This window comes from Intrasporangium mesophilum (assembly GCF_054783095.1).
This window is the reverse complement of record NZ_BAAGRF010000010.1, coordinates 1-229,548: the sequence shown is the minus strand read 5'-3', so window position 1 is coordinate 229,548 and position 229,548 is coordinate 1. Positions and strand designations below refer to the sequence as shown.

Genomic DNA, 229,548 nt, shown 5'->3' with positions numbered 1-229,548 from the left:
TGGACGATCTGGGACGACCGGGGCAACGAGTACATCGACGGGCTCGCGGGCCTGTTCGTCGTGCAGGTCGGGCATGGGCGCGAGGAGCTCGCCGAGGCCGCGGCCAGGCAGGCGCGCGAGCTCGCCTTCTTCCCGCTCTGGTCGTATGCCCACCCCAAGGCCATCGAGCTGGCCGAGCGCCTCGCGAGCCACGCTCCCGGCGACCTGAACCGGGTCTTCTTCACCACCGGCGGCGGCGAGGCCGTGGAGACGGCCTGGAAGCTGGCCAAGCAGTACTTCAAGCTGACCGGCAAGCCGACCAAGCACAAGGTCATCTCGCGGGCGGTCGCCTATCACGGGACCCCGCAGGGCGCCCTGTCGATCACCGGCATCCCGGCGGCCAAGGAGATGTTCGAGCCGCTCGTTCCGGGCACGTTCCGGGTGCCGAACACCAACCACTACCGCGCGCCCGAGCACCTGCGGGACGACGAGAAGGCCTTCGGCCAGTGGGCCGCGGACCGGATCGCCGAGGCGATCGAGTTCGAGGGCCCGGACACCGTGGCGGCCGTCTTCCTCGAGCCCGTGCAGAACTCCGGGGGTTGCTTCCCGCCGCCTGCCGGCTACTTCGAGCGGGTTCGCGAGATCTGCGACGAGTACGACGTCCTGCTCGTGTCGGACGAGGTGATCTGCGCGTTCGGCCGCATCGGCTCGATGTTCGCGTGCGACGACTTCGGCTACCTGCCTGACATGATCACCTGCGCCAAGGGCATGACGAGCGGCTACTCCCCGATCGGCGCGATGATCGCCAGCGACCGGCTGTTCGAGCCGTTCAAGAGCGGCACGAGCTACTTCCCGCACGGCTACACCTTCGGCGGGCACCCGGTCTCGGCCGCCGTCGCGCTGGCCAACCTCGACATCTTCGAGCGCGAAGGCCTCAACGACCACGTGAAGAAGAACGCTCCGGCCTTCCGCGCGACGCTCGAGCGGCTGCTCGACCTGCCGCTCGTCGGTGACGTCCGGGGGGCCGGATACTTCTACGGCATCGAGCTGGTCAAGGACAAGCAGACGCGCGAGACGTTCAACGACGCGGAGTCCGAGCGGCTGCTGCGCGGCTTCCTGTCCAAGGCCCTCTTCGACGCCGGCCTCTACTGCCGGGCCGACGACCGCGGCGACCCCGTCGTCCAGCTCGCTCCCCCACTGACCATGGGCCAGGAGCAGTTCGACGACATCGAGTCCCGACTGCGCTCGGTGCTCACTGAGGCCGAGAACCACCTCTGACGACCCGCCACGCCCGAGCCGCCGCCGCTGTTCGTCTCAGGCCTCGGACACCCGAAAAGGTGCGTTCAATGGTATTCGGTGCGTATATGCGCTAAGCCCTGTTCGCCTCATTGATCCCTTGGTTGACTCCCGTCGTCGGGGAACCAGCCCCGATCTGACCAGAACAGGGGCATCCATGCGGGCGTTGACAAGGCGGCTGTCCACTCGAGTCAAGCGCGTCGCAGCAGCGACCGTGGTCCTGGGCGTGACGGCGACCGGCACGGCTCACGCTCTGACAATCTCTGGGATCGACGTCATCTACGACGGCGTCGCCCAAGGGTCGGGTTACGGATACACGATGTGGGACGGGCGCCCGTTGGTGTCGGCGACCTGGGCCGACAAACAGCCGACAAACGCGCATTGGATCTATGCCAACGCGTCCTTCTACCAGTACCGCTACACCTGCGCTCTCGGCTCGCCGTGCCGATACGCCTGGATGTTCGTGAACCAGGCCAACGGCCCGGACACCAGCTCCAAGATTTCGGGATATGGGCTCCGGGGCCAGCTCAGCGGGTACTCCGGCACGTACGCCGCGTACCTGAACATCTGCGCGGACGTGGCCTGGCGAGTCGACCCTTGTGCCACTCGTGGTAGGACCGGGTTCTAATGCGCGACGAGCCCACCGGCTTCGTAATGGCTCGGGGGGTCGGCTTCACCTATCGTGGCGGCCGGGCCGCGCTGCGTGATGTCTCCTTCACCTGGCCACGAGGATTCACCGCACTGCTCGGTCCGAACGGCGCGGGCAAGTCGACCCTGCTCTCCCTGGTCATCGGTGACCGTCGGCCCCAGAGGGGTGACCTGAAAATCGCCGCGCGAAGCGTCGGGTTCGTCCCGCAGCAGGCGGACTGGCCCGGTCAGTTCACGGTGCGGGAGTTCCTCATCTACTCGTCGTGGCTGAAGGGTCTCCCGCGCAAGACCTGGGGCGACCGCGTCGGCACTGCGCTCGCTTCCGTCGCACTGACCAGGCACGCGGACGAGCGCCTAGGCCGCCTGTCCGGCGGGCAGCACCGGCGAGCCATGATCGCGCAGGCTCTGGTGTCCGACCCTTCTGTGCTCGTCCTCGACGAACCCACGACAGGGCTCGACCCCCGTCAGAGGATCCAGCTGCGAACGCTGCTCGAGGGGATCGCGACCACAAAGTCGGTCGTCGTCGCCACCCATCTCGTCGAGGACGTCGAGTCAGTCGCCGACTGGCTCACCATCCTCGACGGCGGGCGCGTGGTCCACGACTCGTCGATGCGCGAGGTCGAGCAGCAGTTCACTACGCGAGGCAGCGCGGTGGAGGCCGCATACCTCGAGCTCGTGGACGGCTGATGCCCCTCCTCATCGCACTGCGGCGCAGCTGGGGGTTGCCTGCGCTGCCACTGTTCCTGTGCCTCGAGATCGTCACGCTGATGAGCCGGGACCGCCTCTGGGCCATCGAGTGGCAGTGGGCCACGTCGTACACGAACGGCATCCTCGTGCTACTCGGCCCGCTCGCGGCCGGAGTGGCCACGGCCGAGGCCGCCCACGCCCGTAAGCACGGCGGGCGCCTCGTCGTCGCGATGGGGTCACGCGGACTGGTCAGGGCCCAAGCGGCTCGCTCGCTCGCGGTCGGGCTCTGGGCATGCGTCGCGCAAGCGATCGGGCAGGCGGCGACCTGGGTCATCGTCGCGGCACGACACCGGGAGATCGGCGCCCTCGAATGGCGCCTGGTGTTTGCCGCATTCCTGCTGCTGCTCGCCTTCGCGTTCCTCGGCGGCGCCGTCGGCTGGCTCATCCCGAGCCTGTTGACGGCACCCATCGTCGCCGCCCTCGGCTACTTCGTCCCTGCCATGTCCCTGGCCAGCCCGCATCTGTTCCTCGTCGGTGGATCGACCGGACCAGGCGCCGGCTCCGAGTACCGGGCAGACATCCTCGTCGCCCAGGCGCTTGCCTGGATCGCGGTCGGCATCACGACGACTGTCGCCGTTCTGCATCGCACCTGGATCGGACGCGCGCTCGTCGTGACCGGAGTCGCATTGGTGGTCCTGGCCGCCGGCTCCCTGGGCCGACTCGGACCGGATGCGACGCGCCCCCGGCCGGTCACCGAGTTTGCCTGCGCCGGATCGGCGCCCGAGGTCTGCGCGCCCGCCGACTACCGGGAGCTGGTGCCCCGCATACAGTCCGTCGCACGACCCGTGGTCATCTCGCTGTCGAAGGCCTTGGGGCGCTTGCCGGTCGAGCGGCTGACGGCCTTCGCCCCCGGGTCCGCCGCACCCGGCTCCGCGGAGATCCCGGTCTATCTTGAGCCGCCCTTCACCGACGAGCTGAACGTGGCACTGTCCGTCGTCAGGGCCGCATTGAGCTGTCCAGCGGGTGCGATGCTCGACCATGATGTGTCCCTGATCGTGGCCGGCGCCGTGCCCCGGCTGCGGGGCTGGGCCGCCGGGGCGGCGGGCATCGACCCGGCCAGTGTCCCGGACCCGGCCGGCGCGCGCTCCCGGTTCGAAGCTCTCGCCGACCGATGCGCATCGTGACCGGGACCTCGCCGCTGAGTGGGCCCTGGCTGTTCATGAGGTCACGATCAGGGCGGTGGCTCGGACCTCTCAGCCTGCTCGGGATGCTGGCGGCGGCGGTGACCCCCGTCGGCGTCGTTCCAGTGCCCTTCCGCGAGGAGTTGCGGGCCGTAACGGCGGCCGTGTTCATGGCACTGCCGGGTGCCATGGTCCACCTCGCGATCCGGCGCCCGTCGGCCAGCATCGAACGCAACAACGCCCGCCTTCGACTGTCCCGACTGAGCTGGTGGGCTGTCGTCACGCTGACCCTGGCATCGTCCACTGCTCTCGTGGTGAGCACGCGAGACCCGAACCTCTGCATCGTGGTGGTGCGCAACCTCCTCATCATGGTCGGGCTGACGACGCTCGCGGCACGGTGGCTGCAGGCGGGCCTGGCGTGGCTTCCGGCCCTGGCCTACGCGGGCCTTGCCCTCACCTACGGGACAGTCGGTGCTGACGGGGGGGCGGAGTGGTGGGCTCTGCCCATGCACCCGGCGAGCTCGGCGGCCGCGTGGGTCCTGTGCGCTCTGGCCACCGGAGCCGGCTGGGCCGCCTACGCAGTGGCCGACACCGCTGCACCGCGCGCCTGATGAGCGGAACCCTGATGGGTACGGGCCTCGTTGTACGACACACAACGTCGCCGAACCTTCAGGAGTTGTCATGGGATTCCTCGATCGCCTGCTCGGGCGCGAGACACAGCCCCACCCCCAGCAATGGGGCGCCCCGGCCCCGACCGGCCAGCCGTATGCCGTCCCGCCACCTCGCGGGGGCGCCTCGAGCGAGGACGAGCGCGCCATCGCCCGCTACCGCTACCTGCTGCGCACCGCGCCGCCGGAAGACCTCGAGAAGGTGCACGCCGAAGCCTTTGCGCAGCTGTCGCCCGAGCAGCGCCAGATGGTGCTGCAGCGCCTGACCGAGGACCTGCCCGAGTCAGAGCGGCCGCGAAGCGACCAGCCGGCCGACCTCGCCCGCAGCGCGACCCGGGCCGAGATGCGCCAGCCCGGCTACCTGCAGGGGGCGTTCGCCGGTCGTGGCGCCGGGCCCGGCATGGGTGGTGGCATGGGCGGCGGCATGGGGATGGGCGGGATGATCGCCGGCTCGATGCTCGGCACCATCGCAGGTGTCGTGGTCGGCTCGGCTCTGGCGGACGCGATGCTCGGCGGGTACGAGAGCTCTCCCGAGGCCGCCGAAGCGGGCGACACCTCGGCCGACACTGCCGATGCCGGTGACGCATCCACCGACTCGACCGACTCAGCCGACTCGGCCGACTCGGCCGACTCGGGCGACACCGGTGACGCGGGCGGCGACTGGGGCGGTGGCGGAGACTTCGGGGGTGACTTCGGAGGCGGCTTCGGCGGAGACTTCTGACGCCCTCTGTCGATGACCTCCAGATCCGGCAACACACCGAGCAGTCGTCAACTTCGGCGGAAATAGCCACCGAGGTTGCCGACTGCTCGGTGTGTTGCGGTGGGAGGGGGCGGGAAGTCAGACGCCGGCGACAAGGTGGAAGAGCGCGGCGATGCCGAGGATGACCGGGACGGACGCGAAGGTGCTGACAAAGATCGCGTCGCGAGCGAGGTTGACCTCGCGACGGTAGCGGACGGCATACGTGAAGATGTTCTGCGCGGTGGGCAGTGCCGCGACGACGACCGCCGCGAACAGCGACTGCCCGCGCAGCCCCAGTGCGAGGCCCACGCCGAGCGCGACGGCCGGCATGAGCAGGACCTTGAGGGCGACGATCGACCACACGTGCTCGGCGGTGTGGCCGCTGGCCGGCCGCGGACCGCGTCGCAGGGAGATGCCGAAGGCGACGAGCATCGACGGCACGGCCATGTCGCCGAGGAGCTCGATCGGCGCGGCGACGACCGTCGGCAGGTGAAGGTCGAACACGGCGATGAGCAGTCCGCAGATCGCGCCGAGCGTGATCGGGTTGCTGAACATCCTTCGCACGCTGCGCCACAGACTGGGCCGCTCGGCCCGCGCATCGCTGTCGAACAGGGCCATGGCGACGGGCGTGATGATGAGCAGCTGCATGAGCAGGATCGGCGCGACCCACGCGACGTCGCCGAGGACGTAGAGGGCGATGGGGATGCCGAGGTTGCCCGCGTTGACGTATGCCGCTGACAGGCTCCCGACGATCCGTGACCCGAGCGTCCCCGCCGCCCAGCGCAGCCGCGCGATCGCAAGATAGATGCACACGACGAGCGTGAAGCTGATGAGACCCGTGGCGAGGTTGGCCGAGAGCACGGCATCGAGCGGCGTGCGCTGCATGACGGTGAGCAGCAGCGCCGGCGACGCGACGAAGAACGCGAGCCGCGACAGGGTCACCTGAGCGGAGTCGTCGAGGATGCGCCGGTCGGCCAGGACCCAGCCGACCGCGACAACGACCGCGATCGTCGCGAACCCCTCGAGCACCCCCACCATGCCCCAGATCCTTTCAACGCCGCTCGACGCGGCGTCGGCCGGGTTCGCCTGACGAGCGTGCGGCACCGGGCAGGATGGCGCCATGGAGATCGAGAGTCTCGCGGCGCTGGACGACTATCTCGACGACCACCACGAGGCGCTCAACGGCCTGCGGCTTCAGGGCCTCGACCTCAGCGGGTACGCGGACCGGTTCGCGAGGCGACACGACCTCACCGGGCTCGTCGTGCTCGGAGGCGTGGTGCCACGGGAGGTGGCGGACGTCCTGCTCGCACGAGGGGCCATCGTCTTCCCCGGCGTCGCGGACGCCCCGGTCGACCCGTGGCGCGGCCTGTACCTGCCCGAGGAGCTCTACGCCGGCCTCGACGAGGGCTACGACAACACGCCGGATGCCCTCGCCTACCGGTGGTTCGTGGACGCCCACCTGCGCACCGACGCCTACTGCACCCTGGTTCGCGCGATCCATGACGACACGGTCACCGACGAGCTGGACGAGTTCGTCGCAGACCGCATGGTGGTCGGTGTCATGGGCGGCCACGCGGTCGAGCGAGGAAGTGAGACGTATGCCGCCGCGGCCCGTCTCGGACACACGCTGGCCGAGGCTGGGTACCTCGTCACCACCGGCGGCGGGCCTGGCGCCATGGAGGCGGCGAACCTCGGTGCTCTGTGTCCTGACGTGGCCTCGCTCGAGCGTGCCCTCGCGCGGCTGGCCACGGTCCGCAGCTTCTCGGACGTGACAGCGTGGGCGGGCCTGGCACTCGAGGTCCGCCGGGAGCTGGTCGGCGATCGTGACGATGTGCCCACCGAGACCCTCGGGCCTTCGGCGCGCTCCCTCGGCATCCCGACCTGGTTCTACGGCCACGAGCCGCCGAACGTCTTCTGCGACGCGGTGGCGAAGTACTTCTCGAACGCCCTGCGCGAGGACGGCCTCATCGCCCGGTGCAACGCGGGCATCGTCGTCCTTGATGGCGCTGCCGGCACGGTGCAGGAGATCTTCCAGGCAATGACCCCCCTCTACTACTCCCGCGCGGGCGAACCGGCACCACCCCTCGTGCTCGTCGGAGTGAGGCACTGGACCATCGAGGTGCCGGTCTGGCCGGTCGTGAGTGCGCTGGCGGCGAAGGCCGAGATCACGGACTCGGTCCACCTCGTCGACCGGGTCGGGGACGTGGCGGCCCTGATCCGGACGCCCTGACCCGCCCTTCCCGCCTCCCGGTTCGGAGCATCGGCCCACTAGTCCTACGATGCGTAGTAGACATTTCGCGTCGATGAAAGGACTCGCATGGCCGACAACCCGGGCCACCGTCACGTCGTGGTCGTCGGAGGCGGGATGAGCGGCCTCGTCGCGGCCCGGCGCCTGCGTCAGAGCGGCTCCGAGGTCACCCTCGTGGAGGCCGACAACCGGCTGGGCGGGCAGGTGCACACGGCCCAGGTCGGTGGGCGCCTTGTGGACGTCGGAGCCGAGGCCCTTCATCTGGGATCCCCGACGGTCCAGGCGCTCGTGGACGAGCTCGGCCTCACGTCCACCGTGGTCGGCAGCCGGCCCGGCCAGAGCTGGCTGTGGACCCGGGACCGGCTCAGACCCCTGCCACCCGGGATGACCCCCACGGGTCCGACCCGGCTGCGCCCCGTGGTGACCAGCGGCGTCATGTCCGTGCGTGGAATCGGGCGCGCCGGGCTCGAACCCGTCGCAGCCCGTCTCCGCCCAGCCCTCGGCGCCGACGAGGACGTCTCGGTCGGCGAGTTCGTCACCGGACGGTTCGGCAGTGAGGTCACCGAGCGCTTCGTCGACCCGCTCCTCGGGAGCCTGCACGCGGGCGACGTCCACCGGCTCAGCCTGCGTGCCTGTGCTCCGGGGCTTGTGGAGGCGGCGACCCAGCGTCGCTCCGTCGTCGCTCGGCGCCGTGCACCGCGGGCGCGATCCGGCGGAAACCCCTTGCAGAAGGCGCCGACGCTACCGATGTTCGGCTCGTGGCCCGGCGGTCTGGAGACACTCACCCGCGCCCTGCTCGACGGGCAGTCCGTCGAGGTCCGGCTCGACACGCGTGTCGTGAGTATCGCGCGGCGCGCCCGCGGCTACACGGTGACCACCGAGTCGGCCGGCCGGACCTCGACGCTCGACGTCGACGGTGTGGTCCTCGCGATCCCGGCCCACGCCGCCGCACCGCTGCTGCTCCCCCATGCCGCCGCGGCCGCACGACTGCTCGCCGAGGCCGTGGTGGCCCGGGTGGCCACAGTCGTCGTCGGTTTCGACCGAGCGCAGACGCAGGGACTGCGCGCCCTGGGCGGCACCGGTCTGCTCCTGCCCTCGACCGCGGGCGGTTCCCTCAAGGCCGTCACCCACCTGTCGCGCAAGTGGCCGCAGTTCGCGGACGACGACCTCACACTCCTGCGGCTCTCCGCGGGCCGCGCCACCTACGACCCACCCAACGGCCTTGACGGCCCGGATGGTCCTCTCGACGGACTCGACGACGAGGCGCTCGTGGCCGGCCTGCTTCGAGACCTGGCCCAGGTGTCCGGACTGGAAGCGGCACCACGCCTGGTCCACGTCGAGCGCTGGTCGGCCGGACTCCCCCAGCTGCGGGTAGGACACCACGCCCGACTGCGCGCGATTCGACACGAGGTCGCCGAGCGGCTGCCTGGCGTTGCGCTCGCCGGTTCCGCATATGACGGCCTCGGGCTCGTCTCCTGCATCTCTTCCGGCGAGGCAGCCGCCCGCGCGCTCGCCGCATGACCGCCGCTGCCCGCGGCCCGGCGGGAGGCGACGCCACCGACCCACACACAACCGCTCACGACAGAGCTGCCGTCCGCCGGCTCCGGCACGCGGCCGGCGACCGGCCGATGATCGTGATCTGGGAGGTGACGCGCGCCTGCGCGCTCGTGTGCCTGCACTGCCGGGCCGACGCGCAGCACCGACGCCACCCGGGCGAGCTGACGACCCACGAAGGGCGTGCGCTGCTGGACGACATCGCAGCGTTCGGCGCGCCCCGCCCGATCGTCGTGCTGACCGGGGGCGACCCCTTCGAGCGGCCCGACCTGCCCGAGCTCGTCCGGCACGGCACCCGGGCCGGACTGCACATGGCCCTCTCGCCGTCCGTGACACCGCGGCTGACCCGGGACGTGCTGGACGAGCTGCGGGAGGCCGGTGCCGGCACCGTCTCGCTGTCGCTGGACGGGGCGACCGGCGCCACCCACGACGCCTTCCGCGGAGTCACCGGGGTCTTCGAGAACACCCTGCGAGCCGCCGAGGAGGTGCGGGCGGCGGGCTTCCGCCTCCAGGTCAACTCGACCGTCACGCGATCCAACGTCGGCGAGCTGCCCGACCTGCTCCGGCTGGTCATCGAGCAGAAGGCGGCGCTCTGGAGCGTCTTCTTCCTCGTACCGACAGGGCGCGGCGAGCAGCTGAAGACCCTGCACCCACAGCAGGTAGAGGACGTCCTCCACTGGCTTCATGACGTGTCCGACCTCGTTGCGGTCAAGACGACGGAGGCACCGCACTTCCGGCGCGTGGCGATCCAGCGAGCCCGCAGGAGCGCCGGACCCGCACCGTCCCTCGGGGACCTGTACCGGTCACTGACCTTGGCCGTCAGCGACCTTCGCGCAGAGCGGGTCCAGGAGACGCGGCGGGCGCGCCCGCCCATCGACGTGAACTCCGGACGTGGCTTCGCCTTCATCGACCACCTCGGCGAGGTCTACCCCAGCGGGTTCCTGCCCCACCAGTGTGGCAACGTCAAGGACCTCGGCTTCCGCGAGGTCTACCGGACGAGCCCGATCCTCACGGCACTGCGCGACCCCGCCGGCTTCCACGGCGCCTGCGGGCGCTGTGAGTTCCGGGACGTGTGCGGCGGAAGCCGCTCCCACGCCTATGCCGTCACGGGTGACCTGCTCGCGGCCGACCCGACCTGCGTCTACGAGCCGAGCGCTGCGACCGGATAGCCCGCCCTCGCCGTCAGCCGACTGTCTCGGGGCCTCGCAGCACCGGAGCGAGGGCGTCCAGCACCGACGCGTCCTCGATGGTCGCCGGCACGGAAGGCGTTGCGCCGTCGGCCATCTCGCGCATCGTCTTGCGAAGGATCTTGCCCGATCGGGTCTTCGGCAGCCCCGCGACGATGTCGACCTGCTGAAGCGCGGCGACGGCCCCGACCTCGGACCGCACCAGGGCAACGAGCTCGCGCTTGATCCGGTCACCGTCGGCTGCGGCGTCGACGCCGGACTTCAGGACGACGAGCGCCCTGGGCACCTGTCCCTTCAGCTCGTCCCGCACCCCGATGACCGCGCACTCGGCGACGGACTCGTGGCCGGCGAGCGCCGCCTCGAGAGACCCGGTCGACAGCCGGTGCCCGGCCACGTTGAGGACGTCGTCGGTGCGGCCCATGACGTAGAGGTAGCCGTCCTCGTCGAGGTAGCCGCCGTCGCCCGTGAGGTAGTAGCCGGGGTATGCCGCGAGGTACGACGAGACGTACCGGTCGTCGTCGCCCCAGAGGGTCGGCAGCGTGCCGGGCGGCATCGGGAGCCGGATGCAGATGGCTCCCTCGACGCCAGGTGCGACGGGCTCCCCGCCGCCGTCGAGGACCTTGACGTCGTAGCCGGCGACGGCCACCGTCGGCGATCCGGGTTTGATCGGCAGGAGCCCGATTCCCTTGGGGTTGGCGGCGATCGGCCATCCGGTCTCGGTCTGCCACCAGTTGTCGACCACGGGAACGCCGAGCGCCGCCGAGGCCCACTCATAGGTGTCGGGGTCGAGGCGCTCCCCCGCGAGGTAGAGGGCTCGGAAGCGCGACAGGTCGTGCTCGGCGACCTTCGCGGCCTTCGAGTCCTCCTTCTTGATGGCGCGGAAGGCGGTTGGCGCGGTGAACAGGGTCACGGCGGCATACTCCGCGATGACCCTCCAGAACGCGCCGGCGTCGGGCGTGCCGACCGGCTTGCCCTCGTAGAGGACGGTGGTCGCGCCGGTGAGCAGGGGGCCGTAGACGATGTACGAGTGGCCGACGACCCAGCCGACATCGCTGGCGGTGAACATCGTCTCCCCCGGGGCCACGTCGTAGATGTTGGCCATCGACCAGCGCAGCGCCACGGCATACCCGCCGCTGTCGCGGTAGATGCCCTTCGGCTTCCCGGTCGTGCCGGAGGTGTAGAGGATGTAGAGCGGGTCGGTGGCTGCGACGGTGACGCAGTCGGCACCGGCTCGCGCGGCGTCACCGGCCTCCCACTCGACCCAGTCGAGGTCGCGCTCACCGAGCTCGGCCGGCTGCTGCTCCCGCTGGAGGATGACGCAACGCTCAGGCTGGTGGGACGACCGGCGGATCGCCTCGTCGAGGAAGGGCTTGTACGGCACGATGCGGGATGGCTCGACGCCGCACGACGCCGACAGCACGACCTTGGGGGCGGCGTCGTCGATCCGGGCAGCGAGCTCCTGCGGCGCGAAACCGCCGAAGACCACGGAGTGGATGGCGCCGATCCGCGCGCATGCGAGCATCGCGATGACGGCCTCGGGAACCATCGGCATGTAGATGACGACGCGGTCGCCCTTTCCGACCCCGAGTCCGGCGAGCCCGCCCGCCACGGCACGCACGCGGGCCAGCAGGTCGGCATACGTCAGCGTGGCCTTGCGGCCCGTGACCGGCGAGTCGTAGCGGATGGCCGGCTGGTCGCCGCGGCCGTCCTCGACGTGGCGGTCCACGGCGTTGAAGCAGACGTTGAGCTCTGCGTCTGGATACCACCGGAAGAAGGGCGGGTTCGAGTCGTCGAGGATGCGCCTCGGCGGCGTCACCCAGTCGATCGCCTCGGCTGCCTTGGCCCAGAAGGCATCCGGGTCGCGCAGGCTCTCGTCGTAGGACTTCCGGTATGCCGTGAGGGGGCCATCGTTCATGACCTCACTCTGCCGTCGCGGGCTCCGGCGCACCAGTCTTCTCCGGATCGCGTGACGCATCCGACATGCGGCGGGCCGTGATGGACACGCAGAGGACCGCCGCGACGAGGCAGAGCGCCCCGGCGACATACCAGGCGAGGTCGTACGTCCCGAGCTGGTCGCGCACGAGGCCGGCACCGGCGGCGGCGATCGCGGCGCCGAGCTGGTGCGAGGCGAAGACCCAGCCGAACACGATCGGCGCCCGGTCGCCGAACGCCGAGCGGCACAGCGCGATCGTCGGCGGCACTGTGGCCACCCAGTCGAGCCCGTAGAACAGCACGAAGGCGAGCATGTTCGGGTGCATGTGGTCGCTGAACAGCGAGGGCAGCAGGAACAGCGACGCGCCGCGGAACGTGTAGTACAGCGCAAGGAGCAGGCGGGCGTCGACCCGGTCGGTGAGCCAACCGGAGAAGATCGTGCCGACGATGTCGAAGACGCCGACGAGAGCGAGCAGGCCGGCGGCCGTCGTGGTCGGCATGCCGTGGTCGTGCGCGGCCGGGATGAAGTGCGTGCCGACGAGGCCGTTCGTCGACATGCCACACACGGCGAAGCTGCCGACGAGAAGCCAGAAGACTCCGGTCCGCGACGCGTCCCGCAGGGTCGACAGCGCCAGCCGGGTGGGGTCGGTGGTCGGCCGCGGGGGCCGGGCCACGGGCGTGCCGGCCGGCGCGCCGTAGGCGGTCGTGCCCAGGTCGCTCGGGTGGTCGTGCAGCTTCCACAGCACGAGCGGGACGACCGCGAGCGCCGCTCCGGCGGTCGCGACGGCCGCTGAGCGCCAGCCGTGGTGCTCGGCCAGCCACGCGAGCAAGGGCAGGAAGACGAGCTGTCCGGTGGCGCCGGCCGCGGTGAGCACCCCGGTGACCAGCCCCCGACGCGCGACGAACCAGCGGCCGGTCACCACGGCGACAAGGCTCATCGCCATCGCTCCGGTGCCGAGCCCGACGACGATGCCCCAGCAGAGCACGAGCTGCCAGGCTGCGCTCATCCAGATCGGCAGGATCGAGCCGATGCTGACGAGGACGAGGGCCACCGCGACGACCCGCTGGACGCCGAGGCGTTCCATGAGCGCGGCCGAGAACGGGGCTGCGAGACCGAAAAGGACGAGGTTGACCGACACGGCGGCGCCGATGACGCCCATCGGCCAGCCGAACTCCTCGTGCAGCGGGGTCATGAGCACGCCGGGTGTCGACCGGAAGCCCGCGGCCCCGATGATCGTCAGGAAGGTGACGCCCGCCACCCACCACGCCGGGTGGAGGCGACGGCGGGTCTGGGAGGGTGCGGGCGCGTGGCGATCGGTGAGGGTCACCAGCCAACCTTGCGGCATGGCGATGGCGGGAACGAGTGGCCGGAAGGACATGATGTGCAAGAATCTGGCCATGACTGCGCCAGTCAGCCCACACCGAGTGGCCGTCCTCGCCCTCGACGGCGTCGTCGCCTTCGAGCTCGGCCTGCCGCACCGCTTCTTCAGCGCCGGCGCGCTCGATCCCGGCTGGCCCGGCCCGCTCACGGGTGCGCCCGCGCCCTACGACGTGGCCATGTGCACCCTCGACGACGGCCCGGTGACGACCTCCGCCGGGTATGCCGCCCTGCCGACCCACCCGAAGAGCGTGCTCGCCGAGGCGGACACCATCGTCGTGCCCGGCATCACGAACAGCCCCATCGTCTCCGAGGGCGAGCTGCCGCCCGGGCTCGTCGAGCTCGCGGGCACGGCCCGGCCGGGCGCACGGTGGCTCTCGATCTGCACCGGGGCGTTCGTCCTCGCGGGCCTCGGGATGCTCGACGGTCGAGAGGCAACGACCCACTGGGTGTACGAGGAGCAGTTCCGGCGCTGGCACCCGCAGGTCCGGCTCACGCCCGACGTTCTCTACGTCGACCACGGCGACGTGCTGACGTCAGCCGGCAACGCCGCGGGGATCGACCTGCTGCTGCACGTGCTGCGCTGCGACCTGGGCACCGAGGCCGCGAACCGCGTCGCACGGGGTGCCGTGGTGGCGCCCTGGCGGGCGGGTGGCCAGGCCCAGTTCATCGAACGTCCGGTGCCCGGCGAGTCCGACGCCGGAACCGGTCCGACTCGCGCCTGGGCGCTCGAGCACCTCGCCGAGCCCGTCGGGCTTGCCGACCTGGCCCGGCACGCGGGCATGAGCGTGCGAACCTTCACCCGCCGGTTCCGTGAGGAGACCGGCGAGACGGCAGGCACGTGGCTGGTGCGCGCGCGCGTCGACCGGGCCCGGCACCTGCTCGAGACGACCGACCTGCCGGTCGACCGGGTCGCGTACGCCGCCGGGTTCGGCACGACGGCGTCGCTGCGCCAGCACCTCGGCGCTGCGGTCGGCCTGTCCCCGCTCGCCTACCGCCGCACGTACCGCGCAGAGCCGGCCTGACGGCATACCCGGGTTCACGGCATACGCGGGTTCACGGCATACGCGGGTTCTCGGCATCGGCGGGTTCACGGCATACGCGGGTTGGCAGCGCCCCGGGCTGCCTCAGGCCGTGGAAGCGGCCAGCTGGCCGCAGGCCCCGTCGATGTCCTGGCCCCGCGTGTCGCGGATCGTCGTCGGGACGCCGTGAGCGCGGAGGCGCTCGACGAAGTTCTGCTCGACGCCGTGCCGGCTGGCCGTCCACTTGGACCCCGGTGTCGGGTTGAGCGGGATCGGGTTGACGTGGACCCAGCCGCGCCCACGCGCGTTGAGCTTCTCGCCGAGCAGGTCGGCACGCCAGCCGTGGTCGTTGATGTCGCGGATGAGGGCGTACTCGATCGACACGCGGCGACCGGTCGCCTGGTAGTAGCGGTACGCCGCGTCGAGCGCCTCGTCGACCTTCCAGCGGGTGTTGATCGGGACCAGCTCGTCCCGCAGCTCGTCGTCCGGGGCGTGCAGCGACAGGGCCAGCGTGACCGGGATGCCTTCTGCCGCCAGCTTGTCGATGCCGGGCACCAGCCCGACCGTCGACATCGTGATGCCGCGCGCCGACATGCCGAGACCGTCAGGGGCTGGGTCGGTGAGACGCCTTATCGAGCCGATGGCGGCCTTGTAGTTCGCCAGCGCCTCGCCCATCCCCATGAACACGACGTTGCTGACCCGCAGCGGGTGCTCGCGGTCCTCGTCTCCACCGCCTGCCAGCTCACCGCGCCGCAGCGCGCGGGCCGCCCAGACGACCTGCTCGACGATCTCGGCTGTGGACATGTTGCGGGTCAGACCCGCCTGCCCGGTCGCGCAGAACGGGCAGTTCATGCCGCACCCGGCCTGGCTCGAGATGCAGATCGTCACCCGGTTCGGGTAGCGCATGAGCACCGACTCGACGATCGCACCGTCGTGCAGTCGCCAGGCGTACTTCATCGTCTGGCCGTCGTCGGCCTGGCGCCGCACGATCGGCGTGAGCAGCGTCGGGAGAAGGTCCGCGACGAGCTCGGCACGCACCGCCTTGGGCAGGTCGGTCATCTGCTCGGGGTCGTCGACGAGCCGTTCGAAGTAGTGCGTCGACAGCTGCTTGGCCCGGAACCCCTGGTGGCCCAGCGACTGCACCGCTTCCTTGCGCTCGGCCGGCGAGAAGTCGGCGAGGTGACGGGGTGGCTTGCCGCGGCGCGGTGCGCGGAACGTCAGCGCCCCCGGCTCGGGGCGCGTCGTCGTCGGCTCGGGCAGCGGCACGGAGGTCTCAGTCATGGCCGGCCCATTGTCTCAGCCCAGTCAAAACGACGCCCATCGCCGCCCCGGCCCCCGTCGAGTGTGCGCCCCGTCCCACCAGGCCCAGGTCCTTCATGTCGTCCTTCATGTCGTCGGTCATGTCGCCGGTCATGTCGTCGGGGTGGTCGTGATCGCAGCACCGTGTGCGACCTGACCCCCCCAGGTGACCGGGGGTCTGCAGGTGACGCATGAGACGGGTGAGGTTGGGCGCTCACTCGTCTGGAGGAGGGCTGGGACCGAGCGCTCGCTGGACCTGGAGGCGGGCTGGGGCAGCTCAGGTCGGTTGGGCGGCGAGGAGGGTCAGCACGGCCCACACGATCGGTACGACGACCACGAGCGAGTCCAGGCGGTCCATGATGCCGCCGTGCCCCGGAAGGATGTTGGACATGTCCTTGATGCCGAGGTCGCGCTTGATGAGCGACTCCATGAGGTCACCGATGGTCGCAGCAATGGCCACGCCGACGCCGAGCAGGATCCCGATCCACCAAGGATGACCGAGGAAGAAGTGCACGGTGGTCGACCCGCCGACGATGCACAGCAGCACCGAGCCCCCGAAGCCCTCCCACGACTTCTTCGGGCTGATCGTCGGTGCCATCGGGTGCTTTCCGAAGAGCACGCCGGCGGCATACCCACCCACGTCGCTGCAGACGGTCGTGATGAGGAAGACGAACATACGCCCGACCCCGTCCTGGGCCGAGAGCAGCAGAGCGGCGAAGCCCACCAGGAAGGTCGGGTAGGTCGAGACGAAGATGCCCGCAAGGACGTCCCGTCCGGCGCCGTCGAGGCGGCCGGTGCCTCGCCACAGCACCACGGCGAGGCAGGTGAGCGCCCATGCGACGGTGAGCGCCTCCGGGCCGTGCACGTAGGCCGCCCACATCATCCCCACGGCGCCCGCGAGCGCCGGCACGAGCGGCGCCAGCACGCCCGCGTGGCGCAGTGCGGCCCGCATCTCCCAGATGCCGACCCCCACCGCGAGGGTGATCACGACGAGGAACGACTCCTTGTTGATGAGCAGCGAGGCGATGATGACGATGCCGAGGCCGACCCCGACGCCGATCGCGGCGGGCAGGTTGCGGCCGGCGCGGCTCGGTTTCTTCTCGAGGACCTTCTCGGGCGGCAGGTCTGCGACGTCGTCGAGCGTCGGGTCGTACGGCACGGGTTGCAGGATGCCCTCGCCCGACGCCTCGGGCTGCTCAACGGTGGGTTCCCCTGCGGCCGCCGCGTCGCGGCGCTCCGACGGGGAGTCAGTCGTCATCATCAGGTGGAGCTGCGAGGTCACACCTCGAGCAGCTCAGCCTCCTTGGCCTTGACGAGGGAGTCGACGAGGTCGGTGTGCTTCTTCGTCAGGCTGTCCAGCTCCTTCTCCGCACGGGTGCCGTCATCCTCGCCGACCTCGCCGTCCTTCACGAGACGGTCGAAGTCGGTCTTGGCCTTGCGGCGGATGTTGCGCACCGAGACGCGCGCCTCCTCGGCCTTGTGGTGGGCGAGCTTGATGTACTCGCGGCGGCGCTCCTCGGTCAGCTCCGGCATGATGCAGCGGATGGTGTTGCCGTCGCTGCTCGGGTTGACCCCGAGATCCGAGTCGCGGATCGCCTTCTCGATGCCGTGCAGAGCGGTCTTGTCGAAGGGGATGACGAGGATCGTGCGCGGGTCGGGGTTCTGGAACGAGGCGAGCGTCTGGAGCGGGGTCGGGGCGCCGTAGTAGTCGACCAGGAGCTTGTTGAACAGGCCCGGGTTGGCGCGGCCGGTGCGGATGCCCGCGAAGTCCTCCTTGAGGACGTCGATGGCCTTGTCCATCTTCTCCTCGGCCTCGAACATCGTCTCATCGATCATGGCTGTCTGGCTTCCTCGTCCCTTGGTGCGGGTGGTGCTGCGAGTGGTGTGGCAGGTGGTGCAGCGCGCGGTCAGGCGTTCGTGACCAGCGTGCCGATCTTCTCACCGAGCAGTGCGCGTGTGATGTTTCCCGCGCCTTCCATGCCGAAGACGATCATCGGGAGCTTGTTCTCCATGCACAGGCTGAACGCGGCGGCGTCGACCACACGGAGCCCCGCCGCCAAGGCGTCGCCGAAGGTCACGGTGTCGAGCTTCGTGGCGTCGGGGTTGGTGCGCGGATCCGAGTCGTAGACGCCGTCGACGCCGTTCTTGGCGATGAGCACGGCGTCGCACTTGATCTCCAGGGCCCGCTGGGCGCTGACCGTGTCGGTCGAGAAGAACGGCATACCGGCGCCGGCGCCGAAGATCACGACGCGTCCCTTCTCGAGATGGCGGATCGCGCGGCGCGGGATGTAGGGCTCGGCGACCTGCTGCATCGCGATCGCCGACTGCACCCGCGTCTCGATGCCTTCCTTCTCGAGGAAGTCCTGCAGGGCAAGGCAGTTCATGACGGTGCCGAGCATGCCCATGTAGTCGGCGCGCGTGCGGTCCATCCCCCGCTGCTGCAGCTCGGCGCCGCGGAAGAAGTTGCCGCCGCCGATGACGACCGACACCTGGACGCCCTGGCGGACGGCCTCGGCGATCTGCTTGGCGATGCCGGCCACGACAGCGGGGTCGAGACCGATCCGGCCACCGCCGAACACCTCACCGGAGAGCTTGAGCAGAACCCGGTGAAATGGGGTGGTCTGGGCGTCGGTCATGGCGCGGGCCTCCTCGTGGGCAGCGGTCCAGCGGTCGGTCGATCTTTCCACATCCGGCCCGCAGGGACCGCATCGAGTGCGGCGCTCGAGGCCCGGCCCGGCAGAGGTCAGTCGCTGAGCGCATCCTGGAGCACGGCGGGGAGCGCATCGGCGAGCCGCGCGTAGTCGTCCTCGTCGTTGTAGGGGGCAGCGGCAAGCCGCAGGTGCCCTCGACCACCGAAGGCCACGGGCGGCACGACGAACCCGGCGGCATAGAGGTGCTGCCACAGGGCGTCGGCCGCATCGGTCGTCGTGGCGATGCCGTCGGGGAGGACCACGAGCTCCATGCACGGCGCGGTGGGTATGCCGCCGCGCGGGCTCTCCGTCCCGAGCGCGGTGCGCAGGTGCTCGGCGCCGCAGCGGAGCAGGTCGGCGCTGCGGGCGACCTGGTCCCAGCCGCCCAGACGGTGCCAGAAGTCGATGCCGTCGGGGACGGCCAGCCACGCCGAGTGGTCGACGGTGCCCTGCAGGTCGAAGGATGCTGGGAAGGGTTCGCCGTGGCTCCACGACGTGACGCGTGGCCGCACCGTGTCACGGTGACGTGGCGCCACCCACAGTGCTGCGGCGGACCGTGGCGAGAAGGCCCACTTGTGCAGGTTGCCGACCCAGAAGTCGACCCCGAGGGACTCGACATCGACACCGGGCAGGGCGCCGGGGACGTGCGCGGCGTCGACGAGCACGGGTGTCCCGGGGAAGGTCGCCGCAGTCGCCGCGGCGACCTCCGCGACGGGAAGCACGAGCGCGGTCGGCGAGGTGATCTGGTCGACGATCACCAGGCGCGTCGCCGGGGTCGTGACGCTTCTGAAGGCGGCGACGACCTGCTCGATGGTCGCGTCGATGCCGAACTCGGCGACGGCGACGCGGGCGCCGCGCGCCCCGACCGCCATCGAGGCAGTCGGGTAGCCATGGTTGCTGACGACGACCTCGTCGCCCGGCCCGATGGAGAGCGCATCGAGCACGACGGCCACGCCCTCACTCACGTTACGAACCAGCGCGGCCGAGTCCGCTTGCAGCGCAAGGAACTTCGCCGCATCCTCGCGAGCCGCCGCCAGCTGCTCCGGAAGCTCGTCGCGGAAGGCTCGCATGGGCGCCCGCTCGACGGCCGCACGGGCCCGCTCCTGGGCCTCACGCACCGTCCGCGGCACCGCGCCGAACGCCCCGTGGTTGAGATGGGTCAGGTCGGGGTCGAGCTCGAACAGGCGGGAGATGTCGTGGCGCACCCGTCGATCCTGCCTCAGTGGGAGATGTCGGTGGCCAGGAGGGTCTGGCAGGCGAGCGTGTCGTGGCCGGCCAGGGGCGCCGGACCGAGGGCTGCGGCGCGGGCCCGTCCGAGGTTCCACGACAGGAGGTCGGGTGGCAGCGGCAGGTCGCTCGCCGACACGATGCACGCCGCGATGGGTCGGGGCAGTCCCCCGACGATCGTCGGCGCAGCGTCCGGGCCGAGGGTCGCCAGGTATGCCGCGTCGAGCTGTCCAGTGGCCGTGTACCTGTCGATGTTGCGCTGCGCCACCCATGCCTCGGGATTGGCGAGGCCTGTGCCGAGGACGAAGACGGCGGCGGACAGCAGCGCCGCACGCGGGAGCCACCAGCCGTCGAGGCGGATGCCGGCGACCATGACGAGCACGACGAGCAGGCCGAGCCACAGCTCGACACCGTCGACGAGCACGCGCAGGACCGTGAAGCCGTACGCCTGCTGGTAGAGGTCCATTCGATGCAGCGCTGAGGCGACGACCACGAGCGTGAGTGCGCACAGGTCCCCGACCGCGACCCGAAGGACGAGGCGCTCGCGGGCCGTGGCTCGCGGGGCCTTGCGCACGGTCACGGCAACGGTCAGCAGGGTCAGGATCGTCGCGACGGTGAGCTGGCCGAAGCCCTGGTGGACGTACTCGGCATACGTGAGGCCCGTCGTGCGCTGGATGTAGTCGTGCCCACCGAAGAGCGCGGCCGCCTGGGCCACGACGAAGGCGGCGAACAGCGCGACGACGAGCCCGACCGGCACCACCCACTCCCAGATGCGCGGCACGGGCCTGGCCTCAGGCAGACGCAGACGCTCGACGCGTGGCGGGTTGAGAGCGAGGTAGCACGCGGCCAGCACGGACCCACCGATGACGAAAGCGACGAAGGTCCGCATGATCAGGCTGTCCCACGCGAAGTCGGGAACGAGCGCGCTGGCCCACGAGCCGAAGATCGCGTCGCCGGACGCGAACAGACCGCCGAAGACGACCAGCGCGACGATGGAGATCGCCGCGGTGCGCACGACGGGCCACAGGACCGACACGCTGCTCGTCGCCGAGACGGTGCGGCCGAGCAGGGGGAGGCCCCGAACGGCCGCGAGCGGCCAGGAGACGAGGCTGCCGAGCATCGACACCAGGGCCTTTGCATCGGTCAGCGCGACGGCTGTCAGCACGATCCCCACGGCGATGGCGAGCATGGTGAGCCACTCCGCCGCCCGAAGGACGACGAGGCTCGCGAGGCCCACACCCACGACGGTCGTGACCGTCGCCCAGCGGGTGCGCCGGTGGATCGAGGTCCGCCATACGAGTGCGCCACCAGCGAGCAGCACGAGCAGCAGGGCCACCCCGTTCTGATGGAAGGGAAGGATCGCGCCGGCAAGGACGCCGACTCCGAGCGCGCCGATCAGCAGGGCTACTTGCGGCGGCAGGCCGGCCTCGGGCCACAGGTCGCCGAAGACCGAGTCGAGGAAGGGCCGCGGGGCGGCAACCGGATGCCCCGCAAGCGCGGTGGCGCCCGACGACGCGCTTGTCTGGGTGCTTGCCGGGGTGCTCGCCGGGGTGCTTTCGGGTGGGTCGGCTTTCGGGCTCGCGGGCGGTCCGACGGGCACGCTGGCGGTCACAGTGGTCTCCTGGGTCGAGGTCGACGTGAGTGGTGAGACGGGCGATGGTTCCTGAGGGAGCACGGCGCGAAGCCGTGCCCCCGACTCGCCTGGGGCGCAAGGGACTACGGCGATCGACCCGCCGTGCAGGTCGCACACCCAGCTCGCGATGGCCAGGCCGATGCCGCTGCCGCCGACGGAGTCGTCCCCCGACCCGAACCGGTCGAAGACACGCTCGGCCCGCTCGGGCGGGATGCCCGGGCCCTGGTCGGCCACCTCGAGCCACCAGCGGTCGGGCCCGTCGAGGCCGGCAGACACGGTCACGGTGCCACGGGGTGGGCTGTGCCGGTCGGCGTTGTCGAGCAGGTTCGCGAGCAGCTGGGCGAGCCGGGCCGCGTCGGCGGAGACGGCGAGGTCGGGTGGCTCGACGCGGGTGACGTGCTCGATGCCACGGCGTGAGACGCCTGCCTCCGCGACGGCCTGGTCGAGCAGGTCTGCGACGCGGAGCTCCGCAAGCGCCAGCGGCGTCCGGCCGCCGTCGACCGCGCTCAGGTCGAGCAGGTCGCCGACGAGTCCGCCCAGACGCTCCGCCTGGGCCAGCGCCGTGCGCAGCACGTCGTCGTCCGGACCGACGACGCCGTCGACGAGGTTCTCCAGCAGCGCCTGCTGCGCCGCCAACGGGGTCCGCAGCTCGTGTGACACGGTCGCCACGAGCTGCCGCCGCTGCTGGTCGGCCGTCGAAAGGTCGGAGGCCATCGTGTTGAAGGCGTGCGCCAGCTGCCCTACCTCGTCGGCGGAGGTCGCCGTGACCCGACGGGAGTAGTCCCCCGTGGCCATCCGCTCTGCGGCGTCGGTCATCTCGCGCAGCGGAGACGTCATGCCGCGCGCGAGCCACTGCGTCACACCGAGGGCCGCGGCGACGGTCACCGGGACGGTGAGCCACGCGGGCACACTGGCGCGATCGCCGATCTCCGCGACGAACGCGGCTGCGACGACACTCGCCCCGACGAGCAGGCCGAGCTTGGCCTTGATCGACTTGATGCCGTCAAGGGGTCGCTGCGGGTTGACCAGGCCGGGACGCATCTGGCGCACCGGACTCACTGGTCTGCGGCCGCGGGGCCGAGGGGCTCGAGCGCGTAGCCGATGCCGTGCACGGTGCGGACCCGGTCGGCGCCGATCTTGGCGCGCAGCGACTTGACGTGGCTGTCGAGCGTTCGCGTGCCGGTCGCGTCGGCCCAGCCCCACACCTCACGCATCAGGTCGTCGCGCTCGCGAACCAGGCCGGGCTCGGCCGCGAGGGCCAGGAGCAGGTCGAACTCGAGCGGCGTCAGGTGCACCTCGGCCCCGTCGACCGAGACCCGTCGCGTGCCGCGGTCGACCCGCAGCTGCCCGAGCGCGAGCACCGGTGGGTGCTCGGCGGCCAGGGCCCGCGCCCGCTCGACGCGGCGCAGCAGGGCCCGGATCCGCGCCACCACCTCGCGCATGCGGAACGGCTTGGTGACATAGTCGTCCGCCCCCACCCCGAGCCCGACGAGCAGGTCGGTCTCGTCCGCTCGCGCGGTCAGCATGAGGACCGGCACCGGTCGCTCGGCCTGGATGCGTCGGCACACCTCCAGCCCGTCGAATCCGGGGAGCATCAGGTCGAGGACCACCAGGTCGGGACGGTGATCCAGGTGGGCCGCCACGGCGCCGGGCCCGTCGTAGGCCTGAACGACCCGGAAACCTTCTGCGACAAGGCGATCGGTCACGGCCTGGTTGATCGTGGCGTCGTCCTCGACGACGAGCAGGGTGGCCTCGACGTTGGTTGCTGGCGGCGTCTCGGGGGTCCCTTCAGGCATGGTCCGAGCGTAGAAGTGCCCGGGTGGGCGTCGCGCGCGCGACGTGTGGAGATTGTGTGAATGCGGCCGCCTCGTGGACGAGCCGGCCCTCCCGACAGGTATGCCGCCCGCCTGGGTCAGGCGGACGGCATACCGGGACGTGCTGCGGGGTCGGTCAGGACCTCACTGGCCGACGCGGAAGCGCGCGAAGGACTGCGCCGTGGCGCCGGCCTCCTCGAGCACCTTGCCGACCGACTTCTTGGCGTCCTTGGCGAACGGCTGCTCGAGCAGCACGTTGTCCTTGAAGTAGCCGTTGACGCGCCCCTCGACGATCTTCGGGAGCGCAGCCTCGGGCTTGCCCTCCTCGCGCGCGGTCGCCTCGGCGATGCGACGCTCGTTCTCGACCGTCTCGGCCGCGACCTCGTCGCGGGTCAGGACGGTCGGGCTGAACGCGGCGACGTGCATCGCGACGTCACGACGGACCTGGTCGTCGCCACCCTCGATCGCCACGAGGACGCCGATCTGCGCGGGCAGGTCGGGGCTCGTCTTGTGGAGGTAGGCGGAGACGTTGGCGCCCTCGACGCGGGCGACGCGCTTGATCTCGATCTTCTCGCCGATCGTCGCGTTCGCGTCGTCGAGCAGCTCCTGGACGGTCTTGCCGTCGGGCGTCGTGCTGGCGAGCAGCTCCTCGGCCGAGGTGGCCTTGGAGGCGATCGCCTGCTCGAGGACCTGGTCGGCCAGGGCGATGAACTTCTCACCCTTGGCGACGAAGTCGGTCTCGCAGAGGACCTCGACGAGCGTGCCGTAGCCGTCCTGTGCCTTGGCAGCCACGAGGCCGTTGGAGGCCGTGCGACCCTCACGCTTCGTGACTCCCTTGAGGCCCTTGACGCGAAGGATCTCGACGGCCTTGCCACGGTCGCCCTCGGCCTCGTCGAGCGCCTTCTTGACGTCCATCATGCCCGCGCCGGTCTGCTCGCGAAGTGCCTTGATGTCAGCGGCGGTGTAGTTCGCCATGCTCTGTTTCGCTCTTTTCGTCAGTGAGTTTCGTGCGGAGTTCGACTGTGGCCGAAGGACGCTCAGGCCTGCTCAGCCGTCTCGGCCTGCTCAGCCGTCTCGGCCTGCTCAGCCGGCTCGGCCGTCTCGGCCGCGGTGGCCGAAGGCTCGAGCGGGGCCTGCTCGGACGCGTCGGCCTCGAGCGCCTCGGCGGCCTCGGACGTGGCCGGCGAGACCTCGGAGACGGCCGCCTCGGCGTAGAGCTCGCGCTCCCACTCCGCCAGGGGCTCCTCGGTGCTCGTCGCCTCGCCGGTGCGGCCGGTCGAGCGCTGCACGAGGCCATCGGCGACAGCGTCGGCGACGACCCGCGTCAGCAGCGTGACGGAGCGGATCGCGTCGTCGTTGCCCGGGATCTTGTAGTCGACCTCGTCGGGGTCGCAGTTGGTGTCGAGGATCGCGATGACCGGCAGGCCGAGCTTGCGGGCCTCGTCGACGGCCAGGTGCTCCTTCTTGGTGTCGACGACCCACACGGCCGAGGGGACCTTGGCCATGGTGCGGATGCCGCCGAGGGTCTTCTCGAGCTTGTCCTTCTCACGCTTGAGGACGAGGAGCTCCTTCTTCGTGCGGCCCGAGCCGGCCACGTCGTCGAAGTTGATCTCCTCGAGCTCCTTGAGGCGCGTGAGGCGCTTGGAGACCGTCTGGAAGTTGGTGAGCATGCCACCGAGCCAGCGGTGGTTGACGTACGGCATGCCGACGCGCGTCGCCTGCTCGGCGATCGGCTCCTGGGCCTGCTTCTTGGTGCCGACGAAGAGGATCGTGCCGCCGTGGGCCACGGTCTCCTTGACGAAGTCGTACGCGTTGTTGATGTACGTCAGCGACTGCTGCAGGTCGATGATGTAGATGCCATTGCGCTCCGTCATGATGAAGCGCTTCATCTTGGGGTTCCAGCGACGGGTCTGGTGCCCGAAGTGGACGCCGCTCTCGAGGAGCTGGCGCATGGTGACGACGGCCATGCCGTGTTCTCCCTTGTTTCGTTGTCGACAGTTGGTTGGCGGCGTGACGCGAACGGTCGTGCCCCGAGGGACCCAGCCGGACGGCATACGCCGCACTCCTGGCGCCTGCCCGCACCCCGCCCGACCCTGCTCACTGGAGCGGGACGGGACTGCCGTGGTGCGGCCCGGGCCGTGAGGCCCGGCAGAAGACGCGCGAATTAGGCCCCGTGCGCCGAAGCACACGTGACCGCCCTTCATGGTACGGCCTGACCCGCGATGTGGAGAAATCGAGGCGACCCGCCAGAATGACTCGCATGGCGCACTGGCTTGGGACGATCCCCGCGTTCGTCGTCCTCTCGCTCGTGCTCTTCGTGCCCGGCTGGCTCGTGGTGCGGGCGCTCGGCTCACGCGGTCTGGAGGCACTGGCCGTCTCCCCCGCCGTCACGGTCGGGATGGTGGCCGCGTCCGCGACGGTCGCCCAGCGCGTCGGCGTCCGCTGGGGACTGGTGCCGTTGGTCGTGGTCACCGCGGTGTGCGTCGGTGTCGCTTGGCTCGTCGTGCGGCTGCTCGGTCACCACGACCCGCACCTGACGCCGTCCCGCCGCTTCCTCGGCCGTCCGCGCCCGGACGTCGCGATCGCCGTGGCGCTCGGCGCGGTCATCGCGCTGGCGTTCATCGTGCCCTCGATGGGCCGCCCCGACGAGCTCGTCGACAGCCCCGACGCGGTCTACCACCTCAACCGCATCGCCCTGTTCCTCGACACCGGCAACTTCTCGATCGCCAACCCGACCTTCTACCCCAACGGTTTTCACGCCTGGGTGGCCACAAGCCTGATACCCGGTGTCGCCGACGTCCTGCCCGGCACCAATGTCGCCACGCTCGTGCTTGCCGTGCTGGTCTGGCCGATCGGCTGCGTGGCGCTCGTGCGCCACGCGCTCGGCAGCAAGCCGCTGGTGACGTATGCCGCCGGGCTGGCCTCTGCGGCGTTCATCTCCTTCCCGACGATCCTGCTCGGGTGGGGCGTCCTTTGGCCCAACCTCATGGCGACCGCCCTGACTCCGGGGGCCCTGGCCCTGATGCTGCAGGCGGCCCGCTCGCGCAGCGTCGGCCAATGGCTCGGCTTCGCCGCCGCGATGCCGGGTCTCGCGCTCATCCAGCCCAACGCCCTCGTGGCACTCGTGCTCTTCGCGCTCGTGTGGTTCGTCGCGGCGCGGTTCCGAGCCGGGCTGCTGGGGCACCTGCCGTGGTGGAAGGTCGCCCGGGACCTCGGCGTGGTCGGCGTGGTCTGCGTCATCGGCCTGGTCATCGCACCCGTGGTGTCAGAACGTCTCGCCTCGACCCAGTCGTACGCCTGGAACAACCGCATCCCGATCTGGGACGCGCTCGTCGAGGTCGTCGGCGGCAGGCTGCAGATCCCGGTCGTGCTCTGGGGCCTGCTGGCCCTGATCGCCCTCGGCATCGGCTGGATCGTGCTTCGCGCCAGGGCCGCCATCCCGGTCGTCGCCATGTGGGGTGCCGTCGTCGTGCTCTACGTCATGGCTGCCTCGTCCACGGCGTCGTGGACCGCGCTCATCACGGGCTACTGGTACAACGACAAGGTCCGGCTGGCCGCGCTCGCCGCCGTACCGGGCGTCGTGCTCGTCGCAGCGTCGGCACCTGCCATCCGCGCTCTGCTGTGTCGCGTGTCGTGGATCTCCAAGCGTCCGGTCGCGTCCTCGGCCGCGGCCCTCGCGGTCATCCCTCTGGTCACCGTTGTCGCGAACGCCTCGACACGCGTCAACTTCCTCACCGAGTTCTACCAGCCGAGCGACCCGAAGAAGGTCATCCTGTCCTTCGAGGCTCAGGACTCGCTGCGGCAGCTCGCCGCCCTCATCCCGCCCGGGCAGGGTGTGGTGGGTCGCCCCGAGAACGGGTCGCCCTTGATGTACGCCCTCTTCGGCACGAACACCCTGTACCGATCCATCCCGATCCCGGCGACCGGTGACGAGATCCTCATCGGGACCGGCTTCGACGAGATGGAGCAGCGGCCCGAGGTCTGCCAGGCCATGGCCCGCCACGACATCCGCTGGGCCATCGACTCCCCGCACGTCTACTGGCTCGACCGGCCCGAGCGCAGCTCCGGTCTGAAGAACCTCGACCAGGTGAGCGGCGTCGAGAAGGTCAAGACCGTCGGCGACTACACCCTCTACCGCGTCACTGGCTGCCCGGCGACCACGCCCTGAGCGGACGCCCCCCCGCGTCGACCGATGGCCGGCGCCCGGCGCCTCGGCACTCTGGACACTCGGGTCCAGCCGGCGCGGCTACGCTCGCCGCATGTCACCCGGCATCCCGACATCCCCGGTCATGGCCTTCGGCACGACGATCTTCGCCGAGATGTCGGCCCTTGCGACGGCTACCGGGAGCATCAACCTCGGCCAGGGGTTTCCCGACACCGACGGTCCTCCCGAGATGCTCGCCGCCGCGAAGGCGGCGATCGACGGAGGCCGCAACCAGTACCCGCCGGGGCCTGGCGTCCCCGAGCTGCTCGAGGCGATCTCGAGGCACCAGTCACGTTTCTACGGCATCACCGTCGACCCCGCATCGCAGGTGCTCGTGACCGTCGGCGCGACGGAGGCGATCGCATCCGTCGTGCTCGCGCTCTGCGAGCCCGGCGACGAGGTGGTCACCTTCGAGCCCTACTACGACTCGTATGCCGCAACGATCGCGCTCGCCCGAGCCACCCGGCGGACGTCGGTCCTGAGGTTCCCCGACTTCGCGGTCGACGAGGAGTCGCTGCGGGCGGCCTTCTCGCCACGGACCCGCCTGGTCCTGCTGAACTCGCCCCACAACCCTACGGGCAAGGTGTTCAGCCGGGCTGAGCTGGAGCTCATCGCCTCCCTGGCGCGCGAGCACGACGCATGGGTCGTGACGGACGAGGTGTACGAGCACCTCGTCTTCGACGGAGTCGAGCACGTCCCGATGGCGACCCTGCCGGGGATGTTCGACCGCACGATCACCATCTCGTCGGCCGGCAAGACGTTCTCGGCCACCGGCTGGAAGGTCGGCTGGCTTTCGGGACCCGCGGAGGCCGTCGCGGCGGCCCGCACGGTCAAGCAGTTCCTCACCTATGTCGGCTCGGGGCCGTTCCAGCCAGCCGTCGCGCTGGCGCTCGGGCTGGGCGACGAGGTGTATGCCGGCGTGCGCAGCTCGCTCCAGGCCAAGCGCGACCTGCTGTGCTCCGCCCTGGAGGAGCTCGGCCTCACCGTGTCCCGACCCGGGGGCACGTACTTCGTCACCGCCGATGCAGCGCCGCTGGGTGCGGTCGACGGGCTGGAGTTCGCGCGGCGCCTGCCCGAGATCGCAGGAGTCGTCGGCGTCCCGGTCTCCGTCTTCCACGACGACAAGGACGCGGCCCGCACGCTGATCCGGTTCGCGTTCTGCAAGAAGGACGAGGTGCTCGTCGAGGCCGCGAGCCGGCTCGCCAGGGCAGGACACCACAGCTCCTGAGCGCGAGCGCGGTGGCTTTCCACATGGGGAGACGCCACGACACAGTTGTCCACATTCGCCGGTGGCTGGGCTTCCTGGTCCCAGATGCCGATTCATCCTTGCTCCATGATGTTCACGGATGCACTTGCCGGCCTGGTCGCCCTCGTGACCTCTGTTGCGGCCTCGACTGCGGCGCCAGCCGCAGGACCGACTGTGGGGCCGAGCGGTGGCTCCGGCGCAGGATCGGTCGCGCGTTCGGTGGCCGGATCGGTCGCGGGATCGGTCGCGGGATCGGTCGCGGGATCGGTCGCGGGACCGGTCGCGGGACCGGTCGCGGGATCGGTCGCGGGATCGGTCGCGGGACCGGTCGCGGGACCGGTCGCGGGGCCGACGGGGCATCGGGCCGCCCAGGGGCGGGGATGGCTGTGGCCGCTCGAGCCGCGACCCGTAGTGGTGCGCCCGTTCGACCCGCCGGAGCAACCGTGGGGCAGCGGACATCGAGGCGTCGACCTTCGAGCCGAGGTCGGCCGCGCCGTCCGGTCCCCTGCTGACGGAACGGTCGCCTTCGCCGGCACGCTCGCGGGCCGAGGCGTTGTCGTGGTGAGCCACGACGGCGGCCTGCGAAGCACGTTCGAGCCGGTCGAGGACGGCCCGCCGGTCGGCACGCAGGTCGTCGCGGGAGCGACGGTCGGACGCGTGTCAGGCCAGTCCGGTCACTGCGTGCCGGAGACCTGCCTGCACTGGGGCGTGCTGCGCGGCAGCACCTATCTCGATCCCCTGTCCCTGCTGCGCCGGACGCCGGTCGTCCTGCTGCCACTGCCCTGATCGCGTGCGGATCGGACCACCCCTGGACGGTTCGCGTGCCCAGCGGCGTGTCGACCCAGGAATGCGCGCCGTGGTCAGGCTCGTGGGTGCGCCTGCTCGTAGCTCCGGCGGAGCCGGTCGACCGAGACGTGCGTGTAGATCTGCGTCGTGGCCAGGCTCGCATGACCGAGGATCTCTTGAACCATCCGCAGGTCGGCCCCGCCCTCGAGCAGGTGGGTTGCGGTGCTGTGCCGCAGTCCGTGTGGCCCGAGGTCGGGCGCGTCCGGCAGGTGCGAGAGCAGCTCGTGGACAGCGGACCGCACCTGCCGCGCATCCACTCGGCGACCTCGCCGACCGAGGAAGAGTGCCGGGCCTGACCTCTCGTTGACGAGCCGGGGGCGCGTGGCGAGCCAGTCGGAGATCGCCGTCGCCGCGGGGACGCCGAACGGCACGATCCGTTCCTTGGCCCCCTTGCCCATGACCCGGACGACGTTCTGCGCCAGATCGACGTCGTCGACGTCGAGCGCGGAAAGCTCACCGACGCGGATCCCGGACGCATAGAGCAGCTCGAGAACCGCCTTGTCGCGCACGTGGATCGGGTCGGCGTCGTCAGCGCGGACCGCGGCCAGATCGAGCAGGTCGCTTGCCTCCCCTTGCTTGAGCACGCCCGGCAGGCCGGCTCGTCGTTTCGGGGCCACCAGGCGGATCGAGGGGTCCACCGGGATCCGGCCGGTGTGCTCGGCCCATTTGAGAAACGTCCGCGCGGCCGCGGCGCGACGGGCGATGGTGGCCCGCGCCGCGCCGGCATCAGCCTGGTCGCCGAGCCAGGCTCGGAGATCACCGATCCGCAGCGCGGCGACCTCCGTGATCCCACGGGACGCCGCAAACGACAAGAGATGCCGAACGTCGCCAAGATAGGCACGGCGCGTGTGCACCGACCGGCCCCGCTCTGCGCCGAGGTGCCTGGAGAAGTCGTGCAGCAGCTCCGCGTGCTGTTCGAGCTCCGCGTGCTGTTCGAGCACCGCGTCAGCGCCCGATGTGCTGGTGATGTCGTCGCTCCCCCCGGCCTCCCAGCCCGTGACTGCCCCGCCGGCTGCCAGGCCAGGGCGGGTGCGAGTCACATCAGTCACTCCCGCACCATGACAAACCGACACGCCCAACGCAAGCACCCCCGGGCGCCTCCGATGCCGGACACCGCCCAAGGGCGCCCCGACAGCGGCGTCAGAGGTTGGAGCCAAGGTCGTGTGGTGGCTAGGTGGCTAGGTCTCCGCCAACGCCTCGAGGTTGAGTCGGCTGCGGCCCAGGAGCCAGCCCACTGTGGCAGTCAGCACCGGCGCAGCGGTCGCCTGGACGACCAAAGGCGTCCACAGCGACAGGTCACGCGCCTGGCCGGCGCCCCAGACGGCGAGGAACGCGACGCCGGACGCCGCGACGGCCGGCACCCCGGCCGCCACCGCGATCGCGACCGGCAGGGTGGCCTCCATCGCGGCCGCGGCTCGGGTGACCCGTGATGGGACGCCCATGGCGCGTTGTGCCACCAGGGTGCGTTCGGCGGCCCACCGGGCCTCGGTCATCGAGAAGACGAACATGAGAAGGCAGAGCAGGTACGCCAGCGCGAGCGCGGCGCGCAGCACGGCGGTCTGCGACTGGTAGCGGGCCAAGGACGCCGGGTCTTTGGTGTTGTGCGCCACCAGGGCGTCGGGTGCGTCGGCGCGGAGGCGCGCCTGCAGGTCGTCCGCCTGGCCCGCGGCGACGGTGACGCTGATGAACGGGTTTGGTTCGTGCATCGCCCATGGCGCGAGGTCGGGCGGGATGAGCAGGTCGCTGGGTCCTAGCCCGCCGGTCCTCGCCTCCGGGGCGGTGATGGTGACCGGCGCTCGGCCGACCTGAGCGATGCGCAACCGGGCGCCCGCCCGGATAGCGCCGGGAGCGTTGGCGGGTCCGAGCCGCAGCGGGCCAGGCGTGCAGACGATGTCGGTCAGTTCGTAGGCGTGGGCATAGTCGCCGCAGCGCATGACCGTGATGGTGGTGAGGGCGTCGGGGCTTGCGTCACTCGCCGCGTTGATGCTGATCTCGGTCGTGGAGGGCAGGTCTTGCCGCAGTGCGTCTCGCTGAGTCTGCGGCGCCCGTGACACATCCACGGTCAGGACGGCCTTGGTTGGGTCGCCGACCGCATCGAGATACGTCCCGTAGAGAAAGGCAGTCGACGACCCGGTCACGAACAGAGTCGCCACGAGCGCGCTGACCAGCCGGCGGCCGAGCAAGTCCTGCGTCTGCGCCAGCCGGGCGCCGAGCCGGAGCCCGGCTGGCAGGTCTGTCGTGGACAGCCACCGGCCGATCCCGGCCGAGAGCCACGGTAGGGCAAGTAGCAGCCCGGCCGTGGTGGTCAGGCAAGCGGCCAGGACCAGCGGCACGTGGGTCATCGTGGGCAGGACCGTGTCGTCCGGCGGTGCCTGCCAGACCTTGGTGACCACGACGACGAGGAACGCCGCGCCCACGAGGGCCAGCGCGCCACCGACCCACGCCCGCCAGGGTCGATGCCGCCTGCTCGTCTCTCCTATGAAGAGCAGGCGACGCATGCCTCGTCGGCCGATGACCCAGGCCACCAGGTATGCCGCTACGACCGTCGCGCAGACCACCACCGGCCCGGTCCGGGTGTCGTCGACGAACCAGCGCACGCCGAGCACCCCGCCCGCGAGCCACGGCTGCGCCAACGAGTTCAGGCCTACTCCCGCCGCCGCGCCGAGGGCCGCGACGATGGCCAGCTCGGCGCCGAAGATCCGGGCGCAACGGTCCTGCGAGACGCCGATAAGGCGCAGCGCAGCGAGCCGAGTCCTTCGGCTCGAGACGGATAGACGCGCGCACACGTTGAGGAACAGGAGCGCGGGCACGGCCATCAGGACCAAGGCCTCGAGCCCGAGCGCCGAGGAGTCGTCGCTGGTCCCGTCGCGCGGCCCGAAGGAGGTGACCGCATCTGGCATGTCTGCGTCGGGCGAGCCTGCATCGAGCGAGACCGGATTGAGCGCTTCTGGATTCGGCGCGCGTGGGTCGGGAGTGACCGCCTCGGCCGGGCCTGGATCCGGCGCCGCGCCGAGCCCGGACTCTGCGGCAGCTTCAGTAGCAACTCTGGTGTAGGAGACCAGCTCGTCCGGGCTGACCAGTCCGGCCTGGCCGATCGGCGTGGGGTCGATGGTGCCGAGGCCCGTCAGCTGACGGTGATCGCGACCGAGCAGGTCCTGCAGCGCCGGGGAGACAACCGTGTGCCCGGGTGCGGGCAGGGTGGCCAGGCCTGGCGGCACCGGGCTGTGCCCGTCACCGCGGTCGAGCCGAACCTGGGTCCACTGCTGGCCGCCCAGCACCGTGGTGGAGGACTCGACCGTGAGGCCGACCGTGCCGGCAGGCGGGTGTGCCCACACCGGCATACGGCCGGCCTCTCGATGCGCGGCGGCGCCCAGGGCGCGGGGCACCGCCACCGCAACGAGCAGGGCTGCCACCGACAGGGCCATCCCGACGGCCATCATGATCAGCCGTGCGACATCTCTTCGGCCAGCGCCACGCACCAGCCGGGCCGCAAGCCGAAGGTCCCCGATCACTGCCCCGGTCCCGTCGACACCACGGCGCCCTCGCGACCTGAGGACATGCCGCCCTGTCCGCCGAGAACCTCTCCCTGAGCCCCTCCCTGGGCAAGCTGCCCGTCCACAACCCGGACCACGCGGCCCACCTTCGCGGCCGCGACCGGATCGTGGGTAACGAGGACCAGCAGGGACCCCAGTGAGGCCGAGGACTCGACGAGCAGGTCGAGCACGAGGTCCCGGTTGCGGGTGTCCAGCGCCCCGGTCGGCTCGTCCGCGAAGACCACGGAGGGACGGGTGGCCACAGCGCGTGCGATGGCGGCGCGCTGGCGCTGCCCACCGGAGACCTGCTTGGGTCGGCGTCCCGAGGAGTCCGAGATGCCGAGCCGCTCGGCCCACTCGTCGGCCACCGCGAGAGACGCGCGACGGCTCGAGCCGTTCAGCTCGACCGGCAGGGCGATGTTCTCACGCAGCGTCAGCTCCGAGACGAGCTCGGCCGACTGGAACACGAACCCGAAGCGACGCAACCGGATCCGGCTCCGGACCCGATCGGAGAGCTCGTACAGGTCCCGGCCCTTGAAGGCCACCGTGCCCGCGGTCGGCGGCTGCAGACCCGCCAGACACCGCAACAACGTCGACTTGCCCGACCCGGACGGGCCGACGACGGCGACCGACTCACCGGCCCGAGCCGCGAAGCTCAGGCCGGCGAGCGCCGGCGTCTGCCCGTAGTCGACCCGCAGATCTACCCCCGACAGCAGCACCTCAGACATCAGCCAGCGACCCCCATCAGTACTGATGCGTTCCGCTCGCCTTGGCACCGCTGACTGACAGGCTGAAGCTGCCGGAGGCTGCCGCCATCGCGGCGCCCGCACCGGGCAGCACTGACAACCCGGCGGCCACACCCGCCACAGCCGTGGCGCGCTTTCCAAAACGCATGAGTACCCCTTGTCTGGATCGATCCGGCCGCCTGACGGCTCGCCGGGGAGCTGTCGCGCTCCCGACAGGAAACTAGGGCAACCGCAGGCAAAAGGGCGCGATTAAAGGTTCAATCGCTCGGCCGAAGGCAGATTCAGGGTTCGTGATCACAGCCCCGTGCCGGATCCTCACGTGAGAGGCGGGCGAGTGGGGAACGTGATCCCGGGCTGACCGCGCTCGCCTGGTTTCGTTGTGGCGGACCGTGCTCACTCGCTGTTGCGGGAAGCCCACCCCAGCCGTGCTCACTCGCTCTTGTGGTTGCGCTTGCGCCATCCGCTGTCGGTCTGCCGGACGAAGCCTTCGGACTCCAGGCGTGCCAGGGCAGCACGGACGATGAGGGGCGCCACGGTCGTGACCCGCACGATCGTGTCGAGGTCTGCCCCGGCCCGGAAGGGGACGGCGTCGAGGACTGTCGCGTCTGTCGGATCGAGGCGGTCCCGGTCCAGCACGACGCCTCGGGGTGGTTCGCAGGCATCGACGCCGAGCTCGCCGACGAGGTCGATGATCTCGTCAGCGGTGGTCACGAGCACCGCCTTGCCGTCGCGGATCTCCTGGTGGCACCCGGACGAGGTCATCGAGGTGACTGGTCCCGGCACGGCCCCGACCGGTCGGCCCAGGGTCGTCGCGTGCGTCACCGTGTTGCGCGACCCCGAACGGAGGTCGGCCTCGACGACGACGGTGCCGCGGGTCAAAGCCGCGATGAGCCGGTTGCGTGACAGGAACCGACTGCGCATCGGTGCTGACCCGGGCGCTACCTCGGACACGACGATGCCAGAGCCGGCGATGCGCTCGAGCAGGTCGCGATGAGCAGCCGGGTAGGGACGCTCCACTCCCCCGGCCACCACCGCGATCGTGGGCCCCTCGACCGCGAGTGCGCCCCGGTGAGCTGCGCCGTCGATGCCGATCGCTGCGCCGGACACGACCGTCCACCCGCGGTGCGCGACTCCGGCTGCCAGGTCGGCAGCGAGCTGCTCGCCATACCGCGTCGAGGTCCGCGAACCGACGATCGCAACCGACCGCTCGACCGCGGTTGCGAGATCGATCGGACCACGCACCCAGAGGCACCACGGCGGCATGCCGAGATCATCGAGACTCGTTGGCCACTCGTCGTCGCCGGGGATCAGGAGCCGTGCCCCCACCTTCGTGGCCACGCCCAGGTCCCGCTCCGGGTCCAGCACCGCGACCCGTGGCGCGTACCGGTCGAGCTTGCCCTCACCAAGCCGGATGAGCTCGAGCGCCTCGACAGCGCCGACGCTATGCACCAAGGAGTCGACGACCTTGTCACACGGCTCCGCCACCCGCGACAAGCCCGCTCGGGCGAGTCGCTCGGGATCCGACGGCAACCGACTCATGAGAATCCGCCGCCTTGAGAATCCCGCGGCGCCGGCGTTGCCTGGACGCAGCGCAGCGAGCTGGGTCCCACGCTCTGCGTGGGAGGAACGAGCGAGCGAAGCGGAGGAAGGCAACGCCCATCAGGCGCCGCGGCACGCGCCGGAGCGAAGCGAGGCGCAAAGTAATCCCGCGGCGCCGGCATTGCCTGGACGCAGCGCAGCGCGCTGGGTCCCACGCTCTGCGTGGGAGGAACGAGCGAGCGAAGCGGAGGAAGGCAACGCCCATCAGGCGCCGCGGCACGCGCCGGAGCGAAGCGAGGCGCAAAGTAATCCCGCGGCGCTGGCATCCATCCCTTCATGCCGCCAACCCCGAGCCGTGCCGCAGGGAGAGCGCGAGGTCGACCTGGTCGCGGGCGGGCCGCTGCAGCCCGAACAGGTCAGCGATCGTCCACGAGCACCGGAGCGTGCGGTCGTAGCCGCGCAGGCTGAGCGCACCGCTCTCCAGTGCACGGTCGAGACGTGAGGTCGCCGCCGAGGGCAGCCGCCACGTCGCGCCGCGCAGGACCGAGCCCGGCACGTCGGCGTTGAGCAGTGAGCGCAGCCCGACCTCCTCAGCGAGGTCCCGCCAGCGCGCGGACTGCGCCTGCCGGGCCGCCGCCACCCGGTCGGCCACCGCCGCGGTCGGCTCACCCGGCGGCTGGCCCGCCATCGACAGGCCAGGCGGCTGGACGTGCACCTGGAGATCCACTCGGTCGAGGAGCGGACCGCTCAGCTTGGCGAAGTAGGTGCGACGCATCAACGGGCTGCACGTGCACTCGAGCCCCTTGCCCCACCCGTTGCCGCACGGGCACGGGTTCGCGGCGAGGACGAGCTGGAAGCGGGCCGGAAAAGTCACCGTCTGCTGGGCTCGAGCGATCGAGACGGTGCCGCGCTCGAGGGGAGTCCGCAAGGCCTGCAGGACCGCCTTGTCGAACTCCGGTGTCTCGTCGAGGAAGAGCACGCCCCGATGGGCCTGGGTGATGGCTCCGGGCCGGATCTGTCCGCTACCGCCACCGATGACGGCGACCTGGGAGGCGCCGTGGTGGGGCGCCACGAACGGCGGGCGGGTGATGAGCTGGACCTCTCCGCCGCTCGACCCGAGCACCCCGAGGATGGAGTGGATCGCCGTGACCTCCATGGACTCGGTCCCTTCGAGGGACGGCAGCAGGCCAGGAAGCCGCTCGGCAAGCATCGTCTTGCCGGCACCCGGCGGACCCGCCATGAGCAGGTGATGTCCACCCGCCGCCGCGATCTCGAGGGCCAGCTTCGCCTCGGACTGCCCGACGACCTCGGACAGGTCGGGCGCGGGAGCCGCGTCATGGGAGGCCGAGACCGGCACCGGAACCTCCTCGACCGGCCGGCCTTTGGCAAGGTCGTCATAGCGCCGGACGAGCTCGGCCACGTCGGCCACCGGGTGCACTCGGACGCCGGCCACGAGCCGGGCCTCGGCCGTGTTGCGCACGGGGACGACCACGTGTCGCACTCCAGCCTGCGCTGCCGAATGGACGAGCGGCAGCACCCCGCGCACCGGTCGCACCGTGCCGTCGAGGCCGACCTCGCCGATGTGCACGACCTCTCGGACCACGCGATCAGGGATGATGTCCATGGCGCTCGCCACGGCCACGAAGATGCCGAGGTCGAAGCCGACTCCGACCTTGCGCTCCCCGGCCGGCGAAAGGTTCACCGTGACGCGCCGCTGGGTGACCGGCATTCGCTCGATGAGAGAGGCGGCCGCCTTGATGCGGTCCGAGGACTGCGCGACCGCGGAGTCACCGAGCCCGCTGATCGCGAAGCCGGGCAGGCCCGCCGTCACGTGCGCCTCGACGTCGACGACGAAACCGTGCACCCCGCGCAGCCCGACCGACCGCGTGCGCCCGAGGCCCATCAGCACGCACCCCGAAGGTGCTCGAGCCGGGCTCGGCCCTGACGTGGCCGCAGGATCGAGATCACGTCGATGCGCAGCTCGGCGCCCGGCGCGAGCCCAGGGTGGTCGTCACGCCACAACCCGGCGAGACGGCGCAGCCGTCGTCGCTTGCTCCACGTGACGGCCTCGAAGGGCGCGCCGAACGCCTCCGAGCTGCGGGTCTTCACCTCGCACACGACGAGGCAGCGCCCGTCCAGCGCGACGATGTCGACCTCGCCCCGGGCGCAGCGCCAGTTGCGGTCGAGGATCGTGCAGCCCTGGGAGAGCAGGTAGCGGCAGGCGAGGCGCTCACCGTAGTCACCGAGCGCGCGAGCTGAGAAGTCCATGCCCCCACCCTCGGCGCCGGCCGGGTCGGGAGCCCACCCGGTACGCCCGGGCTGTGGATGGCCTACCACCCCGGTCAGGGGATGTGGATGACCTGCCGCCCAGCGGGCGTCAGCCGAAGTCGCCGCCCTCGGGGACCTTGATGTCCGGCTTGGGCAGCTCCTCGATGTTGACGTCCTTGAACGTCACGACACGGACGTTCTTGACGAAGCGAGCCGGCCGGTAGATGTCCCACACCCACGCGTCGGCCATCGTCACGTCGAAGAAGACCTCGCCACCGTCGGTGCGGACCTTCACGTCGACCGAGTTGGCGAGGTAGAAGCGTCGCTCGGTCTCGACCACATGGGTGAACAGGCCGACGACGTCGCGGTACTCCTTGTAGAGCTGAAGCTCCATCTCGGTCTCGTACTTCTCGAGATCTTCCGAACTCACGTCTTGCCGTTCCTCACTGCTCAGCTGCCGTCATGACCACCGGCGTGACGGGAGAGTACGCCTCGGTCCCCTCATTCAACACCCCATCAAGGCCCTCTTCGTAGACGCCGGGCAGACGCCACGAGCGCCGGTGCAGCTCGCACGGACCAAGGCGGGCCAGCGCGTCCATGTGCTCCGGCGCGGCATACCCCTTGTTGAGGCTCCAGCCGTATGCCGGGTGGTCCCCGGCGAGGGCGACCATCATCGTGTCGCGCTCGACCTTGGCCAGCACGCTCGCCGCAGCGACCGAGGAGCACTTCATGTCGGCCTTGATCATCGTGGTGACCGGGGGCGTCGAGGGCCCGGAGTCGTCGGCGAAGGCGAGCAGCCCGACCTCGGTCGGGGCGGTGAGCCAGTCGTGGTTGCCGTCGAGGATCACGAGGTCGGGCACGAGGTCGAGCGAGGCCAGCGCGCGCATCCCGGCCAGGCGCAGCGCGGCCATGATGCCGATCTCGTCGATCTCGTCGGGACCGGCGTGCCCGACGGCATAGGCCACGGCCCAGCGCTGGATGCGCGGCACGAGCCCCTGCCTGGCCTTCTCTGTGAGCAGCTTGGAGTCCTTGACCCCCATCGGGGCCGACCGGACGCTCTCGTCGATGACGACCACGCCGACGCTGACCGGTCCGGCCAGGGCACCACGGCCGACCTCGTCCATGCCTGCCAGAAGGCGATGGCCGTCGCGTTGCAGGGCGCGTTCGACGCGCAGCGACGGCTTCTTGGAGGGGGCGGGGCGAGGAGTCATCGGCCCTCCGTCAGCCCGCGGCGACCTTCGTCGCCGAGGCGGTCTGCTTGCCGCTCGGCGAGGGCGTGACCGACCCGGACGGCTTCGGGGTCGGAATGGTGGCCGGGTCGGGCACGCTCGCAAAGGTGCGCTCGGGCACGCCAAGCCAGGTCACGTGGTCGATCGGCCACACGACGAACAGGGCTCGGCCCACGATCTTGTCGATCGGCACGGATCCGTTGGTGCCGTTGTTGCCCGGCTCGTCGTGCCAGCGGCTGTCGGACGAGTCGGAGCGGTGGTCGCCCATGACCCACACCTTGCCCGGAGGCACGATGATGTCGAAAGCCTTGCCCTCGCTCGGCGCGTCGCCCGGCTTGATGTAGGGCTCGGTGATCTCGACCCCGTTGACCTTGATCTTGCCGGTGCCGCCGTCAGCCTGGACGTGGTCGCCCGGCAGGCCGATGACTCTCTTGATGAGGTGGTTCTCGGAGTCCTCCGGCAGCAGGCCGACGAAGACGAGCGCGTTGTGGAAGGGGCCGCCGACGTCGCTGTGCTCGTTGTCGACGCCCGAGAGCCACGGCGTCGGGGTGCCCGGGTCCTCGAAGACCACGACGTCGCCGCGCCGCAGGTCGAACGGACCGGGGGTCAGCTTGCTGACGATGACCCGGTCGTCCTTGACGAGGGTGTTCTCCATCGACCCGGAGGGGATGTAGAACGCCTGGAAGAGCCAGGTCTTGACGATGAACGACAGAGCCATCGCGAGCACGACGACGATGACGATCTCCTTGAGACCGGCCAGGACCGCGGAGCCGAAGCTCCGCGGCTCCGGCTCGAAATCCTCTTCGAAGTCGTCGTCGTCCATGTCGTCAGCCGAGCGCCCGCGGGTCGGGTCTTCAGGGCGTCCGGTGTACTGCGACATCACTCACCATTTCGGGGGACGGAGGCAATCTGTCCTTGGTCGACGGATCCCAGCCGACCGAGCGGCCAGTATCGCACCCAAACCTTGCCGATGATGTCCTCCTCCGGAACCATGCCACCGCCCGGGTCGCCGAGGTGGGCACGGGAGTCCGACGAGAGCACGCGGTTGTCGCCCATGACCCAGAACCGGCCCGCGGGGACGACGACGTCGAAGGTCATCGCGCTCCCCTTGACCCCCGGCGCGAGGTACGGCTCGGTGACCGCCACGCCGTTGATCTCGAGCCGGTCGTCAGCGGTGCAGCACCGCACACGGTCCCCCGGAAGCCCGATGATGCGCTTGACGTAGTCGGTCGGCTGGCCCTTGCCGAAGACGCTCTGGACTGCGTCGACGACCGTCTGGACGACGCCACGCTCGGGTGCCTTCAGGTTGAACGCCTCGGAGGCGTCGAACACGATGATGTCGCCCCGCTGAAGGTCCTCGGGCGAGGTGGTGCGCTCGACGAGGATGCGGTCGCCGACGAGCAGCGTCTGCTCCATCGACGAGCTGGGGATGCCGAAGGGCGTGACGAAGAAGGCCCGGACGACGACGACGGCCAGCAGGAACAGGAGGGGGCCGAGCAGCCACCGGTGCCGCCTGGCCGCGGCGCGCACACGGGACGACGACGGCGCGGTGGCCTCCGTCTCTGGGGTCGGTTCGGCACTCATGCCGAAGCGATCGGGACGGGAGCCACCGCGCCTCGCGTGGTCAACGAACGCCAGTCGGCGTCAGCTGTTGGTGGACCCGGACTTGGCGGGAACCGTCTCGCGCTTCTCGCGGATCTTGGCGGCCTTGCCGCGCAGGCCGCGCAGGTAGTAGAGCTTCGCGCGACGGACGTCACCGCGGGTCACGACCTCGATCTTGTCGATGATCGGGGTGTGCAGCGGGAAGGTGCGCTCGACGCCGACGCCGAACGAGATCTTGCGGACGGTGAACGTCTCGCCGATGCCACCGCCGTGACGACGGATCACGATGCCCTGGAAGACCTGGACGCGGGAGCGGGTGCCCTCGATGACCTTGACGTGGACCTTCAGCGTGTCGCCGGCGCGGAACGCGGGGATGTCGTCGCGCAGCGACGCGGCGTTGAGCTCGTCGAACGTGTGCATGATGCTTCACTTTCTTCAGGTGCCACAGGTCACCTCGACTGTCTGTCATAGGCGCGCCCGTCGGGCCGCGTGGGTCACCGTGGCGCTCGAGGCGCGGTGGTGTCCCGACTCCCCCTGTGGCAGGGGCCGTCGTATGCCGGACGCAAGGATCAAGTCTGCCAGAGCAGGCGGCATACCTGAAATCGGCGGGACGCCGCCTTGTGCCCCCGTCACCGTATGCCGCCCGGCACGGGTGCAGACTGAACATCTGGGTGTCCGCACCTGCGGCCCGTACGGTGTCGCCGTGGACGTCTCTCCCGGCTGGCCCGTCGCCATCGCCCTCGTGCTGCTGCTCATCGTCACAGTGGTCGCCGACCGCCTCGGCCGCATCCCGCTCGACCGTCAGGTCGTCGTGGCCGGACTGCGCGCGATCCTTCAGCTGTCACTGGTCGCCCTCGTCATCACTGCGGTGGTCGGCTCGATCTGGCTGTCGCTCCTCGCCGTCTGCGTGATGTTCGCGATGGCGGTGATGACGACCGCACGACGCGTGGGCGCTGCGGGCGCCTGGCCGTGGGCGGCCGCGTCGATGGCGTGCGGGGTCGTGCCTGTGGTGGCGATCGTCATCGCGACCGGCGCGGTCCCGTTCGTGGGAGTCGCCCTGATCCCGATCGCCGGCATCATCATCGGCAACACCATGACCGTCCACACCCTTGTCGGCCGCCGCACGTTCTCGGCGCTGCGCGAGGAGCATGGCCAGTACGAGGCAGCGCTGTCCGTCGGCATGACCTCTGCCCAGTCGATCGACGAGATCATCGCGCGACGCGTTCCGGAGGGGATCATCCCCAGTCTCGACCAGGTGCGCACCTCGGGCCTCGTGACCCTCCCAGGCGCCTTCATCGGCGTGATGCTCGGCGGCGGAAGCGCCGTCCAGGCCGCCACCGCGCAGGTGCTCGTGCTGTTCGCGATCATGGCCACCCAGGCGATCACCGCCGGCGTTCAGGCAAGCCTGATCCGGCAGCGCCGCATGCTCCCGGACGACCTCCGCGTGGCGCTCGTGTCGTAGAGGTGGCCTATGCTCGCCGGCGCTTGACCAGGGTCACGGCGCCCGGGATGGGTGGCACGGCGTCCCGCACGAGGCGGTACCCGGCCTTCCGGTACATCCGAAGGTTGTCTGTGCTCTTGGCACCGGTGTTGAGCGAGAACGTCCGTATGCCGTCCGGCGCGGTCGACTCGGCATGCTCGAGAAGGCGCCGGCCCAGTCCATGACCTTGCAGGTCCGGAACGACGCAGAGCCGCCCGATGAACCAGTCGTCGCCGTCGCGCGACGTGCGCACCGCGCCGACGAGCCGACCCGCCTTTCGCGCCACCCAGGTCTGCGTCGTACGCAGCGACTCCGTCACGTCGTCGAGCGACTCGGTCAGGGCCGGGATCGCCAGCGTGTCGTTGGCGAGCGCCTCCTGCACCCAGCACGCTCGCATGAGCACCTGCAGCTCCGGAGCGTCGCCCGCCGTCGCGGCGACGATCTCGACCTCCGTGTCACCGTGTGACGCGTGCAGCAGGTCGGGGCGACGCGCCGCCGTCCGCGAGAGGCGCTGACCGTGGCGCCAGGCTGCGATCGCCGCGTGGTTGCCCGAGAGCAGGACCGCGGGCACGTCCCGGCCGTTCCAGGACCTCGGCTTGGTGTAGATCGGGTACTCGAGCAGCCCGTCCTCGTGGGACTCCTCGACGAGCGACTCGGCGTTGCCGATCACTCCGGGGATGAGCCGACCGATGGCCTCGACCATCGCCAGCACGGCGACCTCGCCACCGTTGAGGACGTAGTCGCCGAGGCTGACGACGGACACCTCGAGTCCGAGGTCCTCGCGCGCGTGCTCGTAGACCCGCTCGTCGATGCCTTCGTAGCGACCGCACGCAAACGCCAGCCACGACTCGGCGGCAAGCTCGCGCGCGAGCGACTGCGTGAACGGCACGCCGCCGGGGCCGGGCACCACGAGACGGGGCTTCGACTCCGAACCGCGTTGCGCGACAACGTGTTCGAGTGCCTCCGACCACGGCTGAGGCTTCATGACCATCCCGGCGCCGCCACCATACGGCGTGTCATCCACGGTCCGATGCCGGTCGTGGGTGAAGTCGCGGAGGTCGTGCACATGGACGTCGAGCAGGCCATCCTCGCGGGCCTTGCCGATCAGCGAAAGATCAAGTGGCGCAAGGTAGTCGGGGAAGATCGACACGACATCGATGCGCATCGCCGGGACCGGAACCGTTGGTGTCACTCGTTTCCTTCGCGATAGAGGTCGAACAGCCCTGGTGGGGGGTCGACCACGACGTGGTCGTTCGCGACGGTCGGGACGATCCGCTTGACGAACGGGACGTAGGCCGTGACCCCGTCGGTCAGGGTCAGCACCAGGCGGTCCTGCGCGGTCCCGATCTCCAGGCCGCTGACGGTGCCGATCCGCTCGCCGTGAACGTCTCGAACCTCGAGCCCGACGAGGTCCTCCTCGTAGTACCCCTCGTCCTCGATCGGCGCTGCGTCGGCGAGGACGAGCCGCGTGCCGCGCAGGCTCTCGGCACCGGTGCGGTCGGGGATCTCCTCGAAGGACAGCAGCCAGATCCCCCGGTGGACGCGAGTGGAGGCGATAGTGAGCGACCGGGGCACACCCGATCCCGGCGCAGCCTCGGTGGCCAGCACGGTGCCGACCGCGAAGCGCCCTTCAGGGTCGTCGGTGTGCAGCTGGACGGTGACCTCTCCACGCAGACCGTGGGGTTTGCCGATGCGGGCGAGGACGACGTTCATGCCGGGAATCCTCTCAGGTCGATGTCCTTTTCACGCGGTGTGGCGCGCACACTCACAGCCCGGCCCAGCCGCATATGGCAACCCGGCGCAACGGCCTACCGGGCCCTGGCTCCACCCGTCGGGGGGACGGCGAAGGGGCGTCCCGGAATACCCGGAACGCCCCTTTCGTGGGGTCTTGGCGACCCTCAGCGCACGCGGTCGGTGTCGACGATGTCGACCCGGACGTTCGAGTTGCCCGCCAGGGCGCCGACGACGGTGCGCAGCGCGCTCGCCGTGCGGCCGGAACGCCCGATGACGCGGCCGAGGTCATCCGGGTGGACCCGGACCTCGAGCAGCTCACCGCGGCGCAGCTCCTTGCGACGCACGACGACATCCTCGTCGTGGTCGACGATGCCCTTGACGAGGTGCTCGAGCGCCTCCTCGAGCATGCTCAGGCCTCGGCCCCGGCGTCAGCGGTCGGCGCGGTCTCCGCCGGAGCGGCCTCCGCCTCGGCGGCGGGAGCCTCGTCCTTGGCGGCGGCCTTCTTGGCCGGCCGGCGCTTCGACGCGCCGTCGGAGTCCGCGGACTTGCCGCCAGCGGCAGCGACGGCAGCCTCGTACAGGTCCTTCTTCGACGCCTTCGGCTCCTTGGTCTGGAGCCTGCCCTCGTCGACGACCTTGAGCAGCGCGGCGACGGCCTCGGTCGGCTGCGCACCCTGGCTCAGCCAGTACTTGGCGCGATCCATGTCGATCTCGATGAGCGACGGCTGCTCGGTCGGGTGGTACTTGCCGATCTCCTCGATCGCGCGACCATCGCGCTTGGTGCGCGAGTCCATGACGACGACGCGGTAGAACGGTGCACGGATCTTGCCCATGCGCTTCAGACGAATCTTGACGGCCACGTTTGTGGTGTCTCCTGTTTCTGTGTTGTGAGCACGGCGAGACCGGGTGGGGAACACGCGGGGTGCCGGGGCTCGGTGTAGGCGTCCGGTCCTGCCGAGAGGGTGCGCGGCCGGACGGGTACAGCCGTCCATTGTGCCAGACCTGCGAGGATGCTCCGAACCGGCGACACCGCTGGGCTCGAGCCGGCGCTCAGCGCTGGAATGCCGCACGCACGGCCAGGGCGTGCCGGGTGACGTCCCGCCTGCTGACGTCGGTCTCGGAGTCGAAGACCGGCACCGAGGTCGGGTCGAACCCGGCCCGGGCGAGTCCCATCCTCAGCTCGGGCCCGGTGAGGCGGCACTCGACGACGCCGCCGATCGGCGAGGAGCGCAGCAGCTCGAACAGCATCGCCGGCTCGGGCACCGTGGCCGCCGAGTAGAGCGGAAGGCCGAGCTCGAGCGCGAGGGCCCTGGCGAGGCCGAAGCTGCCGTAGCCGGGGGCTCCCTTGACCACGCAGGCGATGCGCTTCTGGCCGTGGGTCTGGTACGGCGCCGCCGGCCAGTCGGACGAGAGCATCGTGTACCGGTCGTGGTCACGCCAGCCGCGACGGCCGTCGATCCCAGGAAGGAAGAGGAAGTCGCGCGAGAAGCCCTCGTGAGCGAAGCCGAGCGACCGGACCAGACCGGCGGAGCGGGTGTTCGCGGGCTGGATGTTCGCCTCGATCCGGTGCAGGCCCATGCCCTGAGGCGGGTCCGCGAAGACGATGTCGAGGGTGAGCGACAGCCCTTCCACGAAAAGGCCCCGGCCGGCATACGGGTCGTAGGCGTCGTAGCCCACGGTGGCGCTGCGGAACGCGCCCTCGACGACGTTCGCGACGTTGATCCGGCCGACCAGGCCGTGACTCCCCTCGGGGTCCCGCGCGTGCACCAGGAACGTGCGGTAGACGGGCGACTGGTTCTGCAGGACGATCCGGAAGTTGTGCGGGTCCGGGATCGCGAACGCCGACAGCCGGCGCGTCGACATGGTCACGGCCTCGACGTATGCCGCCCCGTCCGCCGACGCGGGTGGCCGCACCTCGACGCTCTCCCCCACCGCCGTCAGGGGCGGGTCGGCCGGCAGCGGTTCGCCGGAGCGCTGCTCAGACGACAACGCGACCTCGCAGGACCACTCCCTTGGGGTCGGCCACGACCGTGATGTCCTCGCGCGGGTCGGCGCCGTAGACCACGAGATCGGCGTCGGCACCCTCGACCAGCCCGGGGCGCCCGAGCCATTCGCGGGCCCCCCACGTCGCCGCCGACAGCACCTCGCCGATGCTGAGGCCGGCCTTGGTGAGCTCGACCATCTCCTGCGCGACGAGCCCGTGCGGGAGGCTTCCACCCGCGTCTGTCCCGACGTAGATCGCGATGCCCGCCTCGTGCGCCGCCCCGATCGTGTCGTAGCGCCGCTCGAAGAGGTCGATCATGTGCCGATGGTAGGCGGGGAACTTCTCCTGCGCCGGGGCGGCGAATGCGGGGAAGCCGGCGATGTTGACCAGGGTCGGGACGATCGCGATGCCCTGTGCTGCAAAGGTGTCGATGGAGTCCTGCTGGAGGCCGGTTGCGTGCTCGATGCAGTCGATGCCCGCCGCGGCGAGGTCTCGGAGCGACTCCTCGCCGAAGCAGTGGGCCGTGACTCGGACGCCCTCCTCGTGGGCGGCTGCGACCGCGTCGGCCACGGCCTGCCGCGACCAGCTGGGCGCGAGGTCCCCGGCATCCCGGTCGATCCAGTCGCCGACCAGCTTCACCCACCCGTCGCCGTGATGCGCCTCGACCCTGACGTGCTGGACGAGCTCGCCCTCCTCGACCTCGTGGGCGTAGTTGCGCAGGTAGCGCCTCGTGCGGGCGATGTGGCGTCCGGCGCGGATGATCTTCGGAAGGTCGTCACGCGCGTCCACCCAGCGAGTGTCGCCAGGCTGTCCCGCGTCACGGATCAGGAGCGTCCCGCGGTCGCGGTCCGTCAGCGCCTGGCGCTCCGCCTCGTCACGCGGCACCTCGCCCTCCGGGCCCAGCCCCACATGGCAGTGTGCGTCCACCAGACCCGGCAGCGCCCAGCCTTCGAGTGTCTCGATGTCAGCACCGCTTCCTGGGCGCGTGAAGGTCACCCTCCCGTCGACGACCCACAGCTCGTCGACGACATCGTCCGGTCCGACGAGCACCTGACCTCGGACATGGAGCACGGGTGCACTCATGTCCTCGACCCTAGCTGCCGGCCCGCCCCAGGATCGTGAGGATCTGCGACCAGTACGGCAGCAGGGTGCCGTGGTGGCCGGCACCTTCGCGGACGACAAGTGTCGACGTGGGCAGCCGCTCGTGCAGCCATCGCCCGTGCGCGATCGGCACCATCCGGTCGTGGTCGCCGTACCACAGCCACACCGGAGCGACGACCGAGGCGAGGTCGAAGTCCCAGCCGACAGCGAACGCGACGGTGTCGCGCGAGACGCCGCGGTAGGACGGCACACCCGGCCGCCCGCCCGGCATCCACGGCTCGAGGATCTCCGGGGAGACGAACGACCCCGGCCGGTGGCCGCTGTGCCGCAGGTGGCTGTCGGCCATCCAGGCGTATGCCGCATGGGTCGGGTGGCTGTGTGGTGGCCGGTCGCGCGTGGCGTGGTCCGGGTCCGGCGGTGTCGGGGTAGCGTCGCCGTCGGGTCGCGCCACGGTCGCCGAGACGTCGCGCAGCTGCTGGGCGGCGGCATCCGGTGCGCCGGCGGTCCCCGACGCCAGCGCCGCGTCGTTGAGCGCGACCGCACCGTCGACGTCGCCCTCGAGGGCCATGCGGATCGCCGGGTCGTCGATGGCCGTCTCATCAAGCTCGAGCACGGGTCCGATCCCGGCGACGACCCCGACGGCGGTCACGACCTCCGGGTGCGTCGCTGCCGCCGCCAAGGCGTACGGGCCTCCCCCAGACGCGCCGAGGCAGGCGAACCGCTCGATCCCCAGCTCGGCAGCGACGTCGACGGCATCCTGCGCGACCGAGCTCAGCGTCGTCGAGACATCGCCGGAGCCGCCGTACCCGGGTCGTGAGAACGCCAGCAGCCGGACCCCAGCGCGATGAGCGGCCCCGTCGCCGAGGGCTGCCTGGAGCCGCCCGGCCGGAGTGCCATGGAAGTAGAGAACAGGAGAACCAGTCGGGTCGCCCCCGTGCCATGTGTCGACCCGACGGCCATCTGGCAGGCGCACCTGCCCGAGGCCTTTCGTCGTGACCACGGATCGAGCGTATTGCCCCGACATGCCCGCAGGTAGGGCGCACGCCGGGACGATCCGCGACTCGATCACCGGCAATGTGCTCGTTGTCCTGATATGTCCGCCCGCACCGGACATCGACGCATCGCCCGGGCGCGTCGACGGTTCAGCCGCGGAGCAGGCGAGGGACCGCGAAGACGTCGACCAGGGCCCGGCCACGCAGGACGGTGATCTCCATGGACCGGTCGATCGCCTCGTCCAGCAGGATCCGCTGGAGCGACTGTGCATCCGAGAGTCCCTTGCCGTCGGCGGCGACCACGACGTCCCCTCGCATCAGCCCGGCCAGCTCGGCCGGGCTGCCGGGGACGACCTCGACGATGCGCAGCGCGGTCCGTCGGCCCAGGCGAGCCGCGATGTCGTCGGAGACCGGGACTGGCGCTGTGACGAGACCGAGGTAGGCGCGCCGCACGTGACCGTCCTCGACGAGCGACTCGACGATCCTGCGGGTGGTGGTGTTGATCGGGACCGCGAGGCCCAGTCCGACGCCCGCGACCGCCGTGTTGATGCCCACCACTCGCGCCCCCGAGTCCGCCAGCGCTCCACCGGAGTTGCCGGGGTTGAGTGCCGCGTCGGTCTGGATCACGTCCTCGACGAAGCGCGTCGTCGCACCGGACCGGGTCGGCAGCGACCGACCCAGGGCACTGACCACGCCGGCGGTCACGCTGCCCTCGAGGCCGAGCGGGTTGCCGATCGCGACCACCACATGCCCGACCTTGAGCCGGTCGGCGTCGCCGTACTCCGGTGGCGACCTGAGGGACTCCTCGGACCGCACCACCGCGAGGTCCGACAGCGGGTCCGAGCCGACGAGGTGCACCCGGACGGACGTGCCGTCCGCGAAATGGGCGGTGCCACGGTCCACGCCCTCGACGACGTGAGCGTTGGTGAGCATCAGCCCGTCAGCGGTCAGGACCACGGCCGAACCGCCACCCTCGGCCATCCCACCACGGACCGGCCGGCTGACTCGAAGGCTCGCCACGACCGGGGTGAGCCGCTCGGCGACGCTGCTCACCGTTCGCGAGTAGGCGTCCAAAGCGTCGTCGCCCGAGCTGTGCGCCGCCGGTGGCATCTCGAAGACGGCCATGCGTGCTCCTGCTGTCTGACCGCGACCGGATCGCGGTGCGTCTCACCAATCCAGCGAACGAGACGCAGCCACCATTCCCACCACCGCCCCCAGTTCGCCCGAGGCGAACACAAGCAGCCAGCCGTCCAGAGCCAGCCCTCCAGAGCCAGCCCTCCAGAGCCAGCCCTCCATGGCCAGCCCTCCATGGCCAGCAATCCAGAGCCAGCCCTCGTGGGTGGCCGGATCCACGTCCTCGTCCCGGCGCCGGCAACGCCGCGCGACGTCGCCTGGGTCTCCATCCGCAGGACCCACCTGTCGGGCGAGGGCCTCGTCGAGCGCGGGCCGCTGCGCTGGTCATCCTCCGCGCGAGCCGTCGTGGATGCGGCCGCGCACGCGTCCACGGACGCTGATGCACGGGCCCTGATCATCCACGCCGTGCAGGACCGGCGGGTGCGCCTCGATGACGTGGCGACGAGCTCGCATGGGATGAGCCCAGGTTCTTGCCGGGAATTCTCGAGCTACAGATGGTTGGCGCTGTGCGACGAGGGTGGTTACCTCGGCCGACATCGCGAGATGTCGGCCGAGGTCCCGGTTCGATGGGCGTATTCTGCCTCCGAAAAGTTCAAACCTCTTCCCTTGCAATGTGCTGCTAGGGGTCTATGCCACTTCGATATTCACCGTAAGGTATGTGTTTCGGAACGGGTCTGGCGAGCAGCATGGTATTCAGCGTCTGGTTGTACACATCGCGAGCGGCAATATACACACTGTCTGGTACGCCGGTTGTGACATTCCATTGACGACTTACGCGAAACGTGTCTTTGACCTCCTGGTACGACAGCTCGTCAGAGCTCGAGACACGCCTGATCAGCTTGTTGTCCGGCTCTTCGAGGTTCGCCATGCTGATGACTTCGCCCACCGGCGCGTAGATGTTCGCAAAGCTTGCTGAAAATCCCACTGGCCATGGTGGATTGAATCGTCTCTGCATCCTCCCGCAAACCCGCATTATTGTGCTGCCCACTTTGAGATGGGTAGCCATCTTGGCAGCATGCAGCCAATCGAGAAAACCATACGAACGATCATCTGTGCGCTCAAGCGGCGTAGCCACCGATGAAAGCGTCCCAGTGCCGCGCACGACCACCGTCGGAATGGTCCGATCTGCGAGCACGCGGGCAAAGTCGTCCGGTGTCGCCCTCATGAACGTGACCGGCACTCTGTCGATGGACCGGTAATGACCTACCAACGACGCGGCGTCCGACTCGTAGAACTCATAGTCGTCACGCGGATCCTGCACCAAGCTCGGAACGAAAGGCATCATGATCGCCACCTTGGCGCCCGGCGCATCCTCGACGCTGAATTGTCCACGCGCCTTCATATATTCTCTGTTGCGAAGCACCTTCTTGTATGCTTGATGGTCCCTCATCGGCGCTGCCTACTTGCGGCGAACGGCAGTATTGCCGAAGCTCCCCCTGCCACAAACGCACCCCCTTATCAACTTCCTTCACGTACGCGTTGGTGAGTATTGCTCTCTGCACTCTGGCTCCTGCGCCGCCTGGCTAGGACGGCAACCATTGGCGCGACCGTAACATGACGCTATGCTGCTTGTGAGGCATTTGTGGAAAGGCGTTTGGCTCTGAGACCCAGTCAGACCGCCCTGGGATCCACCGAGACAACCTCGTGACGGTCGCGCTGATCCGCGGTCGCGCCGCGCTACCGAGGCACCGCGTCCACTGTTCACGCGCCGGCCGCGCGGGGCGGGTCGCAGGACGCGGTCAAGCCCAAATGCCTGGCTGCCGCCTTTTGTCCTTGGACGTCTGAATCAGCGGATTCGACGGGTTTGGACGCCCTTGAGTGGACCTTTCTGGCTTGTCTCGGGACTTGTACCGCAAAAGGTGCCACGTTGCGCATTCCACTGTGACGCTTGCCCTCTCGCCCTACCTTCGAGTCGGAGGTTGCTTCTCACCTGGAGCGCTTCCGTGGTTGGGGTGGGCAATATCCGTTTGGGTGCCGTGACGTGCGCCGAGTGGTGGTCATTTACTCCGGCGCCCGGGACCGGTCAGCGTGCACACGGCTCAAGGGAGAGAATCATGCGGATGCGGGCGGCGATGGCGGCACTGCTGGCCGGCTCAGTGGTCGTGCTCCAACCTCTGGCAACGCCGGCCGAGGCAGCGGCCCCGGCGTTCGTGCAGGCTCGAGCCAATGAGGTGACCAGCGGTCGCACCAACAGCCTCGCCTTCACCAACGCCAACCAGGCGGGCGATCTCATCGTCGTGACAGTCGTCTGGAACAACAGCGGTGCTGTGACGCTCGCCGACACCCGTGGCAACGCGTACGTGAGCGCCGGTGTCCGCAACGGCTGGAACAACTCGTGGAGCCAGCAGACCTTCTATGCCAAGAACGTAGCCGCCGGCGCCAATACCGTCACAGCGACGTTCGCTACGGCGATCAGCCAGTGGGGGACGCTGTACCTCAGCGAGTACAGCGGTGCGGACAGGGTCAATCCGCTCGATGTCCAACGCTCGTCAACCGGAACTACGGCAGCGATGAGCTCCGGCGCGATCAGCACGACGACCACTGGCGATCTCTTGTATGCGGCCGGCGCGTCCAAGGGAGCGGTGACGGCCGCAGGGCCCGGGTGGACGACCCGTTCGACCGGGTTCGGGAACCGCACGCAGGACAGGTTTGCCGGCGCGGCGGGTGCCTACACCGCGACCGGCACGCAGGACAGCAACAGGTGGGTGATGCAGGTCGTCGCGTTCCGTCCTGACACCGGGCCGTCGGACTCGACGCCACCGACCGTGCCGACCGGCCTCAGCGCCAACGCGTTCTCGACCACCCAGGTCAACCTCAGCTGGGTCGGCTCGACCGATGACATCGGTGTCGCCGGGTATCGCGTCTACCGCAACGGCTCGGCTGCCGGGACATCGACTGGGACGTCGTTCCAGGACACCGGCCTCAACCCGGCCACCACGTACACCTATCGCGTCACCGCGTTCGACGCTGCAGGGAACGAGTCCGCCCTGTCGGCGAGCGCTGACGCGACGACACAGTCACCGCCTCCGGACACGACGCCGCCGAGCGTCTCGATCACGGCGCCGGCGACGGGGGCGACCGTGAGCGCCAGCATCGCGGTCACGGCCGCGGCGGCCGACACCGTCGGGGTGTCAGGCGTCCAGTTCCTGCTCGACGGTCAAGCGCTCGGCGTCGAGGACCTGGCGTCGCCATACCAGGTCACCTGGGACACGACCGCGGCGACGAACGGCTTGCACAGCCTGACCGCACGGGCACGCGACGCGGCTGGCAACACGGCCACATCCGCTCCGGTTGCCGTAACCGTGTCGAACACGACGCCCCAACCCGGTGCCGTCCTTGCGGGGTACGCCTTCGACGAGGGAACTGGCACGTTGGCGGCAGACGCCTCGGGCAGAGGTCTCACGGGCACGCTCACCGGCGGGGCCACCTGGGGAGCCGGGAAGTACGGCTCGGCGGTCCGGTTGAACGGCCAGAACCAGTCCGTGGCCCTCGGCAACCCGCCCGCGCTGCGGCTCACCGGCAGCATGACTGTGAGCGCGTGGATCAACTCGTCGGCCTTCCCGGCCGACGATGCGGCGGTCGTATCCCGACGGGGCTCGATCGGCATGCAGCTCGACACGACGATCGACCGGGGACCGCGCACCATCGGTTTCAAGCTCACCAATGCCGCCGGCAACGACATGTTCCGGTACGGCGCCACGGCCATGCAGGCGGGAACCTGGTACCACATCGCCGGGGTCTACAACGCGGCGACGTCGTCCCTCGACGTGTACCTCAACGGCATACTCGACAACGGGGCGCTCGTGGGCACGGTCACGAGCACCCAGCAGAACTCGCCCGACGACGTCTTCATCGGTCGCCGCGCCGGTGGCGGCTTCGAGTTCGTCGGGAGCCTCGACGACGTGCGCATCTACGACCATGTGCTCACAGCGGCCGAGATCCGCGCCGACATGAACACGCCGCTGGCGGGCGGCGCACCGACCGACCCGAACCCGCCAACGGTGTCGATCAGCGCACCGGCCGCGGGCGCCCAGGTCAGCGACATCGTGACGGTGACGGCGAGTGCTGCGGACGACGTGGGCGTCCGTGGTGTGCGGTTCTTCGTCGACGGGCAGTCTGTCGGTGCCGAGGACACCGACGCTCCATACGGATTCGACTGGGACACCAGGAACGCCTCGAACGGCGCCCACACGTTGACGGCGATGGCGACTGACGTCGGAGGCAACTCGACCACGTCGACCGCCGTCCCCGTCAATGTGACGAACGCCAACCGCTTCCAGAACGATGTGCTCGCGACGGGCTTCAACCTGCCGACGACGATGCAGTTCCTGCCCGATGGTCGGCTGCTCGTTGCCGAGCTGGCGGGTCGCATCGAGGTCCTCTCATCCCCGTACCTGCAGCCGGACCCGACCGCCTTCCTGCAGCTGACGAACATCGGATCGGCCGGCGTGCAGCAGGGCATCTATGACATCGCCTTCGATCCCGACTTCGCGACGAACCACTTCTACTACGTCTTCTACACGCTGGGCTCGCCGAACCGCGACCGGCTGTCGAGGTTCACCACCAACTCCTCGGTGACTGGCACCGTTGCCGGAAGCGAGACGGTGCTGTACCAGGACCCGACGAATGCCAATGCCGAGCACCACGGCGGGGCGATCATGTTCGGCAATGACGGCAAGCTGTACTTCACCACCGGCGAGCACTTCGACGCCAGCGCGGCACAGGCGCTGAACAACCCGCGCGGGAAGCTCCACCGGATCAACAAGGACGGGACCGTTCCGACGGATGACCCGTTCTACGACGGAGCCGGACCGAACTGGGACTCGATCTGGGCGTACGGACTGCGCAACCCGTGGCATGGCTATGTCGACCCTCCGACCGGGCGCATGTACATCGGCGACGTCGGAGGCAACGACTACTCCACTGCCAAGGAGGAGATCGACATCGGGAAGGCGGGCGCGAACTACGGGTGGCCCAACTTCGAGGGACCGTGTTCGGGCCAGTGCACCAGCCCCCTGTACTACTGGGCGCACAACGGTCGGGACTCCGCCGTCGTGGGCGGATTCGTCTACCACGGAACCCAGTTCCCCGCCGGCTACCAGGGGAGCTACTTCTTCGCGGACTACACGCAGAACTGGATCAAGCGGCTCACGGTCGACGCCAGCGGCAACCTCACCGGGGTGTTCAACTTCGAGCCCGCCGACGGCTCGACCGACGGTCCGTACGGCGACATCGTCGACCTGGAAGAGGGGCCCGACGGAGCCCTGTACTACCTGGACCTGGGCTACTCCGACATCGGCGCGACGTATGGACTGAGCAAGCTGCGGCGCATCCGCTACCAGAACGCCAACCTCTCACCCATCGCGGTGGCTGCGGCCACCCCGACCAGCGGCCCGGCTCCGCTCGACGTGTCGTTCTCGAGCGCCGGATCCAGTGATCCCGAGAACACTCCGCTGACCTACTCATGGACGTTCGGCGACAACACAACGTCGACCGAGGCCAATCCGACGCACCGATACTCGACATCGGGTCAGTACACGGCACGGCTCACCGTCTCCGACGGTGTCAACGCGACGAGCGCCACTCCGATCACGATCAGCGCCGGCAACGTGCCCACGCCTACGATCCTGACCCCCACCGACGGCTCGACTTTCGTGGCCGGCGACGTGATCTCCTACAGCGCAAGCGCCACCGACACCGAGGACGGGACGCTCCCAGCGAGCGCGTTCACCTGGAACATCGACTTCCTCCACGAGGGGCACGTCCATCCCGGTACGCCGATCGTCGGTGTCAAGAGCGGGACGTTCACCATCCCTACCTCGGGCCACGACTTCAGCGGCAACACGCGGTACCGCATCACCCTTACGGTCGTCGACTCGAGCGGCCTGTCGTCGTCGCGGTCGGTCACGGTGTTCCCGCGGAAGGTGAACCTCTCGTTCGCCAGTCAGCCCTCAGGGCGCACGCTGTACCTCGACGGGATCGCCCATACCGCGCCCTTCGTGTACGACACGCTGATCGGCTTCCATCACAACATCGAGGCTCGGAACGAGTCCGCGAACGGCACCAGCTACACGTTCACGTCGTGGTCCGATGGTGGCGCGCAGCAGCACGACATCGTCGTGCCCGCGACAGATGCCACGTACACCGCCACGTTCGCCGCCAGCACCCCGCCTGCAACTCCGGCATTCGTGCAGGTGAACAGCGCCACGCCACAGTCGAACCAGAGCACCGTCACCGTTCAGTACACGGCCGTCCAGACTGCCGGCTACACGAACGTCGTTGCCATCGGGTGGAACAGTGCGACCGGAACGATCTCATCGGTGGCAGACAGCGCGGGCAACACGTACCAGGTCGCGGCCCCGATCCAGCGCGGGACCAACCTGAGCCAGGCGATCTACTACGCCAGGAACGTCCGCGCCGCGGTGTCGAACACCGTCACCGTCACCTTCTCCAGCGCTGTGCCTTATGCCGACGTGCGCGCCGCCGAGTACAGCGGGCTCGACCAGACGAACCCGTTCGACGCCGCCGCGTCCAGCAGCGGCAGCTCTTCCACGGCCTCCAGCGGGACCCTCACGACCAGTAGCGCCCGCGAGCTGATCGTCGGCGCCGGCACGACGTCGGGAGAGTTCACGGCGTCCTCGACCGGCTTCACGACGCGTCTGATCACGGTGCCTGATGCCGATATCCTTGCCGATCGCGCCGTGACGTCGGCTGGCCCATACAGTGCGGACGGGTCGCTGAGGGGCACCTCGAACTGGGTGATGCAGGCGATCTCGCTCCGCGCTGCGGGGCAATGACGAGCGAGCGGAGCAGATCGGTCCGGACCGACGCACCGGGCCTGGGAGGTGACATCACGTTGCGTGTGTTCGGCCCGCTCCCCCCGCCGCGAGGCGGGCGGCTCCCTGTCCGAGCATGCGGCCGTTCATCCGGATCGCCAAAGGCGCCGGCAGCACCCGGTTGAGCAGCCGCATCCGACGGTCGGGCAGGTGAGTGGCCCGGCCCCGGCGGAGCGCGTCGAGCGTCTCGTTGACCGCCGCCGCAGGGCTGATCGGGTGCATCGGAAGGTCATCGCGGTCCAGGCCGAAGGAGTCGATGATCGCGGTGTCCACACTGCCTGGGCGCATCACGAGGACTCGCACGCCAGAAGAGGCGAGTTCGTGGTGCAAGGCGATGCCCAGCGCGTCCACGTACGCCTCCGAGCCGGCCTCGTGACCCATGTACGGGATGCCGGCCGAGGCTCCGAGCGCACTGACCAGCACGATCCCACCTCGACCGCGTTCCCTCAGTCGCCGGCCGAAGGCGTGCGCCAGCTCGAGGTGGGCTACGGCGTTGAGTCTGAGCCGCCGGTGCAGGTCGTCGAGCTCTTGCTCGACGAAGAGCCCCGGGTGCCCGGCACCTGCGTTGGACACGAGCAAGCCCACATCGACGTCGGCGCTGGCGTCGACAACCTCTCGTGGGCCATCGGGGTGGGCCAGATCGACGGTGACCACCCGGTGCTGGACGCCATGATCACGGGTCAGCTCTGCGCCCAGGGCGGCCAGGCGCTCCTGGCGGCGCGCGGCGAGGACCAGATGGATGCCTTCGGCCGCGAGGGCCCTGGCGAACGCCTCCCCGATCCCGGAGGAGGCTCCTGTGCGCGTCGCGCGCCTCGCTCTACTACTACTTCGCTGGGCGTGACGACCTGCTCGCATTCCTGCTGACATCGCACGCTCGCGAAGGGGCCGACAGGGCGCTCGCCCGAGCCGAAGAGTCTGATCCGCCGGCGGCGCGGCTCCGCGCGATGCTCGGCGCCCTGGTCGAGTACCTCGGTGCGAATCCCGGAGTGTGTGCGGGGATGCTCGCCGCTGCCGGTGGCGGCACCAAGATGGCCGAGGTGCTAGCGGTCAACGACACCTGGATCGCCGCCCCGCTGCGCGCCGTGGTCGCCGAGGGCATGGAGAGCGGCGCGCTCGCAGTCGGCGACTCTGGCGACCCGTCAGCTGTCGCCGATGCCGTCAATGCCATCCTCGGCGGACTGCTGTTCGGCGTGTTGGGCCGCGCCTCGTCCGGCGGCGACCCTACCGAAGGTCGGTTCCAGCAGCGCCTTGTTGACCAGGTCGTGCGCGGACTGACCACGCCCGACTGAGGGCTGCGCGCCGGGTGCCCACGAGTCACGGGACGCGAGCAGCCCGGCCGCGGTCAGGGCGATGCATCCCGAGCGGAACAGTCGGACGGGTGCTTCCTCGAGGGTGGCCCGAGCGTCATCGCTACCCAGACATGCCTCAGTACACCTGCATAGAGATCGATTAGAAGCCGCAGAGAGTCGTGTTAGAATCGATCCAGGTGTCAGCGGCTGGAGGAGCCGCTGGCACCGGAACAGCCAGCACGCAGCAGTGCCCGGGAGGCAGAGCGACATGATCCGTTTCCGGTACCGGTCCGCCGGGCCAGGCACCTACATGGTGCACACCGATATCTGCCCGTCGGGCGGCCAGCCGATCCAGGCCTCGGTCTTGATCGGTCGGGTCCGCAACGGCAGCTCCCGCTTCGTCAACTGCCAGCGGTGCGGCGGCGCGGGAGGGCTCGTCAAGCCCTGAGGTCCCTAAGGTACGAGTATGCCGCTTGTTACCGGCATCTAAGCGCGCCCTAACGGGTGCCCTGTGCTAGCGTCCATCGGGTGGCGCGCCCCTATGGAGACCCGGTAGAGATCGTGACGGCCCCGATCCCCGCGCAGTCGCCGTTCATTCCGGTCGACTCGAAGATCGTCGTCGGGGCTGTGGCCCCGGCCTCCCCTGACCCGATCCCGATCGTCCTGCTCCCTGGTTTTGAGTACCGGCTGCGCGAGTGGAGGCACCCGGACACCTATGAGATCCACTGGCGGCTCGAGCGGAGGAAGGCTGCACAGCGAGGGGAAGACGACGAGTAGGCGCACGCGGTAGCGCCTCCGGTGGTCTGTTCCGACGCCGCGGTTCTTGTTGAGTAGAACTCGACCATCGGGTGCGACCCTGCCCGCGCCCGTGAGTCCCGCCCTGAAGGCAAGGAGCGTGGGGGTCCGGGACTAACATTGCACCACGCTGGCAGAACGAGGTGGCCGGGTGGGCGAGGTCGCGATGGCAGTCTCGGAGGGTCGCTGGCGCCGAGTGCCCATAGTCCACTGGATGAAGCGATACGAGGTTGCCTGGCTGCGCAGGGACGTCGTCGCAGGCGCGGTGGTGGCGGCGCTCGCCATTCCGCAGGCCCTGGGCTACGCGTCGATCGCGGGTGCGCCCGTCGAGGTCGGCCTGTATGCGGTGCCGGTGGCGCTCGTGGCGTATGCCGTGTTCGGCTCGTCCCGACAGCTGGTCGTGGGTCCGGTGTCGACCGTGTCCGTGCTGTCCGGGTCCTTCCTCGCCAGTTTCGGGGTCGCCGGCACAGCACAGGCCGCGTCCTACACGGCCGCACTGGCGCTGGGCTCAGGGCTGGTGCTCGTCGCTGCCGGCTTCGTCCGCGTCGGGTGGATGGCCGAGTTCCTGTCCAAGCCCATCGTCACCGGCTTCGTTCTCGGCCTGACCGTCCTGGTCATCCTCAATGAGGTGCCCCACCTGGTCGGGGTGCCGACGCCTGCAGGCAAGGTCATCGAACGGGTCGGCGCCCTGGGTTCGAGTGTCACCCGCGGCGAGGCAGACCTGACGACGGTGGCCGTGTCTGCGGTCTCGCTCGCTGTCCTCTTCGGCGGCCCTCGGCTCGCGTCGAAGTTCCCCTGGGGTCTTGTGGTTCTGCTCGGCGGCCTGGCCGCCTCGGCGGCGCTGGATCTGCAGGCACGCGCCGTAGAGGTTGTCGGCCCGGTGCCGCGTGGGCTGCCGACGCCTGGTATCCCGGCCGTCGACCCTGCCGACGTGGGTGGGTTGCTCACGGCGGGAGCGGCCCTTGCCCTCGTGGGCCTGGCGGAGGGCCTGAGTGCCGCCCGCCTCTTCGCTGCGCGAGGGGCCTACCGGATCGACGCAGACCAGGAGTTGCTTGCCTCCGGTGCGGCCAATGTCGCGTGTGGGCTGTTTGGCGGGCTTGGTGTGGCCGGGAGCCTGTCCAAGACGGCTGCCTGCAACGACGCTCGCGGGCGGACGCAGATGGCCGGGCTCGCTGCCGCGGCGCTGGCTGTGGTCGTCATCCTCGCCATCGCCCCCGCGCTGTCGGTGCTCCCCCGAGCGGTGTTGAGCGCGATCGTGGTCAACGCGGTATGGAAGCTCATGGACTTCGGCGCCCTGGGCCGCTACAGACGGGTGCGCCGCAACGACATCGTCGCCGCGTTGATCGCTGCGGTGGGCGTGCTGGCCTTCGGTCCGCTGAACGGCCTGCTGCTCGCTGTGGCCGGATCGGTGATCGGCCTCATCTTCCGCTCCACCCGGGTCGACGTCGAGGTGATGGGCAAGGTGCCACATGAAAAGGCGGCCTGGGGGAGCATCCGCAACCACGCCGAGCGCTGGACGTACCCCGGCGTGCTCGTGCTGCGGATCAACGTGCCGCTCTTCTGGGTCACCGCGGCGCCCGCCAACGACAGCATCCTCGCCTACGTCGACTCCACGCCGGACACGCGGGCTCTGGTGCTCGATCTGGAGGCGACCAACCAGATGGACACGACCAGCGCAGACGCCCTGGCAGACCTCCTGGCTGCCCTACGACAACGGGATGTCGACCTCTTCCTCGTCCGCGTCATGTGGCCGGTCCGCAAGGCGCTGCGGCGCTCGGGACTCATCCCCGAGCTCGGCGAGGACCATCTGTGGCACAGCATCTCCCAGGGTGTGCGGGAGGCGCGCCGAGTCCACAGCCTGCGCGATCTTCCCGCGAACGAGGCGCCGGCACCCGCGGACGAAGCCTCTGCCGACGAGCCCGCCGACGCCGGCGACGAGGAGCACATCGTGGCCCGCGAGCCCGGTCCTGCCCCGCCACACGAGCCGGGACAGGACTAGTAGTCGTCGTCAGCACCGTGCGAGCCGACCCTCATCAGTCCGCCGGGTCGGAAAAGGCGGCCGAGGGCGGGCTGACCCGGGCATGATGTGCCAAGGGGGCCAGCGCCGCGATGGCCTGACCGGCGCGGTTCCCGAGGGAGGACAGAGGGAGCGTGGCGAGAGAGACGACGGGTTCGGGCACGGAGCTGGCGGCGTCAGGATCGCCGAACGGGCCCCGAGACACGTCGCTGACGTTCCTCTTCACGGATGTCGAGAGCAGCACCCGCCTGTGGGAGGAGAACCCCCTGGCGATGCGACTGGCCCTCGAGCGGCACGACGCCATCCTCCGGTCGGCGATCGCGAACTCACATGGTGACGTCGTGAAGACGACCGGCGACGGCCTCATGGCAGTGTTCCCCGTACCGGACGACGCCGTTGCGGCGGCGGTCGCCGCGCAGCGTGATCTGGTCTCGCAGGCGTGGCCGGACGGGAGCGTCATCCGGGTCCGGATGGGGATTCACACCGGCGAGGTCGAGGCGCGCGGCGGAGACTTCTTCGGCCCTGCCGTCAACCGCACGGCCCGGATCATGTCGGCCGGGCACGGCGGCCAGGTCCTGCTGTCGGAGGTTACGGCCGAGCTCGTCGAGGGCCGTCTTGGGGACGGAACAACGCTCCGCGACCTCGGCGAACGCCGGCTGAAGGACCTCGGTCGGCCACAGCGTCTCTTCCAGCTCACCACTCCAGGCCTGCCGGCCGAGTTCCCCCCGCTGTCGACCCTCGACCTGCGGCCGAACAACCTCCCGACCGACACCTCGGCGTTCGTCGGCCGCGACACAGAGCTGCGGGCGATCCGAGAGCGCCTGGACGACGCCGACATCCGGCTGGTCACGCTCACCGGTCCGGGCGGTAGCGGCAAGACCCGGCTCGCCATCCGCGCCGCCGCCGAGCAGATCGACCGGTTCAGCGATGGCGTCTACTTCGTCGACCTTGTCACGGCAACGGGTAGCGACGCCGTCCTCGCCTTGGTGGCCACCGCGCTCCATCTCGCCGACGCGGCGGAGCGCTCCCCGCTCGATGAGCTCCGGCGTCAGCTCCGGGGGCAGCGGGTTCTGCTGGTTCTCGACAACTTCGAACAGGTGACCGTCGCCGCGCCGACGCTCGTCGGGCTGCTCTCCGACTGTCCCGCGCTGAAGCTGCTGGTGACGAGCCGGCAAGCACTGCGGGTGCGAGGTGAGCACGTCGTCTCGGTGCCCCCGATGTCGCTCCCCGAGGAGTCCGCGGTGCCCGTGGCCTCGGCCGACGAGCTCAGCCGGTTCGAGGCGATCCAGCTCTTCGTCGATCGGGCCCGCGGGGTTCGGTCGAACTTCCGACTGACCGACGACAACGCCGCCGCGGTCGCCGAGATCTGCCGCCGACTCGACGGCCTGCCGCTCGCGATCGAGCTCGCCACGGCGCGCCTCAACCTGTTCTCTGCGGAAGCGCTTCGGGAAAGGCTGGCGGGAAGCCTGAAGGCCCTGGGGAGCGGCGCCCGGGACCTGCCGGAGCGCCAGCAGACGCTTCGCGCGACGATCGACTGGAGCTACCAGCTCCTGACGCCCGTCGAGCAGCGGCTCTTCGAGCTCCTGTCGGTTTTCGCGAGTGCATCCGTGGACGCGGTCGAGGCGGTGGCTTCGGGGCTGGACGATGGGGCGGGCAGAGAACTCGACGCCGTCGACGGTCTCGGCTCGCTCATCGACAAGAGCCTTGTGCGCCAGCTCGACACAGCCGATGGCAACGACCTGCCGCGCGTCGTCATGTTCGAGACGATCAAGGAGTTCGCAACGGCCCAGCTCGATGCCCAGCCGGAGTTCGCGGAAGCGGTTCGGGAGCGACACGCCTGGTACTTCACCGAACTCGCCACCGAAGCCGACACCGAGGCCGTCGTTGCCGAGCTCGACAACCTCCGGATTGCTTGGAAGCACGCCGTCGCCCGGACGGACCGCTCCAGACTCCACGCCTTGCGCGAAGCGCTCTGGCCCGTCTACGAGGCGCGCGGCTGGTACCACGCGACGATCCAGCTGACTGAGGACCTCCTCGGCCTCGAGCCGTCGGATCCTGGGGATCCCGATGACTGGCAGGAGCGGCTGAGCCTGCTCACGAGCCGGGCCAAGGCGCTGACCTTGCTGCGCGGCTACTCCGCCGAAGGCGAGCAGGCCTACGGCGAAGCATTGGCGCTCGTCAAGGAGCATGGCGAGGTCCCGCAGCTCTTCCCGGTGCTGGCCAGTCTCGCCAGCTTCCACGGCTTCCGTGGCGAGGTCGACAAGGCCATCGAGTACGCGCAAGAGATCCTGCGGCTGGACGATGCCGAGGATGACGTAGGGATGCGGGTCAGCGGTTACACGCTGCTCGGCGCGAACACCGGGTTCGCCGGGGACCTCCGAGCTGGACTCGGCTACCTCGACGAGGCGATCGCCGAGTCCGAGAGAGGCGACTTCCAGTCGCGGCGGCTGCGGCTCGGGCTGGATCCCCGCGTGTCATGCCTGACCACGTCGGGCTTCTTCCTGTGGCTGCTCGGCCATCCGGATCGCGCGGTCGAGCGGGCCGAGCGGGCGATCGCGCTCGCAACCGATATCGACCACCCGTACTCGCTGGCGTACGCCTTCTACCACGCCGGTTTCCTGCACCTGTGGCGACGGGAGCCGGAAATCGTGCGGACCATGGCCCAGAGTGCCTGGGACGTGGCCAAGAAGAGCGAGCTGCCGTTGTGGCGAGCCCTGTCCATGTGTCTGCAAGGTGCCGCAACCAGCGGGCTCGGTCGGCCCGAGGAAGGCCTCCGCCAGATTGCGGCTGGCATCGATCGCTACCAGGGCCTGCGAACGCCGCCCGTGTTCTGGCCGATGCTCCGATTCATGCAGGCGCAGGCCCAGGTCGAGCACGGGATCCCGAGCCCGGGGTTCCCGCTGATCGACGAGGCGCTCCTGGTCGGCGGCGCCGACGGCGTCCTGGGGCCGCTGTTCCACATCGTGCGCGGGGATCTGTCGCTGCTCGGCCCTGATGCGTCAGCGGCCGCCGCGACCGAGTCGTACCAGCGCGCATATGAGCTTTCGGCGACACATGGCGAGCCGATGATGCAGCTCCGAGCGGCCGCCCGGCTCGTCCGGCTGGCGGGCCCAGCGGACCGAGCGCGTTGGGTAGATGAGCTGGCGGCGGTCCACGCGACCTTCTCGGAGGGCTTTGAGGCACCAGATCTCGTGGACGCCTCCGAGCTCCTCGCGTAGAGGTGTCCTCGCTCAGTCAGACGGTGACTGAAGCGGAATCAGCTTCGTGGACTCCCAGGCGTGCCGAGCGGGCCAGATTGGCACACTCGCCACAGAGAAGGTTCTTGCGGGACCGAGATACTCGGCGCATGGCATTCACGACCCGGACGCGGCGACGGCTCCTGCTCTGGGGCTGCGCCTGCGTGGTCCTCTGCGTGGCGTTGTGCCTGACGGCCGTGGTGTCCCCCGCAACCCTCGACCGCTGGGACCAGATCCTCCAGATCGGCCCATCGTGGTGGCATGACGCGGCGCCGTGGCTGGAGCGCCCGCTGGTGTGGATCTCGTACGCCTTCGGCACCGCGGCCAGCCTCGTGGCGACCGCTGTTGTGGCAGCGTTGCTTGCGCGCAGGAACCACCGTCGGGAGGCCGTCTATCTCGTGGTGGTCATCGCCGGTACCTCGCTGATCACCACCGGTCTCAAGCTGGTGGTGGACCTACCGCGACCCGTGGTCGAGGACCCGATCCTGCAGTACACGACGAGCGCGATGCCGAGTGGGCACGCATCGAACATCGCCGCTGCAACCACGGCTGCGGGGGTGCTTTCCGCGCTTCTGCTCGACAAGCGGGCCCACCGCCTCGTGCTCGGGGTCGGGATCGTGGCGGCGCTGGCGGTCGGCCTCGATCGGCTCATGCTCGGAGTGCATACCCTTACCGAGGTAATGGCCGGCTACGCACTCGGCGTTGGCGTTGGCCTTCTGACGGCATACGTCCTCTTCGGTCACGGCTCGTCGCTCGGGATCGCCCAGCACCAACACGGAGCGGAACGGCTCGAGTAAACCTTCCGGCAGCGCGCTGTGTGGCTCTTTCGGACCGGTCGCACCCCGAAGAGCACAAGAATGTGAGCGCTGGGTGCACCGGGTCGATGTCGAGCCGAAGGAGTCGAGGTGGCCGAGAAGACGAAGCGTCAGGGCGAAGCGAGCGGGGATGCAGCGCAGTCGAAAGCTCCAAAACGTCTGAAGCGCAAGGAGTACGAGCAGGAGATGCGGCGCCTGCACGGTGAGCTCGTCGCGATGCAGGAGTGGGTCAAGGCGTCGGGCGCCAAGATCTGCATCGTGTTCGAGGGTCGGGACACCGCCGGGAAGGGGGGCACGATCAAGCGGATCATCGAACGCGTGAGCCCGCGGGTCTTCCGGGTGGTCGCCCTGCCCACCCCGACCGAGCGCGAGAAGTCCCAGATGTACATCCAGAGGTACGTCCCGCACCTTCCGGCCGCCGGCGAGGTCGTGATCTTCGACCGCAGCTGGTACAACCGAGCGGGCGTCGAGCGAGTGATGGGCCTGTGCAGGCCTGAGGACACCGAGCGGTTCCTCGAGCTGGTGCCGCCGTTCGAGAAAGCCATGGTCGACTCGGGGATCCTGCTGATCAAGTACTGGCTTGAGGTCGGCGCCGAGGAACAGACTCGTCGCCTGGAGGGCCGCATCAACGATCCGCGCAAGCTCTGGAAGCTCTCGGGGATGGACCTGCTGTCATACGGACGCTGGTACGACTACTCGCGCGCCCGCGATGACATGTTCGCCGCGACCGACACGGCGTGGGCGCCATGGTTCGTCGCGGTCACCGATGACAAGAAGCGTGGCCGACTCAACATCATCACCCACCTGCTGGACAGCATCCCGTACGAGCCATTGGATCACCCGGACGTCACCCTTCCCAAGCGACAGAAGGCTCACGGCTACCAGGAGCCGCAGCGCGCGCCTCGGCACATCCCGACGCCTTTCTGAGCCTGCGCAGGTGGTTGTCGGGGAAACGCCGTCGACCATGTCCGGCGTTGCGAGACTGGACGCATGGACGCCGCGGTAGCCCGACTCTCCGACACGCCGGGCCTCCAAGAGCCGATCCGGTGCCTGCTCGCGTATGCCGGCTTCGGACCCTCGCGCTGGGAGCGGACATGACGACTCCCGATCCGGACGGCCGGCCGAGCGCCCGGCGCAGGGCATCGGCGGCGGTCGCGCTCGCGGCGCTGGCCGCGGCCCTCGTGTTCATCGCTGTCGTGACGTTCCGCAGGTGGAATGTGCTGCTCGTCGGCGTCGTGTCCCTCGGCGTCGCTGTCGTGGCCGCGTGGTACGCCATCTCGCGGCGGGGAACAACCCGAATCCTCGCGGTGGTTCTCGTGGCGGTCGCGCTGACCGCGTTCGTGGTGGTGATGATCGGGAGCCGGAGCGTCCGCGTGCTCATCGTCGGGCTGGGGCTCGCCGTCCTGTCCGCGGCAGCGGCCGGCTTTGCGCTGCGCATGCACCGCCCCGGCGTCGACCCCGGGCCTGCGTCCAAGGCGAAGCATCCGGTCCTGCTGATGAACCCGCGATCGGGTGGTGGCAAGGTCGAGCGGTTCAGCCTGGTCGACCTGTGCCACCAGCGTGGCGTCGAGCCCCTGGTGCTCGGACCGGGCGAGGACCTGCGCGCGGTCGCGGAGGACGCGGTCGCCCGAGGGGCCGACCTGCTGGGCATGGCCGGTGGAGACGGGTCGCTGGCTATCGTCGCATCGGTCGCGAGCCGGCACGGCATACCGTTCGTTGTCGTACCCGCAGGCACGCGGAACCACTTCGCTCTCGACCTGGGCATCGACCGCGACGACGTGCCCGCTGCGCTGGAGGCATACGTCGACGGGGTCGACGCTCGGGTCGACCTGGCCGAGGTCAACGGGCGGGTCTTCGTCAACAACGCATCGATGGGCGTGTACGCGAAGGTCGTCCAGTCCGAGGGATACCGGGACGCCAAACTGCAGACGGCTGCGGCTCTGCTCCCTGACCTGCTGGGGCCGGGCGCGGAACCGCTCGGCTTGAAGTACCGGCTGCCCTCGGGACAGGACGCGTCTCCGGGCCAGCTGCTCCTGGTCTCCAACAACCGCTACGACTTGGAGCGACTGCGTGGCAGGGGCACACGAGAGCGGCTCAACGGCGGTGTCCTGGGGGTCGTCTCCCTACGTGTCGCATCGGCCGCCGATGCCCAGAAGGTCGCCGCCCTCGACGTGGCCGGCCAAATCCGGCGTTTCGGCGGCTTCCACGAGTGGACCACGCCCGAGTTCGAGGTGGGGTCGGACCGGCCGGTCGAGATCGGCGTCGACGGAGAGGCGTTGGTCCTCGAAGCCCCGCTGCGCTTTGTCATCCTTCCCAAGGCAGTCACCATCCGACTTCCCGCGCCCGCGCTGGCCCGGTTGCACGCCGCCCACTCGCCACGGATCTCGTCGATGACTACGGTCACCTCGCTCTGGCAGGTCGCGACCGGCCGCTCGAAGGTGGACCCATGACGAATCCGGCCCCTGCCCAGCCCGTCGAGGGGCGCCTCGCCGACCGGCTGCGGTCCCGCTACGGCGATGACAGTCGCCTGTCCGGGGTGGTGCGTCTGCTGCGCACGCTGGACACCGCCGACCGCGACCTCTACCAGGCCGTCGCAGAGGTCAGCACGCCCTGGCTCGACGAGCCGATGCGCCGGGTCTCGGACTTCGCCAACTTCTCCAAACCCTGGTTCGTCGTAGCTGCGTCGTTGACCGCGTTCGGCGGCCCTACCGGGCGTCGTGCCGCCGTCACCGGAATCGCCGCGATCGGGGTGACCTCATTCGTGGTCAATCAGCCCATGAAGCTCGCCGGCGAGCGTCCCCGTCCGGAGCGCGCGCGGCTGGGTGTCCCCGAGTCACGATGGGTGGGTATGCCGTCGTCCGCTTCCTTCCCTTCCGGCCACTCTGCGTCGGCGGCTGCATTCTGCGTGTCTGTCGGCGCCGTCGTCCCACGGCTTCGGTGGCCGCTGCGAGCGGCGGCCGCTGCCGTCGCGTTCTCGCGCGTCTACACCGGCGTGCACTATCCCGGCGACGTCATCGTCGGCGCAACGGTCGGTGCCGGACTCGGGCGGGCGACCGCGGCCGTGCTCCGGCGCTGGCGCGGCGGCCCTGGGCGCGGGTGACTTCGCGTCGGCCGAAGGTGACATCGGTGTATCGAGAGGGACCGCCACTCCGGCAGTTCAGGTGCTGGAGATCAGGTCTCGTCGGGCTCGCCGAAGGCTCCCGCGTCGCGGAGGTCTGCGGCGGTCTGCATTGCAACGGACGTCAGCGGTGCCGCGAGGATGGCACCGAACACTCCGAACAGCAGAGTGCCGGCGCTGACAACGATCAGCACGACCAGAGGATGCAGCCGAAGCTGCGACCCGAACGCCTTGGGCTCCAACAGGTTCTGAAGCGTGTTCTGGGCCAGGAGCACGATCGCAAGGGTGACCAGCGCGAGCGGGATCCCGCCGGCGCCGTAGGCGATGACGACCGCGAACGCCCCGGTCACGAACGCCCCGATGTAGGGGATGTAGCTGCCGAAGAAGGTGACCAGGGCGATGGTCCCGGCGAGCGGCACGCGGAACAGGATCATGCCCAGGCCGATGACGGCGGCGTTGGCGACACCGATGACGGTCAGACCGCGTGCGTAGGCGCGGAACGCGTGGATGGCGTTGTCGACCATGCGCGCCCCCAGCGGATCGGGCAGGCCGACGTGGTGGCCGGTCCAGTCGACGATGCGGGACCAGTCGGTCAGCAGAAACAGCAGGATGAACATGCCCATGATGGTGCCGACGACAAGACCGACCGCCGACCCGAGGGCGCCCGTGAGTACTCCGCCGAGGAGGATGCGGAGCGTCGAGCTCACCACGGCACGCAGCTGCTCGCTGTCCGGCACCGCCGGCTCGACGCTGTCCGCCTGCCGGGCTGCGGCCGTCGCCTGAGCCGCGATCTCGTCCGCCTGGTCGACGATGCCCTTGACGACGAGCACGACCACGGCGATGACGATCGCGAGCCCGAGCAGCAGCACGAGCGCCGCGCTCAGCCAACGGCTGACGTGCCACCCCACCAACAGCTCCACAAGGGGCACGATGACGGCGGCGATGATGGCCGCCGCGACGAGCGGGATGAGCAGGCTGCTGACCACGCCGAGCAGCAGGACCGTCACTGCTGCCAGCGCGACCATCCCGAGGACGAGCCAGGATCCACGGCCGAGCGCATCGAGCCAAGCGGGCACACGCAAGGTGACGATCGTCTTGCGGGCCGACTCGACCGCCGCGCTCCGAGTCGGCGTGTGAAACCCGCTCCGGGGCCAGCTCGTCGGCCGGCTCTCAGGCCCGCCCTGGTGCTCACCGCTCGGCACTCCCTCCGCCTCGCTGCGCGGCTCATTGTTGCGCGGGCTAGTGGACTCGGTCACGACAACAGACTGTCAGTTCGACCCGCGTGGGGTCGGGCAAGCCAATATCGTCCAAGCGCGCTGCGGCCGAACGCGACCAGCTGCTGCCCGCGACCGGTGTCCCTCCAGCCGCAGGGGCCCTTGCTCCGCTTCTCCCCGACCTCGCCGCGCGGCTCCCGTCCCCCGCCGACCCAAGCGGCTCAGCGGAAGGCGGACTCGCCCGTGAGCGCCTGGCCAATCACCAGCGTGTGCATCTCGACGGTGCCCTCGTAGGTGAGGACCGACTCGAGGTTGTTCATGTGGCGGATCACGGGGTACTCCAGCGAAATCCCGTTGGCGCCCAGGATGGTTCGCGCCGTGCGGCAGATGTCGAGTGCCTCGCGGACGTTGTTGAGCTTGCCCAGGCTGACTTGCTCCGGTCGCAGGGTGCCGGCGTCCTTGCGGCGACCGAGGTGCAGCGCGAGGAGCTGGCCCTTGACGAGCTCGAGCGCCATGTCGGCGAGCTTCTGCTGGGTCATCTGGAAGGCGGCGATCGGCCGGCCGAACTGCGCTCGCCCGATCGCGTAGCGTCGGGCGGCATCCAGGGAGGACCGCGCGGCACCGAGAGCGCCCCAGACGATGCCGTACCGCGCCTCGTTGAGGCACGACAGCGGGCCCTTGAGCCCACGCACCTCCGGCAACGCCGCACCGGAGGGCAGCCGGACGCCATCCAGGACGAGCTCGCTCGTCACCGAGGCGCGGAGGGACAGCTTGTGCTTGATCAGAGGGGCCGAGAAGCCGGGCGTGTCGGTCGGGACGACGAATCCGCGGATCCCCTCGTCGGTCCGCGCCCACACGACGGCGACGTCGGCGACCGACCCGTTGGTGATCCACATCTTCCGGCCGTCGAGCACCCAGTCGTCACCGTCGCGTCTGGCCCGCGTCCGCATCGAGCCGGGGTCCGACCCGTGGTCCGGCTCGGTCAGCCCGAAGCAGCCGATCGCCTTCCCTGCCGCCATGCGCGGGAGCCACTCCACCTTCTGCTCCTCGGTGCCGAAGCGGTGGATCGCGTACATCGCGAGGGAGCCCTGCACCGACACGAGCGACCGGATGCCCGAGTCCGACGCCTCGAGCTCGAGGCACGCCAGACCGTAGTCGACCGCGCTCATCCCGGCGCAGCCGTAGCCGTCAAGGTGCATCCCGAGCAGGCCGAGGCTGCCGAGATCCTGAGCGAGCCCACGGATGTCCGCGATCTCACCGCGCTCGAACCACTCCGCGACGTAGGGCTCGACGAGCTTGTCGCACAGCTGCCGAACGGACGACCGGACGGCCTTCTCATCGTCGGTCAGCAGGTCGTCGATGCCGGCGAGGTCCATGGGGTCGATCGGGGCGAGCCGGTGCTGGGGTGAGGTCACGCTCTGACTCCTCGGGTATGCCGGGTGGCTGGCTGCGTGAGCCAGCCCCGGACCTTGTCGTTGTGCTCCCCCAGTCCTGGAGGGCTGGTCGGTCGGCGAAGTGTGCTGCGCGAGTACGTGATCGGATGGCGTACCTGTCGCGGATGGTCGGGGCCGACGTCGACGGTCGGCGCTAGCCCGAGGCTGTCGGCGAGGCCGATGGCCGACCCGATGTCGCCGATTTGTCCGGCCGGGACGCCGACGTCGACAAGCGACTTGACCCACACCGCGGCGTCTTCGGTGCGCAGTACCTCTTCGAGGGCTGTGGTGAGAGCAGCGCGGTTCGCAACGCGCGATCCGTTGCTCGAGAAGCGTGCGTCGTCGGCGAGCGTCGGCCTGCCGAGCGCCGTTGCGAGCCGGCGGAACTGGCCATCGTTGCCGCATGCGACAGCGACCACGCCGTCGCGGCAGTGCAACGTCTCGTAGGGCGCGATGGAGGGATGCCGGTTGCCCATCCGCGCCGGGCTGACGCCGGTTGCGAAAAAGGCGCTCGCCTGGTTCGCGAGAGAACCGAGCAGGCTGGACAGAAGGTTGACCTCGACGTGCTGGCCGCGGCCGGACCTAGTCCGGTGGGCGAGCGCTGCGAGGATGCCGATGACGGCGTCCTTGCCGGTCAGGACGTCGACGACGGCGACCCCCGCCTTCATGGGCTCACCGTCGGCGTCCCCCGTGATGCTCATGAGGCCCCCGACTGCCTGGACGAGGAAGTCGTAACCCGGCAGCGCTGCACCTGCCCCACTCCCGAACCCCGTGATCGAGCAGTAGATGATCCCGGGATTGTCGACGCTGACGGCGTCGTAGCCGAGGCCTCGACCCTCGAGGAAGCCGCTGGCGTGGTTCTCGACGAGGATGTCGGCTCGCCGAGCCAGCTCTAGCGCCAGCTCAAGGTCGTCGGGGTCCTTGAGGTCGAGCTCGAGGCTCTCCTTCGAGCGGTTCGCACACTCGAAGTAGGAGGATGACCGGCTCGTCCACGGCGGCCCCCAATGGCGGGTGTCGTCCCCGACGTGGGGCCGCTCGACCTTCACGACGTCGGCGCCGAGGTCGGCGAGCATCGTCGTCGCCAGCGGGCCGGCGAGCACCCGGCTGAAGTCGGCGACGACAAGCCCATCGAGCGGGGTCGTCACGGCGCTGGCTCCATGATTCCGTCGACCCGGCGCGGCAGGTTCCACGGGTTCGCCTCCCGCAGCGCAACGGGCAGGGCCGCGTCGGGCACGCCCTGATAGGCGACCGGTCGGGTGAACCTGTCCAGGGCCGCCGCGCCCACGGAGGTGTGTGCCGCGGACGTCGTTGCGGGCCAAGGCCCCCCGTGGTGCTGGGCCCACGTCCATGCCACCCCGGTCGGCCATTCGTCGACGATGACCCGCCCGACCCGCGGCGCGAGCGCCGCGACGGCGGCAGCCGTGTCGGGGTCATCTGCACCTCCGGTCATGACACTGCCGGCGAGTGCCCCCTGCAGCTGGCCGAGCACGATCTCCAGCTCGGTCGCGTCGGCATACTCTGCCACGAGCGCAACCGGCCCGAAGCACTCCTCGAGGAGACGGCTGCTGCCGCGGAGCTGCCCCGACGACACGGCCAACACGGTGGCCGGAGCAGCCCACCCCGTGCCCGGGCGCTTGGTCTGGGCGACGACCTTGGCACCGGCGGCAACGAGATCCTGCACGCCAGTTCGCGCCTCGCGGGCGATCTGCTCCGTGAGCAGCCAGCCGCCGTCGCGTGCGAGAAGTGCCTGGCCCACCGCCTTCGCCGCGCCCGAACCGGCAGGCGCGAGAAGGAGGCCGGGTTTCGTGCAGAACTGACCCATGCCGAGCGTGAAGGAGCCGACGAAGCCGGCCGCCAACGCGTCCATGGACTCGGCCGCTGCGGGGGTGACGATGACGGGGTTGACGGTCCCCATCTCGGCGTAGACGGGGACCACGACCTCGCGCTCGTTGGCAAGACGCCAGAGCGCGAGGCCGCCGCGCTGCGAACCGGTGAATGCCACCGCGCGGGTATGCCGCGAGGTGACCAGCGCCGTGCCGGCGTCGAGGCCGGAGACCATGCCGAACGTGCCCGCCGGGGCTCCTGCTGTCTCCAGAGCGGCGGCTGCCAGGTCGGCGAGCCGCATGGACAGCGCGGGGTGCGCCGGATGCGCCTTGGCGACCACAGGACATCCCGCCGCGAGCGCCGAGGCCGTGTCGTTGCCCAGCACGCCGAAGGCGAAGGGAAAGTTGCTCGCCCCGAACACGGCCACAGGGCCTACCGGCTGCCGAACGCGGGAGAGGACCGTACCGTCTCCGATGCGGTCGATGCAGACGCCCAACCACGACCCCTCCTCCGCGACGGCAGCATAGAACCTGAGCTGGGCTGCGGCGCGGGCGATCTCAGCTGTGAGCCGAGCGTGACCAAGGGCAGTCTCGCGGTCGGCGAGCGCAACGAGCTCCGCTGCCGCGTCAGGGAGTTCGAGCGCGTCTGCGACGGCCCGAAGCCAGCGGGCCCGGCTGGTCGGTGCAGTCGCGGCAACGACGGCCGACGCCGTCGCACACGCCGACAGACGGGCTTCGACCTCGTCCCCCAGTGTGTCCGCGACCTGGTCGCCCGGCTCGCCGGTGCGCGGGTCGTAGCCCACGGTTGCCGTCGTCACGTGTGGTCACGCACCCCGCGCTCGAGGACCTCGAGTGCGTCGTCGAGAAGCGCTGGCTCGATGCCGAGCGGCGGCAGCATCCGGATGACGTTGCCGTGCGTCCCGCACACGAGCACGAGGACTCCTTCGGCGTGGCAGTGCGCGGCGACGGCCTTGGCCGCTGCCGGGTTCGGGACGGTCGTCCCGGGCTGGACGAACTCGATGGCGAGCATCGCGCCCCGCCCGCGGGCCTCACCGACGGCGGGAGCGACCTCGGCGAGCCGGTGTAGCCGAGGAAGCACGAGCGCCTCGACCTGCGCGGCACGCTCGACCAGCCCTTCCCGCTCGATGACGTCGAGGGCAGCGAGGGCAGCGGCGCACGCGACGGGGTTGCCGGCATACGTGCCGCCGAGCCCGCCGGGCGCCACCGCGTCCATGATCTCGGCCCGGCCGGTCACGGCCGAGAGCGGCATCCCGCCACCCAGGGCCTTTGCCGTGGTGATCAGGTCGGGGACGAGCCCTTCGTGCTCGCACGCGAACATCGCCCCGGTGCGCCCGAAGCCGGTCTGGATCTCGTCGGCGACGAAGAGGATGCCCTGTTGACGCGCGAACTCTGCCACTCCCGGCAGGAAGCCCGGCGCGGGGACGATGAACCCGCCTTCCCCCTGGATCGGCTCCGCCACGATGGCGGCGACGTTCTCGGACCCGATCTGGGTCAGGATCATCTCCGTGAGCCTGGCCAGCGCCTCCTCGGCGCACCGCTCCGGACCTCCGGGCCACCGGTACGGGTAGGCCGACGGGGCGCGGTAGACCTCCGGAGCGTACGGTCCGAAGCCGGCCTTGTAGGGCACATGCTTGGCCGTCATCGACATCGTCATCAGCGTCCGGCCGTGGTACGCGTGGTCGAGGACGACCACCGCCGGGCGACCCGTGGCGGCTCGCGCGATCTTGACGGCATTCTCCACGGCCTCGGCGCCCGTGGTGAACAGCGCGGTTCGCTTCTCGTGGTCGCCCGGCGTGAGGCGGTTGAGCGCGGCGGCGACGTCGACGAAGCCGGAGTACTCGGTGACCATGAAGCAGGTGTGGGTGAAACGGGCTGCCTGTTCGGCCACGGCTGCCGCGACCGCCGGGTGGGCGGCGCCGACACTGGTGACGGCGATGCCCGACGCGAGGTCGATGAGCTGGTTGCCGTCGACGTCCACGAGGATGCCACCCGCCGCCCGCTCGACGAAGACGGGCAACGCGACACCGAAGCCGCGCGGGAGCTCGGCCTCCCGTTCCCTATGTAGCGCAAGGGATCTCGGGCCGGGTACAGCCGTCCGCACGAGCCGGCGCTGGACCACGTCGTCGACGGGCGGTCGGGTGAGCATCTCGGTCATGGTTCCCCCTCAGGCGTCCACGGTCGCCGGGACGGCGTCGGTCGTCGGGACGGCGTCGCCGTGCGGCGCATCCTTCCGCAGGTGCGGCTTGGCCGTGAGCATGTAGACGAAGCCGACACCGACGACGATGGCCGCCGACAGGATGACGATGTAGTTGTCGTACCACGCGGCATCCGGGGTGCGCGGCCAGGCCATGTTGACCGCCGCAAGCACCTGGTAGGCGAAGGCGGCGATGGTCACCGGCAGACCCCAGGCGCCCAGGCGGAACTTGCCGGACGGCACCCAGCCCTTGAGGCGTGCCCGCAGCGCGGCGAGAACGACCATCATGAAGGCGAGATAGATCCCGAGTGCAGCGAAGGACACGATCTTGGTGAGCGCGTCTGCGGACACGGCCGAGCCGATGATGATGACCGCGGGCACGACGGCCGCGAGCAGCAGCGCGAAGGGCGGCACCGCGCGTCGCGGTGAGAACTTCGACAGCAGGGCGCTGCCGGGCATCATGTGGTCGCGTGCGTAGGAGTAGACGAGCCGGCTCGCGGCTGCCTGGAGGCTGAGCGCGCAGGAGAAGAACGAGATGAGCACGACCGCCAGGACGACTCGGAACCCGACGGTGCCGAAGGCGTCCTGCAGGATCGTGGTCACGGGGTCGGCGTCCTTGCCGGAGATGACGTCGCCGAAGTTCGGCACCGCGAGCAGCAGCGCAAGGGTGATGAAGAACGAGGCGAACCCGCCGATGTAGATGGTCATGCGCATCGACTTGGGGATCTGGACGCGCGGGTTCTTGACCTCCTCGGCGACGTCGCCGCAGGCCTCGAAGCCGTAGAACAAGTAGAGGCCGATGAGCGCTGCGGTCAGGAACGCGGGCAGGTAGGAGCTGCCGTCGGGGACGACGCCGTGGGTGTCCACGATGGCGCCAAGGTCGTGGTGGCGCTCGGTGAGCAGGAGCCACCCCCCGACCACCAGCGCGCCGGCCAGCTCCGCGGCGAAGCCGAAGAACGCGATCTTGCCGAGCAGCTTCGTTCCGCCGAAGTTGAGCACGGTGACGACCGCGATCATGGCCAGGGCGCAGAGGATCGTGACGGTCGTCGAGGGCTCGATGCCCAGCACCATCGCGACGAACGGACCGGCACCGTAGGAGACGCTCGCGATGGTGACGACGAGAGCCATCATGTAGACCCAGCCGGCCATCCACGCCCAGCGGCGTCCCCAGAGACGCCGCGCCCACGGGTAGATGCCGCCCGAGACCGGGAACTGCGAGACCACCTCACCGAAGACCAGGGACACGAGCAGCTGCCCTACCGCGGCCAGCACCACCGCCCAGATCATCGGCGGACCGCCCGCCGCGAGGGCGAAGGCGAAGAGCGAGTAGACGCCGACAACGGGCGACAGGTAGGTGAAGCCCAGGGAGAAGTTGCCCCACAGTGTCATGTCGCGCTTGTAGTCGGACGTGTAGCCGAGAGACGCGAGGTGTGCGTCCTCATCATCGTGCTGCACGTCCCTGTGCTGCTCGACGAAGGTCATAGCCAGGTCCTTTCACGGGTTCGCCGCCCGGCAGGGCGGCACAGTGGCGCACACGCTAGGAACCGCGGTCACCGAAGTGATATAGACAGATCGGCGCACAGATGCAGTAGCAGTACGCCATCCAGTCCATTGTGGAGAGGAGACCAGGTATGCCGGTTCCGCTCGCCTGGTTGCTCGCCCAGGACGACCTCGGGCTCCGGCTGGTGTCCGGCCCCGCGGACCGCGTCCTCGTCGACTGGGCCCACGCCATCGAGCTCGAGGACCCCACTCCGTATCTCTCCGGGGGTGAGCTGGTGCTCACGACCGGCCTCCGCCTACCGCGAACCGTCCATGAACAGACGGCATACGTCGACCGCTTGGCGGGAGTGGGCGTCGCCGCGCTCGCCTTCGGGACCGGCGTCCGGTTCACCACAATCCCCCGTGGCGTCGTGACCCGGAGCGCCGACGTCGGTCTGCCCCTGCTCGAGGTCCCGCTTGCCACACCGTTCATCGCGGTGACGCAGCGCGTGGCCCATCGCCTCTCCGAGCAGCAGCAAGAGTCACTGCAGCGAGTTGTCGCCTTCCAGCAGTCGCTCACGCGTCGGATGTTGCGCGACGGCCCTGCCGGACTCGTGTCGGGACTCGCGGCCGAGCTGCACGCACCCGTCGTACTGCTGGACGAGCACGGCCGCACCGTGGCGGCCTCATCGCGCGGCCAGTCACTCACCGTCAAGCTAGGCGCCGAGCTGGTCGAGCGCCGTCCCTCCCGCTCGCATGGAGCCATCCACCGGGTGCGGTCCGACAGCGGCGGCGCTCAGCTGCACGCGGTGCACGGTCGCAACGCCCACCGCGGGTGGTTGGCGGTCGGACTCGAGGAGCTGGACCCCGACCAACGACCGCTCGTGCACCATGCGGTGGCACTCGCGACGCTGCAGCTCGACCGACCGCGCGAGCTGGAGGAGGCGCGTCTCTCCGTGGGCGCCACGGTCCTGGGACTTCTCCTGGGGCAGGCTCCGGCCGACCCAGCTCTGGTGCGACAGCTCCTCCACCTCGGCTTCGCCCCACAGGAGGTGGTGCGACTGCTCGTGCTCCAGACCGCACGCCCGGCGATCGCAGAGCCGGTGGTCCAGTCGCAGCTGACGGCGGCAGGGGTGCCACACGCACTCGTCCGGGTGCCCCCCGGGCTGGTGGCTCTCGTGGCGGATCGCGACACCCCAATCGTGCTGGAGCGCGTCAGGCAGGCCCTGGCCGATGCGGGCGCGGGCGGCGCCTCGGTCGGGGTCAGCGGCGCCTGCGAGCCCGGACTCGTGGCATACGCACTCGTGCAGGCCCGCCGTGCCGCCAGGACTGCTCGGCTCACGCGTGTCCCCGTCGAGTGGTTCGACCACCTGACCCTCGATGCAGTGCTCGACGACACCGTCGTGCGCGAGCGGGTGCGCGCGCTGTCGGAGCCGAGTCTGGCCGCCCTCCGCGAGCGCGACGAGCGAGAGGGCGCGCTGCTGCGAACCCTGGAGGTGTTCCTCGACAACAACGGCTCCTGGGAGACGGCCGCCAGGGCGCTCGGCATCCACCGGCACACCCTGCGCAACCGCATCACCCGCATCGAGCAGCTGACCGGCCTCGGCCTCGACGTCGCCCAGCATCGCGTCGTCCTCGCGTTGGCGCTCGCAACGCGGGATTCCGCCGAGTCGGGGCTCTGAGTGGCAGTGAGAGTGACACGAGCTCCCGCAACAGGTCGCTGTCGACCGCCACGGTTTCTGGGCGTAGGTCGGGATTCCGCCACGATGCCGGGGCGCCCACTTTCGCGGGCACTGGGGCGAGTGCGACCCTTTGCCTGTGAGCACGTCTGTGCGGCTCTTCCTCGTTTCACCAGCACGCGCGGTGCGACGCGCTCTTGCTCGTGCCCTCGATGCCGAGGAGGAGATCGAGGTCGTCGGGGAGGCCGACAGCTCGAGACAGGCGCTGGCGCGAGTGCCCGCCGTCCGGCCAGATGTCGTCCTGGCGGGGTCGCGGCTGCATGATCCCGACTCTGCGGAGCTGTGCCGCCTCCTGCTGGACGCCCTGCCGGAGCTGCACGTGTTGGTCGTCGACGTAGACGCCGACCAGAAGCTCGTGGCGCGAATGATCAGTGCGGGGGCGTCCGGGATGGTGTCGGACACAGCCGACGAGGAGGACCTTGTCGACGCTATCGAGACCGCCGCCGCCGGGCAGATGGTGATGTCGGCCAAGACACTGATGGAGATCCTGCGCCGGCAGCACGAGGCGGAGCCGGACCCGGTCGATAGTCTGACGCCGCTGGAGCGCGAGCTGTTCGACCTCATCGGACGGGGGTTGAGCAACACCGAGATCGGCATCAGGCTGCGGCTCGCGCCCGGCACCGTCCGGAACTATGTGTCTCGGTTGATGCGCAAGCTCTCCGTTGACCGACGGGCCCAGCTGATCGCCCTGGCCGTGCGACGGGAACCCGACTGACGGGGAGGCCTGGGACGGCAATGAGCGCCAGGTCCGGAAGGACCTGGCGCCCATTGCAGAAGGATCCGCGGACCCGCTAGCTCAGATCGGATCTCACGCGCTCGCGCCCGCGAGCTCCTTCTGCAGGACCTGCTCCACCTCTTCGTGGGGGACCACCGGCTCCGGGATCCGCGCGATGGCCGCGTCCTCCTCCAGCACGACGTCCGTCACCTTACGGCCGGTCACCTTGGAGAGGACTACGGCGTAGACCACGCCGATCGCTGCCCAGATCACGCCGGCGATCAGGGCGTCCGCGTGGAGGAAGCTCCAGAGGACGCCCGTCATCAGCATACCGATGAGCGGCAGAACGATGTTCCTGGCAATCTGCTTGCGGCCCTTGTACTCGCGGCGTCGCCACACGAAGTAGGCGATCACCGACAGGTTCACGAAGGTGAAGGCGACGAGCGCACCGAAGTTGATCATCGAGGAGATCAGCTCGAGGCTCGGGCTGATCGCCAGCAGGGACACGACGCCCACCACGATGACCGCGCCCACGGGGGTGTGTCGGCGTGGGTGGATCGTCGCGAAGATGCGCTTCGGGTACAGGATGCCGTTGCGGCCCATGACGTGGAGCATCCGGGACACGCTCGCGTGGGAGGCCAGGGCCGAGGCGACGGTGGCGGCGAACGCGGCGGACATGAAGAGCATCTGGAACACCTGGCCACCGACCTTCAGCGCCATCTCCGGAAGCGTGTCGTCGACCAGCTCGAAGCCGGTGACGTTCGGGAAGACCGCCTGGGCGACGAAACCGGTGACCAGGAAGATGCCGCCACCGATGAGGAGGGTGATGATGATCGCCTTCGAGATGTCGGCCTTCTTGCGGGCCTCCTCGGCATACATCGTGATCGCGTCGAACCCGATGAAGGAGAAGCAAACCACCGTTGCACCGCTGAGCACCGCCGGCAGCATGACGCCCGAGTGGAAGAGCGGCTCGCTCGTGAACAGCGTGCCCTGGCCCATGCCGTGCGATAGCTGCACGACAGCCAGGACGAGGAACGCAATGATCATGGCGACCGCGAAGGCCACGAGCAGGAAGTTCAGCTTGGAGGTGGACTTCATGCTCCATGCGTTCAGCGCGGTGATGCCGGCGACGAAGCCGACGACCCAGATCCAGCCGGGCACCGCCGGGAACAGCGACTCCATGTACAGCCGGATGATCAGCGCGTTCACGAGGGGCAGCAGCAGGTAGTCCAGGAGCGCCGCCCAGCCGACCATGAAGCCGACGCGCGGGTGAATGGCCTCGCGGGCGTAGGTGTAGGCCGAACCCGCGGACGGGAAGACCTTCGCCATCCGGCCGTAGCTGATCGCCGTGAACAGCATCACGACGAGCGCCACCATGTAGGTCAACGGCACCACGCCGTTGGTCTCCTCGGTCACGATTCCGAAGGTGTCGAACAGGACTGTGGGCGTCATGTACCCGAGGCCGAGGCCGACGATGGCCCACAACCCGAGGGACCGCGTCAGTCCGCCTTGCTTGCTCATGCTTTCCTTCCAATTCTTGATGAAGGACTGCAAGAGGACCACCCCGCCTGCAGTCGCCGAACGCCGGTGGGCTAATGTGCCAGCCGTCGTTGTTGGCAATTCAAATGGTGCCGGGAGGCGACCGGGCGCGAAGCCGTCAAGTGTCACCGACCATCGCCGATCTGTCATCAGTTCCGACAACTCTTGTCATCGAATCGTGTGACGGACCGGCTGGAGTTGAGGGTGCGGCATCGGAGGGCGGGCCGTCGCTGGACAGAATGTCGATTCTGGGATGAGGAAATCGACGATATGTCCATGGATGCTGCACGGTTTCCCTGCCATCGTGGGCTCACCATGAACATGAAGGGATCCACCATGAATGCCAGCGACTCTCTGCCGACACGTGTCGCCGAAGCCCTGCAGCAGGGACTCGCCTCCGCCGCAGCGGCGGGCAGCTCGTTCGTCGAGGCCGAGCACCTCGCGCCCGAGCAGCTCGATACCCTCGCCGAAGCGACCTTGGCACACCTGCGGTCGCGGCGCGGAACGGCGTCCGACATCGAGGGATGGACGCTCGTGACCGCGCGTGATGCCGCCGTGATGGCGTGGTGGACGCAGGTCTCGGAGCTGTCGACAAGCGAGCGGCGCCGGCTCGAGACGCTGCGCCAGCACGTGTATGACGTGCTCGTCGACCGCACCCTGGTCGTGCGGGACGCGGATCACACCACGTCCCTGCACGTGTCGCCCGCCGCGCAGCCGCGCACGTGGATCCTGAAGCTGTCGCCCTACCTGTACGACGTCAACCGTGTCTTTGGCGCGCCCGATCGACGGGTTCGCGTGTGGTCCGTCGAGGACCACGAGCGCTCCATGAGCATGGAGCAGGGCGACCTGGTATACCTCTGGGTGGGCGAGGGGGACCCATACCGCGAGGCCGGCGTGTGGGGTGCAGGCCACGTCGCGGGACCCATCGTGCTGGGTGTCGCCGACGACGGCTGGCTCGACTACGAGGCCGCCAGCCGGGCCAGCACCTTTGTCGTCGTGGACATCGCGCTGCTGGACGCCCCCGTGACCCGTGAGACGTTCCTCGACGACTCACGCCTGGTCGATGCCGAGGTGATCCTCGACCCGTTCGCGCCGAACCCCGGGGTGCTCACCGCCACCGAGGCTGCTGCCCTGGCCGAGTACCTCCCGTCGGACGCGGTGCCGGACCAGCCCCAGGTCGCCTGACACACAAGCGACTTCCTGTCGACCTGCAGAGTGGGCGCCGCCGGGGACTGGACCCGGCGGCGCCTCATCTCGTTGCGGGTGCGTACTGGCGAGTGTGTCGTCGTCGACCCGCGGTCAGGCTGGATCGCGGGTCGGGAACCGCGGAACTGCGGTCCGCATCAGCGGGGCCACCGCCTCACTTGACGTACGCGATCGGCATCGGTGAGGCGGGTTCGGGGATCGGCTCCGAGATGTACTCCGCACGGATCCCGTCGATGTAGGACCGGCAGCGCTTCGTCAGTCCGTCAGCGGTCTGCATGCGACCCTTGGTGACGAGGATGCCGAGGTCCGCTCCCTTGAAACGGTAGTCGCCTGTTCCGTACACGCGCAGGTAGAAGGCCTCGTCCTCGTGGGTGACGTCGTGCCAGTCGTTGCTCACGCGAGCGAACTCGAGCCTCCCCTCCTCGTCGAGATGGTAGGTGCCTGTCCGAGGCGCCCGGAGGATGCGCTCCACGACGTCCGAAGGCTCCTTCATGATCAGCTGGGCCCACACGTCGACCGCTGCCAGCTCCCGCCACCGATCGTTGATCTCCTCGACATCGACGGCGTAGTCGACGTCCATGAACTCCAGCAGGTGGAACAGGAAGAGCGGGACGTCGGCGTAAGCACCGGCGGTCACGTTGGTCATCGAGGAGGCACCTGAGATTCGCGGGTTGAGCTCGCCGAGATAGACCTCGTCGTCATTCAGGTCGACCAACACGTCGATCTCGAGAAACCCCAAGTAGCCTTCCTCGGCCAGCCGGTCGCCGAGCCGCCGCACGTGGCCGATCGCGGTTGCGCGCTGTTTCGACGTCAGCGCCTCGGGGAACAGGTCGTTGCCGCACCACCCACCCTTGTAGGGCGTGAGCTCCGGGTAGCCGGTCAGGTCGGTCATGAACGGTCCGACGATCGTCCCATGACGCGTGATGCACGCCTCGACCGCCGCAGCCTTGTTGTCGATGCGCTTCATGATCTTGAGCTGCTCGCCGACGAGGTCTTCGACATTCCTGTCCCAGTCCTTCTCGGACCCGATGAAGAAGGTCGTCTTCCCTGAGTCGCCGTAGGGTGTCTGGACCACCAGGTCGGTCCCGAGACCGTGCTCCTCCGACAACGTGGTGAGCTCTCCCCAGCTGCGCGCAGTGCCAAGGACGTTCGGCACCGACGGAGCGCCCGCCTCATTGCCGAGCTGGGTCGTCACGATCTTCGAGTCCAGGCGTCGCCGGAGCGAGTCCGGCGGCAGAATGAGCTGGTACCCCAGCTCACCGCAGATCTCCTCCGTCTCCTCGTCGAAGAACACCATGACAACCATCGGCGTGCCGCCGCGGCGTCGCAGGTAGGTCTGCACCTCGACGTCGCGCAGCAGGTAGTTGTTGATCTGCTCGCTCGACTCAAACTCGACATAGGGCTTGTTGCGAGGCGTGAACAGCCGTGGATGGGCACCATCCCACGAGTCGTAGTACACGATGTACTCGAAGTTGCGCACCCACCGGTCGATTCCCAGCAGGTTGAAGGCGGTCGGCCCCACAAAGTAGATCGGTTGGGAGTTCGTCCGAAAGAACGACCTGATCTCGGAGATCCCGTTGAGATGCTGGGTCATGGTTGCTCCTTGAGTCCTCCTGGTGCCCTTCAGGTTAGAGCCAAGGTCTCGGCGGTGTCATCGCAAGCCTCAGGCCCGGAACCCGCGCGGGCGCTGCGAGGATGCGCCGCCCCGCCGAACCCCGGACACGACCCCCGGCAGCCGGCGGGCCGCGCCTGTGGACGGCCGGTGCACGAAGGAGCCGCCGACGGCGTCGAGTGCGCGCAACGTGTCCTGCATATATGCCGGGTTCTGGGCGTCGGGCCAGCTCGACAGCTTGACAGCCACGGTGCCGGTCCGCCGGCTCACGTGCAACATCTGCCCGTGGATGCCGAGCGCGAGCAGGACATCACCGTGTTCACCGGGCCGGAACCAGAACTGGTTGCGGTACCACCCTCCCGGGAATGCCGCCTCGGCCGGGGAGGACAGGAAGGCCTGCCGGGCGTCGGCGTCCACTGCCCAGGATCTGCGCAGCCATGGGGCGGGCAGCACCTGGACGGTGCCGCCCTTGCCGTCGGGGACCGCGCCACCATCCAGGATCATCTGACCGAACCGCAGGAGATCGGTCGCGGTAGCGGCCAGTCCTCCGTCGTGAAGCGCCGTACCGACGGTGTCGCAGATGATCTCGGCGTCGCGGGCCGCACCCATGGGCGCCCACACGAGATCCGACATGAGGTCGGCCATCCGCCCGCCCCCTGCCCGCTCGCAGACCCAGCCCAGGGCATCGGTGTCGCCTGACCGGTAGAGAAAGCGGCTCCCGTGGGGCGCCTCGGCGCGTAGGGTGCCCAGGAACGGGTACAGCCCGCGCGGCCCCTGCGCCGCAGAGCCGGCGCCACCGGCGACGATCCACCGGTCGAGCATCCGGACCTCGGCGTCCGGGGCGGTGTAGTCCTCTCGGAACCGCACCCCGCTGCGCATGTCCAACAGCTGCTGGACGGTCGCCCCGGCATACCCCGTGCCATCGAGCTCGGGCACGTAGTCCACCACGTTGCGATCGAGCTCCAGGGCGCCTCGGTCGGCCAGCACCGCGGCGACGCAGCCCACGACCGACTTCGTCACCGACAGGAGCGCGTGAGGCTGCGACGGTCCCCCGGTCGGCGCATACCCCTCCGCGACGACGACGCCGCCCTGCGCCACGGCATACGCGTCGGTGAATGTGCTGGCGAGGACGTCTCCCACGGTCGCGGTGGACCGGTCGTGCCGCACCACCTCGATCGCCAGCAGGTCTGCGTCGGCGGGCGCCCGGGGCAGCTCTCGAACCGGGCCTGCGCCCCGGGACACCCGCTGGGTCGGCAACAGCTCCCTCACATGCCAGAACGACCACCTGTTCTGGGGCGGTTCCTGCCAGTTCGTGGGTGACGTGGATGGGTCTCGCCGCAGCGGATCGCCCGACCCGAGCATGGCGGCAGCATAGTCGAGGGGCTTCGGGTACCGTGACCGCATGCAGCCCGCGCCAGCGGACGTCCCGCCTCGCATGACCGGATTTCCGCCCCCCGATGAGACCGTGGTTTCGCTTGCCAGCTGGCAGGATTCGCGCAATGTGCGCTGGGCGTTCCAGCACATGCGGGAGCTCATGCCCACCCACGCGATCCCCGCCGACCCGGCGCGAGTGCGGCCGCTGACCGTCAGGCCCCGGCCCAGCGCGCTCGACGTCGAGGTCATCCGGCTCGACGCGTCCTCTGCAACCGCTGCGGAGGTCTTCGACGACACTTTCACCGACGCCCTCCTCGTCGTTCGCGATGGTGTCGTCGTCGAGGAGCGCTACGTCGGAGCCATGACGGCGCACACCCCCCACCTGCTGATGTCGGTATCCAAGTCCGTCGTGGGCTGCGTGGCCGGAATCCTGACCCGCGAGGGCCTGCTCGAGACCAGGGCGCTCGTGACCGACTACGTCGGGGAGGTCCGAGGCTCGGGCTACGACGGCGCGACGGTCCGCGACCTTCTCGACATGCGCACCGGCGTGGTCTTCCGGGAGACTTACGAGCAGCCCGAGGCCGAGGTCCGCGTCATGGAGCGGTCGATGGGATGGCGACCGATCCAGGCCGGCGACCCGGTCGGGATGTACGAGTACCTGACGACGATGCGCGGCTCAGGGCCGCACGGCGGCGTGTTCACGTACCGGTCGGCCGACACGGACATGCTCGGCTGGGTGTGCGAGCGCGCAGCCGGCAGGCGCATGGCTGACCTCGTCTCGCGGCTGCTCTGGATCCCGATGGGAGCCGAGCACGACGCCGACATCACCTGCGACCAGCTCGGTTCGGCCGTTCACGACGGCGGGATGAGCGCCGTCGCCCGAGACCTGGCCCGGTTCGGTCAGCTGCTCCTCGACGAGGGCCGAGTCAACGGCCGGGAGGTCGTGCCGAGCAGCTGGATCAGAGACGCATGGCAGCCGCCAGCCGACGTTCGTCACGCTTTCGCGGTGACCGACAACAACGAGGTCCTCCCGAACGGGTGGTACCGCAACCAGTTCTGGTTCGTCCCGCACCACCACGGCACGGCGCTCGTCTGCCTCGGCATTCACGGGCAGATGATCCACGTCGACCCGGCCACCCGAACCGTCGGCGTGAAGCTGTCAAGCTGGCCGACGGCTCAGAACACGTCGTACCTCGTCGACACGCTCCGAGCCTTCGGCGCCATCGGTCGTTCCTGATGGTCGGGAAATCCAGGTGAGTTCTCACCCCTCGAAGCCGTGGTGGACCATCACGTGCTTGATCCGGGTGTAGTCCTCGAACCCGTACATCGACAGGTCCTTTCCGTACCCGGAGTGCTTGAAGCCACCGTGCGGCATCTCCGCGACGAGGGGGATGTGGGTATTGACCCAGACGCAGCCCGCGTCGATCCGCATCGCCATACGGTTGGCCCGCCCCACGTCCTGGGTCCACACCGAGGAGGCGAGACCGTACTGGCTGCCGTTGGCAAAGGCGACGGCCTCGTCCTCGTCGGTGAACCTCTGCACCGTGAGCACCGGCCCGAAGATCTCTGTGGTGATCAGCTCGTCGTCCTGGCGTAGATCGGCGACGACCGTCGGCTCGTAGAAGAAGCCCGCACCTCCGGCCCGGCGGCCGCCAGTGGTCACCTTGGCGTGGTCCGGGGCGCGCTCGACCAGGCCTGAGACGTGCGCAAGCTGGTTGGGGTTGTTGATCGGGCCGTAGAGAATGTCCTCGTCCTCGGCGTCGTAACCCGTCTTGGTGTTCTTGGCGGCCTCCGTCAGCGCGCTGACGAAGTCGTCATAGACCCCCTTCTCGGCAAGCACCCGGGTGGCTGCCGTGCAGTCCTGCCCGGCATTGAACAGACCGGCGACCGAGATCCCGTCGACGGCCTGCTCGAGGTCCGCGTCGTCGAAGACCACGACGGGTGCCTTGCCGCCCAGCTCGAGGTGGGCGCGCTTGAGGTCGGCGGCGGCCGCGGTCGCGACGGCGATCCCCGCCCGGGTGGAGCCCGTGATGGACACGAGCTGCGGGATCGGGTGCGCGGTGAGGGCCGCTCCGGTGTCGCGGTCGCCGCAGATGAGGTTGCAGACGCCGGGCGGGAAGATCTCCTGCATCTTGGAGACCATCCAGTACGACGAGGCAGGCGTCGTGTCGGATGGCTTCAGCACGACCGTGTTGCCGGCGGCAAGTGCAGGTGCGAACTTCCAGACCGACATCATCATCGGGTAGTTCCACGGGGCCACCTGGCCCACCGGACCGACCGGCTCGCGCCGGATCGAGGATGTGAAGCCGCGCATATACTCGCCGGTCGACCTGCCCTCGAGCACGCGGGCCGCCCCGGCGAAGAAGCGGATCTGGTCGACCATCGGGGGAATCTCCTCCGAGCGAGTTAGTGCCACCGGCTTGCCGGTGTTCTCGCTCTCGATCGCGACGAGCTCGTCGGCGTTCTCCTCGATGACGTCGGCAAGCTTGAGCAGGGCTCTCTGTCGCTCCGAGGGCGTCGTCCAGCGCCATGTCTCGAAGGCCTTGCTGGCCGCCCTGAAGGCGAGGTCCACGTCCGCCTCGTCTGAGCGAGGTGCAGATGCGTACACCCCGCCCGTCGAGGGATTGACAATATCCATCATCGCGCCCGAGGCGCTCGTCTGGACCTCCCCATTGATGATGTTGTGAAAGACCATCTTGTCCGACATTTCCGTGCCTCCTCGACCGGCGTTGTGGGCACATTCACGCTAGCCCTGATAGACGGGATTTCGACAGACCGGATTCTGACAGTGGCCGTCGTTCGTGCCTGGTGGTTTGATGGCAGGCAATCACGGGGTGCACGGAGGAGGCGGGGACATGGCGCAGCATCCGCTCGAGCCGCTCGGAGCCGACGAGTTCCGGAAGACAGCGCAGGTCCTGCGACGGGAGCAGCGGGTGACTGATGCCTGGCGGTTCGCGTCCATCGAGCTGGTCGAGCCCACGAAGGCCGAGGTGATGGCCTGGAGACCGGGCGACCACCTTCCACGGCAGACGCAAGCGGTCGTGTGGAACCGCGAGGACAACCAGACCTATGAGGCGGTCGTCGACCTCGATCAGGACTCGGTCGTGTCGTGGACGCACGTTCCAGGTGTGGTGCCGAACTTCACGGTCGACGAGCTGTACGAGTGCGACGAGACGATGCGAAAGCATCCCGAGGTGATCGCCGCGCTGGCGAAGCGCGGGATCACCGACCTGTCCCTCGTCCTGGTCGACGTCTGGACCTACGGTCGGCAGCTGATTCCTGAGCAGTGGCGGGACCGTCGCGTGGGCTGGTGCGACCTGTGGATCCGGGAGACACCGGACGGAAACCCCTTCGCCCACCCCGTCTCCGGACTGAAGCTCATCGTCGACGTGAACACCATGGAGCTGCTCGAGATCGAGGAGGAGACCGACCACGGCAGACCAGAGGTGCAGGGCGAGTACGTTCCGGGACTGTGGACCGGCGTGCAGCGCACCGACCTCAAGCCGTTGTTCGTCACGCAGCCCGAGGGAGTGTCGTTCACCATCGACGGCACGGAGCTGAAGTGGCAGAACTGGTCCATGCGGCTGGGGTTCAACCACCGCGAGGGTCCGGTCATCTTCCTGGTGACGTACGACGACCACGGCGTGACCCGTGACATCGCCTACCGGATGTCGCTCGCCGAGATGGTGGTGCCCTACCGTGATTCGTCGTTCGACCACTACCGGCGCACCGCCTACGACATCGGCGAGTGGGGGCTCGGCTTCCTCGTCACGTCGCTGGAGCTTGGCTGTGACTGCCTCGGCGAGATCGTGTACGTCGACGCTGTCATGCACGACAGCAAGGCCGAGCCCTACGACATCCCGAACGCAATCTGCATCCACGAGGAGGACAACGCCGTCCTGTGGAAGCACGTCGACGGTCACACGGGGGCCGAGGTCCGACGCATGCGCCGGCTCGTCGTGTCCTGTCACGCCACCGTGGCGAACTACGAGTACCTCATCTACTGGCGCTTCTACCAGGACGGGAACATCGAGTGCGAGGTGCGTGCCACCGGCATTATGGTCACCACGCCGTTCGGTGACGGCGAGGATGCCCCTCGGACAGGCACCGTCGTGGACCGGCGAACCTACGCACCGTTCCACCAGCACTTCATCGTCGCCCGGCTCGACCTCGACATCGACGGCGGGGAGAACACCGTCATGGAGGTGGACTCGGAGGCATTGCCCATCTCCGCCGACAACCCCTACGGTCTGGACCTGGTGACCGTGTCCACCGCAGTCAAGTCCGAGGCCGAGGCAGCGCGCGACTACAGCTGGGAACGTCAGCGGTCCTGGAAGGTGGTGAATCCCAACCGCACCAACAAGCACGGGACCAACACGGCATACAAGCTGGTGCCGGGCGGTGCGTTCCCGGCGATGCTGGACCCCACCAGCGCACAGTACCTGCGAGCTCCGGTCATCGGCCACACACTGTGGGTGACCCGGCACCATGACGAGGAGCGCTGGCCTGCGGGTGCCTACCCGACGCAGTCCGAGCACGACACCGGCATGACGAGATGGGTCGCGGACGACGAACCGCTCGAGAACACCGACGTCGTGCTGTGGTACGTCTTCGGCCTCCACCACATCACGCGCGTCGAGGAGTGGCCGATCATGCCCGCGGACATCATTTCGTTCTGGCTCAAGCCGTTCGGATTCTTCGACCAGAACCCGGCCATCGACGTCGCGCAGTCGGAGAAGGCACCTGACGGTGACCACTGCCACACCGCCTACGACTACCAGCACCACCTGCACCACTGACACCACTGACACCACTGACACCACTGCCAGGCACTCCGCCACCATCATGAGCGTCGGCGATGACGGCCGCGTCGGTCTGATGACGTAGCAGTTCGGATCGTCGCACCTCGCCGAATGTCGTTTCCTAAGTCGACGAGCGGCCGAGGTCGGGCTCGTGTCGTTCTCCGAACGACGAGGCACCCATTCCGAAAAGGGAATCGGCGCCATTAACCGGTCAAACCGCAGATCGCTGCGTATTCCAGGCCCGCCACCGGCGGAAGAACCATTGTCCCGGACCGGGTGGCAACGGTATTTTCATTCGTTTACAGAGATGCGTGGCAGAGGAGGAGCCATGACGTCAGATACAGCACCCGAGTATGCTCCTGCGGCCGACGAGTCCGACCTCGCCGCGCTGGGATATGGAGGGGACTTCCACCGCTCGATGAACCTCTGGTCCAATATCGCGTTGGGCTTCACATACCTGTCTCCCCTGGTCGGGGTCTATTCGCTGTTCGCCTACAGTCTGTCCCTGGGCGGTCCGCCGGCGGTGTGGTGGGTGGTGATCGTGGGGTGCGGGCAGATGCTCGTCGCGCTCGTCTTCGGAGAGGTCGTGTCGCAATACCCCCTGGCCGGGGGCATCTACCCCTGGTGCCGGCGACTGTGGGGCCGACGGTACGCCTGGATCATTTCATGGGTGTATGTGTGGGCCGTTATTGTGACCGTCACCGCGGTCGCGGAGTTCGGCGGCGGGTTCGTCGCCTCCCTTTTCGGCGTTGAGGCGACGCCCATGGTGAGCCTCGTCACCGCCGTCGGTTTGCTTCTGCTAGCGCTGGCGTTCAACTTCTCCGGAACCCACATGCTCGCCCGGATCGCCAGGATCGGCTTGGCCGCGGAGCTCATCGGCGTGATCGCGCTCGGCATATATCTGCTCCTGTTCCATCGGGAGCAGCCGTTCTCCGTCTTCTTCGACTCGTTCGGAGCGGGCGGTAGCGACGCCTACCTGGTCACATTCCTGGGCGCGTCGCTGGCCGGGCTCTTCCTGTTCTACGGGTTCGAGGCGTGCGGCAGCGTCGCCGAGGAGGTCAACGACCCCACACGACGGATCCCTCGGGCCATGATCCTCACCATCACGATCGGCGGCGTCTCCGCCCTCTTCTCGTACGTGGGCTACGTTCTGGCCGCCCCGAACCTACAGGACATCGTGAGCGGGAAGGACCCAGACCCCATCCCGTCGATCCTGGAGGACGCCCTGGGCACTGTCGGCTCGAAACTGTTCCTGCTGGTCGCGATCACCGCGTTCATCTCCTGCGTGCTCTCACTTCAGGCAGCGGCCAGCCGGCTGCTCTACGGCTCGGCGCGCGACCGGATGCTGCCGGCCAGCAGCTGGCTCGCGCACATGTCAGAACGCCACGCCGTGCCCACCAACGCACTCCTGGTCGCCTGCGTGGTGCCGATCCTGATCTGCCTGTTCGTCTACTGGCGGCCCGACTCCCTTGCACGGGTCACTGCCTTCGCCGTGACGGGGATCTACATCGCCTTCCAGGGGGTTGTCCTGGCCGCCTTGCGTCAGCGGGTCCGTGGCTGGCGGCCGGCAGGGCGATGGAACCTCGGGGGGCTGGGAATGCTGGTCAACGTCGCGGCGCTGGCGTACGGCGTGTTCGCCATGATCCTTCTCGTCCGGCCGGTCACGGCGGACACCTTCCTCGACCGCTGGATCGTCCTGATCGGCGTCGCCATCGTGATGGGGAGCGGCCTTCTGTACATGACGCTGGCCAAGCCGTACAACGGGTCCGAGGGTATCCCGGAGGGCGATGCCATCGAGGTCGCCGAAAGGTTGCGACAGGTACGCGCATCCGAACCGTCGACCTGACCGCGAATGAGACCGACCCAGTCCGATGCGGCCACAACTTCGCCTAGCGATTTCTTGGCTAGATGCGCTGTGCAGGCCCGACGCAGCGCACCCAGCCTGCACAGCGGCGCTTCAGAGGCGCGTGTGGCCTGAAGAGGCGTCAGTTCTTGCCGAGGAACTTCTCGAAGCCCTTGGGGAGGTTCGAGGGGTCGAAGTCGGCCATCGGGTCCCCCTTGCCGTCCGCACCATCCGGCGCACCGAAGGCGCTCGCCGCCGCATTGGCACGCCCGGTGGCGGCACGCTCGGCGGCAGCTCGCTCCTCCGCGGCCCGCTTGGCGGGGTTGCCGCTCTTGCTCTTGCGGCGCTGCGGCTGCTGCTGACGACCGCGCTTGCCGGTCCCGGGGATGCCCGGCATACCCGGCAGTCCGCCACCACCTCCGCGCGCGAGCGACTTCATCATCTTCTGCGCCTGTCCGAACCGCTCGAGGAGCTGGTTGACGTCGGTCACGGTCACCCCCGAGCCCTTGGCGATACGCAGCCGGCGGGAGCCGTTGATCTGCTTCGGGCGGGTGCGCTCGAACGGCGTCATCGACCGGACCATCGCCTCGATGCGGTCGAACTCGCGGTCGTCGAAGGCGTCGAGCTGCTCACGCATCCCCTGCATGCCCGGCATCATCTTGAGCATCGACTTCAGCGAGCCCATGCGCTTGATGGCGTTCATCTGCTGGAGGAAGTCCTCGAAGGTGAAGTCCTCCTCGGCGAGGAACTTGCGCGCCATCTCGTCGGCCTGGCGCTTGTCGAACGCCTTCTCGGCCTGCTCGATGAGGGTGAGCACGTCGCCCATGTCGAGGATGCGGCTGGCCATGCGGTCCGGGTGGAAGACCTCGACATCGGTGACCTTCTCACCGACCGACGCGAACATGATCGGCTCGCCGGTGATCTCGGCGACCGAGAGCGCCGCACCACCGCGAGCGTCGCCGTCGAGCTTGGAGAGCACCACACCGGTGAAGGCGACGCCCTCGTGGAACGCCTGGGCGGTCTCGACCGCGGCCTGGCCGATCATCGCGTCGATGACGAACAGGACCTCATCGGGCTGGATCGCGGCACGGATGTCCGCCGCCTGCTGCATGAGGTCCGCGTCGACGGCGAGGCGACCCGCGGTGTCGACGATGACGACGTCGTACTGCTTGGCGCGAGCCTGCTCGATACCCATCCGCGAGACCGCGACCGGGTCGCCGAACGACCGCGTCCCCTCCCCTGACTCCAGCACGGCGTCGTGGCCGCCCATGTTGCCCCGCTCGGGAGCGAAGACGGGCACCCTGGCGCGCTCACCGGTCACCTCGAGCTGCGAGACGGCGTTGGGCCGCTGCAGGTCCGCGGCGACGAGCAGCGGGGTGTGGCCCTGGTCCTTGAGCCAACGGCCGAGCTTGCCGGCGAAGGTCGTCTTGCCGGAGCCCTGCAGGCCCGCGAGCATGATGACGGTCGGCGCGGTCTTGGCGAAGCGGATGGTGCGCGTCTGCCCGCCGAGGATGCCGACAAGCTCCTCGTTCACGATCTTGACGACCTGCTGGGCCGGGTTGAGCGCCTGGCTGACCTCGGCGCCGAGCGCGCGCTCGCGCACGGCGGCGGTGAACCGCTTGACGACGGGCAGGGCCACGTCCGCGTCGAGCATCGCGAGCCGGATGTCACGGATCGTCGCGTTGACGTCGTGCTCCGACAGGCGGCCCTTGCCGCGAAGATTCTTGAAAGTGGCGGTCAGCCGATCAGACAGGGATGCGAACACCCGGCAACTTTATCCGCTTGGCGCGCAACCACCGATTCGACGCCCATCACCCGCCGTCGCAGGTGTCGATGATCATGGCCACCGCCTGCGCCGCGCGCGCCGGCGCGAGCAGCCCGCCGCCGAATTCCGTCACATAGAACGTGTCCAGGGTCTGGCCGGCATACGTGGCGATATGGGCCGAGCGCACCGACAGGGAGGCGCGGGCCAGCGTGATGCCGATGTCCTGGAGCAGGCCGGGGCGGTCGGTCGCCCGCACCTCGATCACGGTCGCGCTGTCCGACGCGCTGCTGATCACCATCGCACGCGTCGAGTCGGGCGAGCCCGACCCGGGGCTGCGAAGGCCGGTGGAGGACTTGCGACGCTGCAGCTTGCCAAGTGGTGCCCTGTCCCCAGCGGCGACCCGGACGAGGTCGCGGGCGAGGATCTCGGGCAGGGGCGTCTCGCCGCCGGGCGAGTCGACCCACCATTCGTTGACGGCGAGCCCGTCGAGGGTCCGGACGATGGCGGAGCGCACGACGAACCCGTGCGCTGCCAGCAGACCGGCGGTGTCGGCGAAGAGGCCGGCGCGGTCCCGGTCGATGATGTCGACGCGGTGGGCTCCCCCGAGGGAGGACACCGTCACGTATGGCTCGCCGGACGCGACGCGCTCGAGCGCCTCGTCCGAGATCGGCAGGGACTCGATCGGCTCCACGACGATTGGGCCCTCTCCGTGCGTCTGAGCGGTGAGTGCCATCCGGCAGGCGGTGTAGAGCCGCATGACGAGCCCGGCTCGCCAGTCGCTCCAGGCCTTCGGGCCGGCGGCTGACGCGTCCGCCTCGGTGAGGGCGCGCAGGAGGTCGAGGGTGGTGACCGAGCCCTCGACGGCGGCCGTGAGCGCCGCGATGGTCGAGCGATCCTCGGGGTCGCGGCGGGTGGCGAGGTCCACGAGGGTGAGGTGCTCGCGGACGAGCCGGACGACGACCGCCCGGTCGGCAGCGGGAACACCCATGCGCTCGAGCGCCGTCTCGGCGAGAGCGGCACCGGTGGCGGAGTGGTCCTGCGTGCCGGGCACCTTGCCGATGTCGTGCAGGACGGCAGCGAGCATGAGCAGGTCGGGGCGGGCGACGTCGCGGACCATCCCGCTCGCCGCGACGACGGTCTCGATGAGGTGCCGGTCGACCGTGTGTCGGTGCACGGCGTTGCGCTGTGGGCGGCTGCGGACCGCCTTCCACTCCGGGATCCAGCGCTCGACGACACCGGCGAGGTCGAGCCCTTCCCACACGGTCACCAGCCCGGGCCCCGCGGCGAGCAGGTCCGCGAAGAGGTTGCGGGCAACCTCCGGCCACGGCTCGGGAAGTGGGGGTGCTTGTGCCGCAAGGTTCTTCAGCGTGGCCGGAGACAGAGGTATGCCGCCGCGCGCAGCGACGACGGCCGCGCGCAGTGGGATGATCGGATCCGACGACAGGTCGGCCGATGGGCCGAGCACCGCTTCACCGTCGTGCCGGTAGAGCCCGTAGCCGAGCGGGGAGAGCTGGGGCCGTCGAGGGCCCACCCGCAGGGTCCTGGCACGCTGGGACTGCATCGCTCGCCGCAGAGTCCCGTCGACGGCATACGCGATCGTGCGCGCCGAGGTGGACAGGTCGGTGAGCAGGTCGTCGGCGTCCGTGTAGCCCAGCAGCGCCGCGCTTGCATCCTGGTCGTCCCTCGTGAGGCGGTCGCGACCGCGCCCGGTCACGACGTGGATCGCATCGCGCACGTCGAGGATCCGCTCGTATGCCGCGTCGACCTCGCCGTGCGGGCGGTCCGTGAGCCAGGCCGCGGTGAGCGCGCGGAGCACCGCCATGTCCCGGAGCCCACCGTGGGCCTCCTTGAGGTCCGGCTCGATGAGGTGGGCGAGGTCGCCCTGGCGCGCGTGCCGGCTCACCACCGACTCGTGCATCTCGCCGAGCCTGATCCGGGCGTTGGCGCGCCAGTCGTGCGCCACCGTCGAGCGGGCGGCGTTGACGACGTCCGCGTCGCCGGCCACGTGGGTCAGGTCGAGCAGGCCCACGGCCGCCGAGAGATCCTCGGACGCGACGGCCCGGCAGTCGGCGACGGTGCGGACGCTGTGGTCGAGCCGGACCCCCGCGTCCCAGATCGGGTACCAGAGCTTGTCGGCAAAGGCGCCGACCTCCTTGCCCGACAGCCCTCGTGGGTGGTGCACGAGGACGAGGTCGTAGTCGCTGAGCGGCCCGCCGTCACCCCGCGCGAGCGAGCCGACTGCGGCAAGGGCCACGCCCTCGTGCCGGCGGCCGGCGCACGCGTCGCGCCAGAGCTCCTGGAGCCACCCGAACCCGAACTCCGCGAGCGCCCGGCGGCGGGTCTGCCCCGCCCCGGGCGTCGCGAAGGTCCGGGTGCCGGCGAGGTCCAGACGTCGTGAGGTCACATCCGTCATGGGGTTCCTCGCCGCCCCTTCTAGAGTGCGTCCACGCCGCGCTCGCCGGTGCGGACCCGCACCACCTCGTCGACGGGAACCGACCAGATCTTGCCGTCCCCGATCCGACCGGTCTGCGCAGCCTTGAGGATGACCTCGAGGACATCGCCCGCGTCGACGTCGTCGACGAGGACCTCGAGGCGCACCTTCGGCACGAAGTCGACGGTGTACTCGGCGCCGCGGTAGACCTCGCTGTGGCCGCGCTGGCGGCCGTAGCCGCTGGCCTCGCTGATGGTCATGCCGGCGACTCCGAAGGCCTCGAGAGCCTCCTTCACCTCGTCGAGCTGGTGGGGCTTGATGATCGCGGTGATGAGCTTCATGCGGATGCCTCCTCCTTGGCAGCGCTCTCGGCGGACGGAGCGGATGCAGGTGACGGGGTCGTCGCGGACGTGTGGCCGGCCAGGACGCCGGTGCGCGTGCCGCCGATCGAGCCGAAGTCGTACGCGGTCTCCGCGTGCTCCGCGAGGTCGACGCCGCTGGACTCCTCTTCCGGAGTCACCCGGAAGCCGATGGTCTTGTGGAGCAGGAGCCCCAGCAGGTAGGTGACCACGAACGAGAAGATCATGACGGCAAACGCCCCTTCGAGCTGGGCGAGCAGCTGCGATGCTCCACCACCGTAGAAGACACCCTCGTTGACGTCGATGCCGGCGGCGCCGGTGGGGCTGCCCTTGGTGGCGAGGAAGCCGATGAGGATCGTGCCGATGAGGCCGCCGACGAGGTGGACGCCCACGACGTCGAGGCTGTCGTCGAAGCCGAACCTGAACTTCAGGCCGACGGCGAGGGCACAGCCGACGCCGGCGAGCAGGCCGACGATGAGCGCACCGACCGGCGAGACGGTCGCACAGGCGGGAGTGATTGCGACCAGGCCGGCAACGACACCGGATGCCGCACCGAGGGAGGTCGCGTGGCCGTCCCGAACCTTCTCGACCACCAGCCAGCCGAGCATCGCCGTGGCCGTCGCGGCGAGGGTGTTGACCCAGACGCCGGCTGCCTGGGCCCCGGCACCGAGCGCCGATCCGGCGTTGAACCCGAACCAGCCGAACCACAGGATGCCGGCACCGATCATCACCAGCGTGAGGTTGTGCGGGCGCATGGGATCGCGCTTGAAGCCGAGCCGCTTGCCGAGGACGAGGGCCAGCGCCAGGCCGGCCGCACCGGCGTTGATGTGGATCGCCGTGCCGCCCGCGAAGTCGTAGGCACCGACGCCGCCGAGGAACATGCCCTCAGCCTTGTTGGCGATCCAGCCACCGGTCTCCGCGGCGTAGCCGCTGAAGGCGAAGACCCAATGGGCCGCCGGGAAGTAGACGAACGTGGCCCAGAGGACGGTGAAGATCGTCCACGTGCTGAACTTCGCCCGGTCGGCGATAGCGCCCGAGACGAGGGCGACCGCGATGATGGCGAAGACGACCTGGAACGCGACGAACGCCATGCCGGGGATACCGCCCGAGGCGGCGGTACCGGTCGCGGCGTCCGCCGGGACGTACCCGTAGATCTTCTCGAGCACGCCGCTCAGGCCGAACTCGGCGAACGGGTTGCCGAGGAGACCGCCACCGATGTCGGGGCCGAACGCCTCGCTGTATCCCCAGAGGATCCACACCGTGCCGACCGTTCCCATGGTGATGAACGACATCATCATCATGTTGAGGACGCTCTTGGTGCGGACCATGCCGCCGTAGAAGAGGGCAAGGCCCGGGGTCATGAACAGGACCAAGGCGGCCGCCGCCAGCACCCAGGCAGTGTTGCCGCTGTCGATGAACGGCGTGTCCGCCGTCACGAAGGTAAGAGGGCTCATGGCCACGACGATGGACCGCACGCGTGTCACCCGATGTCACCGTTTGTTACAGCGGTGTCAACAACGGCCGGTCGGTGTTAGCGGGTGGTTTCGGCAGGAGGGGCCGTCCGGGATGTGGACGTGCTGTTGGGCTCGCTCCGCTCGCCGGGTCCGGCGCGCCTTGACGTCGCGCCTTCCCTCCTCGGCTCGCTCGCTGGCGCTCGCTTCGCTCGTCAGTCCAGGCGCGACGCGCGCCGAACCATCACATGACTATGGCGTCGACGAAGGCTGCTGGGTCGAAGGGGGCGAGGTCGTCGGGGCCCTCGCCGAGTCCGACGAGCTTGACCGGGACGCCGAGCTGTCGCTGGACCGCGACGACGATGCCGCCCTTGGCGGTGCCGTCGAGCTTGGTCAGCACGATGCCGGTGACGTCGACTGCCTCGGCGAAGACCTTCGCCTGCTGGAGGCCGTTCTGGCCCGTGGTCGCGTCGAGGACGAGGAGCACCTCGTCGATCTCGCTCTGCTTCTCGATGACGCGCTTGACCTTGCCGAGCTCGTTCATGAGGTCGACCTTGTTGTGCAGGCGGCCAGCGGTGTCGATGATGACGACGTCGACCTCCTGCTCGATGCCGGCCTTGACGGCGTCGAAGGCGACCGCCGCCGGGTCGGCGCCGTCGCGGTCGGAGCGCACCGTCGGCACGCCCACGCGCGCGCCCCAGGTCTCCAGCTGGTCGGCGGCCGCCGCGCGGAAGGTGTCAGCGGCGCCGAGCAGCACGTCACGGTCCTCCGCGACGAGCACCCGGGCGAGCTTGCCGACGGTGGTCGTCTTGCCGGTGCCGTTGACGCCGACGACGAGGATGACGGCCGGACGGTCGCCGACCCTTCGTGACGCGATGCGACGGTCCATCTCCGGCTGCACGAGGGTGAGCAGGTCGTCGCGGAGCCAGCCACGCACGGTCGCCTCGTCCGTCTCGCCGTCGACCTTGACGCGGGTACGCAGCGAGTCGACCAGCTCGGTCGTCGCGTCGACGCCGAGGTCGGCGCCGATGAGGGTGTCCTCGACCTCCTCCCACGCTTCTTCGTCGAGCTTGCCGCGGGAGAGCAGAGCGAGCAGGCCCTTGCCGATCGAGGTGTTGGAGCGCGCGAGGCGGGCCCTCAGGCGCTGCAGGCGACCCCGGGCGGACTCGGGCCGCTCGATGGCGGGCGCGGTCGGCTCCGGGGGTGCCTCGACCTCGGGCGCCTCCGGGGCGGCGGTCGGGGCGCCTGGTGGCGCCGCGACCTCGGTGGACTCCGGCGGTGGGCGCCGGTCAAGATCCTCACCGGGCAGACCCGGCTTCGCCGGCGGCGCCTTCCGCTCGATGGTCGGCGCGCCACCGCGGTCGCGACCGCGCATCAGGTTGACGCCGAACGCGATGATCCCCGCGAGGATGACGACGCCGATGATGACGTAGATCAGGGCTGTGTCCACGCCAGCCATCCAACCACGGGCACCGGACCTCCTCCCGGGTCGTTCAGCGGTATGCCGCTCGCCAGGTGCCCTGTCAGTGGGTGCGTGCGCGAGTGCCGACCTTTGCGAACCGCCGTCGCACCGACAGCGCGACGTCGAGTCCTCTCTGGGTGAGCAGGCCGCGGCCGCCCCGATGCGCAGGCACCGCGACGTAGCCGACGACCGCAACCCCGAGAACGGTGGCAGTCAGCATCGCGAGGACCAGGAGGAGCATGTGACCAGAGTGACACATGTGACTGGTGTGACGACGTGGACTCGCCGGGACCCGCCCAACCGCGGCCCAGCTCAGGCCGAGCGCTGGTCCGCGACGTCGCGCAGGCGCTGCGAGACCACGGTGGTCACGCCGTCGCCGCGCATGCTCACGCCGTAGAGGGCGTCGGCGATCTCCATCGTCTTCTTCTGGTGCGTGATGACGATGAGCTGGGAGCTGTCGCGCAGCTCCTCGAACAGCGTGATGAGGCGGCCGAGGTTGGCGTCGTCGAGTGCGGCCTCGACCTCGTCCATGATGTAGAACGGCGATGGGCGGGCCTTGAAGATGGCAACGAGCAGCGCCACGGCGACCAGGGACCGCTCTCCACCGGACAGCAGCGAGAGGCGCTTGATCTTCTTGCCGGGTGGACGGGCCTCGACCTCGAGACCGGTCGTCAGCATGTTGGACGGGTCGGTGAGCACGAGCCGACCCTCGCCACCGGGAAAGAGCCGCTGGAAGACCCGCTCGAACTGCACCGCGGTGTCCTCGAAGGCCTCGGCGAACACCCGCTCGACGCGCTCGTCGACCTCCTTGACGATGTCGAGCAGGTCGCGCTTCGAGCTCTTGAGGTCCTCGAGCTGCTCCGTGAGGAACTTGTGTCGCTCCTCCAGCGCCGAGAACTCTTCCAGCGCAAGGGGGTTGATCCTCCCGAGGGCGTTCAGCCGGCGCTCGGCAGCCCGGAGCCGCTTCTCCTGGACCTCCCGCACGAACGGCACCGGGTCGGGCAGCGGGGCATCGGGATCGGCGTCCGGGTCGGGCACGAGCGGCACTGGACGGTGCGGGCCGTACTCGTCGACCAGCGCCTCGGGCGAGATGCCGAGCTCCTCAACGGCCCTGGTCTCGAGCTGCTCGATCCGGAGGCGCTGCTGGGCGCGGGCCACCTCGTCGCGATGCACCGAGTCGGTGAGCTCGCGCAGCTCGGCCTGCAGGGTCGCGATGTCACGCCGGACCACGGCCAGCTCGGCGTCGCGCTCGGTGCGGGCCTGCTCACCGGCAGCCCGCGCGCGGCCGGCCTGCTCCGCGGACTCGACGAGCAGAGCGTGCGCCCAGCCCGCGGCGGTGCCGACGGCGGCCGCGACCGCAGCCTCGCGCTGGCGCCGCTCGCGCCGGGCCGCGAGTCGTTCGCGGGCCTGCTCCTCGTGCAGGGCCGAGCGCTCGAGGGCCTCGGCGCGGTCCTTCAACGCCCGGGCCCGTTCCTCGCGGGTGCGCAGCGCCAGCCGCAGCTCGGTCTCCGCCGCCCGTGCCTCGCGGGCGACCTCGTCGAGGCGCTCGCGCTCCTCGGTCGACGGGTCGGTGTCGTCCACGCCCTCGGCACTGGCCGCGTCGAGGCGCTCCAGCAGGGCCGCGTGCTCCAGCTGGTCGCTCTCGAGGGCGGCGGTGGCGTCGGAGATCGCGTGCTCGGTGCGGTCGACCTCGGCCCGCGCTGCGCGCAGCGTCTGCCCGAGCGTGCCGAGCTTCTCGGCCACCGCGGCCATTCGGGCATCGCTCTCGTTGAGCTTCTCGAGCGCCGCCTCGACGTCGTCGTTCAGGTCGCGGAGGGCGGCCTGGGCTCCGGCGACCCGGAACCTCGCCTCCTCACCGTCACGGGTGGCTGCCGCGACGACCGACTGGGCGTCCTCGAGAGCCGCCTGGAGCTCGATGAGGCTGGGCGCGGACTGGCTCCCGCCGCGCACGGTGCCCGGTGCGTAGACGTCGCCGTCGCGGGTCACCGCCGTCACGCCGGGGTGCAGGCGGACCAGGCGCGTCGCGGCGCTGGGGTCGGCCACGAGGGCCACACGCTCGAGCACCTGCTCGACGGCGGGTCGCACCGAGTCGGGGCAGGTGACGACGTCGCGGGCCCAGCGGCCGTCGCCCTCGAGGCGTGGCCATGCCGCCGGGTCGACCCGGGTCGCGGACTCGGCGACGAGCATGCTCGCGCGGCCGGAGTCGGACGCGCGGAGCGCATCGAGCGCGGTCGCTGCGGCGTCGAGGGACCCGACGACGAGCGCCTCCGCTGCCGACCCGAGCGCTGCCGCCACGGCGTTCTCCAGGCCCGGCTGGACGGTGACGAGCGAGGCGACGGAGCCGACGATGGCGTGGGCCTCGTCGGCGGCAGCGAGCAGCGCTGCGGCTCCGTCCTTGCGACTCAGGCTGAGCTCCAGTGCCTCGACCTTGGCCGATGCGGCCGTACGGGCCCGGTCGGCGGCCGTCTCGGCGTCCTTCCAGCGGGCGAGCTCTGCCTCCGCGGCCTCGAGCCGCGCCGCCGCCTCCTCGTATGCCGTGTCGAGCCCCTGCTCGCCCTCCTCGTCCTGGGCGACGGTCGCCTCGAGGCGGGCGAACTCGTGCTCGGCCTCCGCGGCGCGGGCGAGCCCCTGCTCCACGGTGGCGCGCAAGCGTCCGAGCTCGGCCTCCCGTGCCTCGACGCGCGAGGCCCGGGCGCCGACCTGGCCGCCGAGCTTGGCGAGGCCTTCGCGCCGGTCCGCTGCGGCACGGGTGGCCCGCGCGAGGCGCGAGGTCTCCTCGGCGACATCGCGCTCGGCCGCGGTGCGCAGCAGCACCGCCTCCTCCAGTGACTCGCGCGCCTCGGCGATCTCGGCGAGCAGCTCGGCCTCCTGCTCGCGGACCCTCGCGGCCTGCTCGCGCAGCTGCTCGGGGTCGCGTGCCTGCGCGCCCGCCTCGGGCTCGTCGTCCTCGCTGAGCAGGCGGACGCGCTCGGCCGCCAGCGAGCGGGTGGAGGCCATCCGCTCGACCAGCCGTCCGAGCGAGACGTACTCGTCCTGCGCCTGCGCCAGGGCCGGCCGGGACCGCTCGGCCGCGGTCTCGAGCTCGCCCAGCCGGGTGGAGAAGCCCGACATCGCCGCTTCGACCTCGGTGCGACGCTCGATGAGGGCCGACTCGTCGGCAACCTCCTGCTCGAGCGTCGAGGTGAGCTGGACCAAGTCGTCTGCGACGAGCCGGAGCCGGGCGTCGCGGGCGTCCGTCTGGATGACCGCGGCCTTGCGGGCAGTCTCCGCCTGCCGGCCGAGCGGTCCCAGCTGGCGGCGGATCTCGGCTGTGAGGTCCTGCACGCGGGTGAGGTTGGCCTCCATCGTCTCGAGCTTGCGCAGCGCCCGCTCCTTGCGCTTGCGGTGCTTGAGGACGCCCGCGGCCTCCTCGATGAAGCCCCGGCGCTCCTCAGGGGTGGCCCGCAGCACGGTGTCGAGCTGGCCCTGGCCGACGATGACGTGCATCTCGCGGCCGATGCCGCTGTCGGAGAGCAGCTCCTGGATGTCGAGCAGCCGGCACGGCGTGCCGTTGATGGAGTAGTCGGACCCGCCGTTGCGGAACATCGTGCGGGCGATCGTCACCTCGGTGTAGTCGATCGGCAGCGCACCGTCGGAGTTGTCGATCGTCAGCGCGACCTCGGCCCGGCCGAGCGGGGCCCGCCCGGCGGTGCCGGCGAAGATGACGTCCTCCATCTTGCCGCCGCGCAGCGACTTCGCGCCCTGCTCACCCATCACCCACGCGAGCGCGTCGACGACATTGGACTTGCCGGAGCCGTTGGGCCCCACGATGCAGGTGATCCCTTGCTCGAGGCGCAGGTGGGTCGCCGAGGCGAAGGACTTGAAGCCCTTCAGGGTGAGGCTCTTGACGTACACGAACCCGAGTTTCCTTTGTCCAGCCAGCGACGATCCCGGTCAGCGTACTAGCCGCGGCCCGGCACCTCCGGGACGTCCGCGGACGCCGGGCGAGGCGGAAGGGGCGGCCGACCGCACGAGGTGTGCTCACGGCATACCGTGTACGGGTGACCCGAACGACCCCCTCAGCAGACCCCCACGCCGTGACGAGCCTCGAGCGTCTGCTCGAGGTCTACCCCACGGCACCGGCGGTCAACTCGATCGCCAAGGAGTCCCGGACGATCACCCCGGGGCAGGCCAGGATCATCGAGGCGTCACCGTTCGTCGTCGTGGCGACGGTGGGCGCGGGCGGTCTGGACCAGTCGCCGAGGGGCGACCACCCGGGCTTCGTGGTGGTCCGCGACGAGCGCACGCTCGTCATTCCCGACCGGCGGGGCAACAACCGCCTCGACACTCTGCGCAACATCGTGGCAGACCCTCGCGTCGGCCTGATCTTCCTCGTCCCGGGACTGGGCGAGGAGCTGCGCGTCCGCGGCACCGCGATCCTCTCGACCGACCCTGAAGAGCTCGCCCGGCACGAGGTGCAGGGCAAGCGCCCCGCGTCTGTCATCGTCGTCACCGTCGAGCGCTGCTACTTCCAGTGCGCGCGTGCCATCAAGCGGAGTCGGTTGTGGGACAACGAGGCCCACGTCGACCGCGGCTCCCTGCCGACTGCCGGGCAGCTCACCCGCGAGGCGGGCGGCTTCACCTCAGACCAGGACGCAGCGGCATACGACGCCGCCCTGGACGCGAGGCAGGACGCCACGCTCTACTGAGCGCCGCTGGGTCGCGCGTCACTCCTCGCCGTTGGCGAGGCGCTCGTGGTGGTGGATGACCTCGGCGATGATGAAGTTGAGGAACTTCTCCGCGAAGACCGGGTCGAGACCCGCCTCGTCCGCGAGCGCCCGGAGCCGGGCGATCTGCCGCTCCTCGCGGGCGGGGTCCGCGGCCGGCAGGTGCTGCTCGGCCTTGAGCCGGCCGACCTGCTGGGTGCACTTGAACCGCTCGGCGAGCAGGTGCACGAGCGCGGCGTCGATGTTGTCGATGCTGCTGCGCAGCCGCAGCAGCTCGGCCGGGACATCGGGCGGCTCGCTCATCCGGTCAGCCTAGGTGGGTCACCGTTCGTCGAATCCGCGGATTCCGTCCTTCGGGACGCCGGGCTGCACGACGACGCTTTCCACGTGACCGGGCCGTCGGGTGGTCGACGGCTGCTCCCGGAGCAGCTCCTCGAGGCGCGCCACGCAGTCTCGGTCCCCCTGCGCGACGATCTCGACGCGCCCGTCGGGCATGTTGCGGGCGTGCCCGGCGAGACCGAGCTCCAGCGCCGTCGCGCGCGCCCACCACCGGAAGCCGACTCCCTGCACCCAGCCCCGCACGAAGATCGTCACGCGCACCGGGTCCGGGGTCGCGGGCGGGTCGGGGCACATGCCCACACCGTATGCCGCTCGCGAGCCTCCCTGGGATGACGTGGCTGCCCCTCGGGCCCCCGCGTGCCTCCGCAACCCGAGCCCCAACCGTAACTATGCTCACTCCAGGCACCGTGGTGACTCCACCCACCCTGGGCCCAAGGAGGGAGCGACGTGACGACGTCGGCCATTTCTCGGGCGGAAGGTTCCGGACACTCCGCCGACGCAGCCGCGGCAACCAGCCAGCGGCCCGAGGGGCGTGCGCGTCCCGGGCGGATCGAGGGCCTCGACGGGCTGCGAGCGCTGGCCATCGTCGGGGTGCTGGTCTACCACCTCAACGCGTCCTGGCTGCCCGGGGGCTTCCTCGGTGTCGACGTCTTCTTCGTCGTGTCCGGCTTCCTCATCACGACCCTGCTGGTCCGGGAGCATCGCCGCACCGGCCGGGTCGCGCTCTCGAGCTTCTGGGTGCGCCGCGCCCGCCGGCTGGTGCCCGCGCTGGTGCTCTGCGTGCTGGTCAGCGTCCTCATGGCGCGCCTCGTGAGCCAGGACCTCCTCGTCTCGATCGAGCGGCAGGTCCTCGGCGCCCTGACCTTCTCGACGAACTGGGTCGAGATCACCGCGGGGTCCAGCTACTTCGACCAGACTGCGCCGCAGCTGTTCATGAACTTCTGGTCGCTGGCCGTCGAGGAGCAGTTCTACCTCCTGTGGCCGTTCGTCACCATCGTGCTGCTCGCCACGGCCGGACGGGTCCGTGTCGGCGTGGCGGTGGTCGCGGGTGCGGCCTCGGCGTTGCTGATGGCCCTGCAGTTCGTGCCGGGCAGCGACGCCACGCGGGTCTACTACGGCACCGACACCCACCTCGTGGGTCTCATGGTCGGCGTAGCGGTGGCCTTCGCCTGGGCGAGCCCGCGCCTGTCCCAGCGAGTCCTGCCGTCACGGTGGGGACGTTTCGGGCCGTATGCCGTCCCGCTGGCTGCCGCCGCGCTGCTGGCCGAGATGGTCCTGCTCGACGAGGAGTCGACACTGACGTTCCGTGGCGGGATCGCGCTCGCCTCGGTCGCGACCGCAGTCCTTGTCATGGGGGTCCTCGACCGGCGTCCCGGCCGGCTCACTCTCTGGCAGCGCATGGTGAGTCATCCGGCGCCGACGTGGGTGGGGGCCAGGTCATACTCGATCTACCTGTGGCACTGGCCGGTGATCCTGCTCGTCGCGCTGGACAACCCGGCGGCGCCGGGCACGACGAGCTTCTGGCTGACCCGGCTCTGGTGCGTCGTCGTCACGCTGGCGCTCGCCGACCTGACCTTCCGTCTGGTCGAGAGCCCGTTCCGCACCCGCGGCTTCCGCGGGGTGGCCGCGATGGGGCGCACCCGGATCGGTGGGCTGGGCCGGCGAGCGAAGCAAGCCGTCGCGGTGGGCGCCGCGGTGCTCGCCGTGACCACCGCGGTCGTGCTCGCCACAGCCCCCGACATGAGCGAGACCGCCCGCATGCTGGCCGCGAACGAGGCCGATGCGCAGCCGGACTCCCCCGCCGGCTCGACGACGGCCGCCCCTCGCACCGGCACTGCGCCCAGCACTGCACCCAGCGCCGCGCCAAGCACGGCGCCGATCGCCAGGAACGCCTCGTTCACGATGCCGGCGGGGCCGGAGATCGACGCCTACGGCGACTCGATCATGGTCGGCAGCCTGCAGGCGTTGCGCTACTACTTCCCCGGCATCCGCATCGACGCGAAGTCCAACCGGCGGTGGTCCGACGCGGTCACGCAGGTCACCGAGCGTGGGGCCGACAACCGGCGGGCCGTCATCCTGGCGTTCGGCACCAACGCCGGGGTGGACGAGGACGAGGCGGACAAGGTGCTCGACCTCCTGGGACCGAACCGCATGGTCGTTCTCGTCAACATCATGGGTCCCTTCTCCCGCATCGACACCGACAACACGACGCTCGACCTCATCGCGCGCGACCGGCCCAATGTCATCGTCGCCGACTGGGCTTCGGCCGTGCGCGCGCACCCCGAGCAGGTCCAGTCCGACCGCGTTCACCCGACGATCAAGGGCGCACACCTGTTCTCGAAGACCGTTCGCCAGGCCCTGGCCGACCTGTCCGAGCGCCACACCGGCAAGCAGGTGGTCCTCAAGGAGCTCCCGATCCCGTGATCGTGGCGAACTCCGGTGTCCACAGGCCGCGGATGCAGTAGGACGGACCCATGGACCTACGCGCGGGCTCTCGACCGAGCCGTGAAGCCCTCGTCGCCGCTGCCGCGCGGCTTCGCGGCAGCCTGATGCCTCGGTCACCGCACGGGACTCCACGCCGCTTCACGCGGCCCTCGACGACGCTCGCCGAACGGTGGACCACGATCGACGGCGTCCGCGTCTTCTTCCGGGAGACACCGCAGCCCGACCCGGGATCCAGGGTCATGGTTCACCTGCACGGGTTCGGGCTCTCCGGCCGTTACCTGCTGCCCACCGCGGAGCGGCTCTCCGGTGAGTTCCGCACGCTCGTGCCCGACCTCCCCGGCTTCGGCCGCAGCGGCAACGCCGCCGACCCTCTCGACGTCACCGGGCTCGCCCGCGCGGCCGCTGCGTTCCTCGACGCACTCGGCATCGAACGGGCCAGCTTCGTCGGCAACTCCATGGGGTGCGCGGTGATCTGCGAGCTCGCCTACCACTTTCCCGAGCGGATCGAGCGTGCCATCCTCGTGGCCCCGGCCGGCGGGCTGCACAACCAGCCACTCGGGCGCGCGGTCACGCAGCTCGCACGAGACGGCATACGGGAGCCGGCGCGGCTCATCGGTGTCGCCGCGCCCGACTACCTCCGGTTCGGGCTGCCCAGCACGTTGCGACTCTTCCAGGCGCTGACCCGCTTCCCTGCCCTGGACCGCCTGCTGGCCATGGACGTGCCGACGATGGCGGTGATCGGCTCACGCGACCCGCTCATGCCGCTGCCGCCGAGGCTGCGGGAGGTCGCCGGAAGGACCGAGAGCCACGCGCTGCTCGTCGTCATCGAGGGCGCCGCGCACGCCATCAACTTCAGCCACCCGGGCGAGCTCGCGAACGTCATCCGCCAGTTCATGGACGACCAGGCGATCGTCGACGACCCCGACTCCCCCGGCCAGGCCCGCGCGTACGAGCTGCACCGCGGCCACGTACCAGAAGCGCCATCGAGCCCAGCGAGCGAAGCGGAGGAAGGCAAGGCCTAACGGGCGCCGCGGCACGCGCCGCAGCGAAGCGAGGCGCCAAAGGTATGGCACCTCGTCTATGCAGGAGCAGCGGCCGCGTCGATCTCGCCCGCCAGGGCCTTCTCGTCGGCCTTGAGCTCCTTCTTCTCGACCTTCTCGGCCCGCTTCAGCTCCGCCTCGACCCGTCGCTCGAGGTCGGTCGCGGCGACGACGACGAGCCCGCTCTGGCCCCGGTCGAGCAGCTCGCCGAGCTCCTTGAGGTCCGAGCGGCTCATGCCTGCGGCAACGTGCCCGGCGAGCGCGCCGAGGCCGGCCCCGGTGGCGCCGCCCCAGAGCAGCCCGGCACCGAGGGCGACCGCCGGGAAGAGCGCCACGACGGCGCCGCCGACCAGGCCGATGCCGAGGCCTCCCCACGCTCCCTGCCGGGTGGGCTGCTCGTGCTTCTCGACGATCTTGACCTTGCCGTCCGCGCCGCGGGTCAGGACCGCCGCGTCGTAGGTGTCGATGAGCCCGGACTCCTTGTAGAGCTCACGCACCGCCTCGAAGTCGGCGACGGCAGCCTCCTCCGACTCGTAGGACGCCGCCAGCACCATGTACGTGTCGAAAGCCATCTGGATCCCCTTGGATTCGTCGGTTCGCGGCCCGCGGGCATCACAGGGCGCTCACCGATCGTCCGTTGCCAGGACGCCGCGCCGCGTCACACGCAGCGGGTGAGATGCACACCACCTCCGCAACACACCCGGTAACCGTCAAGGCACCACAGTTGCAACTGGGTCGCGTTGACGGTTACCGGGTGTGTTGCGGGTGAGCAGGTCAGGTGGGGACGACGGTGTCGCCGACCCGCAGGTGCGCGCCGGCAGCCAGCGGGAGCACGGGTGTGAGCCGGATGCCGAACCACGTCGCGCCGTCCCACTTGCGGTGGCGCGCCAGGGTGCGGATCGGCTCTTTCGTCGTATGCAGCTCGACGCGGTCGATCGTCGTCATGACACACCGGTCGACGACCATCGTCGCCCGGAACGGCACGTCGCCGATGCGCACGACCGACCACGAGTCCTCCGCGAAGGGCTCGTCCCCGTCAACGACGACGTTGGGCCGGAACCGCTCCTGGCGCAGCGGCTCGGCAGGCTCCTCGCCCCGTTCGAGGGCTGTCTCGAGCACCCAGTCGTTGAGGCGCGTCAGGGACGCCTCCGACGTCAGGTGGACGGGCGCTGCGTCGGCGAACGAGTTGCGGTCGCCCGGCTGCCCCCCGAGGTCGGGCCGGATCGGCCGGACCATGTCCTCGTCCTGCCAGACCAGCCGCAGCGACCGCCCGACCCGTTCCGAGAGCCATTCGGAGACCTCGAGGGATCCCGGCACGGCGCTCGCCTGTCCCCAGAAGCCCACCGGCACGGGGGCACCGTCGCGGGGCGGGACTGCGACAACGGCCTCCGCGCCCGGGGCGCACAGCCGCACGGCACCATCTGCCAGCGGCTCGGCGCGCACCCCCAGCAGCCGGTGCTCCTCGCGCGCCGTGACCTTGGCGCCGTCGGGTGCGACGACGGCCCAGCGACGGTCGCCGACCAGGCCGCGCGCGTCGACCGCTGCCGCCTGTGGTGCGACGCCCGCGAGCGACTTGACCGGGTAGACGTTGAGACCCGTGACGCGCAGCGTGCTCACGCGACCCTGCTCACTCGGCGAGCCACGCGGCATACGCGTCGAAGGTGTACGGCCTCCCGAGGAAGTCCTCGACGAGGTCGGCGGCGTCCCGTCGTCCGCCGGGAGCCAGCACCTTGTCCCGGTACGCCCCGGCGACCTCCGGGTCGAACAGGTCGCTGCGGTCGAACGCCGAGAACATGTCCTTGGCGATGACGAGCGACCACATGTACGTGTAGTAGGCCGAGCTGTAGCCGTCGAGGTGCCCGAAGTGGCAGTGCATGTGGGTGCCGGCGAGGTACGGGAAGACGGAGTACGTCGCCATGAGGTCGCGCAGCCTGGCCGTGAGGTCGTCGGTCGGGTTGACGTGGAAGTCGTAGGACAGCGCGGCGTAGAACATCTGCGTGCGCGCGTCGTAGCCCTTGCCGAAGTCGTCGGCCCGGCGCATGGCCTCGACGAGCTCGGGCGGGATGGTCTCACCGTCAGCGTTGCGCGCGAAGGTCGCGAGCACCGTTGCGTCCCAAGCCCATTCCTCGAGCATCTGGCTCGGCGCCTCGACGAAGTCCCACTCGGTCGCGACCCCGGAGAAGCGCACCCACTGCTGGCGCCCGGCCAGGACGTGGTGCACGAGGTGCCCGAACTCGTGGAACAGGGTCACCACCTCGTCGTGCTCCATGAGCCCGCGGTTGAAGTTGCAGACGAGCACGCCCTCGGCGAGCTGGACGTCGGTGACGCCGCGCACGAGGTCGAACTGGGCGGCGTGCTTGTACTTGCCGTCGCGAGGGTGCAGGTCGAGGTGGATCCGGCCGATCCGCTCCCCGCCGAACGACACGTCGTAGGTCGCGACCTCGTCGTGCCACGTGCCGGCGTCGGCGACGGGTGCCCACTCGACCCCGAAGAGGCGCCCGGTCACGTCCAGCAGTCCCTGGCGCACGGCCTCGAACGGGAAGTAGGTGCGGACGCGCTGTGCGTCGACCGCGAGCTGCTCCTTGCGGACCAGCTCGCCGTAGTAGAAGATGTCGGCCCCGTCGATGTCGGTGGCGTCGGGTCGGTCCTGCCGGAGCCGCTCGAGCAGGACGGCCTTGTCACGCTCGGCGCTCGACGTGGACAGCTCGGTGATGCGCTCGATGAACTCCCCGATCGCCTTCCCGTTGCCGATCATCTTGACCTCGGCGTCGTAGTCGGCCCATGTGTCGTAGCCGAGCAGCGTGGCGTGCTCGCGACGGACGGCGAAGATGTCCTGCAGCACCTGGTCGTTGTCCGGCCAGGCGATGGTGAGGAACTCGGTGACGAGGTCGCGCCGCGCCTGCGCGTCGTGCGCGAAGGTGCGGAAGGGGACGACGTCGGGGTAGTCGGTGGTAACGGTGACGAGGCCGTCCTCGGCGGCCGGGTGAGCCTCGACCCAGTCCTGCGGCATACCGACGAGGCGCTCGGGCTCGATGCGAATGCTGCGGACGTTCTCGCGGATGTTCTTGCTGAAGTCCTGGCTGAGCAGGATCGCGCGCTCGCTCAGCTCGCGCAGGCGCTCCCGCGTGGCCTCGTCGCGGTCGACACCGGAGCGCCGGAAGTCCCGGAGAGTCCGCTCGAGCACTCGCGCCGCGTCGGCATCGAGGCCCCCGGCGTCGAGCCCGGCGAACACGGCATACAGCTCCTGGTCGAGCCCGAGGTCGGTGTCGAGCTTCTGGACCTCCTGGGCAACCGCCTCGGCGCGGTCGCGCACCTCCTTGTCGGGGTGCACCTCGGAGAACAGTGAGGCCACCGACGCGGCGTTCGACAGCGCGACCTGCGCGTCGTTCCACGTGCGGAGCACCTCCAGCGGGTCGCGCGGCGGGTCGGCCTTGAGCGCGTCGACGAGCGCTCGGGCGCGGGCGAGCTGGTCGTCGCCGCGGGCTCCCACCCACTCGAGCCAGTCTCGGTCGGCGGGCATGGTCAGGTGCGTGGCCTCGGTCGTCACAGACGGCACTGTATGCCGCCGGAGCGACGCCGCGTCGACCGATTACTCCCAGAGCCGAAGCGACCGCGTGACGATGCTGGTCAGGTCGTCCGCCCCGACCGGCTTCGGGCTGGTCGCAAGCAGCCGCTGCTGCTTCAGTGCCCCTTCGACGAGCGCCCCCACATCGGACTCCTCATAGCCCACGGCCGCCAAGCCGTTGGGCATCCCGATGTCGCGCATGAGGCCGACGATCACGGCGGGAAGGACTCCGGACGGGTCGCCCGGGTCGACCTTCGGTGGCTCGTCCGGAGCGAGCAGCCGGGCAGCGGCCAGGTGACGCTCGGGTGCTGCGTCGAACGTCCATCGGAACGCCTCGGGTGCCGTCAGGGCCACCGCCATGCCGTGTGGCACGAGGGATTCGCCGGGCGGATAGCCGTCGGGGTGGAAGTCGCGGACCCGGCCGGCGACCGGGTATGCGTTCGCGTGCGGGATGTGGACTCCGGCGTTGCCGAACCCGAGCCCCGCGAACGTTGCCGCGAGCGCCATCTCACCCCGAGCGGCCTCGTCCTCCCCGTCACGAACCGCTCTGCGGAAAGCGTTGCCCAGCAAGGCCATCGAGCGCTCGGCCCAGAGATCGGAGATGGGGTTGCTGCCGCAGTACGGCACCCGCTCCCCGGGCTGTTTGCGCTCGAAAGAGGTGTACGGACGGGCGGTCCAGCTCTCCAGTGCGTGGCAGAGGATGTCCATCCCGGCCGACGCGGTCACCCCCGAGGGCTGGCTCGTCGTGAGCCTCGGGTCGACGACGGCGAGCGTCGGCCTCAGGCGCACGTGACTGATGCCGGTCTTGACCTTGAGGGCCAGCACGTCGAGCACGCAGATCGTCGTGCTCTCGGCGCCGGTGCCGGTCGTGGTCGGCACCGCCACGAGTGGGGCCAGCGGCGACATCGGCGCGCGGCCGGCCCCGACGGGAACGTTGACGTAGTCCATCAGCGACCCGCCGTTGGTCAGGATCAGGTCGACCGCCTTGGCCGTGTCGATGGACGACCCCCCGCCGACCGCGACGAACGCGTCGAACGGCCCGTCCGCACGGGCCCGCTCGACCGCCGCCTCCAGGCTCGCGTCAGTGGGCTCCACGTGGGCCGAGTCGTGCACGACGGCCACGACGCCGTAGGCCGCCATCCGCCCGGCGACGCGCTCCGGCATCCCGGTCTCGCGCAGCCCGGGGTCCGTGACGAGCAGCACCCGTCGGGCGCCGAGCGCGGCGAGGTCGTGGCCGATCTCGTCCGCGGCGCCCGGACCGAACTTGAGCATGGGCGCGCCGTAGGTGAACACGGACTCGGGCCTGGCTGCCGTCCACGTCATGATGCGGACCCTACGCTGGGAGGCATGTCAGCCGAGCGGACCGGGACTCTCGTCGTCGGAGCCGGCCAGTCCGGCATCTCACTCGTCACTGCGCTGCGCGAGCTCGGCGACACCGAGCCCGTCATGCTCGTCGGCGACGAGGCCGAGCCGCCCTACGACCGCCCGCCGCTGTCCAAGACCTACCTGCGCGGCGAGCACGACCGCGAGTCACTGGTCTTCCACGGCCCGCAATGGTTCGCCGAGCACGGGATCGCCCTCGTCACCGGTGACCCGGTCGCGCAGATCGCCCGCGACCGCGCGGGCGGCCGGGCGACGACGCGCGCAGGCCGCGAGGTCGAGTTCGCCCGCCTTGCTCTGACCACGGGCGCGGCCAACCGGGCCCTGCCGGTCGACGGCGCCGACGCGGACGGCGTCCTGTCCGTGCGCACCCTCGCCGACGCCGACCGGCTCGCACCCGCTCTCCGGGATGCCCGCGAGGTCATTGTCGTCGGGGGTGGCTTCATCGGGCTGGAGGTTGCGGCAGGCGCCCGCCTGCTCGGCGCGAACGTCACCGTCGTCGAGGCGACCGACCGGCTCCTCGGGCGCTCGGTCACCCCCCTGCTGTCCGACTTCTACCTCGCCGCGCACGAGCGCCGCGGCACGCGAGTTCTCCTCAACGCCAATGTTGTTCGTGTCACTACCCGGGACGGCCGGGCTTCCGGCGTCCAGCTCGAGGACGGCCGCACGCTCACGGCCGACCTCGTCGTGGTCGGCATCGGGGTCGCCCCGCGCACCGAGCTCGCGGAGCAGCTCGGCCTCGTCGTCGAGCGGCGCGGGGTGGTCGTCGACGAGTATGCCCTCACCTCCGACGGCGTGACCGTGGCCGCCGGCGACTGCGCGGTCGGCCCCAACCCCTTCATCCGGGGCCTGCCCGGGCCGACTCGCCTCGAGAGCGTGCCCCACGCGACGGACCAGGCGCGCGCCGCAGCGGCGACGCTGGTGGGACGCCCCGCGGCATACCGGCAGGTGCCGTGGTTCTGGAGCGACCAGGGCCAGCTGCGCCTCCAGATCGCCGGGCTCCCTCACGGCGCCGACCACGTCGTGGTGCGCGGCGACCTCGGCGCCGAGGCGTTCTCCATCCTCAGCTACCGCGACGGGCTGCTCATCGCGACCGAGTCCGTCGGGTCCTCGGCCGACTACCTCACTGTCAAGCGAGCCCTGGAGAAGGGTATGAGTATCCCGGCCGATGCGGCCGCCGACGTGACCGTCCCCCTCAAGCGACTCCTCACGAGCGTCGACGACGCCACGGTGTGATGACGCGCCAGGCGCGGGCCCCTGCGCTAGCGTGACAAAACGTCGCAAAACGAAGGGACTGATCGCATGCAGTCAGTGGCAGGCCTGTCCACGGCGGGCACTCTCCTTAGCGTCAACGCCGTCGACTACGTCATCATCGCGCTCTACTTCGTCTTCGTTCTCGGCATCGGGTTGCTGGCCAGGCGGTCCGTGTCCGACTCCATCGACTTCTTCCTCTCGGGCCGCTCGCTGCCTGCCTGGGTCACCGGCCTGGCGTTCATCTCCGCCAACCTCGGTGCCGTCGAGATCATGGGCATGTCGGCCAACGGCGCCGAGATCGGGATCTCCACCGTGCACTACTTCTGGGTCGGCGCGATCCCCGCGATGCTGTTCCTCGGCGTCGTGATGATGCCCTTCTACTACGGCTCCAAGGTCCGATCGGTGCCGGAGTTCATGTTCCGCCGTTTCGGCACGGGCGCGCACCTGGTCAACGCGATCAGCTTCGCCATCGCGCAGCTGCTCATCGCGGGTGTCAACCTCTACCTGCTGGGCTCGATCGTCCACGCCCTGCTCGGCTGGCCGCTGTGGGTCGCACTGCTCATCGCTGCCGTGATCGTGCTGTCCTACATCACGCTCGGCGGCCTTTCCGCGGCGATCTACAACGAGGTGCTCCAGTTCTTCGTCATCGTCGCCGCGCTGCTGCCGCTGACCCTGATCGGCCTGCACCGGCTCGGCGGCTGGCAGGGCCTCAAGGACCGGATCACCGAGTTCGCCGACCGGGCTCCGGCCGCCGCCGGCGTCCCGCCCGCCGACCAGCAGCTCCACTCCTGGCCCGGTGAGGCGCTCTCCGGGTTCTCCTCGCCGTTCTGGTCGGTCGTCGGCATCGTCTTCGGGCTCGGCTTCGTGCTGTCCTTCGGCTACTGGACGACCAACTTCGTCGAGGTCCAGAGAGCGATGGCCTCGAACTCGCTGTCCGCGGCGCGACGGACCCCCATCATCGGCGCCTTCCCCAAGATGTTCGTGCCGTTCCTGGTCATCGTCCCAGGCATGATCGCCGCGGTCATGGTGCCCGAGATCGGCCAGCTCAAGAACGGCGGCTCCCCGCCGGGAGGAGCGTCGGGCGAGGGCGTCAAGTACAACGACTCCCTCCTGCTGCTCATGCGCGACATCCTGCCCAACGGCCTGCTCGGCGTGGCGATCGCCGGACTGCTGGCCGCGTTCATGGCCGGCATGGCCGCGAACATCTCGGCGTTCAACACCGTCTTCAGCTACGACCTGTGGCAGCGCTACATCCGCAAGGACCACTCGGACGACTACTACCTGCGGATCGGCCGCCTCGCGACGGTCGCGGCGACGGTCATCGCGATCTTCACCGCCATCGTCGCCAGCTCCTTCTCCAACGTCATGGACTATCTCCAGACGCTCTTCGGCTTCTTCAACGCACCGCTGTTCGCGACCTTCATCGTCGGCATGTTCTGGAAGCGGATGACACCGACGGCCGGCTGGGTGGGCCTCGTGAGCGGCACCCTCGCCGCGGTCCTGGTCGCGTTCCTGAGCAAGGACGCCTTCGGCAGCCTGAGCCGCGGCGTCCTGCCGATCGAGGGACAGGGCGCGGCCTTCCTCGCGGCCTCGGCGGCGTTCATCGTCGACGTCGCGGTGAGCGTGTTCGTGTCCTTCCGGACCCAGCCCAAACCCGCCTCCGAGCTGCGCGGTCTCGTCTACTCCGAGACCCCGCGCGAGGATCTCATCGACCCGCACGAGGCACGGGCGCCGTGGTACCAGCGCACGCTGCCGCTCGCCGGGGTCGCGCTCGCGATGGTCATCGTCCTCAACATCGCCTTCTGAGAGGAGCTGCGACATGACGGAACAGCCCGATGACCTGAGCCTTCCGACGACGCCCGACGACTCGAGGTCGAAGCGGCATACGGCCGGAGCCTTCGACATCCGCAACTTCATCGGCGGGCTCATCGGCATCTACGGCCTGATCCTCACCCTGATGGGCATCTTCGGCGACAAGGCCTACGCCCGCACGGGGGGAGTCAACGCCAACCTCTGGGCCGGCATCATCATGCTCGTCGGCGCGGCGTGCTTCATGCTGTGGGCACGGCTGCGGCCGATCGTCGTGCCCGACCACGTCGATCCGGTCCAGGACGACCCGACGCGGCCGGCTCCGCGAAGGCACTAGCAGAGGCGCCGGGCGCGCCGTCGGGGGGCGATGTCAGCCGCGGCGGCGCGGTCGCGGCTGGCACACGGGACAGGAGAACGAAGAGCGGTTCATGAACTGCTCGCGTCGCATGATCGCGCCACACCGGTCGCACGGGGTGCCCGCCCGGCCGTACGCGTGCAGCGACCGGTCGAAGTACCCGCTCGCGCCATTGACGTTGACGTAGAGGGCATCGAAGCTCGTGCCGCCCTGCCCGAGGGCCTCGGCCATGACATCGTGGGCGTGGTCGAGGACGCGGGCGAGAGCCGGCTTGGTCAGGGCCGAGCAGATCCGCTCGCCGTGGATCTTGGCCCGCCAGAGCGCCTCGTCGGCGTAGATGTTCCCGATCCCGGACACGAGCCCCTGGTCGAGCAGGGCGCGCTTCACCGCGCTGTCCCGCTGTTTCATCCGGGCCACGACGGAGCGCTGGTCGTAGGCGGGCTCGAACGGGTCGGGCGCGATGTGCGCGACGGACTCGGGTATGCCGTCCGCACCCAGGGGTGACAGCGACAGTCCCCCGAAGGTGCGCTGGTCGACGAACCGCAGCTGCGGCCCCTCGTCGGCGAAGTCGAACCGGGCATGGCAGTGCCTCTCGAGCGGCGCGTCCGCGGGCTCGACGAGCATCTGGCCGCTCATGCCGAGATGCACCACCAGTGCGTCCTCGTCGCCGAGGGCGAGCCAGAGGTACTTGCCGCGGCGCGCCGCGGCGGTGACGGTGACGTCGTGCAGGCGAGCCGCGAGGTCGCCCGCGCCCGCGTCGTGGCGGCGCGCGACCCGCACCCCGGTGATCCGGGCTCTGGTGATGTGGCGGCCGACGACGTGGTCCTCGAGGCCGCGCCGCACGACCTCGACCTCGGGCAGCTCGGGCACCGGCCCTCAGCCCTGCGGCAGGCTGGCGTCCGCGTCGGTGCGGCGGCGTTCGAGCGTGTGCCAGGCCTGCTTGGCGGCCTTCTGCTCGGCTTCCTTCTTGCTCCTGCCGCGCCCTTCGCCCAGGACCTCCTCGCCGACGACGACGCGGGCGTGGAACTCCTTCTCGTGGTCCGGTCCCTGCTCGCCGACGTGGTACTCCGGAGACCCGAGCGACGCGCCAGCGGCCATCTCCTGCAGGCTCGTCTTCCAGTCGAGGCCCGCGCCGAGCGTGGCGGCCTCCTCGATGATGCCGTCGAAGTGGTGATGCACGAACGTGGCCGCGTGGTCGATGTCGGTGGACAGGAACACGGTCCCGATGAGGGCCTCGAGCGTGTCGGCCAGGATCGAGGCCTTGTCACGGCCGCCCGTGGCCTCCTCGCCCTTGCCGAGCATGACGTACTCGCCGAGGTCGAAGGTGCGGGCGACGTCGGCCAGGGCGCGCATGTTGACGACCGCCGCGCGCAGCTTGGCCAGCTGGCCCTCAGGCAGGTCGGGGTGCTCGCGGTAGAGCGTCTCGGTCACGACGAGGCCGAGCACCGAGTCGCCGAGGAACTCCAGGCGCTCGTTGTTGGGCAGGCCGCCGTTCTCGTAGGCGTAGGACCGATGGGTCAGGGCGCGCAGAAGCAGCGGCTCGTCGATGTCCTGGCCGACCACCTCATTAAGGTGGCTGACCAGCGCATCGACGGGCCGCTGCGGCACCGTCGGAACATCCCCTGACGCAAGGTCGCTCACGGGGCTGCCCACCGGATGCTCAGGCCTGGTGCTCGGTGCGCTCGGCGGCGGCGTAGTGACGGCCCTTGTAGGTGCCACAGGACGGGCACGCGATGTGCGGCTGGGTCGCCGCACCGCACTGGGGGCACGTGGTCAGCGTGGTCGCCGTCGCCTTCCAGTTCGCACGACGCGAACGGGTGTTGGAGCGCGACATCTTCCGCTTCGGGACAGCCACGTCAGTTCCTCTTCTCTTGCGGGTCGTTGCCCAGCAGCCCGCTGAGCGCCGACCATCGGGGGTCGATCACTTCATGATGGTGGTCCGGGTCGTCCGCGAGGCGCATTCCGCACTCGGAACACAACCCCGGGCAGTCGTCCCGGCACACCGGTTGGAACGGCAGCGTCGGCACGATGGCGTCCCTGAGCACGGGCTCGAGGTCGATGAGGTCACCGACCAGCTCGTGCACGTCGTCCTCGTCGTGGTCGGCTGCCACCTCGTGGTGGTGCGCCGCCCGATCGGCGTAGGCGAACAGCTCCTGGAAGGTCCCCTCGACATCGATCTCGACGGGATCCAGGCACCGCACGCAGGCGCCGGTCGCCGTGCCGCTGACCGAACCCGTCACGAGGACGCCCTCCACGACGGACTCGAGCCGCACCTCGACCTCCACCGGCATGCCGGCCTTGATCGAGATGACGTCCGTGCCGAGGTCGTCGGGAAACGTCACGGTGCGCCTGAGCTCGTGCATCGTCCCCGGTCGCCTGTTCAGCTCTCTGGTGTCGAGCACCAGCGGCGAACGGGGATCGGGGCGGTCCATGACTCCTGCGCACAGTAGATGGTTCGGCCCGCGCCAAGACGGACGTGGACCGACGTCCAAGGCTACCGGAGGCGTCCCCAGTGCCCAAATCAGGCGAGGCGCTCCTTGAGCGCGGCCAGGACCGCGTCCGGGACGAGACCGGTGACGTCGCCGCCGTAGCGCACGACCTCCTTGATGAGCGAGCTCGAGACGTGCTGCAGGGCCGGGTCCGCGGCGATGAAGAGGGTCTCGACGCCGGTGAGGTGCCGGTTCATGTGTGCCATCGGCAGCTCGTAGGCGAAGTCCGTGCCCCCACGCAGCCCCTTGACCATGGCCTGGGCCCCGACCTCGCGGCATACGTCGACGACGAGGGTGTCCGCCCAGGCGGCCACCCTGACGTTGGGCAGGTGGCCCAGCGACTGCTCGAGCAGAGCGCTGCGCTCGGGCACCGTGAAGGTGCCCTGTTTGCCCGGGTTGTGCAGGATCGCGACGACGACCTCGTCGAACAGCCGGCTGGCGCGCGAGACGACGTCGACGTGCCCGTTGGTGACCGGGTCGTAGGAGCCGGGGCACACGCACCGGCGGATCTCGTGGCTCGTCACGGCCCCAACCTACCGGGGAGCGCGCCGGGCCGGCTCGGGCAGCTCTAGCCGGCTCAGACCCGCTCAGACCCGCTCAGACCCGCTCAGGCCAGCTCAGCCAGCTCAGACCCGTTCAGGCCACGACGTCGCTCGGCGGGGGCTCGGCGAACCACATCGTCGTCTCGCCGTAGCGCTTCTCCCCCGACAGCTCGAGCCCCTCGGGCCATCGTGGCTGGGGCGATCGGCTGGACCGCTCGACGACGACGAAGGCGTCGCGTGCGAGCCAGGCCCGCTCGACGAGGCTCGCGAGGACGCCGGCGAGCGCGTCCTCGGACAGGTCGTAGGGCGGGTCGATGAGCACGAGGTCCATCCGTATGCCGCCCGGCGGGCCCCCGTCGAGCGCTCGCTCGACCGTGTCGGCCAGCAGCCGCACCCCGGGGCGGCCCACCTGCTTGATGTTGGCGCGGATCACCTTGGCCGCCGCCTTGCCCGACTCGACGAGCAGCACGAGGACGGCGCCGCGGCTCGCGGCCTCGAGACCGAGGGCGCCGGAGCCGGCATACAGATCGAGCACGTTGGTGCCCTCGAGGAGGCCGCGGTGCTCGAGGCGGCTGAACAGCGCCTCACGGACCCGGTCCGAGGTGGGGCGCGTGGTCGGGCCGGACGGCGTCTGCAGGCGACGGCCTCCGGCGCTGCCGCTGATGATGCGGGTCATGCTCAGCCCCGTTCCAGCCAGACGGCCTCGCGCTCGTCGAGCCGCATCGCGACGGCCGCGGCCAGGGCCGGGTGGGCCCGCAGGTCCGGGTCGTCGTCGACGAGGGCGAAAGCGTCCTCGCGGGCGTCGGCGATGATCTGCTCGTCCTCGGCGCGGCCGAGGCGTAGGTGGCGCACGGAGCTGCCTCGGCCGCTCTGGCGCGCACCGAGCACGTCGCCCTCGCGCCTGAACATCAGGTCGGCGCGGGCGAGCTCGAAGCCGTCGTTGGTCGCCGCGACCTGCTCGAGGCGCTCCATCGCCCGCTCGCCGGGGCCCTGGGTCATGAGCAGGCACAGGCCCGGCACCGAGCCGCGACCGACGCGGCCTCGCAGCTGGTGTAGCTGCGAGATTCCGAACCTGTCGGCATCGACGACGACCATGACCGAGGCGTTGGGGACGTCGACCCCGACCTCGATGACGGTCGTCGCGACGAGCACGTCGACCTCCCCGGCCGTGAACGCGCGCATCGTGGCGTCCTTGGTGTCGGCGTCGAGGCGTCCGTGCAGCACAGCCTTCCGCACGCCGTCGAGCGCGGGGTTGGCACGCAGCGTCGCGAGCATGGCGTAGACCCCGGTGAGCTCGCGCTCCGGGCCCGGTTCGTCGGCCGCGCCGGCGGAGTCGTCGTCCCAGTCGCCGACGTCCCAGTCGGTGGCCTCCTCGTCGGAGGTGTCGGTCGACAGCGCGCCCGCCTCGTCGTCGACGTCGCCGATGCGGGGGCATACGACGTAGACCTGGTGACCCTTGGCGACCTCCTCGGCGACCCGCTGCCAGGTGCGCTCGACCCACCCGGGACGCTCAGCGTCGACGACATGCGTGGCGATCGGCGATCGGCCCTCGGGCAGCTCGCGCAGGGTGGAGGTCTCCATGTCACCGAACACGGTCATGGCGACGGTGCGAGGGATGGGCGTCGCCGTCATGACCAGGACGTGTGGTGGTCGGTGGCCCTTCTCCCGCAAGGCATCGCGCTGCTCCACCCCGAAGCGGTGCTGCTCGTCGACGACGACGAGCCCCAGGTCGGCGAACTGCACGTGCTTCTGGATCAGGGCATGGGTCCCGACGACGATCCCGGCCTCGCCGGACGCGGCGTCGAGAAGGGCCTTGCGGCGTGCACCCGCACTCTGGCTCCCGGTGAGCAGGGTGACGGTGGTGCCGAACTCGGACCCGCCGAGCATGCCGCCCTGCGCGAGGTCGCCGAGCATCGTGGAGATGGACCGGTGGTGCTGAGCCGCCAGCACCTCCGTGGGCGCGAGCAGCGCGGCCTGGCCGCCGGCGTCGATCGCGGCGAGCATCGCTCGCAGCGCCACGATGGTCTTGCCCGAGCCCACCTCGCCTTGGAGCAGGCGGTGCATCGGCCGCTCCGAGGCCAGCTCCTGCGCGAGGGTCTCGCCCACCTCCCGCTGGCCCTGGGTCAGCTCGAAGGGCAGCCGGGCGTCGAAGGCGGCGAGCAGACCTCCAGGTCGGGGCGGACGCGGTGTGGCGAGGTCGGCCTCGGCGGCCTTCCGCCGCTGGGCCAGGATCGTCTGGAGCACGAATGCCTCGTCGTACTTGAGCCGGTGCAGCCCGCGCGAGGCGTTCTCGGTGAGCAGGGGACGGTGCACGAGCTCGAGCGCGGTCCGTCGGTCGGGCAGCCCGCGGGCCTCGCGCACATCCTCGGGCACCGGCTCGCGCACCCGGTCGACGGTGTCGAGTGCCTGGTGCAGGAGCTTGCGCATGCGGAAGGAGTTGAGCTTCCCGGTCGTGGAGTACACCGGCACCCAGTGCGTCCGGTAGTACTCGACCTGCGCCTCTCCCTCGTCGTCGTCGATCAGCTCGTAGTCCGGGTGGGTCAGCTGGAGTCGGCGGCCGTAGGTGCCGACGGTGCCGACGAAGAAGCCCCGGCGGCCCGGGACGAGCTTGCGCTCGTGCCCGAAGGCGTTGAAGAACGTGATGTCGAGGTGGCCGCCCCGCTCGTCGGTGAGCACCACGGTGAGCATCTTGCCGCGGCGGTTGCGCATCGGGCGGGTCGTGGCCGCGGCCACCTCGGCGACGACGAGGACGTCCTCGCCCACGCGCAGCCGCGACAGGTCGGTCAGCTCGCTCGGCTGCACATAGCGCCGCGGGACCAGCTCGAAGAGCTCCCCGACGTTCTCGATGCCCTTGTTGCGTGCCATCGCCTCGGCGTCGGGCTTCTTGAGGGCCAGCTTGGTCAGAGGCGACTCCTCGGTGAGCACCGCCATCCTCACTCCACCCCCAGCAGGACGGTGTACACCGCCTGGCCGCCGTCGATGAGCGACACCTCGATGCCGTGGTGGGCCCGCCTCGCCTCGCTCGTCACCGCGTCGAGCAGGCCGTCCGGCGCGTCGATCCCGGCGACCACCGTGACGAGCTCCCCGCCGCTGGCGAGCAGGCGCTGCACGACCTCGCGGGCGACGTCGAGCTGGTCGGAGCCGACGATGACGACGTCGCCGTCGACCACCCCGAGGGCGTCGCCCGCCTGGCACGGGCCGCCGCTCGTCAGCGCAGCCCGGTTGGCGACCGTCACCGCGCCGTGGCGAGTCGCGGAGGCGGCCGCCTGCATCGCGAGGACGTTGGCGGAAGCCGGTGCGGACGGCTCGAAGACGGCGACGGCGGCGATGCCCTGGACCGCGGTGCGGACGTGGACGACGTGCGACTCGATGCCGTCGTCGGCCGTCGCTCGCGCCGCGGCCTCGGCGGCGAGCAGCGTGTCGCCGTCGTTGGGGAGCACGACGACGCCGGCTGCCCCGCGGACGTGCTGCTCACGGATCGCCGCGATGAGACCGCCGGTCGATGCGCGGCGGCCGGGACCCGAGGCGACGACGACGGCACCGGCGGTCTCGAAGAGGGCCTCGAGCCCGGCACCAGCAGCGCACGCCACCACGCCGGAGGCGACCCGCTCGGCCGGCTGGACCTCCCCAGCCGCTGCGGCCTGGCGGAGGTGCTGGTCCTCGACCAGGTGCGTGATGCGGATCCGGTGCGGACGACCCGCCTCGACCCCCGCCTCGACGGCGGCGCCCGCGTCGTCGACGTGGGCGTGGACGTTCCACTCCTCCTCGCCGCCGACGACGAGCACGGAGTCGCCCAGCTCGACGAGCCGGTCGCGCAGCACCGCGACGGCCTGCTCGTCGGAGTCGCGCAGGAGGTACATGACCTCGAACTCGGGACTGCCGGACTCGCCCGGCCCGTCGCCGCGCCCGCTCCCGCCCGCAGCGTGCGCCGCTCCCTGGGCTGCCGACAGTGCCGCACTCTGCGGGCTCGGACGGAAACGGGAGCGACGGTCCGAGTCGCCGAGGTCGGAACGCGCCCGCTGGCCCGCGCAGACGCGCTCCAGCGACTCGAGGAGCACCACGAGCCCCGCGCCTCCGGCATCGACGACCCCGGCGCGGGCGAGCACCTCCAGCTGCTCGGGCGTGCGCTCGAGCGCCGCCCGTGACGCATCGAGCGCGGCGACCGAGACGGCATACACGCTGGATATGCCGTCGCCCGCCTCGCGCGCTGCCTGGTCGGTCGCCGTGGCCGCCTCGGCCATGGCCCGCGCGACCGTCAGGATCGTGCCCTCCTTGGGGTCGGTCACGGCTTCGCGGGCACGCTGTTCCGCGCGCCGGAGCCCGGCGGCGAGCATGCGCCCGTCGATCTCGTCGGCGCCCGCGCAGCCCTCGGCGAGCCCGCGAGCGAGCTGGCTGAGAATGACGCCGGAGTTGCCGCGTGCGGTCCACAACAGGTGCCGCGCGAAGGTCGCGAGCAGCGTGTCGGCGGTCGCAGCGCCGCCCTCGGCGAGGGTGCGCTCGACGGCGCCGTCGAAGGTGAGGTAGAGGTTCGTGCCGGTGTCGCCGTCGGGCACGGGAAAGACGTTGAGGGCGTCGATCTCGGCGCGGCGGGCCGCGAAGAGCGACCGGGTGAGCACGGCCCAGCGACGCACTGCGACGAGGTCGAGGCGCGTGAGCGCCCCCTCGGGCAACGGCGCTGCGCCGGGCATCGGACCTCCTGCGTCGTGCTGTGCGTACGGGCTGGCCGACGCTCGGCAAGGCTAGCGCCTCCCCCAGACGGTCGCATGCACCGCGCGCCGGGCGTCGTGCCCGGCTACGTTGGAGCTGTGTCGAGCTCCGCCACGGCCGTTCATCGAAAGTCCTGGGCAGGGGCACCTCCCGGCTTCTTCGCGGTCGAGGCGGCCGGGCTGCGCTGGCTCGCTGAGGCGATCTCACACGGCGGTGCGCGCGTGGTGGACGTGAAGGCGGAGGCCGACGACCACCTCGACCTGGCCGTGCTGCACCCCTCGCGTCCGACCCTCGAGGCGGCCGAGTCGCTGGGCCGGGGCCTGGCTGTCACCCATCGCATGGGTGCGCCGGCCTTCGGGGCTCCGCCGCCAGGCTGGACGGGCGCTGCCTGGATCGGTCGGCAGAGCCAGTCCAACGAGCCGACCGCCGCCTGGGGCCTGTTCTACGCGGAGCAGCGCGTGCGGCCCTTCGTGCGGCGGGCCGTCGAGCGAGGCCATCTCGACGTGTCCGGGGCCCGGATCGTCGAGCGGGTCTGCGACCGCCTCGCCGCCGGAGACTTCGACGACGACCGCCCTCCCGCCCGGATCCACGGCGACCTGTGGTCCGGCAACGTCGTCTTCACGACCGAAGGCGCAGTGCTCATCGACCCCGCCGCGCACGGCGGCCACGGCCTCACCGACCTCGCCATGCTCGCGCTTTTCGGCTGCCCGGGGCTCGACCGGATCGGGGCCGCGTACGAGGAGGCCGCCGAGCTCGCGCCGGGATGGCGTGCCCTCATCGAGCTGCACCAGCTGCACCCGCTCGCGACCCATGCCTCGTCCCACGGCCCCGCGTATGCCGCGCAGCTCGTCGAGGCCGCGAGGACCTTTCTCTGACCGGCCCCACCGCGTGGAGCTGGAGCCGGGGCTCCGCGCCGGAGTGCCGTTTTGTCGTCCGGACACCATGTCGGCTACTCTTGACCGGTTCCCCTCGTGCATCACGGGGTGAGGCGTGCTCGCATGTGCGCCCACCTTCGCCCGAGGCGGAGCACCAGCACTTCGTCAACATCGATCATTCAGGAGCTATCCGTGGCTGCCAACTGCGACGTCTGCGGCAAGGGGCCGGGTTTCGGCCACAACATCTCGCACTCGCACCGCCGTACCAAGCGCCGCTGGAACCCCAACATCCAGCGGGTCCGCACGCTGGTCGACGGTGTGACGCCGAAGCGGCTCAACGTCTGCACCTCCTGCCTCAAGGCGGGCAAGGTCGTTCGCTGAGCGTCCCGCACCAACGCTGAAGGCCGGTCCCCCTCGGGGGTGCCGGCCTTTGTCGTGCCCCGGCGTGGTCCCTTGCGGCCCGGACCCCCTACCCGACCGCCCAGCCGATCCCCCAGCCCTTCTCCGCGCAACACACCGAGCAGTCGCAAACTTCGACGGTAATAACCGCAGAAGTTTGCGACTGCTCGGTGTGCTGCCGGGGTTGTCGGCGCGGTCAGTGGCTTGGGAAGGTGCTCCGGAAGGTCAGGGACTGCGGGCTAGGTCGTGCGGAAGTGGTCCCAACCCAGATGGGTGACCTCCCGGCCCCCGACGACGATCCCGGGCAGTTCCCCGGGCGCCACCGCACGCACGCGACCGATCGGTCGCCAGCCACGCGGCATTCCGGCGCGGAGCGCCGGCTCCAGTCCCGGAGGGAAGGTGGCCAGCAGCGAGTGCTCCTCGCCGCCCGCGAGCACGCAGTCGAGCGCGACCTCGGCGCCGAGCACGCCGGCGAGCTCGGCCACGTCCGAGGCGATCTGGGACGGGTCGATGTCGATGACGACACCGCTGGCGCGGGCGATCCGGCGCCCGTCGCGCAGCAGACCGTCGCTGAGGTCGAGCATGGCCGAGGCCCCGGCCGCAGCGGCCTCGGGACCTGCTGACAGGGGCGGTCGGGGACGGCGCTGCCGCTCCACGGCGGCGGGATGCCGTTCGGCCTGGTCCGCCTGGAGCAGGCGCAGGCCCGCGTCGGCGAGCCCGAGAGAGCCGTTGACCGCGAGCATGTCACCGTGCCGCGCCCCCGACCGCAGCACCGGCTGGCCGTCGAGCCGCCCGAGCGCGGTCACCGAGACCATGACGACGCCGGGGGGCGCAGACGACAGGTCCCCGCCGAGCACCGACACGCCCGCGTTGACGCAGGCGTCGGCAATCCCCCGGGACAGGTCCAGCGCCCACTCCAGGGACAGCGCCGGATCCGCGACGAGCGTGACGAGCACCCCCGTGGAGCGGCCTCCCATGGCGGCGACGTCGGCGAGGTTCTGGGCGACGACCTTGTGGCCGATGTCGGCTCCCGAGGACCACGCGTCGAGCCAGTCGCGGCCGAGCACGACAGTGTCGGTCGTCGCTATCGTCCGGTCCGTCGTGCGGAGCACGGCAGCGTCGTCGCCGGGGGCGACGTCGACGCCCTCAGCCTGCGGGAAGAGCGGCAGGATGGCTGCGAGCATCTGCTCCTCGTCGAGCTCGCGCAGCGGCGTGCCCTCGGTCATCATCGGTCCCCGCGACGCCCTGCTTCGGTTCGGCACCGATCAGTTCCTTTCATCGAGCGCGCGACTGGCTTGCTGGCGCCACAAGGCAGCCGAACGGCCACGTGTCCCGGGGACGAGAGGTCCCATGGCAAGGTAGCGTCAGGGCACGGTCGCAGTCACACTGGGTCCAGCCGGTCAACGCCGGCGTCCCTGGGCTGCCGGTCCCGTCAGCGCTCGTCAGATCCGTACAGTCGATCGTCCAACACAGTGAGGTGACACGTGGTTCAGGCCTACATCCTGATTCAGACCGAAGTCGGCAAGGCCGCCAGCGTGGCGGAGCAGATCGCAGGGATCTCGGGCGTGACTCTGGCCGAGGACGTGACCGGGCCCTACGACGTCATTGCGCGGGTCGAGGCCGCGAATGTCGACGACCTCGGTCGCCTCGTCATCGCCAAGCTCCAGGACGTCCCGGGCATCACCCGGACCCTCACCTGCACGGTCGTGCACGTCTGAGGCTGTCCTGACCACACGATCTCGCTCGACGGCGGCGCTCACTGGCGCCGCCGTCGCGCTGTCCGCAGCGCTCACCGCGTGCAGCCATCCGCCGGAGGTCGCGCTCGCGCCGCAGGCCTCCGCACCCTTGTGCATGTCCGTGGCCTGGCCTGCCCACGTCAGCGGCCACGCGCGCGTGGACACCCAGCCCGAGTCACCGTCGGTGGCGGCCTGGGGCGACCCGGCGATCATCGCGCGGTGCGGCCTGGAGCCGCTCGGCCCGACGACCGAGGAGTGCGTCACGGTCGACGGGGTCGACTGGGTGGTCCGCCGGCTGACCGACGGCTCCGCGGCTACGACGTTCGGACGGGATCCCGCCATCGAAGTGCTCGCTCCGGGCGCGTACGGTCCGGTGCCGCTGCTGCTGCCGGCCTTCAGCCAGGTCGCGGGAGCCTTGCCCAAGAACGGCCACCGCTGCTCCTGACCCCGCTCCCCGGCAACACACCCGGAAGCCGGCTGCTCGCCATAGTTGCAACTATGACGAGCTGTCGGTCCGGCGCAGAGCGCCGGCTCCATCCGGGTGTGTTGCGGTCTGGGGCGGGGGGTCAGCGCAGGCCGGTGCGGCGCTCCAGCGCCAGCGAGATCAGCTCGTCGATGAGGTCGGGATACGCCAGGCCTGTGGCCGCCCACATCCTGGGGTACATCGAGTGCGGCGTGAAGCCCGGCATGGTGTTGATCTCGTTGATGACGACGCGGCCGTCGTCGGTGTAGAAGCAGTCGACCCGAGCCAGCCCCTCGCAGCCGAGCGCCTCGAACGCCTCGGCGGCCAGCCGGCGCACCTCCTTGCCGATCTCCTCGGGCACGTCGGCGGGGCAGCTGAGGTCGACGTCGGCCTCGGCAAGGTACTTGGCCTCGAAGTCGTAGAAGGCGTGGTTGGCGTGCACCGCCACCTCGCCGACGTGCGAGGTGCGTGGGCTCGCCGTGCCGTGTCCCTGGAGCACGGCGCACTCGAGCTCACGCCCGGTGATCCCCTCCTCGACGAGGACCTTCGGGTCGTGCTCGCGAGCCGTCTCGACGGCCGCCTCGAGGTCGTCGGGGTGATCCACCTTGGTGATGCCCATCGACGACCCGGCCCGCGCGGGCTTGACGAAGAGCGGGTAGGTCAGGCCTGCACATGCGTCCATGGCGGCGACGCGGTCGGTGCGCCACGCGCGGTCGGTGATGACGGCATACGGCCCGACGGGCAGGCCGTGGCCCGCGAAGACCACCTTCATGTAGTGCTTGTCCATGCCTGCCGCAGAGGCGAACACGCCCGACCCGACGTAGCGCACGTCGGACAGGTCGAGGAAGCCCTGGAGGGTGCCGTCCTCGCCGAAGGGGCCGTGCAGCAGCGGGAAGACGACGTCGACCTCCCCGAGCTCCTCCGGCGGACGGCCGGCCTCGAGCACGGTCAGCGAGGACTCACGCGTCGACAGCGGGAGCACGACCTGCGAGCGCCCGGCCTCGACCTCCGGGGTGCGGCCGGCGGTGAGCTCGAAACGCGACGGGTCGTCGGCCACGAGCACCCACTGGCCGTCACGGGAGATCCCGACGGGGACGATGTCGTACTTTGTCCGGTCGATGGCGCGCAGCACCCCGGCGGCGGTGGCGCAGGAGACGGCGTGCTCGGAGGAGCGTCCTCCGAAGACGATGGCGACGCGCGGGCGGCGGCTCGGCTGGTCGGGCAGGGGCTGGTCCGTGGTCATCAGACGAGACTCTATCCCGAGCCCACAGGCCCGCTCGTACGCTGGCGAGGTGGGTACCGAAGCAGAAGCAGGCCGGCTCCACGTCGACACCTTCCTCGTCGCGGCGGGCCGTCCCGAGCGCGCGCCCGGCGCGTCGGTGAACGTCCCGGTGGAGCTGACGTCGACGTATGCCGCTGACGGCGCGGTGAGCTATGCCCGTTCGGGCAACCCGACGTGGCACGCGTTCGAGGCGGCGCTCGGTGGTCTCGAGGGCGGACGCGCCCTGGTTCATGCCTCCGGCATGGGCGCGATCTCGGCCGCGATGTCGCTCGTCGACGCCCGGGGCACCATCGTGGTCCCCGACCAGACCTACAACGGGACGGGCGACCTGCTCGCCGCCTTCGAGAAGGCCGGCGGCACGGTCGTCCGGCTCCACGCGTCGGACACCGCGGGCTTCCTCCACGCGCTCGAGTCGGCCGACCTGCTGTGGCTCGAGTCGCCCACCAACCCACTCTTGGACGTCATCGACCTGGACGTCGTGCTCACGCGGTCGCGCGAGCTCGGCGTGACGAGCGTCGTCGACAACACCCTGTCGACGCCGCTGCTCTGCCGGCCGCTCGAGCTCGGCGCTGACGTCGTGGTCCACTCCGTCACGAAGTACCTCTCCGGCCACTCCGACGTCGTGCTCGGCGCGACGGTCGTGGCCGATACCGGCCGCGGCCGAGCCTTCGGCGAGCAGCTGTTGCGCCACCGCACGTTGCATGGCGCCATCGCGGGCCCGCTGGAGGTCTACCTCGCGCTGCGCGGTCTGCGCACCCTCGGCGTCCGGTTCGAGCGCGCCTGCGCGAACGCCGCCGAGCTGGCCCGGCGGCTCGCGGCCCACCCCGGCGTCGCACGCGTCCGCTACCCCGGCAGCGGCGCGATCCTGTCCATCGACGTCGCCGGAGACCTCGAGGCGGCCGAGCGCGTGTGCGACGCGACCCGGCTCTGGCTGCACTCGACGAGCCTCGGCGGGGTCGAGTCACAGATCGAGCGCCGGCGGCGCCACCCGAGCGAGTCCGAGCACGTCCCGGACAACCTGCTGCGACTCTCCGTGGGCATCGAGCACGTCGAGGACCTCTGGGCCGACCTCGACCAAGCCCTGGGCGCCGTCTGACGCCCTGACCCACGGGGTAGCCGGGCCGCCCGGAGGCTCAGCGCTTCTCGGCCTTGAGGTCGCGCGACATCAGCCGCGGCCCGACCTCGGTGGCCGGGTGGCCGTCTCGGATCACCGCCACGACCTGCTCGCAGATCGGCATGTCCACGTCGTGCTGGCCGGCCAGCGTGAGGATCGACTCGCACGACTTGACCCCCTCGGTCGTCGTGCGCAGCTCGGCGGTCGCCTCGGCGACCGACATCCCCCGTCCGAGGCGCACCCCGAAGGAGTGGTTGCGCGACAGCGGTGACATGCACGTCGCGATGAGGTCGCCGACCCCGGCCAGGCCCATGAAGGTCTGCGGGTGCGCGCCGAGCGCGAGGCCGAGCCGCGTGGTCTCCGCCAGCCCGCGGGTGATGATCGTGGCCTTGGTGTTGTCGCCGAAGCCCATCCCTTCGGCCATGCCCGAGGCCAGCGCCACGACGTTCTTGGTCGCGCCGCAGACCTCCGCACCGATGACGTCGTTGTCGGTGTAGGGCCGGAAGTAGGGCGTCGCGCAGGCCGCGGCGACCCGTTCGGCGGTCGCCATGTCGCGGCACGCCACGACCGCGGCAGCCGGTTGGCGCCGGGCGATCTCGGGTGCGAGGTTCGGGCCGGACACGACGACGACCCGGTCGTCCTCGACTCCCCCTGCCTCGGCGATGACCTCGCTCATCCGCATCGTCGTGCCGAGCTCGACGCCCTTCATCAGCGACACCACCGGCGCCTCCGACGGGATGGCCGCGCCCCACTGGATCAGGTTGTCGCGCAACGTCTGCGACGGCACCACAAGCACCACGAGGTCTGCCTCGGAGACGGCCTCCCGCGGGTCCGTCGTCGCGCGGATCGAGGGCGGCAGCTCCAGCTCGGGAAGGTAGAACTCGTTGCGGCCGGCGTTGATGCTCGCCACCTGCTCGGGCTGGCGACCCCACATCGTCACAGTGCACCCGGCATCGGCGAGGATCGCGGCGAAGGCCGTGCCCCAGTTGCCGCTGCCCATGACGGCGACGTGCGTCATGATCGCCCCCTCCTGTGGATCCTCGACTTCGTCTCGCGGCCGATGTCCTCGTGCTTCACCGGGACGCCGATCTCGGCCACCCCGTGCGTGCGCGGGTCGAACCGGTCCGGCGGAGCCTTCTCGTCGCGGATCTGCTCGAGCAGGCCGGTGATCCGGTCCATGAGCCGGTCGGTCGCCTCGCGGAGCACCTTCGCGTCGATGGGCCGGCCGTAGAGATCGTGCAGGTCGACAGGCGGGCCGGCGATCATGTGCATCGTCTTGCGCGGGAAGAGCGAGGGCCGGTGGCCGTAGGGCGACAGGATCTCCTGAGGGCCCCACTGGGCGACCGGGATGAGCGGGCACTGCGTCTCGAGGGCGACCCGTGCGGCACCGGTCTTGCCGCGCATCGGCCACAGGTCGGGGTCGCGGGTGATGGTGCCCTCCGGGAAGATCGCGACGGCCTTGCCGGCTCTGACGGCCTCGACCGCCGCACGGTAGGCGCTCGCCGCCGCTGCCGAGTTGCGGTAGACGGGGATCTGCCCGGAGCGGCGCACCACCCAGCCGACCACAGGAATCGTGAAGAGGCTGTCCTTGGCGAGGAAGTAGGGCGCGTGGTCGTTGTCGTAGAGGAAGTGCGCGAACGGGATCGGGTCGGCGTACGAGATGTGGTTGGGCGAGACGACGAAGCCGCCCTCGGCGGGGAAGTTCTCGGCACCGCGCCAGTCGCGCTTGGTCAGGACCATGAACAGCGGGCGCAGCAGGAAGGCGGCGAGCCGGTAGGCACCGGGGAGTCGTCTCCGGCGGGCACCCGTCACGTTGTCACGTCCTCTTCGTCGTGCACACGCCCGTCGACGTGGCTGGGCTTCATCTTGTCCACCTCGCGGCGCGGTGTCGAGCACGCCCGATCCGAGTGGGACGATTGCGCAAGCATGTCGACTCCCCCTTCCGTCCCGTCGAGCGCGGCCGCGCGCTCGAGCGCATCCTCTCCCACCTCGCCCGAGCGATCCTCGCCGGGTGCAGCCGACGGCCCTGGCCAGGGCTGGCACGTCGTCGTCCCGGTCAAGGACACGCGCCACGGCAAGTCGCGGCTGGCACGAGCCGTCGGGAGGGACCGTGCCGATCTGAGCCATGCGATCGCGACGGACACCCTCGAGGCCGTGGTCTCCGCCGTGGGTGCGCCGCAGGTCATCCTCGTGACGGCCGACACGGCACTGGACCGGGAGTGGCGCGAGCGCGGAGTACTCGTCGTGCCTGAGCCGGGCACCGGGCTCAACGGCGCCATCACCGCAGGTATGCGGCAGGCCGGGCAGGGAGCCCGCGTGGCCGCGCTGCTCGGCGACCTTCCGGCGCTCGACGCCTGGTCGCTGCGCACGGCGCTGGTCGTTGCGGGTCGGCACGACGAGGCTTTCGTGCCGGACGCCGACGGCACCGGCACCGTCCTGCGATCCGGGACCGGGTTCACCCCGAGGTTCGGGCATCTCAGCGCAGCCCAGCACGAGCGTGACGGGGCATCCCGCCTCGACCTGGCCCTGCCGCGGCTGCGCACCGACGTCGACGACGCGAGGAGCCTCGCCGCAGCCAACGCGCTCGGCCTGGGTCGGGCGACGCTGTCGGTCCTGCAGGACCGCGCATCTGGTTGGATCAGACCCATGCAGGCGACCGTCCACCGCTTCGACCCCGAGACGCGTTCCGGCAGCGTGCTGCGCGACGACGGCGTCGAGCTGCACTTCTCGGCACCGGCTTTCGAGTCGAGCGGCCTGCGCCACCTCCGCGTCGGCCAGCGCCTCACCGTCGACGTCGTCGACGACCTCGTCGTCGCCATGCGCATCGTCGGGATCGGCACAGGGCAGGCGATCCGCTAGAGCGCCCGGAGTCACGGGCCGGCATCGCTGCCCGGCCCGTGACCCTTCGACCCAGCGGGCGGCGCTCAGCGAGCCGCGGTCTTCTTGGCGGTCGTCTTCCTCGCGGTCGTGGTCTTCTTCGCCGCGGCCGCGGTGCGGGCCGGGGCGGCCTTGGTCGCCGTCGTCTTCTTCGCCGTCGACTTCGCGGCAGTCTTGGCGGGCGCGGCCTTGGTTGCCGTCGTCTTCTTCGCCGCGGCTGCGGTGCGGGCCGGGGCGGCCTTGGTCGCCGTCGTCTTCTTCGCTGCCGCTGCAGTGCGGGCCGGGGCGGCCTTGGTCGCCGTCGTCTTCTTCGCTGCCGCCGCGGTGCGGGCCGGGGCGGCCTTGGTCGCCGTCGTCTTCTTCGCTGCCGCTGCGGTGCGGGCCGGGGCGGCCTTGGTGGTCGTCTTGCGCGCGGCCGTCTTCGTGGCTGCAGCGGTTGCGGTTGCGGTTGCGGTCCCGGCCGAGGCGCGCGACGCCGCGGACTCGGTCTTCGACAGCTTCTTGCTGCCGGCGACGATGTCCTTGAAGTTCGTGCCCGAGCGGAACTTCGGGACACGGGTCTTCTTGATCCTCACCGTGGCACCGGTCTTGGGGTTGCGCCCGGTCCGGGCGGCACGGTCGGCGCGTTCGAAGGTGCCGAAGCCGGTGATCCCGACCTTGCCACCCTTGGCCACCTCGCGGATCACGACGTCGAGGAACGCCTCGAGGGCGTCGGACGCCACCTTCTTGCTACCGAGCTTGGCCTCAAGGGCGTCGATCAGCTCTGCCTTGTTCACGTCTTCCCCTCCAGAGGACTGTCGGTGTCAGGCGACCCGACGATGTGTCCGGAACGAGTCCGGCTAACTCACGACGTTAGGCCGCTGACGTGGGCGCGTCCATCACCTCGGGAGGGGTTTTTCATTGTGTCGCAAGGACTTTGACCCCTTGAGGGCCGCCCCTCAGACGTCGGTCAGACAGTCTCCGACCGGCATCTGGCAGCACAACGAACAACGGATCCCGTTGCGGTGCAACGGGATCCGTTGAGTCAGGCCAAACCAGGCGTTGTCCGGCGGACGGCTCTCAGGCGGGCGTCGTCACCGGCTTGTGGCTCGGGCGACGCGACTCGAAATCTGCGACCTCGTCCTCGTGTCGCAGGGTCAGTCCGATGTCGTCGAGGCCCTCCAGCAGACGCCAGCGGGTGTAGTCGTCGATCTCGAACGGGGCCACGATCTCACCGGCGCGAACCGTCCGGCTGACGAGGTCGACGGCGATCTCCGCACCCGGGTTGTTCTCCAGGTACTTCCAGATCAGCTCGACGTCGTCCTGGGCGACCACGGCGGTGAGCAGGCCCTGCTTGCCGCTGTTTCCACGGAAGATGTCCGCGAAGCGCGAGCTGATGACGACCCGGAAGCCGAAGTCCATCAGCGCCCAGACCGCGTGCTCCCGGCTCGACCCCGTGCCGAAGTCCGGCCCGGCCACGAGAACCGACCCATCGGCATACACCGGGCTGTTGAGGATGAACGACTCGTCCTTGCGCCAGGCGGCGAACAGGCCGTCCTCGAAGCCCGTGCGCGTGACGCGCTTGAGATACTCGGCCGGGATGATCTGGTCGGTGTCGACGTTGCTGCGTCGCAGGGGCACCCCGACGCCGGTGTGCGTCTCGAACCTCTCCATGGCTCAGGCCTCTCCGGTCGTGGCGGACGCCAGCGAAGCGTCGGCGGTGTGCAGGTCGGCGGGGCTGGACAGCGTGCCGCGGAGTGCGGTGGCGGCGGCGACGAGGGGGCTGACGAGATGGGTCCGACCGCCCTTGCCCTGGCGGCCCTCGAAGTTGCGGTTGGACGTCGAGGCGCTGCGCTCGCCCGGCGCGAGGGTGTCGGGGTTCATCCCGAGACACATCGAGCAGCCCGGAAGACGCCACTCCGCTCCGGCAGCCGTGAACACCTTGTCGAGTCCCTCGGCCTCGGCCTGGAGCCGGACCTTGGCGGAGCCGGGGACCACGAGCATGCGCACGCCGTCGGCGACCGTGCGGCCCTTGACGACTGCGGCTGCGGCGCGGAGGTCCTCGATGCGACCGTTGGTGCACGAGCCGACGAAGACGGTGTCGACCTTGATGTCGCGCAGCGGTGTGCCCGGCTCGAGACCCATGTAGGCCAAAGCGTTCTCGGCCGCGAGGCGGTCGGACTCGTCGGCGAACGTCTCGGGGTCCGGCACGGACTCGGACAGCGGGAGGCCCTGGCCCGGGTTGGTCCCCCACGTCACGAACGGCGTCAGCGCCGACGCGTCGATCTCGACCTCGGCGTCGAAGACGGCGTCGTCATCGGTGCGCAGCGCGGTCCACTCGGCGACTGCGGCATCCCAGTCGGCCCCGGACGGCGCGTGCGGACGGCCCTCGAGGTAGTCGAACGTCGTCTGGTCCGGCGCGATCATGCCGGCGCGGGCGCCGGCCTCGATCGACATGTTGCAGACGGTCATCCGGGCCTCCATCGAGAGCGCCTCGATGGCCTCGCCGCGGTACTCGATGACATAGCCCTGGCCGCCGCCCGTGCCGATCTTGGCGATCACGGCGAGGATGATGTCCTTGGCCGTCACACCGTCGGCAAGGTGACCGCGGACGTTGACGGCAAGGGTGCGGAACGGCTTGAGCGGCAGGGTCTGCGTCGCGAGGACGTGCTCGACCTCCGAGGTGCCGATGCCGAACGCGAGGGCACCGAAGGCGCCGTGGGTCGAGGTGTGGCTGTCGCCGCAGACCACCGTCATCCCGGGCTGGGTGAGCCCGAGCTGCGGGCCGACGACGTGGACGATGCCCTGTTCCGCGTCGCCCATCGGGTAGAGGCGGACGCCGAACTCCTCGCAGTTGCGGCGCAGGGTCTCGACCTGGACCTTCGACACCGGGTCGGTGATCGGGCCGGGCGTGGTCGGGACGTTGTGGTCCTCGGTGGCGAGGGTCAGGTCGGGGCGACGCACCGGGCGGCCGGCGAGCCGCAGCCCGTCGAAGGCCTGCGGACTGGTCACCTCGTGGAGCAGGTGCAGATCGATGTAGAGCAGGTCGGGCTCCCCATCGGCGCGACGGACGACGTGCGCGTCCCAGACCTTTTCGGCCAGTGTCCCTGACATCTCTTCCCTCCGCCGTGACTGTCTCTCGGGCGAGCGCGCGCGGCATCGAGGACCTGGTCGCGACATCGCTCATCCGCAAGCGTGGACCCTTTGTGGGCCCAGTGGATTGACGTCTCAGTGCCTGAGACGTCAATATCAGTGCATGGACAACTCTTCTGGGGTCGGCGTACTCGACAAGGCGGCCACGGTGCTGGGCGCCCTCGAGGCAGGCCCAGCCACCCTCGCCCAGCTCGTCGGGGCCACCGGACTGGCGCGTCCCACGGCGCACCGCCTGGCCGTGGCCCTCGAGCACCACCGGCTCGTCTCCCGTGACATGCAGGGCCGCTTCGTCCTCGGCCCACGTCTCGGCGAGCTCGCGTCGGCGGCCGGCGAGGACCGGCTGCTGGCAGCGGCCGGCCCGGTGCTCGGCGCCCTGCGGGACCACACCAACGAGAGCGCGCAGCTGTTCCGGCGCCAGGGCGACCAGCGCATCTGCGTCGCCGCCGCCGAGCGCCCGGTGGGCCTGCGCGACTCGATCCCCGTGGGTGCCACGCTGTCCATGCTGGCCGGCTCGGCCGCCCAGGTGCTGCTCGCGTGGGAGGAGCCCGACCGGCTCCACCGTGGCCTGCAGGGTGCGGCCTTCTCGGCGACGACGCTGTCCGCGGTCCGTCGGCGTGGCTGGGCCCAGAGCGTGGCCGAGCGCGAGGCCGGAGTCGCATCGGTGTCGGCCCCGGTGCGCGGGCCCTCCGGACGGGTCGTCGCAGCCGTGTCCATCTCGGGCCCGATCGAGCGCCTGTCGCGCCAGCCTGGACGCCTGCACGCGGCGACCGTCGTCGCCGGGGCGAACAAGCTCACGGAGGTGCTGCGCCGCCACCACGCGCAGCAGCAACAGCAGCAGCAGCAGCAGAACGCCTGACCCAGCCAGGCAACGGATCGGTCACGATCGTCACCCCGTCCGCCGCGTATGACAACCCTTTGTGCCCCCACCGCGTCACTCTCGATGTCACGATCAGACTTCAGGTGTCGCGTTCAGATGGGGGACGAGGATGCAGACAGCGTTCAGGCGTGCCGTTGTGGTGACCGGCGCGCTCGCAGTGATCGCGGCCTCTGCGGCGTGCACCGCCGACGGCGGCTCTCAGGCGGTCGCGACGCAGGTCCGCCACGGGTCGGTGACCACGAGCCCACCCGGGGAGCCGAGCAGTATGCCGCCCGCCCCGCCCAGCAGCACGCCGCCGGCCCCGCCGAGCACGACCCCACCACCGTCCCCGCCGCCGACCAAGCCGCCCTCGGCCACGCCGACGCCGCCGCCCGTGGTGCTCCTCGCCCGGGGCGACTCCGGCCCCAAGGTGCGCTCGCTCCAGGCTCGGCTGCGCCAGATCGGCTGGTTCGAGGGCGACGTCTCGAACAGGTACGGCACGCGGACGGTCGCCGCCGTCCGGGGTTTCCAGGCCAAGCGTGGCTACGAGGCCACGGGACAGCTTGACGAGAAGACGTACGACAAGCTGGTGTCGATGACCCACCGTCCGACGGCGGACGAGCTGGCGAACGTCAAGCCCAAGCCGAAGCCGAGCGCCGGCCCGACCTCGTGGGACATCGACCCGAGGTGCCTCGTCGGCCGGGTCATGTGCATCAGCAAGAGCACCCGCCGGCTCACGTGGGTCATCGACGGGGTGCCGCAGTACGGCTTCGCCGTGAGGTTCGGCAGTGACGAGCTGCCCACCCGCGAGGGCGTCTTCCACGTCTACAAGAAGAAGGTCGACGTGATCTCGAACCTCTACCACACGCCGATGCCCTACAGCATGTTCTTCTCCGGCGGCCAGGCGGTGCACTACTCCTCCAACTTCGCCCGGCTGGGCTACACGGGAGCGTCGCACGGGTGCGTCAACGTCCGAGACTGGGACGGCATCGTGCGCCTCTACAACGAGAGCCGGATCGGGGACGCGGTCGTCATCCACTGGTGATGCCGGTCGTAGGCTGACGGGGTCCGCTCCCCCACTGCGACAAGGAGCTCCCCGTGCTCAAGGTTGGTTGGAAGGCGTCGGCCGAGCAGTTCGGCGCTCGTGAGCTCGTCACGTACTCAGCGCAGGCCGAGCGGGTCGGGCTCGACTCCGTCTTCATCTCCGACCACTTCCAGCCGTGGCGCCACCACGGTGGCCACGCGCCGTTCGCCCTGTCCTGGCTCGCGGCGGTCGGCGAGCGCACCGAGCGGGTGATGCTCGGCACCTCCGTCATGACGCCGACGTTCCGCTACAACCCTGCCGTCGTCGCACAGGCCTTCGGCACTCTCGGCGCCCTGAACCCAGGCCGTGTAGTGCTCGGCATCGGCACCGGCGAGGCCCTCAACGAGGTCGCGGTCGGCGCGTCCGGGTCGCCGTGGCCGGAGTTCAAGGAGCGTTTCGCCCGGCTGCGCGAGGCCGTCACGCTGATGCGTCGGCTGTGGACCGAGGAGCGGGTCGACTTCGAGGGCGACTACTACCGCACCCACGCGGCCACGGTCTATGACCGGCCGGCCGATCCGGTCCCGGTGTACGTCGCCGCGGGCGGTCCTCTGGTCGCGCGGTATGCCGGCCGGTCGGGAGACGGGTTCATCTGCACGTCCGGCAAGGGCCGGGAGCTCTACGAGGACAAGCTGCTACCCGCGGTCGACGAGGGCCTGGAGAAGTCCGGGCGCACTCGCGAGGACATCGACCGGATGATCGAGATCAAGCTGTCCTACGACCGCGACCCGGACCAGGCCCTGCACAACGTGCGGTTCTGGGCACCGCTCTCGCTCTCGGCCGAGCAGAAGCACGGGGTCGAGGACCCGGTCGAGATGGAGCGACTCGCCGACGAGCTGAGCGACGAGCAGATCGCCAAGCGCTGGATCGTCACGAGCGACCCCGCCGAGGCGGTCGCCCAGGTGCGGCAGTACGTCGACTGGGGTTTCAACCATGTGGTCTTCCACGCGCCCGGGCACGACCAGGCACGGTTCCTCGACCAGTTCGCCGCCGACGTGCTGCCGGGTCTGCGCGAGCTCGGATGAGCTGAGCTTTTGGCGCCTCGCTTCGCTGCGGCGCGTGCCGCAGCCCCCGGTAGGCGTTGCCTTCCTCCGCTCCGCTCGCTCGTTCCTCACTCGCTGCGCTGCGTCCAGGCAACGCCGGCGCCGCGGCTGTGCTGGTGGCGCCTCGCTCGGCTGCGGCGCGAGCTGGGTCAGGCGGCGGCCTTCTGCAGCCGGGCGTGCCGGCGACGGGAGCGGTCGTCGGTGAGCCCGAACGCCTTGCCCAGCCCGGTGGGCGGCATCGCGACGTAGAGGCTCTCGTGTGCACCGGCAGGGACGGCATACGTCTCGTGCCAGATTCCGACGGCGCCGGAGGCCTTGCGGCCGCGCCGGTAGAACGCCGACCACGCCGGGCGGTGGCGCCGCTCGGGGTCGTTGGCATAGGCGTAGATGTCCTCGACGCTGCGCCAGTACTGCACGACGGTGGGCCCGCGCATCCCGACGAGCGTCCGGGCCTCGAGGAAGCCGAGGTCGGGCCCCTCGCCGCGCGCGTGGGCTGCCTTTGCGGCATACAGCTCGGCGATCATGCCGGGCATCGCCGCAACGACCGGCCCCCAGAGGTCGGGTCGCCGCAGGTGGTTGATCCGCATCCCGATGAGGAAGACGGCAAGGTCGCCGTCGTGCGTGTGGCTGGTGTGGGTGAACGCCGACATGGCGGACTCCTTCGATAGTGTGACTATCCAATCTTGGACAGCGATACTATCCAACGTCAAGAAGGAGGGCGGATGAGAATCTCCGAGCTGGCCGACCTGACCGGCGTGAGCATCCCGACGCTCAAGTACTACCTGCGCGAGGGCCTGCTCCCTGCCGGCGAGGCCCAGGGCGCGACGAGAGCCAGCTACGACGAGCGCCACGTCGAGCGGGTCCGCCTGATCCGCACCCTCGTCGACGTGGGCCGGCTGTCGATCGAGCGCGTCCGCGAGGTCGTCGCAGCACTCGACGACCCACCGGGGACGAGGCATGAGCTGCTCGGCACCGCCCACGCCGTGCTGCGGTCGACGACCGCCGCGCCGGAGGCGACCGAGCCGAGCGCCCAGGCCCTGGCCCAGGTGGACCGGCTCGGCCTCCCCCGCTGCGAGAGCTCGTCGGCATCGACTCAGCTGGCCCGCGCACTCACCGACGCGGAGGCCGCCGGCTGGCCTCTGTCCGACGCTTCGATCGACGCGTGGTATGCCGCGATGCTGCAGATCGCGCAGAGCGACGTCGTGCCCGAGCTCGCCGACATGAGCCCTGGCGACGCGCTGCGCTATGTCGTCGTCGGCAACGTGCTGACCGACCCTGTCGTCATCGCGCTGCGCCGAGCGGCTCAGGAGATCATCAGCAGCCAGAGGCTCGATCGCCACTAGGCTGACGCCGACGGCTTCTACGTGGCCAGGGGGTGGCGTGGCGATCGACGCGGCAGCGGAGGGCGACGTCGACCGGACGGCCGGCGCCAGCCGTCTCGCGCGCCTCGCCCGGCTCCTCCGGCGTGTCCCGTTCACGGTCACGGTCGCGACGATCATGTTCGTCCTCGGTGTCGCAACCCAGTCGCTGTGGTCGCCGCTCAACGACCGTCCGCTGCTCGACGACGTGGCCTACGGCCTGCCCAGCCTGCAGGCCGGGCTGTGGTGGACGCCCGTCACCGGCGCGTTCTTCGCGCTGATCCCCGCGCAGTACCTCCCGGTGCTCGGTGGCGCCGCCCTGCTCATCGGCTGGTCCGAGCTGCGGCTCGGCACCCGCCGCGTGGCCGTCGCCGCGGTCGGCTGCCACCTCGTCGGGGTGCTCGGGTCGTCGCTGCTGCTCCTGCTGTGGTCACGAGGCACGTGGGACTGGGCGGACCGCCTGGCCCAGGTCGTGGACGTCGGCTTCAGCGCCGGCGCTCTGGGCGCAGTCGCCGCCGCCTCCGCGACCCTGACGCCGCCCTGGCGTGGCCGGCTGCGCACGCTGCTGCTCCTGTATGCCGTCCTGTCCCTGCTCTACATCGGCGTCCTCTGGGACCTCGAGCACTTCCTCGCGGTCCTGACCGGGCTGCTCCTCGGCCCGGTCCTGATCGGGCGCCGTCCGAACCCGCCCGGACTGCGCCTCACCCGGCACGAGTGGCGCATCACGGCCTTCACCCTGTTCGTCGTCAGCGCCCTCGTGCGCGTCGTGCTCTACTTCACGCCATCCGACGGCCCGCTCGGCGCGACGACCGACGACACCGACGCGACGGCTGTCCTGTTCGGCGCGGCCATCTCGCTGCTCCTGGCGAACGGGCTGCGCAAGGGGTCCCGTCGGGTCTGGCACCTCGCCGGCATGCTCACAACCCTCTCGCTCGTCTCCGGCACCCTGCTGCTGCTCCTCGAGGTCTACGCCCCCGATCGGCTCAACGGCGCCGGCCAGATCGCGTCCTCGGTCCCGCAGCTCGCCGTCGACGTCCTGCTCTGGGCCGTGCAGCTCTGGGTCATCGTGGCGGGCCGCTCGGCCTTCCGGGCCCGACCCAGCCGCCGCGGGCGTGCGCAGTCGCTGGCGGGGATGACTGACCGCGACGCGGCGGTGGAGCTGCTCAAGACCCACGGCGGGACGACGATGTCGTGGATGGGCACGTGGCCGGACAACAACTGGTTCATCCGCCGCGACCAGGCGGGCGTCCCCACGGGCTACCTCGCGTTCCAGACGCACCGGGGCGTCGCCATCGGGCTGGGCGACCCCGTTGCCACCGACGCGGCCGCTCGAGCCGCGGTCCTGGGCGCCTTCGCCGACGACCGCGAGGCCGCCGGCGAGCTGAGCTGCTTCTTCTCCGTCACCGACGAGGTCCTCGACTGGGGCCGCGCGAGCGGCCGTCGCGACGTCCTCGTCGCCGAGGAGGCGATCATCGACCTGCCCACGCTCGAGTTCCGGGGCAAGAAGTGGCAGGACGTGCGGACGGCGCTCAACCGGGCCGCCAAGGAGGGCATCACCTACCGCGAGGGCCACCTCGCCTCGATGCCGCGCGGCATCATCACCCAGGTCAGGGCGATCTCCGAGGTGTGGGTGGGTGACAAGGGTCTGCCCGAGATGGGCTTCACGCTCGGCGGCGTGGACGAGGCGCTCGACCCGGACACCCTCGTCGGGCTCGCCGTCGACGCGGACTCGACGGTGCACGGCATCACGTCCTGGCTCCCGGTCTACTCGCCTGGAGGTCACGTGCGCGGCTGGACGCTGGATGTCATGCGCCGGCTCCCCGACGGCTTCCGCCCGGTCACCGAGTTCCTCATCGCGAGCGCCTGCCTGTCCTTCAAGGACCGAGGCGCCGAGGTCGTCTCGCTCTCGGGTGCACCGCTGGCCCACGCCGGGGCGGGCGGCGCCGACAGCGAGCCGCTCGACCGGCTGCTCGGCACGCTCGGCGAGGCCCTCGAGCCCCTCTACGGCTTCCGCTCCCTCGAGAGCTTCAAGCAGAAGTTCTCACCGCGCAGCGAGCCGGTCCATCTCGTGTTTCCCGACGAGGCGGCGCTGCCACGGATCGGCCTGGCGCTGACCGCGGCATACCTGCCGGGCGCGTCGATGCGCGAGCTCGCCATGGCCGGAATCCGGGCCCGCCGGCATACAGAAGCTCCCCGGACCCTAGGGGGATCCGGGGAGCTCTGACACGTAGCCCCGACGGGATTCGAACCCGCGCTACCGCCTTGAGAGGGCGGCGTGCTAGGCCGCTACACAACGGGGCCGTGAGCGGTGCCGAGCAGACTCGGCACAGGAGAGAACCTTACCGTGGCGGCTTGATTTCTCCGAATCGGCCCACCTGGCGTGGACCGGAGCTGGGGTACCAGGACTCGAACCTAGAATGACGGAACCAGAATCCGTAGTGTTGCCAATTACACCATACCCCAAGGGGTTTCACTCCCCAGCGCGCCCGAGGGCCATTCTGCGGGGTGAACCGAAGAGGAATACTACCGGTCGACGGGCGGTCTCCCAAATCGGTCGGTGAGCGCGGCCGCGACCTCGTCGAGTGAGCGCACGGTCGCCACGTCCGCCACGTCCGCCACCGTGCCGGCGCCGGCGCGGTCCAGCCACAGCCCGCGCAGCCCGGCTGCCTGCGCCCCGAGGACGTCCCACTCGAGGTTGTCGCCGATACAGACGACCTCCTCGGGCGCCAGGTCCAGCAGCCGGCAGGCCTCGAGGTAGACCCGCGGGTCCGGCTTGCCGAAGCCGAGCGTGTCGGTCGTCACGACGATGTCGAACCGCTCGTGCAGGCCGACTGCCTCGAGCTTGACTCGGGTCGGCGCCTCCGCGGAGTTGGTGAGCAGGGCGACCGGCAGCCCGGCGGTCTCGGCCGCCGTGAGCAGGCCCGGAGTGTCAGGAAACAGCCGTTGTGCGAGGCGGAAGGCCGGCGCGTAGGCGTCCTCGTAGGCCAGGTGCGCACCGTCCGGCAGCTCGACCCCGTAGGCCCGGGCGACCTCGCGCAGCCGCCCCTCCCGCATCGCGTCGAACGCGAGGTCGCCGGCGGCATACCGCGCGAACCACCGCTCGGGGTCGTTGTAGTACCGCTGCGCCATGGCGCGATGGTCGGAACGCTCCGGCCAGATCGCCGCGGCCGCGTCGGTGCCTGCGACCACCATGGCCTGCTGGGTGTCGACGATGGTGTCGTCGAGGTCGAGCAGCAGCCCCTTGGACCCGTCGAGGACCCCGTCCAGCGTGTGGGCCGTCATCGCCCAGCCTCCATCCCGAAGAGCGGCAGGGCGGCCCCCACCCCGTCGAGGTCGTCGGGCAGGGGCGCCCGGACGGTCAGCAGGTCTGCCTCGACCATGACGCGTAGGTCCAGACCGGTCCCACGCACGCGTATGCCGTGCAACGGCCAGACGGGGTCGCTCACACCAGTCTCGACATCACAGCGAGTCGCGAAGCGCGCGAAGACGGCTCAGTGTCGAGGTCTTGCCGAGGATCTCCATCGACTCGAACAGCGGCGGCGAGATCCGTGCCCCGGAGACGGCGGTGCGCAGGGGGCCGAAGGCGGATCGCGGCTTGATGCCGAGACCGTCGACGATCGCTGCTCGCAGGGCTCCCTCGATGGTCGGGGCGTTCCAGGCGCTGCCGGTGCCGAGCACGGCGCGGCCGTGGTCGTCGATGTCGCCGAGCACGTGCAGGGCGGCGTCGAGGACCTGCGCCGAGTCGTCCTTGAGCGTCGCCCGGGCGTCGTCCGCGATCTCGAGCTGGTCGTCGGCCACGAAGAAGGGGCTGACGAGAGCGGACGCCTCGGTGAGCAGGGCCATCCGTGGCTGGATCAGCTCGGCGACGGCCTTGAGCCGCCCCAGCTCGCCGAGGGACGGGTTGTCGCCGAGGATGCCGGCGTCCTGGAGGTAAGGCAGGAGGCGGCCGGCGAAGTCCCCGATGTCGAGGGAGCGGATGTAGACGCCGTTGAGCCACTCGAGCTTCTTGAGGTCGAAGATCGGGCCGATGGGGTTGACCTTCGCCCAGTCGAACGTGCGGCTGAACTCGTCGAACGTGAACACCTCGACGTCGTTGCCCTCGACGTCCTGCTGTGGCGGATAGGCAAGCAGTGCAAGGAAGTTCACCAGGGCTTCGGGCAGGTAGCCCTGCTCGCGGAACCAGGTCAGGCGGGCTGCGGGGTTCTTGCGCTTGGAGATCTTGGACTTGTCGGTGTTGCGGAGCAGGGGCATGTGCGCGAACTTCGGCGGCTCGAGCCCGAGCCACCGGTACAGCAGAATGTGCTTCGGCGTCGAGCTGATCCACTCCTCGCCGCGCACGACATGGGTGATGCCCATCTCGTGGTCGTCGACGACGACCGCGAGGTGGTAGGTGGGGAAGCCGTCGGCCTTGAGGATCACCTGGTCGTCGGGCGTCGGGGCGGAGACCTTGCCCCGGATGACGTCGTCGAAGGCGAGCGGCACGTCGTCGGGGATGAGCATCCGCACGACCGGCGTCTCGGTGAAGCCAGGCAGGGCGGCACGCTCCTCGCGGGTCTTGCCGAGACAGAGCCGGTCGTAGCCGGTCGGCTGCTTCGTCTTCTGCTGGACCTCGCGCATCTGGTCGAGGCGCTCCTTGGAGCACCAGCAGTAGTAGGCGTTGCCGGACTCGACGAGCCTGTCGACGTAGGGACGGTACGTCTCCAGCCGCTCCGACTGGCGGTAGGGAGCGAAGGGGCCGCCGATGTCGGGCCCCTCGTCCCAGTGGAGGCCGAGCCAGGCCAGGGTGTCGTACAGCTGGGCCTCGCTGTCCTCGCGGAAGCGGGCGCGGTCGGTGTCCTCGACCCGCAGCACGAACTGCCCGCCCTGCTGGCGGGTGAAGGCGAGGTTGAACAGCGACATGTATGCCGTGCCGACGTGGGGGTCGCCCGTCGGGCTCGGGGCCACCCGGGTGCGGACCGGGCCCCGGCCGTCGGACGTGCTCCGGCGCGGCTCTGGAGCGGGCCGCACCTCGACCTGGCTCGCGTCGGGAAGGGAACTGCTCGGCATACCTGCTGTGTCCTCGCTCATGGTGCGACCAGCCTAGTGGCCGTCGAGAGGGCCACCGTGGGGGTCACAGAGGGGGTCACAGAGGGGGTCACAGAGGGGGTCACAGAGGGGGTCACAGAGGGGGTCACAGAGGGGGTCACAGAGGGGGTCACAGAGAGAGCTACCGACGCACGAAGGTGTTGGTCAGCGACCCGATGCCCTCGATCTCCACGGTGACCTGCTGGCCGGCCTCGACGAGGCCGACTCCGGCCGGTGTGCCGGTGAGGATGACGTCGCCCGGCAGCAGCGTGAAGGCCGCCGATGCGTGCTCGATGATGGCGCCGATGCCATGCACCATGTCCGCGGTCGTGCCGTCCTGGCGCACCTCGCCGGCGAGGGTCGTGGTGATGTGCAGGTCGGCGGGGTCCAGCTCGGTCTCGATCCACGGGCCGAGCGGGCAGCTCGTGTCGAAACCCTTCGCGCGGGCCCATTGCCCGTCGCTGCGCTGCCAGTCGCGGGCGGTCACGTCGTTGGCGATGGTGTAGCCGTAGATGCACTCGGCGGCGTTCTCGGCCTTGACGCCCTTGGTGATCGTCTTGATGACGACGGCGAGCTCACCCTCGTAGGAGACCTCGCTGCTCCCCGCTGGCAGCACGACCGGGTCGAACGGGCCGACGACCGAGGTGTTGGGCTTGAAGAACATCATCGGCTCGGCCGGTGCCTCGCCGCCCATCTCGGCGGCGTGGTCGGCGTAGTTCTTGCCGATCGCCACGACTTTCGACCGCGGGATCACCGGCGCCAGCAGGCGGACGTCCTCGAGCAGGACAGGACCGGCGCCGCTGGGCTGCAGGCCGACGTACAGCGGGTCTCCGGCCAGCGGCGTGATCACCTCACTACCGGGGTCGCCCTGGACGATGCCGTATGCCGGGTCGTCCCCGGTCGTGTACCTCGCGATGCGCACGGGCCCCAGCCTACGACCGAGTCACCGCGGCTCGACGATGGTCACCCGTGTCGGCGCACCCGGTGTCCCTGCGCGACCCGACCGGTACTCCCCGAAGCCGACACAGGTCCACAGCAGGCAGGCGAGGTCGTCACCGAGGCCCTGCGGCCCGTCCTCGCCGAGGAGCGCGGGGACTGCCGAGTCGATGAAGGTCATGCCGCTCGCGGCGGCGCCGAGCGCCCCGGCGACGAGGTGGAGCCGCCCCTCCACCAGGCCGCTGGCGAGCTGCACCTCACGGTACGCATGGTCATCGAGCTTCTTGAGGTCGACCGCCGAGATCGCCACGTACGCAGCGTCTTTCGCGAGTCCCTGCTCGAGGGCGGCGACGTAGAGCTCGTGGCGCATCGTGGTCTCGTCGACACTCCTGACGGCGTTGCGCAAGTCGGGCCACCGGTACACGCCGGAGGCGACGTCGTCGACCGCGTTGACCGCCACCCAGTGTGGGACGTCGATGCCACGCATCGCGACGGCCATGGTGTCTGCCAGCAATGCCTCGGGGATCGACCGACTGGGGTCCAGCCTGCGGATCGAGCCGCGCCCGAGCACGATGTCGTCGATGGTGCGGTCGCGGTCGGCGGCGGGGACCGCGGCGGCGACTCGGACCGGCTCGCCCCGTCCGAGCTCCGGGCCCCACGCCTCGCGGTCGCCGGCACGCTGGGCGCTGGTCACGAGCGGGAACACGTGACCGTCGGCGTCGAGGTCGCCGTCGTCAGCCGGGCCGGCCGGCGTCGATGCGGGGACGCCCTCGCCGAGTGCCACCACAGCCACCGGGAACTCGTCGGTGCCGTCCGCCCCGACGAGGTCGGCGAGCTCGCGGTCCGGGAAGTCCAGGTGCAGCCCGGCAGCGAGGCCCGCCGAGTCGGCCACGGCGAGCAGCTGGGAGAGCATCGTCCCCGCGTCCCAGTAGATGTGCCTGAACCCGCGCTCGCGGTAGCGCCATCCGGTGCGCCACGGGATCCCGGTGACGACGACCGATGGCGTGTCGCCCGACGGTGGGGGGCCCGTCGTCACGAGCGCGTGCTCGGCCGGGTCATACCAGTGCACTCCGGGTGGCAGGGGCTCGGTCGTGTCCTGCGGGACGACGACGTAGAGCTCGAGTGGGAATCGGGCTCCCGCGGAGCCGGCGGCGCGGTACACCATCGGGTTGCCGTGGTACTCCGAGGTGCGCGTCACGCCTGCCGAGAGGAAGAGCAGCCGCGCGAGCGAGTGCAGGTCGGCCGGCTGCCGCGACACGGCGACCGAGCCGGACAGGACGTCCAGCGCAGGCGTGGGCGCGGGTCGGAGGTCCCGCGGAAGGGCCACGCGCGGCAGGTTCTCGTCGTAGTGCTTGTAGTGGCGGGGACGGTGCGCGCGGTCGTTCGGCTCGAATCCCCGCACGACCCGCTCGTCCGGATGGGGCGCCGTCCAGTCATTGTCCGTGTAGGTCGTCAGGCGGTGGACCAGCTGCGTTGGTGTCTCCTCGGCCATGCACCCATCATCCCGACCGTCAGACCCAGCCGCCGTCGACGCGCAGGGTCTGACCGGTCACGTACGACGCGTCCTCGCCCGCGAGGAACAGCACCGGCCCGACCATCTCACCGACCAAGCCCGGGCGCCGGAGCGAGGTGTGGGCGTCGATCCAGGCCCGCTGGTCGCCGTCTTCGAGGAAGCCGTTCATCCGCGTCGGGAACCATCCGGGTGACACGGCATTCACCCGAATGCCGCGCGGGCCCCATTGGTACGCAAGCTCCCTCGTCAGCGCGACGAGTCCGGCCTTGCTGGCCGTGTAGGAAGCGAGGCCGTACCGGTCCATCACTGCGAACGCCGAGACCGACGCGACGTTGACGATGCTGCCGGCCCCGCTGTCGGCCATGTGCTCGGCTGCGAGCTGGCACAGGTGCATCGCGCCGACGAGGTTGGTCTCCACGGTCCGAGCGATGCCGTCGAGCGGTTCGTTCTCGGCGGGGCCGGCCTGGGCGTAGCCGGCGTTGTTCACGAGGACGTCGATGCGGCCATGGCGTGCGACGACTTCCGCCACGAGCCGCTCCCGGTCCTCGGACACACCCACGTCGGCCCGCACCTCGGTGTGGTCGTCCGTCGCATCCTCGACGTGTCGCGCCGAGACGACGAGCTCTGCGTGGGCGTCCCGGAACGCCTCCGCGAGAGCTGCCCCGATCCCCATGGTCCCGCCTGTGAGCAGGACGACCTTGCCCTCGACACCGGTCATGGGTCGATGGTGACCCCTGAGGGCGGCTCGCGTCTTCACTTCGCCTGGATGAAAGACGTTGCGGGACCGGACGATCCGTTGCTCGGCTCGGGGAGTTTGGGTCGGTTGCCGCCGCACGCCTACGCTCGACGGGTGCAGATCCTGACCCAGACCGAGTGGCGCGAGCGCGCGGCAGCCCATGCGGCCCGCGTCGACGAAGCCACGTCTGCGCACCTCGCGCGGCGGCAGGACCACCGCAAGCACCCGGTCGAGGACTTCCTGTTCACGTACTACTCCTTCAAGCCGGCCCAGCTCCGCCGGTGGCACCCCGGCGCAGGTGTGGCCCTCGAGGCCGCTCATCGCGCTCCGCATCGCGACTGGCGGTTCTACCGAACCATCGGGGACGTCGTGGGGGTCGATGTCGAGGCCTTTGTCGCCGACCGCGGTGAGACGCTCCGGTTCGTGCGTGAGCTCGTCTCGAGGACCGCTGCACGGCAGGGACGCTTCGGGTGCTTCGGCATGCACGAGTGGGCGATGGTCTACCGCCTCGACCAGTCGGACGTCCGGCACTCGGACTGGCCGCTGCGCCTGGGCCAGGACGGCACCGACGCCGTCGTCGAGAACCATCAGATCGCCTGCTCGCACTACGACGCCTACCGCTTCTTCACCGAGGCCGCAGCTCCACGAAACTCGTTGTCGCCCACGCGAGCCGACCAGACGGCATACGAACAGCCTGGCTGCCTCCATGCCGGGATGGACCTCTACAAGTGGGCGCACAAGCTCGTGCCGGCCATGCCGAGCGACCTCGTCATGGACTGCTTCGAGCTCGCGCGGGACATCCGCGGGCTCGACATGCGCGCGGCGCCGTACGACCTGCGCGAGATCGGCTACGAGCCCGTGCTCATCGAGACGGCCGAGGGCAAGGCGCAGTATGCCGCCGAGCAGCGCGCCTTCGCCGCGCGCGGCCAGGCGCTGCGCGAGCGCTTGGTCGCCGCCTGTGACGGCATCCTGCTCAGCTCGCCGAGCCGACCCGAGTGAGTCCTGGCACACGCCGCTCTGTACTGTCAGGACAAGGGCAGCAGGGCGTGACAGGCCTCGACGTTGTGGAGCTGGATGTCGTCCCGGCGTCGCTTCCCCCAGCCGTCTCTGGTGAGCCGCCACCGGTTGAGCAAGGCAGGCTCCCCTTGCCTGGTCGCCCAGTCGAACCCGTTGGGGTCGTAACCGAGTCCCCGCGAGATCGCGTTGGAGCCTGGGTTGTCGACGAAGGCGTCGCTGGATGCCTCCTTCGCCCCGAGGCCGTCGAAGGCGAGGTGCAGGACCGCCTCGCGCATCTCGCGTCCGATCCCCCGGCCGCGCTGGTCGACCGACAGCCAGGAGAAGGTGGTGACCGTCCCGAGGGTGGAGAAGCTCACCCCGGTCAGCGTCTGTTCGCCGACGGGCCGGCCGTCGACCATGACCACGAAGTAGAGCCGCCAGGCGTCCGGCTCGACCCTGCCGCGGCCACGCCAGATCGCCCGGAGCCAGTTGGCGACGCGTAGATCGGGGTCGGTCTCATAGAACGACATCGGGTCGTCGTACGGGGCCGGGTCGGCATGGGTCTTGCCCGAGCGCACGAGGTCGGCGAGCTGGTCCAGCAGCTCGTCCGTGGCGCTGCGCAGCTCCAGCGTCGGCGTGCTGACCCGCACGTCGAGGAGCGGATAGCTCATCACGTAGGGATCCAACCTCAGAAGGCAGCGACGATGCACCCGGTTTTGCATGGCCACGGTGTCGCCCGGTCATTCGCGCCGATCGCGCGGTCACGCGGCCCGGATCGAGCACCGGCTCGGTGAATACTGTCCTGACCGGACCCGGTCGGGAGGGTCCCGGACGTGAGGAGACGCACATGGCATCGGTACGCACGCACCTGTGGTTCGGAAACGACAAGGCCGTCGAGGCTGCCAACTTCTACGCCGATCACATCCCGAACTCGGCCGTCACGAGAGTGTTCACGGCCCGCGCCGAGCCCGACAGCTCCATCGCTGAGGTCGTGGAGTTCACCGTCGCCGGACACGAGGTGACCGGGCTCAACGCCGGACCGGAGTTCCAGCTCAACGAAGCGTTCTCCTTCTATCTGCGCGTCGACGGGCAGGACGAGGTGGACCGGTACTGGGAGATCCTCACCGCAGACGGCGGCGAGCCTGGTCCTTGTGGCTGGTGCAAGGACAAGTTCGGAGTCTCGTGGCAGGTCATCCCCCGCGAGCTCGAGGAGCTGTCGGGTGACTACACCACCGCGGCCAACCTGCGGGTCTGCCAGGCGATGCTGAAGATGGGCAAGATCGACGTCGCCGAGCTTCAGGCGGCCTACGACGGCGCCTGATCGCCCGACTCCGATGTCCGGACCGACATCTTCCGGTGCCACTGTGTCGGATTCGCGTGTCGCTGTTCGTGGAGTAGGTATGAACGCGGACCAACCCGGTCTGCCAGAGCAGAAGGAGCCGTTGTGACCGAGTACCTCCTCTACTTCAACCAGCAGTGGGTGGGCGACCACACCGAAGAGTGGTTCCGCGGTCGCGGACCGCTCGCCATGGCGGTCGTGAACGAGATGAAGGCTGCCGGCGTGTATGTCTTCGCCGGAGGACTGGAGGAGGAGGACGGCCCGGTCTACAGCGCGGACCCCACCAACGGCACCCCGTTGATCACTGACGGACCCTACGTCGAGACCAAGGAGTTCCTGGGCGGCTTCGCCGTCGTGGACGTGGCCGACGACGAGACCGCCACGATGTGGGCGGGAAAGATCGCGGAGGCGTGCGGCTGGCCCCACGAGGTTCGCCGGTTCAAGCCGCAGCCACAGACCGACTGACTCGGCGCTGGATTCGCTGCCGTGGGCGAGGCCTTGGACCTGGCATTTCCGTTCCGCGGACGGTGGCTGGTCCAGAACAGCCCCGCCAACCGTGTTCCCAGCCACGGCACCACGGCATTCGCCAGCTCGTACGCCATCGACTTCGTGCCCGTAGGCGACGACGGCAGGTCGGCCCCCGTGAGGCTCTCGACGCTCGTCCGGAGCGAGTCACCAGACCGCTTCCCGGGTTTCGGCCAGCCGGTGCTCGCCCCGGTCGAGGGATCCATCCTCACAGTGGACGACCGGGCGGAGGACCACCACGCCTTTCGGGGACTGCCGTCCGTCGGCTACGCACTCACGCAGCGCCGACGGGCGGCGGCGGGCTGGCCGGCTCTCGCCGGCAACCATGTGCTGATCGCCACGCGCTCCGGGGTCGTCGTGGCCCTGTGCCACCTCCAGCGGGACAGTGTGCGGGTCCAGCCTGGCCAGGCGCTGCACATCGGGCAGGTCATCGGAAGATGCGGCAACTCCGGCAACAGCACCGAACCCCACGTTCACGTGCAAGCCTTCGACGGGACGGACCCCGAGCACGCTCGACCGGTCCCCATCACCTTCGACCGCACGCTCCCGCGCAACGGCCAGGTCGTGCACATCGCGTGAGCTCAGTCGTCGACGTAGAGGCAGAACGGGTGCCCGGCCGGGTCGTAGCAGACCCGGACGTCGTGCTGGGGCTGGAACTCGGCCACCTGGGCGCCGACGCTCACGGCATACGCAGTGGCGTCATCGAGGTCGTCCACCTCGATGTCGAGATGGATCATCATCAGCGGCTCCCCGGGGCGGCTCGGCCACACGGGCCTGACGTAGTTCGGCTCGCGCTGGAAGGACAGGTTGTACCCGGACGTGTCGTCCGGGGCGAGCGTCGCCCACTCGGCGGAGTCCTTGTAGAGCGTCCAGCCGAGGAGCTGCTGGTAGAAGTGTGCGAGCTCCGACGCGTCGGGCGCGTCGAGGACGACGCCGAACCATGGGTGGGACCGGGTGAGAGGCATCCCTCACTCTGGCATCACGGACGTATCAGATCGGAGCCGACGCGCTCTGAAGGGTGTCGGCGAAGGTACAGGCACGCGCGTCGACGACATCCACTCCTTGCAGGGGGGTGGTGCTGGGCGGGGCCTGAGCCGCCCAGCACTTTCGCGCGTCTAGTGGGCCGTCAGGCCACGGACGATCACGCCCAGGCCGACCTCGAACGCCTTCAGCTCGCCTATCGTGTCGACCACGACAGCGTCCGGATCGACCTCGGCGGCCAGCGACCGGTTCTGTTGCGCCGCAACGGATCCCAGAATGTGGTTCAGCACGAGGCCAGCGACCGCGTCGCGCTCCCCAACGGGGACTCCAGCGCGTGCGACGAGCGTCGCCAGGTCACGCAACGGCCGCCCGGGCTCGACGGCATAGGCCAGGGCCACGACGTCGGCGCCGTCGGGGACCTGCACGAGCGCCTCCCGGATGGCGACCGCAAGGCTCGCCAGGGCCTCGCGCGGCGGCTGGTCCGGGCTCGGCTCGGGAATCCGGGCGAGCAGGACGTCGGCGACCTCGACCAGCAACTCCTGCTTGTTCGCCACGTGCCAGTAGATGGCTCCGGGCGCGACGCCGAGCTCGCGCGCGAGCCGGCGCATCGTGAGATCGGCGAGGCCATAGCGGCGCAGCAGGTCCACGGCGGTGCCGACGACCTGGTCCCGGCTCAGTGCCATGTCACCCCACCCCCTGCTCCCGTCGCGTTGACAGCCGAGCCTAGCCACCCGGCATACTGAACACTGTTCAAGTTGAACACCGTTCAACGCCGAGCGCAAGGAGCCCGCATGACCCGCCGTTTCGAGGACCTCGCCGACGCCGTGCTCGCCGGCACGCCCGCGACGCCTGACGACGCGCTCGACGTGCTCCGAGCCACCGACGACGAGCTCCTGGCACTGGTCGGGGCGGCAGCACGCCTGCGCCGCAAGCACTTCGGCAACACGGTCAAGGTCAACTACCTCGTCAACCTCAAGTCTGGTCTGTGCCCGGAGGACTGCCACTACTGCTCTCAGCGGCTCGGCTCGACGGCCGACATCCTCCGGTACACCTGGCTGCGCGCTGACGAGGCCGTCGCCCAGGCCGAGGCGGGCCTGCGTGGAGGCGCGACCCGGGTCTGCATGGTCTCCAGCGGGCGCGGCCCCACCGACCGTGACATCGAGCGGGTCGCCGGCATGGTCGGCGCCCTCAAGACCGAGCACCCACAGGTCGAGGTGTGTGCCTGCCTCGGCCTGCTCAAGGACGGCCAGGCGGAACGCCTCCGCGAGGCAGGCGTCGACGCCTACAACCACAACATCAACACGGCCGAGTCGCACCACGACGAGATCGTCTCGACCCACACGTACGCCGACCGCGTCGACACCGTGACCAAGGCCAAGGGCGCCGGCCTCTCCCCCTGCTCCGGCCTCATCGCCGGGCTCGGCGAGACCGACGAGCAGCTCGTCGAGGCGCTGTTCGCGCTCAAGGCGCTCGACTCCGACTCGATCCCCGTGAACTTCCTCATGCCCTTCGACGGGACGCCGCTCGAAGGCACCTGGGAGCTGACACCGTCGCGCTGCCTCAAGATCCTCACGATGGCGCGGTTCGTGTGCCCCGACAAGGAGATTCGCATCGCCGGCGGCCGCGAGATGCATCTCCGGTCGCTGCAGGCTCTTGCTCTGCACGTGGCCAACTCCATCTTCCTCGGCGACTACCTCACGTCCGAGGGCCAGGCTGCCGAGGCAGACCTCGAGCTGATCCGAGACAACGGCTTCGTCGTGCTGGGATCGAATGAGGACATCGGCCCCGGCGATGGCGTCGATCAGTCCGGCGGGCTCTCGAATACAGCGACCGACCACGACCCGGCCAAGCGACGACGTGGAGCCGGGACGGACCTGCTGCCCAATGCGTGACCCCCGGCCGGGGCCGGCCGCAACCCTCGCCCCTTCGGTCGTGCAGCGCGACCGAGGTCTCGTCTGGCACCCTTACGCCCCTCTCGACGGTCCCGAGCCGTATGCCGTCCGGTCGGCCAAAGGGGTCCGGCTCGGGCTCAGTGCGGCTGACGGAACGCGGTTCGAGGCCGTGGACGCGATGGCCTCCTGGTGGTGCGCGATCCACGGGTACCGCCACCCGGCGCTCGATGCCGCGGCGCACGCGCAGATCGAGCGCTTCAGCCATGTCATGTTCGGCGGTCTGACCCACGAGCCCGCAGTCGCCCTCGCCGAGCGCCTCGTGGCCTTGGCGCCGGGTCCGATGGCCCATGTCTTCTTCGCCGACTCGGGCTCGGTCTCCGTGGAGGTGGCCCTCAAGCTCAGCCTCCAGTACCAGGCCGCGACCGGCAGACCGCGCCGACAGCACTTCCTCACCGTCCGGGGCGGCTACCACGGCGACACCTTCGCCGCGATGAGCGTCTGCGACCCGGTGGACGGGATGCACTCGGCCTTTCCCGGTGCTCTCGCCAGGCAGGTCTTCGCACCGCGGCCACCAGCCGCCCGGTTCACCCACCGGTGGCAGGTGGACGAGCAGGCACAGACCGCCTGGGAGGCCGAGTTCCGCGACCTGGCGCGACGGCACACCGACGACCTGGCGGCGATCGTCGTCGAGCCGGTGCTGCAGGGCGCCGGAGGGATGCACGTCTACCACCCACACGCCCTTCGGGTCATGCGAGACGTCGCGGACGAGCACGGCCTGCTGTTGGTTGTCGACGAGATCGCGACCGGATTCGGCCGCACGGGAAGGCTCTTCGCGACCGAGTGGGCAGGAGTGGCACCTGACGTGATGTGCGTGGGCAAGGCGCTCACCGGCGGATACCTCACTCTCGCAGCGGTGCTCACATCAAGCGCGGTAGGTGCCGCGATCACGCGCTCGGAGTTCCGCGCGCTGCTGCACGGCCCGACGTTCATGGCGAACCCGCTCGCGTGTGCAGTCGCCGACGCCTCCCTCGACCTCGTCGAGTGCGGGTGGACGGACAACGTGTCACGCGTTGGTCGTGCCCTGAATGAGTTCCTTTCTCCTGCAACGGAACTGGACAGCGTGCGCGACGTCCGCACGCTCGGCGCCGTCGGTGTGGTCCAGCTCGACCGGCCCGTCGACGTGACCCGCGTGACCCGCGCTGCGCTCGAGCGCGGCGTGTGGGTACGACCGTTCCGCGACCTCGTCTACACCATGCCGCCTTACGTCTGCGGCGACGACGACGTCCGGACCATCGCCGATGCTCTCGTCGGCGCCATCGAGGAGGTGCACTCGTGACGTCGAGCGTGTGGGACGGCTGGCTGCGCGAGCGCGCGGCCCTGCGGACGCAGAGGGGGGTCGAGCGGCAGGACCCCGTCCTGCGGCTCGGTGGCCGCCTCGCTGGTGCGCACGACATCCTCGACCTCGCCTCGAACGACTACCTGGGGCTCTCCCAGGACGCACGGGTGGTCGCCGGAGCGCACGAGGCGCTCGAGCGGTACGGCGCCTCGGCCACGGCCAGCCGCCTCGTCACCGGCACGCTCCCGGTCCATCGCGAGCTGGAGGCGGCGCTCTGCCGCCTGACCGGCCAGCCGAGCGCCCTCGCCTTCTCCACTGGGTATGCAGCCAACCTCGGCGTGCTCACCGCGCTCAGCGGGCGCGGGGCGGAGATCCTGCTCGACGCACATGCACACGCCTCGCTGCACGATGCGGCGCGCATGTCGCGAGTGCCCTACGCGACCTTTGCTCACAACGACCCGGCGGCTCTCGACAGCCAGCTCCGGCTTCGCGCCGGAGCGCGCGTCGTCGTGGCCGTCGAGTCGATCTACTCGGTCCTCGGTGATGCGGCACCGCTCCTCGAGCTCGTCGAGGTCTGCCGTCGGCACGACGCCCTGCTCGTCGTCGACGAAGCCCACGGGATCGGCGTCGCCGGCCACGGGCGGGGCCTGGTCGACGAGCTCGGACTCGTCGGGAGCCCGAACGTCGTGCTCACCATCACGCTGTCCAAGGCGCTCGGGTCGCAGGGCGGTGCCGTGCTGGCCCCCGTAGCCGTCCGCGACCACCTCGTGAACACGGCGCGCACCTTCATCTTCGACACCGGCCTCGCTCCGGCTGCAGCGGGGGCAGCCCTGACGGCCGCAGACATCATCTCGGACGACCCGACGCTGTCCGCCGCCGTGCGGGCCAACGCGCGGACGATCGCCTCCATCTGTGGCATCGACCGCGCTGTCGGCGCCGTGCAGTCACTGCCGATGCCCAGCCCCGACGCGGCCGTGTCCGCGGCGCTCACCCTGCGACAGCACGGCGTGCTCGTCGGGTGCTTCCGCCCGCCCAGCGTCCCGGACGGCGTCTCCCGCCTGCGCATCACAGCTCGAGCGGACCTGTCGACGTCGGAGGTCGCCGAGGCCGCGGCCCTGGTCGCCACCGTCGCGAGCCCGGTCCCGGGCCGCGTCCTCGCCAACGGCGCGAGCACCCGCACACCCGGCTCGCTCCCCCGGTGACCGGCATGAGGCTGCCCACTGTGGTCGTCGTCACCGGGACCGATACCGAGGTCGGCAAGACCGTCGCAACGGCGGCGCTCGCGGCACTGCTGGTGTCCGTGGGACGCAGCGTGACGGCATACAAGCCCACCCAGACTGGCGTCGAGCCGGGCGAGCCCGGCGACATGGCCGAGGTGGCCCGACTGGCGGGTGTGTCCAGCCACGAGGGGGTGCGGCTCAGGGCACCGATGGCACCGCGCCCCGCCGCGGCACTCGAGGGCGCGGGCCTCCCCACGCTCGCAGAGCACCTCGCGACGGTCGCACAGCTCGCCGCGACACACGACCATGTGCTCGTGGAGGGTGCGGGCGGGCTGCTCGTCGAGCTCACCGAGGCGGCTGAGACGCTGGCGGACCTTGCGAAAGCGCTGCCGGGAGCGGGGATCGTCGTCGTGGCCCGCAGTGGGCTGGGCACACTGAACCACACGATGTTGACACGAGAGGCCCTGGCGCACAGGGGGATTGACTGCTCCGGCATTGTGCTGGGCGCTTGGCCGCAGGAGCCGAGCACGGTTGAGACGACGAATCGCGAGTACCTCGCATCGCTCCCCGAAGGCCTGCTCGGCGCGATCCCCGAGGGTGCGCCGAGCCGTGGTCCCGAGGCGTTCCGCGGCGAGGCGCCTGTCTGGCTGGCCGCCCTGGCTCAGCGGATGGGCACTCCCTGACGGAGCAGGCCGTGCACGATGCCGTCGGTCAGTGCCCGCCACGATGCGGCGAGGATCGAGCCCGCGACGCCGATGGTGTCCCACGACGTCTCGCCGTCCGACGTCTCGATGAGCACACGCGTGATCGCGTCGGTGCCGTGGGACGCGTCGAGGATGCGGACCTTGAAGTCGATGAGCTCGAGCTTCTCGATCTCGGGGTACGCACGGGTCAGGGCGTCGCGCAGTGCGTGGTCGAGCGCGTTGACCGGACCGTTGCCCTCGCCGGTGGCGATGAGGCGAGCCCCGTCGGCGCGGAGCTTCACCGTGGCCTCTGAGGTCGCGTCGCCGACGGCCAACGAGCCAGTGGAGTCGGTGATGACCCTCCAGGACTCGACCTCGAAGTAGTGAGTGCAGCCAGGCTGGAGCGCCTCACGGACCATGAGCTCGACCGTCGCGTCGGCCGCGTCGAACGTCCACCCGCGCAGCTCGAGGTCCTTGACCTCGGCGAGCACCTTGGCGACGACGTCCGGGCGGTCGGACAGGTCGAGCCCGGCCTCGCGGGCCTTGAGCTCGATGCTCGCCCGCCCGGCCATGTCCGAGACGAGCGTGCGCATGCCGTTGCCCACCTGGGCAGGGTCCATGTGCTGGTAGAGGTCGGGGTCGACCTTCAGCGCGCTGGCGTGCAGGCCCGCCTTGTGCGCGAAGGCGCTCGCACCGACGTACGGCTGACGGCTGTACGCGGGGACGTTGGTGACCTCGCTGATCGCGTGGGCGATGTGCATGGCCCGGCGGAACGACTCAGGCGCCATCGCGTCGAGGCCGAGCTTGAACTGGAGGTTCGCTGCGACCGTGATGAGGTCGGCGTTCCCGGTGCGCTCGCCGTAGCCGTTCACCGTGCCCTGGACGTGGGTCGCGCCGGCGCGGACGGCTGCGACCGAGTTCGCGGCCGCGCAGCCCGTGTCGTTGTGACAGTGCGCACCGATCCGGGCCCCGGTCGAGGCGATGACGTCGGTGACGACCTGCTCGACCTGGTGCGGCAGCATGCCGCCGTTGGTGTCGCAGAGCACGACGACCTCGGCGCCGGCATCGTGCGCCGTTCGGACCACCGACAGCGCGTAGTCGCGGTCGAGGTGCCAGCCGTCGAAGAAGTGCTCGGCGTCGAGGAAGACCCGGCGCCCTTGGCCGACGAGGTGGCTCACGGTGTCACGCACCATGGCGAGGTTCTCGTCGAGCGTCGTGCGCAGGGCTTCCTCGACGTGCCGGACGTGCGACTTCGCGACGAGGCAGACCACTGATGCGCCCGAGTCGACGAGCGCGCGGACCAGCGGGTCCTCTGCCGCCGTCCCACCGGCACGGCGGGTCGCCCCGAAGGCTGCGAGGGTCGCGTTGCGCAGGTGCAGCTCGGTCTTGGCGCGCTCGAAGAACTCGGTGTCCTTCGGGTTCGCTCCGGGCCAGCCACCCTCGACGAAGTCGACCCCGAGGTCGTCGAGCAGCTCGGCAATGGCCAGCTTGTCCGACACCGAGAGGTTGAGCCCCTCCTGTTGGGCGCCGTCGCGCAGGGTGGTGTCGTAGACGTGCAGGGCTTCCATGACCTTGATTGTCCTCGATCTCGGAGTGGTCGCCGACCACCTCTGGTGGCGGTCCGGCCTGTGCAGGTTGCTGCTGCGACTCGCGCTCTTCTCGTATGCCGTCCGGCCGGGTGTGGCCTCGCGACGTCTCCCTCATGGGTGGATCGGGAAACAAAAAGACCCCCCAAGGGTTGGGAGGTCTGCGCGACGAGGGTCTCTCGTCGCGCTATTCGATAATGAGCGTGCCGGTGGGCACGAGTCGCTTCATCACACGCTCAAGGTAGGGGTGCCCGCCCGTCGAGCGAAACGCCTGGTCCGGATACTGGACGGGGACCAGCCCGACGTGGCGTCTGGGAGACTCCGATGCGTGACCCACAACCGCTCATGCACCTTCAGACTCGCACTGCGGTCCCATCGGCGCGCGCCAAGGGTCGTCGCATGATCCTGCTGTTTCGCCGCTCCGTCCGATCGATGTGGTCATTCCTCGTCATCGGGCTTGGCCTCATGTTGGCCCTGCTGGGCGTCGTGGCGCTGACAGCGTCGGCCGAGCCGGGCGAGACGAAGGGCGCCTACGGGAGCGGTCTCGTGATCGGTGCCGGCTGTGTCGCACTCGGGATTGCCTTCACGTATGGAGGCGCACGCGTGGGCGTCTTCGCGCGCGGCGACGGAGTCATGGTCCGTCAAGCCTTCGGCCGGGGACGAACGTTCGGGGCGGACGAGATCGCGGGCTTCACTACGGGTGAGGAGGCACATCAGTCGATGCCACTCATGCTGATCTACCCGGTCATCCTCTCAACCGAGGGGTTCGACGTTGGTGTTACGTCGCTGGCGTCCTTGCGCGTGGTCCCGGGAGCTCGACGACAGGTCCAGTCGGCGATCCTGCGGATGAGCGAGTGGACGGGCAAGCCGGTACACCCGGACTGAAACCGTGAGCGTCGCGCGGTCGTTCTCGCCATGCGTAGCGCGTCAGGTGCTCGGCCTTGAACCTCAGGGGGGTGCGGGACCGATCCCGGTGTTGGTAATCGTCTTGGCGGGTCGCGCCGAGGATGCCGTCGACGCCGATACCGATGAGGTCGACGTGGCCGTCGGGCGGGTCTGCGGGGGTGGTGGCCGGTGCCAGGTGACTTCCCATGGGGTCACCTCAGCTGTGAGGCCGAGCTCGTGGACTCGGGTGTGGTGGCGGCCGCACAGCAGGGCCCCGTTGAGCAGGTCGGTCGGCCCGTCGTCGACCCAGTGGATGACATGGTGGGCGTCGCACCACTGCGCGGGAACCNGAGCCCGACCAGGGCCGCGTAGGACATCGTGATGACGACCTTGGCCCGCGGGGTCCGGGTCACGCCCATCGGGGCGGCCACCGCCCGAGCGACCAGCTCGAGCAGCGCGTCAGCACGCCGTGTCGCCGGCAGCCGCGGGTCGGCCACCGGCACGGCGCAGACCTCACACACCGGCCCGACAGAGCGCCCGTCCGGTAGCCCAGCGTGCGTATCCGGCTCTCCGGCTAGCCCTTGTTCGCCGGGCCGGCGATCAGGCCCGGAATCATCGACCCAGGTCCCCGGTTCGGGGATCAGGTGCCCACACACCGGGTGCCGATACGGCGCCGGACGCTCTGCCCAGTCCAGGTCTGGCCGCGGCCGGGCCAGTGGGTCGATCGCGGCATCAAGCACCGCCGCGCCCTCGGGATCCAGGCGCAGCCGATACTCGACCAGACCCGCCGAGCGACCCACTCGAGACAGCGACCGACCCGCCCGCATCCGGGCATCCTCGGCCTCCACCTGCTCGGCCGGCCGCAGCGAGACCCGCGCCCGAGCAACCACCCGACGCAGCTCTTTCGCCCCCAGCACCCCGGACTGCTCCACCATCGAGTCGACCACACCCTCGAGATGCTCGCGCTCGGCGTACGTCACCGCGTCCTGGTGGAACCGCACGATCACCGCGGCCCGGTCCACCGTCGTCGCCCCCGAACGCACCATCTCGGCCAGGGCCCGCCACCGCGGCTCGGCAAGCACCGCACCCACGGCCGTCAGCTCTGCCGCCCCGGCACCCTCCAGGCCCGGCGCATGAGCCGCGATCCAGTTGTTGCGCGAGAGCCCTTCTCGCATCCCCAGACCACGCGAGGTCACCTCGCCCGCCAACACGGCCGTCAGGGTGTGAGCGGCATCGCGCACCCGCTGCGCCTGCTCGATCGCGTCCCCCACCCCCGCCTCCGGCATGCACCACGTCGGGTACGACCGAGCGATCAGCCAGATCTCCTCCGAGATCGACGCCAGGCGGGCGGCGAGTCCAGGCAAACCCTGCAGAGCCTCCAGCTCCGCGCCCGCCCCCGGCTCAGCCGACGCCAGCAACGCCAGCTGGGTCACCGGGTCCATGACCTCACGTGGTTTTGCCGCCCCCTCGGGTCCCGCTGACGCACCTGAGTCCTGCACCGGCGAAGGGGCGCCCTCGTGCGGGCCCTCTCGGCGCTCCTGGTCGCGGACTGTCGTGCTCATGACTCAAACATATGTTCGACCACTGACAGTCGTCCGTCGCTACCCACAGCAAACCGATGCAAACAGCCGAGTTGTCCACAAGCCCGACCTCCAGCGGTACTAGGCCCGCGTCGTAGTGATCGACAGCACTTTGCGCGAGGGCTTGTTACGAAAGCCGTTTGAGCCAGTGATCGATGACCGCGACGTGAACGGGTCGCGGCGAAGCGGACGGCGAGCTAGTCGTACCGGGTGGCGAAGCCGCGGTGGTGTTTGAGGATCTTGATGCCGCACAAGACCGCGTGCGGTCTTTGTACCGCTCGGGGTCGAACCCCGGAGGCCCTCCACCGGTGGAGCCTCGGCGTCGGCGGTGGCCGGCTTGGTCGGCGGGATCGGGCCCGGATCCCGCGGGCGCAGTCAGACGCGGTTCGCGCGGGAGGCGTAGGCCTTGGAAGCCAGCACCTCATCGGGACGGGTGCGGGCACGACCGGGTTCGGAGCGGGGCGACCCGGATGGCGTCAAGGACCGGGATCATCTCGGGTGAGTCACCGACCTGGCCAGGGTGAGCCGGAACGGCAGACCGCCACAGCGGGTGTCGATCACGACGTGCATCTAGGTCGACCAGCCGCGACGAGAGCGGCCCAGCGCGTGGTGAGGCGGTTCTCCCACAACCAGATCCACGCTGTCCCGCCTCGAGCCCGCGGCGTGCGCGTGAGCCCGCGAGGTGCTCGAGTCCATTGACAGCCGCCAGGACAACGTGCCGACCACATCCGCCTGCGCAATCAACGTCGACTCGAGCCGTTCTCACGCCGACCACCTGCCAGCACGCGAACAGCGCGTGCACCCGCCACCACGGCCCGTGCCTCTGGGGCACATCCCGCCACGGGCACCCCGTCCGCGTGCGGTGCCGTACCCTGTCGATCAGACCCGAAGCGGACACTGCCGCGGCCGACCACACCCGGACGGCACCAGCAGCAATGGCTCCAACACGAACCACTGGGCGTCGTTCAGGTCATGGCGGGACGCGGCGGACATCGTGGACACGAGGCCTCCAGCAGTGGCTCGGATGATTCAACACCTGCTGCCTTACTGCGGAGGCCTCATCTCATGCCCGGCGACACGCCGACGTCACACCAGCCACTTTCGTAACAGGCCCTGGAGTGGCTCGCCACTCCGAAAAGTGCCGTGCTCCATATCGGCCAGTGTCTGCGGCAGATCCTCGATGAGCAGCCTTGCCAGGCCCATCAGGCGGCCTCCGCGATGTCGCGACACCGGGCCCGCCAAGGTGATCTGGGGGTCAACACCACGCCCGCGCTCCGACGCAACACTCCTCGGCTGGCCTGCTCCAGGCGCTGCGACAGGTCGAGTCGACCGAGATCCGAGCCTGCGCTGCCGCGTTACAGGGGGAAATGGCTGGCGCCGCCGAAGCCGAGATGGTGACCATTGCTGCGTGCACATCGACATCGAGGTGGCTGGTGGCGGCGTCCGTGGCGCGTCAGAAGCGGATCTCGCCGTCTTTCGCGGCATCCCGTACGCGCAGCTCCCAGTGCGGTTCGGCCGACCGGAGCCCGCCAAGGCCTGGGCCGGCATACGCGATGCGCTGACCTTCGGGCCCCCGCCTCCGCAGCCGGGTGTCTTCCGGATGGACGCCATGGCCGCAGACGACGACGGCGGCGCCGCAGACGGCGACGACGACGAGTGGCTGACGGTCAACGTGTGGTCTGCGGATCTCAACGCCCGGCTGCCCGTCATGGTGTGGATCCAGGGCGGGGCCTACACGTTCGGCATGTCCGGCCTTCCTGAGTACGACGGCAGCAACCTCGCGCGCGAGGGTGTCGTGCTGGTGACCTTCAACTACCGCGTGGGGCTGGAGGGCTTCGGGTACGTCGAAGGGCTGCCGCCCAACCGCGGCCTGCTCGACCAGGTCGCTGCGCTCGAGTGGGTGCAGGCCAACATCGGAGCATTCGGCGGAGACCCGGACCGCGTGACCGTTTTCGGCCAGTCCGCAGGAGGAGGCTCAGTCGCCGCCTTGCTCGCGATGCCGCGGGCGGCGGGCCTTTTCCACCGCGCCATCGCCCAAAGCGTGCCCGGCACCTTCTTCACCCCCAGGCTTGCCGCAGACATCACCCGAGCATGCGCCGCCGAGCTCGGCCTCGAGCCGGCCGACCTTCCCACCGTCGATCCCCGGCTGCTGCCCTCTGCCGGAGACGCCCTCATGGGCCACATGGCCGACCACGCCGGGCGGTGGGGCCGGGCGGCACACGCGCTCGTCCCGTTCGCCCCGGTCGTCGACGGCGACGTGCTGCCCGCGACTCCGTGGGCGGGACTCACAGGCCGGGTCGCGCTGATGGTCGGGCACACGCGTCACGAGCAGCGGCTGCTGACGCTCATCAGCGGACAGCTCGGCACCATCTCCGAAGCGGAGGCGACCGAGACCGCCGAGGTCTTCGCCCCGAACCCGCAGCGGTACCGCGAAGCCTTTCCCGACGCGCAGGAGCTGTACGAGGTCGTCCGCTCGGACTGGCTCTTCCGGATGCCGTCCCTGCACCTCGCCGAGGCACAGCTCGCGGCCGGCGGGCGCGCCCACCTCTACGAGCTGACCTGGCCCGCCCCCGGCATGGGCGGCGTGCTGGGCGCTTGCCACGGCCTGGACGTGCCACTGGTGTTCGGCAACCTCACCCTGGGTCAGCCGGCGATGCTCATCGGCGACCCGACCCCGGAGGCAGTGGCCCTGTCCGAGCAGATGCGGCACGCCTGGACGGAGTTCGCCAAGCACGGCGACCCGGGCTGGCCGGCATACGACACGGGCTCGACACGGCGGTTCGACGCCGAGCCCGCGGTCACGGCATACCCCGAGGAGGTGTCGCGCCAGATCTGGGGGGACCACCCCGCCGTGCTCGACCTCGTGCCGTCGGTCCCCGGTCGCTAGCTACGCGCTGGCCCCGAAGGACGCCATGAGGGCGTCCATGATGGTGGTCCGCTCCCTCAAGGCCACCCGTCGAAGGAACGGGGTCGCCCCCCGGTAGAGACCGTGCGTGTGGATCCTGGATCTGTGATGCACGACCGTCATGCCGGGGCCGTCGGCCACGAGCGCGTATGCCGGCCAGCCCTCGACGTTGAGCCTGCCTCCCCTGGACCTGTCCCACCAGTGGTAGACCAGGGTGTGCGGCGGCTCGTACTCCGCGATCTCGCCCGGTGCGGGCCCGAACGCCGTCCGGTCGAGGTAGGTCGTCCCGACCCCCCGCTGTCCCAGCGAGGTCTGCTCCGAGTGCCGGCAGATGCTGCCCTCCCTCGGCATCCAGTCGTTGTACCCATTGATGTCGGCCAGGCGCGCGAAGACGTGCTCGATCGGTGCGGGCACGGCCCGGGTCAGCTCAAGCTCGATCACGCCCATGTCGTCATGATGGGACCGCGTCACCCCATCCTCAAGAGCCGCGCCGGGGCGTTCAGCGAGCGACGCTCGCACGCTCGGCGGCATACGCGGTCGCGGCGGCGATGAACCCCACGAAGAGCCGCGGGTCGTCGCTCACCTCGGGGTGCCACTGCACGGCGACGCGGAACCTCGAGTGCGGGTCCTCCATGGCCTCGAGCGTGCCGTCGTCGGCCCACCCGGAGGCGACGTAGCCCGGGTGAGTCAGCACCGACTGGTGGTGGTAGCTCGGCACGTCGACCGTGCGCCCGAGGAGGGCGGCCACGGTGCTGCCCTCGACTGTGTGCACGGGGTGGTTGCCGTACGTCGCAGGTGCCGGGGAGTGGTTCGAGTGACCGACCCGGTCGGGCAGGTGCTGCTCGAGGTGCCCGCCGGCCGCCACGGCCATGATCTGCATCCCCCTGCAGATGCCGAGCACGGGCACGTCGAGCTCGTGGGTGGCCTGAGCGAGCGCCAGCTCCGTGATGTCACGGTCAGGACGCGACGCCTGCACCGAGGAGTGCCGCTCGTCCGAATACAGCTCGGGCGCCACATCCACGCCGCCCGCGAGCACGAGACCGTCGAGGCGGGTGAGCAGCTCGGCGGCGATGTGGTCATCGGCGTCGTGCCGTGGCGGGATGACGACCGCGATGCCCCCGGCTCGCTCGATGTGGTGGACGTACCGATGGGGCACGAGCGCACCCGGCACCGACACCCAACGGCCCCACGAGGCGCGTTCGACGTAGGCCGTGATGCCGATGACCGGGCGACTCATGGTGTGCACTTCGGATCTGACGTTTCGTAGCTCATACGTGCCGTCGCAACTCCCTACCTCCACAGTCTCACAACGGGGTGACGTAGGCGCCGGAGATGCCGCCGTCGACGAGGAACGTCGAGGCAGTGACGAAGCTCGACTCGTCGGAGGCGAGGAACAGCACGGCGTTGGCCATCTCCTCGGGCTCCCCGAACCGCCCCATGGGCACATGCACGAGACGCCGCGCGGCCCGTTCCTCGTCCTTGGCGAACAGCTCCTGGAGCAGCGGCGTGTTGACCGGCCCCGGGCAGAGCGCGTTGACGCGGACACCCTCGCGCGCGAACTGGACGCCGAGCTCGCGCGACATCGAGAGCACGCCCCCCTTGCTGGCGCTGTAGGAGATCTGCGACGTGGCGGCGCCCATCACGGCGACGAACGAGGCGGTGTTGATGATCGAGCCCTTCTTCTGCTCGAGCATGTAGGGCAGGGCCGCCTTGCAGCAGAGGTAGACCGACGTGAGGTTGACCTCCTGGACCCGGCGCCACGCGTCGAGGTCGGTGTCGAGGATGGAGTCGTCGTCGGGCGGGCTGATGCCGGCGTTGTTGAAGGCGATGTCGACCGAGCCGTAGGTGTCCTTGGCGACCTTGAAGAGGTTGTCTACTTGCTCCTTGCTCGTCACGTCGACGAGCACGAAGGTGCCCCCGACCTCGTCGGCGACGCGCGGCCCGTTGGCGTCGTCGACGTCGCCGACGACGACCTTCGCGCCCTCTTGCGCGAAGCGTCGCACCGTGGCGAGCCCGATGCCGGAGCCCCCCCCGGTGACGACCGCGACCTTGCCGTCGAGTCTGCCTGCCATGTCTCCTCTTTCCTTTGTGTTCAAGGGGATTCGATCGTTCACTCGGTGGAGATGAACACGTTCTTGACGTCGGTGAAAGCGTCGAGGGCGTCGGGGCCCAGCTCGCGCCCGATGCCGCTCTGCTTGAAACCCCCGAAGGGCGTCCAGTACCGCACCGAGCTGTGGGAGTTCACCGAGAGGTTGCCCGCCTCGACGCCGCGAGCGACGCGCAGGCCGCGCCCGATGTCTCGCGTCCAGATCGAGCCGGAGAGGCCGTATGCCGTGTCGTTGGCCTTGGCGACCGCGTCCGCCTCGTCGTCGAAGGGAAGCACGGCCACGACCGGTCCGAACACCTCCTCCTGCCAGACCCGGTCACGCGTCGAGCGGGGCAGCACAACGGTCGCGGGGTACCAGAAGCCTGAGCCGTCGGGCGCGTCGCCGCGGAAGGCGACGTCGACGTCGTCGGGCGCATCCTCCACGTAGGAACGCACGGCCGAACGCTGGCCGCCACTGATGAGCGGCCCCATCTCCGCGGTCTCGTCGCGAGGGTCGGTGACGACGACGCCCTTCACCGCCTCCTCGAAGAGTCCCATGAACCGGTCGAAGACGCTCCGCTCGACGAGGATCCGGCTGCGGGCGCAGCAGTCCTGACCGGCGTTGTCGAACACGGCGTACGGGGCGCGCGCGGCGGCCACCTCGAGGTCGGAGTCGGCGAAGACGATGTTCGCGCTCTTGCCGCCGAGCTCCAGCGTGACCCGCTTCACCTGGTCGGCTGCACCCTTCATGATCCGCTGGCCCACGGCGGTGGACCCCGTGAAGCACACCTTGCGGACGGCGGGGTGGGTCACGAAGCGCTCCCCCACGACCGAGCCCTTGCCGGGGATGACGGTGAAGACGTGCTCCGGCAGGCCCGCCTCGAGGGCGAGCTCGCCGAGGCGCATCGCGCTGAGCGGCGTCAGCTCGGCCGGTTTGAGCACGACCGTGTTGCCCGCAGCCAGCGCCGGGGCGAAACCCCAGCCGGCGATCGGCATCGGGAAGTTCCACGGGACGATGATGCCGACGACGCCGAGCGGCTCCTTGAAGGTCACGTCGATGCCACCCGGCACGGGGATCTGCCGGCCGAAGTTCCGTTCGGGCGCGGCCGAGTAGTACGCGAGCACGTCGCGGACGTTGCCCGCCTCCCAGCGGGCGTTGCCGATCGTGTGGCCGGAGTTCGCGACCTCGAGAAGCGCCAGCTCCTCCTGGTGCTCGCCGACGAGGTCCGAGAACCGCCGCAGCAGGCGCCCGCGGTCACCCGGGCTCACCGCCCGCCAGGCAGGCCCGGCCTCGGACGCGCGGGCGATCGCCTCGTCGGCCTCGTCGACACTGGCGAGCCCGACCGTCCGGACCAGCTCCTCGGTCGCTGGGTTGATGACGTCGTGCGTCGTGGTCATGTCACTCCTACTCTCGCCGGTCGATGTCATAGCGCGTCATATCTGGCGCGCAGATGCATCGAACCGGGACGTATGCCGCGGTCACAGTCGCTCGAAGCCGCGCCGGCGCTCCCAGTCGGTCACGGCGGCGTCGAAGGCGGTGATCTCGACGTCCGCTGCGTTGACGTAGTGGTCGACCACGTCGTCTCCGAAAACGCCTCGCGCGAGCTCGGACCGGCTCAGCAGGTCGCGGGCCTCGTGGAGCGTCGTCGGGACGCGCAGCTTGTCGGAGGTGTACGCGTTGCCCTCGAAGGCCGGCTCGAGCTCGAGCTGACGCTCGATGCCGTACAGGCCGCCGGCGAGCATCGCGGCGACGGCGAGGTACGGGTTGACGTCGCCACCGGGCACGCGGTTCTCGACGCGCAGGCCGGCGCCGTGGCCGACGACCCGCAGGGCACACGTGCGGTTGTCGTGGCCCCACGCGACTGCGGTCGGGGCGAAGCTGCCCGGCTGGAACCGCTTGTAGGAGTTGATGTTCGGCGCGTAGAAGTACGTGAAGTCGCGCATCGTGGCGAGGATGCCGGCGATGAACTGGTCGAAGAGCTCACTGTGCCCGTGCGGCCGGTCCTCATCGGCGAAGGCGATGGACCTGTCCAGCCCCCGCAGCGACAGGTGGATGTGACAGGAGCTGCCCTCGCGCTGGTCGTACTTGGCCATGAACGTGATCGACTTGCCGTGCCGCGCAGCGATCTCCTTGGCGGCGTTGCGGTAGATGACGTGGTTGTCGCACGTGCGGACCACCTCGTCATAGAGGAACGCGATCTCGTGCTGCCCGAAGTTGCACTCGCCCTTGGCGCCCTCGACGATGGCGCCCGCGGCATACATCTCGTTGCGGATCTCCCGAAGGAGCGGCTCGACCCGGTCGCCGCCGAGGATGGAGTAGTCGACGTTGTACCGGTTGGCCGGAGTCATCCCGGTGTACCCGCGGTCCCAGGCAGCGTCGTAGGAGTCCTCGAAGACGATGAACTCGAGCTCGGTGCCGCAGTATGCCGCCTGGCCGAGCTGGGCCGCCCGGTCGACCTGGGCCTTGAGCACGGACCGGGGCGCCTGCGCGACGGCGCCGGAGCCGTCGAGCCAGGTGAGGTCGCACTGGATGGTCGCCGAGTGACGTGCCCCCGGGGTCCGGCGCAGCGTGGTGAGGTCGAGGTCGAAGAACATGTCGCCGTAGCCGCGCTCCCACGACGAGATGGCATAGCCGTCGACGGTGTTCATCTCGACGTCGACTGCGAGCAGGTAGTTGCAGCCCTCGGTGCCCTGCTCGAGGACGTGGTCGAGGAAGTAGCGGCCGTGCAGCCGCTTGCCCTGGAGCCGGCCCTGCATGTCGGTGAAGGCGACGACGACGGTGTCGATGTCGCCGGAGTCGATCTCGAGGCGGAGCTGGGCGAGAGTGAGCGTCGGTGCTGTCGCCATGGCCACTTCCTTGGTCGTCGGGGTCTGGGTTCTCTGCGGTCCTTTGGGTCGCTACCCGATCAGGCCGCGCAACAGGGCGGAGGTCGCGTCACAGTGCTCCTCCATGACCGCCCTGGCCCGCTCGGGGTTGCCGCCGAGGATGGCCCCGACGATCTGGTGGTGCTGGGCGTTCGAGTGCTCGATGTTGCGCTTGAGCACGGGGATCGCCATGAGCATGTCGTGCAGTGCCGCCTGCGAGCGGGTCACCGCGTCGATGAGCATCGGCGAGCCCGACAGGGTCGCGATGGCCAGGTGCAGCCGGGAGTCGGCCACGCGGTGCGCGGCAGGGTCGGACGCGGCCACGTCGACGTCGTGCAGGCTCCCCGCGAGCCAGGCCCGCTGGTCGCCGGCGAGAGGCTGGGTGGCGGCGAGCCAGGCGGCCCCCGGCTCGACGACCCGGCGGAACGTCAGCGCGTCGAGCATCGCTGCGCCGCTGCGCACGAACGGGCCCTTGGCGGTGGCCGGGAACTCCGCGGCATAGGTCACCCAGGTGCCCCCGCCGCGGCCCCGCTTGGTCTCGACCAGCCCGGAGTCACGCAGCGCGGCGATCGCCTCGCGCAGGGTGTTGCGGCTGACGCCGAGGCGGTCGGCGAGCTCTCTCTCGGGTGGCAGCTGCTCCCCCTGCGTGAAGACACCCAGCCGGATAGCGGTGGCCAGCTGCTCGACGGTGCCCTCGAAGACGTTGCCCGTGGTGGGCCGCAGCACGACGTCCGGCAACGACGTCAGACGCTCTGCCGAACTCACGCTCTGATCCAATACCGTCACCACCTCGTCGTCAATGGTCTGAGAAAGTACCATTATGGCGTGCCGGGGTCCAACCGCCCCAGGCGCACTCCCTCGGGGTCGAGCGGCGGTCGCAGGCCCACCCTGACGGGGTACCGCACGCCGCCGACGTCGACCTCCCAGTCACCTGAGCGCACCCAGCCCGCCGGTGCCTCGCGCTCGGCGCGGTCCCCCACGAGCGCGAGGCCCACGCCGGCCCCGAGGGTGGCCCCCCACGCCGCACTCGTCACGTGTCCCGCAGGGACGCCGTCACGCAGGACGAGCTCGCCACCCCAGGGGTATGCCGCAGGGTCCTCGACGACGAACGACACGACCCGGCGGGCGGGCGTCGTGGCCCTGGCCCGCTCCACCGCCGCGCGCCCCAGGAAGTCGACGTCGCCGGCCAGCTTGCAGGCGAACGTGAGTCCTGCGGAGACCGGTCCGGTCTCGGTGGTGAGCTCGCGCCCGAAGGCGCGGTAGCCCTTCTCGAGCCGCATCGCCTCGATGGCGTAGTAGCCGGCCGGGCGCACGCCCAGCGACGCTCCGGCACGAAGGAGCGCGTCGTAGACCCCGGCCGCGAGGTCGGTAGGCACATAGAGCTCCCAGCCGAGCTCCCCGACGTAGGTGATGCGAGTGGCACGGACCGTGGCCGGGCCGAGGCGGACCTCACGACTCGTGCCGAAAGGAAAGGCGTCGTTGTCGAGCTGGTCGGGCGAAAGGGCCTGGAGCAGGTCCCGCGACCGCGGTCCCATGACTCCCAGGACGGCATACGCACTGGTCACGTCGACGACGCTCGCGTCGAGCCCGACGGGCACATGCCGCGCGATCCAGTCGACGTCCCGGACCGTCGTCGCCGCGCTGCTCACCACGAGGTAGTCCCGCTCGCCCGTGCGTGTGACGGTGACATCGGACTCGTACGTGCCGCCTTCGTTGAGGATGCCCGTGTAGACCGTGCGGCCCACCGGGACAGCGACATCCGCGGTGCAGATCCACTGCAGCGCGCGCTCGGCGTCCCGACCGACGACCAGATACTTCGAGAACGACGTCTGGTCGAAGACCGCGACCCCCTCGCGCGTCGCCAGCTGCTCGGCAACACACCAGTCCACCCAGCGCGGCCGTTCCCAGGAGTAGTCGAGCACCGGCGGATCTCCGTGTGGTGCAAAGACATTGGGCCGCTCCCAGTGGTTGCGGCTACCCAGCACGGCGCCCTGCGCCAGAACCCGGTCGTGCACCGGCGACAACCGCTGCGGACGCCCGGTCTCGAGCTCGCGGTTGGGCCACGGCACGGCATAGTGCAGGCCGAGCACCTCGACCACGCGGTCGCGCAGCCACGAGTTGTTGTCGGCGAGCGGAGAGAAACGTCGGATGTCGGCACTGATGAGGTCGATCGTCGGGCGGCCCTCGACGACCCACTCGGCCAGCGCCCGCCCGGCGCCGCCGGCGGTGGCGATGCCGACCGAGTTGAAGCCTGCCGCCACGAAGAAGCCCGGCAGCTCCGGCGCCTCACCCACCACGAACTGGTTGTCCGGCGTGAAGCTCTCCGGACCGTTGTAGAACTTGCGGATCCCGGTCTCGGCCAGGACCGGGAGGCGGTGCACCGCGCTGTCCATCAGGACCTCGAACTGGTCCCAGTCCTCGTCGAGCAGGGCAAACTCGAACGGGTGCGGGATGCGGTCCGGCGCCACCCAGGGCTTCGCCTTCGGCTCGAACCCGCCGACGAGCAGACCGCCGACCTCCTCCTTGACGTAGATGAAGCCGTCCGGGTCACGCAGCACGGGAAGGTCGCGGTGCACGCCGTCGATCGGCTCGGTCACGACGTAGAAGTGCTCAGCCGAGTGCAGCGGGACGTTGACGCCGGCCATCGCCCCCACTGCACGGGCCCACTGCCCTGCGCAGTTGACGACGACTTCCGCCTCGACGTCGCCGCGGTCAGTCGTGACGCCGCCAGCACGGCCGTCACGCGTGAGAACGCCTGTCACACGGACGTGCTCGGCGATCGTCACCCCGCGCTGACGTGCTCCTTTGGCCAGTGCCTGGGTGAGGTCCGTCGGGTTGGCCTTGCCGTCACCGGGCAGCCAGATCGCGCCGACGACGTCGTCCGCGCGGATGAGCGGGTAGCGCTCGGCAGCCTGCTCGGCGGTGAGCAGCTCGCACTCGAGGTCGTATGCCGCCGCGCTGGCTGCTGTGCGCCGCAGCTGGACCATGCGCTCCTCGGTCCGGGCGACGGTGAGGCCGCCGCAGACCCGGTAACCGGTGCCGAGACCGGTCTCGGCCTCGAGCTGGGAGTACAGGTCGGTCGAGTACTGCACGAGCCGGGTGCCTGCTTCGGTCGCTCGAAGCTGACCGACGAGTCCCGCTGCGTGCCAGGTGGTTCCGCACGACAGCGACCCCTGCTCGAGCACCAGCACGTCGGTGCGCCCGAGGTGGGCCAGGTGGTAGGCGACGCTGGCTCCGATGACGCCACCGCCGATGACGACGATCTCGGCACGCGTGGGCAGCCCGCTCACACGACCTCCTTCTCGTCGGCGTCGACGGCGGTGGCCGACTCGATGAGACCCGCCAGACGACCACTCGTCAGGAGCTCGGCGGCCGGCTCGAAGCGCTCGGTCGCGAAGGCCCAGAAGTCCGCGTCGACATCCGAGACGCCGTGCTGGATCGCGCCCCAGAGGGTCCAGGCGTAGCGGCCCGCGAGGCCCCAGAGCTCGGCCCGGGCAAGGAGCCGCGCGCTGACCCGGCCGTAGTACGCGTCGACCAGCTCGGTGAGGTGCTCGTGGTCGAGCTGCGACTCGTTGACGAGGTTGCCCAGCTCGAAGGACGCCTCGTTGGTGCCGGAGTACTCGTAGTCGATGATGCGCACGTCGCCGCCGTCGTCGAGAAAGTTCGCCGCGAGCAGGTCGTTGTGGCAGGGCACCAGGGGGTCGGGGTGCATGCGCAGCGCAGCCTCGACCCGCGCCGCCGGCTCAGCGAGCGCGTCGTACCCGCTCGGAACTCGCAGGCCACGCTCTCGGACGATCGCGGCATACCCCCTCTGGATGTCGAACATGTCGAAGCGAGAGGCGAACTCGGGCCCGGCGTGCAGCCGACGGAGCGCTTGCGCGATCCGCGGCAGGTTCGCGGCGACGTCGCCCGCGGCATACGTGCGTCCCGGGAGGAACTCGACGACGAGGATGCCCCGGCCGGGGAGGAAGTCGACGACCGGGGCACCCACGCCGGCTTGGGCCGCGGCGCGCGAGTTCAGCCACTCGTGCTCGCGGTCGACCGCGAGGAGCTCACTGCTCGGCGACGAGACACGCACGACGACGTCGTGCGTCGGTGTGCGGACGCGGTAGTTGTGGTTGGTCAGTCCCCCCGGCAGCTCGGTGACCTCGCGCGGCTGCCCCAGATGGGTCAGCCGCGCGAGCGCGTCTGCGAGCTGCTCGTCCGCGTCCGGGACGGGTGTCACGCGCGCGTCACTCCGCGTACAGCGCCGCGACCTCGGGATCGATGTTGACCTTCGGCCCCTTGAACCAGTGCCGTGCCGACACGCGCCACCAGATCGTCAGCACGAGCAGGGCTCCGAGCGTGACGATGGGGGCGTAGTTGACGTACTTCCACTCGAAGGTGTCGCTGCCCGGGACGGCGCCGGGCACGAACGGCAGCATGAGGAAGATCGAGACGATGATGATCTCGGCGACCGCGATCGGGTTCATCCACCGGTACTTCGCGCCGTTGTTCCAGCTGCCGGTCACGAAGTCCGCGCCCTTGCGCCAGCGCAGCCAGATCGGGATCGCGAACGACAGGTAGAGGCCGATGACGGCGATCGAGGTCACCGCATAGAACGCCACCGGCACGATGAGCGGTGACTGGTCGGTGCCGAGGTTCACCTTGAGCAGGGCCGGGAGGGTCACGATGGCGCTGACGAGGGCGACGATGAGCACCGCGTTCGCAGGCACGCGCTTCGACGACAGGTGCGACCACCGCGACGAGAACGGCACGGCACCGTCACGGCTGAACGCGAAGAGCATCCGCGACGCCGACGTCATGCACGACGTGGCACAGAACACCTGGGCGGAAGCCGAGATGAACAGCACGAGACCACCCCAGCTGGTGCCGAGCGCCGTGTTGAAGATGTACGCGACACCACCTGCGCCAACGCCGGCGTCGTCGGGCGCCCCGCCCTTGTTCGGCACGGCGAAGACCACGCAGAGGAGCAGCAGGTAGCCGCCGAGCGCGGAGTAGGCGATCGAGCGCCACATGCCCTTGGCCGCGGCCTTGGACGCCGACTGGGTCTCCTCCGAGAGGTGCGCGGAGGCGTCGAAGCCAGTGATCGTGTACTGCGTGAGCAGGAACCCGAACGGGATGATCACGAACCAGTAGCCCAGCCCGCTGGTCTCCCCGTCGAAGAAGCCGGAGTTGTTGAACCGGTGGGTGAAGACGTAGCTGAACGACTGGTGCTGGTCCGGGATGACGATGAGGATGAGGATGATCGCGGCCGCCCCGACAACGTGCCACCACACCGAGATGTTGTTGAGGATGGCCATGAGGTGGCCGCTGAAGATGTTCAGCCCCGCCACGACAGCGAGCACGACGAGGAACGTGATGAACACCCTCGTCAGCGAGTAGCTCGCGAGGTAGCTCTCCGACCAGGTCGAGATGGTCAGGTCGATGAACGTCGCGCAGCCGTAGGCGACACCGGCCGTGACGGCGATGAGGCCGATGAGGTTGAGCCAGCCGGTGAAGAACCCGGCGCGGGGACCGCCGAGCTTGGACGCCCACCAGTAGATGCCGCCCGAGGTCGGGAAGGCCGAGACCAGCTCCGACATCGTGAAGCCGATGATGAGGATGAAGACGGACAGGATCGGCCACGTCCACGAGATCGAGATCGGGCCGCCGTTGTTCCAGCCGGCCCCGAAGTTCGTGAAGCATCCGGCGAGGATCGAGATGATCGAGAACGAGATGGCGAAGTTCGAGAAGCCCGACCATGAGCGGTGGAGCTCCTGCTTGTAGCCGAGTTCCGCCAGGCGGCGTTCGTCGTCGGAGAGTTCGGTCACTTCGGACATGCGTGCACTCCTTGCTTCGGTATGAAGTTGAGCCGATGCTACTGACGAACATCGGCGTCGAACAGACCTCGAAGCACCTCTGATTTCGTGCAAATGTGCCCCTGAAGCGGCGTATTCCGAAGGCACGCCGACGGTAATGGCACCAAGGCAGACCATTCGGACACGTACGCCCGGCTGTGTCGTGGCCGTGCGCGGCGTCAGGCGCCGAAGGCCGCCTCGAGCACGCGGGCCACACCCTCGTCATCGTTGGCCTCGCACCTCCGGTCGGCCACCGCGAGCACGTCCGGGTGGGCGTTCGCCACCGCCCACCCGATGCCTGCCCACTGCAGCATCGGCACGTCGTTCGGCATGTCCCCGAACGCCCAGACCTCCCCTGCCCGGACGCCGACCCGCTCGCACCAGCGGACGAGACCGGAAGCCTTGGTCACTCCGGGCGCAGATATCTCCGCGAGCCCGCCGGTGCCGGAGTGCTGGACCAGTGCCCGGTCGCCGACCACCTCGGCCACGCGCGGGATGATCTCGTCCTTCGGGAGCGAGAGCGTCCGCGCGAGCAGCTTGCCGACGACCGCGTCGTCGGGCAGCTCCTCGATGGGTGCCGGAAGGAGGCCGGCCGGCACCCAGCCGGGATGCAGCTCGGGGTAGTCAGGCTCGGTGTGCACCCCGTCGGTCAGCTCGGCGCTGAAGCCGATTCCGGGCACGCTGGCGCGCAGGTCGGCGACGAGCTCCCGAAGGAGCGCGCGGTCCAGCGGGTATGCCGCCGTGACCCGCCGGGTGCGCACGTCGTAGTCGAACGCGCCGTTGGCGCTGATGACCGTGCCGTCGCCCCCGACAGCGTCGGCCAGGGGGTCGAGCCACCGCGGCGGCCGGGCCGTGACGAACACGACGGCTGTCCCCGCGGCCTCGGCGCGCCGAAGCGCTCGGGTGGTTCGTTCCGAGATCGTGCCGTCCGAGCGCAGCAGCGTGCCGTCGAGGTCGGTCGCGACGAGGCGCGGGCGCGCGGGACCTGTCACTGGGCGTGCTCGCCTGCGGTCAGACCAGGCGGGTCAGCCAGCCGTGGGCGTCCTCGGCGCGGCCGTACTGGATGTCGAGCAGCTTGTTGCGGATCGCCTCCGCGTAACGGTCCTCGTGTCCGTCGCGGCGGTGGTCGACGGACCCACCCTCCCAGCGCAGCTCGCCCACCGGGGTGATGACGGCCGCCGTGCCGCAGGCGAAGACCTCGAGGATGTCGCCGCTCGCGGCGCCGTCCTTCCACTCCTCGATCGGGATCCGGCGCTCCTCCGGCTCGAGGTCGAGCTCCTTGGCCAGCTCGAGGATCGACCGGCGCGTCACTCCCTCGAGGATCGTGCCGGTCAGCTCGGGCGTGACGATCTTGCCGTCCTTGGTGACGATGAACAGGTTCATCCCACCGAGCTCCTCGATGTACGTGTGTGTCGAGGAGTCGAGGAAGACCGCCTGGTCACACCCGTGCTCGATCCCCTCGAGCTGTCCGGCGAGCGACGATGCGTAGTTGCCGCCGCACTTGGCCGCACCGGTGCCGCCCTCGCCCGCGCGGGCGTAGTCGGTGGAGATCCACAGCGTGACCGGCTTGAGGCCGCTGGGGAAGTACGCGCCCGCGGGCGAGGCGATCACCGAGTAGGTGACCCGCTGCGCCGGGCGCACCCCGAGGAACGCCTCCGAAGCGAACATGAACGGCCGAAGGTAGAGGCTCTTCTCCCCCGCGTCGCCCGCCGGGACCCAGGCCTGGTCGACAGTGACGAGCTGGCGCAGCGACTCGATGAAGTCGGCCTCGGGAAGCACCGGAAGGGCCAGTCGCCGGGCGCTTCGGGCGAACCGCGCGGCGTTGGCCTCAGGGCGGAAGGTCCAGATCGAGCCGTCCGCATGGCGGTAGGCCTTCATCCCCTCGAAGATCTCTTGCGCGTAGTGCAGGACGGCAGCGGCCGGGTCGATCCGGAAGGGACCGTACGGACGCACCTGCGCCCCGCCCCAGCCACCGTCGGCGGACCAGGTGGCCACGACCATGTGGTCGGTGAAGACCTTGCCGAACCCAGGGTTCTCGAGGACCTGCGCGATGCGCTCCGGCGGCGTGACGTCCTCGCGTCGGGTGACCTCGAAGGCCAGCTGGGGCGAGTGGGCCTGGGCGGCGTCCGTGGACATGACATACCTCCAAAAGCGGTCAGCGGTGATCCGACGTCAGGCTATCTCCCACATCGTGAGACGGCGAAACGGAGTGAAGTGGCCCACCCGGCGGCGGGCGAGTGTGAGAGCCATAGGAGCCGCTGCGCCGCCCGGAGGCGTCAGAGCCGGGCGAGCACGGCGTCACCGACCGCGGTGGTCGACCGCGGTGCGGCTCCTCGCTCGACGAGGTCGGCGGCCACCGCCGCCTCGACGCGTGCGGCCTCGGCGTCGAGGCCCAGGTGCGCAAGGAGCATGCCGACCGAGAGGATGGCCGCGGTCGGGTCGGCCTTGGACTGCCCGGCGATGTCGGGCGCCGAGCCGTGCACGGGCTCGAACATGCTCGGCGTCGTGCGGGCCGGGTTGATGTTGCCCGATGCCGCCAGCCCGATGCCGCCGGCGATGGCCGCGGCGATGTCGGTGAGGATGTCGCCGAAGAGGTTGTCGGTGACGATGACGTCGAAGCGGCCGGGGTCGGTGGCCATGAAGATCGTCGCGGCGTCGACGTGCTGGTACGCAGTCTGGACCTCGGGGAACTCCGCGCCGACCTCCTCGACGGTGCGACGCCACAGGTGCCCGGCATGAGTGAGCACGTTGTGCTTGTGGACCAGCGTCAGGTGCTTGCGCGGGCGCGCCTGGGCACGAGCGAACGCGTCGCGGACGACCCGCTCGACGCCGAACCGGGTGTTGACGCTGACCTCGGTCGCGATCTCCGCGGGCGTGCCGACCCGCAGGGCACCACCGTTGCCGACATAGGGGCCCTCGGTGCCCTCCCGGACGACGACGAAGTCGATGCCGTCGGGTGCGACTCGCGCGACGTCGAGAGGGCTCTCGACGCCCGGGTACAGCCGGGCCGGACGGAGGTTCACGTAGTGGTCGAGGGCGAACCGCAGCGGCAGCAGCACGCCACGCTCGAGGACACCACTGGGCACGCTCGGGTCGCCGATGGCGCCGAGAAGGATGGCGTCGTGGCCGCGGAGCTCCTCGAGGACCGACTCGGGAAGCGTCTCGCCCGTCGCGTGCCAGCGTCGGGCGCCCAGGTCGTACTCGGTCGTCGCGAACTTCGGACCGCCGTCCCCGGACACCGCCTCCAGGACCCTCAGCCCCTCACCGACGACCTCCGGACCGATGCCGTCACCGCCGATGACGGCGATGGAGTAGGCGTCCTTGACCTGCGTCTGTGCCATGTTCTCAGCCTATTTCCCGTCTTGTGATGTGGAACGCTCGTCTCAGCAAGTGAACAGGAATGACGAAGGCCCCCACCCAGTGGGCGGGGGCCTCGGTCGGCGGGACGGTCAGTCCTGCGTGTGGCCCTGGTCGCGCAGGTCCATCGACTCCTGCAGCGCCTGACGGGCGGCCATGGCATCTTCGCTCATGGGGATCACATCCTTTGTTGCCAGTGTTGAGTGGTCTCAGTGCTCGAGCCCGGGTGGGCGAGCCGTCAGCTGTCGCAGAACGCGGGATCTCCGCGGCGAGGTAGCTGACTACTGAAACTCGCCGCGGCTGGCAATAAGGAGTACGAGCTGCCGCGTCATGCATAAGACGGTACGCCCGGCTACCCAGCGGTAAAGGGGGTTTCCAGAAAATGAGACACCGCGTCCGGCATATGTGCAGAAGATCCTTCGGCCGATGGCGCAGATCACACGGGACGTCATCCCACCCCACTACGGGGGTTCGCCGTAGGCTCGCCACGTGAGCGCGGAACAGGCTGACCAGGCTGACCAGGCCGTCCAGCACGCCTCGGCGCACCACACCGGAAGACATCCCGAACAGCCTCCCGACCACCGTGCCAACGAGCACCCGACCCAGCACGCCGACCAGCATCCCAACCAGCATCCCAACCAGCACGCCGACCACCCACAGCCGGCTCACCGTGAGCACCGCGACCACCGCACCCAGTGGATCGCGATGTCCCCGAGCAACGCGCGCCGGATCGTGGCGATCGTGCTGTTCTCGGTGGTGCTGCTGTGGATCGCCACGTGGGCGTTCCAGGCGATGGGGTCGTTCCTGTTCCTGCTGCTGCTCGCCTGGCTGTTGTCGATCGCGATGGAGCCGGTCGTCCTCTGGATGTCGGAGCGCGGGATGCGCCGCGGCATGGCCACCGGCGTCACGATGCTGGGCATGCTGCTCGTCATCGGCGGGCTGATCGAGCTCTTCGGGGCGGTCTTCGCCGCTCAGCTGTCACAGCTGAGCACCCAGTTCCCCAACGCGATCACGAACGCGATCAACTGGGTGAACTCGACCTTCAACACGCGTTTCGACCTCGAGCAGATCAAGCAGGCCCTGTCCCTGACCCCCGACAAGCTGGGCGAGCTCGCGGGCAAGTACGGCGGCGGGATCATCGGCGTGTTCGGCTCGGTCTTCGCGTTCATCTTCGACGTACTGACGATCCTCGTGTTCGCGTACTACCTCTCGGCCGACAGCCCGCGGCTGCGCCAGTCAATCGGGTCCTGGCTCCCCCAGCGCTACCAACGGGTCTTCGTCACCGTATGGACGATCTCGGTCCAGAAGACCGGCGGGTACGTCGTCTCGAAGGTCGTGCTCGCAACCATCTCGGCGTTCTTCCACTCCACGTTCTTCTGGATCATCGACGTGCCGTTCTGGCTCCCCCTCGGCGTGTTCGCCGGCATCGTCGGCCAGTTCATCCCGACGATCGGCACCTACATCGGTGTCATCCTGCCGGCGCTCTTCGCCCTCATCGACAAGCCGATCAACGCGCTCTGGATCGTCATCTTCGCCACGGTCTACCAGCAGGTCGAGAACTACGTCTTCACCCCGAGGATCAGCCGCCGCACCATGGACGTGCACCCCGCCATCGCGCTCGGGTCGGTCATCGCGGGCGCTGCGCTGTTCGGCCCGATCGGCGCCCTCATCGGCATCCCGATCGCCGCCGTGGCCCTAGCGATCCTCGACACCTTCAGCAAGCGCCACGAGCTGCTCCCCGAGCTGGCCGATCTCGAAGCCGGGTCCTCCGAGACCCTCGAGGACTAGCTAGCGGCCCACGGCGGCATACGGCGGGGCTGATGTGACGAAGCGCCCACTCGACGGGGGCGTTCCCCTCGTCGAGTGAGCGCTCGGTCTCACGCGTCACACGGGCTGAGCCGCAGTCAGTCCTGCAGGTCGATGGCCGTGAAGGTCTTGGCCTCGACGGCCTCGCTCAGCGCGGCCGCCAGGTGCGCGGGCACGGCGCCGTCGATGTTCAACACGCCGATGGCGCGGTCCTGCTGGCGCGACACCTGCATGCCGCCGATGTTGATGTCGGCGTCGCCGAGGATCTTGCCGACCGACCCGATGACGCCCGGACGGTCGGAGTACTCGAACACGAGCATGTGGTCCGAGAGCGGCACCTCGAGGTCGTAGCCGTTGACGCCGACGAGCTTCTCGACCATCTTCGGGCCGGTGAGCGTGCCCGACACCGACACGACAGTGCCGTCGGCGAGCGTGCCCCGAAGCGTCGTCACGTTGCGGAAGTCCCCCGAGTCGGTGTCGGTGACCAGGCGCACGACACAGCCGCGCTGCTCCGCGAGCACCGGCGCGTTGACATAGGTGACGGCGTCCTCGACGACGTCGGTGAACAGCCCCTTGAGCGCGACGAGCTTCCACACGCTGACGTCGTGCTCGATGATCTCGCCGCGCACGTCGACGTCGAGCTGGGCAGGGACGGTGCCGGCGACGGCGGTGAAGATCCGCCCGAGCTTCTCGACGAGGGGGATGCCGGGGCGCACCTCTTCGGCGATGAAGCCGCTGCTCACATTGACGGCGTCCGGCACGAGCTCGCCGCCGAGTGCCAGCCGCACGGACTTGGCGACCGCGATGCCGGCCTTCTCCTGCGCCTCCTCCGTCGATGCGCCGAGGTGGGGCGTGACGACGACGGACTCGTGGGCGAAGAGCGGGGACTCGGTCGTCGGCTCCGAGGCGAAGACGTCGATGCCGGCACCGGCGACGCGGCCCTCGTCGATCGCGCGGGCGAGCGCGGCCTCGTCGACGATGCCGCCGCGGGCTGCGTTGACGATGCGGACCGTCGGCTTGACCTTCGACAGCGCCTCCTCACCGATCAGCCCGAGCGTCTCGGGCGTCTTCGGCAGGTGGATCGTGATGAAGTCGGACTGGGCCAGCAGCTCGTCGAGGCCCACCAGCTGCGCGCCGAGCTGACCCGCCTTGGCCGGCGACGCGTAGGGGTCGTAGGCGACGATCTTCATGCCGAAGCCCTTCAGCCGCTCGGCCACGAGGGCGCCGATCCGGCCCAGGCCGACGACGCCGACCGTCTTGTCGAGCAGCTCCACGCCGGAGTACTTGCTCCGCTTCCACTGCCCGCCCTTGAGAGCCTCGTTGGCCGGGGCGATGTTGCGGGCCGTCGCGAGCAGCAGCCCGACGGCGAGCTCGGCGGCGGAGGTGATGTTGGAGGTCGGCGCGTTGACGACCATGACGCCCGCCTGGGTGGCCGCCTGGACGTCGACGTTGTCGAGACCGACGCCGGCGCGGGCGATGACCTTCAGCTGCTTGCCGGCGGCGATCGCCTCGGCATCCATCTTGGTCGCGGAGCGGATGAGGACGGCGTCGACGTCGGCGAGCGCCGGGAGCAGCTCGTCGCGGTTGGCTCCATCGGCCGAACGGACCTCGAAGTCGGGTCCCAGCGCCTCGATCGTGGCTGGTGAGAGTTCTTCGGCGATGAGGACAACGGGCTTGCTCACAGGGATTCCCTTCCGGAACGGGGTGCGTGCGGGTGCGCTCAGAGGAGGCAGGGGGCCCTGTCCAGGCGGACGCGGGCCACCGACGGCACCGCGTTGTGCCGGGGCGAGTCTAGGCCTTAGCACGGCGAAGATCACGAGTTGTAACCAACATGTGAACAGCGCCACTCCGGAGCGTGCGAGTCCCAGCGGGTGGACGGCCGATCCCGTATGCCGGGACGGAGGTGGGCGCCGACGGCTACCGTGGTGCCATGCGGATCGTCGTCACAGGAGGGGCGGGCGACCTCGGCTCGCGGGTCGTCCGGGAGCTGGCCGGGCGTGGCCACGAGGCGGTCGCTGCCAGCCGCCGGACCGGAGTCGACCTGACCAACGGGGTGGGCCTCGACGCGGTCCTCGACGGGGCTGACGCCGTGGTGCACTGCGCTGACGACCCGGCCCAGGGCGACACCGTGACGGTCTACGGCACCCGCCGGGTCGCCGATGCCGCGGCCGCGCGCGGCATCCATCTCGTGCACATCTCCATCGTCGGCATCGACCGCTATCCCGTTGCCTACTACCGCCGCAAGCTGCGCGCCGAGCAGGGCATCGCCGGGGCGGGCGGGCCCGCGACGGTGCTGCGCGCGACCCAGTTCCACTCGCTCGCAGCGTTCTTCGGCCGCGCGCTGACCAAGGGCCCGTTCACCTTCTCGATCGGCGACATGGCCTTCCAGCCGGTCGACACGGACTACGTGGCGGCCCGCCTCGCCGACCTCGCGCTGGGAGCCCGCCCGACGGCATACACCCGTGCGACCGACCTGGCCGGGCCCGACGTGCTCGACCTCGGCGAGATCGCCGCGCTGGTTCGAGCGCACCGGGGCGCACGGCCGCCCCGCGTGGTCCGGCTGCCGCCCTTCAGCAGCACCACCCGTGCGCTCAGCGAGCGGCGCAACGTGCCCGTCCCGGGTACCGCGGAGACGGGTGGACCGACCTTCGGCGAATGGCTGGACCACCAGCCGCGCGTCCTCACCGGGCGCTGACGAGGTCACGATCCTCGGATCAGCGGGTCGTGTCGCCCGTCATGTCGTCACGGGTGCTGCTCTGGCAACACCAACGGCGACATGACGGGCGATGCGTGCGCCTGACAGACGAGCGACGGCCGGCCACCCCACGAACGGGTGGCCGGCCGTCGACCGTCTATCCGGTTGGCTCAGCGGGCCGCGCTGCCCTCGACGTAGTCCGCGTCGGTCTGCTTGACCCAGGCCATGAGCTTGCGCAGCTCGCGGCCGGTGGCCTCGATGGGGTGCTGGGCGCCCTTCTCGCGGAGGGCCCTGAACTCCGGCGCCCCGGCGTCCTGGTCGTCGATGAACCGCTTGGCGAACGTGCCGTTCTGGATGTCGGCGAGGACCGCCTTCATGTTCTCCTTGACGTGCGGGTCGATGACCCGCGGGCCGGAGACGTAGTCGCCGTACTCGGCGGTGTCGGAGACCGACCAGCGCTGCTTGGCGATGCCGCCCTCGATCATGAGGTCGACGATGAGCTTGAGCTCGTGGAGGCACTCGAAGTAGGCGACCTCGGGCTGGTAGCCGGCCTCGACGAGCGTCTCGAAGCCGTACATGACGAGCTGGCTCGCGCCGCCGCAGAGGACGGCCTGCTCGCCGAAGAGGTCGGTCTCGGTCTCCTCGGTGAACGTCGTCCTGATGCCACCGGCCCGCAGGCCGCCGATCGCCTTGCCGTAGGACTTTGCCAGGTCCCAGGCCGTGCCCGACGCGTCCTGCTCGACGGCAAGCAGCACGGGCACCCCACGGCCGTCGGCGAACTCACGGCGCACGATGTGGCCCGGGCCCTTGGGCGCGACCATGAGGACATCGGCGTCGGTCTCGGGCTTGATGTAGCCGAACCGGATGTTGAAGCCGTGCCCGAACAGCAGTGCCGCGCCGTCCTTGAGGTTGGGCTGGATGTCGTTGGCGTAGACGGTGCGCTGCACCTGGTCCGGCGTGAGGATGACGACGAGGTCGGCCTCCTTCACGGCGTCGGCGACCGATGTGACCGCAAGCCCCTCGGCCTCGGCCTTCGCCTTGCTCTTGCTGCCCTCCGCGAGCCCGACGCGAACGTCGACCCCCGAGTCGCGCAGGTTGAGTGCATGGGCGTGGCCCTGGCTGCCGTAGCCGATGACGGCGACCTTCTTGCCCTGGATGATCGACAGGTCGGCGTCGTCGTCGTAGAACATCTCGGCCATTCTGGCCTTCTCCTTCTCGTTGGGATTGCGGTGTCGTGCTGGTTCGTTTCCGGGTGGCTGCCCGGTCGCTGCCCGGTCGCTGCCCGGTCGCTGCCCGGTCGCTGCCCGGTCGCTGCCGGGTTGCTGCCGGGTTGCTGCCGACAGACCGTCAGGCGCTGCGGAGCGAACGGTCCGTGATCGACCGGCCGCCGCGTCCGACGGCGACCATCCCCGACTGGACGAGCTCCTTGATGCCGAACGGCTCGAGGACGTCGAGGAGGGCTCGGAGCTTGTCGGAGTTGCCGGTGGCCTCGATCACGACGGCATCGGTGGTCACGTCGACGACCTTGGCCTTGAACAGGGTGATCGTGTCGATGATCTGGCTCCGCGTCGCCGCGTCGGCCCGCACCTTGACGAGGACGATCTCGCGCTGCACCGACGCGCCCGGGTCGAGCTCGACGACCTTGAGCACCTCGATGAGCTTGTTCAGCTGCTTGGTGACCTGTTCGAGTGCCGACCCCTCGACCTCGACGACGACGGTCATCCGTGAGATCTCGCGGATCTCGGTCGGGCCGACAGCGAGCGAGTCGATGTTGAAGCCGCGCCGGGAGAAGAGGGCTGCGACGCGCGTGAGCACGCCGGGCTTGTTCTCGACGAGGACGGACAGGGTGTGCTTGCTCATCTCAGTCCTCCCGCTCCCACACCGGCGCCTCGTGCCGCGCGGCCTGGATCATGTCGTTGCTGACTCCCGCCGGGACCATCGGCCAGACCATCGCGTCCCGGTGGACGATGAAGTCGATGACGACGGGACGGTCGTTGGTCTCGAGCGCCTGCTTGATCACGGCGTCGACCTCTTCGGGGGTCTCGGCCCGCAGTCCCAGACACCCGTAGGCGTCGGCGAGCTTGACGAAGTCCGGCACCCGCTGCGTCGTCGGCTGCAGGTCGGTGTTGGAGTAGCGCTCGTTGTAGAACAGCGTCTGCCACTGGCGCACCATCCCGAGCGAGCTGTTGTTGATGATGGCGACCTTGATCGGGATGTTGTTGATGACGCAGGTCGCGAGCTCCTGGTTGGTCATCTGGAAGCAGCCGTCGCCGTCGATGGCCCAGACGGTGCGACCCGGCTCGGCCACCTTGGCGCCCATGGCGGCCGGAACGGCATACCCCATCGTTCCGAGGCCACCGGAGTTGAGCCAGGCGTTCGGGCGTTCGTACTGCACGAACTGGGCAGCCCACATCTGGTGCTGGCCGACGCCGGCGACGTACGTCCCCTCCGGGCCGGTGAGCTCGCCGATCCGCTTGATGACGTACTGCGGGGAGAGCGTGCCGTCCTCGCTCTCGGTCCAGCCGAGCGGGAAGGTGGCCTTCCAGTCCGCGACCCGCTCGCGCCAGGCGGCGTAGTCCCACGCGCCCGCTGCGTCGTCGGCCGCAGCCTGGTCGAGGGTGATCTGCTCGATGAGGTCGCCGATGACCTCGCCGACGTCACCGACGATCGGCACGTCGGCGATGCGGTTCTTGGAGATCTCGGCGGGGTCGATGTCCGCATGGACGACCTTGGCCCCGGGGGCGAACGAGGCGAGCTGGCCCGTGACCCGGTCGTCGAACCGGGCACCGAGCGCGACGATGAGGTCCGCTTTCTGCAGGCCGGTGACGGCGGCGACCGTGCCGTGCATGCCGGGCATCCCGAGGTTGAGCGGGTTGCTGTCCGGCACCGTGCCCCGGGCCATGAGGGTCGTCACGACGGGGATCTGCGTGAGCTCGACGAGGCGACGCAGCTTCTCGCTTGCGTGAGCCCGCACGACCCCGCCTCCGACGTAGAAGATCGGGCGCTTGGCGGCGGCGATGAGCCGCGACGCCTCCCGGATCTGCTTGCCGTGGGGTCGCAGCACGGGGCGGTAGCCGGGCAGCTCGATCGGCGGCGGCCAGACGAACGTGGTCCTCGCCTGGAGGGCGTCCTTGCTGATGTCCACGAGGACGGGCCCGGGCCGGCCGGTGCTCGCGACGTGGAACGCCTCGGCGATGGCCTGCGGGATCTTCGAGGCCTCGGTGACGAGGTAGTTGTGCTTGGTGATCGGCATCGTGATGCCGCGGATGTCGGCCTCCTGGAAGGCGTCGGTGCCGATCGAGCTGCTCGCCACCTGGCCGGTGATCGCGACGATCGGCACCGAGTCCATGTGCGCGTCGGCGATCGGGGTGACGAGGTTGGTGGCGCCGGGGCCCGACGTGGCCATGCAGACCCCGACCTTGCCGGTCGCCGAGGCGTAGCCCTCGGCCGCGTGGCCCGCGCCCTGCTCGTGGCGCACGAGGATGTGCCGCACCTTGTCGGAGTCGAGCATCGGGTCGTATGCCGGCAGGATCGCGCCACCCGGGATGCCGAAGACGGTGTCGGCACCGACGGCCTCGAGAGAGAGTACGAGCGCCTGCGCCCCGGTGACCTCGCGGGTCGGCTTGACGGCCGGCTTGGCCTCCGACGTCGGTCGGGGACGGGCCATGGAGGCCACGTCGGCGGGCGAGGGCGCCTGCTTCGTCGTGTCGCTCACGATCTCTTCCTTGTCTCGAGCACTTCATTGTCCTGCCGTGGTCCGGCCGACTCCACCCACAAAAAAACCCTTCAGTCCTCTTGCGGGACGGAAGGGAGCGCGCTGACCGGTCGTGCTGGTCGGCGCGCTATGGAAGTACGAGGAGTCGAGCCACGTGACAACCGTCCTACGCGGCCCAACGGCTGTCAATCGACCCCCAGACCCGTCTCACCATGTGACCTCGTGATCTCACCCACCGTCAGAGAGCCAAAAGTCGGTTGTCCGCCACCTCCCACCCCGGGACACTGTGCGCCGTGACCACGACCGCCGACCTGCTGCCCGCCCTCGGCCTGCGCATCACCGCGGGGCCCGTCGAGCTGCGCGGCCTCGGCGATGGTGACCTCGCGGCCCTGGCCGACCTGGCCGTGCAGGGTGTGCACGAGCCGGGCCGGATGCCGTTCTACGTGCCCTGGACCGAGGCTCCCGCGGAGGACCTGCCTCGCAACCTGGCGCAGTACCACTGGCGCTGCCGGGCCGAGTTCTCCCCCGACTCCTGGGACCTCAACCTCGGCGTCTGGCACGACGGCGTCCTGGTCGGCACCCAGGGCCTCTCGGCGCGCCACTACCTCGTGACCCGCACCGGCGAGACCGGTTCCTGGCTGGGGATCGCCCACCAGGGCAAGGGGATCGGCACGATGATGCGCCTGGCGATCTGCGCCTTCGCCTTCGACCACCTCGACGCCGAGGAGGTCACCTCGGGCGCGTTCGCCGACAACCCGGCATCCCTCGCCGTGAGCCGCAAGGTCGGGTACCGGCACGACGGCACGATTCGGCTCCGCCGACGTGGCGATGAGCTGGCGTTCAACCACAGGCTCGTGCTGCGGCCGCAGGACCTGGTCCGTGGGGACCACGAGCTCGTCGTCGAGGGTGGGGCGGCCTTCCGCCGTTCGATCGGCCTCGACATCCACGACAAGGGGAGGAACTCATGACCACCGAAGACACGACCACTGCACCTGCTCCGGTGCCTTTCGACCTGCCGCCCACCGCGGGAGCGGCCCTGACGACGCGCCCGCTCGAGCGCGAGGACGCCGCCGCGGTGACGGCCCTCATGGCCGCGTGCGAGCTGCATGACGTCGGGGAGGTGCTCATCGAGGAGGCCGACATCGTCGGCGACTGGCAGCGACCGGCCTTCGACCTCGCCTCCCAGACGGTGTCGGTGCACGACGGCGACCGGCTGGTCGCCTACGCCGAGGTCTACAAGGGGCGGTGGGCTGACGCAGCGGTCGACCCGGCATACCGCGGCCGCGGCCTCGGAGCGGCGCTCGCACACTGGACCCAGGCGGTCTCCGCGCGCGACGGCGGCACGCTCGTCGGGCAGCCCGTGCCCGGCGACTCAGCCGGGGAGCGGCTCTTCTCCGGGCTGGGCTACCGCACGCTCTGGACGTCGTGGGTCCTCGAGCTGCCGGCCGGCCAGGCGATCGAGCCGCAGCCCATCCCGCAGGGGTATGCCGTCCGCGAGCCTTCCGGGGACGAGGACTACCGCGCTGCCTGGACCGTCAACGAGGACGCCTTCCTCGAGTGGTCGGAGCGGGAGCGTGCGTCCTTCGAGGAGTGGTCGGCGAACGTCGTCAACCGCCCTGGTTTCGAGCCCTGGCAGCTTCGGCTCATGGTCGACCCGGCCGGCGAGGTCGTCGGGATGGCGTTCGTCATCGTGTCCAACGGCTGCGCCTACGTCGACAAGCTCGCCGTCCGCCGGGACCAGCGCAACCGCGGGCTCGCGCGTGCCCTGCTCGTCGACGCCTTCCAGACCGGCCGCGCCCACGGAGGCGAGCGGTCCGAGCTGTCGACGGACTCGCGCACCGGCGCGCTCGGCCTCTACGAGAAGGTCGGCATGCAGGTCACCTCGGTGTGGCGCCACTGGGCGACCGACGTGACGCCGGTGTGACGCCTGTGACCCCGAGGTGACGGTGCCGGCCCCCGTCTGACGCCCGTCTGGGGGACCATGGGGCGATGGAGCAGAGCATCACGGTGGAGATCAACGCTCCGGCGGACCGCGTCTGGGCCGTCGTCAGCGACCCCGAGCGCTGGAAGGAGTGGACCGCGTCGGTCACCGACGTCACCATGCTCGACGGTCCCCTCCGGCTCGGGGCCCGGGCGAGGATCTCCCAGCCGAGGATCCCGACCGTGGTCTGGACGGTTACCGAGCTGGACGATGGTCGGGAGTTCGTCTGGGTCTCCGAGGGGCCCGGCGCGCGCACGACTGCGCGCCACCGGGTCGAGGAGATCTCGGTGGAGCGCAGCCGGGCGTTCCTGTCAGTGAGCATGGACGGCTGGCTCGGGTCGGTCATGGGCCGGTTCTACCGTGGCCTGACGGAGCGCTACCTCGCGATGGAGGCCGGCGGGCTCAAGGCGCGGGCCGAGTCCAGGACGACCTGACCCCCGCTTGCCGAACCGGCGCCGACCCTGTGGTCAGCCGCAGACGGCGCCGCGGCTCGCGCTGCCGACGAGCTTGCGGTACTTCGCGAGCACGCCGCGGGTGTACTTCGGCTCAGGGTGGGTGACGCCCTCGGCGCGGCGGCGCGCCAGCTCGTCCTCGTCGACGAGCAGGTCGAGCGTGCCGTTGGCGACATCGAGCCGGATCCGGTCGCCGTCGTGGACGAACGCGATCGGTCCGTCATCGACCGCCTCGGGTGCGACGTGTCCGACGCACAGGCCGGTGGTGCCGCCGGAGAACCGGCCGTCGGTGAGCAGCAGGACGTCCTTGCCGAGCCCCGCTCCCTTGATCGCCCCGGTGACCGCGAGCATCTCGCGCATGCCCGGGCCTCCCTTGGGCCCCTCGTACCGGATGACCACGACGTCGTTCTTGGCGAGCTGGCCCGCCTCGACGGCATCCATCGCTGCGCGCTCGCCGTCGAAGACGCGGGCCGTTCCCTCGAAGACCGACTCGTCGAAGCCGGCGGACTTGACCACGGCACCCTCGGGCGCGAGCGATCCGGTCAGGATCGTCAGGCCGCCGGTCTTGTGGATCGGGGCAGACATCTGCCGGATGACGCGACCGTCGATGTGAGGAGGATTGATCTCGTCGAGGTTCTCGGCCATGGTCTTGCCGGTCACGGTCATGACGTCGCCGTCGAGCAGCCCGGCCTCGAGCAGGGTCTTCATGACGACGGGGATGCCGCCGATGTGGTCGATGTCCTTCATGACGAACGAGCCGAACGGCTTGACGTCAGCCAGGTGCGGGACCTTTGCACCGATCCTGCGGAAGTCCTCGATCGTCAGGTCGACCTCGGCCTCGTGCGCGATCGCGAGCAGGTGCAGCACGGCGTTGGTCGACCCACCGAACGCCATGACGACCGCGATGGCGTTCTCGAAGGCGGCCTTGGTCATGACGTCGCGTGCGCGAATTCCCTTGCGCAGCAGCTCGACCACGGCCTCACCCGACTTGCGGGCGTACATGTCGCGGCGCCGGTCGGTCGCCGGCGGAGCAGCCGACCCCGGGATCGACATGCCGATCGCCTCGGCCACGGCCGCCATCGTGTTCGCGGTGTAGAAGCCGCCGCAGGCCCCTTCACCCGGGCAGATCGCGCGCTCGATCGCGTCGACGTCCTCGCGCGACATGAGCCCGGCGTTGCACGCACCGACCGCCTCGAAGGCGTCGATGATCGTGACCTCCTTCTCGGTGCCGTCGGACAGCTTGGCGACCCCGGGGAGGATGGTGCCGGCATACAGGAAGACGGAGGCGAGGTTGAGCCGCGCCGCGGCCATGAGCATGCCCGGCAGCGACTTGTCGCAGCCGGCGAGCAGCACTGACCCATCGAGGCGCTCGGCGTTCATCACGGTCTCGACCGAGTCGGCGATGATCTCGCGCGACACGAGCGAGAAGTGCATCCCCTCGTGTCCCATCGAGATGCCGTCGGACACCGAGATGGTGCCGAACTCGAGCGGGTAGCCGCCGCCGGCGTGCACGCCCTCCTTCACCGCCTTGGCGAGGCGGTCGAGCGACAGGTTGCACGGCGTGATCTCGTTCCACGAGCTCGCGACGCCGATCTGCGGTTTGGCGAAGTCGTCGTCGCCGAGGCCTACGGCCCTGAGCATCCCCCGCGCGGCGGTCTTCTCGAGACCGTCGGTGACGTCACGGCTGCGGGGCTTGATGTCAGGCGTCTGCGTCATGGGTGCAGCATAGGACCGTGTCCGCTCCGTGGACACCGCATCTCATGGCTTGGCTTCGACCGGAGTCGGTGCCGTATGCCGTCAGCCGCGGCTGACGTGGAAGCGCTGGAGCGCGCAGGTGCCGATGTCGATGTCGGCCCAGTCCCCCGGGTAGCTGAGGATCGCGAGGCCGCTCGTGACGAAGCCTCGGCCGAGGGCATCGTGTGCCTCTCGCGAGCCCTCGCCGTCGGTGAGCATGGTCGTCAGGTGCGCCATGGTCGGGTTGTGGCCGACGACGAGCACGGTCGCCATGTCCCCCGCATCCTCGCGGAGCGTCTCGAGCGTCTGCTCCGAGCCGCCGAGGTACACGCTCTTGCGGTACTCGACGAACTCCGTCTGGGCACCCCCGTGGCAGGCCTCGTCCCAGGTCTGGCGGGTGCGTTTGGAGGTGGAGCAGATGACCAGGTCAGGCACGAGCCCCTGCTCGCGGAGCCAGGCTCCCGCGGCCTTCGCATCGCGCCGGCCGCGGCTCGCCAGCTCGCGGTCATGGTCGGGCATGCCCTGGCCTTCCTCCGCCTTGGCGTGACGCATGAGGATGAGGGTTTTCTCTCTCGCTGCGCTGCTCATACCAAGAGAGCATGCTCCCGACCCGCGGCCTTTGTCAGCCCGACGCCGAGGCTCAGCGGGGCCGCGCGATCACAGGCTCAGCTCGGGCTTGATCCGCGCCGGGGTCCACACGCGGGCCCGGCGCGCCGCCACGGTCGAGACCGCGAGCGCACCGACGAGGAATGCCGCGAGCACCCCGAGGTCGCCTAGCACCGGCGCGAGGTCGGCGCCGTACATGAGCCGGCGCAGACCGTCGATGGCGTAGGTCATGGGCACGACGTGGTGGATGGCCTGCAGGGGCGCAGGCAGCGTCTGCCACGGGAACGTGCCGCCGGCACTGACGAGCTGCACGACCATGAAGACGAGGCCGAGGAACTTGCCGACCGCGCCGAGCCGGGCCGCGAGCGCGTGCAGGATGGCCACGAACGTGAGCGACACGAAGCCGAGGAAGAGGACGGCGAGTACGGGTTGCGCGACCCGGATGTCGAGGCCCATGGATACGACCGCGTAGAGGGCGAGGGTCTGGACGAGCCCGACGGCCACCGGCGCGAGCCAGCCGCCGAGGGCGGTGCGCAGGGACCGCTGGCTGGTCGCGAGGGCCCGCGTGGAGAACGGGCGGACGAGCAGGAAGAGCGTGTAGGCGCCGATCCACAGGGCCAGGCTGAGGAAGAGCGGCGCGAGCCCGGCTCCGTAGGTCCCGGCGGCCGCCATGCTGTCGGATGACACCGAGACGGGGTCACCGATGGTCGCCGCGACGGCCTTGCGCTGGGCGTCCGTCGGGTTGGGCACCGAGTCGCGGCCCTTGGCAAGCTCCGAATGCAGCTTCGTGGCGCCGTCGGCCAGCTTGTCGATGCCCGCCTCGAGCTGGGCGACCCCGTCGGCGAGGGAGTCGCCGGCAGTCGCGGCCCGGGTGGCGCCCGTCTGCAGGTCGGCCGCCCCGGCGGCGAGCCGCCCGAGCCCGGCGTCGAGTGTGCCGGCCCCGTCGCGCAGTGAGCGGGCACCGGTCGCTGCCTGGTGGATGCCGCTCGTCAGTGCCGGCGTCGCGTCGGCGAGCGCCTGCGAACCGGCGGCGACCTGTGCTGCGCCACCCGCGAGGCGGTCGAGGTCGGACGACGCCTGCTGGATCGTCCCGTCGGCCTGCATGACCGCACTGTCGAGACGGTCGAGGCGTGCTTCGACGCGAGCGACCTGGTCCTCGGTCAGGCCGGCGGTGCGGAGCTCGTTGACGAGTGCGCTGCGCTGACCTGCCATTTCGGTGCGAAGGGTCGTGGACGCCGTCGCGACCGTGCGCCCGATGCCGGCGATCTTCGCGTTTCCGGCGGCGACCTGGGACGCCCCGTCAGCGAGCTCTTCGGTCTGTGCGGGCAGGCCGGCGGTGCGCGAGTCGAGCGTCGCGAGGCCGCTCGCGAGCGTCGTCGCTCCGTCGTGGAGGCGGCCGGCGCCGACGGAAGCCTGGGCGATGCCGGAATGAAGCTGCGTGGCACCGGCCGCCAGGTCCTGCAGCCCCGCAGCGAGCTGGTGCGCGCCGGAGGACGCCTTGGCGGCCCCGGCATCCGCCGAGGCCAGCCCGGACCGCACCTGCTCCGCTCCGTCGACGGCCTTGCCCAGCTGGTCGTGGATGTCGCTGAACCCGAGGAGCATCCGGTCTGCGGCGGTCTGGCTCACCTGCGAGGCGACCGATGCACGGACCTCCTTGATCACGGTGTTGCCCATGATCGAGGTCATGTAGTTGTTGGCGTCGTTGGTCTCGAGCACGACAGTCGCCTTGCGCGGCTCGAGGTCACCCGTCGCGGCGAGGTCTGCCGAGAACGTCGCTGGGAGCAGCACGGCGAAGGAGTAGCGCCCATCGTGCACCCCGGCGAGGGCCTCGTCGCGCGAGACCTGGTGCCAGTCGAAGGTCTTGGAGTCGACGAGGTGGTCGGCCACGCCCGCACCAGCGTCGAGCCGGCCCCCGGACTCGAGGGTGGCGCCGGTGTCGTCACTGACCACGGCCGCCGGGACCTGTGAGAGGGCGCCGTACGGGTCGTGGTTGGCATAGAGGTAGAGGCCGCCATAGAGCGTCGGGATGACCACGAGCGCGATGAGCCCGAGCCGGGCGAGGCGTGAAGACGTCAGGCGTCGCAGCTCGGCGACCGCCAGCCGGACAGGGCTCATGCCAATGCTCCGGTGACGGTCAGGGGTGCGAGGGTGGCGGCGGTCGCCGGCGCGCAGAGGACGACGACCGTGAGGCCGCGGGCCGTCAGAGCGCGGGCGGCCTCGAACCACTCGTGCGGGTCGCCGCCGTGGCGGTCGGGCCCGACGAGCACGACGACGCGGACGCGCGGGTGCCAGGAGCCGAGCTCGAGCAACAGTCGCGTGCGCCGGCCGGGCGGCAGGCTCTCCCACCGGCGGCCGGCCGTGGCGGACAGGTCTCGGTCGGTGAGGAACTCACTGACGTCCCGGCGCGACGACGGGCGTTCCGCGAGCGCGAGCTCCTCCGCGATGACGGCCCGGAGCGGGAGGGCGTCCTCGGGAGCCGTCACGTCGGGGACGTCGACCAGCCGGGTGCGCACCTGCAGCTCGGCCCGCTCGGCGCTCCCACCGATCGTGAGCGACCCTGTCATGAGGTCTACCCGGCCGCCGATGGCCAGGGCCAGTGCGACCTGGGCAGCACCCGGGTCGACCGCGACCACCGTCACCTCGCCGCCTGGGGCGACGAAGTCGACCCCCTGGACGAACGGCTCGTGTGTCCCTCGAACGGACACGTCTCGTGCGACGACCTCTCGCGCGTCCACCTGAATCTCCTCGTCGACGGGCCCTTCCCGTCTTCGATACAAGTATGCATCCAATACATGGTCGTATTCAATTCGAGGTTGTATCGTGTGACGTATGCCGCGTCCGACGCCTCCCCCACCCGCAGACCCCCGCACGTCTCGACCGACACGCATCACGGCACGTCGTCGCGCCACTCGCGAGCGGCTGCTCGACGCAGCGAGCGAGGTCTTCGCCGAGCGTGGCTTCCACGGTGCGAGCGTCGAGGACATCTGCGACCGCGCAGGCTTCACCCGCGGCGCCTTCTACTCGAACTTCTCGTCGAAGGACGACCTCGTCGTCGAGCTCTCCACCCGCCAGTCCGAAGCGCTCGTCGAACGGGTGCGCGAGGCGAGCAGTCGCGAGAGCGCCAGCGCCCAGGACGTCCTACGAGACGTCTTCGCGGCGATCTCCGGTGACGGCCAGAGCCGGGATCAGTGGTTCGTGCTCACCACGGAGTTCACGCTGCATGCCATCCGCGACGCTGCGGCCAGGCGGTCGTGGGCGGCCCAGCAGCGCCGTATCAGGGACGAGCTCGTCGCCGTCGTCGACGAGGCGGTCGCGCGGCAGGGCATCACCCTGCCGATGCCGACCCAGATCTTCGTTCGGGCCGCCGTGTCACTCGTGCACGGCTCGATCACCCAGCGGCTCATCGAGCCGCGCTCGCTCGCCGCAGGGGAGCTCGAACGGACCGTCCTTCCGGTCCTGCTCGGCCTCGACCCCTGAGCGCAGACGCTGCCCCCTCCGTCGAGTGAGCACCCCGTCACACCAGCCCCACGCGCACCCCCACGGCTCAGTGATAGGAGTGACCGAGCGCTCACTCGACTGGGACGGGGGGACTCGGCTAGGGCGGATGGGACGGGGCGCTCACTCGACTGGGACGGGGCGGTCACTCGACTGGGGCCGGGGGCGTCACCCGCGCTCTGGGTGCGGGGTCAGCCGCCGGAGACGGCGTTGATGATGTGGACCCGGGCTCCTGCGGGGACCGGAGTCGCGACCCCGGCGCCGCGTGTCGCATCCTCGCCATTGACGAAGATCTTCACGTGACGCCGGATCTGGCCGCGCTCGTCGCGGACCTTCCCGTCGAGGATCCGGTGCTCGGAGAAAGCGCGGTCGAGCACCTGGGCGACGGTCTGCTCGTCGCTCGGCGACTCGACCTCGATCTCGGCCACGCCACCCACAAGGTCGCGAAGCATTCCCGGCAGGATCAGCCGGACGGGAGCGGACGGCATACGAAACCCCTTGCGCCTCAGGCGATCTGGGCGGCGCGGACCACCAGGACGTCGGGCAGCTGAGTGGCAACCCGCTGGAACGACTCACCCTCGTCGGCCGAGGCGAAGACGTCGCCGTTGCGGGTGCCGACGTAGACACCGACCGGGTCGTGGTCGTCGAGTGCCGCGGCGTCGCGCAGCACGCAGGTGTAGCTGTGGTCCGGCAGGCCCTTGTCCTGCTGGTGCCAGGTCGCGCCCGAGTCGTCGGAGCGCTGGACCTGCAGCTGAGCACCCGGCGGGATGCGCTCGCCGGAGTCGGCCACGGGCACCACCCACACGACGCCGGGCTTGCGTGGGTGGGCGAGGATCGTGAACCCGAAGTCGGTGGGCAGGCCGTCCGCGATCGACTGCCAGCTGCGGCCGTTGTCGGCCGACCGGTAGACGCCGTTGTGGTTCTGGGCGAAGAGCTCCCCGTCAGCCTGTCCGCGCGCGACCTTGTGCACGCACTGGCCGTACTCCGGGTACTCGTTCTCGGGGTTGAACCCGGCACGAATCCCCGGGTTGCTGGGCTCCCAGGTCGCCCCGGAGTCGCCCGAGCGGTAGACCCCGCCGGCGCTCATCGCGACGAGGAGGTTCTCCGGGTGGCCGGGCTCCGGCACGATCGTGTGCACCGCACCCCCACCGAAGCCGGGCTCCCACGTGGGCCGGTGCGGGTGGTCCCACAGCCCGCGGACGAGCTCGTACTTCTCCCCGCGGTCGGTGCTCTTGAACAGCGCGTGCGGCTCGACGCCCGCCCAGACGACATCGGAGTCGTTGGGGTCGGGGGCGAGCTGCCAGATGCGCTCCAGCGCGGTGTCGGTGTCGGACGGGAACGCGACCGCACGCTCGGCGCTCTCGGTCCACGTGCGGCCGCCGTCGGTGCTCGCCTGCACGGTGGGGCCCCAGTGCCAGGACTTGACGCCGGCGAGGATGGTCGAGCGGCCCTCGCGCGTGTCGATCGCGACCGACGCGACCTCGCTCATGAGGAAGTGCGGACCCTCGACGGACCACTCCTGCCGGTCGTTGCTGCGAGCGATCCAGAGCCCTTTGCGGGTGCCAATGGCAACGATGGTCTCGGTCATGTTGACAGTGTCCACTAGGCCACTGACACTGACAAGGTATGCCGCGTTGCCAGGTCGCCGGTTCGTGATGGCGTGCGGGCTGCACCGGGACCGGGTCAGGACCCTCCGGCGACGACGTTGTCGAGCGGGCTCCCGGCGAGCATGGCCTCTACCTGCCGCCGGACCAGCGCCTTGGCACGTGGTCGCATCGCCTGCGTCGCTCCCCCGATGTGCGGCGTGATGATCACCCCTGGGGTGGTCCACAGCGGATGACCGGCAGGCAGCGGCTCGGGATCCGTCACATCGAGCGCGGCGCGCAGCCGGCCCGTGGCACATGCCGCCGCCAGTGCTTCGGTGTCGACCACCGCCCCCCGCGAGACGTTGACGAGCAGCGCGCCGTCGCGCATCCGGCCGAGCAGGTCGGCGTCGACCAGCCGTCGCGTCGATTCAGTCAGCGGGACGATCACGACGACGACGTCGTGCTGGCCGACCAGGTCCGGCAGCTCGTCGATGCCGTGCACCTGATCGACGAGGCCGTCGCCGGGCCTGGCCTTCGACGCGACCGCAGCGACGGTCACCTCGAAGGGCTGGAGACGCCGTGCTATCGCCCGGCCGATCCGGCCGTAGCCGACGACGAGGACGGAGCGGTCGGCCAGCGACGGGCGGATCGTCAGTGGCTCCCAACGCGAGTCAGCTTGTGCCGCAAGCAGCTCCGGGAGCTCCCTGACCGAAGCCAGGGTGAGCGCCACCGCGAGCTCGGCCGTCGAGGCGTCGTGGACACCCGCCGCGTTGCAGAGCAGCACACCGTCGGGCAGCCCGTCGACGAACTGCTCGTAGCCGGCACTCTGGATCTGGACCGCCTGCAGCGACTCGAGCCCGGGCGTGATGTCCGGCATTCGCAGCTGTGTCATGTACGGCACGACCGCAAGCTGGATCTCCGCTCCTCGGGAGTGCCGAGACGCCATGTCCCACACGATCACGTCGGCGCCGTCGAGGTCCGCGAGCGACGCGGCATAGTCGGGCTCGGGCACGGAAACGACAAGCGGCTGGCGAGTCATGCGAACACGCTAGCGAGCGCGGAGACCGAGGCGGCGGCGGCCCCGTTCGCGGGCAGCCATGGGACACAATGAGGTATGCCGCACCCCTCCCGATCGGTCCGCCGCGCCCTCGCGAGCGGCGGGTGTGCGGCCGCGCTGCTCCTGGCGGGGTGCACGTCCGATGGACCTGACGACTCTCAGAGCTCCGGCACCACCGCGCCGGCGACCGCGACGGCCTCAGGAACGATCCCGGCCACGGGCTCCCCGACAGCCTCGGTCCCGCCGAGCTCCGGCGGCGCCGCGCCGCAGCCGGCCGGACCCGTCACGCTGCTCGGGAGCCTCGACGTGCCGTGGTCGATCGCCGTCCTGCCCGACGGCACGGCCCTCGTCAGCGAGCGAAACACCGGCCGGATCTACCACGTACCGAAGCCCGGGACCACGGGCGCGCCCCGGGTCGTGGGGAGGCTCCCGATCCAACGCACGGAGGGCGAAGGGGGTCTGCTCGGGCTTGCAGTGCCCGCCGACTTCGACGCCAACCCCGTCTTCTATGCCTACTACTCGACCGACAGCGACAACCGAGTCGCGGCCGTGCCGTGGCGGGGTGACAGCATCGGCGACCCGAACGTCGTCTTCTCCGGCATCCCGCGAGGGATCAACCACAACGGCGGCCGGATCGCCTTCGGGCCCGACGGCTACCTCTACATCGGCACCGGCGAGGCTGGCGACACCTCCCTGTCGCAGAACCTCGGGTCGCTCGGCGGCAAGATCCTGCGGATCACCCCGGAAGGCGCACCGGCCCCCGGCAACCCGTTCGGCGGCTCGGCGATCTGGTCCTATGGCCACCGCAACGTCCAAGGTCTCGCATGGGACAGCCGGAAACGCTTGTGGGCCAGCGAGTTCGGAGCCAGCACGTGGGACGAGCTCAACCTCATCCACGCCGGCGACAACTACGGGTGGCCGACCGCGGAAGGCAAGGTCGACAACCCCGAGTTCGTCGACCCGGTCGCCCAGTGGCCGACATCCGACATGTCGCCGAGCGGCATCGACATCGGACCCGACGGCGCCGTCTACATGGCCGCGCTTCGCGGACAGTCGGTGTGGCGAGTGCCGCTCAACGCCGACGGCACCGCAGGCACGCCGACCCGTCACCTCGAGGGGGTCTACGGCCGGATCCGCGACATCAAGTTCGTCGGCGGGCGGGCCTGGATCCTCACGAGCAACGGCAGCGACGACCGCCTGCTGTCCCTGCCGGTCGCCGCTGTCGGCGTTCGCGCCGGCTGAGCCTCCACGGCCTTGCGAGCCACCCCGGCGCCAGGTCTGAGCCGGGCCCGCCCGATGTGGCTAGCGTGTAGCCGTGCGGCAGCCAAGCCGCGTACTCGGAAGAAGGGGACGAGCGCATGACGGAGTACGACGAGATTCTCAACCAGGTTCCGATCGACGAGCTGGCCGCACAGCTCGGGGTGGACCGCAGCGAGGTGCAGCAGGCCGTCGAGAGTGCGCTGCCGGCCCTGCTCGGCGGGCTCCAGGCGAACGCCTCGGACCCAGCCGGTGCCAGCTCGCTCATGGCAGCGCTGTCCGACCATCAGGCACCGGTGTCGACCCTCGGGGACATCGACGAGAACGACGGACAGGCGATCGTCGGAAACATCTTCGGCGGCAACACCGACCGGGTCGTGAACCAGCTCGGCGGCCTGGGCTCGGGCGGGTCCGGTAGCGGCATGGGCGGCCTCGTGCAGAAGCTCCTGCCGCTGCTCGCCCCGATCGTGATGTCGTGGCTGGCCAACAAGATCGGATCGGGCGGCCTCGGGAGCGTGCTCGGCGGCGGGTCGGCCGGCGGACAGACCCAGACCGACACCGGCCCGCTGTTCCCGGGCGGCCAAGGCGCCGACAGCGGACCGGTCCAGTCGCCGAGCGCCGGCGGGTCGTCCAACCCGCTCCAGGACATCCTCGGGCAGGTGCTCGGTGGCGCAGCCGGCGGCTCGGGCGGGTCGGGAGGTGGCGCGGGCGACATCCTCGGCGGCCTGCTCGGCGGCCTCCTGGGCGGCGGCAAGCGCTGAAAGCCCGCTCCGTCGGCGCCGCGGTGACTCGGCGCCGACGGAGCACGGTCAGCTGGTCAGCACGTCAGCTGGTGAGCTTGGCCAGGATGAGCTCGCGGGCCTTGCCGGCGTCGGCCTGGCCCTTCATCTCCCGCATCACCTGACCGATGAGGGCGCCGGCCGCCTGGACCTTGCCCGCGCGGATCTTCTCGGCCACATCGGGGTTCGCCGCGATGACCGTGTCGACGGCGGCCTCGAGCGCGCTGTCGTCCTGCACGAGCTCCAGACCGCGAGCGTCCGCGACGGCCGTGGGCGAGCCCTCGCCGCCGAGCACGCCGTCGAGCACCTGCCGAGCCATCGAGTCGTTGAGGCGTCCCGAGGTGACGAGGCCGTCGAGCTCGGCGATGGCCGCGGGTGTCAGACCCAGCCCGGCGGCATACGTGACGATGTCCTGGCCCTCGGCGTTCGCACGGCGGGACGGCTCACCGAGCCACCACTTCTTCGCCGCAGCAGCGCTCGCCCCGGCCGCAACGGTCTCCTCGATGAGCTCGACTGCGCCCGCGTTGACGACGTCGCGCATCTCGAGATCGCTGTAGCCCCAGTCGGACTGGAGGCGCTTGCGCCGGACGGCAGGGTTCTCCGGCAGGGTCGACCGCAGCTGCTCGACCCAGTCGCTCGCGGGCGCGACCGGCACCAGGTCGGGCTCCGGGAAGTAGCGGTAGTCCTCCGCGTCGGACTTCTCGCGGCCCGACGTCGTGACGCCGGTGTCCTCGTGCCAGTGCCGTGTCTCCTGCAGGATCGAGCCGCCGGCGTCGAGGATCGCGGCGTGGCGCGAGATCTCGTAGCGCACCGCTCGCTCGACGGACCGCAGCGAGTTGACGTTCTTGGTCTCCGTGCGAGTGCCGAGCGGGACGGCCAGCTGCTCGGCACCGGTCGGGTCGTCGCCGACCTTGACCCGCAGTGACACGTTCGCGTCGCAGCGCATCGAGCCCTGCTCCATCTTGACGTCGCTGACATCCAGGGCGCGCATCAGGTCACGCAGGGCGGACACGTACGCGCGAGCGACCTCGGGCGCCCGCTCCCCCGTGCCCACGATGGGCTTGGTGACGATCTCGATGAGCGGGATGCCGGCGCGGTTGTAGTCGACGAGGGAGTACTCGGCACCGTGGATGCGACCGGTCGCGCCACCAACGTGGAGCGACTTGCCGGTGTCCTCCTCCATGTGGGCACGCTCGATCGCGATGCGGTGCACCGTGCCGTCCTCGAGCTCGACGTCGAGGTACCCGTTGAAGGCGATCGGCTCGTCGTACTGCGAGGTCTGGAAGTTCTTCGGCATGTCCGGGTAGAAGTAGTTCTTCCGGGCGAACCGGCACCAGCCGGCGATCTCGCAGTTCAGCGCCAGGCCGATCCGGATCGCGGACTCGACCGCCTTCTCGTTGACGACCGGGAGGGCACCCGGCAGGCCGAGGCACACCGGGCACACCTGCGAGTTCGGCTCGGCCCCGAAGACGGTGGGGCAGCCGCAGAACATCTTCGTGGTCGTGTGCAGCTCGACGTGGACCTCGAGACCCATGACCGGGTCGAACTTCGAGACGGCCTCGTCGTAGTCCATGACCTGGTCGGTCGTGACGGCGGTCATGTCAGGCTCCCTTCGCGGTCGTGGCGGCACCCAGCTCTGGCGCGCGGTCGAGGATCGGGCCGCCCCAGCGGTCGACGAGCGCGGCCTCCAGCGCAGCGCCGACCGAGTAGAGCCGCTCGTCCTTGGTCGCAGGAGCGAGCACCTGGATGCCCACCGGCAGGCCGTCCTCCTGCGCCAGTCCCGACGGCAGCGACATGCCTGGGACACCCGCGAGGTTGGCCGGGATCGTCGCGATGTCGTTGAGGTACATCGCCATCGGGTCCTCGAGCTTGTCGCCGAGCTTGAACGCCGTCGTCGGCGCGGTCGGGCTGACGAGGACGTCGACCTTCTCGAAGGCGTTGGCGAAGTCCTGGGCGATGAGAGCTCGCACCTTCTGGGCCGAGCCGTAGTAGGCGTCGTAGTAGCCGGAGCTCAGGGCGTAGGTGCCGAGGATGATGCGGCGCTTGACCTCCGGACCAAAGCCGGCATCGCGCGTGGCGTTCATGACCTGCTCGGCACTGGGCGAGTCGATCCCGTCGGGCAGCACTCGGAGGCCGTAGCGCATCGCGTCGAACTTGGCGAGGTTGGAGCTCGCCTCGCTCGGCAGGATCAGGTAGTAGGCGGCGAGCGCATAGTCGAAGTTCGGGCAGCTGACCTCGACGACCTCGGCGCCGAGCTCCTCGAGCAGCGCCACCGACTCCTCGAAGCGCGACCGGACGCCGGCCTGGTAGCCCTCGCCACCGAGCTCCTTGACGACACCGATCCTCATCCCACGCACGTCGGCAGCGCGCGCGGCCTCGACGACAGGAGGCACCGGCGCGTCGATCGACGTGGAGTCCATCGGGTCGTGCCCGCCCATCACGGCATGCAGCAGTGCGGTGTCGAGCACCGTGCGCGCGCAGGGGCCGGCCTGGTCGAGCGAGCTCGCGAGGGCGACGAGGCCATAGCGGGACACCCCGCCGTAGGTCGGCTTGGTCCCGACCGTGCCCGTCACTGCGGCCGGCTGCCGGATCGAGCCGCCCGTGTCGGTGCCGGTGGCCAGGGGCGCCTGGAACGACGCGACCACCGAGCTGGACCCACCACCGGACCCACCCGGGATGCGCTCGAGGTCCCACGGGTTGCGCGACGGACCGTAGGCGGAGTGCTCCGTCGAGCTACCCATGGCGAACTCGTCCATGTTCGTCTTGCCGAGGATCGGCAGCCCGGCCTCCCGCAGCTTCGCGACGACGGTCGCGTCGTAGGGCGGGATCCAGCCCTCCAGGATCTTGCTGCCGCACGTCGTCGGGATGCCCTTGGTCGCCATGACGTCCTTCACGGCGATCGGGACGCCCGCGAGCGCACCGAGGGCCTCGCCGGCGCTGCGGCGCTGGTCGACCGCACGCGCCTGCGCGAGCGCACCCTCGGCATCGACGTAGAGGTACGAGTGCACCTGGCCGTCGACGGCCGCGATGCGGTCGAGATGGGCCTGGGTCGCCTCGACCGAGGAGATCGCCTTGGTCGCGAGGGCGTCCGCGAGGTCGGCGGCGGTGGCCCGGGTCAGGTCGGTTGGCAGGTCGCTCACGTCAGTTGCCTTCGTCGTCGTTCTGCTGCAGGGGGTTCGTCGGGTGCCCGCTCGAGGGCAGTGTCGCCGGTATGCCGGGTGGCCGGCCACGCGGCATACGCGGCGGGGGCTGGGCGGCTGGTCAGTCCTCGTCGAGGATCCGCGGCACGGAGAAACGCTGCTGCTCGGACTCAGGCGCTCCCGAGAGCGCCGCCTCGGTGCCGAGCGTCGGGCGGACCACGTCGGGCCGCGTCACGTTGGTCAGCGGCATCGGGTGCGACATCGGCGCCACGCCCTCGGTGGGCGCCTGCTGGACCTTCTCCACGGACTCCAGGATCACCCCGAGCTCGCCGACCATGCGGTCGAGCTCGGCGTCGGACAACGCGATGCGGGCGAGGCCGGCGAGGTGGGCGACGTCGTCGCGGGTGAGGGATGACATGCGGGCCAGTCTATGGGTCGACCACGCTGCCCCGGACCTCGCCCGCCACGCCCACGGGCCGGCTTTCGGACGCGGTCAGTCGCGGCTCCGCCGCCGGTCGAGCACGAAGCGCCGGACCACGTTCCGGCCGGTGCCCCAGATGCCGTGCCGGAACAGCAGCACGATGACGACGAAGATCGTGCCGGTGATGAGCCCGATGCCCTCGAAGCCGGAGCTCGCGAGATAGTCCTCGAGGGTCACCACGACCGCGGCGCCGACGAGGCCACCCCAGAGGGTGCCGATGCCACCGAGCACCGTGATGAGCACGACCTTGCCCGACGTCGTCCACGCGAGCTCCTGCAGCGAGGCGAAGCCGTGGCCGACAGCGAACACCCCACCGGCGAGACCCGCGAGCCCGGCCGAGATGACGAACGCCTTGATCTTGAACCGCTCGACGTCGTAGCCCAGCGCCCGAGCGCGGGCCGGGTTGTCCCGCACGGCCACCAGGACGCGGCCGAACGGGGAGCTGACCACCCGCCAGGCCACGAGGATCCCGACGAGGATGAGCGCGGCGCCCGCGTAGTAGAAGTAGAAGGAGTCGGTCTCGACCGCCTCGATCCCGAAGAAGTTCCTGGGGATCCCCTGAAGGCCGTTCTCGCCCCCGGTGAGGTCCCGGGCCTGGTTGGCGATGAAGTAGATCATCTGGGCGAACGCGAGCGTGACCATCGCGAAGTAGATGCCGGTGCGCCGGACCGACAGGTAGCCGATCGGCCAGGCGATGAGCATCGCGAAGACGGCCCCGCCGAGCACCGCGACCGGGAACGGCACGCCCCAGTGGATCGCGATGAGCCCGGTGCAGTACGCCGACCCGCCCCAGAAGGCGGAGTGCCCGAAGCTGAGCAGCCCGGTGAAGCCCAGCAGCAGGTCGACGCTGATGGCGAACAGCCCCCAGCAGAGGATGTCCATCGCGACCGGCGGGTAGACCCAGTACGGCAGCAGCACCAGCACGGCCAGCCCGCCGAGCAGCAGCACGTAGCGCAGCGGGTTGCGTCGCGACAGGATCGAGGGCTCGGCCAGGTCGACGTCGACCTTGGCGGTCAGCTGCTCGCTCATGCGACCTCCTCCCGTCCGAACAGGCCCGACGGCCTGACGAGCACGACAGCTGCCATCAGCACGAAGATGACGATCTGGGCGTATGCCGGGGCGTAGGCGATGCCGTACGCCTCGACGAGACCGACAAGGAACCCGCCGACAACGGCTCCGAGGATCGAGCCGAGGCCGCCGATGACGACCACGGCGAACAGGATGATGATGAAGTTGCTCCCCATCTCGGCGGTGATCGCGCGGGTGGGTGCGGCCAGGACGCCGGCTAGGCCCGCGAGCGCGATGCCGAAGCCGAAGACCGGCGTGACCCAGCGTCCGACGTTGATGCCGAGCGCGCGGGTCCGTTCGGGTGCCTCGGTCGCGGCGCGCACGATCATGCCGACGCGGGTCCGGGTGAGCACGAGCCCGACGGCGAGGCAGACGATGACGGAGAAGACGCAGGCGAAGATCGCGTACACCGACAGGTTCACGCTGCCGACCGTCACCTGCCCGCCGAGGCCCGCGGGGATCTGGTACGGCAGCCCGGAGACGCCGTACCTCAGCTTCACCACCTCGACGAGGATCAGGGTCAGCCCGAAGGTGAGCAGGAAGTTGTACAGCGGGTCCAGCGGCAGCAGCCACCGTACGAGCAGCCGCTCCATGAGCACCCCGAAGAGGAACATGATCACCGGGACCACCACGAGCGCTGTCCAGAACCCGAGGTGGAGCTCGGCCAGGAGCACCGCGGACAGCACGGCGCCGAGCATGTAGCAGGCGCCGTGCGAGAAGTTCACGACGCCGAGCACGCCGAAGATGACGGCGAGCCCGAGCGCCGACAGCGCGTAGAAGCCGCCGGCCGCGAGGCCCTGCAGGGTGTACTGGATGAGTTCGCTCATGTCGCTTCGCTCGTGTCGGGGACGGTCCCCGTATGCCGCCCGGCGCGCGTGTGACCGAACGCGCCGGACGGCATACAGGCTGGGTCTGTCCTTGGCTGGCTCAGGAGTGCGTGCAGGCGGGGTTCGGGTCGCCGTAGGCCTCGGCAGCCGGGATCGTCTTGACGATGTCCTCGTAGTCCCACTCCTCGGGCGCGGAGGCCTTCACCTTGGCGAGGTACACGTCGTGGATGACGGCGTGGTCGGCCTTGCGGACCTCGCCGTTGCGCAGGAACACGTCGTTGATCTTCTTGCCCTCCAGCTTGGCGACAACGTCGTCGGCGTTGTCGCTCCCCGCCTCCTGCACCGCCTCGAGGTAGTTCATGGCGGCCGAGTAGTTGGCGGCGTGGGCGAACGACGGACGGGTGTTTGTCTTCTCCTTGAAGCGGTCCGCCCAGGCCTTGTTCTGCGCGTCGTAGTTCCAGTACCACGCGTCGGTGAACTGGGTCCCGGCGAACTGGTCCACCCCGAGCGAGTGGATGTCGGTGATGAACATCAGGCCGACCGCGAGCTGGACCTGGCCCTTGAGCGGGCTCTGGTTGAACTGCTTGACGAAGTTGATGAGGTCACCGCCCGCGTGCATCGAGCCGATCACCTTGGGGCTGCCCTCGCCGGCCTTGGTGATGAAGGTCGCGAAGTTGTCGCTCGGGAAAGGCGAGGCGATCGACTGGCCGACCGTGCCGCCCGCGGCGGTGACCTCCTTGGTGAAGGACTTGTTCATGTCCTGCCCGAAGGCGTAGTCGGGGTAGACGATGTTCCAGGAGGTGCCACCTTCTTTGGTGATGGTGCCGGCGGTGCCTCGGGCGAGGACCGCCGTGTTGTAGGCCCAGTGGAACGTGTACTTGTTGCACTTGTCGCCAGTGAGGGCGGTCGTGCCCGCGCCGATGTTGATGTAGAGCTTCTTCTTGTTGGCGGCCTGGGTGGCCACGGCGAGCGCGGCGGCGGAGTTCGGCACGTCGAGGATGACATCAGCCTTCTGGCGGTCGTACATCTCCTGCGCCTTGGAGTTCGCGATGTCGGCCTTGTTCTGGTGGTCGGCGGTGACGATCTCGATGTCTTTCGCGACGGCCTTGTCGCCGTACTTGGCCTTGTAGTCGTCGATCGCGAGCTGGATGGCGACCTTCGAGTTCGGACCGGACAGGTCCTTGTACACGCCGGACTGGTCGTTGAGCAGCCCGATGACGACCTTTCCGTCGGACAGGGCGCCCGAGCCTGCGGACTGCGGGCCGCCGGCACCGCCGCACGCGGCGAGCGCGAGCGAGGCCGACGTCGCGATGGCGACCGGCGCAATGATGTTCCTGCTACGCATGAACCCTCCTGGGTTGCCTGAATGAGCTGGTGTTCCGGTGTCGGTGGTCCGCCGGCCCGCGGCTCGGGCAGGAGGGCCGGGTGCCTTACATCCCGAGATAGGTGAGCAGCTCGCTGGTGCGAGCCGAGAAGTCGTCGTTGCCGAGGTGCTCGACGACCCTGCCCTGCGCCAGCAGGTAGTGCCGGTCGGCGACGGTCGAGGCGAACCTCACGTTCTGCTCGACGAGCAGGACGCCGACCCCCTGACTCTTGATCTCGCGGATGATGTCGCCGATGCGCTGCACGATGACGGGGGCCAGACCCTCGCTCGGCTCGTCCAGAAGCAGCAGACGCGACCCCATCCGCAGGACCCTGGCCATCGCGAGCATCTGCTGCTCGCCGCCGGACAGCTTGGTGCCGGCAAAGTCCCGCCGTTCGTGCAGCACGGGGAAGAACTCGTAGATCCGATCGAGCGACCACGCATCCTGGTGGACCACTGGGGGCAGCAGCAGGTTCTCGGCAACGGTGAGGCTCGCGTAGATCCCGCGGTCATCCGGCACCCAGCCGATGCCCGCGCGGGCCCGGGCGTCGGCCGAGGCCAGGGTGAGGTCGGCCCCGCCGAACCCGACGGTGCCCTGGACCTGTCGGTGCAGGCCCATGACCGAGCGGAGCAGTGTCGTCTTGCCGGCGCCGTTGCGCCCGACGAGCGTGACGACCTCGCCTTCGCCGACCTCGATCGACACGTCCGTCAGCGCTCGGGCCTCGCCGTACCACGCCGAGAGGCCGGAGACTCGCAGCATCCCGGTCGTGTGCTCGGCCTTGGCTGCGGCGCTGCCCGACGCGAGCGTCGCGGTGGTCGACTCGTCACTCATGTGCTGCTCCGAGGTATGCCGCGATGACCCGCTCGTCGTCGCGAACCTGGTCGTAGGGCCCCTCGGCCAGGATCTGGCCGGACTGCAGCACGGTGACGTGGTCCGCGAGCGACCCGACGACGTGCATGTTGTGGTCGACGAAGACCACCGTGCGTCCGGTGGCGATCTGCCGCACGAGGGCGATGGTGCGGTCGACGTCCTCGATACCCATCCCCGCCGTCGGCTCGTCGAGCAGCAGCAGCTTGGGGTCGAGAGCCATGGCGATGGCGAGCTCGAGGGCGCGCTTCTGGCCATAGGCGAGCGACGAGGCCGGAGCACCCGCTCGGTCGGCCAGGCCGACCTGCTCGAGCAGGCCCATGGCCCGGTCCTTGAAGACGGCCAGTCGGGTGACGGATCGCCACCACTGGTTCCCCATGCCGGTCGGGCTGGCGAGGGCGAGCTCGAGATGCTCCCGCAGGGTCATCGCGTCGAACAGGCTGGTGATCTGGAACGAGCGCGCGATCCCGAGGGGTGCGATCTGCTCAGGGGCCTTCCCGGTGATGTCGCGCCCGTCGAACAGGACCGAGCCGGACGATGGGGTGAGAAAGCCGGTGAGCAGGTTGAACAGCGTCGTCTTGCCAGCGCCGTTCGGACCGACGAGCGCGTGGACGGTGCCGGCCGCCACCGACAGGTTCACGTCAGAGACGGCCCGGAATCCGCGGAACTCCTTGGTCAGCGACCGGGTCTCCAGCAACGGCGTACCCGCCAAGACGTGCACCTCCTCGTGCTTCGTGCCTCGTGTCCCCTCGACCTCCACGCCACGAGCGGCGTGGAGTCTCGGGTCTCGACTTCGGGAAAGCCTAGGGAGGGCAAACCGTCAGAAGACGGGTGGGTCCCACACATCTCGGGCGTGGCTATAGGGGCCCGCCACATGCCCGGTCCGGCGACCAGCCGCCGGGTCACAGACGGGTCTGGCCCCGGTTACGACCCGGTCACAACCCCGGCCCGATCCGGTGCCCGGCGGTCAGAGACGGTCAGAGGCGATCGAGCCGGTCAGAGGCGGTCGAGGGCGGTCAGGTAGCGCCGGGTCGCGATTGCCTGCGCTGCTCGAGTGAGCCGGTCCACTGTGCATTCCAGCCGCCGGTACCCGTGCGGCACGGATCCGCCCGCGAGCTCGTCCGACGGGTAGGTCAGTGGCGCAGAGCGCCACCGGGCCGCTCGGTCCTCGCCAAGTCGCTGAACCGACATCAACCCATCGTGCCGCACGCCGATCGGAAGCTCAGGCGACGTAAAGGAGCTGGGCGAGGTAGAGCTCGATGCGGTTGCGCGGGTCGAGCGTGAGGCCAGGCAACAGCGGGGGCGCCTGCGAGGCGTACTGGTGCCCGGTGGGAGTGGTCGTGACCACGGTGTGTACGGGGCGCCTGGCCTGGCCGGCGGGTCCTCCCCGCGAGGCCGGTGCTATGGCGGCCGACCAGCCGGGTAGCTGCTTGAGGTGATTGCAGCGCACGCACAGCCCTTGGCCGTTGTCGGCGCTGGTCGGCCCTCCCAGGGCGTGATCATGGACGTGGTCGAGGTGCCGCACCGGTGCGTCGCACCATGGCGTCCGGCAGGTCGCCGCGTCCCGCGCGACCAGGTAGCGGCGCAGCCCGCCGTCGAACGTGCGCCGGGCCGAATCCATCGCGACCAGTTCGGTTCCGCTCGGGTCGCTGTAGAGCCGGCGCAGCCAAATCCGGGCCCGAGACCCTTCGACGTCGCCATGGACCCCAGTCTCGGCACGTTCCTCTCCGACGGCGCCGTCACTGTCGCGGGCGTCGACGGCAGGATTTGTGGGCGCCTGCCCGCTCACCGCTGCCCCGGAAGGCACAGCCTCGCAGGTCACGACATCGGAGGATGCAGGGATGGCGGGCGCGGCGTCGGTGGGCGCGGCGAGCAGCTCCCGCGCCCACCCTGCCGGGACCGTGCCATATCCGGTCAGCTGCGCCGGACGGTCATCACCGGCGAACAACGCCCGGTCGGTCATCACCAGCTGCACCTCGACCGGCACATCCTGCGCCCGCGCCTGCCCGGTCACCCGCATGACCAGCTCATCGGCCATCACCTGACCCTTGCCGCGCCCGTCACCCATGGCCCGGGCCGAGTCCGCCGCCGCGGTCAACGCGGCGTGCGCTGCCACCGCCTGCGCCACCGGCAGCAAGGCGCTCAGATACGCCATCGTGTCGGGAGCCGGCCGAATCGTGACCCGCCGCTCGGACTGCGCCCGCGCCGAGCGGGCCAGCACCGAACCCGGGTCCAGCTGATAGGCCACCGCACGCACCCGACGAACCAGCTCTCTGTTCCCCAGCAACCCCAGCCGCGCCCCGAGGCGCCCAGCGATCTCCACATCGACCAGGCGTCGGTGGGCCGGATCCAGCTCGGCGGTCTCCCGGGCGATGATCATCGCCCGCCACTCGCTGATCAGCCCCGCCTCCAGCGCCGCCAGCGTGTGCGGCATCTCGCGCACCAGCCGCAGCGCGAACACCACCTGCTGCGAGCCCTGCGCCGGCGACATCCGGCGGGCCAACGCCACCTGGGCTGACACACCGTTCCTGCCCACCCGAGCCCGCCTGCGGCTCCCTGGCCCACTCTCCCCGGCGCGGCCCTCGGCCGGCTCGGCCGGCTCGGCCGGCCAGAACGTGGCCCGGTCCGCCTGCTCCCGCGCCGCACGCCACCCCTCGAAGTCACCCGCCGCCGAGCATTCCCGCGCCCGCGCTCGCCAGGCCTGGGCCGCCTCGGCCTGGGAGTCCACGAACGCCGCCGTAACCCGAGCCTGCGCCGCCGCCGCGGCGGCCTTGACCTGCTCCAGCATGCCCAGCTGGTCGACCCGCTCGGCATCATCGACCCGCACATCCAGTCGGCACAGCGCCTCGACCACGGACCCCAGGTCCCCGGTCGCCAGCGCTGCTCCATCTTCGAACATGTGTTCGATCCTAGTGCCAGCCAAGGACACCGCCGAGTCATCATCCACAACACGAATCCCGTCGACGCAAACAAGCAAGGGGATCGCGTACCGGGGTGGGCTGCCGTGTGCCGTGGTGCTGGGGTGGCGGCGCGCTCACTCGTCCCGGGGGTGGGGCCGCCGTATGCCGTGGGGCTGGTGTGACTGCGCGCTCACTCGACTGGGGCCTGGGGGCGTAAGCACGCGCCGCGCAGTCGAGACCGCGCAGTCGAGACAGCGGAGTCGAGACCGGCTCCGGCGAGTCGGCTCAGTCGGGCGAGCCGGTCTGGAGCAGGCGGCGGAAGCCGCTCTCGTCGAGCACCGGGATGCCGAGCTCCTCGGCCTTGGCGGCCTTGGTGCCGGCGTTGGCACCCACGACGACGAAGTCGGTGTTCTTCGACACGGAGCCGGATGCCTTGCCGCCGCGGCTGATGATCGCCTCCTTGGTCTCGTCGCGCGAGAACCCCTCCAGCGATCCGGTGACCACCACGGTCTTGCCCTCGAGGGTGCGCTCCACGGACGCGTCGACCTCGTCCTGCATACGGACCCCCGCCGCGGCCCACTTGCGGACGATCTCGGCATGCCAGTCGACCGCGAACCACGCCGTCACCGCCTCCGCGATGACGCCACCGACGCCCTCGGCCTCGGCGAGCTCCTCGGTGGTGGCCGAGCGGATCGCGTCCATCGAGCCGAACTGGGTGGCCAGGGCCCGGGCGGCAGTCGGCCCGACGTGGCGGATGGACAGGGCGACCAGGACCCGCCACAGCGGCTGGGTCTTGGCCTTCTCGAGCTCGGTGAGCAGCTTCTCGCCGTTCGCCGACAGCACGCGGCCCTCCACCACCCGGTCGGCGGAGTCGGTCTTCTTCGCCGCCCTGGTGTAGAGGGCCACCGACGACAGACGCTCGCGCGTGACCCCGAACTGTCCCGCCAGCTCGCTGTCCTGCGGCGGCGCGAAGAGGTCGCCCTCATCTGTGAGGATGCCGGAGGTCAGCATCGCGACGGCACCCTCCCAGCCGAGGGCCTCGATGTCGAGCGCCGAACGCGACGCGAGCGCGAAGATCCGCTCGCGCAGCTGGCTCGGGCAGGACCGGGAGTTGGGACAACGGATGTCCTTGTCGCCCTCCTTCTCCGGCGCCAGGGGCGTGCCGCACGCGGGGCACTCGGTCGGCATGACGAACGGGCGCTCGGTGCCGTCGCGCAGGTCGACGACCGGGCCGACGATCTCGGGGATGACGTCGCCGGCCTTGCGGAGCACCACCGTGTCACCGATGAGCACGCCCTTGCGCTCGACCTCGTAGGCGTTGTGCAGCGTGGCGTTCTCGACGGTGGAGCCTGCCACGACGACGGGCTTCATGACGCCGTACGGTGTGACCCGTCCGGTGCGCCCGACATTGACGCGGATGTCGAGCAGCTTGGTGTTGACCTCCTCAGGCGGGTACTTGAACGCGATCGCCCAGCGCGGCGCCCGCGAGGTCGCGCCGAGCTGGCGCTGCAGGGCCACCTCGTCGACCTTGACGACGATGCCGTCGATCTCGTGCAGGCCGTCGTGGCGGTGCTCCCCGTGGTAGGTCACGAACTCCTCGACCGCTTTGATGTCGTCGAGGACGCGCACCTTGTCGGAGGTCGGCAGCCCCCACTCGTGCAGCGCGGCATACGCCGCGCTCTGGCGCTCGATGTCGAACCCGCGGCGCGCCCCGATGCCGTGCACCAGCATCTGGAGCTGCCGGGTGGCGGTGACCTTCGGGTCCTTCTGCCGCAGCGATCCGGCAGCGGCGTTGCGCGGGTTGGCGAACGGCGCCTTCCCGGCGTCGACCAGGCTCGCGTTCAGGTCGGCGAACGCCGCGGTCGGGAAGAACACCTCGCCGCGGATCTCGACCAGATCCGGCACGTCGTCGCCCGCAAGGCGGTCAGGGATGCCGCGGATCGTCCGGACGTTGTTGGTGACGTCCTCGCCCGTCCGCCCGTCGCCGCGGGTGAGCGCGCGCGTGAGGCGCCCCTTCTCGTAGAGCAGGTTGATCGCCAGGCCGTCGATCTTGAGCTCGGTGAGGAAATGCGCACCCGGGCCGACGTCGCGCTCGACCCGGTCCGCCCAGGCCTCGAGCTCCTCGAACGAGAAGGCGTTGTCGAGACTGAGCATGCGCTCGACGTGGTCGACGGTCTGGAAACCGGTCGCGAACGAGGCCCCGCCGACGTTCTGCGTCGGGCTCTCGGGCGTGCGCATCGAGGGAAACTCCTCCTCGATCGCGTTGAGCCGGCGCATGATCTGGTCGTACTCGCCGTCGCTGATCGTCGGCGCATCCTTGACGTGGTAGGCGAACTGGGCCGCCGACGCCTGCTCCGCGAGGTCAGTCCACTCCTGGTGGATCTCGGTGGGCACCTCGTCGGTGATCGGCGCCGGACCGGTCGCCGGGGTGGTCGCTCGGGCTGCGGTGCCTGTGGTCTCGCTCACCCGCTCATCCTGCCAGCCGGCGCCGACAGGCGGCGGGGTGCGGCGCAGGTCACGCCGGTCCTGCGACCTGGCCCGCTGCACCCTCTGTTCACGACCGGACCGACCGGTAACAATGGGCGCGACCACGCGTTGCAAAGGAGCTTCGATGTCAAACCTCGCCACCAACCTCGCCGCGACCGCGTCCAGGATCCCGGACAAGGTCGGCATCAAGCTCGACCAGATCGAGGTCACGTGGTCGGCACTGCACCGGGCCGCGGCCACGGTCGCCGGCCAGCTGCGGGCAGCGGGTCTCGAGCCCGGCGACCGTGTGTCGCTCATCCTTCCCAACGTGCCGGCATACCCCGTGACGTTCTACGGCGTCCTGCTGGCGGGCGGCGTTGTCGTGCCGATGAACCCGCTCCTGAAGGCCGGCGAGATCCAGTACTACTTCGAAGACAGCGGTGCCCGGTTCAGCTTCGTCTGGCCCGACTTCGCCGAGGAGGCCGGCAAGGCGGCCGCCGAGACGGGGACCCGGATCCTGGTGTGCGGGCCGATGGGCCCCGCCGACGGGCAGTTCGACGCGGCCGAGTCGGCGGGTGAGCCGGTCCTCGACCCGGTCCCCCGGGCAGACGACGAGACCGCCGTGATCCTCTACACCAGTGGTACGACGGGCAAGCCCAAGGGCGCCGAGCTGACGCACTTCAACCTGCACCAGAACGCCCACCGGTCGGCCGACGACATCATGGAGATGACCGAGGACGACGTCATCATGGGGTGCCTCCCGCTGTTCCACGTCTTCGGGCTCACCTGCGGCCTCAACACCTCGGTACAGCGGGGCTGCACGCTGACGCTCATCCCGCGGTTCGACCCGGCCAAGGCGATCGAGGTCATCGGGCGCGACCGCGTGACGATCTTCCAGGGCGTGCCGACGATGTATGCCGCGATCCTCAACCACCCCGACGCCGACGGCGCCGACACCTCGAGCCTGCGCACGTGCGTGTCGGGTGGGTCGGCGATGCCCGAGGCCGTGATGCGGGCGTTCGAGGCGAAGTTCGGCTGCCAGATCCTCGAGGGCTACGGCCTGTCCGAGACCTCACCGGTCGCCTCGTTCAACATGCCCGACCGGCCGACCAAGCCGGGAACGATCGGCCGCGCCATCCCCGGATGCGAGATGAAGCTGGTCGACCTCGAAGGCAACGAGACGGCGTCGGGCGAGATCGGCGAGATCGCGATCCGCGGGGAGAACATCATGAAGGGCTACTGGAACCGGCCCGAGGCCACCAAGGAGGCCATTCCCGACGGGTGGTTCCGCAGCGGGGACCTCGCGACGGTCGACGAGGACGGCTACTACACGATCGTCGACCGCAAGAAGGACATGATCATCCGGGGCGGCCTCAACGTGTACCCCCGCGAGGTCGAAGAGGTGCTCTACACCCACCCCGACGTCCTCGAGGCGGCTGTGGTCGGCGTGCCGGACGACCTCATGGGCGAGGAGGTCGGCGCGGCGGTCGTTTTCCGGCCCGGGTCGACCGCGACGCTTGACGACGTGCAGGCGTTCGTCAAGGACCGGATCGCGGCATACAAGTACCCGCGCCGGCTCTGGACCCTCGGCGAGCTCCCGAAGGGACCGACCGGCAAGATCCTGCGCCGGGAGGTCCGCCCACAAGGGTGAGCCAGCCCGGAATGCGTTGAGGGCCAACGGGGCTCGGCGCGTGGCCCTCAGGCCAGCAGCGTGAGCCCTGGTGGCAGCCCCTCCACCGCAACGGCGCCGTCGAGGCCCACGGTGACGGTGACGGCCGCCCCGGCGATCCGCAGCCCGCTGACCCGGAGCGGTCCGAACGGCATCGAAGCCGGCGGCCGCAGCGTCACCGTCCCGGCAGGGACGTCGACGCTGAGGCCGAGCGCCACCGTCAACATCGCGACAGCCGAGGCAGCAGCCCAGGCCTGGGGACGGCACGACGCCGGGTAGGGCGCCGGTAGCCCGAGCGGGCCGGCGTCCGCGAAGAGCTCGGGCAGGCGGTAGCCGACCGCCTCCCCCAGGTCGACCATCCGCGAGACGACCTGTCCCGCAAGGTCGCCGCGGCCCTCGCGGGTGAGGCCGAGCGCGCAGATCGCGGTGTCGTGCACCCAGACCGAGCCGGTGTGGTAGCCGATCGGGTTGAAGCCTCCGTTGTCTGTGGCGAGGGTCGCGATGCCGTAGCGGCCCAGCATGGTCGGGCCGGTGAGGACGCCGGCGACCTGCTCGGCCTCGACCGGCTCGAGGACTCCGGTGCCGAGCACGTGACCCATGTTGGACCCGACGCCGTCGACCGGTTCGCCACGGCCGTCGATCGCCATGGCAAGCAGGCGCCGCCCGTCGACATCGACCCAGAAGCGGTCGCGAATCCGTGCGGCGAGTGAGTCCCCCCACGCCACAAGGGAGTCCGCGAGCTCCGCGTCGTCGTCGGCACCCACCGCGCGCAGCAGCACGGCCGCCGCACGGGCGGCCTCCACGGCATACGCCTGCGCCTCCACGAGCGCGATGGGCGCATCGGCGACCCGCCCGTCACGGAAGCGCATGGAGTCGCCGGAGTCCTTCCAGCCCTGGTTGACGAGCCCATGGCCGCTCTCGTCGACGTACTTGACCAGGCCGTCGGCGTCGGGGGCGGCGAGCTCCGTGAGCCACCGCCCAGCGGCCCGAAGGGCCGGGACCAGGTCGCGCACCTCCGCCTCCGGCAGGCCCCACCTCCAGGCGTCGTGGAGCAGTGAGATCCACAGTGCCGTCGCGTCGACGGTGCCGTAGTACACAGGCGGCAGGGCAAAGCCCACGGCGTCGTCGACGTATGCCGTCCGGCGCAGCTCGTGGGGAATCTTGCCCGGCGCTTCGGCCGTGTCGACGTCGACGCGGACGCCCTGCCGCCTGGCGAGGGCTCGGAGCGTGCCTCCGGCGAGCTCGGTGCCCAACGGCAGCGCCATGCGTGCCGCCCAGATCGAGTCGCGCCCGAAAAGCGTGAGATACCAAGGGGTTCCGGCGCCAACGAAGATGTCGTCCGGGTTGCTCGGGTCGGTGAGGAGCAGGCTGCGCAGATCGGCGAGCGACGTCGCGACGACCTTTCCGAGCCGCGGATCACCCGCGTCGACCCGGACGGCGTCGTCCCAATGGACCGTGCGCGAGCCGGCTTCGGCGGGGAACTCCGACGGCTCCGTGCGGTGCGCGGTCACGGTCAGGCCGACCTCGGCCGGCTGCCCGGGACGAAGGTCGAGGGAGTAGGTGGCCACGAGCCGCCCCGGTGTGAGCTCGACCCGGTCCGGGACGGTCGTGAACGCCGCGTGGCCCGCGAGGCGGCTGGTCCGCCAGCTCGCGGAGCTCCTCCCCACGAGCGTCAGGTCGACGGGCGGTGGTGCGGCCACACCCGCCTTGACCCGCCCGATGTCGGCGCCGTCGGCGGCCAGCGTCACGGTGAGGTCGGCATGCACCGGGCCGCTCGCGCGGGAGACGACCACGACCCGCTCGGTCAGCTCGTTGCCGCTGACGCGCCGGACGCGGTGGACCTCGACGGTCGGGTCCGGGCCGGTGTCGCCGAGGTGCCGCGCCGAGGCGAGGAACTCGCTGCGGGAGCCGCGGCTGGCGCCCGCAACGTGGAGGAGATCGCCCTCGCCCAGTGCCACGACGAGGACCGACAGGACCCGCTCGTCGTCGACGAAGAAACCCTGCGCGCCGTCGGCACGAATCGACCCGTCGGCGTCGCTCAGCACCGTCCCGTTGCCGTCGACGCAGATGGCGAGGTCATGCAGCCAGGGCTGGTAGGCCCGCGGCTCACGCTCGTGTCCCGAGTCGTGAACCGAGCCGGGCTCCGTCTCCGGGCCGGTCTCTGGGCTCACGTCACGGCTGGTCCCGGCCGTGTCCTGGTGCATGTCGTCTCCCTCGTCCGAGCTGCCGCTACGGTGCTGCTCCCCCAAGAGCCGCGGCCGAGTGGACTCGGTCAGGACGCGGTTCGGGCACGATCCGAGCCCTTCAGGGTGCCTGCCCTTGACAGGCTCGGTGTCGAGGCAACAGTATCCGCATGTGCGTATGAACGTTCAAATATGGCGATTTGAACGTTCCACTCCGAGAGTCAGGCGTCAAGGGTGACTTCCGAACCTCCCGCGAACCAGCGGGTCACGATCAACGACGTGGCGACCGCCGCCGCCGTGTCGCGCCAGACCGTGAGCAATGCGGTCAACGCGCCCGACAAGGTGGCGCCCACCACGCTCAAGCGGGTCCTCGCGGAGATCGAGCGCCTCGGCTTCCGCCCCAGCCGGGCGGCGAAGAACCTGAAGCAGGAGCGTGCCGGCGCCGTCGGGATCGAGCTCAACTCGCTCGGGTTCGGCCGCCTCGGCGCGGTCCTCGACACCTTCCTCGTCGAGCTGACGACCCGGTCTCGTCTGCACGACGCGTACATCGTCCCGTTCACCGCAAAGAACCCGGCCAACCCCCTCGCCGCCTACGAGGACCTCGTCGCGAGCCGGATCGCCGACGGGTTCGTGCTCACCGACACCAGGCATGACGACCCGCGCCCCGCCTGGCTCGCGCAGCGTCGCATCCCCTTCGCTGCCTTCGGGCGAGTGTGGGACGACCCCGGCGTCACGACGTGGGTCGACGTCGACGGCGCCGCCGGTGTCGAGGCTGCCGTGCGCCACCTCGTGGAAGGTGGCTTCGAGCGCATCGGGTGGCTCGGCTGGCCGGTCGGCTCCCCGGTCGGGGACGACCGCCAGTCGGGCTGGGCACGCACCACCGAGCTGCTGGGTGTGGCGCACCCCGAGTGGCAGTCTCACGCCGAACAGCAGCTCGACGCTGCCGCTGCTGCGGCAGCCCCCCTCATCGATGCCCTGGGTCGCGGCGGTGCCCTGGTCTGCGCGTCCGACGCGCTCGCCGTCGGCGCGTGGAAGGTCCTCCTCGAGCGTGGACTCAACCCGGGCACCGACTTCGGCCTCGTCGGCTTCGACGACACCGACCTCGCTCCCGCCATCGGGCTGACCACGCTGCGCCAGCCCTTGGCGGACGTCGCCGACACCGTCCTTCACATGCTCGGGTCGGGTACGTCGACCCAGGCTGCGTCGACCCACGGCGTCCTACTCACCCCCCAGCTGGTCGTCCGGGCCAGCTCAACCCCCGCGGGCGACCGCAACTCCCACCCGAAAGAGAAGTGACATGAGAGCACCCACATCACGCGGAGTCGCCGCGCTTGCCGTCGCAGCCGCCGGAAGCCTTGTCCTCGCAGCCTGTGGTGGCGGCGGGTTCAGCGGCGGTGGCCAGACCGCCGCGCAGAACACCTCGAAAGGTCCGGTCAAGCTGACCGTCATGATCGGCAGCTCCGGCGACGCGGAGACGAACGCGGTCAAGGAGGCCACGCAGGCCTGGGCCACGAAGACCGGCAACACCGTCGAGGTCATCGCGGCGTCGGACCTCGGCCAGCAGCTCGGCCAGGCCTTCGCGTCGACGAGCCCGCCCGACGTCTTCTACACCGACGCGTCGAAGGTCGGCACCTTCGCCAAGGCCGGCAACCTCTACGCCTACGGTGACCAGGTCAAGGACGCCGGCTTCCTGCCCGCCCTCGTCGATGCCTTCACCTACGACGGCAAGTTCTACTGCGCCCCGAAGGACTACTCGACCCTTGCCCTCCAGATCAACCCCGACCTGTGGTCCAAGGCGGGACTGACCGATGCCGACATCCCCAAGGACTGGGCCGGGCTGGAGGCGGTCGCGAAGAAGCTGACCTCGGGCAACGTCACCGGCCTCGTCATCGGCAACGACATCAACCGCGGCGGCGCCTTCATCAAGCAGGCCGGAGGCTGGATCGTGTCGCCCGACGGCAAGACGATGACGGCTACGAGCGACCCTGCCAAGGCCGGCCTGGCCGAGGTCCAGAAGATGATGAAGGACGGCTCCCTCAAGTTCATGACCGACACCAAGCCGGCGACCGGCTGGGGTGGCGAAGCGCTCGGCAAGGGCGTCGCGGCCATGACGATCGAGGGCAACTGGATCAGCGGGGCGAAGAAGGACTTCCCCAACCTCAAGTACAAGACCGTCGAGCTGCCTGCGGGCCCGGGCGGCAAGGGAACGCTGCTGTTCAGCAACTGCTGGGGCATCGCAGCCAAGTCGCCGAACCAGGGCCAGGCCGTCGATCTCGTGAAGTCGCTCATCTCGACCGACCAGCAGATGAAGTTCGCCGACGCCTTCGGCGTCATGCCTTCGACGCAGGAGGGAGCGACCCAGTTCGCCTCCAAGTACCCTGACTCGGCGGCGTTCGTCGCCGGCGGCCAGTACGCCCAGCCCCCGGTGAACCTCCCGGGCTTCGACGAGGTCATGTCCAAGTTCAACTCGCAGCTCGCGACGATGGGCAAGGGCGGCGACCCGAACGCCTGGCTCGAGGAGCTTCAGAAGAACGGCACCGCCGCCATCGCCAGCAACGGCTGATCCCGGCCGCCCCCGGCCGCCCCAAGCCCCCACGGCCGCCGCACCTCGGCCACACGACCAACCCTCCCCCGGGGCGGGTGGCGCCCCACCCCCAGCGAGCCCGGCTCGCTGGGCGCCACCCGCCCCACCCTTCGCGACGCCAGGCGTCGCCACCCAGCTGCGGAAGGAGCGAGCGATGCCCATCACGCGAAGGCGGGCCAGCGGCATACGGGGCCGCGAACGGCCTGGCAGGAGAACGCGAGGAGGCATCCGCGGACGCGAAGGTGCGGCCGGCTGGCTGTTCGTGTCTCCCATGATCGTCATCCTGGGGCTGTTCCTGGCGCTCCCGGTCATCATGGCGTTCTGGGTCAGCCTGACGAGCTGGCAGGGCAACACCGACCCGATCACCGGGTCGCCGTTCGTGGGCGTGCAGAACTACAGCGACCTGTTCACCCGTGACGGGCTCACCCGCAGCAACTTCATGCAGTCGCTCGGCAACACGTTCTACTACGTCCTCCTCGTCGTGCCGCTGCAGACCGCCCTGGCCCTGACGCTCGCCCTGCTCGTCAACACGAAGGTGCTCAAGGGCCGCGGCTTCTTCCGCACCGCCTTCTACTTCCCGTCGGTGACCAGCTCCATCGCGATCGCGACGGTGTTCCTCTTCCTCTTCTCCAGCACCGGAGTGGTCAACGCCTTCCTCGGGCTCTTCGGCATCGACGGCCCGCAGTGGTTCAGCGACGACCGGGGCCTGTTGCACCTGGGACTCGACGCGGTCGGCATCGACAACCCGTCCTGGGCGCAGGGCGACGTCCTCGGCCGGAGCGTCTGGGACTGGCTGTCGGGCCCGTCCGTGGCGATGTGCGTCATCATCATCCTCGTCGTCTGGACGACAGCGGGCACGTTCATGCTCATGTTCATCGCCGCCCTGCAGGGCCTGCCCGAGGACGTCGACGAGGCCGCCGCGCTGGACGGTGCGTCCGGCTGGCAGAAGCTGCGCTACGTCACCCTCCCGATGATCAAGCCGGCGCTCTTCCTCGTCATCACCCTCGGGCTCATCGGCACCTGGCAGGTCTTCGACCAGATCTACGTCATGGGCAAGGGCGCCCCGTCCGGAACGACCCTCAGCCCGGCATACCTCTCGTACCAGCAGAGCTTCGGCAACTTCAAGTACGGGTCGGGCGCCGCCATGGCGTTCGTCGTCTTCCTCATCATCGTGGTCATGACGCGGATCCAGCGCCACGTGCTGACCGACAAGGACGAACGCCGCTCCCTGTTCCGACTCGGAGGCCGCAAGTGAACCGCTCCAGCCCGGCCAGGACCATCGCGCTCTACGCAGTGCTGGCACTGTTCGCGCTGCTGTTCATCTACCCGTTCCTCATCCAGATCGCCACGTCGTTCAAGACCGACCCCGACGCGACGGCCAACCCGCTCTCGCTCGTGCCCAACCCCTTCGACCTCTCGACGTGGAAGCGGATGCTCGGCCTCAGCGACGACTCCGCCGTCCCGGTGACCACCTGGGCGAGGAACTCCGTCCTCGTCACGCTCGTCGTGACGCTGTGCCGCGTCTTCTTCGACTCGCTCGCGGGCTACGCCCTCTCCCGGCTGCGCTTCCGTGGGCGCGCGGCGCTGTTCGCCGGCCTGCTGGCGATCATGTCGGTGCCCGGAGTCGCGCTGCTGATCCCGAAGTTCCTCATGGTCAACTACCTCGGCATCTACGACACGTATGCCGGCATGATCCTGCCGCTCATCATCGACGCGGCCGGCATCTTCATCATGAAACAGTTCTTCGACTCGGTGCCCGTCTCGATCGAGGAGGCGGCGCGCATGGACGGGGCGAGCATCTTCCGAACCTTCTGGTCGGTCGTGCTGCCGATGGCCAAGCCCGCGCTGATCACCCTGACGATCCTGTCGTTCCAGGGGTCGTGGAACGAGTTCAGCCACTTCCTCGTGGTCACCCGGGGCACTCCCGAGCACCAGACGCTCGTCACGGGCCTGGCCAGCCTCGCGAGCGGGCAGCTCGGTGCCGGCAGTCAGTTCCCGCTCAAGCTCGGTATGGCACTGCTCACGACGATCCCCGTCGCGATCCTCTTCTTCACGCTCCAGCGCTACTTCGTGCGGGGCGCGAACGAAGGCAGCGTCAAGGGATGAGCCCCCACTGAGCATCCGCCGAACACGCACTGAGGGTTCGCTCGCCAGCGGCGACACGCCCGCTGGTTGGACCCACCGGACGTTTTGGAGTATTGGCCCCACATCAGCGACACTTGACCCCGGGTCTCTATCGACGCGCCGCATCCCTAACCCGCCCGGGGGCGACGCCGGCCGCGCGTCCGCGAAGGGTAGTCACGAGTGAAGTTGAGCATCCGTTCCGCCGCAGTCTCGGGGGTGGCCATCCTGGCCATGCTGGGCGTGACCGCCTGCAACGCGACGGCCACGGCCGACAACGGCAAACCGGGCGCCAGCTCGGTCGCCGACCCGGGCGGGAGCGACTCGCCGAGCGCGACCCCGACGACGTCGCCGGTCGTCTACAAGACGACGCCTGCAAACAAGGCCACCGACGTGCCGGTCGACACCCGCGTCACGGCCACGGCCGAGAAGGGCACGCTGACCAAGGCCTCGCTCTCCTACAAGAGCAAGAAGGGCAACACGATCAAGGTCGGCGGCGCCCTCGACAACGGCACGTGGACCGCCGGCGACCTGCTCGAGCCCGGTGTCAAGTACACGCTCGCCATGCAGGCGACGGACGCCGACGGCACGTCCACGCAGACCACCCAGACCTTCCGCACCGAGGACCTGACGCTCGACGACCAGGTGTACGTCACCCTCTCGCCGCGCGACGGCGGCACCGTCGGCATCGGTATGCCGGTCGTGGCCCGTTTCGACCTGCCAGTGGTCGACAAGGCGACCTTCGAGAAGCACATGCTCGTGACCACCCAGCCTGCCCAGCAGGGCTCGTGGTACTGGGTGTCGTCGCGTGAGGCCCACTGGCGCCCGAAGGCGTACTGGAAGGCCGGCACCAAGGTGCACGTCGAGGCCAACCTCAACGGCGTGCCCGCAGGGGGTGGCCGCTACGGCCAGCTGACCCGCACCTCCGACTTCACCATCGGCAGGTCGCTCATCGCCAAGGTCAACCTGAAGACCGACCAGATGGACGTCTACATCAACGGCAAGTTCACCAAGCGCATCCCGATCACCGGCGGGCGTCCGGGCTTCATCACGCGCTCGGGCGTCAAGGTCATCGTGGACAAGGTCACCAACATCACCATGCGCGCCGAGACGATCGGCCTCAAGGTAGGCGACCCCGGCTACTACCCGGACACCCCTGTCAAGTACGCCATGCGCGTGACCAACTCGGGTGAGTTCCTCCATTCGGCACCGTGGTCCGTTGCCGACCAGGGGCACCGCAACGTCAGCCACGGCTGCACCGGCATGAGCGACCCCAACGGCAAGTGGATGTACGACCACACCATGATCGGTGACGTCATCGTGACGACCGGGACCACCAGGCCGATGGAGCTGAGCAACGGCTACGGCGACTGGAACCTCAGCTGGTCCACGTGGACGGCAGGCTCGGCGCTCTGACCTGACGGTCCGAGGGGTCCGCTCAGTCGGCGCTTCGCTCGCCGAGCTCGGTCGCCGTCTCGACCGCGGCCCGCTGCACCGCGCGTGCGACGTCCGGCCGCGCGGTGGCCAGGCCACAGGCGGGCGTCACGACGACGTCCGCCAGGGAGGCCAGCGGCATACCGATGCGCCGCCACGCCTCGACGACGCGGTCGGCCAGGGCCTGCGCGCGCGTGAGTGAGCCGTCCGTGGGCACGGCGCCGGCATACAGCCGTATGCCGTCCTCGACCGCGACGGCGACCCCTTCCCAGCCGCGCGGGCGCAGCAGGGAGGTGTCGATGGACAGCCCTGCGGCACCGATCGATCGCAGCAGAGGCAGCGGAGGCTTGTCCGCGCAGCAGTGCACGATGGTCGAGCCGTCGTGCGCGTCGAGCACGGTGCGCAGCCCGGACGCGGCGACCTGCGGGTCGAGACTGGGCAGGCGCCCGAAGCCCGAGGCCGTGGGGAGCCGCCCGTCGAGCACCGTGGGCAGCGACGGCTCGTCGACCTGGAGCACGATCTCTGCCCCAGGGACGAGGCGGCTCACGGCGGCGACGTGGACGCGGATGCCCTCGGCCAGCGACTCCACGAGGTCGCGGCTGGCTCCCTCGTCGACGATGACCCGCTCCCCCCGCTGGAGCCAGACGTTCGCAGCGAGCGTCCACGGGCCGACCACCTGCAGCTTGAGCGGCCCGGTGTGTCCGTCGAACGCCTCCGCCAGCTCGTCCAGGTCCTCACGCAGCAGGGCCGCGGTCCGGGCGGCGTCCCGTCCGGGCCGGTCGACGAAGCGCCAGCCGACGGGCTGGAGGTCGACCGGGAGCTCGACGAGCAGGCCCGCCGAGCGACCGATCATGTCGGCTCCGGGGCCACGCGCGGGCAGCTCGGGCAGGTACGGCAGGTGGCCGTCGAGCAGCTCGTGCACCTGGCCCAGAGCGTCGCGGACTGATGTGCCGGGCCAGGAGCCGATGCCGGTCGCGAGAGTCACCGGCCCAGCCTAGGTGCACCTCCGGCTACGCTGGCGCGATGCCGCTGGAGCGTGCCGACTTCTCGAGCCCGGGCGACCTGCGGTCGATGCAGGAGATGTGCTCGCGGCTCTGGGCCCCGCGGTCGAGGTTCCACCCCGGCCAGCTCGCCTGGAGCCGCTACTCCCAGCCGGTCGACCCGGACCGGCCCGCCGAGGGTGAGGCGATCAGCCTGTGGCGCAGCGACGGCGTTGTCGTCGGGTTCGGCTGGGCCGAGGCACCGGACTGGCTCGAGCTGCAGGTCGACCCGGCCTTCCCCGGCGTGGCGGAGGCGGTCGTGGACTGGTTCGAGGAGCTCAGTGACGCGGAGACCCAGTCGGTCCACGTCATGGAGGGCGACGCGGCGGAGCCGGCGCTGGCAGCGGCCGGGTTCAGCCCGGAGCCCGAAGGCCCCTACTTCGACCACCATCTGCTCGACCTGGCCGACCTGGCCGACGTGACCATGCTCCCGTCCGGCGCCGGCTACCAGCTCCGCTCCGTGGACCCGTCCGAGGCGGCCGAACGGGCCGTCGTGCACGCCGAGTCGTGGGGCGACTTCGGACCGTCGCGGGTCAGCCCGGCGGCATACGCCCGGCTCATGACGGCCTGGCCCTACCGGCACGACCTCGACTGGGTCGCGATCGACCGAAGCGGTGCCATGGTGGCTTCGGCCCTGGCCTGGCTCGACCCGGCGACCTCGGTGTGCCTCGTCGAGCCGGTCGGCTGCGTGCCCGAGCATCGCGGCCGCGGCCTGGCCGCTTCGGTCACGCTCGCAGCGCTGCATCGGGCCCGGGAGGTGGGTGCCACCATCGCCCAGGTGACCCCGCGCGGCGACGACGCCTACCCCGGCCCCAGCCGCCTCTACCAGTCGCTGGGGTTCCGTCCCCGAGCGCGAACCGTCACGTGGACGCGCTCCCTGTCCTGACGGTGCCGCGCTCCAGCCGGCTCGCGGCGATCGTCGCGGACCCGACCACACGGGTGCCGTCGTAGAGCACGACGGACTGGCCCGGGGCGACGCCCCGGATGCGGGAGTCCAGGCGCACCTCGACCTTTGCAGTGGCGCCGTCACCATCGGCCCACGCCGTCGCGGGGAACTCGTCACCATGGGCGCGGACCTGAGCGCCGACCCGCACGACTCCCTCCGGTGCCGGCCCGCACCAGCGGGCGTGGTCGCCGGTCAGAGCGTCGACGCCGAGCAGGTCAGCCGTCCCGACGACCACCTGGTTCGAGCTCGGCCGCACCTCGACGACGTAGCGCGGCTGCCCGTCCGGAGCAGGTCGGTGCAGGCCCAGGCCCTTGCGCTGCCCGACCGTGTACGCGAAGGCACCGTCGTGACGCCCCACCACCTGGCCGTCCGTGTCGACGATCTCGCCGGGTGCCTCGCCGAGCTCGCGCGTCAGCCAGCCCCGGGTGTCACCGTCGGCGATGAAGCAGATGTCGTGGCTGTCCGGCTTCCTGGCGACGTAGAAGCCGCGCTCGGCGGCCTCCTCACGGATCTGCGGCTTGGTCGTGTCACCGAGCGGGAAGAACGACCGCGCCAGCTGCTCCTCGTCGAGGACGCCGAGCACGTAGCTCTGGTCCTTGGCCGCGTCGACCGCGCGGTGCAGCTCCCGGCGCACTCCCCCGGCACCGTCGGGCACCTGACGCACCTGGGCGTAGTGACCCGTCGCGACGGCGTCGAAACCGAGCGCGACGGCCTTGTCGAGGAGGGCGGCGAACTTGATCTTCTCGTTGCACCGCAAGCACGGGTTGGGCGTGCGCCCAGCGGCATACTCCCGCGTGAAGTCCTCGACCACATCACGCTTGAAGCGGGCAGCCATGTCCCAGACGTAGAACGGGATGCCGAGCACGTCGGCTACCCGGCGGGCGTCTCCGGCGTCCTCGATGGTGCAGCAGCCTCGGGCCGACTCGCGCAAGGTCGCCGCGCTCTGGCTCAGCGCGAGGTGCACGCCCACGACCTCGTGACCGGCGTCGACCATGCGGGCGGCGGCCACGGCAGAGTCGACGCCGCCGCTCATGGCGGCGACGACCCTCACGACGCGGTCACCTCGCGCGCCCGGCGTGCCCGCTCGATGGCGGCAGGCAGCGCGTCGATGAAGGCGTCGACGTCCTCGGGCGTCGACGTGTGGCCGAGCGTGACCCGAAGCGCACCGCGGGCGTCGCTCTCCGCGATGCCCATCGCGAGCAGCACATGGCTCGGCTGCGGCACCCCGGCCTGGCAGGCAGATCCGGTCGAGCAGGACACGCCCGCAGCGTCGAGCAGGTAGAGCAGCGAGTCGCCGTCGCAGCCCGGGACGAGCAGGTGGGCGTTGCCGGGCAGGCGCCGCGCGGCATCGCTGCGCTCCCAGAAACCCGTAGGTCGGATGTCGGGCGATATGGCCATGGCGCGCTCGATGAGGTCGTCGCGCAGCCCGACGAGGCGGCTCGCCTCGGAGGCCATCGACTCGAACGCGGCGGTCAGGGCCGTGGCGAAGCCGACGATGGCCGGGGCGTCGAGAGTGCCCGAGCGGACCTGGCGCTCCTGACCTCCGCCGTGTGTGAGCGGGACCAGACGCGCTGTGCGCCGGGCTACCAGTGCGCCCACCCCGATGGGGCCGCCGAGCTTGTGTGCGGTGACCGACATGAGGTCGGCCCCGCTCTGCGTGAAGTCGACCGGAAGGTGCCCGACCGCCTGCACCGCATCCGTGTGGAACGGCACGTCGAACTCGTGAGCAACCTCGGCGATGGCGCGGATGTCCTGGACCGTGCCCACCTCGTTGTTGGCCCACATGACCGACACCAGGGCGACCGACTCGGGGTCCTGCTCGATGGCGCGGCGCACCGTCTCCGGTTCGACCCGGCCCTCCGGGGTGCACTCCAGCCACGTCACCTTGGCGCCGTCGTGCGCGACGAGGAAGTCGACGCAGTCGAGCACGGCGTGGTGCTCCGTCGCGCCGACGAGCAGCCGCACGCGCGCCGGGTCGCGGTCGCGGCGAGCCCAGAAGGTGCCCTTGACCGCAAGGTTGTCGGACTCCGTGCCACCGGAGGTGAAGATGATCTCCGACGGGCGGGCACCGAGGCACTTGGCGATGTTCTCGCGCGACTCCTCGACGGCACGCCGGGCCGCTCGCCCCGTGCGGTGCAGCGACGACGGGTTGCCCACGATCGCCAGCTGCTTCGTCATGGCCGCGAGCGCAGCCGGAAGCATCGGCGTGGTCGCCGCGTGGTCGAGGTAGGCAGTCACCCACTGATTCTAGGGCGCTGAACGCACGTCCCTGGACTCCGCGGCGCCGCGGCGCCGAGGCGCCGAGGCGCCCGCACGCAGGGAGACCCTGCCCGTCGCGCCGGACGGACGGAGGCGCCGGGAAAGCCCCGGCGCCTCCGCTCGACCTACGCGGGCCTCGCGGCCCGCGCTCGGTCACCTCACGGGCTGACCGACTGGACCACGACATCTCCGGATCCGACGACCGAGCCCGTGCTGGTAGCCACCAGGACCTGGCCGATCAGCATCCGCCCCTGCGCCGGCACGGCGTTGGCGGTGACCTGGCCGGGAACCGTCCAGGCCGTCGCCGAGGGTCGCAGGGCGTTCGCGTCCGTGACGCTCACCGCGCCGAAGGCCGTGTTCGTGAACACGTCGACGTAGTTGTACGTCGTGGTGCCCGCCGGGACGGCGAAGCCGTCCACCAGGACCACCCACGCGCCGGCCGCCGGGTTGGCGATCGTCACGGACTCCTCGCTGTCGCCGTCGGCGCTCTGGCCGGCAAGGACGCAGGTCCCGGACGTGCAGTTGAACACGAACAGGTCGAGGTCTGCGGCCGGATCGGACGGTCCGCCGATGGTCGCCCGCAGCGACGAGCTGCCCGGAGCCACCGTCACGCCGTAGGTCTTCTGCTCATGGTTGGCGATCGTCTCGACGTTGCGGAACGCGCTGCCCAGGGTGCTTCCGACGAGCCTCCCGGTGAACGGGCCGAAGAGGTTCGTGGCCGTGTACGACCTGGCCACCGGGACCCCGACCGTCGCGGACGCGATGACGTCCGGGTTCGGCGAGACCAAGGCGCCGAGGATGGACGTCGTCAGCGTGTACGGCACGGCGTCGGCGTCCGAGGTGCGTCGGACCTCGACCGTGACCTCCCACACACCAGCCTGCGGGTTGGCGAGAGTCCGGCTGGTCGCCGGCCCGACGCCGCAGTTCTGCGAGCAGCCGGGCACCGGCGGGTTGTAGGCGTTCGGCGTCTGGTTACTGTCGATGCTCACGCCGTACGGGTGGACCCGCAGGAAGCGGATCTGGCCCGCGCCGCTGGCGGCGCCGCCACCGTCGAGGTCGACCTTGAAGGCCGGCACCCCAGCCGGGACGTTGACGAAGGTGCTCACCGTCCGGTTGCGGTAGGCGGTGCCCGCCGTCGTCAGGGTGTATCCGTCCGCTGCGGTGAACTGGCGGGCCGCGATGACGGTGTTGAGGGTCTGGGCCTCGACACCGGCGATCGTCGGGTCGTCGAGGTTGAGGATCGCCGAGTGTGCCCCCGGCGTTGCCGGGTTCACCGATACCGGGAAGGTCACCTTGGCGTTGAGCGGGAGTGCCACCGAGCCGGCCGAGGAGAAGGTCCCGTCGTTGCCGACCCAGGTGACGGCATACGTCTTGGTGCCTCCGCCACCACTCGTGCGCGTGAAGGTGTAGTTCCGGGTGAACGAGTCGCCCGCCTTGACGCCTTCGCGGTCGAAGATGCCCTGCCCGACCCCGGGGGTCGCGAGGAACCCACTGAGGACGGTGTTCACCGGGACCGACGAGGTGATGTCGACCGTCTTGGCGTTCGTCTTGAGCACGTCCCACGCGCTCGAGACGCTGACCAGGCCGTTGCCCTGCTCGTACGCGCCGTACCCCGCGATGAACCTGGCGCTCGAGTTCATCGCCTTGCGCAGCTGCTCGGGCTGGTGCTGGACGCCGGTCTGCTTGGCCGCGGACACCAGCAGCGCGGCGGCGCCGGCGGCCTGCGGCGAGGCCATCGAGGTGCCGTTGAACATCGCGTAGCCGACCGCGCACACGTAGGGCAGGCACTGCCCGGCCTGGCCCTGCCAGGTCGGGATCGTCGAGACGGCCGAGCCCGGCGCGATGACCTGTGGCTTGAAACCGCCGTCCTCACGCGGGCCGCGCGACGAGAACGGGTGCAGGCCCTCGGCCTGGCTGGAGTCAGAGCCGTAGTTGCTCTGCCACGTCTCGCGCGTGATGTACGACCCGACGCTCATGACCTTCGATGCCACAGCGGGGTCACCGATGGTGTTGACACCGGGCCCGTCGTTGCCCGCCGAGAAGAACATCTGGACGTTGCTCTGCGTGATGAGCTTGTCGTAGAGCGCGGCTCGCGCGTTGTTGCCGTCGTTGAGGGCGGGCAGTCCGCCGATCGACATGTTGATCACGTCGACGTTGGCCGTCTTGGCGGCGTAGATCATGCCTTCCAGGAGTGCATGGGACGTGCAGCCTGCGATGAAGAGGCACACCCGGACGGAGACGATCTTGGCTCCCGGGGCCGCACCCGTCATCGCGCCACCGAACATGCCGTTCGCTGCCGTGATGCCTGCGACGTGAGACCCGTGGGCGGCCGAGACGATGCCGATGTTCACGGCCTTGTTCTTGCCGTCGGTCTGGACGACGAACGGCAGCTGTTCGACGACCGGCGTCGCGGGGTTGTCGGTGCCGAACGTCCCGACGTCGCGCGCCTGCTTGTAGTCGCGCATCGCGGGCTCGTCGGCGAAGGACGAGTTCTGGTTGCTGTCGACCCAGACAGTGCCGGCCTTGGCATCCCAGAGGACCGCGAAGACGCCCGAGGAGCCCGCCGGGTTGCCGTCCCGGTTCACGTCGTTCCCGAGCTCGCCGCCGAGCCGCGGGTCGCGCTCGTTGAAGACGCCGAAGCGGTATGCCGCCGTGCCGGGTGCCGTGTACGTGACGTCGCCGACGGTGAAGCTGCCGCCAGACACCTGGGTGTTCATGGCGATCCAGGTCGGGTCGTTGTCGTCGTTCACCCCGTTGGTGAAGGTCGGGGCGGTCATCGTCACCCAGTCGACGATCTTGCGCTCGCCGGTGGTGGTGGTCTGGAGGGCCGGGTTGCCGAGGTCGACACCCGAGTCGATGATGCCGATGGTCGTGCCGCGGCCGTCCCAGGTCGGGTGGGCCTGCACGAACTGTGCGGCGCCGGTGTCGCCGATGGGCATGTACGGGTTGACCAACGGCGTCGCCGGACCGGGTGCCGGCTGCGAGGTCGGGGGCACCTGGCCGTCGGGCCGCGGATCCTCGAGAGGGATCACCTCGTCGACGTCCACCGCCTCCACTCCGCCGACCGACGGGACGGCGGCGGCGCGATCGGTCGCGATCGTGACGCGAAGGTACCCGAGAGCGTCGTCGCGGTATCCGACCTGCCCACCGAGGGCAGCGATGGACGCGGCGGCCTTCGCGGTGGCCGTCGGGGTGGTCGAGACGATCAGGGTGACGGTCTTGGCGCCGTTGGCCTTCGCCTGGGCCACGAGCTCCCGGTCATGCTTGCCCAGCCCCTTGTCGCCCGGCCCTCCCGGGCCCGGGGCGGCCCCGGCCGACGAGGCGAGGGTTGCCAGGGCGATCGCTGCCGCTCCCGCGGCAGCCACGAGGCCGCGCATTCGAAACGTCGAGGTCATTGGCTTCCTTTCAGCGCTATGGAGCCCCCGCGGGCCTCCCTGCCCACTCCCAGCGTCGAGTGTGCTCGCCCTGGGAACTTCCTGAGAGCGAATCGCCGATAGTCGTCGGTGCGCCGACCGCGGAGCCGGTGCCGGTCCCCCATCGGCGGGGCCGCTCGACCTAAGATCGGGCCCATGAGCGGCAGGCACGAGAGCACGGGACGGAGCCGGTTGCGCGCGCCGGCTCTCCATCGCGCCATCGCGGCGCTCGCGTGCCCGGTCGTCGGCTACTTCGTCGTGCGCCTGCTGCTGCGCTACGTGCACACCCTGCCGGTGACGCCGACGTATGCCGTGTGCCTGGGGGTCGCGCTCGTGCTCGCCGTGCGCGCGTGGCGGGCCCGGATCGACCTCGGCACGAAGACCCTCAAGGTGCACAACACGCTCATCACCCGGCGGCTCGAGCGGCTGGACGTCAAGCGGGTCTCCGACACCGGGCGCATCGAGTGGCTGGCGGGTCAGCGGCGACCGATGCGCCTGCCCTCGGAGGCGCTGCACGGGCCGTGGTGGACGTTCGGCACCGGCCGCGCCAGCTACGCCTCCAACCGCGAGCGTCTCGCGTCCTGGCAGCGCACCTCGCCGCGGGTCGACGTCGAGGCCCCGCCGGCGGAGCCGGCCGCCTGACGCTCCACCCGACCTGATCGGTACGCGGTCTGCGGCACCGCCCATGCGGCATACCCGGCGTTGGGGCCACCAACCCGCGAAGGGCCCGCGGGCGGAGCCGGCCGCCTGAGCAGCCGCGCATGACAGAAGGCCGGCCCCCAGGAGGGGACCGGCCTTCGGAGGTTGGTCGCTGGTCAGCCCTTGGCGGCCTTGATCGCCTCGGTCGCCTGCGGCAGCACGTTGAACAGGTCGCCGACGACGCCGAAGTCGACGAGCTCGAAGATCGGGGCCTCGTTGTCCTTGTTGACCGCGACGATCGTCTTGGACGTCTGCATGCCCGCCCGGTGCTGGATCGCGCCCGAGATGCCGCATGCGACGTACAGCTGCGGGCTGACCTGCTTGCCGGTCTGGCCGACCTGCGAGGTGTGGGGGTACCACCCCGC

The 229,548-nt window shown here is 70.2% G+C and carries 200 protein-coding genes and 2 tRNA genes (1 of these 202 only partly in view); 73 read left to right on the top strand and 129 right to left on the bottom strand.

Features of this window, described 5'->3' with window-relative positions; translation table 11 throughout:
• From ACYVLP_RS10360 to ACYVLP_RS10335, 6 genes are all read left to right on the top strand, one after another.
• Positions 1 to 1,257, top strand: partial view of an aspartate aminotransferase family protein gene (locus tag ACYVLP_RS10360; protein ID WP_460627251.1) — the 3' portion only. The gene continues 183 nt to the left of window position 1, outside the view; only the last 1,257 of its 1,440 coding nucleotides appear in the window; its start codon lies beyond the left edge, outside the window; the stop codon is at positions 1,255 to 1,257.
• Between the two features lie 175 nt (positions 1,258 to 1,432).
• Positions 1,433 to 1,903 carry a hypothetical protein gene (locus ACYVLP_RS10355; RefSeq protein WP_460627250.1) on the top strand — a complete coding sequence of 157 codons (471 nt, stop codon included), beginning with the start codon at positions 1,433 to 1,435 and terminating at the stop codon, positions 1,901 to 1,903.
• On the top strand, positions 1,903 to 2,610 hold the full coding sequence (locus tag ACYVLP_RS10350; protein ID WP_460627249.1) for an ABC transporter ATP-binding protein: 708 nt from the start codon (positions 1,903 to 1,905) through the stop codon (positions 2,608 to 2,610). The genes ACYVLP_RS10355 and ACYVLP_RS10350 overlap by 1 nt, the downstream gene beginning before the upstream one ends.
• On the top strand, positions 2,610 to 3,794 hold the full coding sequence (locus ACYVLP_RS10345; RefSeq protein WP_460627248.1) for a hypothetical protein: 1,185 nt from the start codon (positions 2,610 to 2,612) through the stop codon (positions 3,792 to 3,794). Before ACYVLP_RS10350 ends, ACYVLP_RS10345 begins: the two co-directional genes overlap by 1 nt.
• On the top strand, positions 3,782 to 4,402 hold the full coding sequence (locus tag ACYVLP_RS10340; protein ID WP_460627247.1) for a hypothetical protein: 621 nt from the start codon (positions 3,782 to 3,784) through the stop codon (positions 4,400 to 4,402). The genes ACYVLP_RS10345 and ACYVLP_RS10340 overlap by 13 nt, the downstream gene beginning before the upstream one ends.
• Before the next feature lie 70 nt (positions 4,403 to 4,472).
• Positions 4,473 to 5,180, top strand: a complete 708-nt coding sequence (locus ACYVLP_RS10335; RefSeq protein WP_460627246.1) for a hypothetical protein — start codon at positions 4,473 to 4,475, stop codon at positions 5,178 to 5,180.
• Between the two features lie 117 nt (positions 5,181 to 5,297).
• On the opposite strand, the gene ACYVLP_RS10330 is transcribed toward ACYVLP_RS10335, so the two are convergent.
• Complete coding sequence (locus ACYVLP_RS10330; RefSeq protein WP_460627245.1) at positions 5,298 to 6,236, bottom strand: AEC family transporter; 939 nt, start codon at positions 6,234 to 6,236, stop codon at positions 5,298 to 5,300.
• Positions 6,237 to 6,318: 82 nt separating this feature from the next.
• Here ACYVLP_RS10330 and ACYVLP_RS10325 point away from each other — a divergent pair, with 82 nt between their 5' ends.
• From ACYVLP_RS10325 to ACYVLP_RS10315, 3 genes are all read left to right on the top strand, one after another.
• A complete protein-coding gene (locus tag ACYVLP_RS10325) occupies positions 6,319 to 7,428 on the top strand; it encodes an LOG family protein (RefSeq protein ID WP_460627244.1) in 1,110 nt (369 codons plus the stop codon).
• Positions 7,429 to 7,515: 87 nt separating this feature from the next.
• The gene (gene hemG, locus ACYVLP_RS10320; protein ID WP_460627243.1) at positions 7,516 to 8,967 is read left to right on the top strand and encodes a protoporphyrinogen oxidase; all 1,452 of its coding nucleotides are present in this window, start codon (positions 7,516 to 7,518) and stop codon (positions 8,965 to 8,967) included.
• Entirely contained in the window at positions 8,964 to 10,169 is a 1,206-nt protein-coding gene (locus ACYVLP_RS10315; RefSeq protein WP_460627242.1) for a TIGR04053 family radical SAM/SPASM domain-containing protein, read from the top strand. Before hemG ends, ACYVLP_RS10315 begins: the two co-directional genes overlap by 4 nt.
• 13 nt (positions 10,170 to 10,182) lie before the next feature.
• Here the strand turns inward: ACYVLP_RS10315 and ACYVLP_RS10310 are convergent, their stop codons facing one another.
• Complete coding sequence (locus ACYVLP_RS10310) at positions 10,183 to 12,102, bottom strand: AMP-binding protein (RefSeq protein ID WP_460627241.1); 1,920 nt, start codon at positions 12,100 to 12,102, stop codon at positions 10,183 to 10,185.
• Positions 12,103 to 12,106: 4 nt separating this feature from the next.
• Positions 12,107 to 13,447 (bottom strand): MFS transporter, encoded by a 1,341-nt coding sequence (locus ACYVLP_RS10305; RefSeq protein WP_460627240.1) that lies wholly within the window; start codon positions 13,445 to 13,447, stop codon positions 12,107 to 12,109.
• A 70-nt stretch (positions 13,448 to 13,517) separates the two neighbouring features.
• On the opposite strand from ACYVLP_RS10305, the gene ACYVLP_RS10300 reads away from it, so the two are divergent.
• Positions 13,518 to 14,522 carry a GlxA family transcriptional regulator gene (locus ACYVLP_RS10300; RefSeq protein ID WP_460627239.1) on the top strand — a complete coding sequence of 335 codons (1,005 nt, stop codon included), beginning with the start codon at positions 13,518 to 13,520 and terminating at the stop codon, positions 14,520 to 14,522.
• 102 nt (positions 14,523 to 14,624) lie between these two features.
• Here the strand turns inward: ACYVLP_RS10300 and rlmN are convergent, their stop codons facing one another.
• The 10 genes from rlmN to rpsB form a co-directional block, all read right to left on the bottom strand.
• Entirely contained in the window at positions 14,625 to 15,800 is a 1,176-nt protein-coding gene (rlmN, locus tag ACYVLP_RS10295; RefSeq protein ID WP_460627238.1) for a dual-specificity RNA methyltransferase RlmN, read from the bottom strand.
• A complete protein-coding gene (locus ACYVLP_RS10290; RefSeq protein WP_460627237.1) occupies positions 15,793 to 15,933 on the bottom strand; it encodes a hypothetical protein in 141 nt (46 codons plus the stop codon). Before ACYVLP_RS10290 ends, rlmN begins: the two co-directional genes overlap by 8 nt.
• Positions 15,934 to 16,095: 162 nt before the next feature.
• Complete coding sequence (locus ACYVLP_RS10285; protein WP_460627236.1) at positions 16,096 to 17,100, bottom strand: phosphatidate cytidylyltransferase; 1,005 nt, start codon at positions 17,098 to 17,100, stop codon at positions 16,096 to 16,098.
• Positions 17,097 to 17,654: a ribosome recycling factor gene (frr, locus tag ACYVLP_RS10280; protein WP_460627235.1), complete on the bottom strand. Its 558-nt coding sequence runs from the start codon at positions 17,652 to 17,654 to the stop codon at positions 17,097 to 17,099. Before frr ends, ACYVLP_RS10285 begins: the two co-directional genes overlap by 4 nt.
• A gap of 71 nt (positions 17,655 to 17,725) precedes the next feature.
• On the bottom strand, positions 17,726 to 18,454 hold the full coding sequence (gene pyrH / locus ACYVLP_RS10275) for a UMP kinase (protein ID WP_460627234.1): 729 nt from the start codon (positions 18,452 to 18,454) through the stop codon (positions 17,726 to 17,728).
• A gap of 107 nt (positions 18,455 to 18,561) precedes the next feature.
• Entirely contained in the window at positions 18,562 to 19,713 is a 1,152-nt protein-coding gene (locus ACYVLP_RS10270; protein ID WP_460627233.1) for an aminotransferase class V-fold PLP-dependent enzyme, read from the bottom strand.
• A gap of 14 nt (positions 19,714 to 19,727) precedes the next feature.
• A complete protein-coding gene (locus tag ACYVLP_RS10265; protein ID WP_460627232.1) occupies positions 19,728 to 22,409 on the bottom strand; it encodes a DUF4153 domain-containing protein in 2,682 nt (893 codons plus the stop codon).
• Positions 22,410 to 22,423: 14 nt separating this feature from the next.
• The gene (locus ACYVLP_RS10260) at positions 22,424 to 23,164 is read right to left on the bottom strand and encodes a response regulator (protein WP_460627231.1); all 741 of its coding nucleotides are present in this window, start codon (positions 23,162 to 23,164) and stop codon (positions 22,424 to 22,426) included.
• A 162-nt stretch (positions 23,165 to 23,326) separates the two neighbouring features.
• Positions 23,327 to 24,157, bottom strand: coding sequence for a translation elongation factor Ts (gene tsf / locus ACYVLP_RS10255; protein ID WP_460627230.1), 831 nt, complete (start codon positions 24,155 to 24,157; stop codon positions 23,327 to 23,329).
• Positions 24,158 to 24,219: 62 nt separating this feature from the next.
• Positions 24,220 to 25,149, bottom strand: a complete 930-nt coding sequence (rpsB, locus tag ACYVLP_RS10250) for a 30S ribosomal protein S2 (protein ID WP_460627229.1) — start codon at positions 25,147 to 25,149, stop codon at positions 24,220 to 24,222.
• A 293-nt stretch (positions 25,150 to 25,442) separates the two neighbouring features.
• Here rpsB and ACYVLP_RS10245 point away from each other — a divergent pair, with 293 nt between their 5' ends.
• The 3 genes from ACYVLP_RS10245 to ACYVLP_RS10235 all read left to right on the top strand — a co-directional run bounded on the left by ACYVLP_RS10245 (position 25,443) and on the right by ACYVLP_RS10235 (position 29,418).
• A complete protein-coding gene (locus tag ACYVLP_RS10245) occupies positions 25,443 to 27,350 on the top strand; it encodes a DUF6541 family protein (protein ID WP_460627228.1) in 1,908 nt (635 codons plus the stop codon).
• Positions 27,351 to 27,441: 91 nt separating this feature from the next.
• Positions 27,442 to 28,614, top strand: coding sequence for a pyridoxal phosphate-dependent aminotransferase (locus ACYVLP_RS10240; RefSeq protein WP_460627227.1), 1,173 nt, complete (start codon positions 27,442 to 27,444; stop codon positions 28,612 to 28,614).
• A gap of 105 nt (positions 28,615 to 28,719) precedes the next feature.
• Positions 28,720 to 29,418 carry a murein hydrolase activator EnvC family protein gene (locus ACYVLP_RS10235; RefSeq protein WP_460627226.1) on the top strand — a complete coding sequence of 233 codons (699 nt, stop codon included), beginning with the start codon at positions 28,720 to 28,722 and terminating at the stop codon, positions 29,416 to 29,418.
• 74 nt (positions 29,419 to 29,492) lie between these two features.
• On the opposite strand, the gene ACYVLP_RS10230 is transcribed toward ACYVLP_RS10235, so the two are convergent.
• The 12 genes from ACYVLP_RS10230 to rplS all read right to left on the bottom strand — a co-directional run bounded on the left by ACYVLP_RS10230 (position 29,493) and on the right by rplS (position 40,815).
• Positions 29,493 to 30,419, bottom strand: coding sequence for a tyrosine recombinase XerC (locus ACYVLP_RS10230; RefSeq protein WP_460627299.1), 927 nt, complete (start codon positions 30,417 to 30,419; stop codon positions 29,493 to 29,495).
• 237 nt (positions 30,420 to 30,656) lie between these two features.
• On the bottom strand, positions 30,657 to 32,990 hold the full coding sequence (locus ACYVLP_RS10225; RefSeq protein ID WP_460627225.1) for an FtsX-like permease family protein: 2,334 nt from the start codon (positions 32,988 to 32,990) through the stop codon (positions 30,657 to 30,659).
• Positions 32,987 to 33,739, bottom strand: coding sequence for an ABC transporter ATP-binding protein (locus ACYVLP_RS10220; RefSeq protein ID WP_460627224.1), 753 nt, complete (start codon positions 33,737 to 33,739; stop codon positions 32,987 to 32,989). Before ACYVLP_RS10220 ends, ACYVLP_RS10225 begins: the two co-directional genes overlap by 4 nt.
• A 16-nt stretch (positions 33,740 to 33,755) precedes the next feature.
• Positions 33,756 to 33,905: a hypothetical protein gene (locus ACYVLP_RS10215; protein WP_460627223.1), complete on the bottom strand. Its 150-nt coding sequence runs from the start codon at positions 33,903 to 33,905 to the stop codon at positions 33,756 to 33,758.
• A 281-nt stretch (positions 33,906 to 34,186) separates the two neighbouring features.
• The gene (gene dprA, locus ACYVLP_RS10210) at positions 34,187 to 35,206 is read right to left on the bottom strand and encodes a DNA-processing protein DprA (protein ID WP_460627298.1); all 1,020 of its coding nucleotides are present in this window, start codon (positions 35,204 to 35,206) and stop codon (positions 34,187 to 34,189) included.
• A 424-nt stretch (positions 35,207 to 35,630) separates the two neighbouring features.
• Complete coding sequence (locus ACYVLP_RS10205; RefSeq protein ID WP_460627222.1) at positions 35,631 to 37,199, bottom strand: YifB family Mg chelatase-like AAA ATPase; 1,569 nt, start codon at positions 37,197 to 37,199, stop codon at positions 35,631 to 35,633.
• Entirely contained in the window at positions 37,199 to 37,564 is a 366-nt protein-coding gene (locus ACYVLP_RS10200) for a YraN family protein (RefSeq protein WP_460627221.1), read from the bottom strand. The genes ACYVLP_RS10205 and ACYVLP_RS10200 overlap by 1 nt, the downstream gene beginning before the upstream one ends.
• A gap of 109 nt (positions 37,565 to 37,673) precedes the next feature.
• Positions 37,674 to 37,994 (bottom strand): DUF2469 domain-containing protein, encoded by a 321-nt coding sequence (locus ACYVLP_RS10195; protein ID WP_452268498.1) that lies wholly within the window; start codon positions 37,992 to 37,994, stop codon positions 37,674 to 37,676.
• 13 nt (positions 37,995 to 38,007) lie between these two features.
• Complete coding sequence (locus ACYVLP_RS10190; protein WP_460627220.1) at positions 38,008 to 38,775, bottom strand: ribonuclease HII; 768 nt, start codon at positions 38,773 to 38,775, stop codon at positions 38,008 to 38,010.
• Positions 38,776 to 38,785: 10 nt separating this feature from the next.
• Entirely contained in the window at positions 38,786 to 39,673 is an 888-nt protein-coding gene (lepB, locus tag ACYVLP_RS10185) for a signal peptidase I (RefSeq protein ID WP_460627219.1), read from the bottom strand.
• Complete coding sequence (gene lepB / locus ACYVLP_RS10180) at positions 39,673 to 40,377, bottom strand: signal peptidase I (protein ID WP_460627218.1); 705 nt, start codon at positions 40,375 to 40,377, stop codon at positions 39,673 to 39,675. Before lepB (ACYVLP_RS10180) ends, lepB (ACYVLP_RS10185) begins: the two co-directional genes overlap by 1 nt.
• 60 nt (positions 40,378 to 40,437) lie before the next feature.
• Entirely contained in the window at positions 40,438 to 40,815 is a 378-nt protein-coding gene (gene rplS, locus ACYVLP_RS10175) for a 50S ribosomal protein L19 (RefSeq protein ID WP_460627217.1), read from the bottom strand.
• A gap of 283 nt (positions 40,816 to 41,098) precedes the next feature.
• Between rplS and ACYVLP_RS10170 the strand changes: the two genes are divergently transcribed.
• Positions 41,099 to 41,857, top strand: coding sequence for an ABC transporter permease (locus ACYVLP_RS10170; protein ID WP_460627216.1), 759 nt, complete (start codon positions 41,099 to 41,101; stop codon positions 41,855 to 41,857).
• Positions 41,858 to 41,864: 7 nt separating this feature from the next.
• Here ACYVLP_RS10170 and trmD read toward each other — a convergent pair whose 3' ends face one another.
• The 9 genes from trmD to ACYVLP_RS10125 all read right to left on the bottom strand — a co-directional run bounded on the left by trmD (position 41,865) and on the right by ACYVLP_RS10125 (position 50,209).
• Positions 41,865 to 43,040 (bottom strand): tRNA (guanosine(37)-N1)-methyltransferase TrmD, encoded by a 1,176-nt coding sequence (trmD, locus tag ACYVLP_RS10165; protein ID WP_460627297.1) that lies wholly within the window; start codon positions 43,038 to 43,040, stop codon positions 41,865 to 41,867.
• A 23-nt stretch (positions 43,041 to 43,063) separates the two neighbouring features.
• A complete protein-coding gene (gene rimM / locus ACYVLP_RS10160; RefSeq protein ID WP_460627215.1) occupies positions 43,064 to 43,588 on the bottom strand; it encodes a ribosome maturation factor RimM in 525 nt (174 codons plus the stop codon).
• A gap of 185 nt (positions 43,589 to 43,773) precedes the next feature.
• On the bottom strand, positions 43,774 to 44,016 hold the full coding sequence (locus ACYVLP_RS10155) for an RNA-binding protein (protein ID WP_045191668.1): 243 nt from the start codon (positions 44,014 to 44,016) through the stop codon (positions 43,774 to 43,776).
• Between the two features lie 2 nt (positions 44,017 to 44,018).
• Positions 44,019 to 44,468, bottom strand: a complete 450-nt coding sequence (gene rpsP / locus ACYVLP_RS10150) for a 30S ribosomal protein S16 (protein WP_460627214.1) — start codon at positions 44,466 to 44,468, stop codon at positions 44,019 to 44,021.
• Between the two features lie 190 nt (positions 44,469 to 44,658).
• A complete protein-coding gene (locus ACYVLP_RS10145; RefSeq protein WP_460627213.1) occupies positions 44,659 to 45,597 on the bottom strand; it encodes a GNAT family N-acetyltransferase in 939 nt (312 codons plus the stop codon).
• On the bottom strand, positions 45,587 to 46,675 hold the full coding sequence (locus ACYVLP_RS10140; RefSeq protein ID WP_460627212.1) for an amidohydrolase family protein: 1,089 nt from the start codon (positions 46,673 to 46,675) through the stop codon (positions 45,587 to 45,589). Before ACYVLP_RS10140 ends, ACYVLP_RS10145 begins: the two co-directional genes overlap by 11 nt.
• A gap of 10 nt (positions 46,676 to 46,685) precedes the next feature.
• Positions 46,686 to 47,693 carry an alpha/beta fold hydrolase gene (locus ACYVLP_RS10135; RefSeq protein ID WP_460627211.1) on the bottom strand — a complete coding sequence of 336 codons (1,008 nt, stop codon included), beginning with the start codon at positions 47,691 to 47,693 and terminating at the stop codon, positions 46,686 to 46,688.
• A 142-nt stretch (positions 47,694 to 47,835) separates the two neighbouring features.
• Positions 47,836 to 48,810, bottom strand: a complete 975-nt coding sequence (locus ACYVLP_RS10130) for a S1C family serine protease (protein ID WP_460627210.1) — start codon at positions 48,808 to 48,810, stop codon at positions 47,836 to 47,838.
• A gap of 628 nt (positions 48,811 to 49,438) precedes the next feature.
• Complete coding sequence (locus tag ACYVLP_RS10125) at positions 49,439 to 50,209, bottom strand: hypothetical protein (RefSeq protein WP_460627209.1); 771 nt, start codon at positions 50,207 to 50,209, stop codon at positions 49,439 to 49,441.
• A gap of 664 nt (positions 50,210 to 50,873) precedes the next feature.
• Between ACYVLP_RS10125 and ACYVLP_RS10120 the strand changes: the two genes are divergently transcribed.
• Positions 50,874 to 55,616 carry a PQQ-dependent sugar dehydrogenase gene (locus tag ACYVLP_RS10120; RefSeq protein WP_460627208.1) on the top strand — a complete coding sequence of 1,581 codons (4,743 nt, stop codon included), beginning with the start codon at positions 50,874 to 50,876 and terminating at the stop codon, positions 55,614 to 55,616.
• 54 nt (positions 55,617 to 55,670) lie between these two features.
• Here ACYVLP_RS10120 and ACYVLP_RS10115 read toward each other — a convergent pair whose 3' ends face one another.
• Positions 55,671 to 56,510 carry an SDR family NAD(P)-dependent oxidoreductase gene (locus ACYVLP_RS10115; RefSeq protein ID WP_460627207.1) on the bottom strand — a complete coding sequence of 280 codons (840 nt, stop codon included), beginning with the start codon at positions 56,508 to 56,510 and terminating at the stop codon, positions 55,671 to 55,673.
• 89 nt (positions 56,511 to 56,599) lie between these two features.
• Here ACYVLP_RS10115 and ACYVLP_RS10110 point away from each other — a divergent pair, with 89 nt between their 5' ends.
• The 9 genes from ACYVLP_RS10110 (at position 56,600) to ACYVLP_RS10070 (ending at position 66,907) form a co-directional block, all read left to right on the top strand.
• On the top strand, positions 56,600 to 56,944 hold the full coding sequence (locus ACYVLP_RS10110; RefSeq protein ID WP_460627206.1) for a hypothetical protein: 345 nt from the start codon (positions 56,600 to 56,602) through the stop codon (positions 56,942 to 56,944).
• A gap of 268 nt (positions 56,945 to 57,212) precedes the next feature.
• Positions 57,213 to 57,392, top strand: a complete 180-nt coding sequence (locus tag ACYVLP_RS10105) for a hypothetical protein (protein WP_460627205.1) — start codon at positions 57,213 to 57,215, stop codon at positions 57,390 to 57,392.
• A gap of 80 nt (positions 57,393 to 57,472) precedes the next feature.
• Positions 57,473 to 57,721 carry a hypothetical protein gene (locus ACYVLP_RS10100; RefSeq protein WP_460627204.1) on the top strand — a complete coding sequence of 83 codons (249 nt, stop codon included), beginning with the start codon at positions 57,473 to 57,475 and terminating at the stop codon, positions 57,719 to 57,721.
• Positions 57,722 to 57,953: 232 nt separating this feature from the next.
• Entirely contained in the window at positions 57,954 to 59,738 is a 1,785-nt protein-coding gene (locus ACYVLP_RS10095) for a SulP family inorganic anion transporter (RefSeq protein WP_460627203.1), read from the top strand.
• A gap of 152 nt (positions 59,739 to 59,890) precedes the next feature.
• Positions 59,891 to 62,974 (top strand): adenylate/guanylate cyclase domain-containing protein, encoded by a 3,084-nt coding sequence (locus ACYVLP_RS10090; protein ID WP_460627202.1) that lies wholly within the window; start codon positions 59,891 to 59,893, stop codon positions 62,972 to 62,974.
• A 128-nt stretch (positions 62,975 to 63,102) separates the two neighbouring features.
• On the top strand, positions 63,103 to 63,789 hold the full coding sequence (locus tag ACYVLP_RS10085) for a phosphatase PAP2 family protein (protein WP_460627201.1): 687 nt from the start codon (positions 63,103 to 63,105) through the stop codon (positions 63,787 to 63,789).
• Positions 63,790 to 63,897: 108 nt separating this feature from the next.
• Positions 63,898 to 64,734, top strand: a complete 837-nt coding sequence (gene ppk2, locus ACYVLP_RS10080; RefSeq protein ID WP_460627200.1) for a polyphosphate kinase 2 — start codon at positions 63,898 to 63,900, stop codon at positions 64,732 to 64,734.
• Between the two features lie 167 nt (positions 64,735 to 64,901).
• The gene (locus ACYVLP_RS10075) at positions 64,902 to 66,257 is read left to right on the top strand and encodes a diacylglycerol/lipid kinase family protein (protein WP_460627199.1); all 1,356 of its coding nucleotides are present in this window, start codon (positions 64,902 to 64,904) and stop codon (positions 66,255 to 66,257) included.
• Positions 66,254 to 66,907 carry a phosphatase PAP2 family protein gene (locus tag ACYVLP_RS10070; protein WP_460627198.1) on the top strand — a complete coding sequence of 218 codons (654 nt, stop codon included), beginning with the start codon at positions 66,254 to 66,256 and terminating at the stop codon, positions 66,905 to 66,907. Before ACYVLP_RS10075 ends, ACYVLP_RS10070 begins: the two co-directional genes overlap by 4 nt.
• A gap of 71 nt (positions 66,908 to 66,978) precedes the next feature.
• Here the strand turns inward: ACYVLP_RS10070 and ACYVLP_RS10065 are convergent, their stop codons facing one another.
• From ACYVLP_RS10065 to ACYVLP_RS10040, 6 genes are all read right to left on the bottom strand, one after another.
• Positions 66,979 to 68,181: an AI-2E family transporter gene (locus tag ACYVLP_RS10065; protein ID WP_460627197.1), complete on the bottom strand. Its 1,203-nt coding sequence runs from the start codon at positions 68,179 to 68,181 to the stop codon at positions 66,979 to 66,981.
• A 179-nt stretch (positions 68,182 to 68,360) separates the two neighbouring features.
• Complete coding sequence (locus ACYVLP_RS10060; RefSeq protein WP_460627296.1) at positions 68,361 to 69,515, bottom strand: acyl-CoA dehydrogenase family protein; 1,155 nt, start codon at positions 69,513 to 69,515, stop codon at positions 68,361 to 68,363.
• Positions 69,516 to 69,550: 35 nt separating this feature from the next.
• Positions 69,551 to 70,717: a CaiB/BaiF CoA transferase family protein gene (locus ACYVLP_RS10055; protein ID WP_460627196.1), complete on the bottom strand. Its 1,167-nt coding sequence runs from the start codon at positions 70,715 to 70,717 to the stop codon at positions 69,551 to 69,553.
• Positions 70,714 to 72,213, bottom strand: a complete 1,500-nt coding sequence (locus ACYVLP_RS10050) for an aldehyde dehydrogenase family protein (protein WP_460627195.1) — start codon at positions 72,211 to 72,213, stop codon at positions 70,714 to 70,716. The genes ACYVLP_RS10055 and ACYVLP_RS10050 overlap by 4 nt, the downstream gene beginning before the upstream one ends.
• Entirely contained in the window at positions 72,210 to 73,571 is a 1,362-nt protein-coding gene (gene gabT, locus ACYVLP_RS10045) for a 4-aminobutyrate--2-oxoglutarate transaminase (RefSeq protein ID WP_460627194.1), read from the bottom strand. The genes ACYVLP_RS10050 and gabT overlap by 4 nt, the downstream gene beginning before the upstream one ends.
• Positions 73,572 to 73,580: 9 nt before the next feature.
• Entirely contained in the window at positions 73,581 to 75,092 is a 1,512-nt protein-coding gene (locus ACYVLP_RS10040) for an APC family permease (protein WP_460627193.1), read from the bottom strand.
• A gap of 149 nt (positions 75,093 to 75,241) precedes the next feature.
• Between ACYVLP_RS10040 and ACYVLP_RS10035 the strand changes: the two genes are divergently transcribed.
• Positions 75,242 to 76,771, top strand: a complete 1,530-nt coding sequence (locus ACYVLP_RS10035; protein ID WP_460627192.1) for a PucR family transcriptional regulator — start codon at positions 75,242 to 75,244, stop codon at positions 76,769 to 76,771.
• Positions 76,772 to 76,907: 136 nt separating this feature from the next.
• Complete coding sequence (locus ACYVLP_RS10030) at positions 76,908 to 77,543, top strand: LuxR C-terminal-related transcriptional regulator (protein ID WP_460627191.1); 636 nt, start codon at positions 76,908 to 76,910, stop codon at positions 77,541 to 77,543.
• A gap of 93 nt (positions 77,544 to 77,636) precedes the next feature.
• On the opposite strand, the gene ACYVLP_RS10025 is transcribed toward ACYVLP_RS10030, so the two are convergent.
• Positions 77,637 to 79,064 carry an APC family permease gene (locus ACYVLP_RS10025; RefSeq protein WP_460627190.1) on the bottom strand — a complete coding sequence of 476 codons (1,428 nt, stop codon included), beginning with the start codon at positions 79,062 to 79,064 and terminating at the stop codon, positions 77,637 to 77,639.
• Positions 79,065 to 79,418: 354 nt separating this feature from the next.
• On the opposite strand from ACYVLP_RS10025, the gene ACYVLP_RS10020 reads away from it, so the two are divergent.
• Entirely contained in the window at positions 79,419 to 80,267 is an 849-nt protein-coding gene (locus tag ACYVLP_RS10020) for a hypothetical protein (RefSeq protein WP_460627189.1), read from the top strand.
• A gap of 175 nt (positions 80,268 to 80,442) precedes the next feature.
• Here the strand turns inward: ACYVLP_RS10020 and ACYVLP_RS10015 are convergent, their stop codons facing one another.
• Together ACYVLP_RS10015 and ACYVLP_RS10010 are read right to left on the bottom strand one after the other, a co-directional pair.
• Positions 80,443 to 81,882: a biotin carboxylase gene (locus tag ACYVLP_RS10015; RefSeq protein ID WP_460627188.1), complete on the bottom strand. Its 1,440-nt coding sequence runs from the start codon at positions 81,880 to 81,882 to the stop codon at positions 80,443 to 80,445.
• 69 nt (positions 81,883 to 81,951) lie between these two features.
• Positions 81,952 to 83,169 (bottom strand): serine hydrolase domain-containing protein, encoded by a 1,218-nt coding sequence (locus ACYVLP_RS10010; RefSeq protein WP_460627187.1) that lies wholly within the window; start codon positions 83,167 to 83,169, stop codon positions 81,952 to 81,954.
• A 196-nt stretch (positions 83,170 to 83,365) separates the two neighbouring features.
• On the opposite strand from ACYVLP_RS10010, the gene ACYVLP_RS10005 reads away from it, so the two are divergent.
• Positions 83,366 to 84,511 (top strand): serine hydrolase domain-containing protein, encoded by a 1,146-nt coding sequence (locus ACYVLP_RS10005; RefSeq protein ID WP_460627186.1) that lies wholly within the window; start codon positions 83,366 to 83,368, stop codon positions 84,509 to 84,511.
• A gap of 24 nt (positions 84,512 to 84,535) precedes the next feature.
• Here the strand turns inward: ACYVLP_RS10005 and ACYVLP_RS10000 are convergent, their stop codons facing one another.
• Complete coding sequence (locus ACYVLP_RS10000) at positions 84,536 to 85,981, bottom strand: gamma-aminobutyraldehyde dehydrogenase (protein WP_460627185.1); 1,446 nt, start codon at positions 85,979 to 85,981, stop codon at positions 84,536 to 84,538.
• A 148-nt stretch (positions 85,982 to 86,129) separates the two neighbouring features.
• On the opposite strand from ACYVLP_RS10000, the gene ACYVLP_RS09995 reads away from it, so the two are divergent.
• Both ACYVLP_RS09995 and ACYVLP_RS09990 read left to right on the top strand, forming a co-directional pair.
• Positions 86,130 to 88,073 carry a primary-amine oxidase gene (locus ACYVLP_RS09995; protein WP_460627184.1) on the top strand — a complete coding sequence of 648 codons (1,944 nt, stop codon included), beginning with the start codon at positions 86,130 to 86,132 and terminating at the stop codon, positions 88,071 to 88,073.
• A 154-nt stretch (positions 88,074 to 88,227) separates the two neighbouring features.
• Positions 88,228 to 89,922, top strand: a complete 1,695-nt coding sequence (locus tag ACYVLP_RS09990) for an APC family permease (protein WP_460627183.1) — start codon at positions 88,228 to 88,230, stop codon at positions 89,920 to 89,922.
• Between the two features lie 139 nt (positions 89,923 to 90,061).
• On the opposite strand, the gene ffh is transcribed toward ACYVLP_RS09990, so the two are convergent.
• The 7 genes from ffh to smc all read right to left on the bottom strand — a co-directional run bounded on the left by ffh (position 90,062) and on the right by smc (position 101,281).
• Positions 90,062 to 91,684: a signal recognition particle protein gene (gene ffh, locus ACYVLP_RS09985; protein ID WP_460627182.1), complete on the bottom strand. Its 1,623-nt coding sequence runs from the start codon at positions 91,682 to 91,684 to the stop codon at positions 90,062 to 90,064.
• 46 nt (positions 91,685 to 91,730) lie between these two features.
• Positions 91,731 to 94,097 (bottom strand): [protein-PII] uridylyltransferase, encoded by a 2,367-nt coding sequence (locus tag ACYVLP_RS09980; RefSeq protein ID WP_460627181.1) that lies wholly within the window; start codon positions 94,095 to 94,097, stop codon positions 91,731 to 91,733.
• Between the two features lie 20 nt (positions 94,098 to 94,117).
• Positions 94,118 to 94,456 carry a P-II family nitrogen regulator gene (locus ACYVLP_RS09975; RefSeq protein WP_452268541.1) on the bottom strand — a complete coding sequence of 113 codons (339 nt, stop codon included), beginning with the start codon at positions 94,454 to 94,456 and terminating at the stop codon, positions 94,118 to 94,120.
• Positions 94,453 to 95,928 carry an ammonium transporter gene (locus tag ACYVLP_RS09970; RefSeq protein WP_460627180.1) on the bottom strand — a complete coding sequence of 492 codons (1,476 nt, stop codon included), beginning with the start codon at positions 95,926 to 95,928 and terminating at the stop codon, positions 94,453 to 94,455. The genes ACYVLP_RS09975 and ACYVLP_RS09970 overlap by 4 nt, the downstream gene beginning before the upstream one ends.
• A gap of 241 nt (positions 95,929 to 96,169) precedes the next feature.
• A complete protein-coding gene (ftsY, locus tag ACYVLP_RS09965) occupies positions 96,170 to 97,384 on the bottom strand; it encodes a signal recognition particle-docking protein FtsY (RefSeq protein ID WP_460627179.1) in 1,215 nt (404 codons plus the stop codon).
• A gap of 64 nt (positions 97,385 to 97,448) precedes the next feature.
• Positions 97,449 to 97,628 (bottom strand): hypothetical protein, encoded by a 180-nt coding sequence (locus ACYVLP_RS09960; protein WP_452268544.1) that lies wholly within the window; start codon positions 97,626 to 97,628, stop codon positions 97,449 to 97,451.
• Between the two features lie 71 nt (positions 97,629 to 97,699).
• On the bottom strand, positions 97,700 to 101,281 hold the full coding sequence (smc, locus tag ACYVLP_RS09955; protein ID WP_460627178.1) for a chromosome segregation protein SMC: 3,582 nt from the start codon (positions 101,279 to 101,281) through the stop codon (positions 97,700 to 97,702).
• 146 nt (positions 101,282 to 101,427) lie between these two features.
• Here smc and ACYVLP_RS09950 point away from each other — a divergent pair, with 146 nt between their 5' ends.
• Positions 101,428 to 102,075 (top strand): MSMEG_1061 family FMN-dependent PPOX-type flavoprotein, encoded by a 648-nt coding sequence (locus ACYVLP_RS09950; RefSeq protein WP_460627177.1) that lies wholly within the window; start codon positions 101,428 to 101,430, stop codon positions 102,073 to 102,075.
• 18 nt (positions 102,076 to 102,093) lie between these two features.
• Here ACYVLP_RS09950 and ACYVLP_RS09945 read toward each other — a convergent pair whose 3' ends face one another.
• Both ACYVLP_RS09945 and ACYVLP_RS09940 read right to left on the bottom strand, forming a co-directional pair.
• Complete coding sequence (locus ACYVLP_RS09945) at positions 102,094 to 102,396, bottom strand: chorismate mutase (protein WP_460627176.1); 303 nt, start codon at positions 102,394 to 102,396, stop codon at positions 102,094 to 102,096.
• Between the two features lie 18 nt (positions 102,397 to 102,414).
• Positions 102,415 to 102,726, bottom strand: a complete 312-nt coding sequence (locus ACYVLP_RS09940; protein WP_460627175.1) for an acylphosphatase — start codon at positions 102,724 to 102,726, stop codon at positions 102,415 to 102,417.
• Positions 102,727 to 102,879: 153 nt separating this feature from the next.
• Here ACYVLP_RS09940 and ACYVLP_RS09935 point away from each other — a divergent pair, with 153 nt between their 5' ends.
• Both ACYVLP_RS09935 and ACYVLP_RS09930 read left to right on the top strand, forming a co-directional pair.
• The gene (locus ACYVLP_RS09935; protein ID WP_460627174.1) at positions 102,880 to 104,856 is read left to right on the top strand and encodes an acyltransferase family protein; all 1,977 of its coding nucleotides are present in this window, start codon (positions 102,880 to 102,882) and stop codon (positions 104,854 to 104,856) included.
• A 50-nt stretch (positions 104,857 to 104,906) separates the two neighbouring features.
• Complete coding sequence (locus ACYVLP_RS09930; protein WP_460627173.1) at positions 104,907 to 105,899, top strand: alpha/beta fold hydrolase; 993 nt, start codon at positions 104,907 to 104,909, stop codon at positions 105,897 to 105,899.
• Between the two features lie 56 nt (positions 105,900 to 105,955).
• On the opposite strand, the gene ACYVLP_RS09925 is transcribed toward ACYVLP_RS09930, so the two are convergent.
• The 4 genes from ACYVLP_RS09925 to ACYVLP_RS09910 all read right to left on the bottom strand — a co-directional run bounded on the left by ACYVLP_RS09925 (position 105,956) and on the right by ACYVLP_RS09910 (position 110,805).
• On the bottom strand, positions 105,956 to 106,489 hold the full coding sequence (locus ACYVLP_RS09925; protein WP_460627172.1) for a DUF1269 domain-containing protein: 534 nt from the start codon (positions 106,487 to 106,489) through the stop codon (positions 105,956 to 105,958).
• A 202-nt stretch (positions 106,490 to 106,691) separates the two neighbouring features.
• Positions 106,692 to 107,534, bottom strand: a complete 843-nt coding sequence (locus ACYVLP_RS09920) for an MOSC domain-containing protein (protein ID WP_460627171.1) — start codon at positions 107,532 to 107,534, stop codon at positions 106,692 to 106,694.
• A 10-nt stretch (positions 107,535 to 107,544) separates the two neighbouring features.
• Positions 107,545 to 109,464: a M3 family metallopeptidase gene (locus ACYVLP_RS09915; RefSeq protein ID WP_460627170.1), complete on the bottom strand. Its 1,920-nt coding sequence runs from the start codon at positions 109,462 to 109,464 to the stop codon at positions 107,545 to 107,547.
• Between the two features lie 42 nt (positions 109,465 to 109,506).
• Complete coding sequence (locus ACYVLP_RS09910) at positions 109,507 to 110,805, bottom strand: hydroxyacid-oxoacid transhydrogenase (RefSeq protein WP_460627169.1); 1,299 nt, start codon at positions 110,803 to 110,805, stop codon at positions 109,507 to 109,509.
• A 24-nt stretch (positions 110,806 to 110,829) separates the two neighbouring features.
• Between ACYVLP_RS09910 and ACYVLP_RS09905 the strand changes: the two genes are divergently transcribed.
• The 3 genes from ACYVLP_RS09905 (at position 110,830) to ACYVLP_RS09895 (ending at position 114,262) form a co-directional block, all read left to right on the top strand.
• The gene (locus tag ACYVLP_RS09905; protein WP_460627168.1) at positions 110,830 to 112,098 is read left to right on the top strand and encodes an NAD(P)/FAD-dependent oxidoreductase; all 1,269 of its coding nucleotides are present in this window, start codon (positions 110,830 to 110,832) and stop codon (positions 112,096 to 112,098) included.
• A gap of 66 nt (positions 112,099 to 112,164) precedes the next feature.
• The gene (locus ACYVLP_RS09900; RefSeq protein ID WP_460627167.1) at positions 112,165 to 113,922 is read left to right on the top strand and encodes a sodium:solute symporter family protein; all 1,758 of its coding nucleotides are present in this window, start codon (positions 112,165 to 112,167) and stop codon (positions 113,920 to 113,922) included.
• Between the two features lie 13 nt (positions 113,923 to 113,935).
• Positions 113,936 to 114,262 (top strand): hypothetical protein, encoded by a 327-nt coding sequence (locus tag ACYVLP_RS09895; protein WP_460627166.1) that lies wholly within the window; start codon positions 113,936 to 113,938, stop codon positions 114,260 to 114,262.
• A 33-nt stretch (positions 114,263 to 114,295) separates the two neighbouring features.
• Here the strand turns inward: ACYVLP_RS09895 and mutM are convergent, their stop codons facing one another.
• The 8 genes from mutM to ACYVLP_RS09855 all read right to left on the bottom strand — a co-directional run bounded on the left by mutM (position 114,296) and on the right by ACYVLP_RS09855 (position 121,999).
• Positions 114,296 to 115,150, bottom strand: coding sequence for a bifunctional DNA-formamidopyrimidine glycosylase/DNA-(apurinic or apyrimidinic site) lyase (mutM, locus tag ACYVLP_RS09890; protein ID WP_460627165.1), 855 nt, complete (start codon positions 115,148 to 115,150; stop codon positions 114,296 to 114,298).
• 6 nt (positions 115,151 to 115,156) lie between these two features.
• Positions 115,157 to 115,921 (bottom strand): ribonuclease III, encoded by a 765-nt coding sequence (gene rnc, locus ACYVLP_RS09885; protein WP_460627164.1) that lies wholly within the window; start codon positions 115,919 to 115,921, stop codon positions 115,157 to 115,159.
• A gap of 19 nt (positions 115,922 to 115,940) precedes the next feature.
• Positions 115,941 to 116,135 (bottom strand): 50S ribosomal protein L32, encoded by a 195-nt coding sequence (gene rpmF / locus ACYVLP_RS09880; RefSeq protein WP_452268560.1) that lies wholly within the window; start codon positions 116,133 to 116,135, stop codon positions 115,941 to 115,943.
• Position 116,136: 1 nt separating this feature from the next.
• Positions 116,137 to 116,712 (bottom strand): YceD family protein, encoded by a 576-nt coding sequence (locus ACYVLP_RS09875; RefSeq protein WP_460627163.1) that lies wholly within the window; start codon positions 116,710 to 116,712, stop codon positions 116,137 to 116,139.
• 89 nt (positions 116,713 to 116,801) lie between these two features.
• Positions 116,802 to 117,293 carry a pantetheine-phosphate adenylyltransferase gene (gene coaD, locus ACYVLP_RS09870; RefSeq protein WP_460627162.1) on the bottom strand — a complete coding sequence of 164 codons (492 nt, stop codon included), beginning with the start codon at positions 117,291 to 117,293 and terminating at the stop codon, positions 116,802 to 116,804.
• Positions 117,294 to 117,405: 112 nt separating this feature from the next.
• Entirely contained in the window at positions 117,406 to 117,987 is a 582-nt protein-coding gene (gene rsmD, locus ACYVLP_RS09865; protein WP_460627161.1) for a 16S rRNA (guanine(966)-N(2))-methyltransferase RsmD, read from the bottom strand.
• A gap of 2 nt (positions 117,988 to 117,989) precedes the next feature.
• Positions 117,990 to 120,242 (bottom strand): ATP-dependent DNA helicase RecG, encoded by a 2,253-nt coding sequence (locus tag ACYVLP_RS09860; protein ID WP_460627160.1) that lies wholly within the window; start codon positions 120,240 to 120,242, stop codon positions 117,990 to 117,992.
• A 2-nt stretch (positions 120,243 to 120,244) separates the two neighbouring features.
• Positions 120,245 to 121,999, bottom strand: coding sequence for a DAK2 domain-containing protein (locus ACYVLP_RS09855; RefSeq protein WP_460627159.1), 1,755 nt, complete (start codon positions 121,997 to 121,999; stop codon positions 120,245 to 120,247).
• Between the two features lie 75 nt (positions 122,000 to 122,074).
• Here ACYVLP_RS09855 and ACYVLP_RS09850 point away from each other — a divergent pair, with 75 nt between their 5' ends.
• A complete protein-coding gene (locus tag ACYVLP_RS09850) occupies positions 122,075 to 122,893 on the top strand; it encodes a fructosamine kinase family protein (RefSeq protein WP_460627158.1) in 819 nt (272 codons plus the stop codon).
• A gap of 192 nt (positions 122,894 to 123,085) precedes the next feature.
• Positions 123,086 to 123,274 (top strand): 50S ribosomal protein L28, encoded by a 189-nt coding sequence (rpmB, locus tag ACYVLP_RS09845; protein ID WP_452268567.1) that lies wholly within the window; start codon positions 123,086 to 123,088, stop codon positions 123,272 to 123,274.
• Positions 123,275 to 123,531: 257 nt separating this feature from the next.
• Here the strand turns inward: rpmB and thiL are convergent, their stop codons facing one another.
• A complete protein-coding gene (gene thiL / locus ACYVLP_RS09840) occupies positions 123,532 to 124,518 on the bottom strand; it encodes a thiamine-phosphate kinase (protein WP_460627157.1) in 987 nt (328 codons plus the stop codon).
• A gap of 258 nt (positions 124,519 to 124,776) precedes the next feature.
• On the opposite strand from thiL, the gene ACYVLP_RS09835 reads away from it, so the two are divergent.
• Both ACYVLP_RS09835 and ACYVLP_RS09830 read left to right on the top strand, forming a co-directional pair.
• Positions 124,777 to 125,010: an Lrp/AsnC family transcriptional regulator gene (locus ACYVLP_RS09835; protein ID WP_147063373.1), complete on the top strand. Its 234-nt coding sequence runs from the start codon at positions 124,777 to 124,779 to the stop codon at positions 125,008 to 125,010.
• Between the two features lie 133 nt (positions 125,011 to 125,143).
• Positions 125,144 to 125,473, top strand: coding sequence for a DUF3515 family protein (locus ACYVLP_RS09830; protein ID WP_460627156.1), 330 nt, complete (start codon positions 125,144 to 125,146; stop codon positions 125,471 to 125,473).
• Between the two features lie 121 nt (positions 125,474 to 125,594).
• Here ACYVLP_RS09830 and ACYVLP_RS09825 read toward each other — a convergent pair whose 3' ends face one another.
• The gene (locus ACYVLP_RS09825; RefSeq protein WP_460627155.1) at positions 125,595 to 126,734 is read right to left on the bottom strand and encodes a D-alanine--D-alanine ligase family protein; all 1,140 of its coding nucleotides are present in this window, start codon (positions 126,732 to 126,734) and stop codon (positions 125,595 to 125,597) included.
• Positions 126,735 to 126,783: 49 nt separating this feature from the next.
• On the opposite strand from ACYVLP_RS09825, the gene ACYVLP_RS09820 reads away from it, so the two are divergent.
• Positions 126,784 to 127,869, top strand: a complete 1,086-nt coding sequence (locus ACYVLP_RS09820) for a trans-sulfuration enzyme family protein (RefSeq protein WP_460627154.1) — start codon at positions 126,784 to 126,786, stop codon at positions 127,867 to 127,869.
• Between the two features lie 37 nt (positions 127,870 to 127,906).
• Here ACYVLP_RS09820 and ACYVLP_RS09815 read toward each other — a convergent pair whose 3' ends face one another.
• Entirely contained in the window at positions 127,907 to 128,905 is a 999-nt protein-coding gene (locus ACYVLP_RS09815; protein WP_460627153.1) for an NAD(P)H-dependent glycerol-3-phosphate dehydrogenase, read from the bottom strand.
• Positions 128,902 to 129,699, bottom strand: coding sequence for a lysophospholipid acyltransferase family protein (locus ACYVLP_RS09810; RefSeq protein WP_460627152.1), 798 nt, complete (start codon positions 129,697 to 129,699; stop codon positions 128,902 to 128,904). The genes ACYVLP_RS09815 and ACYVLP_RS09810 overlap by 4 nt, the downstream gene beginning before the upstream one ends.
• Before the next feature lie 114 nt (positions 129,700 to 129,813).
• Here ACYVLP_RS09810 and cofC point away from each other — a divergent pair, with 114 nt between their 5' ends.
• On the top strand, positions 129,814 to 130,746 hold the full coding sequence (gene cofC / locus ACYVLP_RS09805) for a 2-phospho-L-lactate guanylyltransferase (protein ID WP_460627151.1): 933 nt from the start codon (positions 129,814 to 129,816) through the stop codon (positions 130,744 to 130,746).
• A gap of 65 nt (positions 130,747 to 130,811) precedes the next feature.
• Here cofC and ACYVLP_RS09800 read toward each other — a convergent pair whose 3' ends face one another.
• From ACYVLP_RS09800 to leuC, 3 genes are all read right to left on the bottom strand, one after another.
• On the bottom strand, positions 130,812 to 131,540 hold the full coding sequence (locus tag ACYVLP_RS09800; protein WP_460627150.1) for an HU family DNA-binding protein: 729 nt from the start codon (positions 131,538 to 131,540) through the stop codon (positions 130,812 to 130,814).
• A 283-nt stretch (positions 131,541 to 131,823) separates the two neighbouring features.
• Positions 131,824 to 132,417, bottom strand: a complete 594-nt coding sequence (gene leuD / locus ACYVLP_RS09795) for a 3-isopropylmalate dehydratase small subunit (protein WP_460627149.1) — start codon at positions 132,415 to 132,417, stop codon at positions 131,824 to 131,826.
• Positions 132,418 to 132,420: 3 nt separating this feature from the next.
• Entirely contained in the window at positions 132,421 to 133,857 is a 1,437-nt protein-coding gene (leuC, locus tag ACYVLP_RS09790) for a 3-isopropylmalate dehydratase large subunit (RefSeq protein ID WP_460627148.1), read from the bottom strand.
• A gap of 142 nt (positions 133,858 to 133,999) precedes the next feature.
• Here leuC and ACYVLP_RS09785 point away from each other — a divergent pair, with 142 nt between their 5' ends.
• The 3 genes from ACYVLP_RS09785 (at position 134,000) to fgd (ending at position 136,858) form a co-directional block, all read left to right on the top strand.
• Positions 134,000 to 134,752, top strand: coding sequence for an IclR family transcriptional regulator (locus tag ACYVLP_RS09785; protein ID WP_452268578.1), 753 nt, complete (start codon positions 134,000 to 134,002; stop codon positions 134,750 to 134,752).
• A gap of 130 nt (positions 134,753 to 134,882) precedes the next feature.
• On the top strand, positions 134,883 to 135,797 hold the full coding sequence (locus ACYVLP_RS09780; RefSeq protein WP_460627147.1) for a L,D-transpeptidase family protein: 915 nt from the start codon (positions 134,883 to 134,885) through the stop codon (positions 135,795 to 135,797).
• Positions 135,798 to 135,850: 53 nt separating this feature from the next.
• On the top strand, positions 135,851 to 136,858 hold the full coding sequence (gene fgd, locus ACYVLP_RS09775) for a glucose-6-phosphate dehydrogenase (coenzyme-F420) (RefSeq protein ID WP_460627146.1): 1,008 nt from the start codon (positions 135,851 to 135,853) through the stop codon (positions 136,856 to 136,858).
• A gap of 167 nt (positions 136,859 to 137,025) precedes the next feature.
• On the opposite strand, the gene ACYVLP_RS09770 is transcribed toward fgd, so the two are convergent.
• On the bottom strand, positions 137,026 to 137,526 hold the full coding sequence (locus ACYVLP_RS09770) for a DUF4188 domain-containing protein (RefSeq protein WP_460627145.1): 501 nt from the start codon (positions 137,524 to 137,526) through the stop codon (positions 137,026 to 137,028).
• 72 nt (positions 137,527 to 137,598) lie between these two features.
• Between ACYVLP_RS09770 and ACYVLP_RS09765 the strand changes: the two genes are divergently transcribed.
• Positions 137,599 to 138,219, top strand: a complete 621-nt coding sequence (locus tag ACYVLP_RS09765) for a MerR family transcriptional regulator (protein WP_460627144.1) — start codon at positions 137,599 to 137,601, stop codon at positions 138,217 to 138,219.
• Positions 138,220 to 138,256: 37 nt separating this feature from the next.
• On the top strand, positions 138,257 to 140,458 hold the full coding sequence (locus ACYVLP_RS09760; RefSeq protein WP_460627143.1) for a bifunctional lysylphosphatidylglycerol flippase/synthetase MprF: 2,202 nt from the start codon (positions 138,257 to 138,259) through the stop codon (positions 140,456 to 140,458).
• Between the two features lie 4 nt (positions 140,459 to 140,462).
• On the opposite strand, the gene ACYVLP_RS09755 is transcribed toward ACYVLP_RS09760, so the two are convergent.
• The 8 genes from ACYVLP_RS09755 to ACYVLP_RS09720 form a co-directional block, all read right to left on the bottom strand.
• Positions 140,463 to 140,535 (bottom strand) — tRNA-Glu (locus tag ACYVLP_RS09755).
• Positions 140,536 to 140,625: 90 nt separating this feature from the next.
• Positions 140,626 to 140,697 (bottom strand) — tRNA-Gln (locus tag ACYVLP_RS09750).
• Positions 140,698 to 140,757: 60 nt separating this feature from the next.
• Entirely contained in the window at positions 140,758 to 141,516 is a 759-nt protein-coding gene (locus ACYVLP_RS09745; protein WP_460627142.1) for an HAD family hydrolase, read from the bottom strand.
• A complete protein-coding gene (locus tag ACYVLP_RS09740; RefSeq protein WP_460627141.1) occupies positions 141,513 to 141,680 on the bottom strand; it encodes a hypothetical protein in 168 nt (55 codons plus the stop codon). Before ACYVLP_RS09740 ends, ACYVLP_RS09745 begins: the two co-directional genes overlap by 4 nt.
• Positions 141,681 to 141,693: 13 nt before the next feature.
• Positions 141,694 to 143,280, bottom strand: a complete 1,587-nt coding sequence (gene gltX / locus ACYVLP_RS09735) for a glutamate--tRNA ligase (RefSeq protein ID WP_460627295.1) — start codon at positions 143,278 to 143,280, stop codon at positions 141,694 to 141,696.
• Positions 143,281 to 143,440: 160 nt separating this feature from the next.
• Entirely contained in the window at positions 143,441 to 144,220 is a 780-nt protein-coding gene (locus tag ACYVLP_RS09730) for a fumarylacetoacetate hydrolase family protein (RefSeq protein WP_460627140.1), read from the bottom strand.
• Between the two features lie 21 nt (positions 144,221 to 144,241).
• Complete coding sequence (locus ACYVLP_RS09725) at positions 144,242 to 145,726, bottom strand: SagB/ThcOx family dehydrogenase (protein WP_460627139.1); 1,485 nt, start codon at positions 145,724 to 145,726, stop codon at positions 144,242 to 144,244.
• A gap of 19 nt (positions 145,727 to 145,745) precedes the next feature.
• Positions 145,746 to 146,465, bottom strand: coding sequence for an SDR family NAD(P)-dependent oxidoreductase (locus ACYVLP_RS09720; protein WP_460627138.1), 720 nt, complete (start codon positions 146,463 to 146,465; stop codon positions 145,746 to 145,748).
• Positions 146,466 to 146,597: 132 nt separating this feature from the next.
• On the opposite strand from ACYVLP_RS09720, the gene ACYVLP_RS09715 reads away from it, so the two are divergent.
• Positions 146,598 to 147,482 carry a 3-methyladenine DNA glycosylase gene (locus tag ACYVLP_RS09715; RefSeq protein ID WP_460627137.1) on the top strand — a complete coding sequence of 295 codons (885 nt, stop codon included), beginning with the start codon at positions 146,598 to 146,600 and terminating at the stop codon, positions 147,480 to 147,482.
• Positions 147,483 to 147,508: 26 nt separating this feature from the next.
• On the opposite strand, the gene ACYVLP_RS09710 is transcribed toward ACYVLP_RS09715, so the two are convergent.
• On the bottom strand, positions 147,509 to 148,150 hold the full coding sequence (locus ACYVLP_RS09710; RefSeq protein ID WP_460627136.1) for a GNAT family N-acetyltransferase: 642 nt from the start codon (positions 148,148 to 148,150) through the stop codon (positions 147,509 to 147,511).
• Between the two features lie 176 nt (positions 148,151 to 148,326).
• On the opposite strand from ACYVLP_RS09710, the gene ACYVLP_RS09705 reads away from it, so the two are divergent.
• From ACYVLP_RS09705 to ACYVLP_RS09695, 3 genes are all read left to right on the top strand, one after another.
• Positions 148,327 to 148,800, top strand: a complete 474-nt coding sequence (locus tag ACYVLP_RS09705; RefSeq protein ID WP_460627135.1) for a VOC family protein — start codon at positions 148,327 to 148,329, stop codon at positions 148,798 to 148,800.
• 123 nt (positions 148,801 to 148,923) lie between these two features.
• Positions 148,924 to 149,283, top strand: a complete 360-nt coding sequence (locus ACYVLP_RS09700) for a YciI family protein (protein WP_460627134.1) — start codon at positions 148,924 to 148,926, stop codon at positions 149,281 to 149,283.
• A gap of 21 nt (positions 149,284 to 149,304) precedes the next feature.
• On the top strand, positions 149,305 to 149,922 hold the full coding sequence (locus ACYVLP_RS09695; RefSeq protein ID WP_460627133.1) for a M23 family metallopeptidase: 618 nt from the start codon (positions 149,305 to 149,307) through the stop codon (positions 149,920 to 149,922).
• 2 nt (positions 149,923 to 149,924) lie between these two features.
• On the opposite strand, the gene ACYVLP_RS09690 is transcribed toward ACYVLP_RS09695, so the two are convergent.
• Positions 149,925 to 150,308 (bottom strand): VOC family protein, encoded by a 384-nt coding sequence (locus ACYVLP_RS09690; RefSeq protein ID WP_460627132.1) that lies wholly within the window; start codon positions 150,306 to 150,308, stop codon positions 149,925 to 149,927.
• A 150-nt stretch (positions 150,309 to 150,458) separates the two neighbouring features.
• Positions 150,459 to 151,007, bottom strand: coding sequence for a TetR family transcriptional regulator (locus ACYVLP_RS09685; protein ID WP_460627131.1), 549 nt, complete (start codon positions 151,005 to 151,007; stop codon positions 150,459 to 150,461).
• A gap of 108 nt (positions 151,008 to 151,115) precedes the next feature.
• Here ACYVLP_RS09685 and bioB point away from each other — a divergent pair, with 108 nt between their 5' ends.
• The 4 genes from bioB to bioD are packed head-to-tail and all read left to right on the top strand — an operon-like array spanning position 151,116 to position 155,455.
• A complete protein-coding gene (gene bioB, locus ACYVLP_RS09680; RefSeq protein ID WP_460627130.1) occupies positions 151,116 to 152,216 on the top strand; it encodes a biotin synthase BioB in 1,101 nt (366 codons plus the stop codon).
• Positions 152,209 to 153,552 carry an adenosylmethionine--8-amino-7-oxononanoate transaminase gene (locus ACYVLP_RS09675; protein WP_460627129.1) on the top strand — a complete coding sequence of 448 codons (1,344 nt, stop codon included), beginning with the start codon at positions 152,209 to 152,211 and terminating at the stop codon, positions 153,550 to 153,552. Before bioB ends, ACYVLP_RS09675 begins: the two co-directional genes overlap by 8 nt.
• Complete coding sequence (locus ACYVLP_RS09670) at positions 153,549 to 154,754, top strand: 8-amino-7-oxononanoate synthase (RefSeq protein ID WP_460627128.1); 1,206 nt, start codon at positions 153,549 to 153,551, stop codon at positions 154,752 to 154,754. Before ACYVLP_RS09675 ends, ACYVLP_RS09670 begins: the two co-directional genes overlap by 4 nt.
• A 5-nt stretch (positions 154,755 to 154,759) precedes the next feature.
• On the top strand, positions 154,760 to 155,455 hold the full coding sequence (bioD, locus tag ACYVLP_RS09665; RefSeq protein WP_460627127.1) for a dethiobiotin synthase: 696 nt from the start codon (positions 154,760 to 154,762) through the stop codon (positions 155,453 to 155,455).
• Here bioD and cimA read toward each other — a convergent pair.
• Positions 155,434 to 157,023: a citramalate synthase gene (cimA, locus tag ACYVLP_RS09660; protein ID WP_460627126.1), complete on the bottom strand. Its 1,590-nt coding sequence runs from the start codon at positions 157,021 to 157,023 to the stop codon at positions 155,434 to 155,436. The two genes, bioD and cimA, sit on opposite strands and share 22 nt — an antisense overlap.
• 417 nt (positions 157,024 to 157,440) lie before the next feature.
• On the opposite strand from cimA, the gene ACYVLP_RS09655 reads away from it, so the two are divergent.
• Complete coding sequence (locus ACYVLP_RS09655; protein WP_460627125.1) at positions 157,441 to 157,926, top strand: hypothetical protein; 486 nt, start codon at positions 157,441 to 157,443, stop codon at positions 157,924 to 157,926.
• A 63-nt stretch (positions 157,927 to 157,989) separates the two neighbouring features.
• Here ACYVLP_RS09655 and ACYVLP_RS09650 read toward each other — a convergent pair whose 3' ends face one another.
• Together ACYVLP_RS09650 and ACYVLP_RS09645 are read right to left on the bottom strand one after the other, a co-directional pair.
• Positions 157,990 to 158,241, bottom strand: a complete 252-nt coding sequence (locus tag ACYVLP_RS09650) for a hypothetical protein (protein WP_460627294.1) — start codon at positions 158,239 to 158,241, stop codon at positions 157,990 to 157,992.
• 1,686 nt (positions 158,242 to 159,927) lie between these two features.
• Positions 159,928 to 160,404: a transposase gene (locus tag ACYVLP_RS09645; protein WP_460627293.1), complete on the bottom strand. Its 477-nt coding sequence runs from the start codon at positions 160,402 to 160,404 to the stop codon at positions 159,928 to 159,930.
• A gap of 510 nt (positions 160,405 to 160,914) precedes the next feature.
• Here ACYVLP_RS09645 and ACYVLP_RS09640 point away from each other — a divergent pair.
• Positions 160,915 to 162,393 (top strand): carboxylesterase/lipase family protein, encoded by a 1,479-nt coding sequence (locus ACYVLP_RS09640; RefSeq protein WP_460627124.1) that lies wholly within the window; start codon positions 160,915 to 160,917, stop codon positions 162,391 to 162,393.
• Here ACYVLP_RS09640 and ACYVLP_RS09635 read toward each other — a convergent pair whose 3' ends face one another.
• The 13 genes from ACYVLP_RS09635 to ACYVLP_RS09575 form a co-directional block, all read right to left on the bottom strand.
• Positions 162,394 to 162,858 carry an SRPBCC family protein gene (locus ACYVLP_RS09635; protein ID WP_460627123.1) on the bottom strand — a complete coding sequence of 155 codons (465 nt, stop codon included), beginning with the start codon at positions 162,856 to 162,858 and terminating at the stop codon, positions 162,394 to 162,396.
• Between the two features lie 52 nt (positions 162,859 to 162,910).
• Positions 162,911 to 163,648: a gamma-glutamyl-gamma-aminobutyrate hydrolase family protein gene (locus ACYVLP_RS09630; RefSeq protein WP_460627122.1), complete on the bottom strand. Its 738-nt coding sequence runs from the start codon at positions 163,646 to 163,648 to the stop codon at positions 162,911 to 162,913.
• Between the two features lie 67 nt (positions 163,649 to 163,715).
• Positions 163,716 to 164,483 carry a 3-oxoacyl-ACP reductase gene (locus ACYVLP_RS09625; protein ID WP_460627121.1) on the bottom strand — a complete coding sequence of 256 codons (768 nt, stop codon included), beginning with the start codon at positions 164,481 to 164,483 and terminating at the stop codon, positions 163,716 to 163,718.
• Between the two features lie 38 nt (positions 164,484 to 164,521).
• Complete coding sequence (locus ACYVLP_RS09620) at positions 164,522 to 165,895, bottom strand: aldehyde dehydrogenase family protein (RefSeq protein ID WP_460627120.1); 1,374 nt, start codon at positions 165,893 to 165,895, stop codon at positions 164,522 to 164,524.
• An 81-nt stretch (positions 165,896 to 165,976) separates the two neighbouring features.
• A complete protein-coding gene (locus ACYVLP_RS09615) occupies positions 165,977 to 167,344 on the bottom strand; it encodes a glutamine synthetase family protein (protein WP_460627119.1) in 1,368 nt (455 codons plus the stop codon).
• A gap of 51 nt (positions 167,345 to 167,395) precedes the next feature.
• Positions 167,396 to 168,127 (bottom strand): FadR/GntR family transcriptional regulator, encoded by a 732-nt coding sequence (locus tag ACYVLP_RS09610; protein WP_460627118.1) that lies wholly within the window; start codon positions 168,125 to 168,127, stop codon positions 167,396 to 167,398.
• 53 nt (positions 168,128 to 168,180) lie between these two features.
• Entirely contained in the window at positions 168,181 to 170,652 is a 2,472-nt protein-coding gene (locus tag ACYVLP_RS09605) for a GcvT family protein (RefSeq protein WP_460627117.1), read from the bottom strand.
• A complete protein-coding gene (locus ACYVLP_RS09600; protein ID WP_460627116.1) occupies positions 170,649 to 171,587 on the bottom strand; it encodes a phosphotransferase in 939 nt (312 codons plus the stop codon). The genes ACYVLP_RS09605 and ACYVLP_RS09600 overlap by 4 nt, the downstream gene beginning before the upstream one ends.
• Before the next feature lie 7 nt (positions 171,588 to 171,594).
• Positions 171,595 to 173,184, bottom strand: a complete 1,590-nt coding sequence (locus tag ACYVLP_RS09595; RefSeq protein WP_460627115.1) for an amino acid permease — start codon at positions 173,182 to 173,184, stop codon at positions 171,595 to 171,597.
• A 197-nt stretch (positions 173,185 to 173,381) separates the two neighbouring features.
• Positions 173,382 to 174,194 (bottom strand): HAD family hydrolase, encoded by an 813-nt coding sequence (locus ACYVLP_RS09590; RefSeq protein ID WP_460627114.1) that lies wholly within the window; start codon positions 174,192 to 174,194, stop codon positions 173,382 to 173,384.
• Positions 174,195 to 174,213: 19 nt separating this feature from the next.
• Positions 174,214 to 175,338 carry a branched-chain amino acid aminotransferase gene (locus ACYVLP_RS09585; RefSeq protein ID WP_460627113.1) on the bottom strand — a complete coding sequence of 375 codons (1,125 nt, stop codon included), beginning with the start codon at positions 175,336 to 175,338 and terminating at the stop codon, positions 174,214 to 174,216.
• A gap of 140 nt (positions 175,339 to 175,478) precedes the next feature.
• Entirely contained in the window at positions 175,479 to 176,543 is a 1,065-nt protein-coding gene (locus ACYVLP_RS09580) for a 3-isopropylmalate dehydrogenase (protein ID WP_460627112.1), read from the bottom strand.
• 108 nt (positions 176,544 to 176,651) lie between these two features.
• Positions 176,652 to 176,732 carry a 3-isopropylmalate dehydrogenase gene (locus ACYVLP_RS09575; RefSeq protein WP_460627292.1) on the bottom strand — a complete coding sequence of 27 codons (81 nt, stop codon included), beginning with the start codon at positions 176,730 to 176,732 and terminating at the stop codon, positions 176,652 to 176,654.
• Between the two features lie 316 nt (positions 176,733 to 177,048).
• On the opposite strand from ACYVLP_RS09575, the gene ACYVLP_RS09570 reads away from it, so the two are divergent.
• The gene (locus tag ACYVLP_RS09570; protein ID WP_460627111.1) at positions 177,049 to 178,347 is read left to right on the top strand and encodes an AI-2E family transporter; all 1,299 of its coding nucleotides are present in this window, start codon (positions 177,049 to 177,051) and stop codon (positions 178,345 to 178,347) included.
• A 116-nt stretch (positions 178,348 to 178,463) separates the two neighbouring features.
• Here ACYVLP_RS09570 and serA read toward each other — a convergent pair whose 3' ends face one another.
• Positions 178,464 to 180,047 (bottom strand): phosphoglycerate dehydrogenase, encoded by a 1,584-nt coding sequence (gene serA / locus ACYVLP_RS09565; protein ID WP_460627110.1) that lies wholly within the window; start codon positions 180,045 to 180,047, stop codon positions 178,464 to 178,466.
• Positions 180,048 to 180,220: 173 nt separating this feature from the next.
• Here serA and ACYVLP_RS09560 point away from each other — a divergent pair, with 173 nt between their 5' ends.
• The gene (locus ACYVLP_RS09560) at positions 180,221 to 181,060 is read left to right on the top strand and encodes an SDR family oxidoreductase (RefSeq protein ID WP_460627109.1); all 840 of its coding nucleotides are present in this window, start codon (positions 180,221 to 180,223) and stop codon (positions 181,058 to 181,060) included.
• Positions 181,061 to 181,230: 170 nt separating this feature from the next.
• Here the strand turns inward: ACYVLP_RS09560 and ilvC are convergent, their stop codons facing one another.
• From ilvC to ACYVLP_RS09545, 3 genes are all read right to left on the bottom strand, one after another.
• Positions 181,231 to 182,259 carry a ketol-acid reductoisomerase gene (gene ilvC, locus ACYVLP_RS09555; RefSeq protein WP_460627108.1) on the bottom strand — a complete coding sequence of 343 codons (1,029 nt, stop codon included), beginning with the start codon at positions 182,257 to 182,259 and terminating at the stop codon, positions 181,231 to 181,233.
• A 148-nt stretch (positions 182,260 to 182,407) separates the two neighbouring features.
• Positions 182,408 to 182,920 (bottom strand): acetolactate synthase small subunit, encoded by a 513-nt coding sequence (ilvN, locus tag ACYVLP_RS09550; RefSeq protein WP_460627107.1) that lies wholly within the window; start codon positions 182,918 to 182,920, stop codon positions 182,408 to 182,410.
• Between the two features lies 1 nt (position 182,921).
• Positions 182,922 to 184,727 (bottom strand): acetolactate synthase large subunit, encoded by a 1,806-nt coding sequence (locus tag ACYVLP_RS09545; RefSeq protein ID WP_460627291.1) that lies wholly within the window; start codon positions 184,725 to 184,727, stop codon positions 182,922 to 182,924.
• 341 nt (positions 184,728 to 185,068) lie between these two features.
• On the opposite strand from ACYVLP_RS09545, the gene ACYVLP_RS09540 reads away from it, so the two are divergent.
• From ACYVLP_RS09540 to ACYVLP_RS09530, 3 genes are all read left to right on the top strand, one after another.
• A complete protein-coding gene (locus tag ACYVLP_RS09540) occupies positions 185,069 to 185,743 on the top strand; it encodes a GNAT family N-acetyltransferase (RefSeq protein WP_460627106.1) in 675 nt (224 codons plus the stop codon).
• Positions 185,740 to 186,699 (top strand): GNAT family N-acetyltransferase, encoded by a 960-nt coding sequence (locus tag ACYVLP_RS09535; RefSeq protein WP_460627105.1) that lies wholly within the window; start codon positions 185,740 to 185,742, stop codon positions 186,697 to 186,699. The genes ACYVLP_RS09540 and ACYVLP_RS09535 overlap by 4 nt, the downstream gene beginning before the upstream one ends.
• A gap of 65 nt (positions 186,700 to 186,764) precedes the next feature.
• Positions 186,765 to 187,190, top strand: a complete 426-nt coding sequence (locus ACYVLP_RS09530; RefSeq protein WP_460627104.1) for an SRPBCC family protein — start codon at positions 186,765 to 186,767, stop codon at positions 187,188 to 187,190.
• 33 nt (positions 187,191 to 187,223) lie between these two features.
• Here ACYVLP_RS09530 and ilvD read toward each other — a convergent pair whose 3' ends face one another.
• From ilvD to ACYVLP_RS09510, 4 genes are all read right to left on the bottom strand, one after another.
• Positions 187,224 to 188,924 carry a dihydroxy-acid dehydratase gene (ilvD, locus tag ACYVLP_RS09525; protein WP_460627103.1) on the bottom strand — a complete coding sequence of 567 codons (1,701 nt, stop codon included), beginning with the start codon at positions 188,922 to 188,924 and terminating at the stop codon, positions 187,224 to 187,226.
• 81 nt (positions 188,925 to 189,005) lie between these two features.
• The gene (locus tag ACYVLP_RS09520) at positions 189,006 to 189,494 is read right to left on the bottom strand and encodes a SixA phosphatase family protein (RefSeq protein ID WP_460627102.1); all 489 of its coding nucleotides are present in this window, start codon (positions 189,492 to 189,494) and stop codon (positions 189,006 to 189,008) included.
• A gap of 105 nt (positions 189,495 to 189,599) precedes the next feature.
• Positions 189,600 to 191,663 carry a YhgE/Pip domain-containing protein gene (locus tag ACYVLP_RS09515; protein ID WP_460627101.1) on the bottom strand — a complete coding sequence of 688 codons (2,064 nt, stop codon included), beginning with the start codon at positions 191,661 to 191,663 and terminating at the stop codon, positions 189,600 to 189,602.
• Positions 191,660 to 192,283: a hypothetical protein gene (locus ACYVLP_RS09510; RefSeq protein WP_460627100.1), complete on the bottom strand. Its 624-nt coding sequence runs from the start codon at positions 192,281 to 192,283 to the stop codon at positions 191,660 to 191,662. Before ACYVLP_RS09510 ends, ACYVLP_RS09515 begins: the two co-directional genes overlap by 4 nt.
• Before the next feature lie 94 nt (positions 192,284 to 192,377).
• Between ACYVLP_RS09510 and ACYVLP_RS09505 the strand changes: the two genes are divergently transcribed.
• Positions 192,378 to 193,025, top strand: a complete 648-nt coding sequence (locus ACYVLP_RS09505) for a TetR/AcrR family transcriptional regulator (RefSeq protein WP_460627099.1) — start codon at positions 192,378 to 192,380, stop codon at positions 193,023 to 193,025.
• A 209-nt stretch (positions 193,026 to 193,234) separates the two neighbouring features.
• Here the strand turns inward: ACYVLP_RS09505 and ACYVLP_RS09500 are convergent, their stop codons facing one another.
• The 3 genes from ACYVLP_RS09500 to ACYVLP_RS09490 form a co-directional block, all read right to left on the bottom strand.
• Entirely contained in the window at positions 193,235 to 193,531 is a 297-nt protein-coding gene (locus tag ACYVLP_RS09500) for a MoaD/ThiS family protein (protein WP_452268629.1), read from the bottom strand.
• Between the two features lie 17 nt (positions 193,532 to 193,548).
• Complete coding sequence (locus tag ACYVLP_RS09495; protein WP_460627098.1) at positions 193,549 to 194,631, bottom strand: WD40/YVTN/BNR-like repeat-containing protein; 1,083 nt, start codon at positions 194,629 to 194,631, stop codon at positions 193,549 to 193,551.
• Positions 194,632 to 194,726: 95 nt separating this feature from the next.
• Positions 194,727 to 195,668: a 2-hydroxyacid dehydrogenase gene (locus ACYVLP_RS09490; RefSeq protein ID WP_460627097.1), complete on the bottom strand. Its 942-nt coding sequence runs from the start codon at positions 195,666 to 195,668 to the stop codon at positions 194,727 to 194,729.
• A gap of 75 nt (positions 195,669 to 195,743) precedes the next feature.
• Here ACYVLP_RS09490 and ACYVLP_RS09485 point away from each other — a divergent pair, with 75 nt between their 5' ends.
• Both ACYVLP_RS09485 and ACYVLP_RS09480 read left to right on the top strand, forming a co-directional pair.
• Positions 195,744 to 196,928, top strand: coding sequence for a PQQ-dependent sugar dehydrogenase (locus tag ACYVLP_RS09485; RefSeq protein ID WP_460627096.1), 1,185 nt, complete (start codon positions 195,744 to 195,746; stop codon positions 196,926 to 196,928).
• A gap of 116 nt (positions 196,929 to 197,044) precedes the next feature.
• Positions 197,045 to 197,704 carry a DUF937 domain-containing protein gene (locus ACYVLP_RS09480; protein ID WP_460627095.1) on the top strand — a complete coding sequence of 220 codons (660 nt, stop codon included), beginning with the start codon at positions 197,045 to 197,047 and terminating at the stop codon, positions 197,702 to 197,704.
• A gap of 64 nt (positions 197,705 to 197,768) precedes the next feature.
• Here the strand turns inward: ACYVLP_RS09480 and gatB are convergent, their stop codons facing one another.
• The 11 genes from gatB to ligA form a co-directional block, all read right to left on the bottom strand.
• Entirely contained in the window at positions 197,769 to 199,322 is a 1,554-nt protein-coding gene (gene gatB / locus ACYVLP_RS09475) for an Asp-tRNA(Asn)/Glu-tRNA(Gln) amidotransferase subunit GatB (RefSeq protein ID WP_460627094.1), read from the bottom strand.
• A 1-nt stretch (position 199,323) separates the two neighbouring features.
• Complete coding sequence (gene gatA / locus ACYVLP_RS09470; RefSeq protein ID WP_460627290.1) at positions 199,324 to 200,853, bottom strand: Asp-tRNA(Asn)/Glu-tRNA(Gln) amidotransferase subunit GatA; 1,530 nt, start codon at positions 200,851 to 200,853, stop codon at positions 199,324 to 199,326.
• Positions 200,854 to 200,983: 130 nt separating this feature from the next.
• The gene (gene gatC / locus ACYVLP_RS09465; protein WP_452268635.1) at positions 200,984 to 201,280 is read right to left on the bottom strand and encodes an Asp-tRNA(Asn)/Glu-tRNA(Gln) amidotransferase subunit GatC; all 297 of its coding nucleotides are present in this window, start codon (positions 201,278 to 201,280) and stop codon (positions 200,984 to 200,986) included.
• A gap of 75 nt (positions 201,281 to 201,355) precedes the next feature.
• Positions 201,356 to 202,372 carry a branched-chain amino acid ABC transporter permease gene (locus ACYVLP_RS09460; RefSeq protein WP_460627093.1) on the bottom strand — a complete coding sequence of 339 codons (1,017 nt, stop codon included), beginning with the start codon at positions 202,370 to 202,372 and terminating at the stop codon, positions 201,356 to 201,358.
• Entirely contained in the window at positions 202,369 to 203,238 is an 870-nt protein-coding gene (locus tag ACYVLP_RS09455) for a branched-chain amino acid ABC transporter permease (protein ID WP_460627092.1), read from the bottom strand. Before ACYVLP_RS09455 ends, ACYVLP_RS09460 begins: the two co-directional genes overlap by 4 nt.
• Positions 203,239 to 203,338: 100 nt before the next feature.
• A complete protein-coding gene (locus tag ACYVLP_RS09450) occupies positions 203,339 to 204,583 on the bottom strand; it encodes an ABC transporter substrate-binding protein (protein WP_460627091.1) in 1,245 nt (414 codons plus the stop codon).
• 85 nt (positions 204,584 to 204,668) lie between these two features.
• Positions 204,669 to 205,433: an ABC transporter ATP-binding protein gene (locus ACYVLP_RS09445; RefSeq protein WP_460627090.1), complete on the bottom strand. Its 765-nt coding sequence runs from the start codon at positions 205,431 to 205,433 to the stop codon at positions 204,669 to 204,671.
• Entirely contained in the window at positions 205,426 to 206,181 is a 756-nt protein-coding gene (locus ACYVLP_RS09440; RefSeq protein WP_460627089.1) for an ABC transporter ATP-binding protein, read from the bottom strand. Before ACYVLP_RS09440 ends, ACYVLP_RS09445 begins: the two co-directional genes overlap by 8 nt.
• 284 nt (positions 206,182 to 206,465) lie before the next feature.
• Positions 206,466 to 206,660, bottom strand: a complete 195-nt coding sequence (locus tag ACYVLP_RS09435; protein WP_460627088.1) for a hypothetical protein — start codon at positions 206,658 to 206,660, stop codon at positions 206,466 to 206,468.
• A 31-nt stretch (positions 206,661 to 206,691) separates the two neighbouring features.
• Positions 206,692 to 208,368, bottom strand: a complete 1,677-nt coding sequence (locus ACYVLP_RS09430; RefSeq protein WP_460627087.1) for an HNH endonuclease — start codon at positions 208,366 to 208,368, stop codon at positions 206,692 to 206,694.
• 286 nt (positions 208,369 to 208,654) lie between these two features.
• A complete protein-coding gene (ligA, locus tag ACYVLP_RS09425) occupies positions 208,655 to 210,835 on the bottom strand; it encodes an NAD-dependent DNA ligase LigA (RefSeq protein ID WP_460627086.1) in 2,181 nt (726 codons plus the stop codon).
• A gap of 145 nt (positions 210,836 to 210,980) precedes the next feature.
• On the opposite strand from ligA, the gene ACYVLP_RS09420 reads away from it, so the two are divergent.
• Complete coding sequence (locus ACYVLP_RS09420) at positions 210,981 to 212,486, top strand: long-chain-fatty-acid--CoA ligase (protein ID WP_460627085.1); 1,506 nt, start codon at positions 210,981 to 210,983, stop codon at positions 212,484 to 212,486.
• A 47-nt stretch (positions 212,487 to 212,533) separates the two neighbouring features.
• Here ACYVLP_RS09420 and ACYVLP_RS09415 read toward each other — a convergent pair whose 3' ends face one another.
• Positions 212,534 to 214,708, bottom strand: a complete 2,175-nt coding sequence (locus tag ACYVLP_RS09415; protein ID WP_460627084.1) for a glycogen debranching N-terminal domain-containing protein — start codon at positions 214,706 to 214,708, stop codon at positions 212,534 to 212,536.
• Positions 214,709 to 214,921: 213 nt separating this feature from the next.
• Between ACYVLP_RS09415 and ACYVLP_RS09410 the strand changes: the two genes are divergently transcribed.
• The 5 genes from ACYVLP_RS09410 to ACYVLP_RS09390 all read left to right on the top strand — a co-directional run bounded on the left by ACYVLP_RS09410 (position 214,922) and on the right by ACYVLP_RS09390 (position 220,808).
• Positions 214,922 to 215,983 carry a LacI family DNA-binding transcriptional regulator gene (locus ACYVLP_RS09410; RefSeq protein WP_460627083.1) on the top strand — a complete coding sequence of 354 codons (1,062 nt, stop codon included), beginning with the start codon at positions 214,922 to 214,924 and terminating at the stop codon, positions 215,981 to 215,983.
• Position 215,984: 1 nt separating this feature from the next.
• A complete protein-coding gene (locus ACYVLP_RS09405) occupies positions 215,985 to 217,250 on the top strand; it encodes a sugar ABC transporter substrate-binding protein (RefSeq protein ID WP_460627082.1) in 1,266 nt (421 codons plus the stop codon).
• 175 nt (positions 217,251 to 217,425) lie between these two features.
• Positions 217,426 to 218,526: a carbohydrate ABC transporter permease gene (locus ACYVLP_RS09400; RefSeq protein ID WP_460627081.1), complete on the top strand. Its 1,101-nt coding sequence runs from the start codon at positions 217,426 to 217,428 to the stop codon at positions 218,524 to 218,526.
• The gene (locus ACYVLP_RS09395; protein ID WP_460627080.1) at positions 218,523 to 219,377 is read left to right on the top strand and encodes a carbohydrate ABC transporter permease; all 855 of its coding nucleotides are present in this window, start codon (positions 218,523 to 218,525) and stop codon (positions 219,375 to 219,377) included. Before ACYVLP_RS09400 ends, ACYVLP_RS09395 begins: the two co-directional genes overlap by 4 nt.
• A gap of 198 nt (positions 219,378 to 219,575) precedes the next feature.
• Positions 219,576 to 220,808, top strand: a complete 1,233-nt coding sequence (locus tag ACYVLP_RS09390; RefSeq protein ID WP_460627079.1) for a L,D-transpeptidase — start codon at positions 219,576 to 219,578, stop codon at positions 220,806 to 220,808.
• Positions 220,809 to 220,830: 22 nt separating this feature from the next.
• Here ACYVLP_RS09390 and ACYVLP_RS09385 read toward each other — a convergent pair whose 3' ends face one another.
• On the bottom strand, positions 220,831 to 221,811 hold the full coding sequence (locus ACYVLP_RS09385) for a uroporphyrinogen decarboxylase/cobalamine-independent methonine synthase family protein (RefSeq protein WP_460627078.1): 981 nt from the start codon (positions 221,809 to 221,811) through the stop codon (positions 220,831 to 220,833).
• 38 nt (positions 221,812 to 221,849) lie between these two features.
• Here ACYVLP_RS09385 and ACYVLP_RS09380 point away from each other — a divergent pair, with 38 nt between their 5' ends.
• Positions 221,850 to 222,752 carry a GNAT family N-acetyltransferase gene (locus ACYVLP_RS09380; RefSeq protein ID WP_460627077.1) on the top strand — a complete coding sequence of 301 codons (903 nt, stop codon included), beginning with the start codon at positions 221,850 to 221,852 and terminating at the stop codon, positions 222,750 to 222,752.
• Here ACYVLP_RS09380 and mnmA read toward each other — a convergent pair.
• The 3 genes from mnmA to ACYVLP_RS09365 form a co-directional block, all read right to left on the bottom strand.
• Positions 222,727 to 223,863 carry a tRNA 2-thiouridine(34) synthase MnmA gene (mnmA, locus tag ACYVLP_RS09375; protein ID WP_460627076.1) on the bottom strand — a complete coding sequence of 379 codons (1,137 nt, stop codon included), beginning with the start codon at positions 223,861 to 223,863 and terminating at the stop codon, positions 222,727 to 222,729. The genes ACYVLP_RS09380 and mnmA overlap by 26 nt on opposite strands.
• Positions 223,860 to 225,050 (bottom strand): cysteine desulfurase family protein, encoded by a 1,191-nt coding sequence (locus ACYVLP_RS09370; RefSeq protein ID WP_460627075.1) that lies wholly within the window; start codon positions 225,048 to 225,050, stop codon positions 223,860 to 223,862. The genes mnmA and ACYVLP_RS09370 overlap by 4 nt, the downstream gene beginning before the upstream one ends.
• A 179-nt stretch (positions 225,051 to 225,229) precedes the next feature.
• On the bottom strand, positions 225,230 to 228,466 hold the full coding sequence (locus ACYVLP_RS09365) for a S8 family serine peptidase (protein ID WP_460627074.1): 3,237 nt from the start codon (positions 228,464 to 228,466) through the stop codon (positions 225,230 to 225,232).
• Between the two features lie 174 nt (positions 228,467 to 228,640).
• On the opposite strand from ACYVLP_RS09365, the gene ACYVLP_RS09360 reads away from it, so the two are divergent.
• Positions 228,641 to 229,126, top strand: coding sequence for a hypothetical protein (locus ACYVLP_RS09360; protein WP_460627073.1), 486 nt, complete (start codon positions 228,641 to 228,643; stop codon positions 229,124 to 229,126).
• Between the two features lie 173 nt (positions 229,127 to 229,299).
• On the opposite strand, the gene ACYVLP_RS09355 is transcribed toward ACYVLP_RS09360, so the two are convergent.
• On the bottom strand, positions 229,300 to 229,548 hold a 249-nt coding region (locus tag ACYVLP_RS09355; protein ID WP_460627072.1), incomplete at its 5' end, for an electron transfer flavoprotein subunit alpha/FixB family protein.

Excerpts from the sequence above, each read along its gene's own strand:
- ACYVLP_RS10355 (WP_460627250.1), top strand. The coding sequence starts at position 1,433 with ATGCGGGCGTTGACAAGGCGGCTGTCCACTCGAGTCAAGCGCGTCGCA.
- ACYVLP_RS10350 (WP_460627249.1), top strand. The coding sequence starts at position 1,903 with ATGCGCGACGAGCCCACCGGCTTCGTAATGGCTCGGGGGGTCGGCTTC.
- ACYVLP_RS10345 (WP_460627248.1), top strand. The coding sequence starts at position 2,610 with ATGCCCCTCCTCATCGCACTGCGGCGCAGCTGGGGGTTGCCTGCGCTG.
- ACYVLP_RS10340 (WP_460627247.1), top strand. The coding sequence starts at position 3,782 with ATGCGCATCGTGACCGGGACCTCGCCGCTGAGTGGGCCCTGGCTGTTC.
- ACYVLP_RS10335 (WP_460627246.1), top strand. The coding sequence starts at position 4,473 with ATGGGATTCCTCGATCGCCTGCTCGGGCGCGAGACACAGCCCCACCCC.
- ACYVLP_RS10330 (WP_460627245.1), bottom strand. The coding sequence starts at position 6,236 with ATGGTGGGGGTGCTCGAGGGGTTCGCGACGATCGCGGTCGTTGTCGCG.
- ACYVLP_RS10325 (WP_460627244.1), top strand. The coding sequence starts at position 6,319 with ATGGAGATCGAGAGTCTCGCGGCGCTGGACGACTATCTCGACGACCAC.
- hemG (WP_460627243.1), top strand. The coding sequence starts at position 7,516 with ATGGCCGACAACCCGGGCCACCGTCACGTCGTGGTCGTCGGAGGCGGG.
- ACYVLP_RS10315 (WP_460627242.1), top strand. The coding sequence starts at position 8,964 with ATGACCGCCGCTGCCCGCGGCCCGGCGGGAGGCGACGCCACCGACCCA.
- ACYVLP_RS10310 (WP_460627241.1), bottom strand. The coding sequence starts at position 12,102 with ATGAACGATGGCCCCCTCACGGCATACCGGAAGTCCTACGACGAGAGC.
- ACYVLP_RS10300 (WP_460627239.1), top strand. The coding sequence starts at position 13,518 with ATGACTGCGCCAGTCAGCCCACACCGAGTGGCCGTCCTCGCCCTCGAC.
- rlmN (WP_460627238.1), bottom strand. The coding sequence starts at position 15,800 with ATGACTGAGACCTCCGTGCCGCTGCCCGAGCCGACGACGACGCGCCCC.
- ACYVLP_RS10290 (WP_460627237.1), bottom strand. The coding sequence starts at position 15,933 with ATGACCGGCGACATGACCGACGACATGAAGGACGACATGAAGGACCTG.
- frr (WP_460627235.1), bottom strand. The coding sequence starts at position 17,654 with ATGATCGATGAGACGATGTTCGAGGCCGAGGAGAAGATGGACAAGGCC.
- pyrH (WP_460627234.1), bottom strand. The coding sequence starts at position 18,454 with ATGACCGACGCCCAGACCACCCCATTTCACCGGGTTCTGCTCAAGCTC.
- ACYVLP_RS10265 (WP_460627232.1), bottom strand. The coding sequence starts at position 22,409 with ATGCGTCCCGGCCTGGTCAACCCGCAGCGACCCCTTGACGGCATCAAG.
- ACYVLP_RS10260 (WP_460627231.1), bottom strand. The coding sequence starts at position 23,164 with ATGCCTGAAGGGACCCCCGAGACGCCGCCAGCAACCAACGTCGAGGCC.
- tsf (WP_460627230.1), bottom strand. The coding sequence starts at position 24,157 with ATGGCGAACTACACCGCCGCTGACATCAAGGCACTTCGCGAGCAGACC.
- rpsB (WP_460627229.1), bottom strand. The coding sequence starts at position 25,149 with ATGGCCGTCGTCACCATGCGCCAGCTCCTCGAGAGCGGCGTCCACTTC.
- ACYVLP_RS10245 (WP_460627228.1), top strand. The coding sequence starts at position 25,443 with ATGGCGCACTGGCTTGGGACGATCCCCGCGTTCGTCGTCCTCTCGCTC.
- ACYVLP_RS10240 (WP_460627227.1), top strand. The coding sequence starts at position 27,442 with ATGTCACCCGGCATCCCGACATCCCCGGTCATGGCCTTCGGCACGACG.
- ACYVLP_RS10235 (WP_460627226.1), top strand. The coding sequence starts at position 28,720 with ATGATGTTCACGGATGCACTTGCCGGCCTGGTCGCCCTCGTGACCTCT.
- ACYVLP_RS10220 (WP_460627224.1), bottom strand. The coding sequence starts at position 33,739 with ATGTCTGAGGTGCTGCTGTCGGGGGTAGATCTGCGGGTCGACTACGGG.
- ACYVLP_RS10215 (WP_460627223.1), bottom strand. The coding sequence starts at position 33,905 with ATGCGTTTTGGAAAGCGCGCCACGGCTGTGGCGGGTGTGGCCGCCGGG.
- ACYVLP_RS10205 (WP_460627222.1), bottom strand. The coding sequence starts at position 37,199 with ATGGGCCTCGGGCGCACGCGGTCGGTCGGGCTGCGCGGGGTGCACGGT.
- ACYVLP_RS10200 (WP_460627221.1), bottom strand. The coding sequence starts at position 37,564 with ATGGACTTCTCAGCTCGCGCGCTCGGTGACTACGGTGAGCGCCTCGCC.
- ACYVLP_RS10190 (WP_460627220.1), bottom strand. The coding sequence starts at position 38,775 with ATGACTCCTCGCCCCGCCCCCTCCAAGAAGCCGTCGCTGCGCGTCGAA.
- lepB (WP_460627219.1), bottom strand. The coding sequence starts at position 39,673 with ATGTCGCAGTACACCGGACGCCCTGAAGACCCGACCCGCGGGCGCTCG.
- lepB (WP_460627218.1), bottom strand. The coding sequence starts at position 40,377 with ATGAGTGCCGAACCGACCCCAGAGACGGAGGCCACCGCGCCGTCGTCG.
- rplS (WP_460627217.1), bottom strand. The coding sequence starts at position 40,815 with ATGCACACGTTCGACGAGCTCAACGCCGCGTCGCTGCGCGACGACATC.
- trmD (WP_460627297.1), bottom strand. The coding sequence starts at position 43,040 with ATGCGCATCGATGTCGTGTCGATCTTCCCCGACTACCTTGCGCCACTT.
- rimM (WP_460627215.1), bottom strand. The coding sequence starts at position 43,588 with ATGAACGTCGTCCTCGCCCGCATCGGCAAACCCCACGGTCTGCGTGGA.
- ACYVLP_RS10155 (WP_045191668.1), bottom strand. The coding sequence starts at position 44,016 with ATGCTCGAGGAGGCGCTCGAGCACCTCGTCAAGGGCATCGTCGACCAC.
- ACYVLP_RS10140 (WP_460627212.1), bottom strand. The coding sequence starts at position 46,675 with ATGAGTGCACCCGTGCTCCATGTCCGAGGTCAGGTGCTCGTCGGACCG.
- ACYVLP_RS10130 (WP_460627210.1), bottom strand. The coding sequence starts at position 48,810 with ATGGCCGTCTTCGAGATGCCACCGGCGGCGCACAGCTCGGGCGACGAC.
- ACYVLP_RS10125 (WP_460627209.1), bottom strand. The coding sequence starts at position 50,209 with ATGAGGGACCATCAAGCATACAAGAAGGTGCTTCGCAACAGAGAATAT.
- ACYVLP_RS10120 (WP_460627208.1), top strand. The coding sequence starts at position 50,874 with ATGCGGATGCGGGCGGCGATGGCGGCACTGCTGGCCGGCTCAGTGGTC.
- ACYVLP_RS10115 (WP_460627207.1), bottom strand. The coding sequence starts at position 56,510 with ATGCGAGCAGGTCGTCACGCCCAGCGAAGTAGTAGTAGAGCGAGGCGC.
- ACYVLP_RS10110 (WP_460627206.1), top strand. The coding sequence starts at position 56,600 with ATGCTCGGCGCCCTGGTCGAGTACCTCGGTGCGAATCCCGGAGTGTGT.
- ACYVLP_RS10105 (WP_460627205.1), top strand. The coding sequence starts at position 57,213 with ATGATCCGTTTCCGGTACCGGTCCGCCGGGCCAGGCACCTACATGGTG.
- ACYVLP_RS10095 (WP_460627203.1), top strand. The coding sequence starts at position 57,954 with ATGAAGCGATACGAGGTTGCCTGGCTGCGCAGGGACGTCGTCGCAGGC.
- ACYVLP_RS10085 (WP_460627201.1), top strand. The coding sequence starts at position 63,103 with ATGGCATTCACGACCCGGACGCGGCGACGGCTCCTGCTCTGGGGCTGC.
- ACYVLP_RS10075 (WP_460627199.1), top strand. The coding sequence starts at position 64,902 with ATGACGACTCCCGATCCGGACGGCCGGCCGAGCGCCCGGCGCAGGGCA.
- ACYVLP_RS10070 (WP_460627198.1), top strand. The coding sequence starts at position 66,254 with ATGACGAATCCGGCCCCTGCCCAGCCCGTCGAGGGGCGCCTCGCCGAC.
- ACYVLP_RS10060 (WP_460627296.1), bottom strand. The coding sequence starts at position 69,515 with ATGGACCTCGCCGGCATCGACGACCTGCTGACCGACGATGAGAAGGCC.
- gabT (WP_460627194.1), bottom strand. The coding sequence starts at position 73,571 with ATGACCGAGATGCTCACCCGACCGCCCGTCGACGACGTGGTCCAGCGC.
- ACYVLP_RS10040 (WP_460627193.1), bottom strand. The coding sequence starts at position 75,092 with ATGACCTTCGTCGAGCAGCACAGGGACGTGCAGCACGATGATGAGGAC.
- ACYVLP_RS10035 (WP_460627192.1), top strand. The coding sequence starts at position 75,242 with ATGCCGGTTCCGCTCGCCTGGTTGCTCGCCCAGGACGACCTCGGGCTC.
- ACYVLP_RS10025 (WP_460627190.1), bottom strand. The coding sequence starts at position 79,064 with ATGAGCAAGCAAGGCGGACTGACGCGGTCCCTCGGGTTGTGGGCCATC.
- ACYVLP_RS10020 (WP_460627189.1), top strand. The coding sequence starts at position 79,419 with ATGAATGCCAGCGACTCTCTGCCGACACGTGTCGCCGAAGCCCTGCAG.
- ACYVLP_RS10015 (WP_460627188.1), bottom strand. The coding sequence starts at position 81,882 with ATGACCCAGCATCTCAACGGGATCTCCGAGATCAGGTCGTTCTTTCGG.
- ACYVLP_RS10000 (WP_460627185.1), bottom strand. The coding sequence starts at position 85,981 with ATGTCGGACAAGATGGTCTTTCACAACATCATCAATGGGGAGGTCCAG.
- ACYVLP_RS09995 (WP_460627184.1), top strand. The coding sequence starts at position 86,130 with ATGGCGCAGCATCCGCTCGAGCCGCTCGGAGCCGACGAGTTCCGGAAG.
- ACYVLP_RS09980 (WP_460627181.1), bottom strand. The coding sequence starts at position 94,097 with ATGACGGATGTGACCTCACGACGTCTGGACCTCGCCGGCACCCGGACC.
- ACYVLP_RS09975 (WP_452268541.1), bottom strand. The coding sequence starts at position 94,456 with ATGAAGCTCATCACCGCGATCATCAAGCCCCACCAGCTCGACGAGGTG.
- ACYVLP_RS09970 (WP_460627180.1), bottom strand. The coding sequence starts at position 95,928 with ATGAGCCCTCTTACCTTCGTGACGGCGGACACGCCGTTCATCGACAGC.
- ftsY (WP_460627179.1), bottom strand. The coding sequence starts at position 97,384 with ATGGCTGGCGTGGACACAGCCCTGATCTACGTCATCATCGGCGTCGTC.
- ACYVLP_RS09960 (WP_452268544.1), bottom strand. The coding sequence starts at position 97,628 with ATGCTCCTCCTGGTCCTCGCGATGCTGACTGCCACCGTTCTCGGGGTT.
- ACYVLP_RS09945 (WP_460627176.1), bottom strand. The coding sequence starts at position 102,396 with ATGAGCGAGCCGCCCGATGTCCCGGCCGAGCTGCTGCGGCTGCGCAGC.
- ACYVLP_RS09940 (WP_460627175.1), bottom strand. The coding sequence starts at position 102,726 with ATGTGCCCCGACCCGCCCGCGACCCCGGACCCGGTGCGCGTGACGATC.
- ACYVLP_RS09930 (WP_460627173.1), top strand. The coding sequence starts at position 104,907 with ATGGACCTACGCGCGGGCTCTCGACCGAGCCGTGAAGCCCTCGTCGCC.
- ACYVLP_RS09925 (WP_460627172.1), bottom strand. The coding sequence starts at position 106,489 with ATGGCTTTCGACACGTACATGGTGCTGGCGGCGTCCTACGAGTCGGAG.
- ACYVLP_RS09910 (WP_460627169.1), bottom strand. The coding sequence starts at position 110,805 with ATGACGTGGACGGCAGCCAGGCCCGAGTCCGTGTTCACCTACGGCGCG.
- ACYVLP_RS09905 (WP_460627168.1), top strand. The coding sequence starts at position 110,830 with ATGTCAGCCGAGCGGACCGGGACTCTCGTCGTCGGAGCCGGCCAGTCC.
- ACYVLP_RS09900 (WP_460627167.1), top strand. The coding sequence starts at position 112,165 with ATGCAGTCAGTGGCAGGCCTGTCCACGGCGGGCACTCTCCTTAGCGTC.
- ACYVLP_RS09895 (WP_460627166.1), top strand. The coding sequence starts at position 113,936 with ATGACGGAACAGCCCGATGACCTGAGCCTTCCGACGACGCCCGACGAC.
- ACYVLP_RS09875 (WP_460627163.1), bottom strand. The coding sequence starts at position 116,712 with ATGGACCGCCCCGATCCCCGTTCGCCGCTGGTGCTCGACACCAGAGAG.
- rsmD (WP_460627161.1), bottom strand. The coding sequence starts at position 117,987 with ATGACCCGCATCATCAGCGGCAGCGCCGGAGGCCGTCGCCTGCAGACG.
- ACYVLP_RS09860 (WP_460627160.1), bottom strand. The coding sequence starts at position 120,242 with ATGGCGGTGCTCACCGAGGAGTCGCCTCTGACCAAGCTGGCCCTCAAG.
- ACYVLP_RS09855 (WP_460627159.1), bottom strand. The coding sequence starts at position 121,999 with ATGCCCGGCGCAGCGCCGTTGCCCGAGGGGGCGCTCACGCGCCTCGAC.
- ACYVLP_RS09850 (WP_460627158.1), top strand. The coding sequence starts at position 122,075 with ATGCACCGCGCGCCGGGCGTCGTGCCCGGCTACGTTGGAGCTGTGTCG.
- thiL (WP_460627157.1), bottom strand. The coding sequence starts at position 124,518 with ATGACCGAGGGCACGCCGCTGCGCGAGCTCGACGAGGAGCAGATGCTC.
- ACYVLP_RS09830 (WP_460627156.1), top strand. The coding sequence starts at position 125,144 with ATGTCCGTGGCCTGGCCTGCCCACGTCAGCGGCCACGCGCGCGTGGAC.
- ACYVLP_RS09825 (WP_460627155.1), bottom strand. The coding sequence starts at position 126,734 with ATGACCACGGACCAGCCCCTGCCCGACCAGCCGAGCCGCCGCCCGCGC.
- ACYVLP_RS09815 (WP_460627153.1), bottom strand. The coding sequence starts at position 128,905 with ATGACGCACGTCGCCGTCATGGGCAGCGGCAACTGGGGCACGGCCTTC.
- cofC (WP_460627151.1), top strand. The coding sequence starts at position 129,814 with ATGTCGACTCCCCCTTCCGTCCCGTCGAGCGCGGCCGCGCGCTCGAGC.
- leuD (WP_460627149.1), bottom strand. The coding sequence starts at position 132,417 with ATGGAGAGGTTCGAGACGCACACCGGCGTCGGGGTGCCCCTGCGACGC.
- leuC (WP_460627148.1), bottom strand. The coding sequence starts at position 133,857 with ATGTCAGGGACACTGGCCGAAAAGGTCTGGGACGCGCACGTCGTCCGT.
- ACYVLP_RS09785 (WP_452268578.1), top strand. The coding sequence starts at position 134,000 with ATGGACAACTCTTCTGGGGTCGGCGTACTCGACAAGGCGGCCACGGTG.
- ACYVLP_RS09780 (WP_460627147.1), top strand. The coding sequence starts at position 134,883 with ATGCAGACAGCGTTCAGGCGTGCCGTTGTGGTGACCGGCGCGCTCGCA.
- ACYVLP_RS09770 (WP_460627145.1), bottom strand. The coding sequence starts at position 137,526 with ATGTCGGCGTTCACCCACACCAGCCACACGCACGACGGCGACCTTGCC.
- ACYVLP_RS09765 (WP_460627144.1), top strand. The coding sequence starts at position 137,599 with ATGAGAATCTCCGAGCTGGCCGACCTGACCGGCGTGAGCATCCCGACG.
- ACYVLP_RS09745 (WP_460627142.1), bottom strand. The coding sequence starts at position 141,516 with ATGACGGCCCACACGCTGGACGGGGTCCTCGACGGGTCCAAGGGGCTG.
- gltX (WP_460627295.1), bottom strand. The coding sequence starts at position 143,280 with ATGCCGAGCAGTTCCCTTCCCGACGCGAGCCAGGTCGAGGTGCGGCCC.
- ACYVLP_RS09725 (WP_460627139.1), bottom strand. The coding sequence starts at position 145,726 with ATGGCCGAGGAGACACCAACGCAGCTGGTCCACCGCCTGACGACCTAC.
- ACYVLP_RS09720 (WP_460627138.1), bottom strand. The coding sequence starts at position 146,465 with ATGACCGGTGTCGAGGGCAAGGTCGTCCTGCTCACAGGCGGGACCATG.
- ACYVLP_RS09710 (WP_460627136.1), bottom strand. The coding sequence starts at position 148,150 with ATGAGCTATCCGCTCCTCGACGTGCGGGTCAGCACGCCGACGCTGGAG.
- ACYVLP_RS09705 (WP_460627135.1), top strand. The coding sequence starts at position 148,327 with ATGGCATCGGTACGCACGCACCTGTGGTTCGGAAACGACAAGGCCGTC.
- ACYVLP_RS09690 (WP_460627132.1), bottom strand. The coding sequence starts at position 150,308 with ATGCCTCTCACCCGGTCCCACCCATGGTTCGGCGTCGTCCTCGACGCG.
- ACYVLP_RS09685 (WP_460627131.1), bottom strand. The coding sequence starts at position 151,007 with ATGGCACTGAGCCGGGACCAGGTCGTCGGCACCGCCGTGGACCTGCTG.
- bioB (WP_460627130.1), top strand. The coding sequence starts at position 151,116 with ATGACCCGCCGTTTCGAGGACCTCGCCGACGCCGTGCTCGCCGGCACG.
- ACYVLP_RS09675 (WP_460627129.1), top strand. The coding sequence starts at position 152,209 with ATGCGTGACCCCCGGCCGGGGCCGGCCGCAACCCTCGCCCCTTCGGTC.
- bioD (WP_460627127.1), top strand. The coding sequence starts at position 154,760 with ATGAGGCTGCCCACTGTGGTCGTCGTCACCGGGACCGATACCGAGGTC.
- cimA (WP_460627126.1), bottom strand. The coding sequence starts at position 157,023 with ATGGAAGCCCTGCACGTCTACGACACCACCCTGCGCGACGGCGCCCAA.
- ACYVLP_RS09655 (WP_460627125.1), top strand. The coding sequence starts at position 157,441 with ATGATCCTGCTGTTTCGCCGCTCCGTCCGATCGATGTGGTCATTCCTC.
- ACYVLP_RS09635 (WP_460627123.1), bottom strand. The coding sequence starts at position 162,858 with ATGGGCGTGATCGAGCTTGAGCTGACCCGGGCCGTGCCCGCACCGATC.
- ACYVLP_RS09630 (WP_460627122.1), bottom strand. The coding sequence starts at position 163,648 with ATGAGTCGCCCGGTCATCGGCATCACGGCCTACGTCGAACGCGCCTCG.
- ACYVLP_RS09625 (WP_460627121.1), bottom strand. The coding sequence starts at position 164,483 with ATGGCAGGCAGACTCGACGGCAAGGTCGCGGTCGTCACCGGGGGGGGC.
- ACYVLP_RS09620 (WP_460627120.1), bottom strand. The coding sequence starts at position 165,895 with ATGACCACGACGCACGACGTCATCAACCCAGCGACCGAGGAGCTGGTC.
- ACYVLP_RS09615 (WP_460627119.1), bottom strand. The coding sequence starts at position 167,344 with ATGGCGACAGCACCGACGCTCACTCTCGCCCAGCTCCGCCTCGAGATC.
- ACYVLP_RS09595 (WP_460627115.1), bottom strand. The coding sequence starts at position 173,184 with ATGTCCGAAGTGACCGAACTCTCCGACGACGAACGCCGCCTGGCGGAA.
- ACYVLP_RS09585 (WP_460627113.1), bottom strand. The coding sequence starts at position 175,338 with ATGTCCACGGACGCCGCCCAGGCCCACTCGCCCCAGCTGGCCTTCGAG.
- ACYVLP_RS09580 (WP_460627112.1), bottom strand. The coding sequence starts at position 176,543 with ATGGCACAGACGCAGGTCAAGGACGCCTACTCCATCGCCGTCATCGGC.
- ACYVLP_RS09575 (WP_460627292.1), bottom strand. The coding sequence starts at position 176,732 with ATGAGCGAAGATGCCATGGCCGCCCGTCAGGCGCTGCAGGAGTCGATG.
- ilvC (WP_460627108.1), bottom strand. The coding sequence starts at position 182,259 with ATGGCCGAGATGTTCTACGACGACGACGCCGACCTGTCGATCATCCAG.
- ilvN (WP_460627107.1), bottom strand. The coding sequence starts at position 182,920 with ATGAGCAAGCACACCCTGTCCGTCCTCGTCGAGAACAAGCCCGGCGTG.
- ACYVLP_RS09545 (WP_460627291.1), bottom strand. The coding sequence starts at position 184,727 with ATGGCCCGTCCCCGACCGACGTCGGAGGCCAAGCCGGCCGTCAAGCCG.
- ACYVLP_RS09535 (WP_460627105.1), top strand. The coding sequence starts at position 185,740 with ATGACCACCGAAGACACGACCACTGCACCTGCTCCGGTGCCTTTCGAC.
- ACYVLP_RS09530 (WP_460627104.1), top strand. The coding sequence starts at position 186,765 with ATGGAGCAGAGCATCACGGTGGAGATCAACGCTCCGGCGGACCGCGTC.
- ilvD (WP_460627103.1), bottom strand. The coding sequence starts at position 188,924 with ATGACGCAGACGCCTGACATCAAGCCCCGCAGCCGTGACGTCACCGAC.
- ACYVLP_RS09520 (WP_460627102.1), bottom strand. The coding sequence starts at position 189,494 with ATGCGTCACGCCAAGGCGGAGGAAGGCCAGGGCATGCCCGACCATGAC.
- ACYVLP_RS09515 (WP_460627101.1), bottom strand. The coding sequence starts at position 191,663 with ATGAGCCCTGTCCGGCTGGCGGTCGCCGAGCTGCGACGCCTGACGTCT.
- ACYVLP_RS09505 (WP_460627099.1), top strand. The coding sequence starts at position 192,378 with ATGCCGCGTCCGACGCCTCCCCCACCCGCAGACCCCCGCACGTCTCGA.
- ACYVLP_RS09500 (WP_452268629.1), bottom strand. The coding sequence starts at position 193,531 with ATGCCGTCCGCTCCCGTCCGGCTGATCCTGCCGGGAATGCTTCGCGAC.
- ACYVLP_RS09495 (WP_460627098.1), bottom strand. The coding sequence starts at position 194,631 with ATGACCGAGACCATCGTTGCCATTGGCACCCGCAAAGGGCTCTGGATC.
- ACYVLP_RS09490 (WP_460627097.1), bottom strand. The coding sequence starts at position 195,668 with ATGACTCGCCAGCCGCTTGTCGTTTCCGTGCCCGAGCCCGACTATGCC.
- ACYVLP_RS09485 (WP_460627096.1), top strand. The coding sequence starts at position 195,744 with ATGCCGCACCCCTCCCGATCGGTCCGCCGCGCCCTCGCGAGCGGCGGG.
- ACYVLP_RS09480 (WP_460627095.1), top strand. The coding sequence starts at position 197,045 with ATGACGGAGTACGACGAGATTCTCAACCAGGTTCCGATCGACGAGCTG.
- gatB (WP_460627094.1), bottom strand. The coding sequence starts at position 199,322 with ATGACCGCCGTCACGACCGACCAGGTCATGGACTACGACGAGGCCGTC.
- gatC (WP_452268635.1), bottom strand. The coding sequence starts at position 201,280 with ATGTCATCCCTCACCCGCGACGACGTCGCCCACCTCGCCGGCCTCGCC.
- ACYVLP_RS09460 (WP_460627093.1), bottom strand. The coding sequence starts at position 202,372 with ATGAGCGAGCAGCTGACCGCCAAGGTCGACGTCGACCTGGCCGAGCCC.
- ACYVLP_RS09455 (WP_460627092.1), bottom strand. The coding sequence starts at position 203,238 with ATGAGCGAACTCATCCAGTACACCCTGCAGGGCCTCGCGGCCGGCGGC.
- ACYVLP_RS09450 (WP_460627091.1), bottom strand. The coding sequence starts at position 204,583 with ATGCGTAGCAGGAACATCATTGCGCCGGTCGCCATCGCGACGTCGGCC.
- ACYVLP_RS09445 (WP_460627090.1), bottom strand. The coding sequence starts at position 205,433 with ATGAGTGACGAGTCGACCACCGCGACGCTCGCGTCGGGCAGCGCCGCA.
- ACYVLP_RS09435 (WP_460627088.1), bottom strand. The coding sequence starts at position 206,660 with ATGTCGGTTCAGCGACTTGGCGAGGACCGAGCGGCCCGGTGGCGCTCT.
- ACYVLP_RS09430 (WP_460627087.1), bottom strand. The coding sequence starts at position 208,368 with ATGTTCGAAGATGGAGCAGCGCTGGCGACCGGGGACCTGGGGTCCGTG.
- ACYVLP_RS09420 (WP_460627085.1), top strand. The coding sequence starts at position 210,981 with ATGTCAAACCTCGCCACCAACCTCGCCGCGACCGCGTCCAGGATCCCG.
- ACYVLP_RS09415 (WP_460627084.1), bottom strand. The coding sequence starts at position 214,708 with ATGCACCAGGACACGGCCGGGACCAGCCGTGACGTGAGCCCAGAGACC.
- ACYVLP_RS09405 (WP_460627082.1), top strand. The coding sequence starts at position 215,985 with ATGAGAGCACCCACATCACGCGGAGTCGCCGCGCTTGCCGTCGCAGCC.
- ACYVLP_RS09400 (WP_460627081.1), top strand. The coding sequence starts at position 217,426 with ATGCCCATCACGCGAAGGCGGGCCAGCGGCATACGGGGCCGCGAACGG.
- ACYVLP_RS09380 (WP_460627077.1), top strand. The coding sequence starts at position 221,850 with ATGCCGCTGGAGCGTGCCGACTTCTCGAGCCCGGGCGACCTGCGGTCG.
- ACYVLP_RS09365 (WP_460627074.1), bottom strand. The coding sequence starts at position 228,466 with ATGACCTCGACGTTTCGAATGCGCGGCCTCGTGGCTGCCGCGGGAGCG.
- ACYVLP_RS09360 (WP_460627073.1), top strand. The coding sequence starts at position 228,641 with ATGAGCGGCAGGCACGAGAGCACGGGACGGAGCCGGTTGCGCGCGCCG.